220 protein-coding genes, 1 tRNA gene and 4 pseudogenes (2 of these 225 running past the window's edge) are annotated in these 226397 nt (G+C 68.1%); 93 read left to right on the forward strand and 132 right to left on the reverse strand.

What is annotated here, in order from left to right; translation table 11 throughout:
- The 15 genes from LF262_RS03415 to LF262_RS03485 form a co-directional block, all read right to left on the reverse strand.
- A protein-coding gene (locus tag LF262_RS03415) for a branched-chain amino acid ABC transporter permease (protein WP_235779292.1) crosses the window boundary here: on the reverse strand, positions 1-666 show its 5' portion. Its footprint begins 399 nt before the window's first position; 666 of the gene's 1065 nt are visible here — the first part of the coding sequence; its start codon is at positions 664-666; the stop codon falls past the left edge of the window.
- Positions 667-722: 56 nt separating this feature from the next.
- Positions 723-1595 (reverse strand): branched-chain amino acid ABC transporter permease, encoded by an 873-nt coding sequence (locus LF262_RS03420; RefSeq protein WP_235778842.1) that lies wholly within the window; start codon positions 1593-1595, stop codon positions 723-725.
- The gene (locus LF262_RS03425) at positions 1592-2410 is read right to left on the reverse strand and encodes an ABC transporter ATP-binding protein (protein ID WP_235778843.1); all 819 of its coding nucleotides are present in this window, start codon (positions 2408-2410) and stop codon (positions 1592-1594) included. Before LF262_RS03425 ends, LF262_RS03420 begins: the two co-directional genes overlap by 4 nt.
- On the reverse strand, positions 2407-3174 hold the full coding sequence (locus tag LF262_RS03430; RefSeq protein ID WP_235778844.1) for an ABC transporter ATP-binding protein: 768 nt from the start codon (positions 3172-3174) through the stop codon (positions 2407-2409). Before LF262_RS03430 ends, LF262_RS03425 begins: the two co-directional genes overlap by 4 nt.
- Before the next feature lie 4 nt (positions 3175-3178).
- A complete protein-coding gene (locus LF262_RS03435) occupies positions 3179-4381 on the reverse strand; it encodes a substrate-binding domain-containing protein (RefSeq protein ID WP_235778845.1) in 1203 nt (400 codons plus the stop codon).
- Positions 4382-4563: 182 nt separating this feature from the next.
- Entirely contained in the window at positions 4564-5682 is a 1119-nt protein-coding gene (prfB, locus tag LF262_RS03440; protein ID WP_235778846.1) for a peptide chain release factor 2, read from the reverse strand.
- A gap of 50 nt (positions 5683-5732) precedes the next feature.
- On the reverse strand, positions 5733-7223 hold the full coding sequence (locus tag LF262_RS03445; protein ID WP_235778847.1) for a D-alanyl-D-alanine carboxypeptidase family protein: 1491 nt from the start codon (positions 7221-7223) through the stop codon (positions 5733-5735).
- 361 nt (positions 7224-7584) lie between these two features.
- On the reverse strand, positions 7585-8244 hold the full coding sequence (locus tag LF262_RS03450) for a hypothetical protein (protein ID WP_235778848.1): 660 nt from the start codon (positions 8242-8244) through the stop codon (positions 7585-7587).
- Between the two features lie 332 nt (positions 8245-8576).
- Entirely contained in the window at positions 8577-9227 is a 651-nt protein-coding gene (locus LF262_RS03455) for a hypothetical protein (protein WP_235778849.1), read from the reverse strand.
- A gap of 26 nt (positions 9228-9253) precedes the next feature.
- Positions 9254-9913: an exonuclease domain-containing protein gene (locus tag LF262_RS03460; protein ID WP_235778850.1), complete on the reverse strand. Its 660-nt coding sequence runs from the start codon at positions 9911-9913 to the stop codon at positions 9254-9256.
- Between the two features lie 130 nt (positions 9914-10043).
- Positions 10044-10673: a hypothetical protein gene (locus LF262_RS03465; protein ID WP_235778851.1), complete on the reverse strand. Its 630-nt coding sequence runs from the start codon at positions 10671-10673 to the stop codon at positions 10044-10046.
- 11 nt (positions 10674-10684) lie between these two features.
- Positions 10685-11680, reverse strand: coding sequence for an endonuclease/exonuclease/phosphatase family protein (locus LF262_RS03470; protein WP_235778852.1), 996 nt, complete (start codon positions 11678-11680; stop codon positions 10685-10687).
- The gene (locus tag LF262_RS03475; protein WP_235778853.1) at positions 11677-11943 is read right to left on the reverse strand and encodes a hypothetical protein; all 267 of its coding nucleotides are present in this window, start codon (positions 11941-11943) and stop codon (positions 11677-11679) included. Before LF262_RS03475 ends, LF262_RS03470 begins: the two co-directional genes overlap by 4 nt.
- Complete coding sequence (locus LF262_RS03480; RefSeq protein WP_235779325.1) at positions 11940-13094, reverse strand: hypothetical protein; 1155 nt, start codon at positions 13092-13094, stop codon at positions 11940-11942. Before LF262_RS03480 ends, LF262_RS03475 begins: the two co-directional genes overlap by 4 nt.
- Positions 13095-13109: 15 nt before the next feature.
- On the reverse strand, positions 13110-13997 hold the full coding sequence (locus LF262_RS03485; RefSeq protein ID WP_235778854.1) for a hypothetical protein: 888 nt from the start codon (positions 13995-13997) through the stop codon (positions 13110-13112).
- Between the two features lie 138 nt (positions 13998-14135).
- On the opposite strand from LF262_RS03485, the gene LF262_RS03490 reads away from it, so the two are divergent.
- On the forward strand, positions 14136-14348 hold the full coding sequence (locus tag LF262_RS03490; protein WP_235778855.1) for a hypothetical protein: 213 nt from the start codon (positions 14136-14138) through the stop codon (positions 14346-14348).
- 158 nt (positions 14349-14506) lie between these two features.
- On the opposite strand, the gene LF262_RS03495 is transcribed toward LF262_RS03490, so the two are convergent.
- Positions 14507-14902, reverse strand: a complete 396-nt coding sequence (locus LF262_RS03495; RefSeq protein WP_235778856.1) for a hypothetical protein — start codon at positions 14900-14902, stop codon at positions 14507-14509.
- A gap of 177 nt (positions 14903-15079) precedes the next feature.
- On the opposite strand from LF262_RS03495, the gene LF262_RS03500 reads away from it, so the two are divergent.
- Positions 15080-15874 (forward strand): hypothetical protein, encoded by a 795-nt coding sequence (locus tag LF262_RS03500; RefSeq protein ID WP_235778857.1) that lies wholly within the window; start codon positions 15080-15082, stop codon positions 15872-15874.
- Between the two features lie 198 nt (positions 15875-16072).
- Here LF262_RS03500 and LF262_RS03505 read toward each other — a convergent pair whose 3' ends face one another.
- Both LF262_RS03505 and LF262_RS03510 read right to left on the reverse strand, forming a co-directional pair.
- Complete coding sequence (locus tag LF262_RS03505; protein WP_235778858.1) at positions 16073-16339, reverse strand: hypothetical protein; 267 nt, start codon at positions 16337-16339, stop codon at positions 16073-16075.
- Positions 16336-16890 (reverse strand): DUF8359 domain-containing protein, encoded by a 555-nt coding sequence (locus LF262_RS03510; protein ID WP_235778859.1) that lies wholly within the window; start codon positions 16888-16890, stop codon positions 16336-16338. Before LF262_RS03510 ends, LF262_RS03505 begins: the two co-directional genes overlap by 4 nt.
- Before the next feature lie 88 nt (positions 16891-16978).
- Between LF262_RS03510 and LF262_RS03515 the strand changes: the two genes are divergently transcribed.
- Positions 16979-17518, forward strand: a complete 540-nt coding sequence (locus tag LF262_RS03515; RefSeq protein ID WP_235778860.1) for a DUF805 domain-containing protein — start codon at positions 16979-16981, stop codon at positions 17516-17518.
- Positions 17519-17611: 93 nt separating this feature from the next.
- The gene (locus LF262_RS03520; RefSeq protein ID WP_235778861.1) at positions 17612-18376 is read left to right on the forward strand and encodes a hypothetical protein; all 765 of its coding nucleotides are present in this window, start codon (positions 17612-17614) and stop codon (positions 18374-18376) included.
- A 5-nt stretch (positions 18377-18381) separates the two neighbouring features.
- On the opposite strand, the gene LF262_RS03525 is transcribed toward LF262_RS03520, so the two are convergent.
- Positions 18382-18648 carry a hypothetical protein gene (locus tag LF262_RS03525; protein ID WP_235778862.1) on the reverse strand — a complete coding sequence of 89 codons (267 nt, stop codon included), beginning with the start codon at positions 18646-18648 and terminating at the stop codon, positions 18382-18384.
- 124 nt (positions 18649-18772) lie between these two features.
- Between LF262_RS03525 and LF262_RS16855 the strand changes: the two genes are divergently transcribed.
- The 11 genes from LF262_RS16855 to LF262_RS03575 all read left to right on the forward strand — a co-directional run bounded on the left by LF262_RS16855 (position 18773) and on the right by LF262_RS03575 (position 28172).
- A complete protein-coding gene (locus LF262_RS16855) occupies positions 18773-18907 on the forward strand; it encodes a hypothetical protein (RefSeq protein ID WP_268933485.1) in 135 nt (44 codons plus the stop codon).
- 302 nt (positions 18908-19209) lie between these two features.
- Positions 19210-19710: a hypothetical protein gene (locus LF262_RS03530; RefSeq protein ID WP_235778863.1), complete on the forward strand. Its 501-nt coding sequence runs from the start codon at positions 19210-19212 to the stop codon at positions 19708-19710.
- Between the two features lie 186 nt (positions 19711-19896).
- Entirely contained in the window at positions 19897-20751 is an 855-nt protein-coding gene (locus tag LF262_RS03535) for a hypothetical protein (protein ID WP_235778864.1), read from the forward strand.
- Entirely contained in the window at positions 20688-20840 is a 153-nt protein-coding gene (locus tag LF262_RS03540) for a DUF4190 domain-containing protein (RefSeq protein WP_235778865.1), read from the forward strand. Before LF262_RS03535 ends, LF262_RS03540 begins: the two co-directional genes overlap by 64 nt.
- Positions 20841-20908: 68 nt before the next feature.
- Complete coding sequence (locus LF262_RS03545) at positions 20909-21223, forward strand: hypothetical protein (protein ID WP_235778866.1); 315 nt, start codon at positions 20909-20911, stop codon at positions 21221-21223.
- 196 nt (positions 21224-21419) lie between these two features.
- On the forward strand, positions 21420-22703 hold the full coding sequence (locus tag LF262_RS03550) for a DUF4190 domain-containing protein (RefSeq protein WP_235778867.1): 1284 nt from the start codon (positions 21420-21422) through the stop codon (positions 22701-22703).
- Between the two features lie 89 nt (positions 22704-22792).
- On the forward strand, positions 22793-23272 hold the full coding sequence (locus tag LF262_RS03555; RefSeq protein ID WP_235778868.1) for a hypothetical protein: 480 nt from the start codon (positions 22793-22795) through the stop codon (positions 23270-23272).
- Complete coding sequence (locus tag LF262_RS03560; RefSeq protein WP_235778869.1) at positions 23227-25140, forward strand: esterase/lipase family protein; 1914 nt, start codon at positions 23227-23229, stop codon at positions 25138-25140. Before LF262_RS03555 ends, LF262_RS03560 begins: the two co-directional genes overlap by 46 nt.
- Before the next feature lie 139 nt (positions 25141-25279).
- The gene (locus LF262_RS03565) at positions 25280-26020 is read left to right on the forward strand and encodes a sigma factor-like helix-turn-helix DNA-binding protein (protein WP_235778870.1); all 741 of its coding nucleotides are present in this window, start codon (positions 25280-25282) and stop codon (positions 26018-26020) included.
- An 11-nt stretch (positions 26021-26031) separates the two neighbouring features.
- A complete protein-coding gene (locus tag LF262_RS17060; RefSeq protein WP_308190487.1) occupies positions 26032-27192 on the forward strand; it encodes a sensor histidine kinase in 1161 nt (386 codons plus the stop codon).
- Positions 27189-28172 carry a DUF8320 family protein gene (locus LF262_RS03575; RefSeq protein WP_235778871.1) on the forward strand — a complete coding sequence of 328 codons (984 nt, stop codon included), beginning with the start codon at positions 27189-27191 and terminating at the stop codon, positions 28170-28172. Before LF262_RS17060 ends, LF262_RS03575 begins: the two co-directional genes overlap by 4 nt.
- 37 nt (positions 28173-28209) lie before the next feature.
- On the opposite strand, the gene LF262_RS16860 is transcribed toward LF262_RS03575, so the two are convergent.
- From LF262_RS16860 to LF262_RS03590, 4 genes are all read right to left on the reverse strand, one after another.
- Complete coding sequence (locus LF262_RS16860) at positions 28210-28335, reverse strand: hypothetical protein (protein WP_268933486.1); 126 nt, start codon at positions 28333-28335, stop codon at positions 28210-28212.
- Positions 28336-28574: 239 nt separating this feature from the next.
- Positions 28575-28949, reverse strand: coding sequence for a hypothetical protein (locus LF262_RS03580; RefSeq protein WP_235778872.1), 375 nt, complete (start codon positions 28947-28949; stop codon positions 28575-28577).
- Between the two features lie 78 nt (positions 28950-29027).
- Positions 29028-29180 carry a hypothetical protein gene (locus LF262_RS03585; protein ID WP_235778873.1) on the reverse strand — a complete coding sequence of 51 codons (153 nt, stop codon included), beginning with the start codon at positions 29178-29180 and terminating at the stop codon, positions 29028-29030.
- Positions 29181-29295: 115 nt separating this feature from the next.
- Positions 29296-29649, reverse strand: a complete 354-nt coding sequence (locus LF262_RS03590) for a hypothetical protein (RefSeq protein ID WP_235778874.1) — start codon at positions 29647-29649, stop codon at positions 29296-29298.
- A gap of 227 nt (positions 29650-29876) precedes the next feature.
- On the opposite strand from LF262_RS03590, the gene LF262_RS03595 reads away from it, so the two are divergent.
- The 14 genes and pseudogenes from LF262_RS03595 (at position 29877) to LF262_RS03655 (ending at position 35877) form a co-directional block, all read left to right on the forward strand.
- Entirely contained in the window at positions 29877-30119 is a 243-nt protein-coding gene (locus LF262_RS03595) for a hypothetical protein (protein WP_235778875.1), read from the forward strand.
- Positions 30120-30123: 4 nt separating this feature from the next.
- Complete coding sequence (locus LF262_RS16865; RefSeq protein WP_268933638.1) at positions 30124-30246, forward strand: hypothetical protein; 123 nt, start codon at positions 30124-30126, stop codon at positions 30244-30246.
- 67 nt (positions 30247-30313) lie between these two features.
- Positions 30314-30655, forward strand: a pseudogene (locus LF262_RS03600) (class I SAM-dependent methyltransferase); the annotation flags it as partial.
- A gap of 193 nt (positions 30656-30848) precedes the next feature.
- Positions 30849-31091: a hypothetical protein gene (locus tag LF262_RS03605; protein WP_235779326.1), complete on the forward strand. Its 243-nt coding sequence runs from the start codon at positions 30849-30851 to the stop codon at positions 31089-31091.
- A 3-nt stretch (positions 31092-31094) separates the two neighbouring features.
- On the forward strand, positions 31095-31352 hold the full coding sequence (locus LF262_RS03610) for a hypothetical protein (protein WP_235778876.1): 258 nt from the start codon (positions 31095-31097) through the stop codon (positions 31350-31352).
- Positions 31345-31623 (forward strand): hypothetical protein, encoded by a 279-nt coding sequence (locus LF262_RS03615; protein WP_235778877.1) that lies wholly within the window; start codon positions 31345-31347, stop codon positions 31621-31623. The genes LF262_RS03610 and LF262_RS03615 overlap by 8 nt, the downstream gene beginning before the upstream one ends.
- Positions 31616-31861 (forward strand): hypothetical protein, encoded by a 246-nt coding sequence (locus tag LF262_RS03620; protein ID WP_235778878.1) that lies wholly within the window; start codon positions 31616-31618, stop codon positions 31859-31861. The genes LF262_RS03615 and LF262_RS03620 overlap by 8 nt, the downstream gene beginning before the upstream one ends.
- On the forward strand, positions 31861-32178 hold the full coding sequence (locus LF262_RS03625; RefSeq protein ID WP_235778879.1) for a DUF4031 domain-containing protein: 318 nt from the start codon (positions 31861-31863) through the stop codon (positions 32176-32178). The genes LF262_RS03620 and LF262_RS03625 overlap by 1 nt, the downstream gene beginning before the upstream one ends.
- A 172-nt stretch (positions 32179-32350) precedes the next feature.
- Entirely contained in the window at positions 32351-32707 is a 357-nt protein-coding gene (locus LF262_RS03630) for a hypothetical protein (protein ID WP_235778880.1), read from the forward strand.
- A gap of 74 nt (positions 32708-32781) precedes the next feature.
- Positions 32782-33150 carry a hypothetical protein gene (locus LF262_RS03635; RefSeq protein WP_235778881.1) on the forward strand — a complete coding sequence of 123 codons (369 nt, stop codon included), beginning with the start codon at positions 32782-32784 and terminating at the stop codon, positions 33148-33150.
- A complete protein-coding gene (locus LF262_RS03640; RefSeq protein ID WP_235778882.1) occupies positions 33143-33496 on the forward strand; it encodes a hypothetical protein in 354 nt (117 codons plus the stop codon). The genes LF262_RS03635 and LF262_RS03640 overlap by 8 nt, the downstream gene beginning before the upstream one ends.
- A complete protein-coding gene (locus tag LF262_RS03645) occupies positions 33493-34395 on the forward strand; it encodes an AcrVA2 family anti-CRISPR protein (protein ID WP_235778883.1) in 903 nt (300 codons plus the stop codon). Before LF262_RS03640 ends, LF262_RS03645 begins: the two co-directional genes overlap by 4 nt.
- Before the next feature lie 46 nt (positions 34396-34441).
- On the forward strand, positions 34442-34786 hold the full coding sequence (locus LF262_RS03650) for a hypothetical protein (protein ID WP_235778884.1): 345 nt from the start codon (positions 34442-34444) through the stop codon (positions 34784-34786).
- Positions 34787-34854: 68 nt separating this feature from the next.
- Positions 34855-35877, forward strand: a complete 1023-nt coding sequence (locus LF262_RS03655; protein WP_235778885.1) for an ATP-dependent DNA ligase — start codon at positions 34855-34857, stop codon at positions 35875-35877.
- Positions 35878-35980: 103 nt separating this feature from the next.
- On the opposite strand, the gene LF262_RS03660 is transcribed toward LF262_RS03655, so the two are convergent.
- Positions 35981-36481 (reverse strand): hypothetical protein, encoded by a 501-nt coding sequence (locus tag LF262_RS03660; protein WP_235778886.1) that lies wholly within the window; start codon positions 36479-36481, stop codon positions 35981-35983.
- 433 nt (positions 36482-36914) lie between these two features.
- Here LF262_RS03660 and LF262_RS03665 point away from each other — a divergent pair, with 433 nt between their 5' ends.
- Entirely contained in the window at positions 36915-37181 is a 267-nt protein-coding gene (locus LF262_RS03665) for a hypothetical protein (protein WP_235778887.1), read from the forward strand.
- Here LF262_RS03665 and LF262_RS03670 read toward each other — a convergent pair.
- Positions 37157-37336: a hypothetical protein gene (locus tag LF262_RS03670; RefSeq protein ID WP_235778888.1), complete on the reverse strand. Its 180-nt coding sequence runs from the start codon at positions 37334-37336 to the stop codon at positions 37157-37159. The genes LF262_RS03665 and LF262_RS03670 overlap by 25 nt on opposite strands.
- Positions 37337-37409: 73 nt before the next feature.
- Between LF262_RS03670 and LF262_RS03675 the strand changes: the two genes are divergently transcribed.
- The gene (locus tag LF262_RS03675) at positions 37410-37571 is read left to right on the forward strand and encodes a hypothetical protein (RefSeq protein WP_235778889.1); all 162 of its coding nucleotides are present in this window, start codon (positions 37410-37412) and stop codon (positions 37569-37571) included.
- A 13-nt stretch (positions 37572-37584) separates the two neighbouring features.
- Here the strand turns inward: LF262_RS03675 and LF262_RS03680 are convergent, their stop codons facing one another.
- A complete protein-coding gene (locus LF262_RS03680; RefSeq protein WP_235778890.1) occupies positions 37585-38610 on the reverse strand; it encodes a DUF805 domain-containing protein in 1026 nt (341 codons plus the stop codon).
- Between the two features lie 128 nt (positions 38611-38738).
- Here LF262_RS03680 and LF262_RS03685 point away from each other — a divergent pair, with 128 nt between their 5' ends.
- The 7 genes from LF262_RS03685 (at position 38739) to LF262_RS03715 (ending at position 43789) form a co-directional block, all read left to right on the forward strand.
- The gene (locus tag LF262_RS03685; RefSeq protein WP_235778891.1) at positions 38739-39101 is read left to right on the forward strand and encodes a hypothetical protein; all 363 of its coding nucleotides are present in this window, start codon (positions 38739-38741) and stop codon (positions 39099-39101) included.
- Positions 39102-39355: 254 nt separating this feature from the next.
- Entirely contained in the window at positions 39356-40498 is a 1143-nt protein-coding gene (locus tag LF262_RS03690) for a hypothetical protein (RefSeq protein ID WP_235778892.1), read from the forward strand.
- Positions 40499-40578: 80 nt separating this feature from the next.
- Entirely contained in the window at positions 40579-41235 is a 657-nt protein-coding gene (locus LF262_RS03695) for a hypothetical protein (protein ID WP_235778893.1), read from the forward strand.
- A gap of 160 nt (positions 41236-41395) precedes the next feature.
- Positions 41396-41578 carry a hypothetical protein gene (locus tag LF262_RS03700; RefSeq protein ID WP_235778894.1) on the forward strand — a complete coding sequence of 61 codons (183 nt, stop codon included), beginning with the start codon at positions 41396-41398 and terminating at the stop codon, positions 41576-41578.
- Positions 41579-42050: 472 nt separating this feature from the next.
- Positions 42051-42794 carry a hypothetical protein gene (locus LF262_RS03705; RefSeq protein ID WP_235778895.1) on the forward strand — a complete coding sequence of 248 codons (744 nt, stop codon included), beginning with the start codon at positions 42051-42053 and terminating at the stop codon, positions 42792-42794.
- Positions 42727-42930: a hypothetical protein gene (locus tag LF262_RS03710; RefSeq protein WP_235778896.1), complete on the forward strand. Its 204-nt coding sequence runs from the start codon at positions 42727-42729 to the stop codon at positions 42928-42930. Before LF262_RS03705 ends, LF262_RS03710 begins: the two co-directional genes overlap by 68 nt.
- 184 nt (positions 42931-43114) lie before the next feature.
- On the forward strand, positions 43115-43789 hold the full coding sequence (locus tag LF262_RS03715) for a recombinase family protein (RefSeq protein WP_235778897.1): 675 nt from the start codon (positions 43115-43117) through the stop codon (positions 43787-43789).
- Between the two features lie 16 nt (positions 43790-43805).
- Here LF262_RS03715 and LF262_RS03720 read toward each other — a convergent pair whose 3' ends face one another.
- The 3 genes from LF262_RS03720 to LF262_RS03730 form a co-directional block, all read right to left on the reverse strand.
- Entirely contained in the window at positions 43806-44021 is a 216-nt protein-coding gene (locus LF262_RS03720) for a hypothetical protein (protein WP_235778898.1), read from the reverse strand.
- Positions 44022-44195: 174 nt separating this feature from the next.
- Positions 44196-44444, reverse strand: a complete 249-nt coding sequence (locus LF262_RS03725; protein WP_235778899.1) for a hypothetical protein — start codon at positions 44442-44444, stop codon at positions 44196-44198.
- Positions 44445-44465: 21 nt separating this feature from the next.
- On the reverse strand, positions 44466-49217 hold the full coding sequence (locus tag LF262_RS03730; RefSeq protein WP_235778900.1) for a DEAD/DEAH box helicase: 4752 nt from the start codon (positions 49215-49217) through the stop codon (positions 44466-44468).
- Between the two features lie 114 nt (positions 49218-49331).
- Here LF262_RS03730 and LF262_RS03735 point away from each other — a divergent pair, with 114 nt between their 5' ends.
- On the forward strand, positions 49332-49562 hold the full coding sequence (locus LF262_RS03735; protein WP_235778901.1) for a helix-turn-helix domain-containing protein: 231 nt from the start codon (positions 49332-49334) through the stop codon (positions 49560-49562).
- Entirely contained in the window at positions 49559-49864 is a 306-nt protein-coding gene (locus tag LF262_RS03740) for a hypothetical protein (protein WP_235778902.1), read from the forward strand. Before LF262_RS03735 ends, LF262_RS03740 begins: the two co-directional genes overlap by 4 nt.
- A gap of 125 nt (positions 49865-49989) precedes the next feature.
- On the opposite strand, the pseudogene LF262_RS03745 reads toward LF262_RS03740, so the two are convergent.
- From LF262_RS03745 to galU, 7 genes and pseudogenes are all read right to left on the reverse strand, one after another.
- Positions 49990-50261, reverse strand: a pseudogene (locus LF262_RS03745) (ISL3 family transposase); the annotation flags it as partial.
- A 109-nt stretch (positions 50262-50370) separates the two neighbouring features.
- Positions 50371-51081 (reverse strand): hypothetical protein, encoded by a 711-nt coding sequence (locus tag LF262_RS17065; protein ID WP_235778903.1) that lies wholly within the window; start codon positions 51079-51081, stop codon positions 50371-50373.
- 146 nt (positions 51082-51227) lie between these two features.
- Positions 51228-51401 (reverse strand): annotated as a pseudogene (locus LF262_RS17070) (hypothetical protein); the annotation flags it as partial.
- 23 nt (positions 51402-51424) lie between these two features.
- Positions 51425-51700, reverse strand: coding sequence for a hypothetical protein (locus tag LF262_RS03760; RefSeq protein WP_235778904.1), 276 nt, complete (start codon positions 51698-51700; stop codon positions 51425-51427).
- Complete coding sequence (locus LF262_RS03765; RefSeq protein ID WP_235778905.1) at positions 51693-52271, reverse strand: hypothetical protein; 579 nt, start codon at positions 52269-52271, stop codon at positions 51693-51695. The genes LF262_RS03760 and LF262_RS03765 overlap by 8 nt, the downstream gene beginning before the upstream one ends.
- Before the next feature lie 514 nt (positions 52272-52785).
- Positions 52786-53055, reverse strand: a pseudogene (locus LF262_RS03770) (CpaF family protein); the annotation flags it as partial.
- 312 nt (positions 53056-53367) lie between these two features.
- Complete coding sequence (galU, locus tag LF262_RS03775) at positions 53368-54261, reverse strand: UTP--glucose-1-phosphate uridylyltransferase GalU (protein WP_235778906.1); 894 nt, start codon at positions 54259-54261, stop codon at positions 53368-53370.
- A 742-nt stretch (positions 54262-55003) separates the two neighbouring features.
- Between galU and LF262_RS03780 the strand changes: the two genes are divergently transcribed.
- On the forward strand, positions 55004-56338 hold the full coding sequence (locus LF262_RS03780) for a GH25 family lysozyme (protein WP_235778907.1): 1335 nt from the start codon (positions 55004-55006) through the stop codon (positions 56336-56338).
- 11 nt (positions 56339-56349) lie between these two features.
- Here LF262_RS03780 and LF262_RS03785 read toward each other — a convergent pair whose 3' ends face one another.
- The 4 genes from LF262_RS03785 to LF262_RS03800 are packed head-to-tail and all read right to left on the reverse strand — an operon-like array spanning position 56350 to position 59849.
- Positions 56350-57759 (reverse strand): polysaccharide biosynthesis protein, encoded by a 1410-nt coding sequence (locus tag LF262_RS03785; protein ID WP_235778908.1) that lies wholly within the window; start codon positions 57757-57759, stop codon positions 56350-56352.
- An 11-nt stretch (positions 57760-57770) separates the two neighbouring features.
- Complete coding sequence (locus LF262_RS03790) at positions 57771-58667, reverse strand: glycosyltransferase family 2 protein (protein ID WP_235778909.1); 897 nt, start codon at positions 58665-58667, stop codon at positions 57771-57773.
- Positions 58657-59073, reverse strand: coding sequence for a DUF2304 domain-containing protein (locus LF262_RS03795; RefSeq protein ID WP_235778910.1), 417 nt, complete (start codon positions 59071-59073; stop codon positions 58657-58659). The genes LF262_RS03790 and LF262_RS03795 overlap by 11 nt, the downstream gene beginning before the upstream one ends.
- Positions 59070-59849: a glycosyltransferase family 2 protein gene (locus tag LF262_RS03800; protein ID WP_235778911.1), complete on the reverse strand. Its 780-nt coding sequence runs from the start codon at positions 59847-59849 to the stop codon at positions 59070-59072. The genes LF262_RS03795 and LF262_RS03800 overlap by 4 nt, the downstream gene beginning before the upstream one ends.
- A 102-nt stretch (positions 59850-59951) precedes the next feature.
- On the opposite strand from LF262_RS03800, the gene LF262_RS03805 reads away from it, so the two are divergent.
- Together LF262_RS03805 and LF262_RS03810 are read left to right on the forward strand one after the other, a co-directional pair.
- Positions 59952-61997, forward strand: coding sequence for a DUF6541 family protein (locus LF262_RS03805; protein ID WP_235778912.1), 2046 nt, complete (start codon positions 59952-59954; stop codon positions 61995-61997).
- A gap of 181 nt (positions 61998-62178) precedes the next feature.
- The gene (locus LF262_RS03810) at positions 62179-63069 is read left to right on the forward strand and encodes an ABC transporter substrate-binding protein (protein WP_235778913.1); all 891 of its coding nucleotides are present in this window, start codon (positions 62179-62181) and stop codon (positions 63067-63069) included.
- Between the two features lie 14 nt (positions 63070-63083).
- On the opposite strand, the gene LF262_RS03815 is transcribed toward LF262_RS03810, so the two are convergent.
- The 6 genes from LF262_RS03815 to glf form a co-directional block, all read right to left on the reverse strand.
- Positions 63084-65057, reverse strand: coding sequence for a DUF6541 family protein (locus LF262_RS03815; RefSeq protein ID WP_235778914.1), 1974 nt, complete (start codon positions 65055-65057; stop codon positions 63084-63086).
- 22 nt (positions 65058-65079) lie between these two features.
- Positions 65080-67047 (reverse strand): DUF6541 family protein, encoded by a 1968-nt coding sequence (locus LF262_RS03820; RefSeq protein WP_235778915.1) that lies wholly within the window; start codon positions 67045-67047, stop codon positions 65080-65082.
- Between the two features lie 40 nt (positions 67048-67087).
- A complete protein-coding gene (locus LF262_RS03825; RefSeq protein ID WP_235778916.1) occupies positions 67088-67822 on the reverse strand; it encodes an ABC transporter ATP-binding protein in 735 nt (244 codons plus the stop codon).
- A 2-nt stretch (positions 67823-67824) separates the two neighbouring features.
- A complete protein-coding gene (locus LF262_RS03830; RefSeq protein WP_235778917.1) occupies positions 67825-68682 on the reverse strand; it encodes an ABC transporter permease in 858 nt (285 codons plus the stop codon).
- Positions 68679-70592, reverse strand: a complete 1914-nt coding sequence (locus LF262_RS03835; protein WP_235779294.1) for a glycosyltransferase — start codon at positions 70590-70592, stop codon at positions 68679-68681. The genes LF262_RS03830 and LF262_RS03835 overlap by 4 nt, the downstream gene beginning before the upstream one ends.
- 89 nt (positions 70593-70681) lie before the next feature.
- The gene (glf, locus tag LF262_RS03840; protein WP_235778918.1) at positions 70682-71869 is read right to left on the reverse strand and encodes a UDP-galactopyranose mutase; all 1188 of its coding nucleotides are present in this window, start codon (positions 71867-71869) and stop codon (positions 70682-70684) included.
- Positions 71870-72090: 221 nt separating this feature from the next.
- Between glf and LF262_RS03845 the strand changes: the two genes are divergently transcribed.
- A complete protein-coding gene (locus LF262_RS03845) occupies positions 72091-76311 on the forward strand; it encodes an FtsK/SpoIIIE domain-containing protein (protein WP_235778919.1) in 4221 nt (1406 codons plus the stop codon).
- Here the strand turns inward: LF262_RS03845 and LF262_RS03850 are convergent.
- Complete coding sequence (locus LF262_RS03850) at positions 76302-76769, reverse strand: hypothetical protein (protein ID WP_235778920.1); 468 nt, start codon at positions 76767-76769, stop codon at positions 76302-76304. The genes LF262_RS03845 and LF262_RS03850 overlap by 10 nt on opposite strands.
- 266 nt (positions 76770-77035) lie before the next feature.
- Here LF262_RS03850 and LF262_RS03855 point away from each other — a divergent pair, with 266 nt between their 5' ends.
- Positions 77036-77284, forward strand: coding sequence for a WhiB family transcriptional regulator (locus LF262_RS03855; protein WP_235778921.1), 249 nt, complete (start codon positions 77036-77038; stop codon positions 77282-77284).
- Positions 77285-77413: 129 nt separating this feature from the next.
- On the opposite strand, the gene LF262_RS03860 is transcribed toward LF262_RS03855, so the two are convergent.
- From LF262_RS03860 to LF262_RS03875, 4 genes are all read right to left on the reverse strand, one after another.
- Positions 77414-78886, reverse strand: coding sequence for a sensor histidine kinase (locus LF262_RS03860; protein ID WP_235778922.1), 1473 nt, complete (start codon positions 78884-78886; stop codon positions 77414-77416).
- Positions 78887-79011: 125 nt separating this feature from the next.
- The gene (locus tag LF262_RS03865) at positions 79012-83913 is read right to left on the reverse strand and encodes an NAD-glutamate dehydrogenase (RefSeq protein WP_372462717.1); all 4902 of its coding nucleotides are present in this window, start codon (positions 83911-83913) and stop codon (positions 79012-79014) included.
- A gap of 54 nt (positions 83914-83967) precedes the next feature.
- Positions 83968-85278, reverse strand: a complete 1311-nt coding sequence (locus LF262_RS03870; protein WP_235778923.1) for a CpaE/TadZ family protein — start codon at positions 85276-85278, stop codon at positions 83968-83970.
- Positions 85275-85919 carry a hypothetical protein gene (locus LF262_RS03875; RefSeq protein ID WP_235778924.1) on the reverse strand — a complete coding sequence of 215 codons (645 nt, stop codon included), beginning with the start codon at positions 85917-85919 and terminating at the stop codon, positions 85275-85277. The genes LF262_RS03870 and LF262_RS03875 overlap by 4 nt, the downstream gene beginning before the upstream one ends.
- A 156-nt stretch (positions 85920-86075) precedes the next feature.
- Between LF262_RS03875 and LF262_RS03880 the strand changes: the two genes are divergently transcribed.
- Positions 86076-86297 carry a helix-turn-helix domain-containing protein gene (locus tag LF262_RS03880; RefSeq protein WP_235778925.1) on the forward strand — a complete coding sequence of 74 codons (222 nt, stop codon included), beginning with the start codon at positions 86076-86078 and terminating at the stop codon, positions 86295-86297.
- Between the two features lie 37 nt (positions 86298-86334).
- Here the strand turns inward: LF262_RS03880 and LF262_RS03885 are convergent, their stop codons facing one another.
- A complete protein-coding gene (locus LF262_RS03885; RefSeq protein WP_235778926.1) occupies positions 86335-86886 on the reverse strand; it encodes a hypothetical protein in 552 nt (183 codons plus the stop codon).
- A 173-nt stretch (positions 86887-87059) separates the two neighbouring features.
- On the opposite strand from LF262_RS03885, the gene LF262_RS03890 reads away from it, so the two are divergent.
- Both LF262_RS03890 and LF262_RS03895 read left to right on the forward strand, forming a co-directional pair.
- Positions 87060-88070 carry a LysM peptidoglycan-binding domain-containing protein gene (locus LF262_RS03890; RefSeq protein ID WP_235778927.1) on the forward strand — a complete coding sequence of 337 codons (1011 nt, stop codon included), beginning with the start codon at positions 87060-87062 and terminating at the stop codon, positions 88068-88070.
- Positions 88071-88181: 111 nt separating this feature from the next.
- Positions 88182-88745: an Rv3235 family protein gene (locus tag LF262_RS03895; protein ID WP_235778928.1), complete on the forward strand. Its 564-nt coding sequence runs from the start codon at positions 88182-88184 to the stop codon at positions 88743-88745.
- 86 nt (positions 88746-88831) lie between these two features.
- Here LF262_RS03895 and secA read toward each other — a convergent pair whose 3' ends face one another.
- From secA to mtrA, 7 genes are all read right to left on the reverse strand, one after another.
- The gene (gene secA, locus LF262_RS03900; protein ID WP_235778929.1) at positions 88832-91555 is read right to left on the reverse strand and encodes a preprotein translocase subunit SecA; all 2724 of its coding nucleotides are present in this window, start codon (positions 91553-91555) and stop codon (positions 88832-88834) included.
- A 60-nt stretch (positions 91556-91615) separates the two neighbouring features.
- Positions 91616-92875: a winged helix-turn-helix domain-containing protein gene (locus LF262_RS03905; protein WP_235778930.1), complete on the reverse strand. Its 1260-nt coding sequence runs from the start codon at positions 92873-92875 to the stop codon at positions 91616-91618.
- A 123-nt stretch (positions 92876-92998) separates the two neighbouring features.
- Entirely contained in the window at positions 92999-93721 is a 723-nt protein-coding gene (hpf, locus tag LF262_RS03910; RefSeq protein ID WP_235778931.1) for a ribosome hibernation-promoting factor, HPF/YfiA family, read from the reverse strand.
- A 150-nt stretch (positions 93722-93871) separates the two neighbouring features.
- On the reverse strand, positions 93872-94831 hold the full coding sequence (locus LF262_RS03915; RefSeq protein WP_235778932.1) for a ComF family protein: 960 nt from the start codon (positions 94829-94831) through the stop codon (positions 93872-93874).
- Between the two features lie 92 nt (positions 94832-94923).
- A complete protein-coding gene (locus LF262_RS03920) occupies positions 94924-96642 on the reverse strand; it encodes an LpqB family beta-propeller domain-containing protein (RefSeq protein ID WP_235778933.1) in 1719 nt (572 codons plus the stop codon).
- Positions 96642-98573, reverse strand: a complete 1932-nt coding sequence (mtrB, locus tag LF262_RS03925) for an MtrAB system histidine kinase MtrB (RefSeq protein WP_235778934.1) — start codon at positions 98571-98573, stop codon at positions 96642-96644. Before mtrB ends, LF262_RS03920 begins: the two co-directional genes overlap by 1 nt.
- Positions 98574-98615: 42 nt before the next feature.
- On the reverse strand, positions 98616-99290 hold the full coding sequence (gene mtrA / locus LF262_RS03930) for an MtrAB system response regulator MtrA (RefSeq protein WP_235778935.1): 675 nt from the start codon (positions 99288-99290) through the stop codon (positions 98616-98618).
- A 147-nt stretch (positions 99291-99437) separates the two neighbouring features.
- Here mtrA and LF262_RS03935 point away from each other — a divergent pair, with 147 nt between their 5' ends.
- Positions 99438-100325: a cytochrome c oxidase assembly protein gene (locus tag LF262_RS03935; protein ID WP_235778936.1), complete on the forward strand. Its 888-nt coding sequence runs from the start codon at positions 99438-99440 to the stop codon at positions 100323-100325.
- Between the two features lie 47 nt (positions 100326-100372).
- On the opposite strand, the gene LF262_RS03940 is transcribed toward LF262_RS03935, so the two are convergent.
- From LF262_RS03940 to mnmA, 7 genes are all read right to left on the reverse strand, one after another.
- Positions 100373-101389 carry a uroporphyrinogen decarboxylase/cobalamine-independent methonine synthase family protein gene (locus LF262_RS03940; RefSeq protein ID WP_235778937.1) on the reverse strand — a complete coding sequence of 339 codons (1017 nt, stop codon included), beginning with the start codon at positions 101387-101389 and terminating at the stop codon, positions 100373-100375.
- Entirely contained in the window at positions 101386-101832 is a 447-nt protein-coding gene (locus tag LF262_RS03945) for a chorismate mutase (protein ID WP_235778938.1), read from the reverse strand. The genes LF262_RS03940 and LF262_RS03945 overlap by 4 nt, the downstream gene beginning before the upstream one ends.
- Before the next feature lie 77 nt (positions 101833-101909).
- Positions 101910-103631, reverse strand: coding sequence for a dipeptide ABC transporter ATP-binding protein (locus tag LF262_RS03950; RefSeq protein WP_235778939.1), 1722 nt, complete (start codon positions 103629-103631; stop codon positions 101910-101912).
- Positions 103628-104647 carry an ABC transporter permease gene (locus LF262_RS03955; protein ID WP_235778940.1) on the reverse strand — a complete coding sequence of 340 codons (1020 nt, stop codon included), beginning with the start codon at positions 104645-104647 and terminating at the stop codon, positions 103628-103630. Before LF262_RS03955 ends, LF262_RS03950 begins: the two co-directional genes overlap by 4 nt.
- 1 nt (position 104648) lies before the next feature.
- The gene (locus tag LF262_RS03960; RefSeq protein ID WP_235778941.1) at positions 104649-105731 is read right to left on the reverse strand and encodes an ABC transporter permease; all 1083 of its coding nucleotides are present in this window, start codon (positions 105729-105731) and stop codon (positions 104649-104651) included.
- 76 nt (positions 105732-105807) lie between these two features.
- Positions 105808-107439, reverse strand: coding sequence for an ABC transporter substrate-binding protein (locus LF262_RS03965; RefSeq protein WP_235778942.1), 1632 nt, complete (start codon positions 107437-107439; stop codon positions 105808-105810).
- 205 nt (positions 107440-107644) lie between these two features.
- Positions 107645-108775 (reverse strand): tRNA 2-thiouridine(34) synthase MnmA, encoded by a 1131-nt coding sequence (gene mnmA, locus LF262_RS03970; RefSeq protein WP_235778943.1) that lies wholly within the window; start codon positions 108773-108775, stop codon positions 107645-107647.
- A gap of 109 nt (positions 108776-108884) precedes the next feature.
- On the opposite strand from mnmA, the gene LF262_RS03975 reads away from it, so the two are divergent.
- A complete protein-coding gene (locus LF262_RS03975; protein ID WP_235778944.1) occupies positions 108885-110135 on the forward strand; it encodes an NAD(P)/FAD-dependent oxidoreductase in 1251 nt (416 codons plus the stop codon).
- Between the two features lie 9 nt (positions 110136-110144).
- On the opposite strand, the gene LF262_RS03980 is transcribed toward LF262_RS03975, so the two are convergent.
- Entirely contained in the window at positions 110145-111398 is a 1254-nt protein-coding gene (locus tag LF262_RS03980) for a cysteine desulfurase family protein (protein ID WP_235778945.1), read from the reverse strand.
- Between the two features lie 41 nt (positions 111399-111439).
- Entirely contained in the window at positions 111440-112126 is a 687-nt protein-coding gene (locus tag LF262_RS03985) for a helix-turn-helix transcriptional regulator (RefSeq protein ID WP_235778946.1), read from the reverse strand.
- Positions 112127-112217: 91 nt separating this feature from the next.
- On the opposite strand from LF262_RS03985, the gene LF262_RS03990 reads away from it, so the two are divergent.
- Positions 112218-112658: a hypothetical protein gene (locus LF262_RS03990; RefSeq protein ID WP_235778947.1), complete on the forward strand. Its 441-nt coding sequence runs from the start codon at positions 112218-112220 to the stop codon at positions 112656-112658.
- Positions 112659-112664: 6 nt separating this feature from the next.
- Here the strand turns inward: LF262_RS03990 and LF262_RS03995 are convergent, their stop codons facing one another.
- Positions 112665-113597 (reverse strand): diacylglycerol/lipid kinase family protein, encoded by a 933-nt coding sequence (locus tag LF262_RS03995; RefSeq protein ID WP_235778948.1) that lies wholly within the window; start codon positions 113595-113597, stop codon positions 112665-112667.
- Between the two features lie 72 nt (positions 113598-113669).
- On the opposite strand from LF262_RS03995, the gene LF262_RS04000 reads away from it, so the two are divergent.
- Both LF262_RS04000 and LF262_RS04005 read left to right on the forward strand, forming a co-directional pair.
- Entirely contained in the window at positions 113670-114626 is a 957-nt protein-coding gene (locus LF262_RS04000) for a J domain-containing protein (protein ID WP_235778949.1), read from the forward strand.
- A 53-nt stretch (positions 114627-114679) separates the two neighbouring features.
- The gene (locus LF262_RS04005; RefSeq protein WP_235778950.1) at positions 114680-115147 is read left to right on the forward strand and encodes a tRNA (cytidine(34)-2'-O)-methyltransferase; all 468 of its coding nucleotides are present in this window, start codon (positions 114680-114682) and stop codon (positions 115145-115147) included.
- Positions 115148-115154: 7 nt separating this feature from the next.
- Here LF262_RS04005 and LF262_RS04010 read toward each other — a convergent pair whose 3' ends face one another.
- From LF262_RS04010 to LF262_RS04025, 4 genes are all read right to left on the reverse strand, one after another.
- Positions 115155-115937 (reverse strand): PIG-L deacetylase family protein, encoded by a 783-nt coding sequence (locus LF262_RS04010; protein ID WP_235778951.1) that lies wholly within the window; start codon positions 115935-115937, stop codon positions 115155-115157.
- Positions 115937-116908 carry an electron transfer flavoprotein subunit alpha/FixB family protein gene (locus LF262_RS04015; protein WP_235778952.1) on the reverse strand — a complete coding sequence of 324 codons (972 nt, stop codon included), beginning with the start codon at positions 116906-116908 and terminating at the stop codon, positions 115937-115939. Before LF262_RS04015 ends, LF262_RS04010 begins: the two co-directional genes overlap by 1 nt.
- A gap of 12 nt (positions 116909-116920) precedes the next feature.
- Complete coding sequence (locus tag LF262_RS04020) at positions 116921-117721, reverse strand: electron transfer flavoprotein subunit beta/FixA family protein (RefSeq protein WP_235778953.1); 801 nt, start codon at positions 117719-117721, stop codon at positions 116921-116923.
- A gap of 293 nt (positions 117722-118014) precedes the next feature.
- Entirely contained in the window at positions 118015-119685 is a 1671-nt protein-coding gene (locus tag LF262_RS04025) for a S1C family serine protease (RefSeq protein ID WP_235778954.1), read from the reverse strand.
- A gap of 248 nt (positions 119686-119933) precedes the next feature.
- Between LF262_RS04025 and LF262_RS04030 the strand changes: the two genes are divergently transcribed.
- Together LF262_RS04030 and LF262_RS04035 are read left to right on the forward strand one after the other, a co-directional pair.
- Positions 119934-121979 carry a TPM domain-containing protein gene (locus LF262_RS04030; protein WP_235778955.1) on the forward strand — a complete coding sequence of 682 codons (2046 nt, stop codon included), beginning with the start codon at positions 119934-119936 and terminating at the stop codon, positions 121977-121979.
- Between the two features lie 63 nt (positions 121980-122042).
- Positions 122043-122837, forward strand: a complete 795-nt coding sequence (locus tag LF262_RS04035; protein WP_235778956.1) for a PspA/IM30 family protein — start codon at positions 122043-122045, stop codon at positions 122835-122837.
- A gap of 85 nt (positions 122838-122922) precedes the next feature.
- Here LF262_RS04035 and LF262_RS04040 read toward each other — a convergent pair.
- From LF262_RS04040 to LF262_RS17075, 3 genes are all read right to left on the reverse strand, one after another.
- A tRNA-Met gene (locus tag LF262_RS04040) sits at positions 122923-122999 on the reverse strand.
- 71 nt (positions 123000-123070) lie between these two features.
- Positions 123071-126055: a UPF0182 family membrane protein gene (locus LF262_RS04045; RefSeq protein ID WP_235778957.1), complete on the reverse strand. Its 2985-nt coding sequence runs from the start codon at positions 126053-126055 to the stop codon at positions 123071-123073.
- A 180-nt stretch (positions 126056-126235) separates the two neighbouring features.
- Positions 126236-127306 carry a YlbL family protein gene (locus tag LF262_RS17075; RefSeq protein WP_235778958.1) on the reverse strand — a complete coding sequence of 357 codons (1071 nt, stop codon included), beginning with the start codon at positions 127304-127306 and terminating at the stop codon, positions 126236-126238.
- Positions 127307-127507: 201 nt separating this feature from the next.
- On the opposite strand from LF262_RS17075, the gene LF262_RS04055 reads away from it, so the two are divergent.
- On the forward strand, positions 127508-128959 hold the full coding sequence (locus tag LF262_RS04055) for a zinc-dependent metalloprotease (protein ID WP_235779296.1): 1452 nt from the start codon (positions 127508-127510) through the stop codon (positions 128957-128959).
- A gap of 70 nt (positions 128960-129029) precedes the next feature.
- On the opposite strand, the gene LF262_RS04060 is transcribed toward LF262_RS04055, so the two are convergent.
- Genes LF262_RS04060 through nudC form a run of 4 tightly spaced genes read right to left on the reverse strand, consistent with a single transcriptional unit; the run spans position 129030 to position 133094 of the window.
- Positions 129030-129227, reverse strand: a complete 198-nt coding sequence (locus LF262_RS04060) for a hypothetical protein (RefSeq protein ID WP_235778959.1) — start codon at positions 129225-129227, stop codon at positions 129030-129032.
- A gap of 9 nt (positions 129228-129236) precedes the next feature.
- Entirely contained in the window at positions 129237-129848 is a 612-nt protein-coding gene (locus tag LF262_RS04065; protein ID WP_235779297.1) for a M48 family metallopeptidase, read from the reverse strand.
- Between the two features lie 34 nt (positions 129849-129882).
- Complete coding sequence (locus LF262_RS04070) at positions 129883-132018, reverse strand: ATP-dependent DNA helicase UvrD2 (RefSeq protein ID WP_235778960.1); 2136 nt, start codon at positions 132016-132018, stop codon at positions 129883-129885.
- On the reverse strand, positions 132015-133094 hold the full coding sequence (nudC, locus tag LF262_RS04075; protein WP_235778961.1) for an NAD(+) diphosphatase: 1080 nt from the start codon (positions 133092-133094) through the stop codon (positions 132015-132017). Before nudC ends, LF262_RS04070 begins: the two co-directional genes overlap by 4 nt.
- A 168-nt stretch (positions 133095-133262) precedes the next feature.
- Here nudC and LF262_RS04080 point away from each other — a divergent pair, with 168 nt between their 5' ends.
- Positions 133263-134375: a macrolide 2'-phosphotransferase gene (locus LF262_RS04080; RefSeq protein ID WP_235778962.1), complete on the forward strand. Its 1113-nt coding sequence runs from the start codon at positions 133263-133265 to the stop codon at positions 134373-134375.
- Positions 134376-134384: 9 nt separating this feature from the next.
- Here the strand turns inward: LF262_RS04080 and LF262_RS04085 are convergent, their stop codons facing one another.
- From LF262_RS04085 to LF262_RS04095, 3 genes are read right to left on the reverse strand one after another with little or no spacing between them, the layout of a single operon-like run.
- Entirely contained in the window at positions 134385-137813 is a 3429-nt protein-coding gene (locus LF262_RS04085) for an ATP-dependent helicase (RefSeq protein ID WP_235778963.1), read from the reverse strand.
- Entirely contained in the window at positions 137810-141016 is a 3207-nt protein-coding gene (locus LF262_RS04090) for an ATP-dependent helicase (RefSeq protein WP_235778964.1), read from the reverse strand. The genes LF262_RS04085 and LF262_RS04090 overlap by 4 nt, the downstream gene beginning before the upstream one ends.
- Positions 141013-141432 carry an MGMT family protein gene (locus LF262_RS04095; RefSeq protein ID WP_235778965.1) on the reverse strand — a complete coding sequence of 140 codons (420 nt, stop codon included), beginning with the start codon at positions 141430-141432 and terminating at the stop codon, positions 141013-141015. Before LF262_RS04095 ends, LF262_RS04090 begins: the two co-directional genes overlap by 4 nt.
- Before the next feature lie 121 nt (positions 141433-141553).
- On the opposite strand from LF262_RS04095, the gene LF262_RS04100 reads away from it, so the two are divergent.
- The 4 genes from LF262_RS04100 (at position 141554) to LF262_RS04115 (ending at position 145178) form a co-directional block, all read left to right on the forward strand.
- A complete protein-coding gene (locus LF262_RS04100; RefSeq protein ID WP_235778966.1) occupies positions 141554-142261 on the forward strand; it encodes a 3'-5' exonuclease in 708 nt (235 codons plus the stop codon).
- A gap of 328 nt (positions 142262-142589) precedes the next feature.
- Positions 142590-143609 (forward strand): methionine ABC transporter ATP-binding protein, encoded by a 1020-nt coding sequence (locus LF262_RS04105; RefSeq protein ID WP_235778967.1) that lies wholly within the window; start codon positions 142590-142592, stop codon positions 143607-143609.
- Positions 143606-144274, forward strand: coding sequence for a methionine ABC transporter permease (locus LF262_RS04110; RefSeq protein ID WP_235778968.1), 669 nt, complete (start codon positions 143606-143608; stop codon positions 144272-144274). Before LF262_RS04105 ends, LF262_RS04110 begins: the two co-directional genes overlap by 4 nt.
- Positions 144275-144329: 55 nt before the next feature.
- Positions 144330-145178: a MetQ/NlpA family ABC transporter substrate-binding protein gene (locus tag LF262_RS04115; protein WP_235778969.1), complete on the forward strand. Its 849-nt coding sequence runs from the start codon at positions 144330-144332 to the stop codon at positions 145176-145178.
- Between the two features lie 122 nt (positions 145179-145300).
- Here the strand turns inward: LF262_RS04115 and LF262_RS04120 are convergent, their stop codons facing one another.
- Positions 145301-145756 (reverse strand): Lrp/AsnC family transcriptional regulator, encoded by a 456-nt coding sequence (locus LF262_RS04120; RefSeq protein ID WP_235778970.1) that lies wholly within the window; start codon positions 145754-145756, stop codon positions 145301-145303.
- An 81-nt stretch (positions 145757-145837) separates the two neighbouring features.
- Here LF262_RS04120 and LF262_RS04125 point away from each other — a divergent pair, with 81 nt between their 5' ends.
- Positions 145838-146515 carry a LysE family translocator gene (locus tag LF262_RS04125; RefSeq protein WP_235778971.1) on the forward strand — a complete coding sequence of 226 codons (678 nt, stop codon included), beginning with the start codon at positions 145838-145840 and terminating at the stop codon, positions 146513-146515.
- A gap of 5 nt (positions 146516-146520) precedes the next feature.
- Here the strand turns inward: LF262_RS04125 and hemL are convergent, their stop codons facing one another.
- The 9 genes from hemL to hemE all read right to left on the reverse strand — a co-directional run bounded on the left by hemL (position 146521) and on the right by hemE (position 156587).
- A complete protein-coding gene (gene hemL, locus LF262_RS04130) occupies positions 146521-147834 on the reverse strand; it encodes a glutamate-1-semialdehyde 2,1-aminomutase (RefSeq protein ID WP_235778972.1) in 1314 nt (437 codons plus the stop codon).
- Between the two features lie 61 nt (positions 147835-147895).
- Complete coding sequence (locus LF262_RS04135) at positions 147896-148969, reverse strand: LLM class flavin-dependent oxidoreductase (protein ID WP_235778973.1); 1074 nt, start codon at positions 148967-148969, stop codon at positions 147896-147898.
- 43 nt (positions 148970-149012) lie between these two features.
- Positions 149013-149993, reverse strand: coding sequence for a porphobilinogen synthase (gene hemB, locus LF262_RS04140; RefSeq protein WP_235778974.1), 981 nt, complete (start codon positions 149991-149993; stop codon positions 149013-149015).
- Positions 149994-149997: 4 nt separating this feature from the next.
- Entirely contained in the window at positions 149998-150915 is a 918-nt protein-coding gene (locus LF262_RS04145) for a uroporphyrinogen-III synthase (protein ID WP_235778975.1), read from the reverse strand.
- Entirely contained in the window at positions 150915-151913 is a 999-nt protein-coding gene (gene hemC, locus LF262_RS04150; RefSeq protein ID WP_235778976.1) for a hydroxymethylbilane synthase, read from the reverse strand. Before hemC ends, LF262_RS04145 begins: the two co-directional genes overlap by 1 nt.
- 2 nt (positions 151914-151915) lie before the next feature.
- A complete protein-coding gene (locus LF262_RS04155) occupies positions 151916-153217 on the reverse strand; it encodes a ferrochelatase (protein WP_372462718.1) in 1302 nt (433 codons plus the stop codon).
- Positions 153214-153930, reverse strand: a complete 717-nt coding sequence (gene hemQ, locus LF262_RS04160; protein ID WP_235778977.1) for a hydrogen peroxide-dependent heme synthase — start codon at positions 153928-153930, stop codon at positions 153214-153216. Before hemQ ends, LF262_RS04155 begins: the two co-directional genes overlap by 4 nt.
- A 72-nt stretch (positions 153931-154002) precedes the next feature.
- Positions 154003-155526: a protoporphyrinogen oxidase gene (hemG, locus tag LF262_RS04165; protein WP_235778978.1), complete on the reverse strand. Its 1524-nt coding sequence runs from the start codon at positions 155524-155526 to the stop codon at positions 154003-154005.
- A complete protein-coding gene (gene hemE, locus LF262_RS04170) occupies positions 155526-156587 on the reverse strand; it encodes a uroporphyrinogen decarboxylase (RefSeq protein ID WP_235778979.1) in 1062 nt (353 codons plus the stop codon). The genes hemG and hemE overlap by 1 nt, the downstream gene beginning before the upstream one ends.
- A 98-nt stretch (positions 156588-156685) precedes the next feature.
- Between hemE and LF262_RS04175 the strand changes: the two genes are divergently transcribed.
- Entirely contained in the window at positions 156686-158014 is a 1329-nt protein-coding gene (locus tag LF262_RS04175) for a glutamyl-tRNA reductase (RefSeq protein WP_235778980.1), read from the forward strand.
- A gap of 72 nt (positions 158015-158086) precedes the next feature.
- Here the strand turns inward: LF262_RS04175 and moeB are convergent, their stop codons facing one another.
- A complete protein-coding gene (gene moeB, locus LF262_RS04180; protein ID WP_235778981.1) occupies positions 158087-159271 on the reverse strand; it encodes a molybdopterin-synthase adenylyltransferase MoeB in 1185 nt (394 codons plus the stop codon).
- 153 nt (positions 159272-159424) lie between these two features.
- Between moeB and LF262_RS04185 the strand changes: the two genes are divergently transcribed.
- From LF262_RS04185 to LF262_RS04195, 3 genes are read left to right on the forward strand one after another with little or no spacing between them, the layout of a single operon-like run.
- Positions 159425-160048: a TetR/AcrR family transcriptional regulator gene (locus LF262_RS04185; protein ID WP_235778982.1), complete on the forward strand. Its 624-nt coding sequence runs from the start codon at positions 159425-159427 to the stop codon at positions 160046-160048.
- Between the two features lie 40 nt (positions 160049-160088).
- A complete protein-coding gene (locus tag LF262_RS04190; RefSeq protein ID WP_235778983.1) occupies positions 160089-160313 on the forward strand; it encodes a DUF3107 domain-containing protein in 225 nt (74 codons plus the stop codon).
- Positions 160314-160316: 3 nt separating this feature from the next.
- Positions 160317-160631 (forward strand): hypothetical protein, encoded by a 315-nt coding sequence (locus LF262_RS04195; RefSeq protein WP_235778984.1) that lies wholly within the window; start codon positions 160317-160319, stop codon positions 160629-160631.
- Between the two features lie 100 nt (positions 160632-160731).
- Here LF262_RS04195 and LF262_RS04200 read toward each other — a convergent pair whose 3' ends face one another.
- From LF262_RS04200 to thiO, 4 genes are read right to left on the reverse strand one after another with little or no spacing between them, the layout of a single operon-like run.
- The gene (locus LF262_RS04200) at positions 160732-161076 is read right to left on the reverse strand and encodes a 4a-hydroxytetrahydrobiopterin dehydratase (RefSeq protein ID WP_235778985.1); all 345 of its coding nucleotides are present in this window, start codon (positions 161074-161076) and stop codon (positions 160732-160734) included.
- A gap of 27 nt (positions 161077-161103) precedes the next feature.
- Positions 161104-161916, reverse strand: a complete 813-nt coding sequence (locus LF262_RS04205) for a thiazole synthase (protein ID WP_268933490.1) — start codon at positions 161914-161916, stop codon at positions 161104-161106.
- Positions 161917-161918: 2 nt separating this feature from the next.
- Positions 161919-162182 (reverse strand): sulfur carrier protein ThiS, encoded by a 264-nt coding sequence (gene thiS / locus LF262_RS04210; RefSeq protein ID WP_235778986.1) that lies wholly within the window; start codon positions 162180-162182, stop codon positions 161919-161921.
- A complete protein-coding gene (gene thiO, locus LF262_RS04215) occupies positions 162182-163408 on the reverse strand; it encodes a glycine oxidase ThiO (RefSeq protein ID WP_235778987.1) in 1227 nt (408 codons plus the stop codon). The genes thiS and thiO overlap by 1 nt, the downstream gene beginning before the upstream one ends.
- Positions 163409-163526: 118 nt before the next feature.
- Between thiO and thiE the strand changes: the two genes are divergently transcribed.
- The 5 genes from thiE (at position 163527) to LF262_RS04240 (ending at position 169715) form a co-directional block, all read left to right on the forward strand.
- The gene (thiE, locus tag LF262_RS04220) at positions 163527-164213 is read left to right on the forward strand and encodes a thiamine phosphate synthase (protein ID WP_235778988.1); all 687 of its coding nucleotides are present in this window, start codon (positions 163527-163529) and stop codon (positions 164211-164213) included.
- Positions 164210-165058 (forward strand): prephenate dehydratase, encoded by an 849-nt coding sequence (locus LF262_RS04225; protein ID WP_235778989.1) that lies wholly within the window; start codon positions 164210-164212, stop codon positions 165056-165058. The genes thiE and LF262_RS04225 overlap by 4 nt, the downstream gene beginning before the upstream one ends.
- Positions 165059-165084: 26 nt before the next feature.
- Entirely contained in the window at positions 165085-166671 is a 1587-nt protein-coding gene (locus LF262_RS04230) for an RNB domain-containing ribonuclease (protein WP_235778990.1), read from the forward strand.
- A 293-nt stretch (positions 166672-166964) separates the two neighbouring features.
- Positions 166965-168833: a DEAD/DEAH box helicase gene (locus LF262_RS04235; protein WP_235778991.1), complete on the forward strand. Its 1869-nt coding sequence runs from the start codon at positions 166965-166967 to the stop codon at positions 168831-168833.
- A 6-nt stretch (positions 168834-168839) separates the two neighbouring features.
- Entirely contained in the window at positions 168840-169715 is an 876-nt protein-coding gene (locus LF262_RS04240; RefSeq protein ID WP_235778992.1) for a DNA-methyltransferase, read from the forward strand.
- A gap of 6 nt (positions 169716-169721) precedes the next feature.
- Here the strand turns inward: LF262_RS04240 and LF262_RS04245 are convergent, their stop codons facing one another.
- Together LF262_RS04245 and LF262_RS04250 are read right to left on the reverse strand one after the other, a co-directional pair.
- A complete protein-coding gene (locus LF262_RS04245; protein WP_235778993.1) occupies positions 169722-170105 on the reverse strand; it encodes a hypothetical protein in 384 nt (127 codons plus the stop codon).
- A 123-nt stretch (positions 170106-170228) separates the two neighbouring features.
- Positions 170229-171077: a PHP domain-containing protein gene (locus tag LF262_RS04250; RefSeq protein WP_235778994.1), complete on the reverse strand. Its 849-nt coding sequence runs from the start codon at positions 171075-171077 to the stop codon at positions 170229-170231.
- A 90-nt stretch (positions 171078-171167) separates the two neighbouring features.
- Here LF262_RS04250 and LF262_RS04255 point away from each other — a divergent pair, with 90 nt between their 5' ends.
- Positions 171168-172715, forward strand: coding sequence for an aminopeptidase P family protein (locus tag LF262_RS04255; protein WP_235778995.1), 1548 nt, complete (start codon positions 171168-171170; stop codon positions 172713-172715).
- Between the two features lie 46 nt (positions 172716-172761).
- On the opposite strand, the gene LF262_RS04260 is transcribed toward LF262_RS04255, so the two are convergent.
- On the reverse strand, positions 172762-173700 hold the full coding sequence (locus tag LF262_RS04260) for a YflT domain-containing protein (protein ID WP_235778996.1): 939 nt from the start codon (positions 173698-173700) through the stop codon (positions 172762-172764).
- Between the two features lie 84 nt (positions 173701-173784).
- Between LF262_RS04260 and LF262_RS04265 the strand changes: the two genes are divergently transcribed.
- The 3 genes from LF262_RS04265 to LF262_RS04275 are packed head-to-tail and all read left to right on the forward strand — an operon-like array spanning position 173785 to position 176787.
- Positions 173785-175062 carry a magnesium transporter MgtE N-terminal domain-containing protein gene (locus tag LF262_RS04265; protein ID WP_235778997.1) on the forward strand — a complete coding sequence of 426 codons (1278 nt, stop codon included), beginning with the start codon at positions 173785-173787 and terminating at the stop codon, positions 175060-175062.
- The gene (locus tag LF262_RS04270) at positions 175055-175666 is read left to right on the forward strand and encodes a DUF1003 domain-containing protein (protein ID WP_235778998.1); all 612 of its coding nucleotides are present in this window, start codon (positions 175055-175057) and stop codon (positions 175664-175666) included. Before LF262_RS04265 ends, LF262_RS04270 begins: the two co-directional genes overlap by 8 nt.
- Positions 175663-176787 (forward strand): Mrp/NBP35 family ATP-binding protein, encoded by a 1125-nt coding sequence (locus LF262_RS04275; RefSeq protein WP_235778999.1) that lies wholly within the window; start codon positions 175663-175665, stop codon positions 176785-176787. The genes LF262_RS04270 and LF262_RS04275 overlap by 4 nt, the downstream gene beginning before the upstream one ends.
- Before the next feature lie 111 nt (positions 176788-176898).
- Here the strand turns inward: LF262_RS04275 and LF262_RS04280 are convergent, their stop codons facing one another.
- The 3 genes from LF262_RS04280 to sigE are packed head-to-tail and all read right to left on the reverse strand — an operon-like array spanning position 176899 to position 178491.
- Positions 176899-177291 (reverse strand): twin-arginine translocase TatA/TatE family subunit, encoded by a 393-nt coding sequence (locus tag LF262_RS04280; protein ID WP_235779000.1) that lies wholly within the window; start codon positions 177289-177291, stop codon positions 176899-176901.
- A gap of 57 nt (positions 177292-177348) precedes the next feature.
- Positions 177349-177858, reverse strand: coding sequence for a hypothetical protein (locus tag LF262_RS04285; RefSeq protein ID WP_235779001.1), 510 nt, complete (start codon positions 177856-177858; stop codon positions 177349-177351).
- Between the two features lie 9 nt (positions 177859-177867).
- Positions 177868-178491 (reverse strand): RNA polymerase sigma factor SigE, encoded by a 624-nt coding sequence (gene sigE / locus LF262_RS04290; RefSeq protein WP_235779002.1) that lies wholly within the window; start codon positions 178489-178491, stop codon positions 177868-177870.
- Positions 178492-178730: 239 nt separating this feature from the next.
- Here sigE and LF262_RS04295 point away from each other — a divergent pair, with 239 nt between their 5' ends.
- Complete coding sequence (locus tag LF262_RS04295; RefSeq protein WP_235779003.1) at positions 178731-179363, forward strand: O-methyltransferase; 633 nt, start codon at positions 178731-178733, stop codon at positions 179361-179363.
- Between the two features lie 70 nt (positions 179364-179433).
- Here the strand turns inward: LF262_RS04295 and LF262_RS04300 are convergent, their stop codons facing one another.
- From LF262_RS04300 to LF262_RS04315, 4 genes are all read right to left on the reverse strand, one after another.
- On the reverse strand, positions 179434-179601 hold the full coding sequence (locus tag LF262_RS04300; protein WP_235779004.1) for a DUF3117 domain-containing protein: 168 nt from the start codon (positions 179599-179601) through the stop codon (positions 179434-179436).
- Positions 179602-179736: 135 nt separating this feature from the next.
- Positions 179737-180966 (reverse strand): putative hexosyltransferase, encoded by a 1230-nt coding sequence (locus tag LF262_RS04305; RefSeq protein ID WP_235779005.1) that lies wholly within the window; start codon positions 180964-180966, stop codon positions 179737-179739.
- The gene (locus LF262_RS04310; RefSeq protein WP_235779006.1) at positions 180959-181312 is read right to left on the reverse strand and encodes a DivIVA domain-containing protein; all 354 of its coding nucleotides are present in this window, start codon (positions 181310-181312) and stop codon (positions 180959-180961) included. The genes LF262_RS04305 and LF262_RS04310 overlap by 8 nt, the downstream gene beginning before the upstream one ends.
- Positions 181309-182187: an LOG family protein gene (locus LF262_RS04315; RefSeq protein ID WP_235779007.1), complete on the reverse strand. Its 879-nt coding sequence runs from the start codon at positions 182185-182187 to the stop codon at positions 181309-181311. Before LF262_RS04315 ends, LF262_RS04310 begins: the two co-directional genes overlap by 4 nt.
- 90 nt (positions 182188-182277) lie before the next feature.
- Between LF262_RS04315 and LF262_RS04320 the strand changes: the two genes are divergently transcribed.
- From LF262_RS04320 to LF262_RS04335, 4 genes are all read left to right on the forward strand, one after another.
- Positions 182278-183033, forward strand: a complete 756-nt coding sequence (locus LF262_RS04320) for an amino acid ABC transporter ATP-binding protein (protein ID WP_235779008.1) — start codon at positions 182278-182280, stop codon at positions 183031-183033.
- 61 nt (positions 183034-183094) lie between these two features.
- Entirely contained in the window at positions 183095-183991 is an 897-nt protein-coding gene (locus LF262_RS04325; protein WP_235779009.1) for a glutamate ABC transporter substrate-binding protein, read from the forward strand.
- A gap of 68 nt (positions 183992-184059) precedes the next feature.
- Positions 184060-184707 carry an amino acid ABC transporter permease gene (locus LF262_RS04330; protein ID WP_235779010.1) on the forward strand — a complete coding sequence of 216 codons (648 nt, stop codon included), beginning with the start codon at positions 184060-184062 and terminating at the stop codon, positions 184705-184707.
- A complete protein-coding gene (locus tag LF262_RS04335; RefSeq protein ID WP_235779011.1) occupies positions 184704-185576 on the forward strand; it encodes an amino acid ABC transporter permease in 873 nt (290 codons plus the stop codon). Before LF262_RS04330 ends, LF262_RS04335 begins: the two co-directional genes overlap by 4 nt.
- An 11-nt stretch (positions 185577-185587) precedes the next feature.
- On the opposite strand, the gene dapE is transcribed toward LF262_RS04335, so the two are convergent.
- Entirely contained in the window at positions 185588-186754 is a 1167-nt protein-coding gene (gene dapE / locus LF262_RS04340; protein ID WP_235779012.1) for a succinyl-diaminopimelate desuccinylase, read from the reverse strand.
- Between the two features lie 69 nt (positions 186755-186823).
- Between dapE and dapD the strand changes: the two genes are divergently transcribed.
- Together dapD and LF262_RS04350 are read left to right on the forward strand one after the other, a co-directional pair.
- Entirely contained in the window at positions 186824-187834 is a 1011-nt protein-coding gene (dapD, locus tag LF262_RS04345) for a 2,3,4,5-tetrahydropyridine-2,6-dicarboxylate N-succinyltransferase (protein ID WP_235779013.1), read from the forward strand.
- Positions 187835-187936: 102 nt separating this feature from the next.
- The gene (locus LF262_RS04350; protein WP_235779014.1) at positions 187937-188785 is read left to right on the forward strand and encodes a hypothetical protein; all 849 of its coding nucleotides are present in this window, start codon (positions 187937-187939) and stop codon (positions 188783-188785) included.
- 12 nt (positions 188786-188797) lie between these two features.
- Here LF262_RS04350 and LF262_RS04355 read toward each other — a convergent pair whose 3' ends face one another.
- Positions 188798-189409: a hypothetical protein gene (locus tag LF262_RS04355; protein ID WP_235779015.1), complete on the reverse strand. Its 612-nt coding sequence runs from the start codon at positions 189407-189409 to the stop codon at positions 188798-188800.
- Positions 189410-189463: 54 nt separating this feature from the next.
- The gene (locus LF262_RS04360) at positions 189464-190072 is read right to left on the reverse strand and encodes a TetR/AcrR family transcriptional regulator (protein WP_235779016.1); all 609 of its coding nucleotides are present in this window, start codon (positions 190070-190072) and stop codon (positions 189464-189466) included.
- Positions 190073-190144: 72 nt separating this feature from the next.
- Here LF262_RS04360 and galE point away from each other — a divergent pair, with 72 nt between their 5' ends.
- Positions 190145-191161: a UDP-glucose 4-epimerase GalE gene (galE, locus tag LF262_RS04365; protein ID WP_235779017.1), complete on the forward strand. Its 1017-nt coding sequence runs from the start codon at positions 190145-190147 to the stop codon at positions 191159-191161.
- An 85-nt stretch (positions 191162-191246) separates the two neighbouring features.
- Here galE and LF262_RS04370 read toward each other — a convergent pair whose 3' ends face one another.
- The 3 genes from LF262_RS04370 to fdxA all read right to left on the reverse strand — a co-directional run bounded on the left by LF262_RS04370 (position 191247) and on the right by fdxA (position 194081).
- Entirely contained in the window at positions 191247-192530 is a 1284-nt protein-coding gene (locus LF262_RS04370) for a citrate synthase (protein WP_235779018.1), read from the reverse strand.
- A gap of 64 nt (positions 192531-192594) precedes the next feature.
- The gene (gene dapC, locus LF262_RS04375) at positions 192595-193743 is read right to left on the reverse strand and encodes a succinyldiaminopimelate transaminase (protein WP_308190488.1); all 1149 of its coding nucleotides are present in this window, start codon (positions 193741-193743) and stop codon (positions 192595-192597) included.
- An 11-nt stretch (positions 193744-193754) separates the two neighbouring features.
- Positions 193755-194081, reverse strand: a complete 327-nt coding sequence (gene fdxA, locus LF262_RS04380; RefSeq protein WP_235779019.1) for a ferredoxin — start codon at positions 194079-194081, stop codon at positions 193755-193757.
- A 112-nt stretch (positions 194082-194193) separates the two neighbouring features.
- On the opposite strand from fdxA, the gene LF262_RS04385 reads away from it, so the two are divergent.
- The 3 genes from LF262_RS04385 (at position 194194) to LF262_RS04395 (ending at position 195551) form a co-directional block, all read left to right on the forward strand.
- Positions 194194-194445, forward strand: a complete 252-nt coding sequence (locus tag LF262_RS04385) for a putative acetyltransferase (RefSeq protein WP_235779020.1) — start codon at positions 194194-194196, stop codon at positions 194443-194445.
- 85 nt (positions 194446-194530) lie between these two features.
- Positions 194531-195025, forward strand: a complete 495-nt coding sequence (locus tag LF262_RS04390) for a hypothetical protein (RefSeq protein ID WP_235779021.1) — start codon at positions 194531-194533, stop codon at positions 195023-195025.
- Between the two features lie 52 nt (positions 195026-195077).
- Positions 195078-195551, forward strand: a complete 474-nt coding sequence (locus LF262_RS04395; protein WP_235779022.1) for a hypothetical protein — start codon at positions 195078-195080, stop codon at positions 195549-195551.
- A gap of 15 nt (positions 195552-195566) precedes the next feature.
- On the opposite strand, the gene LF262_RS04400 is transcribed toward LF262_RS04395, so the two are convergent.
- Positions 195567-196850, reverse strand: a complete 1284-nt coding sequence (locus tag LF262_RS04400; RefSeq protein WP_235779023.1) for an MFS transporter — start codon at positions 196848-196850, stop codon at positions 195567-195569.
- A 59-nt stretch (positions 196851-196909) separates the two neighbouring features.
- Between LF262_RS04400 and LF262_RS04405 the strand changes: the two genes are divergently transcribed.
- The gene (locus tag LF262_RS04405) at positions 196910-197401 is read left to right on the forward strand and encodes an ArsR/SmtB family transcription factor (RefSeq protein ID WP_235779024.1); all 492 of its coding nucleotides are present in this window, start codon (positions 196910-196912) and stop codon (positions 197399-197401) included.
- Positions 197402-197426: 25 nt separating this feature from the next.
- On the opposite strand, the gene typA is transcribed toward LF262_RS04405, so the two are convergent.
- A complete protein-coding gene (gene typA, locus LF262_RS04410; RefSeq protein ID WP_235779025.1) occupies positions 197427-199352 on the reverse strand; it encodes a translational GTPase TypA in 1926 nt (641 codons plus the stop codon).
- A 251-nt stretch (positions 199353-199603) separates the two neighbouring features.
- Here typA and LF262_RS04415 point away from each other — a divergent pair, with 251 nt between their 5' ends.
- A complete protein-coding gene (locus LF262_RS04415) occupies positions 199604-200476 on the forward strand; it encodes an SGNH/GDSL hydrolase family protein (protein ID WP_235779026.1) in 873 nt (290 codons plus the stop codon).
- 45 nt (positions 200477-200521) lie between these two features.
- Here the strand turns inward: LF262_RS04415 and LF262_RS04420 are convergent, their stop codons facing one another.
- The 5 genes from LF262_RS04420 to LF262_RS04440 form a co-directional block, all read right to left on the reverse strand.
- On the reverse strand, positions 200522-202327 hold the full coding sequence (locus LF262_RS04420; RefSeq protein WP_235779027.1) for a dipeptide ABC transporter ATP-binding protein: 1806 nt from the start codon (positions 202325-202327) through the stop codon (positions 200522-200524).
- Positions 202324-203274 carry an ABC transporter permease gene (locus tag LF262_RS04425; protein WP_235779028.1) on the reverse strand — a complete coding sequence of 317 codons (951 nt, stop codon included), beginning with the start codon at positions 203272-203274 and terminating at the stop codon, positions 202324-202326. The genes LF262_RS04420 and LF262_RS04425 overlap by 4 nt, the downstream gene beginning before the upstream one ends.
- The gene (locus LF262_RS04430) at positions 203264-204193 is read right to left on the reverse strand and encodes an ABC transporter permease (RefSeq protein ID WP_235779029.1); all 930 of its coding nucleotides are present in this window, start codon (positions 204191-204193) and stop codon (positions 203264-203266) included. Before LF262_RS04430 ends, LF262_RS04425 begins: the two co-directional genes overlap by 11 nt.
- Positions 204194-204318: 125 nt before the next feature.
- Positions 204319-206004 carry a peptide ABC transporter substrate-binding protein gene (locus LF262_RS04435; RefSeq protein ID WP_235779030.1) on the reverse strand — a complete coding sequence of 562 codons (1686 nt, stop codon included), beginning with the start codon at positions 206002-206004 and terminating at the stop codon, positions 204319-204321.
- A gap of 217 nt (positions 206005-206221) precedes the next feature.
- A complete protein-coding gene (locus tag LF262_RS04440; protein ID WP_235779031.1) occupies positions 206222-208090 on the reverse strand; it encodes an ABC transporter ATP-binding protein in 1869 nt (622 codons plus the stop codon).
- Positions 208091-208184: 94 nt separating this feature from the next.
- Here LF262_RS04440 and LF262_RS04445 point away from each other — a divergent pair, with 94 nt between their 5' ends.
- Positions 208185-208811 (forward strand): PH domain-containing protein, encoded by a 627-nt coding sequence (locus tag LF262_RS04445; RefSeq protein ID WP_235779032.1) that lies wholly within the window; start codon positions 208185-208187, stop codon positions 208809-208811.
- 43 nt (positions 208812-208854) lie between these two features.
- Here LF262_RS04445 and LF262_RS04450 read toward each other — a convergent pair whose 3' ends face one another.
- The 4 genes from LF262_RS04450 to LF262_RS04465 form a co-directional block, all read right to left on the reverse strand.
- Entirely contained in the window at positions 208855-210072 is a 1218-nt protein-coding gene (locus LF262_RS04450) for an ABC transporter permease (RefSeq protein WP_235779033.1), read from the reverse strand.
- A 1-nt stretch (position 210073) separates the two neighbouring features.
- Entirely contained in the window at positions 210074-211603 is a 1530-nt protein-coding gene (locus LF262_RS04455; RefSeq protein WP_235779034.1) for an ABC transporter permease, read from the reverse strand.
- A 190-nt stretch (positions 211604-211793) separates the two neighbouring features.
- Positions 211794-213569, reverse strand: coding sequence for an ABC transporter family substrate-binding protein (locus tag LF262_RS04460; RefSeq protein WP_235779035.1), 1776 nt, complete (start codon positions 213567-213569; stop codon positions 211794-211796).
- A gap of 288 nt (positions 213570-213857) precedes the next feature.
- The gene (locus tag LF262_RS04465) at positions 213858-216308 is read right to left on the reverse strand and encodes a phosphoketolase family protein (RefSeq protein WP_235779036.1); all 2451 of its coding nucleotides are present in this window, start codon (positions 216306-216308) and stop codon (positions 213858-213860) included.
- A gap of 161 nt (positions 216309-216469) precedes the next feature.
- Here LF262_RS04465 and LF262_RS04470 point away from each other — a divergent pair, with 161 nt between their 5' ends.
- Positions 216470-216625 (forward strand): hypothetical protein, encoded by a 156-nt coding sequence (locus LF262_RS04470; protein WP_235779037.1) that lies wholly within the window; start codon positions 216470-216472, stop codon positions 216623-216625.
- Positions 216626-216739: 114 nt separating this feature from the next.
- Here LF262_RS04470 and LF262_RS04475 read toward each other — a convergent pair whose 3' ends face one another.
- Positions 216740-217051, reverse strand: coding sequence for a hypothetical protein (locus tag LF262_RS04475; protein WP_235779038.1), 312 nt, complete (start codon positions 217049-217051; stop codon positions 216740-216742).
- Between the two features lie 127 nt (positions 217052-217178).
- The gene (gene ychF / locus LF262_RS04480) at positions 217179-218264 is read right to left on the reverse strand and encodes a redox-regulated ATPase YchF (protein ID WP_235779039.1); all 1086 of its coding nucleotides are present in this window, start codon (positions 218262-218264) and stop codon (positions 217179-217181) included.
- 73 nt (positions 218265-218337) lie between these two features.
- On the opposite strand from ychF, the gene LF262_RS04485 reads away from it, so the two are divergent.
- Positions 218338-219651 carry a DNA recombination protein RmuC gene (locus LF262_RS04485; protein WP_235779040.1) on the forward strand — a complete coding sequence of 438 codons (1314 nt, stop codon included), beginning with the start codon at positions 218338-218340 and terminating at the stop codon, positions 219649-219651.
- A 47-nt stretch (positions 219652-219698) separates the two neighbouring features.
- On the opposite strand, the gene LF262_RS04490 is transcribed toward LF262_RS04485, so the two are convergent.
- Together LF262_RS04490 and LF262_RS04495 are read right to left on the reverse strand one after the other, a co-directional pair.
- Positions 219699-220784, reverse strand: coding sequence for a 4-hydroxy-3-methylbut-2-enyl diphosphate reductase (locus LF262_RS04490; RefSeq protein ID WP_235779041.1), 1086 nt, complete (start codon positions 220782-220784; stop codon positions 219699-219701).
- The gene (locus LF262_RS04495) at positions 220781-221647 is read right to left on the reverse strand and encodes a hypothetical protein (protein ID WP_235779042.1); all 867 of its coding nucleotides are present in this window, start codon (positions 221645-221647) and stop codon (positions 220781-220783) included. The genes LF262_RS04490 and LF262_RS04495 overlap by 4 nt, the downstream gene beginning before the upstream one ends.
- Before the next feature lie 92 nt (positions 221648-221739).
- Here LF262_RS04495 and xseA point away from each other — a divergent pair, with 92 nt between their 5' ends.
- Positions 221740-223098, forward strand: a complete 1359-nt coding sequence (gene xseA / locus LF262_RS04500; RefSeq protein WP_235779043.1) for an exodeoxyribonuclease VII large subunit — start codon at positions 221740-221742, stop codon at positions 223096-223098.
- Positions 223091-223333: an exodeoxyribonuclease VII small subunit gene (locus LF262_RS04505; RefSeq protein ID WP_235779044.1), complete on the forward strand. Its 243-nt coding sequence runs from the start codon at positions 223091-223093 to the stop codon at positions 223331-223333. The genes xseA and LF262_RS04505 overlap by 8 nt, the downstream gene beginning before the upstream one ends.
- Before the next feature lie 11 nt (positions 223334-223344).
- On the opposite strand, the gene LF262_RS04510 is transcribed toward LF262_RS04505, so the two are convergent.
- From LF262_RS04510 to LF262_RS04520, 3 genes are all read right to left on the reverse strand, one after another.
- Entirely contained in the window at positions 223345-224208 is an 864-nt protein-coding gene (locus LF262_RS04510; protein WP_235779045.1) for a polyphosphate kinase 2 family protein, read from the reverse strand.
- 39 nt (positions 224209-224247) lie between these two features.
- Positions 224248-225468, reverse strand: a complete 1221-nt coding sequence (locus LF262_RS04515; RefSeq protein WP_235779046.1) for a pyridoxal phosphate-dependent aminotransferase — start codon at positions 225466-225468, stop codon at positions 224248-224250.
- A gap of 83 nt (positions 225469-225551) precedes the next feature.
- Positions 225552-226397, reverse strand: the 3' portion of a protein-coding gene (locus LF262_RS04520) for an ABC transporter substrate-binding protein (RefSeq protein WP_235779047.1). 117 nt of this gene lie beyond the right edge of the window; only the last 846 of its 963 coding nucleotides appear in the window; its start codon lies beyond the right edge, outside the window; it ends in the stop codon at positions 225552-225554.

Genomic DNA, 226397 nt, shown 5'->3' on the forward strand with positions numbered 1-226397 from the left:
GCCGCCCACGGTGAAGGCGAGCAGCTTCGGGGCGAACGGTGCCAGCCCGAGAACCCGCACGCGCAGTTCGTTCTCCCGTACGGCTTCGGCGACGTGGCCTGCCCGGCTGGACTGGATCCACAGCACCACGGCGTAGACGAGCACGAGCACCACGAGCGCGAGCCAATACAGGTTGCGGGTGTTCACGACCCCGACTAGGGCATCGGGGAGGTTGCCGGTGGCCAGGCTCAGGCCCTCGTCGCCGCCGGTGGCCCCACCCGGGTTGCGCCGCACGAGCACGGAGCCCGCCTGCGCGAACGCCAACGTGACCATCGCGAAGGGGATCCCGCCTACTCGCAGGCTGATGCTGCCCACGGCCAAAGCGAGCATGCACGCCAGGGCGAGGGCGAGCAGGGCGGCCGGTACGAGCGGCAGTCCGAGGTGCCCGAGGATCACCGCGAGCCCGTAGACGCCCGCGCCGAATGAGAGCGCGTGTCCGAAGGAGAGGAGGCCCGCCGCGCCCAGCAGCAAGTGGTAGCTCAGCGCCGCCGCCGCCATCGCGAAGCACAGCGCGAGCAATTGGAGGGAACCGGGCGTGTAGGTGGGGCCCGGGAGGATCCCGGGGACCTCGATGGCGAACAGGGGCAGGACAGCGAGCGCAGCCACGACTGCGGCGCCGCCCGCCATGCGCGCCCATGGCATGCGGTCTGCCGGGGAGGGCGCCTTCGACGCCGTGCGCCGGCTCATGACGCCCCTCCCATCAGGCCGCGGGGCCGCACGAGAAGCACGACGGCGAGCGCGAGGACGACCACGAAATCACCGATCCCGAAGTAGAAGTTGGCGAACTGCTGGAGGACGGCCACGCCGACCGACGCGATCGCGGCGCCGGTGAGGGAGCCGAGGCCGCCGATGACGGTGACGATGAAGGCGAAGATGAGCAGCGACCCACCGAGCTGCGGAGAGACGTATCCGAAGTAGTGGCTCGCGAGCACACCGCCGAGGCCTGCTGCCGCGCCACCGATCGCAAAGACGAGGGTGAACGCGCGCCGGACGTCGATACCGAGGGCCGTGACCATGGCCCGGTTCTCCACGCCCGCGCGGATGATGAGCCCGTAGCGGGTTCGCTTGAGGAACAGCACGAGGCCCGCGAGCACGAGGGCAGCGCACAGGATCGTGATGAAGCGGTCGTTCGGCACCTTGGCGCCCATAATGTCGGTCGTGTCCTTGAACCAGGGTGGACCGCCGATGTAGACGGCGTCCGTGCCCCAGATCCCGTCGAAGAGGGCAACTGTGGCCAAGGCCAGGCCGACTGTGACGAGGACCTGCTCGATGTGCCGGAGGTACAGGGGGCGGATCAGCACGAGCTCGGTCACGGCAGCCACTGCGGCACCCACGGCGGCCCCCACCACCAGGGACAGCGCGAACGTACCCCACGAATCGGCGCCGAGCCGCCGCGCGGCCTCCCAGCCGAGGAACGCGCCGAGGGTGAGGAAGGATCCGTGGGCGAAGTTCAGCACTCCCATGAGCCCGTAGATGAGCGAAAGACCCGAGGCGACCAGGAAGTACAGCGCCCCGAGGCCGAGTCCCGTGACGATCAGAAGGATGACGGTGCTCACCGGGCGGCCTCCTGGTCCGCGGCGGAAGCGGACGACGGCGCGTTGCCGCCTGCGCGGTGTGCGCCGCCGGTGCCCTTGGCACGCGACGGCGCAGGGCCGGCGTCGTGCGCCTCTCCCCCGACGCCGAGGAGGCTGCGCGTGAGGTGGTCATCGTCGAGGAGGGCCCGCGCGCTCTCTGTGCGGTACGAGACGCGGCCACCCGAGAGCACAATGGCCCCCGCGGCGAGGCGGCGCACGACGGTGAGATTCTGCTCGACCAGCAGGATCGGCACGGTCTGCGCGGCGGTCTCGAGAGCGACGCTGACCTCCTGGACGACCTTCGGGGCAAGTCCCTTGGTCGGTTCGTCGACGAGGAGCACTCTGTTCTCGTTCAGGAGGGCACGTGCGAGCGCGACCATCTGCTGCTGGCCGCCCGAGAGGGTCCCTGCGGTTTGCTGCGCGCGCCGCACGAGGTCCGGGAACAGTGACTCGACAAGGTCCCGCCGCTCGCTCGACGGCCTGCCGCGCGACGCGAGCTGAAGGTTCTCCGCCACGGTGAGCTTGGAGAAGACGTCCCGGTCTTCGGGGACGTAGCCGACGCCCCGCTGGACGATCCGATGCGTGGGCTCGCCGTCGATCCTCTCCCCCGCGAGCGTGACGTGCCCCGTGCGGCTGATGAGGCCGAGCACCGCCTTGAGCGTGCTCGTCTTGCCCACGCCATTGCGGCCCAGGAGTGCCGTGACCCCGGTCGCGGGCACGGCAAAGGCGATGTCCTCGACGACCTGCTGGCCGCCGATATGGGCGCGGAGCCCCTCGATCTGCAGGATCTCACTCACACGGGCTCCCCCAGGTAGGCGGCCTGAACCGTCGAATCCGCCATGACCTCGGCCGGCGTGCCGATCGCCAGGAGCCGGCCGTGGTGCATCACGGCCACGCGGTCCACGAGCCCCAGGACCACGTCCATGTGGTGCTCGACCATGAGCACGGTAGTGCCCCGGTCCCGATGCAACCCGCGGATCACGTCGCTGAGGGCACCGACGTCACCTGAGCCGACCCCGGCCATCGGCTCGTCGAGCAGCACAACGCTCGGATCCGTGGCGAGCATCATGGCGATCTCCACCTTCCTTTTGTCTCCGTGGGACAGGTCGCCAGCGCGGTGGCCTTCCTTGCCGGCGAGCCCCACCTCGGCGAGCCTCTCGCGCGCGTGCCGAGTCGCGGCGTCGCGTGCCCGGGGGAACGCAAGGACTGAGAGACTGCCGCCTAGACGGGCCTGGGCTGCCAGCCGAACGTTCTCGAGGACCGTGAGCCCGGCAAACAGGCTTGAGGTCTGGAAGGTGCGGCCGAGTCCCGCACGCGCCCGCCGGTGCACCGCGAGGTGGGTGACGTCCTTCCCGTCCAGAAACACGCGGCCGGCCGTGGGCCGTGCGAGGCCGGAGAGAACGTTGAACAAGGTCGTCTTGCCCGCGCCGTTGGGGCCGATGACGCCGAGCATCTCTCCCCTGGCTACCTCGAAGCCGACCTCGGCGAGGATGCTCGCGCCACCGATCGCGAGCCCGAGGCCCTCGACCGCGAGGGCGGGGAGCCCCGGGCCTGCAGACATCGGTTCAGCTCTTCTTCTCGGCCGGCGCGACCTGGTCCGCCGGGACGGCCTTGACCAGCTCTGGGGCCCACGCACCGTCCTTCTGGACGAGCTTGGCCTGGTACATCGGCTGCAGGAGCACATGGTCGGAGGCGCGGACCGTCTCCTTGCCCTTCGGGCCGTCGAACGAGTAGCCCTCGAGGCCCTTGACCATGTCCTCGACGCTGGTGCCGGACTTGACGGCCTGGACGATCATCTGGCCAGCCACGAAGCCGTCCGGAGTGAAGAGGTCGGGCTTCTTGCCGGCCGCCTGGACGCCCTTGATCATCTCCTGCTCGACGGGGTTATTGCCGCCCGCGCCGGGGAAGTAGTGGCTGAGGAAGCTGATCTTTCCGCTCGCGGCACCGTAGGCCGAGAAGGTCGACGCATCGCCGAGGCCCGTCACCACCGGCGCGGCGTCGAACACCCCCTGCTGCGTGAGCGACTGCCACATCGCGCCGCTCGTCGCGCCAGCCCAGGCCACGAACGTCAGCGCGGGCTTGGCGTCGATGATCTGGCGGGCGAACGGGGTGAACTCCGTGGCGTCCTCAGGGACGAGGACCTGCTCGACCGTGGCGCCCTTGGCCCCGAGGACAGCCTTGACAGCGGCGACGTTGCCCTGCCCGAAGGTATTGTTCTGCGCGAAGACCACGACCTTCTTGCCCTGCAGGCTTTCCACGAACGTGCCCGCCGTCGCGACATCCTGGAGGGACTGGCGGCCCGAGCGGAACGTGTACTTGTTGATGCCCTGGAGGGCGTCAGTCGCGGCGGGACCGGAGATGTACAGCACCTTGTTCTGCGCCGCCTGCTCGGCGACCTTGAGCGCCACCCCCGAGACCACGGTGCCGGCGAGGATCTTGTAGTCCTTGCCGATGAGGTCCTTGGCAATCGAGACAGCCTTGTCGGCGTCGCCGGCATCGTCGTGGTACGTGAGGTTGAGGGTGGCGTTCCCGACCTTGCCCGTGCCGCCCGTCGCGTACTTGATGCCTGCCTGGAGGCCCTCATAGTAGGCCTCGCCGTACGAGGCGAGCGAGCCGGTCTTCGAGTAGACGATGCCAACGTTGACCGTACGCGCGGCTTCCGATGCGCCGGTGCCCCCGCCGGCGCTCGAGGTGCTCGGCGCACAGCCGGTCGCAGCGAGGCCTGTGGCCAGTGCTGCCGTGATGAGGAACTTCGTTGTTGCCTTCACGCGAATGCCTTTCTCGCGGGTTGCGGGAACTTGTGGGGTACAGCCAACATGAAAGGTGATTCAGGTTACAGAGAACCTACGACTGAGAGCGCTCGGCGTCAAGGGTGCCCACCGCCCACCCGCGAACGCACAGAGAAAAGGCCCGGCACCCTGATGGGTGGCCGGGCCTGAGTGGTATACCGCTAGTTCGCCGCTTCCTGGCGCTGAGAGGCGCGCCAGCGGATGCCTGCATCGATGAAGTCGTCGATGTCGCCGTCGAGCACGGCGGAGGTGTTGCCGACCTCGTAATCGGTGCGGAGGTCCTTGACCATCTGGTAGGGGTTCAGGACGTAGGAGCGCATCTGGTCGCCCCAGGAAGCCTTCACGTCTCCAGCGAGGGCCTTCTTCTCCGCGTCCTCCTGCTCCTTCTTGAGCAGGAGGAGACGCGACTGGAGGACACGCATCGCTGCGGCCCGGTTCTGGATCTGGGACTTCTCGTTCTGCATGGACACGACGATGCCCGTGGGCAGGTGGGTGAGGCGGACCGCGGAGTCGGTGGTGTTGACGGACTGGCCTCCCGGTCCCGAAGAGCGGAAGACGTCGACACGAATCTCATTGTCGGGGATGTCGATGTGGTCAGTCTGCTCGATAAGCGGAATGACCTCGACGGCCGCGAAGGACGTCTGGCGGCGGCCCTGATTGTCGAAGGGGCTGATGCGCACTAGGCGGTGGGTTCCCGCCTCCACCGACAGGGTTCCGAACGCATACGGGGCGTTCACCTCGAATGTCGCCGACTTCAGCCCGGCCTCTTCGGCATAGGAGGTGTCCATCACCTTGGTCGGGTAGCCGTGGCGCTCTGCCCAGCGCAGGTACATGCGCATGAGCATCTCGGCAAAGTCGGCCGCATCGACGCCGCCCGCCCCCGAGCGGATCGTCACCACAGCCTCGCGGGAGTCGTATTCGCCGCTCAGCAGCGTGACGACCTCGAGCTCTTCGAGGGCCTTCCGGATCGAGGCGAGTTCCCTGGTCGCCTCGGCGAGGGTGTCGGCGTCGTCCTCGTCCTGGCTCAGCTCGACGAGCACCTCGAGGTCATCGATGCGGGACCGCAGGCTCTCCACCCGCTCAAGCTCCGACTGCCGGTGCGACAGCCTCGAGGTCACCACTTGGGCCTTGGCCGGGTCATCCCACAGGTCGGGGACGCCGGCTGCCTCGCTCAGCTGGGCGATTTCCCCACGCAGCGATTCGACGTCGGTCACCTGCTCGATCGAGGCGTGCGTGGCACGGAGGGCGCGGATCTCTGCGGGAAAATCGATGTCAGCCATAACCATCCAAGGTTACGCCATGGTCGCCGCGCCAGCCGCCTCGGCTGGCGTCAGTAGCCCGGCGCCGCGGCGAGGGTGAAGTACTGCTCCAGGGTGGGCGCGCCCCATGAGCGCATCTGGGCAGCAGCATCCGGCCCGATGTACCTGAGGTGCCAAGGCTCGTACGAGTAGCCCGTGATGTCCTGATACCCGCCCGGGTAGCGGATGATAAACCCGTACCGCCAGGCGTTGGCCGCCGCGTAGCTCCCGGCAGGCGTGCTCTCGAAGCAGGACTGAAGCGCGCACGCGGCGTCAGGATTTCCGATGTCCATGGCCAACCCGCTCTGGTGCTCGCTGTAGCCGGGTCTGGCAGAAACCGTGTCCGCATATGCCTGCCCGTATTGCGCGGCATATGAGCTGTAGAGCGAGACCTGCTCGTCATAGGAACGGTATCCACTCACGAGGGTGATGGAAATTCCTGCGGACGCAGCGTCGTCGATCATGCGCTGGAGCGCGCTGGCGGCGTCCGAGCGCATCTGCTGCGAGCCAATCCCCACGAGGGACGGAGGGACGTACGACTGCGGGCTCAGCGGCAGCCGCTTGCTGACCGCCACAAGTGGGTTCCAGTCCCACAGGGTATAAGACATCGGCGCGCTCGGATCCCAAGTGATCCGGCCTCCCCAGAAGTCCTGCGTGCAAGGCCCCGAGCAGGATTCGCCGGACGTCGGGTATCCGAACGGTCCGTTCTCCCACCCATACCTGGACCAGTAGGAGCCAATGCCGCCCCCGACAGGGTGGGCGCCGGTGGACGGGGACCAGTACAGGGTGCCGCCCGTGAATTCCTGGAGGCATCCTGACCCACGAAGACCGCACCGCTCGTCGGACGTGGGGTAGCCAAGGCTGCCCCATTCCCAGCCGAGCGTTCCCCACCGGCTCAGGAACGCGGCGAAGACCGGGTGTGCCCCGTAGTCCGGCGACCAGTACACCGTCCCATTGCTGAAGTCCTGCACGCACCCGTTGCCGGCACGGGCGCACCGCTCCCCTTCGGTCGGGTAGCCGAGCCGGCCCGTCTCCCAGCCCATGGAACCCCAGGTGGCGCGGATGGCTCCCCACACCGGTACCGCACCGTAGGACGGAGTCCAGTACAGCGATCCGCCCTGGAATTCCTGGACGCATCCGCTACCGGCACGGCCGCACTGCTCTTCCTCGAGCGGGTACCCCAAGCGCCCGTCCTCCCGGCCGAGCCCCGCCCACCTCGTCTCGATGCCGCCCCACGCCGCGTGTGCACCGCTTGCCGAAGACCAGTGGACGCTGCCGCCCTGGTAGTGCCGGACGCACCCGTTGTCCTTGAGCCCACACCACCCAGCGTCCAACGGCTGGCCGAGCCGCCCTGCGCTTCCGCCGAGCCGCTGGTAGGCGGCGTCGATCGCACCGCCGTCATCGAGTGCAGTCGCTGGCGAGGCCACACCAAGGAGGAGGATCATGGTTGCCGCGATGACGATTGTGGCAAGGCGACGCCCAATGGTGCGCATGATGACCCCATCGATCCCGTAGGCGGCCATGTGGCAGCCCCACGGAGCATGCTACGGACCGTGGGCATGACCTCACAAGGGGACGGGCGTCCGGTCGGAGCTGTGAACCGATGGGCCGGCGTTCCGCGCGCCCGCGCCCAGCTCGGCCCTGCGGCGAAATAGGCCACCCACAGGCCGGCCAGGAGGGCAGGCCTCCCCCGATCCGCACAACGAGCATCTGCGCTCTGAGGCCTGCCTGGATTTCACCGCCTTGGTCCAGCATGAGGTATCACCCCGTGCAGACCAGGAAGTCAGCGATCAGGTAGGCGACCCCGAGCCAAGGGTATCCACGCCCTTTTCCCATCCGGAACAGTCCGGCGATGAGGGAAGGCGTCAAGCGACCGTCAGAGCGCTATTGCGTGCTCTGAACGAAGAGCGAGCTGAACGGCTGGGCCGACTCTTCGAACATCCACCCGGCATTCCCCGGGCCGCCCTGCGAGGGCCCGTAGTCAGTGTGGGGCTGCTTCGACCACGGCGAAGACCACCCGGTGCCCAAGTCGGACAGGGGCTCGTGCAGGGTGAGCGTGAGCTTGCTTGGCTGGTTGGTCAGCTTCCCGTCCGGGTTCTTCGGGGTGAGCTGCGCGCTGGGGAGGATTGTCGCGAAGCCGATCCACGACGCCGAATTCGGGCCAGACGACACGGTGCAGGCGATGTTGGCCTTGCCTTGGCCGTACCCGGTGAACAACATGCTCGGGTAGCTGGCGAAGACCGACTCGCTGGCCTGAGCCAAATACTTGCCCAGCGGGAACGGGAACTTGGCGTCCGGCGAAGTCAACTTCAGCTCGAATGCCTGGGCTATACCGCCGGCGGTCTTCACCTTAAGCGAGGAGACCTTTGAGGTGAAGGAATTTGTCGAGTCCTGTGGCACTGAGCCTCCCGGTCCGCCCGGGCAGATGTCCAGCTTGGATGGAGTATCCGCCGCTGTCAGCGCCACCGGCTTGTAGAGGACGACTTCCACATGCGCCGTGTAGCCATCCCGGTCGACGTAGTCGCCGCCGGTGGTCACCTGCACACCGCCGGCGGTCAGGGCCGACGGGAGGGACGGCCCCGTCGGAGAAGGCGTCGTCTTAGGCGACGGCACGGCAGCTGCCGGTGACGCCGGCGCTGGAGCGGGAGGTGCTGGAGAGCTCGGCTGGACGGCGGATGACGCCGGAGCAGCGCAAGAGGCTGCACCCAGAACCGTCAACAAAGAAAAGGCGACTGCGCTGAGAGCGCCGGATCTGCTCATCATTCCCCCACGTCGATGCATATTGGCGTCTGCCGGGGTCAGGATATACGCGGCAGCCGTCGCGGGAAGGCATATTGCGTATTTTGAATCTTCCGGCCTGACCAGCGGACCATAGGTCAGTCTTCGCCGTGCGGGTCGCCGGCGCCGAACCCCGCCTGGCGGAGAGCGTCCAGCGCGGCCCGGACCCCGTCCTGGAAGGTGTCCGCGCGGGGACCGCGGGGCCGGCGCAGGAGTCCTTGGACAGCCTGGACGGCGTCACGGTGGGCGTCCTCGCGGGCGCGTTCAAGGTTCTGTTCGGCGGCCATCCGCAGCTCGTGCGGGGTCTGCTCCGCGGAGCGGCAGAACGTGAGCAGGTACCGGTGCCCGTCCTCTGGGTCCCGCAGGGGCATCTCGAGGTAGTTCTCCGCGTCGGGGAACTCCTCGAAGGCTGCCTTCACGGCGGGGACGAACGCTGCGGCGATCTCCTGCGGCGTGATGACAGTGGCGCCGTCGGGGCCGAGGCCGGTGACCTGCAGGTCGTCCTCGTCCGGGTCCTGCCGGAGCGCGGCGGCGTCCTGGGGCGCCACCTCGGTGCGCCGGGCGGTGTCGATCCGGAAGATCACCTGCTTCTTCCACGGGTCCTCGTTCAGGGCCAGCATGGACTCCGGCCAGGCCGCGTCGATCAGGTTCCCGAGGGTCATGAGGATGCTCTGCGGCAGCGGGGTCTCGACCTTGATGTCGAACATGGTCGAAGGCTGCTCGGGCGAGGGAGCTTCGGTGGCGGTCATAGGCCGCATGTGTGCGGAGCCGGCGCTCACGCTGCCCGCCCCGGAGTCTTGGCCTTGCGGTGGCGCTTGGGCACCTGCTCGGGGACGAAGAGCTCGCGGACATCGGTGATCCCCTTGGCCCGGGCCACATGGAAGGCCAGCTGGGCGGCAGCGGCAGCGTCCGCTCCGGCGTCGTGATGCTGCAGGGGCGGGAGCTTGAAGTGCTCCACGAGCATGTTCAGCCGGTACGACTCCAGGCCCGGGAAGTGGTGCTGGGTGGACCGCTGCGTGCAGTAGTAGGTGAAGTCGGGCAGCTCGGCGCCGATCGTCTCGGTGGTCTGGCGGATCATGGACCGCTCGGCCACGACGTTGTGCGCCACCAGCGGCAGGTCGCCGGTGAACGCCACGAGCCGGGGCAGGATGCTCTCCCACCCGTCGGCGCCGTCGACCATGCGGCGGGTGATGCCGTGGATGGAGATCTGCCGGTCCCCGAAGTTCTGGAAGCCGGCCGGGGGCAGCACGTAGTGGCAGTGGGTGCGGCCCAGGATCCCGTTGCGGACCTTCACGAGCCCGATCTGGCAGATCGAGGAGTGCTTGGCGTTGGCGAGCTCGAAGTCGATCGCGACGAAGTCCAGCCCGGGGATCGGGTCGTCGATCCACTCCTGCAGGTACTCCCCCGGCGCGACGGCGTAGTCGGTCTCGGTCATGGGGAGCCTCTCTGTCGGAAGATTTGGTACGGGCCCCGTGCAGAGGTGGAAGGTGCAGGGGGCCCGTTGGCTCCCATGTGTGCGGCACCCGGCGCGGCCGTCACCGCAGAGCCGGGCGGGAGTCCACCTGTCAGCGGCGCAGCGCGGCGACCAGGGCGTCGAACGCGTCAGCCAGCCCGGAGGCTGGGACGGCGTCCGCGGGCGCCTGCCCTGACGGCAGGATGTCGATGAACCCGGCCTTGGTCTCCACGTCGAACTCCCCGAGGGCCTGGTCGAGGATGAGGAACACCACGGGGACCATGCTGTCCCGGGTAGCGTCGGTCAGCCCGGGGACGTAGGCGGTGATGCCTACCTTGCCGTGGTCTGGGGAGACGGCGAAGCGCAGGGCGTCCGGCTCGATGGCGTGCCCGCCGAAGACGACGGTCATGATGGTCCGGCGGCGCGGCCGGAACTTCAGCACCCGCCACCGGGGCAGGTCGGGGGCGGCGGCGTGCAGGGCCTGGACGGCGGGGAACGCGGAGCGGATGCCGTCGGCGCTGATCACGAAGTCGCGCCGCGGCCCATGCCCGGGAACTTCCTCCACCGGCCCGAACTCGAAGGTGAGCCCTGGGTGGACCTGCCGAAGCGCGGCGCCCAATTGGGCGGACCTGGCCCCCGGGTCGGCCTCGAAGGCGAAGAGATCGTCCTCATTGGAGGCGAACCAGGCCCAGAACTGCTGCTCTGGGCCGGTCGGGGGCGTGGGGGCGGAGGAGGTGCTCACGGGTCCGGACGCTACCAGCCGGCGCCGACGGCCTCCGCCTCGGGAAGGAATGCGGGCTCCTCGAGCCGGGCGAACGCCGGCTGCACGGGAGGGGCCCAGAAGTCCACGGTCAGGCCGTAGTGGTCCGAGGCCGGGAAGTCGTACCGGGTGTCGGCCGTGAAGCTGCGGGACATGGCCGCGGGCGTGCCGGGCTTGCCGTACGTCCACCCGTAGGACCAGACGTAGTCGATCCGCCGGCTCGGCATCAGCTGCGGGTACAGGATCCCGACCGACTTGGCGGTCTGGACGGCCCAGTGGTTGTCGTTCGCGACGGTGGCGGCCTCGTATGGGTCGCCGACGACGTCGAACGAGTCGGTCCAGTACGTGTAGCCACCGTCGGCCCCGGCGGAGCGGCCGGAGAGGAACCGGGCCGTGTCCGCGTCGGGCACCGAGTTGAAGTCGCCGGCGAGCACGGCCATCGGGTGCTCGGCCCCGTAGGACTCCATCAGCTGCTTCACCCTGGCGTCGATCGCGGTCGCCTGGACGAGCCGCTCCCGCTCCTTCTCCCCGCCCCAGTGCAGGTGCGCGGAGACGGCGATGAGGACCCGCCCGGGCCTCGCCTTCAGGACGGCGTAGGCGGCGCTGTGGACAGCGGACCCGGGGACGCCGAGCGGGAGGTGACCGGCCTCGAGGGTCTCGAGCCGGGTCAGGATCGCGTTGCCGCTCAGCGACCCGTCGGCGAGGCGCTTCTGGCCCAAGGCCGCTACCGCCCGCAGTCCGGTGGCGGCGGTGAGGGCCTCCAGCTGCGCGGAGCTGCAGGTGGACTCGAAGCGGACCTCCTGGAGGCAGAACACGTCGGGTGCCAGGACGGCGAGCTCGTCGGCGACCAGCTCTGTGCGCTCGGCGACGGCGCTGTTGGCGTGCAGCGCGTTCAGGGTGGTCACCCGCAGCAGTTCCTCGGCCGGGATGGCGTCGGCGCCGGCGAGGGCGGTGGCCGGCAGGGCGGCACGGGACGGGGCGGCGCTCACTTGGCGTCCTTTCCTGCCCGGTAGGTGTCCTGGGTGTAGGCCCACGGCCTGACCTCATCCTGGGTGATCCACCCCTGGGAGGCCCGGAGCGCCTGCCTCTCCTTGTAGCCGGCACGGTACGGGGCCCCGTCGGCCCACGGGTCGGCGGAGTCCTTGTGGGCGGCGATCCGGTCGACCGGGATCCCGGCGCGGGTCAGCTCCCCCACGCGCTCGGGGGTGACGCCGGCGTCGACGATCCCGGCGAAGATCGGCAGGACCTTCATGTCGCGGCGGGGCGGTGCACGTGGTCGACGAAGCGGGCGTTGAGCTCGTCCGGGCCTTCGATCCCGTGCTTGGCGAGGGTGCCGATCGCCTCGGCGTCAGCGACGGTGAGGCCGGCGCGGATCTTGGGCGCGTACCGGGCCAGCTGCTCGCCGGTGGCGTGCCGGCGGACCTCGGCGAGGGTGTCGGGGCTGGTGGTGCCCATCGCCTTGGAGGCGGCCTTCAGGTCGGCGCCCTTGGTGTACCCGGCCTCGTTCAGGCGCCGGTACGACTCGAGGGAGGTGTGCACGCCGCTGCCCATGAAGGAGCGAAGCACGGCCGGGCGGATACCGGAGGCCTCCAGGTCGGCGGCGTCGAAGCGGTCGCAGGCGTTCACTCCCCAGGACTTCAGGTGCTCGGCGGTGATGCCCCGGTCGGCGTACCCGACGACCGTCATGGCGTTGCGCCTGGACTCGGTGAGCCGTTCCCGGATGCCTGCCAGCACGGGCAGCGGGTGGGCGGTGGATTCGATCAGGCCCTTGTCCCCGATGCCGAGTGCGACGGCCTCCTCGATGCGGGCTGCGCGCTCCGGGTGGCCGAGGGTGACGGTGTCGGTGTAGCGCTCGAGCCGGGTCCGGGACGGGTCGCCGTTGGCGGCGCGCAGCCCGTCCACGGGGGCCCCGAAGTAGGCCTCCTTCTCCCACGCGGACCACTGGTGCTCGTGCGTGGGCAGGGCACCGATGACCTCGAGCCGGTCCGGGCTGATGCGGTTCTCCACGATGGTGTCGACGCCGCGGAGGTTCTTGGTCCTCTCCAGGGCGACCTGGCTGACGTCGGTGTAGCCGAGCTCGGCAAGGGCGTCGCAGTGGCGCGGCTTCACCCCGTAGTAAGTCCGGTCGACCTGGTGTGGGCTGTCGGGGTTGTAGAGCCCGTCGAGGGACTGGACGAGGAGCGCCTCGCCGGCCTCGGTGGAGACCTCCTCGAACTGCTTCTCGAAGCTGGGACGCATCCCCTCCCCGTAGTAGTCGCATGCCTGGTCGATGACCTGCTCGCGCGTGGGAGTCTGGCCGGCCGGGGCTGCGAGGGTGATGCCGGGCTCGGCGTGCGCGGTCGCGGCGAACTGGCCGCCGATCGGAATGCCCTTGGGCTGGCGGGCGATGGTGTCGTTGCTCATGGGGGTCTCCTGTCCCTACTTCGCCGCGGCGCGGGCGGCGGCCTTGGCCTTGCGGTGGGCGGCCTCGCGTTCGCGCCAGGCGCGGCCCCGGTCGTCCTCGATGTCGACGTGGTCGTAGTAGCTGGCGCTGAAGTAGTCCGACTGGCCGTCGATGTTCGTGCGGTTGAACGCTTTGGTGATCGTCTCGACGCGGCGGCGCAGCTCCTTCGCCTCGGGGACCTCGACCGGCCGGCCGAAGTGGTCGACCTCGGCAGGGTCGAGGCGGTCGGCGTCGGTGACGCCCTGGATGCTGACCCGGATGGACTGCCCGCCGGAGTACTTCTCGTTGGTGACCGAGTACTTCAACCCAGCCGGGAGGTAGTTCGCGGCGGTGGCGGCCTTGAGCTCGGCGCGGATGTCCTTGCAGACCTCGGTGGCGTCCCGGTAGCCGGTGTAGCGGGAGCCGGTGGTGAGGGTGCCCTGCCCGTAGCCGCGCTCGCGCTTGACGTCCGGGGGCGTGTAGCCGTCCTTGATCTTCCCGCCCGGGTGCCGGTCGGTGTCGGCCGCCGCGGCCTCCTCGAGGGTGGCCTCCCAATCGCCGCCGTCGGCGTATTCATCGACGGCCTTGGTCCAGTAGCCGCGGGACTCCTCGAAGGGCAGGTTCGGCAGGGCGTCGGAGAAGTTCTCGGCCTGGAGTTCGGCGTAGGAGTCGTCCTCGGCGTACAGCGACAGGCAGCGGTGCAGGGACGGGACGAGGGACGGGTCCTGGAAGTGGGCCATGCGCAGCGACTCGGGCACGTGCCGGTCCGACACTCCGCCGGTGTGGCGTCCAAGGGAGACCTGCGGCTCCGCGTGGCTGGTGGCGGCGAACTGGCCGCCGACGGGGATGCCCTTGGGCTGGCGGGCGGTCTGTGTGAGGCTCATGTCCCCCATGTGTACGGCGGACCCCGGAAGCGACAGTCCTGCACCGCATTGACGAGGGCTCGACGTGTCGGGCACTCCTGGCCACGGTGCCGCACACATCGGGGGCGCACGAGCCGTGACGCGACCAGGAGGTTCACCATGTCAGCAGCGCCCGGGAACGCAGGTCCCCGCACGTACACCGTCAGGCAGGCCGACTACCTGGACGAGGAGGACGGGCTGCTCGTCGGCGCCACCGTCGAGGCGATCGGGAGCGAAATCCCCGGGCAGCTGCGGGTGGTCCGGATCGGGGAGGCCGAGCTGGACGAGCCGATCGCGGTCATGGCCGCCCAGTTGGAGCTCGCAGCAGCCTGACGACCAGCTTTTTAGGCCCGGAGGGGCGTGGAGCCGGGCGGGACGAGAGGCCAATCGCGTCCTGCCCGGCTCCACTGTTGTGTGAACACTGCACTGGGGAACATGCGTAGGCGTCCCCGTGACGGCTCACCAGGCCTCCTGCCGCCTATCCTGCGCTGTCAGAGGGTGGGGGCGACGGCCTTCCGCGGGGCGCCGTGCCGGGTGATGGCGCGGGCCTTCCGCTTGGCCTTCTTCCAGGTGCCGGTGAACCAGTCGTCACCGTCCAGCAGGGACAGGGCCATGCCGACGAAGAACGCCCCGACGGCGGAGATGCCGGCGTCCATGAACTGCCCGGCCCCGGCCTCCACGGACAGGCTGAACAGGTCCGCGATGATCAGGGCTGCACCGAGCCCGCGGGCGATCGTGGTGGCCCCGTACCGGAGCCGGGTCCGGCGCACCGCGCGGCGGGCGGTCACCCAGGAAGCGATCCACGCGACGGCGGCGACCATGCTGACGTTCAGGTAGGCGTCCCAGCCGGGACTGGCGAGCAGGGCGAGGAGCGAGGCGCGGCTCATGGCGGAGTCCTTTCCCGCGGGAAGAGGGTCCCCCCGCGCGCACATGGTAGCCGCCGCACACGACAAACCGGCGGTTGCTGGCCAGCTGCGCAGCAGCAGCCGTGCGGTTCTGGACCGGCCATAGACTGGCTCCCGCCGCCCGGCAGTCGGGCAGCGGGTTTCGAGGATGTGGTTTCCATGGCGTTGGTGATGTGCCCGCTCTGCATGGGGCAGGAAGACGTCCAGTTGCTCGGGGAACTCCCCGACGGGCGGCTGGAGGCCAGATGCCCGGACTGCGACTTCACCTGGGTGCACGGGGAGGCCCGCCCGGCCCCAGCTGCGCGTGCCCCGCTGTGGCCGGTGGGCGGCCTGCCGACGGCGGCCGACGTCGACCCTGACCTCCTCGCCCGCGCGGAGCGGCTCAAGCCCGTGTTCCTGGCCCAGGAGCATGCCGGGCTCGATCCGCACGTGCCGGCCTTCTGGACGAAGTACGGGCGCCTCTTCGGCGAGGAGGGGCTCCCCAGCGCAGCCCCGGCGGACCTGCGGGTGTTCGCGACCGACGGCACCGGCTCCAGCCTCGGCATCCAGAGGACGTTCCTTGATGCCTTCGACGAGAACCCGGAGCATGGCGCAGCCCAGGTCCGCCAGGTGGTGGACTATCTGCTGCGCGGGACCGGGAAGCCGCTGGAGGACCGGCTCACAGGCCTGGTCAGGGGGAGGCTGCCCTTCTCGTTCCCGGGGTTCAAGGAAGTGCTGCTGTCCAAGGTGCTCTCGGTCGTGCACCCGGACCGGTTCCTGACCCTCCTGACCTACGAGCAGAAGTTGATCGCAGCGAAGAAGGTCTACGGCCTCGACCTGCCGCCCTATGAGGAGGCGCGGATCGGGCACCAGATCGTGTGGAGCAACGACCTCCTGTTCGGACTCGCGGGGGACGGGTTCAAGCACGCCCCGCACGCGGGCGAGTTCCTCTGGTGGGCCCAGCACCAGACATAGGGTCCGGCAGCCGGAATCAGAAGAGTACGAGCTACCCCGATCCGTCCGGCGGCACCGGGTTGGTCCACGGGGTGCCGGCGTCGAGCAGGGCGTCCTCGATCGAGGTCTGCCCCTCGAGCTCGATCACCGCGACGTCGTCCACGGGCACGAGGCTAGGCAGTCGACCACCTGCGACGGCTGAGGCGCGCTGTGGCCCGCTCAGAGGCCGATGCGGCGGACGGCGTCCCAGGCAACCTTGGTCGCCTTGTCGAGCGCGTCCATCGCGTCCCACAGCTGCTCCGGCTCCGCTTCGCGCACCTTCGCGGTCGCCTCGGCGATGGCCGCCTTTGCCTCGGCGACGGCCAGGGCCTGGCGCGCGGCGATGCTCTGGAGGGTGAAGACGTCGGGGATGAGGACTTCGATGCGGGAGCAGGTGCGGATCCGGTCGAGTGACTTGTCGTCGCCGCGGTCCGTGGCGACCTTCACGGCTGCCTGGACGGCCTCGTTGTAGTCCAGCGCGGAGACGTACCAGGCCTGGTCCAGGTCATCCCTCCTGTACGGGATGGGGGGGTCACGCTTGTGCCGCCGTGGTTGTGGCTGAGCCCGAAGGTGATGATCCGGTACACCGGCTCGGAGCAGGCGCGCCAGACCTCGCCGTCGATGAGGATCCTGCCTTCGGCGCGCTCCTCGGCCTGTGCCACGGCCACGGACCGGTCGGGAGTCCAGAGCTCCTCGACGGTGATCTGGGCTGGCATCCCGCCGCCGTCCTCGCAGCGGTAGAACGTCCCGTCGACGGTGCGCAGATCGGTGAGGAGGTCTCCGCCGTGGGCGCTGTTCCAGAGGGGGACCCGGGCGGCCACCGGGGCCTCCTCTGCGGTGCACGAGGGCACCTGGAGGGTGACCGTGATGGTCTCCGGGACGGGCCGTGGCTTGCGGCACCGGGGCGGGACGACCATGGGCGCGTACGTGACGGTGGCAGTGACGTCGAAAGTGTCCATGTCCTCCATGTGTGCGGACGGCGAACTGCCTGTCGTCATGTGCGGCACATTTCCGCGAAGCTTGTGTTGCACGTGTCCAACGGACCGTAGGATCTGCCTTGTCACCGCGTCGACACAGAGGGAAACCATGTCCACTCCGCAGTACCCGAACCCGGGCTACCAGGCACCGCAGTACCCGTCCCAGGCGCCGGCCGGATTCCAGGGCGAGCCCCCGCTGTGGGCCCCCTGGTACGGCGCCCCGTTCAAGGCCGCCGTCCGCCGCGTCTTCAAGAAGTACGCCACCTTCACCGGGCGCGCCAGCCGCTCCGAGTACTGGTGGTGGGCGCTCGTCAGCGCCGTCGTCGGCATCGTCCTGAACATCATCACCAGCGTCGGGATGGTGAGCTCCACGAGCTCCTACGGCGGCTACAGCTACTCGACCCCGACCCCGGGGCCGGTCTCGATCCCCGGGTACGTCCTGCTTTTCGTCTGGGGCCTGGCCGTCATCGTGCCGTGCCTCGCGCTGACCGTCCGCCGGCTCCATGACGTGAACATGAGCGGCTTGATGATCCTCCTTGGCCTCATCCCGTTCGTCGGCGGCATCATCGTGCTCGTCTTCACGCTGCTGGGCCCGAAGCCCGAGGGCCAGCGCTCCGACGTCCCGACCGGGCCCGCGTACGGCGCCTGATCCGACAGCCATTCCAGCACGGAGCCCCGGCACGACGCCCTTCCCGGCGGTGCTGGGGCTCTGCCACTGTTCAGCAGAGAGGTGCATGAAGCTATGGGCTTCAAAGACGAGATAGGGCGACTCGACAGCTCGAGGGACGAGGCGCTCAGGCGGGCATCTGATGCCCTGGAGGAGAATCGGCGCCGCAATGCAGAGGCAGTCGTCGCAGAGATCAGACAGTCGCTCTCGGACGCAGTCGACTACCTCAGTGCGGAAATCCCAGACTCTGCGGCGTCCTTGGTCGTCCACTCTGGCCCCGAGACCCCGAGACGGAAGCTCTTCGGCAAGCCTGAGACCCCCAGGCCGTACTCCAACCCGCGCGTGTTGGGCCGCTGCTGGCCGGCGGACAGCGGCTGGGTGATCACCGACTCGGCGCAGCTTCTCCGGACGTCGCTGTCCCATTGGCCCAGTGCCCGCAAATACACGCCCGGTTATCCTCCGGATCAGGCGGCCCTCGCTGCGGGGCTGGCTGATAGCGCTCCGTACGCTCTCGTCGCAGAGGGGAGCGAGCGGCACCTCCTCGATCCGGATGTCCTCATTGTCGTTACTGAAGACGGATGGGGCCACGACGGTCCCCGTGCTGGAGGCTGGTGGACGTCAGTCGACAGGAACCGCTACGCCGCGATCCTCGACGGTCCGTACCGCCGTGGTGCCCATTACGGAATTACCCCTTCTGGCAAAGCCGCTGCGGTCAGCGTGACGGAGGCGGACAACTATGCGGACGGGAACCAGTTCCGCATGACGGCGTACCAGCTTGACACCTGGCTGGCTGCCACGCTTCATCGGCGGGTCAATGAGGCCAGGGCAACTGGCTTGTAGTCCGATCAGCCCCTGGAGAGCCGGTCTGCGAGATAGGAGCCGTACAGCTCGCGGCGGGTGGGCAGCACGATCAGCTGCAGGGCGACCACGACCGCCGTCGCGGTCCAGTACGAGTACGAGGCGTTCTCCTCGAAGCGGCCGATCGCGTCCAGGTTCGGCAGGATCCACGACTGGAGCACCCCGACCAGGAGGAAGTGCACGATCAGCAGCGCCCCCGAAGCCGGGAAGCGCAGCTGGTTGACGAATACCCCGTCGCCGCGGGCCACGCGCACAGGAGCAAGGGTTCCTCCGGGACGGTGGGGCGGTCACCGGGGAACATGCGCAGATCCGGTGCCATCCCTCACCACTCCCCCACCCTCGTTGAGGGGAAACGGTGCCCCCGCACACATGGGTGACATGCAGAGCATTGTCATCCTCATCCTCGCCGTCGCCGTGGCCTCAACGGTCGCTGGCGTGCTCGCAGGGGCCGCGTCCTGCGCCGCACGGGTCCGGTACCGGTCCAGCCTGGACGCGGCAGAGGCCATGTTCTAGGGCCAGCTCGCCGCCGTCTGGCAGGAAGGCTACGAGCAGGGCCTCGAGGACGAGCGCCTGGCCGCCGACTACAACACCGGGGCGCCCTTCGAGCCGATCTCCCCCAGGCGGTCCAACCCGTATGCCGTGAAGCCGGCGACCGCCCGGTGAGCTCTCTGTCCCCCGTTCGGGGGACATCGGTCCGCTGTTCGGAGGACAGGACGCAGGGCTGTGCGCGGATCCTGTTCCCCGCCGGGGCCCGCCGGTGCTGTTCTGGCCTGGCCGGCAGTCGAACCTGCGGGAACCGCACCTAGGGAGCCGAAGTGGACCAAGGACTCGTCATCGCCATCTGCGTCGCGGTCGTCGCCGCTGTGCTCTGCCTCCTCCCGGCCCGCCGTGCGATGGCACGCTTCAGGGGCCCGGCGGAGGCGGAGGAGGAGGGCGCGGGTCCCACGCGGATGCTCTCCGAGACCGTCGAGTACCGCACGTCGGCAAGCACGCACGCTGCCCTGGCCGCGATCGAGGAACGGCTCTCGTCAGCGGGCGCCCCGGGGCTGCTCGACGCGGACGTCCGGCTGACGGAGAGGACGCCTGCCTGCCTGCGCTACGCGGTGGGCAGCAAAACGGCATCGTTCCTCGAGGCCGTCGTGGCCGCGGCGCCGCGGGGCGCCGGCTCGACCGTCACGATCGAAGTCGTCCGCTGGCTGGAGCGCGGCGCCGGGCCGATGGCGGCGGAGAATCTCGGGCGGATGCGCCGGGGCATCGAGGCAGCGCTGAGGTCCGCCGACCCGGGCATCGAAGTGCTCGTCCACGCCGACGACTGAACCGGCGGTCCCACGCGGCGCAGCGCCGGTTCCGGTCCGGCCTCGGCGATGCGAGGCCCGTCCCCTGAATGGCTGACAGCGCAGGGGGGCCGTCCGGATTCGGGCGAGGTGCTAGTCGCCCCGGGACTGCATGCTGGCACGGTATGGCGGCCCCAGGCCGTGGCAGCCCTCGGGGAGGACGACATCATGGCTTTCGAAAGCGCCGGCACGGTCGAACAGACGGCTGGCCAGGCAAAGGCACCGGTGCCCCAGGTTCTGCGCTCCATAGGGGGCGCGGCGGTGCTCCTTGCGGACCTGCTGTTCGTGAACTTCCTCTTCATCCCCCTGATGCAGGCCTTCGGCCACGGCGCAGCCCAGGCGATTGCGATCGTCCTGGCGGTCGCCCGTGTCGCCGTCGCGGCCGGCGCCCTCCTCCTGGCCGCCCGCAGGCCGATCCTTGCGCTGCCTGCCGCAGGCGTCATTGCCGCCGCGGCGGTCCTCGGGTTCTTCATCCAGCCCTTCCTGCTGTACACGCACTTCGGATCCCCGGGCCCGCCCATGCTCTCCTGGATTGGCCCCGCACTCTTCGTGACGGCTTGGCTGGTCGCCCGCGGCCGGCCCGCGCGCAGCTACATCGCAGTGCCCGTGACGGCCGTGGCCATGTACGGTGTGGGGCTGCTGGCCATGTACGTGGCGAACCCGGACCCCTCGCGCTCGTACGCGCCCTATTTCATCTATCTGGAGGTCGCGGTGCTCGTCGGGGCCGCCTGGCTCGGCTACGCACTCGACCCCAGGCGAAGCGCGGGGAACCACGGCGCGCATGCGGTCCCAGCCGGCCCCTCCACATCATTCGCCGCGGATGCCCTCAGCGCCGATAGGCGCGGGGACATGCCCCCGATGCCCGGATACGCCCCGCGGTCCGCCAGCACGAACGGCCTGGCGATCGCCTCGCTGATCGTCGTGTTTTCAGCAGTGTCGCCGGCCTCATCCTGGGCCACGTGGCCCTGTCCCAGATCCGCCGCACCGGCGAGGGCGGCCGGGGGCTCGCGCTGTCGGCCGTGATCGTCGGGTGGGTTTTCACCGGGCTGGCCCTCGTCTTGGCGGTCGTGTACTTCGTGGCGCTCTCCACCGTCCGCTACTCCGGGTTCTGATGGGTCGTCCTGCGGGCCGGCGGTACTGGCGTCCCCCGACGCTGGGCAGCATCGGGGAGGACATCCTCATGGCCAGGCACGGGTCGAGGATCCGCAGTGTCTCCGTGGACCGCGGTGGCGCCACAACGACGGCCGTGCTCGATGACGGCTCCGTCGACGTCGCGCCCAACCACGCAGTGCAGGCCAGGTCCACCCCGCTGGAACGGGCCGTCGTCTTCGTCCAGCGCGCCCTGGCGGCCGCGCGCTCGTTCGACCGGGCGGAGCGCCTGTTCTGGACGTGGACGGTCGCGTCGTTCGCCGCACTGCTGGTCCTGCTGGGAGTCCTCGCCTCCACGGGGCTGCTGTCGGGGCTTGCGGATGCGGGGGCGGTCATCACGACGTAGCCCGACGCCTGCACCCGAGAAGTGCCGCAGCTGTTTCGGAGGAGCCCGCTACCCGCCCCCGCATCCGCACCAGGGGGCCGGGGGCAGGTCCTGTCCTCCGAACGGCCGACCTGCTCCGTGGCGGCGGGCTCCGTCAGTCGCGGTGCCCGCATGGCCGCACTAGTGTGCGGATGGCACAGGCCGGGCGGATTTCGGGATGGACGGGTGGAGCATGGACGACGAGCGATGGAGGACCTACGAGGTCCCGGACGACACCGCACCGATTCCGGCCGCGGTGCCGCCCCGGCCGGACAGGGCGCCCTCAGCCCATGCGCCGGCAGCCCCACAGCCGCAACCGGCTCCGGAACCCGCACCCGAAAGGTATGCGGCAGCACCGACCGCGCGGTACGCGGCACCGGTGCGCACCAATCCGCTCGCGATCGCGTCACTGGTGCTGGCCTTCTTCTTCACGGCCCTGTCGATCGTGTTCGGGCACGTCGCGCTGGGCCAGATCCGGCGGACCGGGGAGAGGGGGCGAGGCCTTGCCCTCGCCGGGCTGTGGATCTCCTACCTCTCGCTCGCGGCAGTCGCAGCCACGATCGCGGTGGTGTGGACCATGGTCGCCACGGCCCAGAACAACGCGACCAGCACGGCGCTCGAGGGCGCGTACGGCCGCGGCGGCGGCTCGGCGTACACGGCCCCGACACCGTACTCGTACGGAGGCAGCAGTCAGCAGCGCTACTCCACGACAGCGCCGACCGGGGGTGAAGGGGTCTATGCCGGTCCCCTCCCCGCGTCGCCGTCCGCCCCCGCCGCGGGGCCGGGCTCGGTTCCGCTGCCGGCGTCGTCCGTCCCCGTGACCCGCGCGGACCGGGCATACTGCCAGAACCGGGGAGTCCTGCTGTGGCTCGCGCAGTCTGCCACCTACCGCGGAGCCCTGTGCTACATCGACGGGTCGCCGACGATGATCAGCATGTCCAGCGACGTAGGCGGCAACGTCAGCCTGCCGGCCCAGCGCACCCTGACGTCGTTCAGCGCCACGGCCAAGGACGGCACCGTGTACACCTACAGCAGCAGCACGGTCAGCATCGTGACACCGGCCAAGGCGTTCAGCGAGCCGACAACCGTGTGGCAGCCGGGCACATCCTCGCAATTGGCCGCCCCAGGAGACCTGGGCCTGGCCACACCGATCAGCTACCCGGCCTGCGACGGCTCGGCAATCGTCGTCTACGGCACCGCCTGGCACGACGCCACCAACGCCACGGAGGTGCAGAAGCTGCTCGATGCGCACCCCGGGTCCTCGTACCTGCGCACCGACCTCACCTGCCGGGACTTCCGCGGCCCCTCGACGGATAACAGCGGCGGCGCCTACGTGTACGCCGTGTACTCCACTGCCCCGACCCCGGACTCCGCATGCCGGCAGGTTGCAGGGACCGGGCTCTACGGCCGCCTCCTCAGCAACACCCGGGAGCCGGGCGACAATGTCCTCGCCTGCGGATGAGCGCGGCCCCGCCCGCGTCGAGCCCATGGGGGAAGCAGGAGAGGCGGACGCGGGCCGTCCGCACTCTTCCCGCCCCGTGAGAGACAGCGATGAAGAATGCGGCCGCCCCGACGAGGCACCTACGGATCTGGACCCTGGCTGTGATCGCTGCTGTCGTCCAGGCGACTGTCGCCGCGGTGATCTTCGCGGTGATTGTACCTGCTGTCCAAAATGGTCAGCAGCACCTGCCATCGGGACCGGACAACACCGCCAGCCCGCCCAGCCACGCAGCCGATGCTGCCGTGCAGGTTGCGGCCGCGCTTGAAGGCTTCCCCTCCGACCCGATCGGAGGGGCCGCGGAATCAATGAAGGAGGTCGCCCGCGCCCAGACGGCGCAGGTGGCGCCTCCCGGCACCCGCATTGAAGCCGTCCCCGCGACCTGGGAGGAGACGGGCCCCGCCGACGGGACCATGGCGATTAGGGTCACATACCCGGGTTCGGCGCCGAAGGCCTACCTGGCCTTCGTGACCCTCGAGGAGGCGAAATGGAAGCTCGTCTACACGCTGGAGGCGGACTCCTCGGCAGGCTGACTGCGGTGCTCGTCTCCGCTGTGCTCGGTGCCGTAAGCGTCACGACCGCCGCCCTCGCCCCGGCTGCCGCTGCGGACGGCCCGGCATGGGCGACGAAGTGCACCACCTCCCAGCTGACCCTCGCGCCGTTCCTCTCCCGGGACAAGGCCAACGACGGCTCGCCGCTTTCCTACAGGCCTCTGGCGGGAGGTTCGTTCGTCCCGGTGGTCATGGTCCATGGGTGGACGGGCAGCTCAGTGCACGACACCTCGATGACCGGGAACTTCTCGCACACGATGGACCTGGTGACCTCGCGCGCCGGAACCCAGACCTCGCTGCGGACGCTCATCGGCAACATCCAGGAGATCCCCGGGACTGCGGTCTTCACCTTCGACTACCACAACTGGTCTGGACTGTGGGTGACCGACAGCCATATCGGCCAGCCGCTTGCAAACGCACTCGAGTGCCTCCGGGAGCAGTCCGGACAGAAGCCGATTGTGGTCACCCATTCCATGGGCGGGCTCGCCACGCGTGAAGCACTGCAGCTGGATCCCCTGCTCGCACAGTCGATCAGCCAAGTGATCGACTTCGGCACCCCGAACACCGGTTCGGACATCGCTGCGTACGTGAAGAGCGCAGACCACCGGGTCGTTGCCAGACGCGACCCGCTCCAGTCGATAGTCCTGGCCTACATCAACAGAATCTCCGCCGCCTGCCGGGACGCATCGAAGTCGATGGACTCAGCTACCTGCTCGGGGATACACGACGCCTTGCGCGCCTTCGGGGGGCCTGGTGCGGCCGGGCTCGCAACAGGGTCGGAGGCGCTGGGCAAACTGAACCCCTGGCCGGCCGGGCTGGCCGTCCATGCACTGGCAGGCAACACCTCGATGACAGCCCGCCACGGAACCTTCCTCGGATTCCGCCTCAGCGACATCCCGTCCAGCGCCGGCGACCTCATCGTCCCTCTCGGATCCGCCACGTCCCAGGCCACGACGATCGATACCGCCGACTGCAAAGTCACTGTCAACGTGGCAGACGACGCGGCGGAGGGACTGCTCGCCCACCTCAGCTTCATTGCGAAGGACGAATGGGGCCATAGCCTCCTTGAAGGCACAGGTCTCCAGTGCTTCCACGGGAACCTCATGCGCATCCAGGGCCTGGCGGCGGCCATGACCGGATACATCGCGGATGACGTCGGGTCGCGCGCCCCGAAGACACGGTTCGTCACGCTCGACCCGTGGCGCGACGGCTCGCTGTCGGCGGTATCCAACACCTTCGACGCCGGGCAGAGCGGGAATGGCGCGAGCGGGTCGTGCAACGGCTCGGAGATCGCAGTGCGCAGCGATGGCTACCGCTGCTACTGGCCGGGGATCTACGATCCGTGCTTCCAGTCCCCGACGGCCCCCGGCGACTTCCTGTGCGTCACGATGGACGTCAAGGGCCAGACCGGCAAGAAGGTTGTCACCCGCCTCGCGAACATGGCGATCGGTGACCCCATCATCGGTGCCCGGCCGAACAAGGGGGCCCCCGACCAAGCCCCACCGGTTCGGATCGAGCTCTCAGACGGGACGGCCTGCGCCAGATCGACGGGCGCCGGTCCGGAGGGCGCCCCCGGGTATCCGACATGGGTAGGTCGGACAGTGCGTCGGGCCGAGCGCCGGGGTGTGGAGGGCCGATGGCACCGGACGGTGGGACAACGGCATGGCCCACTTCGCCCTGTTCCCCTCCGGGCAGCCCGGAGTCTGGCAGGCGGCAGTCTCCGTGGGAACGGCGACCTCCGCCCCCCGGCTGATAGACGTCAGGACCGTGTACCGCTGAGGGTGGGCGACGCCGACCCTCAGCATCCGGCCGCTGGGCGCGGTCCGCGCGGCCTATGGAACTGCAAGTGACCACTCGATTCCGCCAGCAGATTTGACGTGTAAAATCGACCGAATTGTCATTGAAATATCCCGGCAATCGGCGCGATGGCGGGTGCCCAGTTTCGTAGAGTGCGGGCAGATCCCCGGCACGCCCGGCCGGGGCACGACTATGGGGGGCATCACGGCGATCCAGCACGCCGAGGCAACATATCTGGGCCGCCGCGTGGGGGTTCCCGCGCCCGCCGGCCCCATCCGTCTGGGCGTTGTGGACGATCACGAGGCGATCCGGCTCGGGGTCGTGGGCGCGGCCGTCCTCGATGCCCGCACGGCCGACGTCCCGATCCGGGTCACGAAGGACACCGCCACCGTGGACGGGCTCATCGGCGCAGGCGAGGGCGTGTGCCAGGTCGTCGCCCTCGACCTGGCGCTCGGGGACGGCTCAAGCCCGGGGATGAACGTGCACCGGCTGCTGGGGCACGGATGCAAGGTGATCGTCTTCTCCTTGGCGGACGACCCGGAGGCCCTCCGCGATGCGCTCTCCGCCGGGGCGGCCGGCTATGTCCGCAAGTCGGAGCCGACCTCCCGGCTGCTCGAGATGGTCCGCGAGGTCCATGCGGGCCGGCAGGTCGTCTGCCGCGAGTTCGCGGCGATGCTCGACGACGACCAGGCCTTCTCCCGCAGCGCGCTCACCGAGAAGGAGCGCGAGGCGGTGGGGCTGTACGCCTCGGGCCTGAGCATCGACGCCACGGCGGCGCGGATGGGGTGCACCCCCGCAACGGCCAAGACCTATGTGGACCGCGCAAAGGCCAAGTACCAGGCGCAGGACCGGCCCGCGACCCAGAAGGTGCAGCTGTTCATCAACGCCATCAAGGACGGCATTTTGCCGCCGGTCATCCCCGGATCCCGCTGATGGACGGGGCCGTGCGCGACGACAGTCACAGTGCGGCCGCCGCCGCGGTCATCTCGCGGTCCATCGGGGTGTTCGCGGTCGCCCTGTGCGCCCAGGGCATCGGGGACATCCTCGACGAGCTGCCACGCCTCGCCGCCTGGTGGAACATCCTGTTCGGTGGAGGGGCCGTGCTGACGCTCGTGTGGACGGCTGCCGCCGCGGTCCGGGGCCGGGTCGAGCGGCGGGCGCTCCTGGGGTTCGCCGCGGCCGTCGCCCTCGGCCTGCTCACCTGGCCGGCCGGCCACCCGGACGCGGAACCGGGGCCCCCATGGCTGTGGCATGTGCTCTCCCTGGGGACCGCCTGCCTCGCCGGCGCCGCCGGGCTCACCGCGGCAGGCGCCTACGCGGTGGCCACGTCGGTGCTGTTCGCCGTGGTCCGGCGCTCCCCGGCCGGGGGCGCAGCCAGTGTCGCCGTGTCCGTCGAGGACGGCGCCTACGCCGCCATGGTCGGGATCGCCGTGGCCGTCGCAATCCAGGCCATCAGGGTGGGCGCACACCGCGCCGACGCCGCCGAGGCCAGCGCCGTGGAGGCGTACCGGGAGTCGGCAGCAGCGAGGGCGCAGCTCATCGAGCGGAACCGGCTCGGCGCCATCCTGCACGACTCGGTCATGACTGCCCTCATCTCGGCGGCGAGGGCATTCACCCCTGAGCAGCGCGCTGGGGCGGCCCGGGCAGCCCGCGAAGGAATCCGGCAGCTCGGCGAGTATGCGGCCACGGAACCGGAACGGAGCCCCGTGCCGGTGGGCGAGCTGCCCGCACGGCTGCAGGCCGTCGCCGAGAACACGGACTTCGTGCCGGTGGACATCTTCTCGACCCTCCCGACGGACGGCGCCCTGTCGCTGCCTGCCCGGGCCGCCGATGCGCTGCTGGAGGCGGTCTACACCGCGCTCGACAACGCCAGCCGCCACTCGGGGGCATCGCGCGCGACCGTCACCGCCCGGCTCGTGGACGACAGGCTGTGCGTGGACGTCGCAGACGGGGGCCGCGGCTTCGAGCCCGCGTCGGTGCCCCAGCGCAGGCTCGGGATCAGGCTCTCGATCATCCAGCGCGCCGAGGACGCCGGCGGCGCCGCGTCCGTGGAGTCGGCCCCGGGGCGCGGCACCACGGTGCACCTGGAATGGAAGGTGGGGTGAGCGTGGTCCGGTCCATCCCCACGAACTTCCTGGTCATCCTGGCAGCCGCCTTCGCAGCGCTGCAGGTCGTCCTCGGTGCGGCCTCGCTGGATGAGAGCTCCCGGCCGGAGCTGAGCGTGTCGGCCATGGCCGTCTACGCGGCGCTGATGGCCCTCGTCCTGCTGCGCGGCCGCGGCCCCCTCGGGCCGGCCGCTGCCTGGTCGGGGGTGGCAGGCACGGCCGCGATCACGGCGCTGGTGGAGCCCGGGCTGCCGCAGGCCGTCTGGCCCGGCTACGCGGCGTGGCACCCCGCGGCCCTCCAATGCCTCCTGATCATCCTCGCGGTGCGCGGGAGGCCCCTGCTGGCCGCCGCCGGATGCGCGGCGTTCGCCGCCATGACCGTCCTGTGGTCGCTCGGGACCGAGCCGGGCCTCGGAGAGGGGGTGCGCATCGCGCTCGCGCCGGTGCTGTTCGTGGCGACCGCCGTCGCCCTGGCGCGCTTCCTCGGCCTCAACGACCGCCGGGCCGAGGCGAAGACCAGGCAGGCCCTCGCGCTGCTGGACGAGGCCGCGCGCATCCACGCCCACACGGTGGAGGCAGCCGGGTGGGTGCGGGAGGTGAGCAGCCTGGCCTCGCCGTCCCTCACGCTCGCGGCAGACCCCGAGGCCGAACTCTCCGAGGATGCCCGGAACCGGATGCTCGAGACCGAGGCCGCCCTCCGGGACCGCGTCCGCGGAGGCTACCTGGCCACCGACGACGTGCTCCGGCGCGTATCAGCGGCGCGCTCCCATGGGGTCGTCGTTCACCTGTTCGACGACCGCGGCGCCGTCATCGACGACGACGAGCTCGGGGCACTCGTCGCGGCCCTCGACCGGCTCCTGCCAGGACTCCAGGGGCCCGGCATCCTCACGGTGCGCGCACGCCCCATGGGCAGGGTCCCTGCCGTGACCATCGTCTTCGCGCCCGACGGACCCCGCGAGTCGGTCTACCTGGAGATCTGACCCGTCCGTCCAAGACGCTGCCCAGCGGCGGCCGGGACTACCAGGTCTTCGAGGACCAGTCCACGGCCCTGTCGATCGGCGAGCTGTTGTTCCTGGTCGCCTTCTGGCTGCCGAACCCGGTGATGCCGCAGTACGACGTCAGTGCCCGGGTCAGGCCGACCATGTTGGCCCCGTTGTACGACTTGAGGTTGTGCTCGCTCAGGAGCGAGCTCTGGATGCTCTGCTGGTCGCTCAGGGACTTGGCTTGCGTACTGGTCGCACGTGGTCGCTCCCGCGCCCGAGCATCCCGTCAGGACGGCGGCGGCCACCATGGAGGCCGCAAGGGCCGCGGAGGACCGCGCTGCCGGATGCATGCTGTTTCATCGTCGGTACCTTCAATCTCACGTCCGGGCGCGTGGCCTGTCAGGCGAGGCCAGGCAGCGCCCCACGGAGGGTGTCTGCGATCGCGCCCATCTTCTGTGTGCTTGCGTTGAGGGACACGGTGTTGCGCATCCCGCCCCAGGCGCGCCCGAGGGCGCCCTGTCCGAGCGCGACCAGCTCGATAATGCGCTGGGCCCCGTGGTCGTGGACGTAGGCCTGCACGGCCCGGTACCCTCCCACGAACCCGCGGCCCTCTCCGACGACGGCGAGCTGGGCCCGGCCCGCGTCAGGGATGGCGCTGTAGTGGTCCTCGATGCTGCTCACCTCGGCGCCCAGGTCGCCGTACGCCTGCCGGAGGGCCTGGGCGATGCGGTCGGTGCTGTGCGTGGTCGTGTAGCTGGAGTGTTCGGACTTCACTGTTCCTCCTCGTGAGGGTTGGGGCTGGGTCGGGCCGCCCGGCCCAGCACGCGCCGACTGGCCGGGCGGCCCGAAGGCCTACTTCCAGAAGCGGCCGTGCTCGGGGCAGACCTGGCCGGACTCCCCGCACTCCTTGCAGGTCAGGCGCCCGACGATGCCGGTCAGGTTGCGCCCCCCGTTGCAGCCGGGGCAATCGACGGTGGGGCGGTGGCACTTGGTGCAGCTGGACATGGTCGTTCTCCTGTTCGGTGGGGTCTTCCTCGGGTCATGCTCGATCGTCGGTGCCCGGCCGGCTGCCGGGTATGTGGCCCGCAGAGGCCCCGGAATGGCCTGGAGGCCTCCCCGGCTACTGGCGGACCATCGTGTAGATGGCCTTGGAGCCGTCGTACACGGTTGCCTTGTCGTTCCCGTCGAAGGCAACCGTGTAGGTGGCCTGGTTCGGTGGCTGCGAGACGACCAGGGAGTACCGCCCGTTGGGGTCCTTGCTCTGGGACAGCGAGCAGCTCATGCCGCCCCCGATGTCGAGCGGCTTGCCCCTGTCGTAGTACATGCCGCGGCACGCCCCATTCTGGGAGACGACCTTCGTGGGGGTGCCGTCGCCGGACCTCCAGTTGCCGGCCAGGCTCGGCGGCGCCGATGAGCAGGCCGCCAACGATGCTGCGACCGCCGCGGCCGCAAGAAGTGCCTTTACGGAATGCACGGTTCCTCCTTCGCTCCGGGGTACTTCCTCCGGCAGTCTGTCCGCTCGGGTGGGGGCGGCGCCGTCCAAGCGGGCGCCCGGGGGCGCCACTGTCGCCTGTACGGGGGACGGCCGTCCCCTGAACGGCGGACAGCACAGCCGCACCTGGCGCCGGACCGTCCGCCGGGGCCTCCCTGCCGGTCTAGAACTGTGCGCATCAGCTTTGCGAATGCAGGAGGGGATCAGAGATGCCGAACGACGATTCGAAGATGAGCGGCTGGGAGGTCGCGGACAAGGTCGCCCACGGTGCCGGCGCTGCCGCGCACGGCGTCGGCTGGGTCCTGACCAAGGCCTGGGGCGCCCTCCTGCTCATCGCCGGCCTCATCGTGCTGTTCGCGGTGTTCGCCAAGGGCGGCTGGTGGGCGGGGCCGCTCCTGATCGCCTACGGGATCTACCTGCTGCTGCCCGGCAGCAAATGGGTCCTCTGGTGACCCCATGGAAATCGTCTACGGGATCATCTTCATCGGCGCCATCGCCGCGATCGTCTGGTTCAGGGAGTACATCCGCAAACGGGCCGCGCAGGACCGCGCCGACCGCCGGGCCGGCAACTACCGCTGAGCCGGGGCCGGGCGCACTGTTTTGGTCGCTGTACGCGGCCGTCTACGACGCGATCTGGGACTCGCCGCTGACCGACGCACTCGCCGAGGCAGCGGAGGCCCGCACGTCCGGCGCCATCACTGTCGTCGACCTGGGCTGCGGGACAGGCCTCATGGCCCGCAGGAGCGAAACCCTGGTCATCGGGGTCGATGCCTCGGCCGCGATGCTCAGAAGGGCGCTCCGGAGGGAGCGGATCGACGATGCGGTCTATGGGCGGGTCGAGTCCACCGGCCTGCCCTCGGGCCGGGCCGATGCGGTCCTCCTGTGCAACGTCCTCCACCTGCACCCCGAGCCCGTGGAGGTCCTGCGCGAGGCCGAGCGCCTGTGCAGGACCGGCGGCACAGTCTTCGTGTGCTGGCCGCTCGACGGCATCGACACGAGGGCCGTCTACCTCGCCGACCGGCACCTCGGACGGGGCTTGGTGAGCTCGCGCATCGCCCACACGCTGCGCAGCCTGATCGGGATCACTGCAGCGCTCTCGGGCACACGCCGGCACTCGAGTGCCGCTGTGGAAGAAGCCGTCTTCGGAGCGGGCGGCTTCGACGCCAGGGTACATCGACATCATGTCCCCCTCGACGGAGGACATCGTGGCCATCGCCGAGGACGGCAGCACCGTAGTCGTCGGCACCACCCAGACTTGGGCCAAGACGACTGTCGCGTCCCGCCTCCTCTTCCCCAACCGCCAGCCCCGGATCCAGCTGCGCGAACTGCTCGCCACCGCCCTCGGCCTCGACGCCGACCGGGCCGAGCAGGGCGCCGACGCGGTCCTGACCTGGCTCGAAGCCCGCATCCAGAAGAAGGACTGACCCGTGGCGCACATCCCGCACTACCCGCTCCCGCCCTACCTCCATGACGCCGTCGATGCCATCGCCGGTCTGATCGCCGATCCCGGCAGCGCCAGCAACGCCGTCCACGTCATCTCGGGGGCGCTCGGACGCGCCTACAACGCCGGCCACCGCGACGGACAGCTCCAGATCCGGCAGCTCGCCTGGGTCGTCGAGAGCCTCGAGAGCAAGATCGCCGCGGCACATGCGACGCGCGAGCCGGAGGACGCCGCCCATGGCTGACGAGTGCTTCTGCGAGTACCGCAACGAACCCCGCGGCGGGGCCCTCTTCGAGGCCGTCCTGGTCCCCAACCCGGACTGCCCCGCGCACGGCAGCGAGACGGTCGCCGAAACCGAAGGGCTCGACTCCTGGGACGGCCACGTCTACGACGGCGAACGGTGCATCCACTGCAACGTCAACGTCTACGACGACGGCATCTACGGCCCCTTCCAGTGCACTGAGCGCCCACTGCACGTCCACACGACCGAAACCGAAGGGGGCACTCGTGGCTGACCGGGCACGGAGGCCGAAGGCTGCCAGCCCGGTGTACTTCTGGGGACCCCAGTGGCACTGGCACGGCTGGCGGACCCTGATCCCGTTCTTCATGGGCGAGGACCCGGACGGGAAGCGGACCGCGGTGTTCGGGTGGACCGTCACCGGCCGGATCATCGTGCGGCTGTGGACGTGCCGCGACCCGGAGTGCGCGGCGCTGCGCGAGGAGTTCGCGCTCCAGAACCGGGAAGGCCTCTGATGGCCGTCTATGTCGACAACCTCCGGATGCCCGCCACCGTCGGCCGGCTCCGCGGCCGCTGGTCGCACCTGACCGCGGACACCACCGAGGAGCTGGTCGCGTTCGCGGCCAGGCTCGGGCTGCGGCGTTCCTGGATCCAGAACGAGGGCCACGCGTGGAAGGAGCACTTCGACGTCGTGGACTCCAAGCGCGAGCTCGCGATCCGGCTCGGGGCGGTCCCCGTCACGATCCAGGAGGCCGTCGCTCTCCACCAGGCCAAGTGCGAGGCGGCGGCAGGGGCATCTGCCGAATCCGGCAAGATATTGCCGGTCAGGTAGGACTGGGGCACTTCGCACTCCAGTTTCGGTGCAATCCGGCAATATATTGCCGGATTGCCTCTTCCCGAACACGCCGCGAGGAGATCGACAAGCTCTAGGGACCCGGGGAAGTCACCGCCGCCGCCGCCGGTCCCCGGTGAGCTCGACGGAGCGGTCCGCACACATGGGGACCATGACGACCAGACGCCATGGTGAGGAGAGCCTCGCCGAACGGATCCCCGGCGTCGCACGCCGGGCCCGCGTGTACGGGCTCGAGGACGACGGAGCCTCAGACCTCGCCCGCCGCCGCCGGTGGGCCAGGGATCGTGTTGCGTTCCTCCGCCGGTCGATCGCCGAACTCGAGGCGCAGCCCCGGGAGGGCGTGTTCGCGAAGCTGACCGATGAGAAGGCGGAGCGACTCCTCGCCGCCTACAGGGCGAAGCTCCCCGAGGCCGAAGAGGCGAAGGACGCCATCGGCCCCGCGGTGAATGTCGTCGCCCCGGTGGTGCGCCGCGTGCAGCGGGAGGACCGCCGCCGCACCCGCCGGTAGAACGACGAACGGGGGGCGGCTGTGTGGCTGACGTCGCGATGACGGGCAGTGACCGGTCCGCACACATGGGACGCATGACCTCTGATGAGAACGAGCTCGACCAGCAGAAGCGCGACGCCGTCCGCCTGATCGCGGACTCGATCGGCCGCCACCGCCCGGTCCGCCGCGAAGGGCTGCCCGGCAGCACCTGCAGCAACGCCGTCTGCGCGGCGACCGGCGTGATCTTCCTGACCCGCGCCGCTGTCGCCGGGCACCAGGCCGTCGTCGCCGTCAACGACTACCTCGCCTCGCTCCGCTTCACCCGCGAGGGCGAGCTCGACGAGCAGGGCACCGCGCCAGGGGCCATGGAGGATGACTTCACGTTCTCGCTCCTGACCGACCTGCTCGACGCCCACCCCGCCGGCCGCACCTACGCCGAACGGATGGCACGCCGGCATGGCTGACCCGGCAGCCCTGCACCAGGGCATCGACCCGGCAGCCGCCGTGGCCGCGGCCCTCGAGCTCCATCGTCCGGTCTGCCGGTACAAGGCCAGCTTCCGGGATGAGACGACCTACCCGACCGCTCAGCGGGCGTACCAGGTGAACTGCGCCGACCCGATGCGCGGCTACGAGTCCATCGCGCTGTCCGGCCCGGACGACGCCACGTTCGTCGAGGTCTGCGCCGAATGCTCCCGCATTGATTACGGCGAGCTGGACGAGGACGACGCGGTGCACGGGGACGTCCTCGGCACCGACGCCTGCACCTGGCCTTGCACCACGTACGCCGCCCTCGCCGGAGCCGGCAGGTGAGGCGTGCCGACTGGCGGGTCTCCGCCGTCCCGGAGCTGCGCGCGATCCTTGTCGAGGAGAAGGCCGCTGTCTTGGCGGCTATGCTCCGCGGCGTGCCCGCCGCGGACGACTCGGAGCAGGTCCGCCTCAGGCTCGAGGCCGCAGCCCTCGAGCGGGCGCACAGGAGGAACCTGGGAGCAGCCGAGATGTACTGGGCCGGGTCCGACATGGCGGCGCTGGCGCTGGACGCCGCCGCCGACGTCCCGGACTTCAACCCCGCCGCAGACCTGCCGACACCGAACGGCTTCATGGTCCTCCAGGAGGCACTGCCCGGTCTGCAGACCTGGGTGAAGGACGAGGAGGGCAACGAGTACGAGGCCGAGCTCGCCGTCGATCTCATCGGCTGGACGACCGTCGGGGCTGAGACCGTCATCCAGTCGTTCGCGCACGGCGACCGGGTCCCCAACCCACATCGCTTCTTCGAGCCGGTCTGGTTCCACCGCGGCCCCGCCGACGCGCTGTACCCGCTCGACACCGAAGAGGCCGTGCCACGCACTGTGCGGCTCATGTCGTTCCTGGCCGCCGCGGCCCTCCTGATGGCCAGCCCGGGCGTCGCCGACCGCGCCGTGCTGACCCCGAAGACGAAGGCCGCCCGCAAGGACGCCAAGCGCGGCAGGTCGCAGCACGTCACGGTGATCAGCCTGCACGCACCGAAGCACGTCGACACGGAACCGGCAGGTGACGGCGCCGAGGGTGGCCGGACCTACACACACCGCTGGCTTGTGCTCGGGCACTGGCGCAACCAGCCCCATGGGCCCGGCCGCTCGAAGCGGTCCGTCCGGTGGATCCCGTCGTACATCAAGGGCGCCGCCGGCGCGCCGCTGAAGGAGACCGAGCGCGTCTGGGCCTGGCGCCGCTGAGAACGGTCCGGTGACCTGGCTACTGGCTGCCGCACACATTCGGGTCATGGCAGAGATCCTCACCGTCCGCGAGACCATCGAGTACGACATCGAGGTCGCCACCGGCTACGACGACGACCCTGGCTTCGACTCCGACCGGTCCGAGGCGATCAGCGTCCGCTCGGTGTCCAAGGAGATCCTGCGCCGACGGCACATCCCCGACTTCGTCATCGGCGTGGACTCGGACCGCGGCCTGTACTGGCTCTCCCAGGACGGGACCGAGGTGTTCGCGCACCGCAGCCACGACGCGGTCTGCGAGAAGTACAAGGAGCTCGCCAGCGAGCCCGGCTACGCCTACTTCCCCTTCGGAGACATCGACGACCCCGACAAGTACTGGCGCACACTCGGCTGACCCGCCAGCACTGAGCCGAGCCCGCCCACCCCGGTTCCGACCGGCCCGCGCATGGGTATCGTGGCTGCATGGCCGCCGGCTCCTCGCTCCCCCGTAGCCTGCGCCCGCCGCTCGAGCTCGCCCTCGCCAAAGCCGTCCAGTCAGTCCCGCCCGAGGGTGCGCTGCCCGGCGGCTGCCGCTACGAGCCCAAGTGGGACGGCTTCAGGATCCTGATCGCCGTCGACGAGGACGGCGCCTCGCTCTGGTCCCGGCAGGGCAAGGACCTCACGCGCACCTTCCCCGACCTCGCCCAGGCGGCCGCGGCGATGGTCCCTCCCGGCTTCCTCATCGACGGCGAGGCCGTCGTGTGGAACGGGGGCCGCCTCGACTTCGACGCGCTCCAGCGCCGCAACGTCACCTCCAGGGCCGGGCTGGCCGACCTGGTCCGCGCCCACCCGGCCTCGTTCGCAGCGTTCGACATCCTCGCCGTCGCCGGCCAGGACACGAGGGGTCTGAAGCTCGCTGACCGGCGCGCCCTTCTGGCCGAGCTGGCCGCCGGCTGGTCCCGGCCGCTGAGCCTCTCCCCCGCCACCGCCGACCGCGACGAGGCGATCGGATGGATGGAGGACATGCACCCGTCCGGGATCGAGGGCCTGGTCGTGAAGGGCGCCGGCCAGCGCTACGAGCCGGGCGTCCGGCAGTGGCTGAAGGTCAAGCAGCGCGACACCCTGGACGTCGTCGTCGCCGCCGTCACCGGGACAATGGACCGGCCGTCCGCCCTCATCGCCGGGCTCCCCATCGACGGGAAGCTCCGCATCGTCGGGCGCACCGGGCCCCTCGCCGCATCCGCGGCCCGCTCCGTGGCCCCGCACCTGCGCGAGCCGATTGGAGTGCACCCGTGGCCCGAGGAGGTGCCCCGTTCCTGGCTGGACCGGTTCGCCAAGGAGAAGGGACCGGTCCACCTGACCCGCATCGAGCCGATCGTCGTGGAGATCAGCGCCGACACCGCCTGGTCCGGGACCGCGTTCCGCCACGCGCTGGGCTTCGTGCGCGCCCGCCCCGAGCTCGACCCAGCCGACATCACGCTGCCCGAACAGCTCGCGCGCGGTTGAGAAACGCCCCTCCCGGCGAGTTCAGGCAAGGCGACGCTGTTGTTGCAGCAGAAGAGCCGCTGTCCGATCAGGCTTCCAGTGCTTTCACCGGTTGGCAACGGGATCAGGATGCGTGGTCGGCGGCCGTCATCTTGTCCAGCTCAAGCTGCGCCAGCTGGTCAGCACTGTGCTGGGACACCCGTGAGCTGGCCTCGATGACCTGGCGGCCGTGGCGGACGACGGTCAGCCGGTCGCCATCACCGAGGTTGCTAGGCCGCTCGTACGCAATCGCCTCGGGAACCGAGCTCGTGGACGAGGTCAGCGGAGCCATCTTGGGGTGGACCTTCACGGCCTGCGAGCACGCCGTGACGTATGCCTGAACGACCTTCATGTACTCCGTAGCAGCGTCCCCGTCGCGGAGCCGCCGCACTGCGAGATACCCCATACGGCCATCACTGCCCTCACGCACATCCAGACCGCCTTCTGCGTCAGACGCCCCAAGGGCAGCCTGCTTCTCGAAGGCAGCGGCGGCGTCGAAGCATTCCTTGCCAATGAGCTCGTACCCCGCGTTGGTGGACGCCTGAGACGATGCCGCAGCGCTGGCCTTCGGCGTCGCCGAAGTCACGGGAATGGGTCGGGCCGCGAATTGCGGTCCCAACTTGCTGGCAACCTCGTCGGACGTTGGAAGCAGGCTGGCGAAGTCCGAAGCGTCTGACTTCAAAGCGTTCGTCTTCTCCGGCTCAGCACTGCTTCCCGCCTGCGCCGAGCAGCCGCTGGCTATCAAGCAGACGAGTGCTGCAGACGCCAGGCATTCCACCACCGAACGGCTGGCCATATGTCCCCCCATGTCCTTCGAACCGGTCATCAAAGCTGCATTACGGGACGAAGCTCACACCGGTCGAAGTCCGGACAGCAATTTTGAGTCTAAGGCAGAGAAACGCGCCGCTCGGCACCGACGTCGATATGACATGAACGGAGAGCGCCGCGTAGAGAAGAGGCAGTCGCTCCGCACACATGGAGGGTGAGAAGCCTCCACGCCACTGAACAGGACACCGACCATGGATGACAGGACGACCCTCGCCGCCGAGCTCACCGAACACGGCAACGTCACCGACGACGCCGGCCGCCGCCTCCAGGCGATCCTCGACCAGGACAGCACCGCCATGCGCCACACCGAGGAGCGGTTCGGCATTCAGCTCGCCGATGGCAATGTGATCGGCACCTGGCGCAAGGCCTCCGCCGCGAAGGGCGCCGCCTCCCGCAGCGGCTACACCGGCGAGATCGTCAAGCGCGCCGTCGCCTACACCCAGCGGGTGAAGGCATGACCGCCGCGCACTGCGCCGACACGTACACCGCCGACCTGGAGCAGGCGGAGGCCGAGGCGTCCCTGCGCGCCGCCCGCGCCATCCTCCTCCAGATCGAGCTCGTCGACGGCCTCTCCGACGAGATGGCCAGACGCAGGCGACCTCGCCGAGAGCATCCTCGGGCACCTGCGTCTGGCCGGCACCTTCGGCTACCGCGAGTCCGAGGTCCGCATCGGCGAAGCGCGCGACATGCTCACCGCTGCCCGCGGCCTCGTCGGCTATCTGGTCAGCAGGTTCGGCACCGGCTCCGAGATGGCGGCAGTGGCCGGCGACGCCGTCTCCGAGCTCGATGACCACCTGGCACAGCTCGAGCGCGCCGACCTCGAACTCCGCACCGGGGCGACCGCGTGAGGGGGCACCGCTTCTAGCTGCAGGTGATCCGGTCCAGCCTCACCTGATCACCCTTCAGGTTTGGATTGAACGGGACGCCGACGTCCACGGGCTGGCCCTGCCGCAGTAGGTAGAAGTCGCCCGAGCTGCTCGCCACAGGTGTGCCATTGCTGAGCAGTGTCAGCTCCACAGACCCTAAGCTGCAGTCGGTGGCCGCCACATTCTCGATGCGGACCGTCTGGCAGGAGACGCCGACGGTCTGGCACACGGACATCCCGTTCTCCCACTTGAAGTACAGCGTGCGGCTGTACTTCTGCCAGCCGGCGGCCGACTCGACCTCCTGGCGGAGCGCGGCCTCGCGGGCGTCGGCCGTCGGGGCTTGTACAGCCGGCGTCTGCCTGACCGCTGTTGGCGAGGTCTGCCTGGCCGGGGCGGCGCCCTGCACTGTCGGGACGACGGCGGCCGACCGTTCATTCATCGAGCCGGCCCACACGAGCAAGGAGATAGCCACCACAAGCAGGCCACCGCCCATCACTGACGCCAGGACCAAGGTCACCGAGCGTTCGCTGCTTCTGGCCGGGCTCCCGCCAGCAGGTTCGCGCTGGACGTGGAGGATCGGCGGAGGGCCAGCTGGCTCCGCGGACATGCGAGCCGCGGCGGGGTCGAACCTCGCACCTGCCGGGTCCGAGCTGGCAGCCATCGCGAGAAGGACGAACAGCGCGCCGAACGGAATGAGACCGAAGAGGAGCCACCAGCCGCTCCGGTTGGTGTCGTGCAGCCGACGCACTGCAAGGGACAGCCCCGGGACGAGCGCCGCGAGGGACAGCAGGGTGGCCGCTGCCATCAGCCCGCCCAGGCGAAGGCCGGACGCGCCGGCCGCGTACCCGACACTCCACCCGGCGACGCCGAGCACCGCGCCCATCAGCCACATGGTCCAGTACTCGCTGCGGCTCGCGCGGCCGGTGAACGTGAACGCCTTCAGCCAGTACCGGCCGAACGCCTCGGAAACTCCAGCGCCATACAGTGGCTCATCGAGCCTTGGTCGTGCTTCTGCCCCCATCGCATGCTCCTGTGCTCGTGGGCCGACGGCGACAGGCTATCCCTGCGGTCTGGCCCGCACCAGAAGCTGCAACGGCGCTGGACCGAGGCGCATTGTCGGCCAGGCGCGCGGCCGCACACAAAGAGGGCATGGAGCAGGCACAGACCACAGTCGGACAGGCAGTACACGGCACCGGGCTAGAGACGTCCTTCGAGGAGACGGTCTACGCCGCCGTCGCACTCATCCTCGCCTTCCACGTCGACCTGGCCTCCGCCGCGATCGCCCTCGCCCGCCGGCTACGGCAGGCAGCCCTCGCCGGCACCGCCACCCCGGCAGAGCTCACCTCCCTGGCAAGGACCGCCACCGGGCTCGCCCGCCGCGCGCGCCTGACGCCGGACCGGGCCGGGGCCGCACGCCTCGACGCCGCCGCAGCCCTGCTCACCGACCTCTGCGACCAACCCGCCGAGCAACCCGCCGACAGCGCGGACACCCAGGACCTCCTCGCCGCCTGACCCCACGGCCGCCGCGCCGTGCCTTGCCTTCCCGCGCGGTAGCGCCGCCGCCGCCGCCGCCGTGGTGTTCCGCCGCGAAGCCGGCGGGGTGACGGGCCGGCGGTAGCCGCAGCCCCGGGGCGCTGGGCCGAGTGGATCCGGCAGTGGGGTCGGCATATTAAGAAGGACTCGGGGCTGGCGCCCCTCGTCCCTTCACGATTCCGTTCCGTGGACCGGCCCGTTCCCCGTCGTGGTTCTCCGCGGAGCGGGGCTCCGTGGCGTTCCTCGTGGGCCTGCGGCCCGCTCCCGGCCTGGCGGCCGTGAGCCTGCGCGCTGCGCGCGCCGGCGGCGCGTGCTCCTTTCCGGTTCCCGTCCTGGTGGTCCGTGGTCGCTGCGCTCCCGCCGCGCTGCGCGCGGCCGTTGCGTCTGCCGTCCTGTCCTTCTCCTCGTTTTCCGTCTCGTGGGTCTGGCCGCTGCGCGGCCAGCCCAAGCCCGCCGACGACGACACGAGCGAGGAGGCTGGGAAGGCGCGGAAGGCCCGCGACAAGGTCAACAGGAACGTCGAGAAGGTCACCGCCGAGCTCCGCAAGGCCGGGGCCATCTACACGATCGAGGGCGGCTACCGCGGGCGGCAGGCCAACTACGGGTTCAACCTCGGGCCCGAGCAGCTCGCGGCGGCCAAGCTTGCTGGCCAGATCAAGGCCGGGCACGTCCCGCAGGAGGCCGATGTGGCAGGCATGCCCGCTACTTCGACTGCACCCCGTTTTTCGGGATCCATCGAGAAAGACCCCACGAATCAGGGGGTCTTTACCGAAGACCCTACGAATCGTGGGGTCAATCTCGAGAAAGACCCTACGAATCGTGGTGGAAAGGCCCCACGAATCGTGGGGCCCAAAGAAGAACCAAGGATTAATACCCCCCCTACCCCCCGAGGCGCCGTCACCGAGGGTCCGGCCCGGGCAGGAGACGGGGGAGGGATTGATCCTGTCCTCGAGGCCGAGACGACCGCTCCGCGGCCGCCCCGTGCCCCGCAGGTCAGCCGGAAGCTCGCCGAGGGCCTCACGGCCTTGGGCTACCCCGCCGAGGACCACGAGGCCATGCTCGAGGCCGCAGCGGCCGACCCGGAAACGATCAACGCAGTGTCCCGCCTCCTCCAGCCCAGCTACGCCCGCAACACCCACAACGCGATCCTCGCCGGTCGCCGCCGCGAGCACGCCCGCACCGCCCCGAGGTGCGAGGAACACCCGATCGAGCCCGCCGACACCTGCCGGTGCTGCCTCTCCGAGGTCGCCGCAGGCCACCGCCCCGAGGACATGGTCGGGCGCCTCATCGCCCCGGCCGACGCCCCCAGGAGGGTGATGCCCGCGAACTTCCGGGAGCTGCTCAAGCCCGAGCTCAAGCTCGTGAGCGCCGCGTGAACGCCCCCGGGTGGCTCGCACGGGCCCTCCAGACCTTCCACAGCCGCAACACCCACACCCCGACAGGAGAAACCCCAGCCATGACCGCCAGCACCGAGCTCGCCCCCGAGCCCCAGGTCACCCAGCCCACGGCAGCCGAGCGCTACGCCGAGTTCGCGGCCCGCCGCACCGCCGCCGTGCAGCACGCGACCGAGGCCGAGGCCCGCGCGGTCGAGTTCGCCCCGATCGCCGACGCCCTCCGCGCCCGGTACATCGACGGCGACCCCGAGGTCACCCGCGACCTGATCGACGCCGCGGAGCTCGACGCCCGCCACGCAGCCCTCGACGCCGGGGCCGCACGCCGCGCCTCCGAACGCCTCATGGCCGACGAGCCGACCTACTCATGGGCGGCCGTGGCCGAGGCGAACCTCGAGGACGCCCTGACCGACCCCGCCGTCGCGCTCGAGGCCGCACTGGCCGGGGCCGCGCCCGCGATCCGGGAGGCGTTCGCCGCACTCGACGAGGCACTCGCCCCGGCCCTCGCGGCCGCACGGGCCCACGACGGCGCGCTCACGGGCCTGCACAGCTACCTCACCGCTGGGGGGTACTCCGACCCCGAGGCCCATTGGCTCCGCGCCACGGTCCCGGCGGAGTGGGCCGCACGGATCAGGCCCCCGGCACAGGCCGAGGGCCGCCCGCCCGCCTCATCTTCAACCGCTGACCTTCCACACCCCAGCAGACAGGAACCCGCGGCATGAGCAGCAAGCAGAAGCACGACCTCGGCCGCAAGAAGCGCGACTACGTCCCCGCCGAGCCGATCACCGACCGCGTTCGTCCTCGGCTACGACGCCGGCAGGGCAGCCGCGTGAATGCCCAGACCGCAGACCACAGCACGAGCCCGAGGACACGTTCGCAAGCGTGTTCGCCATCGCCCTCGCCGCCCTCGCCCCGCTCGACGCGGACACCCTCACGGCCCTGACCGAGCTCAACGCCAACGAGGCCGCGATCCTCGCCGGACTCGACGTGCCCCCGCTCGATGACGACCACAGCCCCACGCGCTGCGAGCTCGAAGCCGAGCTCGCAGCCCTCGACCGGCCATGACCCAGCACCCAATCGCACACTCACCTTCCACGACAGGACACGCCATGACCCTGCAGACCGCCCGCACCGCCCCGACCGCCCAGAAGGCACCCCGGCCCTTGGCCAAGACGCCCCGCCCCTACGCCGCCAAGGCCCCCCAGCCCGCCAAGCCCGGGGCGAAGGCCCCCGCGCAGACCCCCCAGGGCGCTAGGGCACCGGCGCCCGCCCCCAGGACCGGCCAGCCCGGCGGCCGCCCCGCGTTCAATACCCTCGACGCCGTGCCCAAGGACCTCCTGACGATCCAGGAGGCCATCGTCGCAAGCGCTCACCGCGATCCACGCCGGGAACACCGACGCCCCGAACGAGGTCCTCGACAGCCTCCACAGCGACCTCACCAACGCCGTCGGCCCCAACCCGACCGCAGCGGCCAGCAGCGCGGCCCAGAACGCGGGCCCGATGGCAGCCCTCGCCGCAGCAGGGCAGGGCTGAGCGCATGGTCCAGATCGCCCTCGACGACCGCTACGACCTCCCCAGGCGCATTAGCGAGCTCGAGCGGAAGGTCCTTATCCTCGCGACCCAGCCCGTGCTCAAGAACGCCTCCACAGGGCAGGAGCCCGGCAAGCCCGGCCTCAAGTTCGACGAGTACGGCCTGCACGCCTACGGCGCGCCCGGCGCCGAGATCTCGACCATCGGGTACCGCGGGGACGTCACTGTCACGGGCATCCGTGGGCACGACTCGCCGGACCTCGTCGGGGTGATCTTCGGCGCGGACGGCTCGTACACCCTCGGGGACACCGTGATCGGCCGCGGCCCCTACATCGCCACCACGGCGGGCCCGGACGGGAACACCTACATCGAGTCGGGCGCGACCGGCGGCGGCGTGCAGGTCAACTCCCACGGCACGACGGGACAGGTCCAGCTGCAGGGCAACACCACCGTGTTCGGGAACCACACCGTCAACGGCATGAAGTCGTTCGTCATGGACCACCCGACCCAGCCCGACATGATCCTCAAGCACGCCGTGACCGAGTCGCCGGCAAGCGGGGTCGAGTACCTGGGGCGAGGGCACGTTCGGGGCCGACGGCACCTGCACCGTCACGCTCCCGGACTACTTCGAGGCCCTGACCAAGCCCACGGGCCGGGTCGTGTCGCTCTCGCTGATCGGCACCGTGGAGGCCGAGGTCTGGTACGACGGCATCGTCGCCGGGGCGTTCACTGCGCACGGGCCCGCCGGTGAGTCGTTCTCGTGGGCCGTCAAGGCGGTACGGCACCAGCCCGACCACACGACCGGCGCGGACCAGCTCGCGTTCGCCGTGACCGAGCCGAGGGTCCGCGGCGTGAGCGCGCCCACGGATCCGCAGGAGCAGCCCTGAGCGCGGCCGAGCCGGCCTGACAGACCGGCTCGGCCCTCCCAGCCCATCGGGCCCTTCCCGAGGGCCGACCGGGCCGTCTGGCGCCGATACCCCGTCGGGTACACCACTGAACGCACAGGGACTGAAAATCCGGGCCCCCACAGCTCAGATAAACAAAAGGGCTCCCTTTCGTTTACCATGAGACATGACGACGAGACGGAAACGCCCCGCATCCGGCCCCCTCCGCGTCCTCGGCTACGTCCGCGTCTCGACCGACAAACAGGAGGTCGGCCCCGAGGTGCAGGTCGCCGCGCTCAGGGCCGAGGCGGCCCGCCACGGCTGGGACCTCGAGATTCACCGCGAGGACCCAGCCAGCGCCAAGAGCCTCGACGGCCGCCCCGTCCTCGCCACCGTCCTCGCAGACCTCAAGTCCCACCGCGCCGACGCCCTCGCCGTGTCCAAGCTCGACCGGCTCAGCCGCAATGTGGCCGACTTCGCCGCGATCCTCGAGATCTCCAACAAGCAGCGCTGGACGTTCATCGCCCTCGACCTCAACGTGGACACGAGCACCACCACGGGCCGGGCGATGGCTCAGGTCACGTGCGTGTTCGCTGAGATGGAGCGCAGCCGCATCGGGGAGCGCACCCGCGAGGGCATGGCCAAGATCAAGGCCGAGACGGGCAAGCACATGGGGCGCCCCGCAGCGCTCGAGGTCGACGTGATGGCCCGCATCGCCCTGGAGAGGGCCGCGGGAGCCACGTATACGGCCATTGCGGCCGGGCTGAACACCGAAGGGATCACCACCCCCACGCGCAGGCCTTGGACCCCCCAGCGAGTCCGAGGAGTGGCCGTTTCCGAAACGGCCCGGACGCTGGCATAGGCCGTGGATGGACATGTTATAGCTTGGCGATGCGCATCCCATCGAGTTGGGACTGCTGAAAGGCTCTCCAGCGTGCCGCGAGCTCACGGTCGACTAGACGCTTGCCCGATGCCCCCGGCACGGGTTCAAGCTTGACTTCGTCGACCGTGAGCCCCTCCTGAGCGAGGAACTGGGCGTGGAGGACGGCTCGGTTGGGGATCACGTGGATAGCCTGAGCTTCTGTCTTGTTCATGATGAGCTCGCCCGTTCGGTAGCAGACAACCGGCCCGTCCTTGAATGCTTCGGCCCGGAACTCTTCGGTAATGTCTCGGGCCTCCTCCGTGAGGGCCGTGCCGAACTGCTCGATCTCCGAGGGCGGGTACAGGACCTTCGAGTAGCCGAAGTCGACCGGGTCGTCCCTGCCGACCTACTTGATGCGGTAGCCCTTCGTACGGTGATGTAGGTCAGCGTTTTCCCACACGGCCCAGTACTCGATGCCTTCCCCGATCTTCTCGCTCGGCCTGGGATGCTCGCTGACCAGCCGCGTCAGCACGTCGATCAACCTCGAATCCTCGATACGGTCCCCGTGGCGACGAGCCTCTAACTCGTCGCCAAGGTAACGCTTGACGGCCGCCCTGCTGGCGAACCTGTGACTTCCGACGTAGTAGCTGCTCATGGTGCTTCGCCTCTCCAGCCTCTAGATTCCGAGCTCCGGCAGCCCGTCCACGATCCGGTTGGTCTCTATGCTTACAGCCACGATCCGGCCGATGAGGTCGATGATGTATCGCGGTTCGTGATGCTCGCGGGACCAGTCGTTGGGGTCGTTGACAATCCCCGAGGCCTTGTCGATCCTGACCTGGTAGCGATCGAGAATCCAGTCCACGGCCGAGCGAGAGCCGAGCATGTACCGGTGGGCGTCCTCCGGTATGCCCTCGAGGGTGATGTGCCCGTTGTAGACGACTCGGGTCTTGTCCCATGCCCCGGCCTTGCCGCCGTACTTCATCTTCGTGACGGCGTACTTCGCGTAGGCGTCGGTCTCGAGCCCGGGTGCGGTCACGACCTCCGCGAGCGGGTACGGCTCTACGTCCTCGTAGCCAATGTGCAGCTCCGACAGCCTCCGGCCAGCCGCCGCTAACCCCTGGAACCCTTCGGCGCCGCGGGCCTTCGGGATGCGCGGGAGCATCTTCCGCAGGTCCGCGGCGAACCGCGTGCGGTACTCCGGGGAGTGCAGGAGCCCGTAAATGTAGAAGAAGATGTCATCCTTGGTTACCTCTGGGCCGTACGCAGCCCGGTAGTCGGCGAGGGCGGCGTCGGAGATGTTGTCGATCCGCTGCGGCCCCGGGAACGATGGCGCGAGATCATCGAACAAGTCGTCCGCGCCTTGCGCTGGTGTCGTGTAGGTGTAGCGAGGAAAGAACTGGCCCGTATGGAGCGCGTGCACGTTCGGGATCAAATCCGTCATGAGCGCCTCGAAGGTCGGGTATTGGGTTCCTTCACCAGTGAGGTAGATGCCGAAGTTCTCGCTCGAAGTTGAGGGGTAAATGCTCCGCAATTGGTACTGACGCTCATTCAGCTCTGCCTGGAACTGCACGACTAGGCGGTTGAAGGGTCGGTACATCCCGTGTCGTACAGCGGTGGGGTCGACAGTCACGGTCCGCCTCCGGTCAAGAAGTTGGCGGAGGCCACCGGCCCATGCGATTTGCGTGGGATCGCTGCTCACAGGTTTACCCGCCATGGCCTGCTCGACCTGGGAATTATAGAAGTCGACCATCCGCTCGACGTTCCGGAGCAGCTCAGTTTCGGAGGAGTTGTACACCCACGCGTCGCGGTTGGTCTTGAGTCCCGCGGAGTACATGTTGAATATGCTGGGGCCACCGCCCCGTGAGGAGATCGGGGTGAAGGTCTCGAAGAGGTCGTTGCGTTGGTTGGTCCAGTCGCCCTCGTTGTTGGGGGTGATGGTGTCCCACTGGAGGTTGGCGAGGGTGGCTTGGTCGATGGAGGCGAGTTTAGTCTTGCGGTCGAGGTAGTCGCCGATGTCGCGGTAGTGGAGTGTGCAGTGCTCGACAAGACCTGGCTTCTTGACGAGGATGAGAATTGCCACGGTCGCGCGGCTGCCAGAGTCGAAGATCTTGCCGCCTTCCTTGCGGCTCTGTTCGCCCGCGGTGCGCTGGTTGCCTCGGAGGTTGTAGACGTAGATCTCGTGGAACTCGCTCGTGAGCGTCTTGCGGAGGCCGTCCGCGGTATTGCCGTCGATGTAGCCACCGTTGGAGACATAGGCGACCATGCCGCCGTCGTCTGATGTCAGAATCCGGTTCGAGGCCCAGCGGATGGCCCGGATGTAGGAGTCGTAGAGGCTGTTCTTGTTCGTCGCCGTGGACAGGGCCGCATAAGTGTCGCGGATGGACGCATCGAGGTGGGGGTACTTGAGGTTGGCGTTGTTGTCGTTACCGCTCGTCTGGCCGACGGAGTAGGGCGGGTTGCCGAGGATGACGCGAATGTCGAGCGCGTTCTGGGCCACGACGCGGTCGTTGTTGGCGGTGAAGACGCGCTCGTCGAAGGTGTCGCCGTGCTCGGAGGACTGGAAGGTGTCGGTGAGGACAATCCCATCGAAGGGCACATACTCGCCCGTGCCGTCGTCATGGATGCCATGGAAAGTGGCCTCGATGTTGATCGCGGCGATGTAGTACGCCATGAGGAGGATCTCGTTGGCGTGGAGTTCCTGAGCGTACTTGCGCAGGAGGTCCTCGGGCTTGATGAGCCCGGACTGTAGGAGCCGGACGATGAACGTCCCGGTTCCGGTGAAGGGGTCGAGGATGTGCACGCCCGCGCCCGAGATTGAGGTGCCGAAGTCCTTCTTCAGGACGTCGTCGACGGCGCGGACGATGAAGTCCACGACCTCGACCGGGGTGTAGACGATGCCAAGGGACTCGGCGACCCGGGGGAAGGCGAGCTTGAAGAACCGCTCGTAGAGCTCGGTGATGATCTTCTGCTTGCCCTCGGCGCTCGAGATCCCCTCGGCGCGGACGCGCACAGAGCGGTAGAAGTCCTCGAGGGAGGCGACCTCGGCGTCGAGGTTGTATCCGTCCAGGATAGCGAGTATGGAGTCCATGACCTGCGAGACTGGGTTGTGGGCGGCAAAGGAGTAGTCCTCGAAGAGTGCCTCGAAGACGGGCTTGGTGATGAGGTGCTGGGAGAGCATGCCGATCGCCTCGGCCTCGGTAATGGAGTCGTTGAGGTTCCCGCGCAGTCCCTCGAGGAAGATGCCGAACTCCTCGCGTGGGCGCGGATCATCGCCGTGAAGGATGGTGCGGATGCGGGTAGTGTGCCGGTCGGCGATGTCCTTGACGTCGTTGGCCCAGTCCTCCCAGTACCGGCGGTCGCCGACCTTGCGGACCATGCGGGCGAAGATGGCGTCGCGCCACTCGTCCGCATTGGTCAGGTGGAACATCGCGGGCTGATCCCCGCCCGGGCGGGTAGTGCCCTCGTCGTTGTCCCCCGGGCCGCCGCCGATGCCGATAATGTCGACGGTCTTGTTGGACTTGGGGTCGAGGTCGATCTTGTTGACCATCGCCTCGAAGCGGTCGTCGTGGGCGCGGAGGGCCTGCAGGACGTCCCAGACGACCCGGTAGCGCTTGTTGTCGTTCAAGGCCGTCTCGGGGTCCTCTGTGGAGGGGACGGCGATGGGCAGGATGATGTAGCCGTACTCCTTGCCCTCGGCCCTGCGCATGACGCGGCCGACGGACTGGACGACGTCGACCTGTGAATTGCGGGGGTTGAGGAACAGGACCGCGTCCAGGGTGGGGACGTCCACGCCCTCGGAGAGGCACCTGGCGTTGGAGAGGATCCGGACGGAGTTGCCGTCGGCGGGCGCCTTGAGCCAGTCCAACTTGGCCTGCCGCTCGAGGACGTTGAACGTCCCGTCGACGTGTGCGCCCTCGAGCTTGAGGGCGTTATCGTCCTCGACGAGGAGCTGGCGCCCGATAACGTCCATCTCCTCGACCAGCTTCTTGGAGGTCTTGATGTCCCGGGCGAACGCGACCGCGCGGCGCATAGGCGAGATGTCGTTGATATCGAGCTGCTCGTTGTTGATCCCGCGCTTGGACAGGCCGTTCCAGCAGCCCACGATCCGGGCGGCGTCGTCGAGCTTGAGACCCTCGGTATCCGCCAGGACGCCTTGGAAGGACCGGCCCACGGATTCCTCGTCCACGGCTAGGACGAGGACCTTGTAGTCGGAGAGGTGGCCCATCTCCACGGCCTTGCCGAAGCCGAGGTGGTGGAACTCGGGCCCGTAGGTGGCCTCGTCGTCCATGGAGTAGACGGTGACGTCGTCTTGGGCGGCCTTGGCCTTGGACTCCTGAATGTAGATCCTCGGCGTCGCGGTCATGTACAGGCGCTTGGCGGCCTTGAGGTAGCCGTTGTCGTGGACTCGGGTGAAGGCGGAGTCGTCGGTGCCGGGCTCGGTGATGCCCGTGGTGCGGTGGGCCTCGTCGCACAGGATGAGATCGAAGTCCGGCAGGCCGGCCTTCTGAGCCTGCGCGATGACGCCGATCGATTGGTATGTCGAGAAGACGACCGTGAGGTGGTCCTGGCCCGTCGAGATACGGGCACGGTTCAGCAGCAGTTGCGGGTCCGTAGTGGCGGGGAAGCCCAGGTCGTGGACTGAGACATCCTCGGACTCCTTGCGGCCCACCTTCGAGTCCGAGCAGACCGCGAGCGGTCGCAGCGGCACCTGCGCCTGCGCGGTCCACTCGTTCAGGGTCTGCTGCAGCAGCGCGATCGACGGGACGAGGAAGAGTACGGTCCCGCCCACCGGGACCATCTCCTCGACCAGCTTGAGGGACGTGTAGGTCTTCCCGGTGCCGCAGGCCATGATCAGCCTGCCCCTGTCACTGGTCTTGAAACCGCGCACGACGTCAGAGATCGCCTCGCGCTGGTACTTCCGGGGCTCCTTCCCCGGGGACCTGCGCATCGCCTCGGGGCGGTCGAGGTCGAAGACCGACCAGTCGATCGTCGAGTCTGCCAGGTCTTGCAGGCGGATGCGCTGCACATCCTTGGACTGGCCCCCGAGCGCCTCCTCGGCGTGACTGGACCACTTGTCGGTCGTCGAGACGACCAACCCGTGCCGAAACTCGACCTTGCCCATGGCGGTGAAGAATGAGTCGATCTGCTTCTTGTTGAGCGTCCGACGGGGGTCATAGAACTTGGCCTGAATAGCTGTCAGCTCACCCGTGTACCGGTCCCGGGCTATAAGGTCGATGCCCGTGTCGACCTGGCCGTTCCGGTCCGGCCACTCGTTCCAGAGCCACACGTCCGAGAACTGTTCCGCATACTTCGGCTCCAGCTCGAGGTACCGCTTCACGAGACGCTCGAACTTGGTTCCCTTGTCCCGCGCGCTCGTCGCGGTGAAGTAGAGCCGATCAAGGACGCTCGCAAATGTGGTTGACCCCATGAGGGCCATCTTGCCTGAGAATGGCCTGGAGCGGGCGCTGGTAGCCTGAAACGATCCCACCGGGTCCATCCGAGCCACCTGCGGCGCGCGGACGCCAGAGGGTAGCCTCGGCCCATGGATGAACCCCGCTTCCTGACCATCGCGCAGGTCGCCGACACCCTCGCCGTAAAGGAACCCACCATCAGGTCGCTCGTCAAGTCAGGCGAACTCCGCGCCTTCCAGATCGGCGGGCAGGGCATCTGGCGCATCGGCCACGACGACCTCGATGGCTACATCGACGCGTCCTACGTGAGGGCTCAGGATGCCATCATCGCAGGTGAGCTCGACGTCGAGGAGGACCAGTGAGTTACCGGCTGCGCACCCCCGAACAGGTCGCCGAGGAGCTCGGCCGTGACGAAGCGGGCGAGCTCCACCTCCCTCCCCTCGCGATACGTCGCCTCGTGCGCGAGGGAAAAGTGAGGGCATTACGTGGTCCTCGCAGCAAGGTCCTGTTCGACGACGCCGCAATCCAGCAGATGCTTGAGGCCCTCCGCGAGCCTGGAGGCGGTAGCGGGGTTGACCTCGACGCTGAGCCGGACTGGGAAGAGATGGGCAACCCCTTCAACTTCGCCACCATAGCCGGGCGAGGCCGCGGGCATCGAAAATGACCAACAAGCAAGGCAACGGCGGTCGGTCATGTTCCGCAGCGGCTATCTGCCATCGAGGCGAACGCCTGGTAGGAGCGCTCGTGGAGAAAGCCGCCACGCTCCTCGAGGACGCGGCAGGACTCGTCGGCTCTGGGCTCGGGCGCCTTTGAGGTGTCCTGGCGCCACACGTGCCCGCAGCCCGGGCACCGGCGCACGCGCACCAGCAGGACCGTCGGGAGCCACCCGAACGGCTTTGGGCGGGCTGTCGTGCCACTGTGCCCCGCGGGACGCCCTGGGCACCGCAGCGGCGGCACGACGGGTTCGCCTGGGCCACCCGGCGCTCCTGCACCGAACAGTCCGACTCCGAACGCTGGCCGACGCCTTCGAGTCCGAGGTGGTCAAGGCGGCAGAACGTGATGAGACAGGCGCAGCGATGCTAGCCCGGGACACGTCGAGGTCTTCCCGATGAGCGGCGTAGGAATACCCCTCCTGGCTGAATGTCCCGTGGGCCTAGACATCCTCTCCAACTAGCTCAGCGCCTCCGGGCCCGAGGGACGCCGCACCTCCACTGCCTTCAGCGCTGTCCCTTCGCCCGGTCCTTGGCGACCGGTTACGCGCTCACCGACCTCGCCGGACAGGCCGTCGGGCCGGGGGCTGACCCACCACCAGATGAAGTCCGAGGCGTGCTGGAGGTCCCTGAAGCCGGCGCCGACGAGCTCGACCAGCAGGTCGTTGCTGCGCTGGATGAGCTGGCCGATGCTCAGGCCGGTCTCCTTCGGGGCGGGGAGCTCGAGGCCCCACACTGTGCGGGTCACTCCCTGCTTCCCGTGCTCCCCGGTGTACACGAGGTACCTCATGTACTCCTCCGGGTAGACCACGCACAGCACCTTAGTCAGGATTGCCTCCTTGAGGCCCTTCATCTCGACCGGCCTGCCGTTGATGAGCTCCGTGAGCCGGTCCTCAAGCGCCGCTGGCTGCTCGCCGCGGAGCAGGTAGTCGATCACCTTGCGCGCCTGGGTGGCGGCTGCCTCGTCCCCCATCTCGTTCCATGCCGTGTTGAAGACGGACATGTTCCCGATGCGGGCGCCAACGCTGCTGTTAGCGAAGGCCTTCAGGTCCCGCGGGTCGGCGTCCGGCAGGCCCTCGGCGCTGAACACGTGCTGGTACTTCGCCCAGTAGGCGGCGACGTTCTCCGACTCTGGGTGTGCACGGAGGAACTCGGCCTTGCGCTGCTCCACCAGGGCCAGCCGCGCGGGTCGACGTCGCCTGCCTGTGGGAAGCGTCTGCCCGCCGCCTGCCGTGTGGGCCTCCGAGCCGTGGGTCGGTCCGGGGCGCCGCGTAGCCATTCGTGCCCGCACTGCTCGCACTTGATTTTCTTCTGCGTCCCGGTCAGCTTCTCTCCGAGTACGACGTGGTCGTCGGTGCCGCAGTTGGGGCAGCCGAGGTCTGACAATGATCGGCCTCCATGAATGCGCGTGGCCGTTTCTGCGTCGGCCACCCTCACGCTACCGCGTCGAGCCGGCGAGGCGCCGCTTCCATTCCGCACACACCCTGACATGACCGCCGCGCGGCCAGGCTCCCCTACTGGACAGCTTCGGCTCCGGCTGCGCGCCGCAACGCGCGCTGAAAGACGGCCACGAGCCGATCCAGCTTCGCGGGATCGAGGTCGGCGCTGTGCCCATGGGCCAGCTGCCCCCGGGCCCTCCACCAATGCCTGACCTCGTCCTCGGTGGTGTCGGTGATGCCAAGGCTGTTGAGGAACGCGACGATGTGCGCCGCCGCACCGGCCTCCCTGGTGTTCCGAACGCTGTCGAATATGCGGTCGGTCAGGGCCCCTAGCCCCGCTGCGTCAAGCACCGGCTGGAGGTCCTTCCTGAGCTGGCGTCGGGTGGGGGGCGGTGAGCCTGGCTGAGACGTCTGGCTGGGCCCCGAGGGTGCCCACGGCGAGGGCTTCGAGCCCGATCACGGCCAGGAGCCACCGGTTGGTTGGCCGGTCCGAGAGGACGATCAGGTAGTTCAGCTCCAGGCAGTTGCGGACGTACTCGGGGAGATGGTCTCGGCGGCCGAAAAGTGCGGCTTCGGTATCGAGGTCGCCTTTCTGCATGACGACGTCGATCCGGCTCTCCACCGTTATCGCCCCCGGCGGGCGTCCGAGCTGGGTCACCTGGACGCCGCTCGTCCGGAGCTGGAAGGTCCCGCCCCACGCAGCCAGGACAGCCACGAGGTCGTCGACGATGCGGACGGCGTCCTCCTTCGCTGCGAGCCGATCTGCGGACTCAACTTCCACCTCCGCGGCGGTCCCGCTATCGCCCGTGACGATCCGGGCCCCTCCGGGGAGGTGAACCGCCGGGAGGGCCATGCTTGAGTGGCCTGAGAGGCTGTGCCTGACGACCGGCTCGATGGGGACCGAAACGAGGAACTGGGACATGCACCCGAGATTACGGCCGACAGCGCACAGTCGGTGCAGACCGGGGCGGCCTGAACAACCTCTCCATCCGGCTCGCGAAGACCGGGGACCCAGGGGCCCTCGAGCCCATCCAGGACGCCGTCGCCCTCCGCCGGGAGCTCGCCGCGGCCGACCCGCCCGCCTTCACCCCCGACCTCGCCGCGAGCCTGAACAACCTCTCAAACCGGCTCGCCGACACCGAAGACCGCCACGGGGCCCTCGATGCCATCCAGGAAGCTATCGCCCACTACCGCCCCTCGCCAAGGCCCACCCCGCCGTCTTAAGCGGGCCTCTCGGCCGGGCCATCAGGCTCGAGGACACCTAATAGGCGAGCTCAGCCGCCGTCGGAAGTGACTCACCTCAGGATCGGACAAACTCCAGGCCTGAAGTCTGGCTTCCTCACGTGTTCCCCCCACCTCGTACGACGACAGCGCGACGCCCCCTCGCCCTCTAAGGTGCGAACCAGGGGGTGCAAGAGCAACACATAACGAATCTAGTCCGGCGCGTTGAGCCAGATCTCCTCGATGCTCGGGTCATCAAGGAGCGGTTGAATTGGCCCGAAACCGGCGACCGAGTCGAGGAGGCTCTTGCGCGCGACATCGAGGGAGCCGAGCGGTGGGACTGCGCCCAAGAGGGCGCGCTCGTCGTAATCCACGACAGCCTCGTCCACGAGTCGCCGCACAGCGGCAGTCTCCCCCAGGGGATCGAGGCCACGTAGCCTGATCAGCTCACGGACCTCGCCCTCGACAATGCGCAGTGCATCCACGGTTCCCCCCTTGGTGCGCCGCCCCGGACCCCCTGCCCGACAGCAAGACTCAGCCTAACGGATTCTGTAAACGCCCAGTGAATCCGCGACGACTATGTGGATAACCCTGGAGGACCTGCTCCCGGGAGGGGTTCAGCGTTCTGGTGTTTCAGGCTCGAGTGCGGGCTTGCTGCTCGGGACATCCAGCGACGCCGTCGCCCTGTTCCACAGGGTTGTTGAGGAAGCTGACGTGGGCGTGAAACAGTAACTGCTTGTCTCACATTCAAATCGTCCTAGAAAAAGCCTGATTGGGAGTGGAAGGGGCCGCCGCCGTCACAGAGCGGCCGAGAACTCCTTGAGCCAAGGGCGCAGCTCGGCCAGGTCCTCACGCTCGACGGCGAGCGTCACCACCGCCTTGAGGTAGGAAAGCTTGTCACCAGTGTCATAACGGCGGCCACGGAACACGACCGCATACACTCCGCCGCCATCATCCTCCCGGGTAGCGAGTTCCTGGAGTGCGTCGGTCAGCTGGATCTCCCCGCCGCGCCCGGGCTCCGTGCGCTCGAGGACCTCGAAGACGGCCGGGTGCAGCACGTAGCGGCCGATCACCGCAAGGTTGCTGGGCGCCTCCGCGGGTGCGGGCTTCTCGACGAGGCCGTTGACGCGCACGTGGTCCTCGCCCTCGATCACGGTAACGTCCGCACATCCGTAGGCGGAGATCTTCTCAGGCTCGACCTCCATGAGGGCAATGACGGAACCGCCCGTGGCTTCCTGGACACGGATCATCTCGGCGAGCAGTCCATCCTGCGCATCGATGAGGTCGTCGCCAAGAAGTACGGCGAACGGCTCGTCGCCCACGTGCCACTTGGCGCACAGGACGGCGTGACCGAGGCCTTTCGGGTCGCTCTGACGGACATAATGGATGTCACCCAGATTGTTCGACTCCTGAACCGCCGCGAGCCGACGCTCGTCGCCCTTGGCCTCGAGGACTGCCTCGAGGGTGGGGACACGGTCAAAGTGGTCCTCAAGCGCTCGCTTGCTGCGACCGGTCACCATGAGCACGTTGTCGAGGCCCGCTCTGGCGGCCTCTGCGACGACATACTGGATGGCCGGCTCGTCGACGACCGGAAGCATCTCCTTCGGCATCGCCTTCGTTGCCGGAAGGAAGCGGGTGCCGAGTCCAGCGGCAGGGATCACGGCCTTGCTAATGCGTGCAGTCTGGGGCATGGGCGTAGCCTACGTGACGAACCGAAACGGAAGGATCAGCACCCGGAGGTTTCGCCTCCCTGCCCGGGATTGCTCAGGTTGTAACGTACGGTGCGGCGCACGCGCCTCGATGAGGTGCGATATTCCGGCCCAAGAATTGAGCTCGACGGCGAGAATGGCGCGGAAGCTGCGGCCCTCGACCGTCCCTCGCGACGGCGCAGATGCCACATCAAGGCCTCACGATCGGTGCCCCAGAGGTTGTCCTGGCGGCAAGGGTTCCCCACCGACAACGACGTCCGGGGCTCGCGCCATGAGGTTGGCCAAGAGCGGTCAGGGTACCCGACGGGCCTGCTCGACGGCTAGACCCGGCACCTCCCCTAATGGGCTTTTAACGCACATTCTCTTCCTCAGGATTCTTTACACAAATCACCTCATTCACATCAGCACCATCTGTGTTAGGCTCGCCAAGCGCCACAGAGTCCTTGACTCCTGAAGCTCTTGGAGATATGCCATGCCGCTGACGACCTTCACACGCCGCAGAGCCCGCGCCCTGTCCGCAGCGGCTCTCAGCACGGTCCTAGCGGGTGGTATTCTGATGCTCCCCGCCGGAAGCGCGATCGGCGACCCCACCCAACCCACACCGTCTGCGCCGGTTTCTTCTGCAACATCTGCGCCGGTTTCTTCTGCAACATCTGCGCCGGTTCCTTCTGCAACAGCGGAAGCCGCCCGTACGCCGTCATCCGCTGCGCCAACACCTCCAGGTATGAGGGATCCGCACGAGGCTGGCCGCGACCCCAAGGCGCGCGAGGCGATGAAGCGGGCGATCGGACCCGGTGCGAAGATGGGCCAAGCGAACCCCGAGTCGAAAAACAAGGGCGGAAACGCCGCTAGGGGCTTGGCCGTGCAGGTCCCTCTGATCAACACGTGGCAGCCGTCTTGGGGAGTACCCGGCGTCGACGTGAGCTCGTGGCAGGCCAGCAATGGAGTTGACAGCGTCAACTGGCGGGATTTGTGGAATCAAGGAGTCCGGTTCTCATACGTCAAGGCGTCGGAGGGCAACTACTACTCGAACGAGGTCTTCGCCCAGCAGTACTCCAACTCGCAGTCCGTGGGGATGATCCGCGGGGCGTACCACTTCGCGGTGCCGAACTGGTCCTCGGGCGCCGATCAGGCGAGGTACTTCGTCGCCAACGGCGGTGGCTGGTCGCCCGACGGCGTCACGATGCCCCCGGTCCTCGACATCGAGTACAACCCCTACACTGGCCGGACCATCAACGGCGTAAATATGGGCGACACGTGCTACAACATGGGCGGCAGCCAGATGGTGCAATGGATCGCCGACTTCTCGAACACCATGGTCAGCCTCACCGGCCGTCGGCCCGCGATCTACTCGACCACCGACTGGTGGTCCAGATGCACCGGCAATTCCGGCGGATTCTCCAACAACCCGCTGTGGATCGCGGCTTACAACAAGTCGGGGCCCGGGACTCTGCCAGCAAGTTGGAGCAACTTCAGCGTATGGCAGTACAGCTCCGACGGGCCATTCCCCGGAGATTCCAACGTATGGAACGGCGATTACGCAGGCCTCCAGCGGTTCGCGACATATGGCGACACCGACCCGAGCGCTTCTATGGCAACGGCATTCACCGGGAATCTGGGCGGACAGACCTCCGGGATCATCTGCACCCTGACTCAGGCCGGGTGCTACCAGGGCTTCCAGAACGGTGCAATCGTGTGGTCCCAATCCACCGGCGCCCAGCTCTCCCTCAACGGGCCCATCCGCGACGCATGGGGCGCCTCCGGCTTCCAAGGCGGCCCGCTCGGCTACCCCACCACCGGCATCATCGGCGGCCTGGTCAACGGAGGCACCTACCAGAGCTACCAGAACGGCGCCATCATCTACTCCCCCGCCACCGGCGCCCAGATCTCCCTCAACGGGCCCATCCGCGACGCATGGGCGTCGACCGGATACGAACAAGGACGGTACGGGTACCCGACCTCGAACGACACCTGTTCGCAGGGAGCGACATCCTGCTCCCAGTTCTTCGAACACGGATCGATCTCGTGGAGCCAGCAATCGGGAATAGTCCTCCAGTAGGCTTCAGCCAGTCAGGGTATATGCGTGGGCTGGTCCGGAGTCGACCGCTGCAAGGCCCTTCGAAGGATCAAGGCCATCAAAACAACACTGAGCAGTCCCGCGACACATTCGACCACCGCCGTCGGCAGGCTCCCTGGAAGCATGGTCAGAATTAAAGCGGCCACCGCGCTGAAAACAGTCAGCAGCAGGGCACCAATCACGTAGCGCGCCGATGACCGCGCCAGCGCCGCCCAAGCAACGAGTACGCCGAGGACTAGAAAACCCAGCGCGTGTACCCATGCGATCGCAACCAGATTACGCATTGTGGCAAAGGGCAGCGCGACAATGGCTGCGGCGACGGATACAAGCGGCGACACAATGCCGAGGATTCGCGTGCGGCCATCGATATAGAGTTGGTTCGACGCGATGAGGAAAAGCCCATAGCCGACCGAAAGGGTCGGCAGCGCCTGCGCAATCTTGCCGGCCACCTCTGGATCAGTCGAGAGCACATAGGCACCCAGAAGGCCTGCGCTCGATGCGAGCAGCGCCACGAGGAGGCCGACGGCGGTGGCAGCGCGCATTGCCGCTCTCAGCGATGCACGCTGATATTCGCGCACCGCACCCATCATGTCCGTCGCCCATGCGTTGTTCAGGGCATTAAGCACCGTCACAGGCCCCAGCGCGAAGATCAAGACGGTACCGTACCGACCCGCATCGGTAATCGACGCGGACACGGCCAACAGCCATACAGCGCCCTGGGTCAACAGCATCAGTGCGCCCGTATGGGGCAGAAGTGGGAGCGCGATGCGGAGAGCATGACTGCCCATACTCAAAGCCGACCTCAGACCTACCGGTCGAGCGAGCATCTGTGCGCAGACGGCGGTACCCGCTACAGCCACGGCGTATGCCGTCATATAGAAGCTCGCTGACCGCGCCCACAGTAGGATCGCGGCCAGGCCGGCCGCGTTCGCGATCACCGACGAGCCAACGCTCAGTAGAACAAAGGCAACAGGGCGGGACTGAGCCCGGAGCAGTGCCTGAGCACCGAGAATCGATCCGGTGACCCCTATACACACCATCGCCGCGGTCAGCGATGCCACGCCTGACGAGGTCCCCCCGACCCCCAGAGTGACCATGACCAAAATGGCCCCGATGACAAGCGTCGCAGCGGACAGTACAGTGTGCATGGCCCGGGCCCGCGCTCTTCCATCGGAAGGATCGAACCACAGACGGGTGATTTCCAGAGGCAGCCCCGACGACAGCAGGACCACAACGACCTGAACCGTCACGACAGATGTCGAGACAAGGCCCCATTCTTCCGATGGCAGTATCCGGACCGCAAAAGGTTGTATGAGCAGAAGGCCCAACCCCTGGAGCAGTGACCCGGCAAGGTAGAGGAACGCCTTGTTCTGGGTCTTCCGCCCCACTCGGATATCAGTCACGCTCGGGTGTGTTAGGGCCGCAGAGCGTGAGCAGTGAGCTTCTTCAGGCCTGGCCACATACGCTTCTGGACAACCTTCGGGGTGAGCGAAACCGCGTTGAGGCGCGAGGTGAGGTGAATGCGGGCTGCGCGGGCGGCCTTGGTCCATCCGAGCCGGGCGAAGTCAACCGCGCACTCGTCGAAGAACGCGCGCTCCTCGGCGAAGCGCCTTCCATCGAGGGCCCGGACCGAGGAGTCCGACTCGCGGTGGCGTCGATACTGGAAGCACACGGAATCAGCGACGAGCATTTTTCCGCCGTGCATAATGATATCCATCGCAAGCGCGAGATCCTGGACCACGTTGTACTGCTCGCGGAAGTCGTGCCTGAGGATCGCCTCCGCGCGCCAGGCGACCGACGGGAAGTACAGCCAGTCTCCAGTGATCAGGCTCTCCGCGATGGCTTCGCCCTCGATGATCGCCTCCGAGGCGCCGCCCACGGCCATGCGGCGCAAGAAGGTTTTGACTCGGTCACCGAGCGGCTCGTAGATGGAGCCGTTCTCGTCGATCACCTCGACGCCGGGCTGGACAATCGAGATCTCGGGATTCTGGAAGGCCTTCCGGATCGTACCAATGTAGTTTGGCAGCATGATGTCGTCGGCGCCCATGATGACGACGACGTCGTGCTCGACGAGCGAGAGGCACTTCTTGTAGTTGCCGTTGGCGCCGAGGTTCGTCTCATTTCGGAAGTACCGCACACGGCTGTCCCCGTCGACGAGGCTCTGGAAGTACTGGGGCAGCGTCACGTCTGGGTATCCGTCGTCGACGATCGTCAAGCGGAAGTCCCTGTCCTCCTGAGCGAGCACAGAGGCCACGGCGGCCTTCATCATGGCAACGTCCCCGTAGTAGGGAAACATCACGTCAATGGTCACGGTCAACCTCTTCTGGTGTGATCTGGCGTGCGGGGTGGACGGCGGCGGGGATGTCCGCGGTCGATAGGGAGCTGCGGAGGGAATCGAGGGATTGGCGCAGGATGGCGACCTCCTCGGCGAGCGTCCTGGTCTCTTCCTCAAGGACTGTTAGCTCGCGCGAAACGTGGAGGCCGACTCCAACAAGCAACACGATGGACAGCGCGAAGAGCAGGTTCGCGGGCACCTTGATGCCCACGAGGGAGGCGGCCCAGTCCAGCAGGCTCGGGAAGGCTCCGAGGATGATGGTGAGGCCGCCGACGACGAGCCAGAGGATCGCGTACTTCTCCCGGAGCTTTCCCGATCGGAGCATGACGAGGACGGTCAGCACCATGCCGACCGCGACGACCAGCGAGAAGGCGACACTCATGCTGCGACCCCCTTCTCTCCGGCCACGTCCCCCACGGTGGGTGAGTCGATATCGGCGGGGTTCTTGGTCCTCGGGCGCGCAAGGGCAAAGCACAGCACCAAGCCGGAGCGCGCCAGATAGATGGTTGCCTTCCACGGACTGTGACTAGGCGTTCCCGCTTGGCGCGCCTTCATCTCGACCGGCACCTGTGTGACCCTGCACCCAGACTTGACGGCGACGACGAGCGAATCGATCGTATCGCCGAGGTATTCCGCGGGGAAGTGCTCCATGTACTGGTGCAGTGCCTTGCGATTCGCCGCCCGGAAGCCCGAGGTGACGTCGGTGAGCTTGGTGCCGGCCACGGCGGAGATGACCTTGGCAAGGACCACCATCGCCCATCGCCGCGGACCCTTCGCGTCATAGCTGCCGCGACCTGCGAAGCGTGCGCCGATGCAGATGTCTGCGCTCTCAAGCCCAGCGAGAACTCGGTCGATGTCATGCGGGTCGTGCTGCCCATCGGAATCGACTTGAATTGCCCGGGAATAGCCATTGCGGATTGCGTACTTGAAACCTGCGCGCATAGCGCCGCCTACACCCAGATTGAACGGCAAGCGCAGGACGGCGGCACCTGCCTCCGCGGCGATGCGCGCAGTCGCATCCTTCGACCCGTCGTCGACGACCAGGATGTCGTGCTGCGGGACCACGGCCTGGACGCTCCTGATGGTGTCGCCGATGGCCTCCGCCTCGTTCCATGCGGGCATGATGATGAGCGCGCCTGATCGCCTCGGTGTACCCATGATTCGCAACTATACCAACAGGCAGAGACTCCCCTGTGCACGTTGAGCCCAGACGAACAAGGCATACTTAGGGGGTTCACCCAGCGCGAGGAGCCCTAGTAGATGACCTGGATGCAGACCATCCCGACCTTCGCCGCCGCTTTGGCTGTCATGTTCGCCCCCGGTCTTGCCATCCTCGCCGCTGGCGGCGTTAGGCGGCTCAACCTCGCGGCTCTGTCAGCTCCGGTCTCCACCACGCTGTCCGGCTGTATTGCAGTGGTCGCTCCTTTCCTAGGCCAGCCCTTCACGCCCGTTCTCTACTTCGGGACCGCTGCTGTCGTATGCCTGCTGGTAGTGGCGATCCGGCTCGTGCTCCGAGTCCGCACGGAGGGCCTCCATCCAACTGCGGAGCTGGCCTGCAACGGCCCTCTGGCACACCAGGATCTGGGCAGAATGACGGCCGTCCTCGCCGCCCCAGCAGGCATCGCGGTCGCGGCCCTGGTAATCGGCTACAGGTACATGTCGGGATTCGGCAGCCCGGAGAACTTCTCGCAGACTTTCGACAATATCTACCACCTCAATGCCGTCCGTCACATCGCTGACACCCTTAATGGATCGTCGCTGACACTTGGCAACCTGACCCCGGATTCGCAAGCGTTCTACCCTGCCGCCATGCACGACTCCATGGCCGTCGTGGCCCAGCTCACGGGCGAAAGTATTCCGGTTGTGGTGAATGTAGTCACCATTGCGACTGGCGCTCTCGTGTGGCCGGCGTCCTGCCTCTTCCTGATCAGCCGCATCGTCGGATATCGGCCAGTCCCGCTCATGGCGGCTGGCGTCCTTTCAGCTGGATTCAGCGCCTTCCCGTACCTAATGGTCGCGTTCGGAGTCCTATACCCCAACCATGCCGCGATCGCGCTGCTGCCCGCGGTGCTCGGGCTCGGAATCGAAGCCGTTGGGATGGCCGTGAACCGCGGCAATTCGTTCGGAGCCCCGATCATCATGATCGCCGCGACCCTTCCCGGTCTGGCCCTCACTCACCCAAGCACAGCCATTGCATTCCTTGCATTCCTCGCTCCCGTTGTACTGGGAAAGGCAGACCGCTCATGGAAGGAATACCGCGACAGGATCAGCACACGCAAGATCTCGTGGTGGTGGACCGGCTTCGCAATTTTTTATCTCATGGCACTCACCATTGTGTGGATCAAGGTCCGCCCGAGCCTTGGCGCTGCGCCTTGGACGCCCTTCCAATCGAACGCGCGCGCTCTCGGCGAGATTGTGTCGGCCGCGCCGATGGGTACCACAGCGAGTTGGGTACTGCTCCCCTTGACGATCATCGGACTCTACGTGTTGGCCCGGCGCCTCAGAAGAATGTGGTCGATCCTCGGCGTGTACCTTGTGGGCGCGCTACTCTACATGGTCGTCTCGAGCTGGAGTCCCGGAGCTTTCCGAACGTTCCTTGCCGGCGTCTGGTACAACGACAGCTTCAGGCTGGCCGCATTGCTGCCGGTTACGACGTTGCCCGTAGTGGTCCTCGGCGCCGAGTGGCTCGCCTGGCGGGTTCGCGCTGCAACTGAATGGCTCATCCGTTCTTTCGCGATGCGCGCCACCCGGACAGGTGCGAAGAATCTGACGACCGTATCAGGTATCGCGCCGATCACCTCGGCCGTCTCTGTGTGGGTGCTTATTGCGGTTCTGGCGACCATGGGACAAGGCGGCACCCTGTCCATAGTCCAGAAGCGAATCTCCACAATCTGGGCATTGACCTCGGCCTCTGATCTTGTCGATTCAGATGAGCTCGCACTCATCGATCGGATCCCGGCCCTTGTCCCCTCAACGGACACCATCGTAGCCAATCCATATATGGGCGGATCATTGGTGTATGCGCTTGCGGACCGTTCCACAGTCGCGCCTCATGTGTTCGGCAATCGCACGCCCGATGAAGAGACTGTCCTCGACCATTGGGACGAGGCTGCCTACAATACCGCGGTCTGCCCCGCTATTAAGAGGCTGAAAGCCTATTGGGCGTTGGACTTCGGCACTCAAACGGTCATCCCCATGCCCGATCCGTACGTCGGTCTAAATGATCTCACTTCCGGTCTTGCGCCCAGAGTGACGCTTGTCGCAGACCAAGGCCACGCGCGCCTCTTCCATGTCACCTGCCCGTAGCTCAAGTCAATTCAGTGATTGGACCCCCTCCGTGAACCACCGGACCCGTCCTCGCAACCCCACGCGGAGGAGCTTCATCACAATGGGAGTCGCCGGCTTGCTCGGCCTCACAGGCTGCAGCGGCCAGAAGCCAGACCCGAGTGCGAGTTCATTTCCGGTCCAGATACAGCACAAGCTAGGCGTGACCGTGATCGATCGGGAGCCCCGGCACGTTGCGACACTCGGGTGGTCGGCCCAGGACATCTGCGTGGAGCTGGGCGTCCTGCCGGTTAGTTACGCCAAGGCAACCGAGCCACCTGGAGGGACTGCTCCCTGGTTCACCAATGCCGTCACGGCAATGGATTCATTGCTTCCCCGATCGTATTCGGACGAGAGCGGTCTACCTCTGATGGACCTACGCGACATCCGGCCCGACCTGATCCTCGCGGTCAATGCATCGTTCGCACAATGGGCGTACCCCGATCTCGTTCAGATTGCGCCGACCGTGGCGTGGCCCGGCCGGGGAAAAAATACTCCCTGGCGAGAATCAACTTCCATTGTTGCCCGGGCTCTGGGAAAGACAGCTCAGGGCTCCGAACTCGTCAGCGCCGTTGAAACCACGATCCATAGGGCAGCAGCCAATTACCCGACTCTGACAGGAAAGACGTTTCTCGTCGTCGAAGCCAGTGCCGCTCCCGGGGCAGACTTCATCCTGCATACCCGCGATTCGAACGCGGTTCGCGTCATCGAGGACTTCGGTCTGGTTTCCTCCCCCGCCCTAGAGGGACTCATTGCACAGGCAGTGCCATCTTCTTCTGATCGTGGGCCCGTCACTGTGCGCTGGCCGGTAGACCGATCAGGCGAACTCGCAGCAGATATTGTTGTCGTCTCGTGCCCTAAGAGCGACCAGGAGACACTCCGAGACAACAAAGTTCTCCGCGGAATCCCGGCCTGGGGCAAGCAGGCAATCGCTGTAATTACGCAAGAGGTCGACATGTTTTCACTGGTCGCTGCTTCTCCTACGTCTGTGAAGTGGGCCGTCAAGACGGTCATGCCCGCTCTCGCCCGCTGTGCATGGCGCAGCGTGCAATGAGGGCCGAGCTCGATTCACTGGCAGACGACCACACGGTAGAGCTTCGCTGCGCCCTGCTCGTCCACGAGCTCCACGGCTGAAGAGCTGCTGAGATCCTCGAGTCCAAGATAGATGTGGTGGCCGTTGTGCACCTCACGCATTCCGAAGTCGAGGACGTAATTCACATGGAGGGCATGAATGGCCGTACAGGCTTCAGCATCGGCCGGAGCATTCCGAAGGCCCCGGTTGATGGCGTCGACTTGGGGGCCGGTCGGAGCCAACATATGAGGCTGGATTGTGCGACGATCGGCAAATGCATAAGCAAGTGCGGTGCCGGTCCAAGGGTTTCCCGCCAGCACCGCGGACGATGGCACCTCGTTGTCAATTCGGTCGAGAAGAGCGAGCTCATCTGAGCTCAGGAGTGGTGAGTCATTAGTCAAGGTGTAGAGCGGCCTCACATTGGCCTCCTCACGAAGATACTGGGGGCCACGCGAACCCAGCACAGGTACTGCCAGCACAAGCACGACCGCCGCCGAGGCACTAATGATAGTGACGTACCCCCTGCGGGCGACGCCATTCTCGAGGCGAAGTGACAACACGCGAACTCCCGCCTTGACGATCAGCCGATGAGCTCGGAGCACGCCTGCAACGAGGACAGGGATCGCGCCCATTGGCAGCATAGCCGCCAGCCGGAAGTTGTCGTTGTACCAGATTCCGACAATAAGGCTGCGCACTCGCCCATCGTCGAAGCTCGAGGCCGCGACAAACAGCAATGCACTCGTAAGGAAGATCCATAGAGCTGAACGCAGGGAGCGCCGCATCGCGATTTCAAACAGGCCAAGAACCATCAGCACCCCAGTTAGCCAGACCGCACCCATACCGAGCGGAGAGACAAATAGTGTCTCGCCGATGGCCTGAGGGATACTCTGTACAGGCTTCCAGCCGGCGCTCGGAGGGCGAACATACCGCCACAATATGAATCCAATGATGAGGTACGCGATACAGCCTCCGGTCCAGACGACTCTTCCGCGTGTAGTGTGCTCCTGAGAGCCTAATCGCCGCATCGCACGGACATAGAGGACCGTCATAAGCGGTAGGCTAAAGGCCAGAGCCGACATAAACGCATTGGGGTGGACGAGCGAAGCGCCAGCCAGAGTAATAGCGAGTACGAGGAAGGACGCGGGATCGAGACCAGTGGATTTGGGGGCAGCCCCGAAGGCAGTCACAAGCAGCCCGATGCAGAACGGCAGCAATGCAAGGGCTAAATAATTCGGGTACAGCACGCCGAAATCGACCATCAAGAGCGGGAAGGCGGCAAACGAGGCGGACAGCACCGCAGCAGAAAGCACGGCCAGCACATTGCGAGACACCGTTTGGCGCACAAGGAAAAGCACGCCGAGAGGCCAGACCAGTGCCCCAATCACCACATTGGTTACGTTGACCGAGACTGGAATGGAGACGCCGGAAACGTTCCCGACAAGGGACACCAGAGCGTGCCACCCGGCTGGGTAGAACGGCTCTCCAGTGAGGCGCCCCACGGACAACGAAGAGGCGTTGCCGGTGTCCGCGATGTATCTGAGCGCGTTGAGGTGAAACACGTTGTCGAACGTTTGGGAGAAAGCGCCGGGCTCTCCGAAGATCGACATGAGCGAACTTCCGATGAGCAGCGCCGCACAACCGATCCCGACGGTAGTGGCGACCCACATCGGAGGCTGATCCGCTAACCCGTTGAGGGAGCTGAGCAGGAGTCCTCTGAACGCGAATCTGCGGACAATCCAGGCGACCATACTCACCAGCGCAGTCACCGATAAGAGCGGGACGACGCCCCATTCCATCCGAACCCACGGTGCCGTGGTCGACGCGAGGACGACGCACGCCACCGAGAGCGATGGCGCCGCCGCCAGCATGGCGAAACCCCGGAGTCCCAGGCAAAGCCCCAACATCAAACCCGGACCCATTACGACGAGCACTACGACGCCGAAGGCCGGGGTAACGGCCACCCAATCCACTAAACGGTCCTTTCGAGGTACATCAGTTCGGTGTACCGCATGCGTTCACCATGTATAGGCGATTCTGTCCGATCGAAGCGACAAGCGAAAATCCCGGCGAGTGGTCCAGCCCCGCTATTCCTGGATATTTGGAGTTCTGAGGGTTTCCTGGCAGGTAAATGAGTTCATCCGAGTTGATGGCGTAGTAGGCATGCAAGCGCCGCACGGCCTCGCACACCGTGGGGTCGGACGCGGCCTTATTTAACCTTTCGGCCAAGGTGATTGCCTCAGGCGACGAACGCGAGAGCACATGGGGGAAAAGCACCTTCGTTCCGGACACCATATAGGCCCAGGCACTTCCATCCCACGGATTATTAGCTATGACATCACCGCGCGGGACAAAATCCGGAAGCTCTTCGTACAGATGAAACTCGTCTGCCGACATGAGCGGGGAGCCAGCGCTGAGGTTGTAATTCTTCCCAGCTGCGTTAGCGGCTTCAGGCACGTTTGTCGACTGACCAAGGAGAATGGCGGCCACCACGACAAAAGCGCCCACGACGTGCGGGACTGCTCGAGCAATTCGGAGCGAATCAACGTTGGCACTCTGACGAATCCGCCGTTGAACGGACGCTAAGACATGCCGGAATGCGCCCACCCCGAGAAGCAGGCATACGGTGACGCTCCCCGCTGCAACCCGGTGTGCGTCGTCGTACCACCCGCCCGTGAGGAAAGCACGGACCGGCGAGGGGTCCGCGGACGCGACGGTGACGAAGAGGAGGCCCCACAGTAGATAGCTGACGCCAAGCCAGCGCCACGGTTTCCTCAGCCCGAACGTCACGAGGCCGACTAGCGCGGGCATGGCAGCGGCGAATCCTGCCATCGACCCACCGTAGGCTGACAACAGGTACTCGCCGGTGGCCTGCGCCGGATTCTCAAAGGGCGGCCACGTAATCGTGTATGAGCTTATGGGGAACGGCCGAAGCAGTATCCATACACAGACCGCGGCTGCCGCGAAGACGACGGGCAGAGCCCACCGGTAAATCTGGACTACGCGCCGCGAGTGAATGGCCTCTTTGGATGCGACCCTAACCAACCGAGCGGCCACCAGCGGCACGACGGCAACCATGGCCGTAAGAATAGTATTAGGGTGCACCAGAGTGATTCCAGCGGTTCCGAGAATGATGGCCAAGACGAGTGGCACCGCGCGCGCTGCGCGGAGCTTCTGGAGCATAATTCGTGCGAGTGCAATCAGCGCTAGAACGAGTGACATCCCATAGAAATTCGGATAGAGAACGCCCCAATCCAAGTTCATGAAGGGGAAGGCCGTAAACGATGCTGCGAGCACTCCTGCGCATAGGTCGACGATATAGCCTCTCCCGAAGAAGGTGCGAGACGCGTAGATCGCTGACAAGGGCCAGAGTATTGCAGCAATGACTACGTTGGAGGCGGCCACAGCGGCAGGGATGGACGCTCCAGTCGAAATCACCACCAATGATACGAGGTCATGCCAAGCGCCAGGATAGAACGATGCCGACCCGCCGTCCGCTGCCCCGAGGTTCAACGAAGACGCATTGCGGTAGTCAAGGATGTACCTGATCGCGTTCAGATGGAAAATGTTATCCGCGGTCTGCGACACGTAGTGAGGGGATCCAAATACGTAAATGCAGCGGACGCCTATGATCAATGCCGAAACGAGCAGCCCCACCACGGTGCTCCATGTGATGGAAGGCGCAAGAGTCGAAGACACGCCAGCCTTCAACGTCCATGGACTCTCGTGTGCACCGCGTCCGATCCATCTCGCAAGCGCCATGAAGGCGCTCGCCACAAAAGTACCCACGGCGAGCGTCGCCAAAGCCCATTCCATCCCAAAGAATGGCGCTGCAACCCCTGAGACTCCGATAACTCCGGCGCTAAGCAGCGGCGCGACGCCCAGCGCTCCAAAACGACGAAAACCGGCACAAAGCGCCACTACCAGCCCCGGCAGTATGGCTAAAAGCGCCGCTGCGACCATAGCCGGGACGGCTGGCAGCCATGCCGAGGTCATCGGCAACTCACCTGTTCTGCGCTCTGAGCTGCGATATAGCCTCCTCGACCGGCCCGTCGAACGCAATCCGGCCCTTCTCCAGGATGATACCCCGACTGCAGATCTTCGGAACAAGGTCGAGGTCGTGGCTCACAACAACAAGAGTTCTTCCCTCCGCGGCGAGTTCTTTGATTTTTGCGATGCACTTCTTCTGGAAAGGCTCATCACCAACTGCAAGAATCTCATCTACGAGGAACACCTCGGGGTCCGTGTGTACCGCCACAGAAAAGGCCAGGCGCAGGTACATGCCCGACGAATAGAACTTGACCTCTGTATCAATGAATTCACCGATCTCAGAAAAACTGACGATCGAGTCGAAGCGCTCGTTGATCTGAGCTTCGCTCATACCAAGAATCGCGCCATTGAGATAAACATTGTCGCGGCCCGTGAGGTCGTGGTGGAAGCCAGCGCCGACCTCGATCAAACCGGCCACCAGCCCCCGCGTCAGGACTGTCCCAGAATCCGGTGTCATGACGCCCGAGATGTGTTTGAGGAGCGTCGACTTCCCCGAGCCGTTGAAACCGAGAAGGGCGACGCTCTCGCCCTGTTCGACACTAAGACAGACATCATTGAGGGCAAAGAACTTCTGGCTGAGGTCGCCCTTACGGCCCCTGATCAGCCAGACAAGCGCCTCCTTGAGCGACCGCGTGTGGCGGAGAACAAACTGCTTGTTGACATTGCTGACTTCGATCGCGGTGGCCACGCTCAGAGCTCCTGCGCGAAACGGCCCTCAAGCCGTCGGAACGTGTACTGTCCGGCCACCACCACGACCGTCGAGGTCACAAGCCCTATTGGGAGCCACAGGGCGAGAAGGTGGGGGGGAAGCTCGGCTGATCCACTCGTCGTCGGGTACCAGAACGCGTAGTGGAAGACCTCCACCGCGATCGTAAGGGGATTGGCCTGGTAAAACGTCAAGAATGCGGTGCCCAACGCGTCTCGGACCATCGTCCAGACGTAGAGCACGGGAGAGGCCCACGTGACGACCATGAGCAAGAGGTCAACGATGTTCTCAAAGTCGCGGAAGTACACGTTCACCGACCCGAAAAACAGGCCTAGACCCGTTGCAAGCAACGCGACCACGACGAAGGCGGCGACGGCCGCTGCAAGCTGCAGCAACGATGGGTGCCATCCCGAGAAAATGCACGCCACAACCAGGACAACCAGCTGTGGGAAGAAGTGCACCCCCGATACCCAAACCGATGCAACGGGAAACAACTCCCTCGGAAGATAGATCTTCTTGATGAGGCTTCCATTACCCACGATCGAGCGCGCAGCGTTTCCCAGAGCCTCAGAGAAGAAGTTGATAAGAATGATGCCGGAGAAGAGGTAGACCGCGTAGTTCTCTGTACCCTTATTGAGCCCAAGGAATACCCCAAGAGCCAAATAGAACACTAAGAACTGGACGCCCGGCTTCACATAGGACCATAGGAGGCCCAGAACTGAACCGCGATATCGGACCTTGAGTTCTTTGCGGACAAGCAGCTTGAGCAGGAACCTCGCACGGAAAGCATCTGCCAGCCCAGCACCAGAACCGGGCCTGACCAGATCTTGCGCACTGCTCACCGCGAATCGCTCAGTGTGTGCTCGTTGAAGGTCTCCCGCCACGACTCGATCGAGGTCAGGTCGTGAAGTGCGTTTTTGTACTCCGAGCTCAGTGAGCGCCAGCGAGTCAAGAGGTCGGCATGCAGCTTCGCGCTCTCGGCAAGCATCCGCCGCAGGGTGCGCGGGTCGCGCCTGTACCAGGATGCACCCGTCCCCTCGGCGTTTGAGACGATCGCGGAGTCATACTGCGACATCCGCCACCACTTGTTGTCTATGTGAGGCACGTTCGCCTGAGGCCGTTCCTTGCTCTGCTCGACGACAGGCTTCGCAAGCTGCCGCACGACGGTCTTCAGGGCCCATGGCACGAGCATGGCGGAATTTGGGCGGCGGAAGCCTTGACCGTGCCGCGGAGGCTTCGCCATGCGAGGTGGGGGGAAGTCGTCCGGATCGGGCTTCAACATTGAGTCCGTGTACGTTGAAAGCATCTTCCGAATCTCCGGAAGCTTGGTTTCGAGGATGCCAGGAAGGTGCTTCGGCCCTTTCAACAGATCCCGAAGTGCCCAGGACCGGCCCTGCACCGTCGCATATTGCATCGACATCAGGTGCTTGACATCGTCCTGCTGCAGTTCACGGATGACGCGTCCGCCGAGCTCGTAGGGGCTGTGCAGGAGAGCCGTAATGGCACGGTTTCGGGTGTGGAAGTAGGCCTGCCAGCCAACCAAGTCGTCCTTATCGACCCACGAGACATGCCACACCCCTGCGCCCGGCATCGAGACCGTCGGAAAGCCACGTTCCTTGGCGCGTAGGCCGTACTCGGCGTCGTCCCACTTGATGAAGATTGGAAGCGACAGCCCGATCTCACGGATGACAGAAGTCGGGATGAGGCACATCCACCACCCGTTGTAGTCCACGTCGGCGCGTCGGTGGAGCCACGGCGTCTGGCGCAGGTTCGAGACCATGAAGTCATGACCGAGCTCCGCGTCCTCGCTCGGCAGAGCCGGCTGGATGCGATACGGGTTGACGACTTCACCGAAGGTATGGAGGACGGTGCGGTTGTAGAGGTCGAACATGTGGCCCCCCACGAGCGTGGGCGTCTTGCAGCGATCGGCAAACGTCACGAGACGCAGGATGCTCTCGGTCTCCACCACGATGTCGTCGTCCATGAGCAGCACGTAGTCGCTGCCATTCGCCACCGCCTCATACATACCGCGGGAGAAACCGCCCGATCCGCCGAGGTTCCTCTGCTCGATGACCCGCAGTCGGCCCCCGAGCCGCGCCCTCACGTCGTCAAAGCCCTCGGCACGCGCGACCTTGTCGCTGCCCTGATCCACGATCAGGATCTCCTGGAGGACGTCGAGCGCCTCCGCGTCCTGGGCAAGCAGCCGCAGGTTGTTCAAGCAGAAGTCAGTCTTGTTCAGCGTCGTGATCTGGAGGGTCACGGTGCCTCGTCGCGGCGCCGGCCCAGACGTCTGCCACTCCGCACCTCGGACCACCACCGGCCCCGACCCTGCGACCACATCGAACCAGTACCATCCGCCATCGCCGAATGGCTTGAGCGAGAGGTCGAAGACGGTCGTCGTCTGACCCTCAACGCTCGCTGAGTCGACCCGTTGGAGGGAGCCCCGGGAATTCGACTTGTAGACAACGATCGCACCCGTACCAGACGTCGTGACGCTCAACCGTACAGAGTCGACCGTCGTCCAGCGCCGCCAATAGCTCGCGGGGAATGCATTGAAGTAGGTGCCGAAAGACACGCGGTCGCCCGGTCGCGCCGCCATCGAGAAGCGCGAGACGAAGTCTTCGGAGTGGGCCTCAGGTGTGGGGCTGCTGACCGTTCGCGGCTTCTGGTCATCACTAGCCGTGAAGCCAGTCTTCGGAATCCGCACTCCAGCTGCCGCGCCCATGTCCACGTAAAGGGGAACCGTGTCCATCTGCTCCTGCGGGGGGAGAATGAGCCGCTGGAGTGTCTGCCACTCCTGCTGAGAATCGTCCCGCGTGGTCACCTTGGCATCAACCGCTGTCACTCGTCCACTCCTCCGCTCACGAGGGCCTCGCCGTCTTCGAAGTGCGGCTTGATCCTGTTCTCGAACATCGATAGGGCGGACCCGATGGCCATGTGCATGTCGAGGTACTTGTAGGTGCCAAGCCGCCCACCGAAGAGCACGTTGTTCTCCGCCTTGGCGAGGTCGCGGTACGCGAGCACCTTGGCGCGGTCGGATTCCGTGTTGATCGGGTAGTAGGGCTCGTCGCCCTTCTCGGCGAAGCGGGAGAACTCGCGCATGATGACCGTCTTCTCGGTCTGGTAGTTCCGCTCCGGGTGGAAGTGTCGCGGCTCGATGATACGGGTGTACGGCACGTCCGGGTCGTTGTAGTTGACCACCGAGGTGCCCTGGAAGTCGCCCGTGTCGAGAACCTCCTCCTCGAAATCGATCGTGCGCCATGAGAGGTCGCCCTCGGCGAAGTCGAAGTACCGGTCCACCGGGCCGGTGTAGACCACCGGGACGTTGCCCACCACATTGCCCTTGCTCACGGACTGCGACTCGTCGAAGAAGTCAGTGCTCAGCTGCACCGTGATGTTGGGGTGGTCGGCCATGCGCTCGATCCAGGCGGTGTAGCCCTGAGTGGGCAGGCCCTCAAATGTGTCGTTAAAGTACCGGTTGTCATACGTGTAGCGCACTGGCAAGCGAGAGATGATGCCGGCGGGCAGATCCTTGGGGTCCGTCTGCCACTGCTTGCCTGTGTAGTGCTTGATGAATGCCTCGTACAGCGGGCGGCCGATGAGCTGGATGCCCTTGTCGTTCAGGTTCTGCGGGTCCGTCCCAGCGAGCTCGCCAGCCTGCTCCGAGATCAGAGCGCGTGCCTCCGCAGGGCTATAGTTCGCGCGGAAGAACTGGTTGATCGTCCCGAGGTTGATTGGCAGCGGGAAGACCTCGCCCTTGTGGACTCCGTAGACGCGGTGCACATAGTTCGTGAATGTTGTGTACTTGTTGGCGTAGTCCCAGACCTTCTGATTAGAGGTGTGGAAGAGATGGGCGCCGTAGCGGTGGACCTCAATTCCTGTCTGGCCCTCGGTCTCGCTGTACGCGTTGCCGCCGATGTGATGCCGGCGGTCGATCACTGTGACGTTGAGCCCCAGCTCGTTGGCCGCCCTCTCAGCCACGGTAAGCCCGAAGAATCCGGATCCGACAACGACGAGGTCTGCAGTCAAGGTGTCTCCCTGTGAGAAAGGCGGACCGCCGCCGGTCAGGGGGCAGCGAGCCAGATGTCCGGGGTTTAGGTTACCCGGTCTTGGCGCCGAACCCTGAATCCTGCCAACTCAGCACACTCGCCGGGATCTGGGTTATCCACAACGAAGCGCACCCCTTGGCGGGCGGCACTACATCCCTCCTAACCTGAGGAAGGTGCACGAACACGTTCGACAGGGGGGTCATGGAACTGCATCTCACACTCCTCGTGCCCGGCGCCTACCTCGCCGCGGACGGTCGGTTGCGGAGAGAGCTCGTGATCAACGCCATGGAAGGCGCCTCGGGCGCAGACGTCGCCGCAGCTCTCGCCCGCGAACTCGGGGCGAGAGCCTGCACCGCCGAGGGCAAGCGGCTCGAGCACCTCACAGTCGGGACAGCCCCGCTGAGCAACGGCGCCGTCATTGTAGCTGGCGGGACAGCTCACATTCCGCAGGCCCCTCCCCCGCTGTGTCTCGTCGTGCATACCGGCCCAGCCGCAGGAACGGTCATCCCACTCCGACGGGGCCCACTCCGGATCGGCCGTGCACCTGATGTCACCACACCCCACGCGGCCCTCGCCGACCCGGATCTGTCGCGCGAGCACGCCGAGATCGAGGTGACCGATTCCGGCATCGTGCTGCGAGACCTCGGAAGCGCCAACGGCGTATGGGCAGGCGGCCGACGCATTGAGCGCGCAGAGATGTCAACCGGGCAGGAGTTCCGGTTCGGCTCGAGCACCTGCGCTCTGACCTTCAGCGACGACATCCCGCTCTTGGACCCGGACGCCGGAGGCGGCCACCCGTCGCCCCTGCGCGTGGCGCGGCATGCGACGCCGGCCCGCAAGGCCGCAATGCTCACAATGGCAGTTCTCCCGCTCGTTGTCGGCGTGGCCATGGCCCTGGCCACGGGAATGTGGATGTTCCTGGCCTTCACTGCCGTCTCGGCGATTTCGCTCCTGATCCCTCTGGTCGAGGGACGCGCCGCCCGCCGGGACTTCGAGCGTCGCCTCCATGCCGCGGCCGACGACGACGCTTCCCGCCGCCGTCGTTTAGCGCCGGACGTCGGGGTACTGGCCCGAGCCGCCGGTGTGTCGCCCAGGAACGATCCCCGCACGGCCAGCCCACGTCCGCCCGTCGGACCTACGGAGGCAGTCACGGCAGCGAGGGCCGGAGCACTCGCGACCACAGTAATGGCCCAGGAACGGCCGTCCCCGATATACCTTCGCCTCGGAACAGCGCGTGAGTCGGCACATGTCACCATCGAGCCCGCCGACCGGAGAACGGTGCTCCCGGTGTTGGAAGCCGCCCCGTTGACAGTGCGGCTTCAAGGACGCATTGCCGTGCACGGGGGCGTCGCTGACGTGACAGGCCTCCTGCATTCCCTCATGCTCCAGCTCGCAGTCCTACCAGCAGCAGAGGGACTCCGAATCGTGGTCGCGAGCGGTCGAGGGGAAACCCGGCTTGCGGCACGGTACCTCCCGCGCGTGGACGTCGTCCCTTGGGGCGAGAGCCCCAAGGCGCTCGAAGCCAGGGCGACCCGCGGCGCGCGAGCAGTTCTCGTCCTTCTCCCGGACGGCCTCCCCGGCGATGCCGACTCCGGAACCGGGCATTGGCTAGGCTCATGCGCCCGGGCAGCATCGGAGCTGGAATGGCCAGTCATCGGTCCATCCGCCGCACTCGGCGCATCACCCGACGTCCTCGTGCGGCTCGACAGCACGCGTTCGGTGGTCACCATCAACGGTGCGCTGACCGAGACCACGCCTGCGCAACCTGCGAGCCGACAATTCGCTCCGGATCTGGTTCCACACGCGGTGTTCGAGGCGGCAGCCCGGCGTGCCGGAGCGCGCACGGAGTACCAGGCCGATACAGGGATCCCGGAGCGTTGCGGCCTCGAGGAACTCGTTGCATTGGATGCCGCGGGCATGTCAGCAGCGTGGGGACGAAGCGGGAGAGAACGCGGTCTGCCGATTCCACTAGGACGCTCACAGGTCGGACCCGCAGTCCTTGACCTCGTAGCCGACGGCCCGCACGTGCTCGTTGCCGGAACCACAGGGTCGGGCAAGTCAGAACTTCTGCGCAGCCTCGTTGCGGCCGCTGCAGCAACGTATGCGCCGGACCGGCTGACGTTCCTGTTCCTGGATTTCAAAGGCGGCTCGGGCCTTGAGCCGCTCGCAGGTCTTCCGCACTGCGTAGGACTCGTCACCGATCTGGCCGAGGGCGGAATGGACCGGACCCTTGCGTCCCTGCGCGCAGAGCTCAAGCGCCGCGAGAGGGTGCTCCAGGAGTCGCACACCGGCGACGTGGAAGACTACGGCAACCGTGGAGGACTCATGCCGCGTCTGGTCCTCGTCGTCGACGAGTTCAGGATGCTCGTCGAAGAAGCCCCAGCCGCACTCGGCGAGCTCATGCGCATCGCAACCGTGGGCCGCTCTCTGGGGATGCACCTCGTGATGGCCACCCAACGGCCTCAGGGAGCGATCTCGGCTGACATCCGCGCCAACGTGACGACAAGCATCGGGCTCAGGATGCAGCACGACGCGGAGTCGTCCGACGTCATCGGCAGCCCGCTCTCAGCGCACATCCCGGTAGGACTCCCGGGGCGGGCGTACCTCTCCGTCGGCGGAGGTCCACCCCTCGCGTTCCAATCCGCCTCCCTTGGGCTCGCCGCGACCTCCAGTGTGCAGAGGCGTGTTGACGTGGCAGATGCGCTCGTATGGCTCGACCGACGCGCTGAATCCGCGAGCGAGGTGCAGCTTTCCCCTGCTCAGGCGGCCGCTCCGCTCGTCTCCGCCGCCGTCGAGGCCTGGGCACAGCGCGGCGGTTGGTCCGTCCCACGTCCTCTGGCACCGGCGCTTCCGAACGCCCTCGTCTGGGATCCGGCGGGAAGACCCCACGACGAGGAGACATCGGAGGTGCTCCTAGGCATCGTCGATCTGCCCCATGAGCAGCGCACCACGGCCCTGACGTGGTCTCCCGCCCGTGACGGCCATCTGGCCCTGATAGGCGCCGCGTCGGCGGGGACAGCGGGGACGTTTGCCGCCGTTGCGGCACAGCTGGCCGGGAACGCCATCACCCGGCATCTCTACATCCTCGATGGGGACGGCTCACTCGCCTTCCTCCGTGACCACCCCCGCGTGGGATCCTACGTCGGAGTCGGCGAACTCCGGCGCGCGGCCCGTGTGATCGCTAGACTCGGCGAGGAATGTGCGGAGAGGCTGGCCCGGACACGTGGCGAGGAGCCCGATGTGGCGCTGGTCCTCGTTGTGTCGGCTTGGGGCACGTGGATCTCGGCCCTGCGCCAAAGTCCCCATGCTTGGGCGGAGGAGGCCCTCGGAGGCCTCCTCCGCGACGGGGCGATGGCCGCGCTGTCCGTTCTCGCAGCAGGAGAGCGTGAGCTCGTCTCTTCCCGGGTATTCGGCAGCATCCCCGCGAGGCTCTTCTTCCCGCTCGGCTCGACCGACGAGGCGCGGCTTTCCTGGCCCCGCCTTCCCCCGATGCCGTCTCTCCGGGGTCGCGCCGGCGCCGCTGGGACCATTGTCGAGGGCGGGCCATACACTGCCCACTGCTACGACCACTCGTCGGGCTCCCTTGACGCCAGCCGACACCTGCTGCGCGGACTTCCTCGCCGGCGGAGCCTGCGCGAGCCCCGCCCGTTCCGGATCGACCCCCTTCCCGCGACAGCACCCGCCCACGCGGTAGCAGCCCTCGCGGCGGTGTGGCCGGCCACAGCTGGCGTCGCGTGGGAGGCCGGTCAACCGTTCGGGGGGCAAGGGCGCCTGTCCGGCGGGCGAGCACCCAGGATCGGGGCCGCGGACGGCGGGAACGACCGCAGGCGGCTCGTGGTGGGCCTCGCGGGAGACGAGGCCATGCCCCTGTCGCTGCGTGTGGATCGAGGTGAGGTCCTCCTGGCACTCGGTGCATCCTGCGCAGGCAAGAGCGCGTTCCTCGCGGCACTGCCGACAATGAACCCCGGGGTCGGCTTCGTCTCCGTCGAGTCGGAAGAGCGCCTGTCACGGTGGAGTTCGCTGCTCGAGCAGCTCACAGGCACAGGTGCCGTACCGGACACTGGGCGCGTCCCCATAGTCCTGGTCGATGACGCCGACCACCTCGGTACTGAGGAAAACCATCTTCTGTCACAGCTGCTCGACACGGGCGCGTCCATGGTGGCCACGGCCGCATACAGCCCCAACCTCTACGCGCGGTGCCCACTCGCCCTGAGGGTCCGCTCCGCGGGGACTGGAATCCTCATTGGACCGCGGACATCGGGCGACGGCGACGTGTTCGGCGTCCGGGTTGACGTTCCCGGCCCTGTGCCGTCCGGCCGCGCGGTGGCCCTCATCGACGGACGACAGGTCGACGTCCAGCTCGGCTGCGTACTCACGCCCTCCCAAGACACTGTCCTCCCGGACGGTCGCGGTCAGGGCTGACGCGGTGCCCCGGCCCCGGGGTCCCCTGTCTCCGGTTCCCCGGAGTCCTTCCGGCGCCTCGGTCCTTGGCTGAATGCCAGAACCCGCTGCTCGAAGAGGAGGAGGAGCGCGATGACAGCGGGGACAACGATGGCAAGGCCAAACGAGATGACACCACTCGTGAGCGTCGGGACGCCGATGGTCAGGGCGAAGAGCTGAGCCACGAGCACCACCGAACGAGGCCACCGCCGCCCACGCCACAGAAAGATTCCGGCGGACGCGAACCATGCCGCGAAGGCCGCAAGAAGCACGAGTGTGAAGGCAGCACCGCCCGGTGACGTCGCGGCCTGGCCGGCCAGAAGGGACACAGCATAGAACACAGCGAAGCCGGCGAGCACTGCAGCCTCAAGAAGCACGATGGCTACGAGCGCGAGGAGAGTCCAGGGCCGCCGGACGGGTGCGGGATCTGCGGGGGGCACACCCGCACGATACCCGAGTCGTCCAGGGTCAATGGAGCAGACCCTGCCAACCCGCACCCGCTAAAACCGGAGAAGGATACAGCGAGTGTGACGCATCCCTCTCATTTCGGGCGCGAATCCTTGCCATGACCCCTTGTTTACGCCCAGTTAAAGTGACAACGTTAACGGAGTTGACCGCGGGGCCCCAAAGGCCCCTTTGCTTTGGATGGCCTCGTGAATGTTTTCACAAGCGTGCTGTCCCCCGAGAACGGAGTTGCTCTACCACCATGGATTGGCGTGATCGCGCAGCCTGCCTCGACAAGGATCCCGAGCTATTCTTCCCCGTCGGGAACACCGGGCCCGCCCTCCTGCAGATCGAAGAGGCCAAGAGCGTCTGCCGTCGCTGCCCAGTGGTCGATACGTGCCTCCAATGGGCCATCGAGTCTGGTCAGGACGCCGGTGTCTGGGGCGGTATGAGCGAAGATGAGCGCCGCGCGCTCAAACGGCGGGCCGCACGCGCCCGCCGCGCTTCCTGAGCATCCTTCTCCGGCGGCGGAACGCCGAGGACGCCTCCGCCCGGAGCAGCCAAGCTGCTCCGGGCGGAGGCGTCTTCGCTGCCTGAGGGCCCTCAGGACCGCGTCCCTTGGCTGACCGCAGGCGAAGTCTCATGTCTGGTCGATGCGCAGCACAATCCTCACGACCGTTCCGCCGCCGGGGCGCTCCTGCCGTTCGATGGTCCCGTTGAGCTCACTGGTCACGAGGGTCCGTACGATCTGGAGGCCCAGCCCCTCGTGGCGGTCGGCCCCCGCTGCCAGCCCGACGCCGTCGTCCGCTATCGTCACCTCGAGTTCCTCGGCTCCCGATTCGTCCCTGCGACGGTGCGCAGTGAGCCACACCGTGCCCGAACGGTCGGCCAGCCCGTGCTCCACGGCATTCGTCACAAGTTCATTGATCACGAGCGCGAGCGGCGTGGCGAAGTCACTGGGAAGATTGCCGAACTCTCCTCGACGCTTGGTGGCGACATGCTGCCCCTCCGTCGCAACCTCGACCGACAGCCGGAACTGGCGGCCGATGAGCTCGTCGAAGTCGACCGTCTGGGTGAGCCCCTGGGACAGGGTCTCGTGCACAAGCGCGATCGTCGCGACGCGGCGCATGGCCTGCTCGAGCCCCTGCTTGGCCTCGTCGCTCTTCATGCGCCTGGACTGCATCCGCAGGAGCGCCGCGACGGTCTGGAGATTGTTCTTCACCCGGTGGTGGATCTCGCGAATCGTCGCGTCCTTGGTCACGAGCTCCATCTCGCGCCTCCGCAGCTCGGAGACGTCACGGCACAGCACCAGTGCACCGAAACGCTCGTGCTCGTCACGGAGCGGAATTGCCCGGAGCGAGAGGCTCACACCGCGGGATTCGATCTCGCTGCGCCATGGCATCCGCCCCGTGACGACGAGCGGAAGCGTCTCGTCCACGAGCCGACGGTCCTTCAGGAGCGCGGTCGCGACCTCGGCCAGCGACCTCCCCTCAAGGGAGTCGACGCCGCCGAGGCGACGGAATGCGGAGACGCCATTGGGACTCGCATACTGGACGATGCCCTCGGCGTCGAGCCTGATGAGGCCATCGCCCACCCGCGGCGCGCCCCTTCGGGATCCGGTGGGTGAGGCGAAGTCCGGCCAGAGGCCGAGCGTTCCCATCCGCAGGAGATCGTACGCGCATTGCCGGTAGGTGAGTTCGAGACGGCTTGGCATCCGCGAACTCGAAAGATCCAGATGGGAGGTCACAACGGCGAGTGTGCGGCCGTTGCGCACGAACGGCACGGCCTCGACCCGCAGGGCCATCTCCGAGTTGAAGCTTGTTTCGTGATGGCGCTCGATCGACTGGGACGCCCACGCCTTGTCAACGAGCGGTTTGAGGTCCGACCGGATCCTCTCCCCCACGAAGTCGCTGTGGAACACCGTGTGGGTGGTGGACGGGCGCACATGCGCCAACGCGATGTAGCCGTCGTCCGGATCCGGGAACCAGAGCGCGAGGTCCGCGAACGCGAGGTCGGCCACGAGTTGCCAGTCTCCCACGAGCAGGTGCAGCCACTCGGCATCCCCAGGGCCGAAGTCTGCGTGCTCCCTGATCGGGTCCGTGAAGATGGCCACCTGCACCGCCTTGTCTCAAACTTTCTCTCGCCGAGCGCCACCCGCATGCCGGGAACCGCGATCCGCCGCGGGAACAACCGAGGCCGCGGGGATTCATGTCCCCGCGGCCTCAGGCGTCCAAGCGCCTAGTGGCGCACGATCGACCGCAGCAGCCTCAATGCTACCGAGAGCGAGGCCATGTCGTCCCGTTCGAGGGCGTTGACCTCGGCGAACATGGCTGCAGCACGGTCAAGCTGCTCGCGGTTCTCGCCCTCCCAGATGGTAAGGCGCGCCTCCGGGGAGAGCGTGTCCGGAGCGGCCTCCATGACCGAGCTCGTGAGGTCGGCGACGGTGCTGTACAGGTCGTCGCGCAGCGCCGCCCGAGCAAGGGCCTCCCACCGGTCCCGCCGGGGCAGTGCCGTGATCCGCTCGAGCAGTCCGTCCACCCGGAAGCGGTCGAACACCGTGTAGTACACGCCAGCGACCTGCTCGACGCCGGCTCCCGTCGTCTGAGCGATCCGGGCGACGTCGAGGAGTGCATAGCTCTCGAACAGCTCGGCCCAGCGGTGGGCAAGCTGCTCGGGAAGGCCCCACTCGCGAGCCCGGTCGAGCCAGGCTGAGACACGCTCGGCGTCCTGCCCTCGCAGGTAGTCGAGGAGTTTGGCGCGCAGCGTCGCAAGCGGGGCACGGTACTTCGCCACCACGTCGGCGATCTCCTGCCCCGCCATGCCTTCATGCAGCAGCCAGCGGACGGCGCGGTCGAGGAGTCGCCTGACGTCGAGATGGATCGCTGTCCAGTGTTCCGTGGGGAACGAAGCCGGGAGCGTGTTGATCGCATCCGTCATCTCGTCGAGGCCATACACCTCGCGCAGTGCCACGAACGCCTTGGCAACTGAGACGGGCGTTGCGCTCGTTTCCTCGATCGTGCGGAAGGCGAAGGTGATCCCGCCAAGGTTGATCATGTCGTTCGCCACAACCGTTGCGATGATTTCGCGGCGCAGCGGGTGGCTGGCGAGGTCACCCTCGAAGCGCTCGGCCAGCTCGGCCGGGAAGTACTCGCGCAGCGTGTCCTCGAACCACGGATCGTCGGCGAGGTCGCTGTCGCGCAGAACCTCGCTGAGTTCGATCTTGGCATAGGCGACGAGGACCGCGAGTTCGGGCGCGGTGAGCCCTTGGCCCTGCTCAAGACGCTTGTGCAACTGCGACGTAGTCGGGAGCGCTTCGAGCTCCCGCTTGAGGTCGGCTTCCGTCTCGAGCCAGTCCATGAGGCGCTCGTAGCTCGGGCTCCACTCGACGACCCTCGCACGGTCATTGACGAGCAGGATGTTCTGGTCGATGTTGTCGGCCAGGACGAGCCGGCCGACCTCGTCCGTCATCGACGCCAGGAAAGCGGCCCGCTCCTGCGCGGCCAGCTTGCCCGCGGCCACCATGCGGTCCACGAAGATCTTGATGTTGACCTCGTGGTCAGAGGTGTCGACGCCCGCAGAGTTGTCGATCGCGTCCGTGTTGATGATGACGCCCTGGAGCGCGGCCTCGATACGGCCCCGCTGGGTGAAGCCGAGGTTGCCGCCCTCGCCCACAACCTTGACGCGGAGGTCGCGCCCATCAACGCGGATGGAGTCATTTGCCTTGTCGCCAACCTCGGCGTTCGTCTCCCCGCTGGACTTGACATATGTTCCGATGCCGCCGTTGTAGAAGAGGTCCACCGGTGCGAGCAGCACGGCCTGGAGCATGTCGTTCACGCTCAGCTGGGTGGTCCCGGCGGGGAGGCCCAGGGCAGCGCGTACCTCGTCGGAGACTGGGATCCATTTCGCCGTACGCGGGTACACGCCGCCGCCGGCGCTGATCAGCTCGCGGTCGTAGTCGTCCCATGAGGAGCGCGGGAGGTCGAAGAGGCGCCGCCGTTCCGCATAGGAGGCCGCGGCGTCGGGCGTCGGGTCGAGGAAGATATGGCGATGGTCGAATGCCGCGACAAGGCGGATGTGCTCCGAGAGCAGCATGCCATTGCCGAACACGTCCCCCGACATGTCCCCCACGCCGACCACGGTGAAGTCCTCGGTCTGAGTGTCGACGTCGAGCTCGCTGAAGTGGCGCTTCACAGACTCCCAGGCGCCGCGCGCGGTGATGCCCATGGCCTTGTGGTCGTACCCGACGGAACCCCCGGACGCAAAAGCGTCGCCAAGCCAGAAGCCGTACTCCTTGGAGAGCCCGTTCGCAATGTCCGAGAAGCTCGCTGTGCCCTTGTCCGCCGCCACAACAAGATAGGTGTCGTCGTCGTCGTGGCGCACGACGCCGGCGGGCGGCACGACCTTCTCCCTCACCCCTCCGCCGTCCCCGGCTCCCTGCCTGTGCTCCATCACGCGGTTGTCGGTGATGTCGAGCAGGCCGCGGATGAAGGTCTTGTAGCTCTCCACGCCCTCGGCCAGCCACGCAGCGCGGTCGAGCGACGGATCGGGGAGACGCTTGGCGTAGAAACCGCCCTTGGCACCGGTGGGGACGATCACGGCGTTCTTGACCACCTGCGCCTTCACGAGCCCGAGGATTTCGGTGCGGAAGTCCTCACGGCGGTCGGACCACCGGAGCCCGCCGCGGGCCACCTTGCCGAACCTCAGGTGCACGCCCTCGACCCGCGGGGAGTAGACCCAGATCTCGTAGGCCGGCTTCGGCGAGGGCAGGCCCTCGATCATCCCGGGCCGCAGCTTGAAGCTCAGGTACGTGTGGCCAAGGTAGTAGTTGGTGCGGAGCGTTGACTCGATGAGATTGATGAACGCGCGCAGGACGCGGTCGGCGTCGAGCGTCGGAACCCGCTCGAGTTCCGCGTCGAGCTCCCCCTTGAGGCGGCCCGTGCGCGCAGTGCGCTCGGAGTCGACGAGCTCGGGGTCGAAACGGGCCTCGAAGTACTCGACGAGCCGGCGTGTCACCGCGGGGTTGTTGAGGAGGGTGTCGGCGACGAATCCGAACGAGTTCATGTTCCCGATCTGGCGCATGTACTTCGCGTACGCACGCAGCATCTGCGTCTGCCTGGAGTGGAGGCCCTCGTGCAGTACGAGCCGGTCGATGCTGTCCGACTCAGTCTCCCCGGAGAGCGCGAGGCTGAAGGACTCCGCAAGGAGTTCGCCGGTCGACATAGGGTCCACGCCCGCGGGGTACTTTAGTCCGAGATCGTAGAGGAAGAACTCCCGCGAGTCCCCTGTCTCAATCTCGAACGGCCTCTCGTCGAGGACCTCGAGTCCGAGGTTGTGGAAGTACGGCAGGATCTGGCTCAGGCTCTTGGGCTCGAAGATGTAGAGCTTGACCCGGGCATCCTCCTCGAGCGCCTCATCCTCTCTGGGCAGGTAGACGTGCACAGCCGGGCGCTCTGCAACCGCAACGCCCTCGGCCGTGGAAGCTCCGGCACGCTCGGAGGCGTACTCCTCGAACCGCGTGATGTCTTCGAGCGCGTCCTCAATGCTGAAGTCGACCCGATACGACGCTGGGAACGCCTCCCCCCACACCGCCGCGAGGTGCTCAGCCTGGTCGAGCGGACGCTGCTCATGCAGGACCTGCGCGATGCCCTCGCTCCACGACCGCGTTGCCGTCACCAGGCGCTGCTCGAGCGCTTCTTTGTCGACGGCGCTCAGATCCACGGCCGCCGAGTCTGCGTCCTTGGGCAGCCGGATCCGGAAGTAGAGTCGGGCGAGCGCTGAATCGCTCATCTGCGAGTCGTAGTCAATGGAGGAGGAGTGGAACTCCTTCTCCAGCTCCTGCTCGATGCGACGGCGCACCGCCGTGTTGTATCTGTCCTTCGGGAGGTAGACAACGGCATTCATGAAGCGCCCGTAGATGTCCGGGCGGAGGAAGAGGCGCGTCCGGCGGCGCTCCTGAAGCCGCTGGATCCGAGTCACGGTGTCGAAGAGCGACTCGGTGTCCATCTGCATGAGCTCGTCACGGGGATAGGTCTCAAGGATCGCGAGGAGGTCCTTCCCGGAATGCGAGTCGGCGGGGAAGCCCGAGGCGCGCATGACGCGCTCAATCTTGTCCTTGATGATCGGGACGGTCCGCGCGGACTGCGTGTATGCAGTGGACGCGAAGAGCCCGATGAAGCGGCGCTCGCCATCGACTTGGCCCTGCGCGTCGAAGCGCTTGATGCCGATGTAGTCGAGGTAGGTCCGGCGGTGGACCGTGCTACGGGAGTTGGCCTTCGTGATGTTCAGAGCGCGCCGTTCGCGTGCATGGGCCTGGCCCTCCGCGGTGAGGTGCTGGAGGGAGTGCGAGCCGTCGCCGCGCAGCAGACCCAGTCCGCTGCCCTCGACGAGTTCGAGGACGTCCTCGCCATCGACCGATTTGAGGTCGTACTCACGGTAGCCGAGGAACGTGAAGTTCCCCGCGTCGAGCCAGCGCAGGAGCTCCTGGGTCGATTTGAGGTCGGGAATGTCCTCCGCCCCGGCGACAGACTCGAGGCTGTCGGCGATCTGGAGCGCTTTGGCCCGCATGGGCTGCCAGTCCTCGACGGCCGCGCGAACGTCGCCGAGCACACGCCGGAGGCCCTCGACGAGCTCGGCCTTGGCCGCTGCCCCTACGCGGTTGGTCTCGACCGCAATCCATGACTCAATGTGCGTCGAATTGTCGCCATCGGACACGAGCGCGCTGAGCTGCGGCATGGCAGCTGTGTCACCGCTCGACATGCCCCATTGGGCTGGCACGCGGTCGACGGAGACGATCGACCCATCGCTCTTGCGACGGGTCACCACGAACATCGGATGGACCACGAGGTGGATCGGCGCACCCTGGCGTGAAAGTTCGGCGCTCACGGAGTCGACGAGGAACGGCATGTCGTCCGTGACGATGTAGACGATGCTCCTGCTGCCCTCATCGGTGATGGCGATATTCGACGTGCCGGTCTCCCGGCCCTCCGCGATGGTCCAGTGCTGCCGCGCACGCTCTGCGAGCGCCTCGGCCGGGTACGCCTGCCTGTCCTCCTCCGCCAGATGCTCGTAATAGTCGGAGCGGAATCGGGATTCCTGGTCCGCTGACGGAAATGGGGTCTGCTGCGCAGTACCGGTCGCCACCCTGGCTCGCCTCCAGTGAACTTGGCTGCCACCTTGCAGCCCTCCCACCTGAGCCTAACGCGCTGCGCCTGCCCTAGCCTTAGCACGTCGCCCAGTGAATCGTTGATTTCCATGTACAGGCGCACATACGAGCTCGGCGATCCCGTGCCGCAGGCCGGAGTCAGGAGCACACTCAAGCAGCACTTGGCCATTCAGGAGCGCGGCGTCGGCCGAGGCCGGGTCGTGGGGCAGCATGGACCTGATCGGGAGCCCTGGGCCGAACCGATCCCACGCCTCGCGCAAAGCGCGCTCGGGGAACCGGCCGAGCGTCGAGGCACGCACCCGGTTGAACACCACAGCCGGGGAGCAACCCGGCACCGCCTGCTCCAGTTCGGCGAGGCCGCGCACGAGCCTCGGCATTCCGATGGCGTCTGCCGCGCCGACCGCCACCACGCGGTCCGCGAGCTCGAGCGCCCGCAGGGTCGTGCCATTGCGTCGCGGAGCCATCGTGTCGAAACTGAGCTCTTCGTCGGCTTCGAGGCAGAACCCCGCGTCCACCACCACCACCTCGGCCAGCTCACGGCAGCGCGTGAGCACCGCGCCGAAGGCGGCGGCCCGAAGCTCCGGCCAGCGATCGGCACGGGTGAGGCCCGTGAGGACACGGAGCATGCTGCCCCCGGTGACGACCGGCGTCGCGAGACGATCGAGCGCCGCGCGGTCCAGGAGCCCCTGGTCCGCAAGCCTGCAGGCCTGGGCGAGTCCCGCGGAGTCGTCGAGGAGACCCAGCATCCCGGCGATCGACCCCCCGTACGTGTCTGCGTCGATCAGGATGGCACTCCGACCGGAGGCGGCAAGCTCCGCCGCGCAGTTGACCGCGATCGTCGTCCGGCCCGGAGAGCCGATCGGGCCCCATACCACCAGGATCTCCCCCTCCTCCGCGGGTTCGGGAGGGCTCACTTCGGGTTCAGCGTCCCGAGACGTCGCACTCGGGCGCGCCCCGGCGAGTCCAAACGACGACGGACTGGCCCCTGCTTGCCCAGCCACCCCATCCACAGCCTCGCCGATGAGCCGCGCGAGCTCCGACCCGGGCGTAGCCTCTGGGGCGGCCACTACGCCGAGTTCCGTGAGCCGGCTGCGTTCGGCGGCGTCGTCCGTGAGCCCCACGAGTGCTACCCCCACGGCCACGAGCCGATCGGCGAGCGTCGCAGTGATGTCCTGGGTGCCGCCAGCCACGACTGCGGCACGCGCGAGGCCTGTCTGGCAGGCAGCGACGAGCTCTGCCAGCTCCGAGCAGCGCCTCACCACGGTCACAGGCCCATGGAGTCGTTCGAGCGATCCGACAAGCTCCGCCTGCCCGGCGCCGATGGTGACAACGGGAATGCTCATCGCGACCCACCGGCCGGATTCCAGACGAGCGAGACCTTGGCGCTGTTCGCGAGTGCTCCGAGCACTTGGGACAGCTTCGCATCCTCGACCAGGACGAGCACATGGGTCTCCCGGCTGCCGCCGAGCGTGGCAGAGGAGGCCTCGATGTGCGCGATCTCGGCGCCGGGGACGAGGAGTTTGGGCTCCGCGAATCCGTTGCGGCCGTCAGGCTGGGCAACCCAAATGTCCACACGGGTGCCCGCCGTCGCTTCGGTGGGGAGCGCCTGGGTGATGCTGATGGACACGGGCTTCCGGTCCACAGCCCTGGGCTCTCCCAGGCTCGACGCCGGTATAAGGTCTCCCTTGGCCACACGCTGGAGCGCCACCCTGCCGTGGGGCAGCGATCCGGCAGTGAGGTACCTGCCCTCCGCGTCACCGAGCCGGACATCAATTCGCATCAGACGGCTCGGGTCGATGGACTGCCCGACGGCGATGTCATCCTTCGCGGCGTATACGCCGACGGTGCGGTCGGCCGCATCGACGAGGGCAACCACCCCGGCGATCGATGCCAAGACGAGGAGGAGTCCCACGAGCAGACGCGGGTCTTTCCACGACGGTTTCGAGAGCCGGGCACCGGGCGGCGTGTTCTCGGCAGCAGGCATTGCTTCCCCTCCAGTCGCAGGCCGCTGACCGGCCCCCCTGCGCCATTCTGGCCGGAGGTGGGCGTCGACCCAAGTCGGGTCCCGTCAAACAGAGCCAAACTGTGGATAACCGCCTCAATCGACGTCGAAAGCTCCCGAGAGTGGCAGAATGGCTCCATGCCACGCTTCCTGACGCTCGCCGATGTGTGCGAACAGCTCCAGATCAGTCCGGCGCAGGCCTATGCCCTGGTCCGGAGCGGAGAGCTCAAAGCCATTCAAATCGGTGGCCGCAATCAGTGGCGCGTCGAAGACGTGAAGCTCGAGGAGTACATTCAGGCCAGTTATGCCAAGGCCGAGAAGATGCTGGCTGAGAACCGCCGCACCCACTCCGGGAACTGACTCCGCGGCCTTGGAGTCCACTCGTGCCGTAGCAGAGTCAGGTGTCGGAGCGCACAGCAACGAGCGCCCCAAATCGCACCACCACTGAACCGCCCGCAGCGGAACCGAAATCGCCGCGCGCTGGCGTGACCTCGAGGTAGTCCGCCCCGACCGTGTCGATCACGCCGACGACGGCCACCGCTTCGGCACGGCCGCCGTCGATCAGACATGTCACGATTGCCCGGTCCCGCGCGAGAGCGCGAAGACACGACGCGAACGAGGCCGTTCGGCGCACCGTCGAGCCTTCAGCCCGGACCGACCGGGTGAGCCCGTTCACGGTCAGGAGCGCCGCGAAAGGCACCAAGGCGCGGTACCGCGGTGTCTGGAGGATGAACCACGCCTCGGCCACTTGACCCAGCCTGCCATAGAGCCGGACGTCTGCTTTCAGCAGCACATCGACCGGTTGAGTGGTGTGGGCCCTCATCCGGTCCGTGAGCCCCACCGCCCCCTGTTCGGCCCTGACAAACTCGGCCACCTGGGCTTCATGCTCCAGTTGCCCTGCCGAGGCAAGCTGGCCCTCAAGGTCCGCGAACAAGTCGTCCCAGCGCATGGTCTTCACCTTATGAACGCCCGTAGGTATGGGTCAATCTCGGTCATAGACCACCTGAACTGGACATTCGCGCTTTTCTATGACCAAACTGGATTCGTTGTCATCAAACGATATCAAACAGCATCATAAAGTTGTGGAATCCGCAGCGCGGATGAACAGACCGGGGGGTCCGAATGGAGAACACCAGGCATCAGCAGATCGCGGCGGATGCGCTCGTCACCGCGGCCGTCCTCGCGCTGGGTGCGGTACTCGTCCTCGCAGGGAAGGCCCTTGCTGGAAGCGCCGCACCGGGCGGTTCAGGGGACTGGCTTCGCATCGCCCCAGAAACGTTCGACGGCGCAGACGCACCGAGCATCGCCGTCCTCCTCGGGCTTGCCGCGAGCCTGGCCGGCCTCGTGGTCGTCGCCTGGTGGCTCCTCTCGGCGGCGCTCGCGATCACGTCAGCGCTCCTCGCAGCAGCTGGGGCGGCGGGGGCCGCGAGCCGCACGGGAGCGTTCGCCCCTGCCTTCATGCGCCGACTCGCAATGGCCCTGCTCGGGCTTACCCTCGTGACCGCTCCCGCGGCACACTCCGCCGGACTCCCCGACCCCGCCTGGCACCCCGGCGCCTCCGCTCCACACTCTGTCCCGGCAGCTCAACCGGTCAAGTCGAGATCTGACCAGGAACGCTCCGTGGACGAATCCCAACCGTCAACTCAAGCTTCGGCCTCTGGTTCGCCGACCGCATCCGGGCTAAGCCGCGCAGGAACGTCGAGCACAGACGCCCCTCTCCGCACCGGCGAAGCACTCCTCCTCGGAGAGGAACCATCCGAGCCCGGCGGTCCACCTCCGCCCGTCGCTGCCCCGCAGTATTCCCTGCCACCGGGAGGTGTGCAGGCGGCGCCGGCTTCTGGTGCGGTACCGGAAGCTGCATGGGTGCCGACCGCGCCGCTGGCCGCGTCCGATCCGCTGATCCGGCAGCCGGCCCGGGCCGTGGCCGGCGTCGTGGCCGGCGTCGTGGCCGAACCCGTCGAGGTCCGCCCGGGCGACAACCTGTGGACAATCGTGGCCAGGCACCTCGGACCGGGGTCGACCGACCTCGACATCGCGGCGGCCTGGCCGGATTGGTATGAGGCAAATGCAGGAATCATCGGGGACACCCCAGACCTGCTTCAGCCCGGACAGCTTCTGAGCCCACCGCGCTGAGCCTGTCCCCTCCATCCACACACCGCCGGAACCGGCCTCAGACCTCGATTGATTCACCCCCCACGCCCTGCCGCGCTCCCATCGAGCGGCCCCATCAGAAGGATTCGCGCCATGACAGCATTCACCACCGCGACCACAACCCGCGGGACGCAGCCGCTCCCACAGGTCGTCGCAAGCGGGCCACGGACGGCGGATGTGCTTCGCTTCCATCAGCCGACGTCCGTGCCTGCCGCCGATCCCCGACCTCGCACCGCGGGAAGCGCCGCCCTGGCACCTGTACCCGTGCAGCAGCCCCCTCGTCTCCTGCATGCCGTGCCAACGCCTCAGGAGGCGGAGGAGGTCCGGAAGCGCGCGGCAGCCATAGCACGGGCGGCAATGGAGGTTCTCGCTGGCACACGTCCCCTCGCACAGCTCACACCCTGGGTGCACCGCGACATTCTGCCCGTGGTGCAGCTGCGCACTGACCTGTGCCGAGCGGCCCGAACCGGTGAGCGAAAGCTTGCTCCCGTCCATAGGGCCGCGGGAATCAAGGCCGCCCACGTATCCCTGGTGCAGCCAGGTGTCTACGAGGCGGCGATCGTCGTTTCCGACGCCGCCCGTCACCGGGCGGTGGCGCTCCGACTCGAAGCTGTAGGGAGAGGCGGGTGGACAGTCACAGCCCTCGAGATCGGCTGAATGGCGTTCGGATGGACCTCCGGACGGTGCTGGCCCGCCCTTCTGTGCGAGGGGCGGGCCGCTGAGGCCGAAGAGACAGGATCCGGTCAGCGCTTGGAGCGCCGGCCGGGTGCTCCCTTCGACGAGGGCCGCGACTGGCCCTGCTTCTGCCCGGATGGCTTCTGCCCAGATGGCTTCTGGCGGCCCCCGCCACCATTCTGGGACGCCTTGGCCCGCACCTGTTCGAGGTGCGTCTCCGTGGAACCATCCTCGGCGGGAGCCGAGTACTGCAGCTGGGCCGGACGCGCCGAGACCTCCTGCTCGACCTGGGCCACCTCGGCTGGCTGGATCTCGAGGTTGAACAAGAAGCCGACCGACTCCTCTCGGATGCCCTCCATCATGGTCTGGAACATGGCAAAGCCCTCACGCTGGTACTCGACGAGCGGGTCACGCTGTGCCATGGCGCGCAGGCCGATGCCCTCCTTGAGATAGTCCATCTCGTAGAGGTGCTCCTGCCATTTGCGACCGATCACCGATAGCACGACTCGGCGCTCGAGGTCGCGCATCGTGTCGGGCCCGACCTGCGCCTCCCGTTCGGCGTAGATCAGCTTCGCATCCGAGATGATCTCCTCCTTGAGCATCTCGACCGTGACCCGGGGCTTCCCCCCGGCCTCATCGATGACGTCCTGGGGAGTGATCGAGATCGGGAAGATCGTGCGCAGATTCGCCCAGAGCGCGTGGAAGTCCCAGTCGTCGCCGTTGCCCTCGGCAGTAGCCGCGTCGATCATCGCCGTGATCGTGTCCTCAAGGAAGAACTGGACCTTCTCGTGGAGGTCGTCGCCCTCGAGGATGCGCCGTCGGTCGCCGTAGATCGCTTCGCGCTGGCGGTTGAGCACGTCGTCGTACTTGAGGACGTTCTTGCGCTGCTCGGCGTTGCGCCCCTCGACCTGTGCCTGCGCCGATTGGATCGCGCGGGAGACCATCTTCGACTCGAGGGCGGTGTCATCCGCGAGGCTCGACGCCATGAGCCGTTCGGCGCCGCCCGTTCCGAAGAGCCGCATGAGGTCATCGGCGAGCGAGAGGTAGAAGCGGGACTCACCTGGGTCTCCCTGACGGCCAGACCGCCCGCGGAGCTGGTTGTCGATGCGCCGCGACTCGTGCCGCTCGGTGCCCAGGACATATAGGCCGCCGAGCGCGAGGACTTCCTCGTGCTCGGCCTTGACCGCCTCGTTCGCGGACGCGAGGGCGGCAGGCCACGCGGCCTCGTAGTCAGCTGAGTTGGCCTCGGGGTCGAGGCCCTTGGAAGCCAGGTCTGCTACCGCCATGAACTCAGCGTTGCCGCCCAGCATGATGTCCGTGCCGCGGCCGGCCATGTTGGTCGCGACGGTGACGGCCCCCTTGCGGCCCGCCTGGGCCACGATTGCGGCCTCCCGCGCATGGTTCTTCGCGTTGAGCACCTCATGGCGGACCCCAGCCTTTGCGAGCGCCTTGGAGAGGTATTCGCTCTTCTCGACACTCGTAGTGCCCACGAGGACCGGCTGGCCCATCGCGTTGCGACGCGAGATGTCCTTCACCACCGCTTCGAACTTGACGACCTCGTTCTTGTACACGAGGTCGGGCTGGTCGATGCGGGTCATGGGCTTGTTCGTCGGGATGGGCACGACCCCGAGCTTGTACGTGCTCATGAACTCGGCGGCCTCGGTCTCCGCCGTGCCCGTCATGCCCGAAAGCTTCTCGTACAGGCGGAAGTAGTTCTGCAGCGTGACCGTGGCGAGGGTCTGGTTCTCCGCCTTGATCTCCACGCCCTCCTTGGCCTCGATGGCCTGGTGCATGCCCTCGTTGTAGCGGCGGCCCGGGAGGATGCGGCCCGTGTGCTCATCGACGATGAGCACCTCGCCCTCGAGCACCACATAGTCCTTGTCCCGCTTGAAAAGCTCCTTGGCCTTGATGGCGTTGTTGAGGAACCCTATAAGCGGGGTGTTCGCCGATTCGTAGAGGTTGTGGATGCCGAGGTAGTCCTCGACCTTCTCGATGCCGGGCTCGAGCACGCCCACGGTGCGCTTCTTCTCGTCGACCTCGTAGTCGTCCTCTCCGAGGCGCAGCGCGATCTTGGCGAACTCGGAGTACCACCGGTTGGCATCGCCCTGGCCCGGGCCGGAGATGATGAGCGGCGTACGGGCCTCGTCAATGAGGATCGAGTCGACCTCGTCGACGATGGCGAAGTGGTGGCCGCGCTGGACCAGTTCGCTCTGGTCCCACGCCATGTTGTCGCGCAGGTAGTCGAACCCGAACTCGTTGTTCGTGCCGTAGGTGATGCCGGCGTCGTACTGCTTCTTGCGCTCGGCCGGGTCCATGTTCGCGAGGATGCAGCCGCTTGAGATGCCGAGGAAGCGGTATACGCGGCCCATCAGCTCAGACTGGTACTCGGCGAGGTAGTCGTTGACCGTGACAACATGGACGCCCTTGCCGGAGAGCGCATTGAGGTAGGCGGGGGCGGTTGCCACGAGGGTCTTGCCTTCACCGGTTTTCATCTCGGCGATGTTGCCCAGGTGCAGCGCTGCGCCGCCCATGAGCTGGACGTCGAAGTGCCGCATTCCGAGGGTGCGGCCCGCCGCCTCACGGACGGCGGCGAAGGCCTCGGGGAGCAGGTCGTCGAGTTTCTCGCCGTCCTCGTGCCGCTCCCGGAGGCGATCGGTCTCACCCCGGAGCTCCGCGTCGGTGAATCCCTTGAACTCGTCCTCGAGCGCGTTGATGGCGTCCGCGTAGACGCGCAGCTGCTTGAGCGTGCGGCGGTCCCCGGTGCGCAGGAGTTTCTCGAGAAGGTTTGCCACGTGGCTTTCGCTCCCTTGTCAATGGCGTGGGCAGCAGCGGTTCGTGCACTGCGGCGGGATTCAGTCTACGGGAGACACGCGCGGCGACGCCTGCCGGTTCCCCAGCCGGGCACCGTCCGCCACTGCCCTTGCGAGTGCAGAGGCGAGATTCCCGCGCTCGGCAACCCGGACGTCGTCGAGCGTAAGCCAGTCAGCGAGGAGGCGCAGCTCGGCGGCGAGTTCGACGGCGGTGTCCGACGGAGCGTCCGGCTCACCGTGGGCTGCTTGGACAAGGAGCGCCCCAGCCGCGCGGTCCGCCTTGAGGTCGACTCTGGCCACCATGGCGTCCCTCAGGAGAAACGGCAGGACGTAGTAGCCGTACTCGCGTCGCTGCGCTGGCGTGTAGATCTCGATCCGGTAGTGGAAGCGGAACAGTCTCTCGAGCCGCCGCCGCTCGAACACGAGCGAATCGAAGGGGCTGAGGAGCGCACGGCCGGTCGCCGCCCGCGGGATCGCACGGCCTGTACCCATGAAGAGCCGGGCATCCCACCCATCCGCGACGACTGGCTCCACGGCGCCCTCGGCGGCGAGCCGGGAGAGGGCCTCTTCGGTGGCGCGCACTGGAAGACGGAAATAGTCGGCGAAGCACCTGGCGGTGCCGATTCCGTGGGCTTCCACCGCGCGGCGCGTGAGCTCGAGGATGGCCTCGGCACGGTCCTCCGTCCCGTCCCTTGCGAGCCCGCGTGGAAGCACGTGCTGAGTAAGGGCATACCGGCGCTCGAAGGCCGGCGACCGCCCTGCCGCGGCTACCGCGCCCAGTTCGAACAGGTGGCTGACCACGCGCTGCACGGCGTTCCAGTTCCACCCCCACTGATCACTGCGGCGCTCCTCGACATGCCCGAGCCGCTGCGTGAGCTGGGCGGCCGTCAGCGGCCGGCTGGAGGCGAGCACGGAAAGGATCCTCTCGGCGAGCGCGCCACGCACCTCGGGATCCATGCTGTGCGCTCCGGCCCACTTGCGGTGCTGCCAGAGGCGCAGGGCGTCGAAGTGCTGTGGCTCGATGAAGCTCGCCTCGTGCGCCCAGTACTCGAGCATGCGGCGCGGGCTGCGCGAAGAGAGCCGGTCCAGGCCGGCGCGATCATAGGGGCCGAGCCGGGAGAAGAACGGCAGGTAGTGGCTTCGGACGAGAACGTTGACGGAGTCGATCTGCACGACATGGAGGTTCTCGAAGACCTTCACGAGGGAGCGCGCCGTGGCGGGAGCGCTCGGGCGCGGCCTGTGCAGCCCCTGGGCCGCCAGCGCCAGCCGACGTGCCTGCGCGAGGGTGAGCCGCGCCGTCATGCGTTCTGGGTCCCGTCCGCGCGGTGGCCTCGCGCGGGGCCGCGGGATGCCGCAGCGGCGGCCCCCTGAGGGACCGCCGCTGCGGCTGGTGCCTCCACGGATGATGTCGAGGCACAGGGGATGTCAGGGGACAACGGCACCTGCATCGTCCGACCGGTAGGCGTGGATCTGCTCCTCCACCTTCGACGCGCCGGGCTCGCACGCCTGGTCCAGGCTGATGACCCCGTAAGTCCATCCGCGACGCCGGTACACGACGGAGGGTGTGTTCGTGTCCGCGTCGATGAACAGGTAGAAGTCGTGGCCGACGAGCTCCATGTTGTCCACCGCGTCGTCCAGCGTCAGGGTCGTTGCCGGGAAGGCCTTGCGGCGAATCAGCACGGGCGAGTCTCCGGCGGGGATGTCGTTCTCGACCTCGTAGCGCGAAGGAGACTCTGCCTCTTCGGAGACCTCCATGGCACGTTCGGCATAGATTGGCGTGCTGCTGCTCACTACGGGGAGGGAGGCGGTGGCGGTGTTGACCCCTACGGGCGTGTGCTTGCCGTGGTGGACCTTGCGGCGGTCCTTGGCCCGCCGGAGGCGTTCAAGGAGCTTCCCGTACGCGATGTCGAACGCCGCGAACTTGTCCGGAGCTGTGGCCTCGGCCCGTATCACAGGCCCGCGGCCAGTGACCGTGAGCTCGACGGTGAGCTGGTCTGCGCCGGATTTGGCGTTGTTCTGCTTGGAGCACTTGGCGTCCACGCGCTGGACCTTGTCCGCGAGCGCTCCAATTTTCTCGAGCTTCTCGCTCGCGTACTCGCGGAAGCGATCCGACACGGTCAGGTTGCGTCCGCTGATGTTGAACTCCATGGTGCCCTCCAGATATTTGGCGAGGTCAGCCCGATATTGGCGTGGTGGAGCTCCGTCGTCTGACAGCCGAGCCCCTTTCCTGAGCCGCTATCGACAGGTCCTTCTGGCGATGGGACCTACCACTGACGTTAGTGGATCGTGACCATTTATTCATCCCCCGTTGGCCTCCGACCGCTGGATGTCCGCTGGGAGCGTACCCGGAGAGTCGCTGGAAGCGGTTTCGGGAAGGGGCACATACGCGAGCGTGACGACCCCGACGACGACGGCGCCCGCAGCCTCGAGCGCACGGGCCGCCTCCCGGGCGGTAGCGCCGGTCGTGAGCACGTCGTCGACCACGATGCAGTGGCGGCCACGGACGGCGTTGCGCCCTTGGGCCTGTGGCTTTCGGGGCACCCCGCTGCCCTGGCCCAGCACCCTGACTCGGTTGCGCACCTCGAGCGACCCTGCGACCCGTGAGCGTCGCTGGGAACGGCCGAGGCCCTTCTGGGAGCCCTCGCCGGTTCCCAGCACACGGGTCGCGAGGGATGTGGCGTGGTCGCCGAGCCGCTTCGGGCGCGGCTTGAGAGCCTCGACCCACAGTGCCTTCACCGGCAGCCGTCCCTCCCGCCGCACCCGTGCCATGAGCAGCCGCAGCGGGTCGAAGCCGCGTCGGAGATAGGCTGAGCTGCTGGTAGGGACGGGGACCAGTAGGGTGCCGGTGCCGGCGGCGCCCGCTGCCGCCTGCAGCGCTCGACCGAGAGCCGCCGCGAGCTCCTCCGCGAGGGCTGCGCTGCCGTGGGCCTTGAAGGCGAGCACCGCGAGGGAGAGCTCGTTGCGGTATGGCCCCGCCGACACCGCAGGAAGCAGGACCCGGCCGCTGGCCTCGACGAGGGCGGGGGCGTGCGCCTCGACCCTGCCGGGACGGGCCGTAAGAGCCCTGAGCCGCCTCGTGCACGTGGCGCACAGCGGTGTGTCGGGGGCGCCGCACGCGGCGCACTCGACCGGGACGACGAGCCCGAGGAGTTCCCCCGCCGCGGCCGCTATGGCGTCGACGGTCCGGGCTGAGAGGGTCCGGGGGCGTCCGGTATGACGCCCGGGCGCGGAGACCGTCACTGGGCTGCGCTGTTCCATGGCTCGAGTCTGGCCAAGGGCGCGGTCATCTGCGGGCGGCCCTGACACCATGTGGACAACTTCGGCGCCGTCACCGGTACGGCCACCCACGGCTATCCTGCGAAGGACAGTCCCTCAACGCCCTTGCCGAGCTCAGTCCAGGTGGTCCGCGAGAGCATGAAGACCCCGGCGGTGGTCTGCGCGTAGATCTCCTGGTCATCATTCCCGGCCGAGATCGCCTGGATGCCCGACAGCGCCGGGAGCTGGATCGGCTCCCCCTTCTTGAGCGAGACCAGCTCTGGTGCCACCGGATCGGTCGCCGAGAGGCCGGAGACGAGGACCGTCGTGTCGTCCACCCAGACGGCACGGCGCGGCTTCTTCTCAGTGGTCGAGAGGGTGATCGGCGTCGTGAGCTCGCGCGGTGTGCCGTCTGCGGCACGCACCACCCCGGCCAGCTGGAGGGCTGTCGAGCCCCCCTGCGTCGACAGGACGAGCGCGCGGGAGCCGTCCCGCGAGATCCTCAAGTCCTCGACGGTACGTCCGCCGAGCCAGCCCGGTGTGAGGACCGCCTTCGGGACCTCGGCACCCTCGGCCACCCCGGCGGGCTTGTAGGCCTCGACCTCGGTCGCGCCGTTGCCGCCCGGTCCGGCGCTCCAGACCCACCCCGCGGAGCTGACCGAGGGCGGGCTCAGCTGCCTCCGCGAGTCAAGGAGTCGCGGAGCCTGGTTCGGCACCACGGAGTACAGGCCCGGTCCATCACCGATGAAGCCGTAGACCTGCTGCGCCACATCCGCCGCAGGCTCACGCGGTCCGTACTGGGACACGCTTCGCAGCCCGTCGATCCGAGCGGCCTGCCGGTCCCTGTACTGGACGAGTTCGCCACCCGCAATGCCCACCTGCCACGACGGGACCTTGGGGTCCACGACGGGCTCGGGCACGGACTTCCCCGTGGTCGGGTCCTCGAGGGTGACGTCGCTCTGATTCGAACGCAGCGTGACACCCACCACGGAGCTGATGCCCGAGAACGTCCGCCGCAGCTGGTTCCGCATGCGCTGGCGGTCTGTGAAGGACGCATCCCGGAGCTCGGACGTCAGGTCCACTTGCGCAGTGTTGTCAACAATGGGCACCGATTCACGCTCGAGGTGGATGCCCTGTGGGAACGATGTCGCCACAGCGGAGCGGAGATACGGGGCCGGGCCGGCGATGAGCGCGCTCACGAGTGATTTCGCCACGCCGGAGTTGTTGATGAACCAGCGGACGTCCGGCACGAGGGTGGTGAAGCTGAGGTCGTAGAAGTACAGGGCGAACGACTTGTACAGGTCCTTGAAGGTCGCCTCGGGGATCACTGTCCCGTCGGGGAGCTTTGACAGGCGCCACTGGCCGTCCACTTGGGAGAGCGTGACGTCGACGTGCTCCTTCGTCCCGGCCGGGAGCTGCGTCGCGATGCCATCGGCGGCCACCGAGACGGCGAGGTCGAACTCGTACCTGTACTCGTTCTCCCGGCCCGTGGACACCACGGTGGGACTACCGCGGTACACGAGGGTTCGGTTGCTGGGCTTCCACGAGACTGCCTGTGCGGGAGCGAGGAACTGCCGCGCCACCGTGAAGTCGTTCTGGGAGCCGCTGCCTGCGTTGAAGAAGCCTTCAATCGTCGCCTGGGGACTCGCGTTGTCCCGCGGCCCCTGAGGGTTGTACTCGGGCGCGTTGCCGAGGGTCACGGCACTGTCCTTGCTCTTGCCCACGGCACCGGACGTGGGAATCTGCGCGCATCCGGCCAGAGCGGCAAGCGCGAGGACCACGGCGAACAGCACCGTCGGGAGGCTCCGCCGCATCACGGCTCCTCCCTCGTTTGGGCAGCTGAGGAATGGAACGCGCCGAGGACCACGCCACGGGTGGACTGTTCCTTGACGAGCACGACGTCTCCCTCGGCCGGCTCCAGCGCCACGGGCGAGGAGAGGATAGATCCGCCGGAGCGCAGCGGCAGCGTCATGCGGAAGCATGCGCCCTCGCCCCGCTCGCCCCAGGCCTGGAGCCACCCGTTGTGCAGCTTGACGTCCTCGGTGGCGATCGAGAGGCCGAGTCCCGAACCTCCCGTCGTGCGGGCCCGTGCCGGATCGGCGCGCCAGAAACGGTCGAAGACGCGGGCTGCCTCACCTTGAGTCATCCCGATGCCATGGTCGCGCACAGCGACCCCGACGGCGTCTGCATTGGCCGCGACAAAGATCTCCACGGGGCGGCCCTCGCCGTGTTCAAGCGCATTGAGGAGGAGATTGCGGAGCACGCGCTCGATCCGCCGATCGTCCATGTCGACCACGATGCTCGGCGTGCGGGCGTAGAGCCGGACCTCGGAGCCGCAGGCCGCGGCGATCGGGGCCGCTGTGTCGATGACCGAGCGGAGCACGGGCACGAGATCGGTCGGCTCGGCATCGAGCACTGCCGCGCCCGCGTCGAAGCGCGAGATCTCGAGCAGGTCGTTCAGGAGCGCCTGGAAGCGCTCCACTTGGTTGTAGAGCAACTCGGCCGAGCGCTTGGTGATCGGGTTGAACTCGTCGCGCGCGTCGTAGAGGACCTCCGCGGCCATCCGCACCGTGGTCAGCGGGGTGCGCAGCTCGTGGCTCACGTCGGAGACGAAGCGCTGCTGCATGTGGGACAGGTTCGCGAGTGCGGTGATCTGCTCCTGGAGGTTCGCGGCCATGTGGTTGAAGGACGCCCCGAGGCGCGCCACCTCGTCCTCCCCCTCGACGGCCATGCGCTCCTCGAGCTGGCCGGCGGCGAGCTTCTCCGATACGGCCGCGGCGTGGCTCACCGGGGACACGACCCCGCGCGTGACGACCCAGGTGATCGCGCCGATGAGCAGCAGGAGGAAGACGCCACCGAACCACAGCACGTTCTGCATGTCGTCCAGGGTCGCCTGGGCGGACTCGATGTCGTAGATGAGGTACAGCTCGTAGACCGTCCCGCCGAAGCTCACCTTGTTGCCCACCGCGATCGCGGGATGCATCCGGTTGTCCACGGTGAGCGGTATGGACTGCCAGTACTGCTCCTGCTCCGAGTGCTGGACCGCATCTCGGAGGGAGGGGGGGATGTCATTCTCGGTGCGCAGGTAGGACGCGCGTGAGTCGACCCAGCGGTTGCGCGGCTGGTCCTGGTTCGGCACGGCGAGGAACACGTACTGGCGCGGCGTGCCCGATTCGCGGGCCTCGAGCTGGTTGAGGGTGTCGTTGACGAGCTTGAGGACGCCCTGCTGGTCGGTCACCTGCGCGCCGTCGAACGTCTCCTGGACCTGCTGGACGGACTGCCGGGTCTGCACCTCGGCCTGGGCCAGGCGCTCCTGGAAGAGGTTGTTCGCGATCTGGTTGGACAGGTATGCGCCGACTGCAAGGAAGGAGACGAAGGTGAGCACAAGCGTGATGAGCACGGTGCGGAACTGCAGGGACCGGCGCCAGCGGCGGGTGAACGCACGCTGCACGGACACGAGGGCTGGCCCGATCCCGGCCAGGGTGCGGGCCGCAGTCCGACGAGTGCGGTAGAGGATGACGCGGGCACGCTTGAGGGCGATCCGGGCCCGGTCCCGGGGCTTCTCGCGCCGCGCCCACCGCCGAGCGAGCGCACGGCCCAGCCGGAGCCGCGCCTCCGTTCGGCGCAGCAGCGCGCGCACGACGGCGCCCACCTCCTGGCGCTGGCGGGAGGCGTTCCGTGCGGGGTCGCCACCGCCCTCCGGGCGCAGGCCCGGTGGGGTGCGGTGGTCCTGCTCAGTGGCCATAGGTCTTCGTTCTGGCGTCGTCGCCGCTTTCGGGCAGCCGGGCTAGCTGCCGGCCTTGTACCCGACGCCGCGGACGGTGAGCACGACTTCGGGCGCCTCGGGATCGCGTTCGACCTTGGAGCGCAGGCGCTGGACATGGACGTTCACGAGCCGGGTGTCGGCGGCATGCCGGTAGCCCCACACCTGCTCGAGGAGGAGCTCGCGCGTGAAGACCTGCCACGGCTTGCGCGCGAGCGCCACGAGGAGGTCGAACTCGAGCGGGGTCAGCGAGATGTACTCCTCGCCGCGCCTCACCGTGTGCCCGGCGACATCGATCGTGATCTCGCCGATGCGCAGGGTCTCAGGCGCCTTGGTCTCGCCCGGCCGCAGGCGTGCCCGCACCCGGGCCACCAGTTCAGCCGGCTTGAACGGCTTCGGCACGTAGTCATCGGCCCCGGACTCAAGCCCGCGGACCACATCCGTGGTGTCCGCCTTCGCTGTCAACATGACGATCGGCACGTCCGACTCCGCACGGATCTGGCGGCACACCTCGATGCCGTCGAGGCCGGGGAGCATGAGGTCGAGCAGGATGAGGTCCGGCTTCTGCGCGCGGAAGACGTCCGGTGCCTGTGCGCCGTCAGCGCAGAACACGGGCTCGAACCCGTCGTTGCGCAGGACGATGCCGATCATCTCGGCCAGGGCCTCGTCGTCGTCGACGACCAGAATGCGTGCCTTCATACCTTCAACTCTCCCCCAACTTCCGGCCGATTATGGGTATTCGCGCGCCGAGCGGGTCCGGGCCCCGCGCCCGGAGTGCCTTTGGCCCATTCTAGTGGGCGGGCGGCTTCCAGCCGGATCCCAGCCTCGGCGGCTATGCTCCCGCGCGTGCCGCCGCTCTCCACCGTGTTCACCTCAGCCTCCCTCGATCCAGCCGCACTCGTGCTCGCAGTCGCAGCTGCGGCGCTGTATGGAGTCGGACTGGCACGGGCCCGTCGCCGAGGGGTGCGCTGGCCGGTCTGGCGCGTGCTGTGCTTCTACGTGCTCGGCCTGGCGCCGTATCTGGTCCTCGCCTGCGGGTTCACCGGGGCCTACGGGTCCTCGCTGCGCTGGGCGTTCACCCTCAAGATCGCGCTCATGTTCTTCGTCGTGCCGCTCCTCGCAGGGCTCGGGCGCCCGCTAGGGCTCGCCCGGGCTGCGCTTGCGGACGCGGGGCGCGACCGTATCGAGAGGGTCATGGCGAGCCGCCCGATGAAGGTCCTGGGGAACGCTTTCGTGGCGCCGATCGTGGGCCTGATCCTGTTCGGCACGTTCCTCACGCCCCTGTTCGCCTCCTACCGGGCCGACCCGCTCCCGAGCGGCGCGCTGGGCGTTGCGGCGCCCCTCATTGGGCTCGTGCTCGCCCTGCCGCTGACCGAGGCCGAATCCTTCGAACGCTCGAGCGCCTTCATCGTGCTCGAATTCGTCTATGTGTTCATCGAACTGCTTGCCGACGCAGTTCCGGGAATCTTCATGAGGCTTTCCGCCACGGTGCTCGACGGTGTCACGGCATGGGCGCCCGGTTCGCCGTCGTGGTTTCCTTCTCCCCTGCGTGACCAGCAGCTCGCGGGAGACCTGCTGTGGTTCATCGCCGAGGCGGTGGACATCCCGGTGATCATCCTGATGTTCGTGCGCTTCTCGCGCAGCGACCGCCGCGAGGCCCAGTCCTATGACGAGCTCAGTGACGAGGAGATGGACGCCCTCGCTGAACAGCACCTGCGGCGGCGACGAGACTGAACCTCAGCACTGCGGGGCGAGTCCCGGGCCAACGGTGCCAGAGCGCGTCAGCCGAGGGCGATCTGGTTCACAGCATCGGCGAGCTTCACCGTCCGGGCGAGGCAGGCCGTCGCTGCAACCGGAGTGAGCGTCGCGAGGCTGCCTGCAGGAGCCAGCCGTACGGCGTCGAGCGCGTCGACAGGGAGGCCAAGCTGTCGCCAGGGCCGTACCACGCGCTCAGCGAGCTCCCCCGTGCCGGGGCGCGGGCCGGCGTCGTGCGGGAGGGCGCCGAGCCAGAGGCGCGCCCCAGCTTCCACCGCCCCCGCGAGGCCCTCCCACTGGGGCACCGTCAGGTCAGCGAGGGGCAGCGACACCCCGTCCGCGCCCGCCGCCAGGACCCGCCCGATCGGCGCCTCCCACGCGGGCAGGTTCACGACGACCGTCTCGGCCCCTGCAGCGCGGAGCGACTCGGTGACCCTGCCCCAGGCTGAACGGGCCTCCCCACCCGGAACCGACCGCAGCGTGCGGTAGCCGCTCGCCGTGGGCAGGAGCCCGCCCAGCACGCGGGCCGCCTCGGGTTCGTCGAGCTGGACGGTGAGCCGGGTGCCCGGAACCGCCCGGGCCACCCGGTCGAGGAAGGGCACGACGCCGTCGGCCAGCGACTGCGCGACGTCTCGCCGTGCGCCGTGGTCGGCGAGGACGCGCTCGCCAGAGGGCAGATAGGCGCCGGCCATGAGGCTCAGCGGCCCGAGGATGCGCACCTGCAGCTCCTCCGCGCTGTGCTCCTCTCCGCCGACGACATCCGCCAGGACGTTGAGATCGGTCGACAGGGCGGATTCCGCGCGCGCTGCGTCACGTCCCGGGTGCGGCACTAGGCGCCACCCGTGCGGCTGGACATCGGCGTGCAGGCCGAGCAGGAGGGAGGCCGTGCGGCCGATCGGGTCCGAACCCACGCCCCGCTCGGGGAGCTCGGCGAGGACTGGCAGGTGCGGGGTCCCGAGTTCGCCTCGGATCGCCTTCGTGGCTTCGAGGGGATCCGTGCCAGGCCAGTCCCCCAGGGCCGTCGCGGTGACCTGGCCGGTCACGCGCCCGCGTCCGAGTGCGCCTGCCCGGTGGAGCGCTGCCCGACGGTTCCCTGTCCATGGTCCTCGGCAATGGCCTGATGGTGGCGGATGACCTCGCTGATGATGAAGTTCAGGAACTTCTCGGCAAACGCCGGATCGAGCTGGGCCTCCTCTGCGAGGCGCCGGAGCCGGGCGATCTGGGCCGCCTCGCGGTCAGGGTCCGCGGGCGGCAGGTGGTGTTTCGCCTTCAGGAATCCCACGCGCTGGGTGACCTTGAAGCGCTCCGCGAGAAGGTAGACGAGGGTCGCGTCGAAGTTGTCGATGCTCGAGCGGATCGAGAGCAGCTCCGCCATGACCGACGGGTCCACGTGGCCCGTGAGTGAGCTGGCGCTCGGGTCATACTCCTCCGCTGAGTGGGGATGGGGCGTCTCGGCAGCGGGGTCGGGGCGGTGCGGCTCGGTCATGGGATTCAGTCTATTGGCAGCAGCCTGGCCCCTTGCCGCGTTGCCGCGACAAGGGGCCAGTTCCCTGCGACCCGGTGTCAGTCGCCGAGGAGTGCCCGGTGCGCCTTGCGCCGCTCCGCCTGTTCGACGGGGTCTGGAACCGGCAGGGATGCGATGAGCCGCTTGGTGTAGTCGTGCTCGGGCGAACCCATCACCCGACTACCGACGCCCTGTTCGACGAGCCTGCCCTTGTAGAGGACGCCCACCCAGTGGCTGAGCTGGTCGACGACCGCGAGATCGTGGCTGATGAACAGCGCAGCGAAGCCCAGCTCGGCCTGGATGTCGCGGAACAGCTCCAGCACCTTCGCCTGGACGGAGACATCGAGGGCGGATGTCGGCTCGTCCGCGACGAGCAGCTTCGGCTCGAGCGCGAGCGCCCTCGCGAGCGAGGCGCGCTGACGCTGGCCGCCCGAGAGCTCGTGCGGGTACCGCGCGGCGTACGAGGCCGGGAGCTGAACCGACTCCAGCAGCTCGCCGACGCGACGCCGCACCTGCACCGCGCCGAGATCCATATGGACCGCGAGCGGCTCGGCGACGCACTCCCCGATCGTGAGCTGGGGGTTGAATGACGCTGCCGGGTCCTGGAAGACGAACCCAATGTCCTTGCGGACTGGCCGGAATTCCCGCTCCCGGAAGCCGACCATCTCGTGCCCGAGCACCTGCAGGCTTCCGCCGGTGGCCCGGCTGAGGCCAACGATCGCGCGGCCGATTGTCGTCTTGCCCGAGCCGGACTCTCCGACCAGGCCGAAAACCTCGCCGGCGGAGACGGTGAACGAGACATCCTGCACCGCGCGGAACGGCGGCGTGCCGAGACGCCCGGGATAGGTGATGTCCAGCCGATCGGCCCGCACGAGCACCTCGGCATCCTGATGCAGTCGCTCCACCGCGCCTTGGGAGGCCGAGTGGCGCCCGAGGTGTGGCACGGCGTCGAGCAGCCTGCGGGTGTAGTCCTCGCGTGGAGACGCGAAGAGGGTGCGCACCGGCGCTTCCTCGACCACCTCGCCGTCGTACATGACGACCACGCGGTCAGCGAGGTCCGCCACCACGCCCATGTTGTGGGTGATGAGCACGATCGATGTTCCGTACAGGTCCCGCAGATCACGCAGGAGCTCGAGGATTTCTGCCTGGACCGTGACGTCGAGCGCCGTCGTCGGCTCGTCGGCAACGATCAGCTCTGGGTCCAGGGCAAGCGCCGCGGCGATGACCACGCGCTGCTTCTGCCCACCCGAGAACTGGTGCGGATAGTAGTCCACGCGTTCGTCCGGGTCCGGGATCCCCACCTTGCGCAGCGCCTCGACCGCCCGCTCCTTGGCCTCCTTGCGGCTAATCCTCCGGCCGCGTCGGCCGTCTGCGTCGTCGCGGGCGCGGTGCGCCCGGATCCCCTCCGCGATCTGCCAGCCCACGGTGAAGACCGGGTTGAGGGCCGTGGACGGCTCCTGGAACACCATCGCAACATCCCGGCCGCGCAGCTCGCGCAGCTTGGACGCGCTGAGCGAGACGACGTTGTGGCCGTTGATCACCACCGCGCCGGAGCTCGTCGCCGTTTCCGGCAGGAGGCCCAGGATGGTCTTGGCCGTGACGGTCTTGCCGGACCCGGACTCGCCGACGATCGCGAGGACCTCCCCGGCGCGGACGTCGAGGCTCACCCCCCGGACGGCACGCACGGGTCCTGCATCGGTGGCGAACGTGACTTCGAGGTCCTCGATGTCCAGGACGGGGCTCGACGGCGCGGCCGATGCTGCGCCGAGATCCTCGCTCACGCGGCACCTCCTTCGGTGTGGGTGACGGATGTGCCGACCGGGGCGCTCGACGGCCTCGGGCGCTTCTTCTTGCCTCGTGTGCGGATGCGCGCGTCACCGAGGTCATTGATGCTCTCGCCCACGAGGGTGAGCCCGAGGACCGTCAGGACGATCGCGAGGCCCGGGAACAGTCCCGTCCACCAGATTCCCGCAGTCACGTCGCTCAGGGCCTGCTTGAGGTCGAAGCCCCACTCGGCCGCGCCCGTGGGCTCGATGCCGAAGCCGAGGAATCCGAGGGCCGCGAGGGTCAGGATGGCCTCGGAGGCGTTGAGCGTGAAGATGAGCGGGATGCTTCTGGTCGCGTTCCGGTAGATGTGCCGGGCCATGACACGCCAGGTCGAGGCGCCGATGACCTTGGCCGATTCCACGAAGGGCTCGGCCTTGAGGCGTATGGCCTCGGCGCGGACCACGCGGAAGTACTGGGGGATGAACACCACGGTGACCGCGAAGGCCGCTGCCAGGATGCCGCCCCACAGGCTGGACTGGCCGCGGGAGATCACGATCGACATCACGATCGCGACCAGCAGTGAGGGGAAGGCATACACTGCGTCCGCAATGACCACGAGAATCCGGTCGAGCCAGCCTCCGACGTACCCCGAGACAAGGCCGAGCGCGACGCCCACGAAGATCGAGAAGGCCACCGCGACGACGATGACGAGGATCGCGGTCTGGGCCCCCCAGACCACTCGAGAGAAGACGTCGTAGCCGCCCACTGTGGTGCCCCAGATGTGGGCCGCGCTCGGTGGATCCTGGGCGGGGAAGTTGCCCGCGGCATCCGAGAGCTGGGAGTAGCCGTACGGTGCGACGAGCGGGGCGAGGACCGCGAGCACCACGAAGACCAGGGTCAGCGCGAGGCCCGAGAGGAGCATGGTCCGCTGGACGCCAACGCTCACCGCCACATGGGAGACAACCGGGAGCCGCCGCCAGAGGGGTTCCTTCCGCTCGATCTCCGGCAGCGCCTGTGCCTGTGCGCTCATGTCAGTACCTCACCCTCGGGTCGATGAGGGCCGCGATGACGTCCACGATGAAGTTCGTGACAGCCACGATGACCGCGAGGAGCATGACGATGCCCTGAACTGCGACGAAGTCGCGGGCTCCGAGGTACTGGGCCAGCTGGAACCCGAGCCCTTTCCACTCGAACGTGGTTTCCGTCAGGACGGCGCCCGCGAGAAGGAGTGCGATCTGCATGCCCATGACCGTGATGATCGGAATGAGGGCGGGCTTGTACGCGTGCCGGGTCACGAGCCGGAACTCGCTCACTCCCCTGGATCGGCCCGCCATGACGTAGTCCTTGCCCAGCGTGCCGATGAGATTGGTGCGCACGAGCCTGAGGAAGACGCCCGCTGTGAGGAAGCCCAGTGCGATCGCGGGCAGGACGGCATGGGACATCACATCGCTGAAGGCTGCCATGTTGCCGCTGCGGAGGGCGTCGAGCCAGTAGATGCCCGAGGGTGCCGCGAGCTGGTTCATTGCAAGCTCCGTGGTGGTCGACGCCCGGCCCGCCACGGGGGTCCACCCCAGCCATACGGCGAACACGAGCTTGAGCAGGAGGCCCGCGAAGAACACGGGCGTCGCGTAGAAGAGGATCGCGAGGACACGCAGCACGGCGTCGGAGGACTTGTCCCGCTGTTGCGCGGCGATCATCCCGAGGGGGATGCCGACGATGAACGCGACGACGAGCGCGTTGACTGCGAGCTCGAGCGTCGCGGAGCCGAAGGTGGTGATCATCTCTGTGACTGAGCGGTTGTCCGAGATGGTCCGGCCGAAGTTGCCGGTGAAGACCTGGCCGAGGTACTCGAAGTACTGCACGAGGAGGGGCCGGTCGTAGCCCGCGTCGTGGATCCGAGCCTCGAGCTGCTCCGCGGGGAGCCGTCCCCCGAGGGCTGCCGTGATGGGGTCTCCGGTGATGCGCATGAGGAAGAACACCACGGTCACGAGGATCAGGATGGTGGGGATGATGAGGAGGAAGCGGATCAGCAGGTAGGTGCCGAGGCCACCCCCCTTGGCCTTGGCGGCCGGCGTTGAGGCGGCTTCTGGTGGCGCCTCGGTGAATGCTGTCATGGGGTACTCCTGACCACGCCTCGGCGGCGGGACGCCTGCGCGCCCCGCCGCCGGACGGTGTGCTGTTCCGTTCGGGTTACTTGCTCAGGACGCCGAGGCGGAACTTGAACGACGGGTCGAGCGTCGAGTCGACGCCCTTCACCGACGTCCCGGCCACGGCGACCTGGGCGCCCTGGAGCAGCGGAATGGTCGAAAGGTCCTTGGCCACAGCCTCCTGGATCTGGCCGAGCTGCTGACCCCGTGCGGACTTGTCCGGATTCGTGGCCTCCTTGGAGATGAGGTCCTGGACGGTCGCGTTGTCGTAGTGGTTCTTTAGGAAGGTGTTCTTCGAGAAGAACGGCGTCAGGTAGTTGTCCGGATCGGAGAAGTCCGGGAACCAGCCGAGCTGGTACATCGGGTACACGTCCTTGGTGCGGTCCTTGGCATAGGTGACCCACTCGGTGGACTGGAGGTTGACCTTGAAGAGGCCACCCGCCTCGAGCTGCTGCTTCACGAGCGCATACTCATCACCCGAGGACTTCCCGTAGTGGTCCGGGTTGTACTGGAGGTTGAGCGTGAGCGGCGTCGTGACGCCGGCATCGGAGAGAGCCTTCTTGGCCTTGTCCGAGGCTGGCTTGCCGTTCCCGTCGCCGTACATTGACTTCAGCGGCGTGGTGGCCCCGAGGAACCCGTCCGGAATGTAGGAGTACAGCGGGGTGTAGGTGCCCTTGTACACCTGAGTGGCGATGGCCTCGCGGTCCACGAGATCTGCCATGGCCTGGCGCACGGCAAGCGCCTTGGCCGGACTGGCCTCTGGCGTCTTGGCGCCGAACGGCATCGTGTCGAAGTTGAAGACGATGTAGCGGATCTCGCCGCCCGGGCCCTTGTGGACCTTCACCTTGGAGTCCTTCGAGAGGTTGTCCACATCGGTCGCGGTGAGCGAACGCCATGCGACATCAATGCTGCCCTGCTGCACCTCGAGCTTGAGGTTGTTCGAATCCGAGAAGTACTTGAGGTTCACGGTGTCCGTGGCCGGCTTGCCGAGGAGGCCCTTGTAGTCGGGATTGGCCTTGAAGGACACGAGCTGGTTCTTCTGGTAGGAGGAGACCGTGTACGGGCCGGCGAAGGCCTTCTTGGCGACGATGTCCTCGTCATTCATGACCTTGTCCGCGGGGAACACGTTGTGGTCGACAATCGGGCCGACTGGGCCTGTGAGGACCTGGGGGAAGGTCTGGTCGTTCCCATGCTTGAGGTGGAACACGACAGTGGTCGGGTCCTTGGCCTCGACGCTGTCGAGGTTCTCGAGGAGCGAGGCCGGGCCGTTCGGATCGTTGATCTTGACCTGGCGGTCGAACGTGAACTTCACATCCGCGGAGTCCAGCGTGTCGCCGTTGGCCCACTTGAGTCCGCTCTTGAGCTTGACGGTGTACTCGGTCGGTGCGGTGAACGACGCCGAGTCGGCGATGTCCGGCTGCGGCTCGGCGCTTCCGGGCTTCGAGTTGAGGAGGAACGGGTAGATCTGGTTCATGACCAGGAATGACCCGTTGTCGTAGGAGCCGGCGGGGTCGAGGAAGGTGACCTTGTCCGTCGTTCCGACGGTGATCGGCCCGCTTGACGCGCTGCTGCCCGAGGATGTGCCGCCCGAGGGGCCGGTGCACGCCGTGAGCGCGAGCAGGGAGGCGCCGGCGAGCGCGATGGCGCTCCGCACGGCATGTGTGGTCTTAGACATCAATGGCCTTCTCTAGTCGAGTCCTGGCCGTGCCCTCCCCAGAAGGCACGCGTGGGCGTGACCCAGGGCACAGTCCTGATGGCCATGATTCAACCACTGTTCAGGCGACATGAAGCACTTCTTTGAGTCATCGAGACCAAACGGTGACCTTCGGCTCGAGAACGCCGACCGACCGCAATGCCACGAGGTCGGCGCTTTGGCCAGACTAGGCCACGCCAGCGCTGCGCTCGAGGGAGCGCGCGGCGTCGATCGTCGCCTGCCCGAGGACGCGCGTCCCTTGGTACAGCACCACGGTCTGCCCCGGTGCGACCCCGCGGAGCGGCGTCTCAAGCGTGACGATGAGGACGGCGTCGTGCGCCTCCCCCACGAGCCGGGCCCGGGCGGGCACCGGATCGCCGTGGGCGCGCACCTGGGCCGTGCACTCGAACTCCTCGCCGCGACCAGCCTGGACGGGCGGCAGCCCGGCCCAGGAGACGCGGATCCCGCGGATCTCCGCGACCGCCAGGAGCCGCTCTGGCCCCACGACGACTGTGTTGTCCTTGGGCCGGACCTCGAGGACGAACCGCGGCCTTCCGTCCGGCGCGGGCTGTCCCAGATGGAGGCCCCTGCGCTGGCCGACGGTGAACGCGTTCGCGCCCTCGTGCTCGCCTACCTTGGCCCCCTGCTCGTCCACGATGTCCCCCGGGGCCATCTCGATCTGCTCGGCGAGCCAGCCTCGGGTATTGCCGTCGGAGATGAAGCAGATGTCGTGGCTGTCCGGCTTCTTCGCCACGGACAGGCCTCGGCGCGCGGCCTCGGCGCGGACCTCGGCCTTGCTGGGGGTGTCCGCGAGTGGGAACAGGCAGTGCCCGAGCTGCTCCACGGTGAGCACGCCGAGCACGTAGGACTGGTCCTTCGCCCAGTCGGCAGCCCGGTGCAGCTCGGGGTTGCCATGGGCGTCGCGGACTATTTTCGCGTAGTGTCCCGTGCACACCGCGTCGAAGCCGAGCGCCAGCGCCTTCTCGAGGAGGGCGGCGAACTTGATGCGCTCGTTGCAGCGCATGCACGGGTTCGGGGTGCGGCCGGCGGCGTACTCGGCGACGAAGTCGTCCACCACATCGGCCTTGAAGCGCTCGGAGAAGTCCCAGACGTAGAACGGGATGCCCAGCTTGTCGCAGGCCCGCCAGGCATCGTTGGAGTCCTCGATCGTGCAGCATCCGCGCGAGCCCGTGCGCAGCGTGCCGGGCATGCGGTTGAGCGCGAGGTGGACGCCGACGACGTCGTGCCCCGCCTCGACGGCGCGGGCGGCGGCGACCGCCGAATCCACTCCCCCACTCATGGCTGCCAGAACTCGCACCGGTCTATTCTAGCGTCGAGCGGTGCCGGGGAGGTCCCGGGCCGGGGCGGCGCGTGGGGCCCGGCAGGCGGGATGTGCGTGGCGCAGGGAACAGCCGTTGGGAGGCACAGTGAATCAGTCGATTCTCATCGCCGGAGGCGGCCTGGCCGCCGGTACCGCCGCGAAGACCCTGAGGCAGGAGGGCTTCGACGGGCCCATCCGGATCATCGGAGCTGAGCGCCGCCCCCCGTACCTGCGGCCGCCGCTTTCCAAGGAGTTCCTGAAGGGCACCGGTGACGAGGCAGACCTCGAGGTCAACCCTGCCGGCTGGTATGACGCGCACAACGTGGAGCTGCTCCTCGGCGAGCGTGCCGCACAGATCATCCCGGCGTCGCACATGCTCCGCCTGGAGAACGACGCGCTCCTTCCGTACTCGAAGCTGCTCATCGCCACGGGGGCCCAGCCGCGGGCCCTCGACCTGCCGGGGGCCCAGCTCGGGGGCGTGCACTCGCTGCGCCGCTTCGAGGACTCCCTCGCGCTGCGCACCGAACTCTCGGGGGGAGGGCGCCGCGTGGTAGTCGTGGGCACCGGTTGGATCGGTTTCGAGGTCGCCGCTGCGGCCCGCGAGTACGGCAACGAGGTGACGGTGCTCGGACGTCACACGACCGTGCTGCGCCAGCTCGAGCCAGCGCTCGCCGATGTGTTCCGTCGCGCCCTCGAGGCAGAGGGCGTCTCATTCCGGCTCGGCGTGCATCCCGTCGAGTTCGCGGCCGGCGGGGACGGCGAGGCCCTCTCGGGGGTGGCCCTCAACACGGCCGAGCGGCTGCCTGCGGACCTTGTCCTCGTGGCCGTCGGCGTCGAGCCGGACGTCACACTGGCCGAGGAAGCCCGCATCGCGGTCCGCAATGGGATCGTCACGGACGCATCCCTCCGCACGAGCACTGAGGACGTGTTCGCCGCCGGGGACGTGGCGAGCTCCCTCCAGCCGTTCACGGGACAGCATGTGCGCAGCGAGCACTGGTCCAATGCCCTCAATGGCGGAAAGGTCGCGGCCAAGGCGATGCTCGGGGCGGATTCCCAGCTGGACCTCGCCCCGTACTTCTACACGGACCAGGCGGGGCTGAGCATGGAGTACTCCGGCTACTGGCAGCTCGTCCACCGCGCCCAGCTCGTGCTGCGCGGATCGATCGACACCCTCGAGGCCGCGAAGGAGGGATTTGTGGCCCTCTGGGTGCGTGACGGTGCCCTCGTGGGCGGGATGAACGTGAACCTGTCCAGGCAGCAGAAGGCCATCAAGGCGCTGATCGCCTCGCGCGCCCAAGTAGACCCGGCGCGCCTGGCCGATCCGTCACTGCCGCTCGCGGAGCTCGCCGGAGTCTGAGCGCGCCCGTCAGGGGCGACGGGCTGCGCTCGCGGTCTCGATGCGGCTCGCGTGTCCCGCCATCCCCGCCGCACGGGCCTGCGAGACAGCGGGCCCGATCGCCGCGACCAGCGCGTCCACATCCGCCTCTGTGGAGTTCCACCCGAGGCTGAACCGCTGCGAGCCTCGCGCCTCATCCTCGGTGCGCCCCATCGCGAGCAGCACGTGCGAGGGCCGCGGGACGCCTGCCGTGCACGCCGATCCGGTTGAGGTGGCGATCCCGGCCATGTCCAGCAGGAAAAGGAGGGAATCGCCCTCGCAGCCCGGGAAGGTCACGTGTGCGATCCCGGGGAGCCGCTGTGGTGCCTCGGCGCTGGCACTCCCACCCGGGACGCTCTTCCCGAGCGGGGGGCCGCTCACGACGGCGCCCGGCACCTCGCGCTCGATCCCCGCCAGGAGCCTGTCCCTCAGCCCGGCGAGACGGTTCGCTTCCTCGGGAAGGTGCGCAACGGCGTCGTGCGCCGCGACAGCGAAGGCCGCGGCACCGGCGGCGTCGAGTGTCCCCGAGCGGAGGCCCCGCTGCTGGCCACCTCCGTGGAGGACGGGCACTGGCGCTGTGTCCCGGCGCGCCACGAACGCTCCGATTCCCACTGGGGCACCGATCTTGTGCCCGCTCACCGCCATGGTGGCAAGGCCCGAGGATGCGAAGTCCACGGGAAGGTGCCCGAACGCCTGGACCGCGTCGGAATGGACGGGGATGCCGTGCTCCGCCGCGATCTCGGCTGCCTCGCGGACGGGCTGGACGGTGCCGACCTCGTTGTTGGCCCACATGAGCGCCACAAGGGCCACAGACTCCGGGCCGCGTGCGATCTCGGCGCGCAGGGCGTCTACGCTCGTCACTCCAGCCGCGTCGCAGGGGAGCCAGACGGGCTCGGCTCCCTCGTGCTTCTCGAGCCACTCGACCGTGTCGCCGACCGCGTGGTGCTCAATGCCCGAGCACAGGATGCGTGTGCGCCGAGGGTCCTCACCGTGGCGGGACCAGAACAGGCCCTTCACGGCCAGGTTGTCCGCCTCGGTGCCGCCGGAGGTGAAGATGACTTCGGTGGGGTGCGCGCCGAGGGACGCGGCGAGCGACTCGCGCGCATCCTCGAGGACGCGGCGTGCCGCCTGCCCTGCGGCGTGGAGCGAGGACGGGTTGCCGCCGCGCGCAATCTGAGCGGTGTAGGCCGCGAGCGCGGCGGGCGTCACGGGAGTCGTGGCGGCGTGGTCGAGGTAGACAGGCACGCTTCTACTGTAGGCGCGGGCCGTGGCCGCTGGGCGGGGAGTCAGGGATCGCGGGGCACGATCCGGGCGCAGCACGCATGCCGTCCGTCGCTGGTGTCCACGGGTTCGAGGCAGTGCCCGGAGTCCCCACAGCCCGCGAGGGCACCGGCCAGGAAGGACCCGTTGAGGCTGCACACCACGCCGCGGTGTCCACGGGAGAGCCTGTGGAACGGGCAGTTTCCGAGCTCGATGGTGCCGTCTTCGCCCGCGACGGGCTCGTAGCCGGTCGCTTCGAGGACGCTCTCGATGCTCCCGTACTCCGCCCCTAGGGCCTGCCCTCGTTCGTGCCCGACCGCGGCAAGCGCCTCGGACATGGGCGCACTGCGCGCGATGGAGCGTTCGGCGGCGGCCGCGAGCAGCTCGCCCGCAAGCTCGTACGAGCGGTCGGGGACCGCGGCGAGGACTTCCTCGACCACGGCCTCGTAGAACTTGGACGGCCTGCCTGAGCCTGGGCCGCGGCGCGATGTGGGCTTGGAGAACGTGGCGGCCAGCACGCCGTCGTCGACGAGGCGGTCGAGGTGGGCGGCGGCTGCAGCGCGGGAGATGCCCGCGGCGTCGGCGGCCTCGTCGCGTCCGACCGGACGACCTGCATCGCGGACGTACAGGTAGAGGGCACGGCGCCGGTCCTCGTCCAGTGATGCAAGGGCACCGAGGCGCGCGCGCCAGGTGGGTGCTGGAACCGCGGGCATGCATCCACTGTACATCCAAAACTGCGTTCCATTGTTTTAGAACGCAAAGGCTTCTAAAATCGAAGACGTCCGCTTTGGAAGGAGAAAACCCATGTCAGCCACATCAGCCTCGCACCACGGCCGGGTCCGCGCCTCTGTCGGTGCACGTCCGGGCATCAGGGCCATCGCCCCCGCCGACCAGGCGTACTACATGCTCCGGACCCTCTATATCGTCGCGCCGATCCTGTTCGGCCTCGACAAGTTCTTCAACATCCTCACCTACTGGCCCAACTACCTCGCTCCGCTCGCAACGGCAGTCGTCCCGATCAGTGCCCAGGCGTTCATGTTCATCGTGGGAGTCGTCGAGATCGTCGCCGGTCTCGTCGTCGCATGGAGGCCCCGGTGGGGCTCGCTCGTCGTGGCCCTCTGGCTCCTCGGAATCATCGTCAACCTGCTCGTCCTCGGGCACGGCTTCGACGTCGCGCTGCGTGACTTCGGCCTGCTCGTGGGTGCGCTCGCACTCAACCGCCTCGCCTCACGCCGAACAGCCTGAGCGGGCTCACTCCCCGAGGCGGTGCTCACTCCCGAGGGCTGAGAGGACAGCAAGGGCGTGGGGGGCGACGCTGATGGTCACCGGGCCCTCGGTGATGCGCTCCCCGTCCGCGTAGACCACCACGCCAGGGCCCCTGAGCGTCACGCTCCGGACCGTGCTGAGCTCGACGGCGCGATGGCCCACATGGGCTCCCCGGAACACCTTCGGGAACACGCCCAGGAACGCCGGGACGGACAGCGGCCGGACCACGAAGAGGTCCAGCAGGCCGTCGTCCGCCCGGGCGTCCGGGGCCACGCGCATGCCCCCGCCCAGGGAAGGGCCATTCGCCACCGAGACGAGCATGGCCCGCTGCAGGCGTTCGTGGCCGTCCACCGTGAGCTCGAACGGGATGGGCCGAAACGACACGAGCTCCCGGAGAACGGCGAGCGTGTAGCGCGACTTCCCCCGCGGCCAGCGCCACGCATTCGCACGCTCATTGACCCGCGAGTCGAACCCCGCCGACGCCACGGCCACGTAGTGCCGCTGGCCGCCGGCCCACTCAATAAGGCCCAGGTCAATCCGGCGCGGGCCGGACGCGAGGGCGTCGAGCAGGGTCGCGACAGCATCGGCCACGGAGTCCAGCGGAATCCCGAGGAGGCGCGCGGCGTCGTTACCCGTCCCCGCGGGAACTACCCCCAGCGGAACGCCCGTGCCGGCGAGGACATTCGCCACGAGGTTCACGGCTCCGTCACCGCCCACGGCCACCACTGCATCTGAGGCCGGCAGCGCGCCAGCCACCGCGGCGGCGAGCTCCGAGGCCGTGTCCCGGCGCAGCTCGACCACTGCGGCGCCGCGGGAGACCAGGAGCGCGGCAGCCTCGCGCGCCCTTCGTTCGCCGAGCCCCGCGTTCGCGGTGGGGTTCACGGCGAGGGTGAGCCTGGGCGCGTTCGCTGGCGACATGGGCAGGATTATTGCAGGCCAAGGCCCCGGGGACCGCGTTGAAGGGCCAACAGGCGACCCTACGATGGACCTATGCCCGGCCATGTCCCATCCCACTATGAGGTGCTTGGCGTGCCCATCACCGCGAGCGAGGCCGAAATCAAGCGCGCGTACCGCCGGGCCGCACGCGCCCACCACCCTGACCAGGGCGGAGATGTGGGCGAGTTCCACAGGGTCACGCTCGCCTACGAGGTCCTCTCCCATTCTGCCTCCCGCGCAGCCTACGACCGCAGCTACTTCTCGTCCGCGCCCCAGCGGGAGGCGCCCTACGCGGCGGGAGCCGGGACCCCGCCGTCGTCCGCCCCTGGCCGCGCGACGCCTGGCCGCGGCTTCACCGCCCGGCCCGCCGGCGGTTCGCCCGGGACACGCAACCCCGCCGCCGAGCCGGCCGTGTACGTCCCACCGTTCGCCCAGGGCACCCCGCCGCTCATCCCCGCCGACGTTGCCGCACAGGCCGAGCATGGTGTGCCGAGGCGGCGGGGCCTGTTCGGGGCCGACGCCAGAATCCAGCGGGAGGAGCGTACCGCGGCCCTCATCCGGCGCCGCGTCCTGACGGCGATCCCTTCGGCGCGGCTCATGAACGGGCTCCGCTCCCCGGTGGGCTCCTCGTACATCGCCCATGCCGTCCTGGCCGGATACCGCCTCGCGCTCGTGGACTCGATGCTCGTCCCCCGCGGGAACTACGCGTGGGACGGCACACATCTTCTCCACGGCGGCCGGCTGGTGGCGCCGCCCCGGCTCGCCGAGCAGGTGCGGCACTTCCAGAACGTGTTCCCCGAGCTGAACGTGCACGGCTACGTGCTCGTCCAGACCCCGGACCCGAATCTCCATGAGCCCGTCATCGATGTCCGCAGGGGCGTTGCCGGTCCGTTGGAACCGCTCAACGCCGCCAAGTTCCTGCGCGAGCTCACCTTCTTCCTCGCGTCAGGGCCTCAGCCCAACGTCGTCTTCGTGCCCGCGCTCGCGCGGCTCCTGACGGGGCTCCACTAGGCGGACTCCACCAGGCCGACGGACGGCACCAGGGCGCGCCTAGGATGGAGGGCGTGTTCCGCATCCTCTTCTACACCCCCGAGATCCCGGGCAACACGGGCAACGCCATCCGCCTCTCGGCCGTGACCGGCTCCCAGCTGCACCTCGTCGAGCCTCTCGGCTTCAACTTCGAGGACGCGAACCTGCGCCGTGCGGGCCTCGACTACCACGACCTCGCACACGTGACCGTGCACCCCACGCTCGACGACGCGTTCGCGGCGCTGCTGCCCGCCCGCGTGTTCGCCTTCACCTCCCACGGCGAAACGCCGTTCGCCGAGGTGGCCTACGAGCCCAGCGACGTCCTGTTCTTCGGCCCCGAATCGGTGGGCCTTCCAGAGCACGTGCTCGCAGATCCCCGGGTCACGGCGCGACTGCGCCTGCCCATGCTGCCCTCGCGGCGCTCGCTGAACCTCGCCAACTCCGCCTCCATCGCGGTCTACGAGGCATGGCGACAGAACGGCTACGCCGGCGCGCAGCTCTGAACGCCGCTCAGAAGCCCGCGATCGTCTTCGGATTGTTGACCGAGACGACGTGGAACTCCTCCGCCGACGCCCCAGCGGCCAGCGCGCCGTCGTGTGCCGAGGCCTGCATTCGAGAGCGTACTGACTCCTCCATCGCGGCGACATCGGGGTGCTGGCTGATGTGCACCTGCAGCGCGGCGATCTTGGTGTCCACGAAGCCGGTCACGTCCGAGTAGTGGTTGGTGCGCTCCTGTGGCCCCGCGTAGAGCCACAGCCACGGGAGCCGGTACGCGTCGAGTCCGGCGTCCGCCAGCTCCCGGTACGCGTACGGGTTCTCCACAGCCGGGTACATCGCCCGGGTCACCGCCTCGCCGCACGCGAGATGGTCCGGGTGCGACTTCTGCAGGCGGTCCCAGTTCCGTTCCGGGTGCATGGCCAGCACGACGTCGGGACGCACCCGCCGCACGAGCTCGACGACGTCGCGCATCACCTCGTGCGTGGGCTCAAGGTACCCGTCGCCGTAGCCGAGGAAGTGCACCTCCTTGACCCCCACCAGGGCCGCCGCACTGCGCTGCTCCTCGTGCCGCATCTGAACGATTTTGGCACGGTGCTCGGAATCGAAGCCGCCGGCGTCGCCGTCGGTCATGATGCAGTAGTGCACCTCGACGCCTTCTGCAGCCCACGCCGCAACCGTCCCGGACACCCCGAAGTCGAGGTCGTCGGGGTGGGCACCGAACGCGACAACCCGGTCCACCCTGTGGCGGGACGGATCGAAGGGACTCCCGTTCTCCGCAGCGTTCCCTGCCGCCATCAGCCCCGGCGCCGCTTGATCTCAGCCGTGGCCTGCGGGAGTACCTCGAAGAGGTTGCCGACCACGCCGAAATCCGCGATTTCGAAGATCGGCGACTCGGGATCAGCGTTGACCGCGACGATGACCTTGGCGGTCTGCATTCCGGCCTTCTGCTGGATCGCACCGGAGATGCCCGCCGAGACGTAGAGCTGCGGCGAGACCGTCTTGCCGGTCTGGCCGACCTGGAGGTCGTGGCTCACCCATCCGGCATCGGCGGCCGCGCGCGAGGCACCGACCGCACCGCCGAGGGCATCGGCGAGCTCCTCGATCGGACCGAAGTCGCCGTCGGTGCCCCGCCCGCCGGCGACCACGACGCGGGCCTCGCTCAGCTCGGGCCGTCCGGAGGCAGGCTTGACGGTTCGGCCGGTGATGCGTGCGGCGTGGGCCAGAGCGGACTCTGGCACCGCGATCGGGGTCACGGCAGCGGTACCTGCGGCGCTTGCCGCCGTCCCGTCGACGCTGTTCGCCTTGAGCGTCCAGATCGCGATCTCGCTCGTGGCGCGGGCGCGGACCTCATACGAGCCTGCGAGCACGGACTTGTGCACCGTGCCGTCAGCCTCGAGGCCTACGACATCGGTCACCACTCCCGCGCCGAGCCGCACTCCGAGGCGGGCCGCAGTCTCCTTGCCGTCCGCGGAGTTCTCGAGCAGGACGACGCCGAACGGCCCGCTCGCCGAGGAGGCGGTGGCGACGACCTCGCTGAGCCATGCCGCCGTCGGCCCCACAAGATAGCCGGAAAGGTCTGCGCCCTCGGGCACGTACACCGTCTCGACGCCGTTCTCGGCAAGCTGTGCGCGGACCTCGTCCGTGACGGGTGCCGTTGCGGCGACGGACACCGGGCCGAGCACACGGCCAGCCGTGAGGAGGTCGCGTTCGGACTTCTTGAGGGAATCCCCGACGCCGTCGAGGACCACCAGGACGTTCTCAGCCATGTCTTCTCTCCCTCAGATGAGCTTCTGCGCGGCCAGGAAGTCGACGAGCTTGACGCCGGCGTCGCCCTCGTCGGTGATGATGGTGCCAGCGGCGCGGGCGGGGCGGGGCTGCGCCGACTCGACCGTGGTGAGCGAGCCTGCGGAACCCACCTGGGCGGGGTCGAGCCCGAGATCAGCCAGGGAAAGGGTGGCGACCTTCTTCTTCTTGGCCGCGAGGATGCCCTTGAAGTTGGGGTAGCGCGGCTCGTTGGCCTGGTCCGTCACGGACACGAGTACAGGCAGGTCCGCCTCAACAGTCTCGGACACGCCCTCGCCGTCCCGCTGGATCCTCACCGTGGTACCCGAGACGTCAAGGGACGAGGCGAACGTGAGCTGGGGCAGGCCGAGGCGCTCGGCAAGCTGGGCAGGCACGAGCGAGGTCTCGCCGTCGGTCGAGGCCATGCCCGTCATGACGACATCGACGTCGCCGAGGCTGCGGATCGCCGCGGCGAGCGCGAGCGAGGTCGCGCCGGCGTCTGATCCCAAGAGCGCCTCGTCCGTCAGGTGCACGCCCGAGCTCGCGCCGATCTGCAGCGCCTTCTTGAGGGCGTTGGCCGCATCCGGGCCCCCCATGGTCAGGGCGATGACCTCGTTGCCGCCCTTGTCTCCGCCGCGGGCATCGGTGAGCTGCAGCGCCGCCTCGAGGGCGTATTCGTCCAGCTCGGAGAGGATGCTCTCCGAACGGTCGAGGGTGCGGTCGTCGCCGATGTGACGGTCGAATTGCGCATCAGGAACGTGCTTGACCAGCACGACGATCTTGAGGGAGTCTCCCACAGTCCATGGCCTTCCATGCTCGCGTACGTGCCACGGGCGTGGTCCGCCCGTGGCAGGTGCCGCCCGGTCTGGCAGGCAGGCCTTCGCGGCCCGCGGCGTGTAGGCCGGGCACGCCTAGCTAACCACACGCTACGCCGCAAACGCCTCCCCCTTTCGACAGAGTGTGTCCTCGCGCTCTCCCTGCCTGTGGTGGGAACGTGCGACGGCGCGCCCCGGCTGGGTGTCGGAACGCGCCGTCGTGCGTGGTTCGGGGAGGACATTGCCTGGCCCTCAGGCCTCCGTCAAGCCAGCGGTCAGGGAGCCGCGCCGACCGTCACGTCGACATCCTGAGACTGCCCGTTGCGCACGACTGTCGCCTTGACGGTTCTGCCGGGCGCCTGCTCGCGCACGGCTGCCGTGAGCTCCGACGCGTCCCCGATGCTGCGACCGGCGAACTGCGTGATGACATCTCCCTGGCGGATGCCCGCCTTCTCGGCGGCCGAGCCGGAGGTGACCGAGGCGACCTGGGCCCCATTGGAGAACGAGGAGTCGGTGCCGTTGGCCGGATGGGACTGCACGGACACGCCGAGCTGTCCGTGGGATGCCTTGCCGTTGGCGATGATCTCGTTGGCGATCCGGTGCGCGTAGTTGGCGGGGATGCTGAACCCGACGCCGATGTTCCCGGACGTCGAGCTCGAGGAGCCCTGGCCTTGGCCTGTCGAGGCGATCGCGACGTTGATGCCGATGAGCTCGCCCTTGCTGTTGACCAGGGCGCCGCCCGAGTTGCCGGGGTTGATGGCCGCGTCAGTCTGGACGACGTTGAGGCTCACCGTACTCTGCGCGGCCTGCCGCTGGGCCTGGCCGCCGCCGGGAGGGGCGAACTGGAAGCCCTGGCCACCGTTGTCCTGGGAGTTGTCACCGCCCTTCGGCGCCGCCGAAGAGGCCACGGAGATGGTCCGATTGAGGGTCGAGACGATGCCGTCGGTCACTGTATTCTCGAGGCCCAGCGGAGCGCCGATCGCCACGGCGATGTCGCCCACGTTGAGCTTCCCCGAGTCGCCGAAGGAGACAGGGGTCAGGTTCGCGCCGTCGACCTTGACCACCGCGAGGTCGCTGAGCGGATCCGTTCCGACCACCTTGGCCTTGTAGACCGCACCGTTGTTGGCGCGGACCTCGACCGTCGGGTTGGCGACCTGGCCGTCAAGGGTCACGACGTGCGTGTTGGTGAGGATGTGGCCCTGGTCATCGAGGACCACGCCAGAGCCTGTGCCCGAAGAGTTCCCTGAGGTCACGCCGATGGTGACGACGCTCGGGGCAGCTTTCGCAGCGGCAGCAGTCACGGCGTTGACGCTGTCCTGGTTGTTGACGATGACTGGGCTGGAGTTCTGCGCCTGGGATGACGTGGTCATCGCATGCGGAGCCCACACGCTCGCGGTCCCGGCTGCGACGCCGCCCCCAACGAGCCCCGCCACGAGCATGCCGCCCACCAGCACGCCCGTCCCCCAGCGGCGGTTCTGGCCGGTTCGCTGCGAGCCGGGGCCCTGCGGTTGCGGACGGAAGAACGAGGAGCCCTGGGAGTCGTGAGGGGACTGCTGGCCGTACGGGGGCTGGCCGTACGGGGCATGGGGGGCCTGCTGCGGCGACTGCTGTCCATACTGCTGGGGACCCTGCTGCCCGTACTGCGGCGCACGCTGACCGTACTGGGGACCCTGCGGTGCATGGGGCGGCGCCTGCTGGCCGTACTGGTCCTGGCCGTACCGGCCGTACTGCGACTCCGAGGGGCTGCCGGCCTGCGCATTCTGGCCATAGTGCGGGATCGGCTCTGTCGGCTGCGGTGGGGTCTGGCCGGGATGTGGCGGCCGGGCAGTCGACGCTACGGTCGGCGGCTGGACCGCTGGGCCGCCCTGACCATCGGACGCGCCCTGCTCACGGGGGTCGGGTGCGCCCGGGCCGGGCTGTGCCGGACGGGGATCGCTCTCGTTCATCAGTGGTGTCCTTTCCCTGAACTCCTTCCACTATCGTCCCTCAAGCTGTGCTGGACGCTTCTGTTCTCTGGAAGCTTGCTGGGAGTCCGCCGAAAGAGAGATGTTTCACCCCCAGCGCATTTCACGGCGGTGCACCGCCCCGACGCCGCCCCTAGAATCAAGGTACGTGCGGCAGTTCCGGCGGCGGATGCGCTGTGGGGCTGCTCGGAACCCGAGGCCGTGCCTCACGGCTGAGCGAAGGATGGCGCATGCGTTCGACGGCGAAGACTCTCCTTGCTGCCCTCGCGGCGGCCTTCCTGATGCTCTTTCCCGCAACCGCCACCGCGTGGGCCACGGACCCTGTGGCTGTGCCGTCGGGGACCAACATCGTCGACCCGCAGAATGCCCTTGGAACACGCAGGGCGGACGTCCAGAAGGCCATCTCGGACCTCCTCTCGCAGCACAGGGTGAACCTCTATGTGGTGATCGTGGACTCGTTCACCAATCCCAGTGACCGCGCCGCGTGGGCCCAGACCGTGGTGAAAAACACCGGGATGGGCAGCTCCGACGTCCTGCTTGCGATCGCCACCTCGGGCCAGTACCAGGTTGTGGCAAGCCCGCAGAACACTAAGGTCTACCCCAAGACCTCGACCATCGCGCAGAACGCAGTCACCCCCAACCTCGCCGGCGGGAAAAAGGACTACGCCCAGGCCGCCATCGATACGGCAAAGGCTGCGGGCGATGCCGCGGGTGGCGGGAGCGGGACGGTCTCCTCCGGGGCGGACGCCACTGGGTGGCTGGTGGGCGGCGGCGTCGTAGTTGCCGGAGCCGGTGCCGCCTACCTCATATCCCGCAGGCGCAGGCCAGCCGCTGGGGGTCGGCCCGAGCAGCTCGGTCCGGATCAGGGCGAGCGCGATCCGCTCGCGGGACTGAGCCTGGACGAGCTCCGCAAGCGGGCGAGCGGCGTGCTCGTTCGGGCGGACGACGCGATCCGCTCGAGCGAGCAGGAGCTCGGCTTCGCCGAGGCCTCCTACGGGGGCGACGCTGTGGGGAACTTCACCAAGGCACTCGCGGACGCCAAGGCCCGCATGCGCGAGTCCTTCAAACTCCAGCAGCAGCTCGACGACCACATCCCGGATACCGAGGCCCAGCAGCGCCAGTGGCTCGGCGACATCATCCGCCGCTCCGAGGCCGCGATTGCTTCACTCGCCGAACAGAAGGCCGATTTCGACGCGCTGCGCGAACTCGAGCGGAATGCTCCCGCGGCCCTCGAGGAGATCAGGAAAGGCGCCGCCGAGGCCCAATCGCTGCTCACGGGTGCACAGGGGACGCTCGCCACGGTCGAGGCGAAGTATGCCGACTCCGCAGCCAAGCACATTGCGGACAACATCACTCAGGCCCAGGACCGGCTGGCATTCGTATCCAACGCCTCCGAGACCGCGAAGCAGAAGCTCGCCGAAGGCCAGTCCGGCCCGGCAGCCATCGCCGTCCGTGCGGGCGAGGAAGCGCTCCATCAGGCTCGCGTGCTGCTCGACGCGATCGAGAAGGCCTCCTCGGCGCTCGACGATGCGCAGGGGAAGATCGACCCTGCCCTCGCCGACACCCAGGGCGACCTCGCCGAGGCCAAGGCGATGGCCGCAGGAGGCCAGCACCCTGAGCTCATCGGACCCGCGGCAGCCGTCGAGGCGGCGCTTGGGACCGTGCAGCGAGAGCGCGCGGCCGGCAAAATCGACCCGCTCGCTATGCTGACGCGCATTGAAGCCGCACATTCGCAGCTCGACGGGGCGCTCGCCGGTGTCAGGGACAGGCAGCAGCAGACACAGCGGGCCCAGGCCTCGCTCCAGCAGGCCATCCAAAGCGCCCAGGCACAGATCAGCGCCACGAGCGACTACATCACAGCCCGGCGCGGCGGCGTGGGAACCCAGGCCAGGACTCGACTCGCAGAGGCGCAGCGCAACCTCGACTACGCCCTTTCCATCGCGGATGCGGATCCCATGAACGCCCTCGCGTACGCCCAGCAGGCCAATGCCCTCGCGACCCAAGCTGCCGAGATAGCGCAGCAGGACGTCGGCCAGTTCTCGGGCTGGGGCGGTGGGCCCGGACGCGGGGGCATGTTCGGCGCGGGCGGACTGGGAGGCGCGATCCTCGGTGGAATCATCATCGACTCAATCCTCCGAGGTGGCCATCATGACGGCGGCTGGGGGGACGGCGGCTGGGGCGGGGGCGGCGGCGTCGACGGAGGCTGGGGCGGGGGCGGCAGCGGAGGGGACTTCGGCGGCGGAGGGGACTTCGGCGGCGACGGCGGCAGCTTCTAGGCCGCGCGGGGGATGCGAACGCCGTCCTCCGGTCAGGACTTTCAAACAACGAAAGGGAGCACCATGGTAAAGCAGTCCATCTTCGGGCGCATCGCACAGCTGACCAAGGCGAACATCAACGCGCTGCTCGACCAGGCGGAAGACCCGCAGAAGATGCTGGACCAGATGGTCCGCGATTACACGAACAACATTGCTGAGGCCGAGTCCGCGATCGCCCAGACGATCGGCAACGTCCGCATGCTCGAGGACGACCACGCCGAAGACGTCAAGGCAGCCCAGGACTGGGGCAACAAGGCCCTCGCCGCGTCCAAGAAGGCGGACGAGTTCCGGGCCTCTGGCAACCCGGGTGACGCCGAGAAGTTCGACAACCTGGCCAAGGTCGCGATCCAGCGGCAGATGTCCTCTGAGAACGAGGCGAAGGCCGCTGAGCCGACCATTGCGACGCAGAACGACGTTGTGGACCGCCTCAAGACAGGCCTGGACCAGATGAAGGCCAAGCTCAACGAGCTCACGGCAAAGCGGAACGAGCTCGTGGCGCGGGCCAAGACCGCGGCGGCCCAGACCCAGGTCAACGACGCCCTCAAGAGCATCGACATCATGGACCCCACCAGCGAGGTATCCCGCTTCGAGGAGAAGGTCCGCCGCGAAGAGGCCAAGGTCCGCGGCCAGCAAGAGCTCGCCGCCTCGAGCCTCGACGCCCAGTTCAACCAGCTCGAGGACCTCGGGGAGCAGACGGAGATCGAGGCCCGGCTGGCTGCCCTCAAGCACGGCGCGTCCCCCGCTGCCCTTGCTTCGGGCAGCGGCGCGACTCCGAAGGCTGGCGGTGCAGTGGACGAGGCGGACTTCGGCAAGCTCTAGAGCGAGAGGCTCTGTGCCCGGCTCACGCCGGGACGACACGAGGCCCGGACCATCTGGTCCGGGCCTCGTGGATTCGGCAGTGCCGTGGTTGCGGGGGCAGGATTTGAACCTACGACCTCTGGGTTATGAGCCCAGCGAGCTACCGAACTGCTCCACCCCGCGGCGCACTGTCAACCTTAGCAACTGGCCAACGGCAGGCCAAATCACGCCGAACATTGGGCCACCATCATGCGCTACTTGCTGGGCGTAGGCGTCGGGCTCGCTGTCGATGAGCCCGACGTTCCGCCGCCGGCCGCGGCAACCTTCGCTTCCGCGTCCATGGCCCGCTGGACCGCAGAACTGAGCTTCTGCTGCGCCTCGCCGTACGCGGCGAAGTTGCCCGCCGCGAGCGCTGCCTGGCCATCCTTGATGGCCTGGCTCGCATCCTTCAGGGCCGCTTGCAGGTCTGCCTGTGCGGTCTGCGCCGTGCCTGACGAGGGCTGTGGGCTCGGCGTGGGGGCACCGGCGCTGCTGTTGTTGCCCGAGTCGCCAGCCTTGGCGCCGGAGTTGCCACCGAAGAGGCCGTCGAGGGCCTTGTCCAGCGTCGGCGCGAACCCGATCTTGTCGCCGAATGCCACCAGCACGCGCTGCAGTGTCGGGTAGGACGTGGCCCCTGTGGACTTGACATAGACCGGTTGGACATAAAGCAGTCCACCGCCGACGGGCAGCGTCAGGAGGTTGCCGTTGAGCACCTCCGAGGCACCCTGTCGCAGCAGGTTGAGCGCCTGCGAGACGTTCGGGTCGGAGTTGAACTTGTTCTGCACCTGGCCTGGTCCGGGCACCAGGGTGTCCGTGGGCAACTGGAGCAGCCGGAGCTTGCCGTACTCGGCGCCCTTCACCCCTGCCTTGTTCCCGGCATCAGAGTCTGCGGCGAGGTAGCCGTACATCACCTCGCGGGAGGATCCCCCCTCCACAGTCTGAGGGATGAAGCTCGATGTCAGCTGGAAGGCCGGCGACTTCTGGTCCGGCATCTGCAATGTCATGTAGTACGGCGGCTGCTTGACCCCGCTGGCCTTCACCGTCGGGTCGTTCGGGACACTCCACACGTCGTTGTTTTGGTAGAAGTCCTTCGGGTCGGTGACGTGGTATCGGGTCAGGAGCTCACGCTGGACCTTGAAGAGGTCCTCAGGGTAACGGACGTGGGATATGAAGCCTGCGGACATATCAGAAATCGGCTTGACCGTGCTGGGGAACACCTTCTCCCACGCCTTAAGGACGGGATCCTGGTCGTCCCACGCGTACAGGGTCACGGAACCGTCGTACGCGTCGACTGTGGCCTTGACCGAGTTCCGGATGTAGTTCACGGTCGCCTGGGGCAGCTGCGTGGCCCGCCCCGCGGCCGTCTGGGAATCGGCCGTGACCGCCTGGAGCTGCTGCTGCTGGGAGTAGGGGTAGTACTGGCTCGTCGTGTAGCCGTCAACGATCCACTTCACCCGCCCGTCGATGACAGCGGGGTACGCGTTGCCGTCGACCGTGAGGTACGGGGCAACCTTCTGCACCCGGTCACGGGGGTTCCGGTCGTACAGGATCTGCGAGTTCGCGTTCACACCGTCGGAGAAGAGAAGGTCCGTGCTCTGGAACTTCATCGCGTACATAAGTTTGTTGAAGAAGCCGCCCACGTTGGGGCCGCCGTTCCCCGTGAAGGTGTACTGGCTCTCGCCTGCACCGCCCTGCGGCTTGTCCTGTTCGCGCGGCTGGCTTCCAGCGGCGGCTCCGACAATCGAGTAGTCCGGCGAGTATTCGCCGAAGTAGATGCGCGGCTGATAGCTCTCGTCATTGCCCAGCACCCCAGTGGATGGGATGCCGGACTCCATGAAGACCGGCTTGCCGTCAACGGTTGCCGTATTGCCGTACGCGGCGACCACACCGTAGCCGTGGGTGTAGACGATGTGGTTGTTGTACCAGGACTGCTGGCTCGGCGAGAGGCCGCGGGAGTTGAGCTCGCGGACGGCGACGACGGTGTCTTGGGTCTTGCCGTCAACGGTGTACCGGTCCACGTTCAAGGACGGCGCGAACTGGTAGTACGGGCGGTACTGCTCGAGCTGCTGGAAGGTCGGCGAGACAAGGGTCGGGTCGAGCAGCCGGATGCTCGCGGCGGTCTGCGCGTCCTGGCGCAATGCACCCTGCGTGGCGTCCGTGGTCGCCTTGTACGGCTGCACCTCGACCTTGTCGAGCCCATAGGCGGCCCGGGTCGAGTTGATATTGCGCTCAATGTACGGCGCCTCGGCGCCCTGCTCGGACGGGCGCACCTGAACCTGCTGGATCACCCACGGGTACACCCCGCCCGCGAGGATGGCGGTGATCACCAGCATCGCGGTGCCGATGAGCGGCAGTCTCCATCGCCCGATGACGGCGGCAACAATGAAGAGGACGGCCACAATGGCCGCAGCAATGGCCAAGATGGCCTTGGTGGGGATCACGGCGTTGACATCGGTGAACAGAGCACCCGAGACACGCCCCGACGAGCTGAAGACCGAGCTGTACCGGTCGAGCCAGAAGTTCGCGGCGATGAGCAGCAGGAGCGCGGCGGCGGAGATCGCCAGATGGAGCTGCGCCGCGCGGGCCATGTAGATCCCGCTCTCGCTGATGCGGATCGAGCCATACAGGTAGTGGGTGAGAAGACCAGCGATACCGGCGATGACGACAACGCCGAGCAGGAAGCCGACGATGGCTCCGAGGAACGGCAGGGTCATCACGTAGAAGCTGATGTCGAGGTGGAACAGGGGATCCTGGACCCCGAATCCCTCCTGGTTGAAGAACAGGGCCGCCTTCTGCCACTGGCTCGCGGCGGCCGCGCCGGCGAAGAGCCCGAACACGATTGGCACGGCCGCCATGACGATGCGGCGCATTGGCTCAAGCTGCTCCTGGTAGCGACTCATGGTGTCGTGGCTCGAGGGGTCCGGAGCGTAGACGGGCCGGGCCCCGTAGGCAGCACGCATCACCCCGTAGATCGCACCGCCCATGAGGAGGGCCGCAATCAGGAACACGAGCGCACGCGTGAAGTTCTGCCGGAGGAAGACCTCGACATATCCCAGCTGCCGGTACCAGAGGATGTCCGTGTACAGCTGCGAGAAGAGCACGAACCCAACCGCGAGCACAGCGACGATGACGAGCGTCGGGATCAGCGCCCCCCGACGGCGGCGGATGGCGGTCGGTCTGCCTTCGGGGCGGGATGTCACGGCGTACCTCGTTGTTCTGGGCGAAACTGCTCAGCGCTGCACGCGGACTGGCTGCGGGGCCGGCCCATACACGCGCTTGGTCTAAGTCAAGCACGCCCGGCGCTCAGCGACAGTTCCCGGCCCCGCAGATCACGGCGATAACGATTCGGAGACGGTCCGCGCCTTGTGCCCTCCCCCGCCTCAGCCTGCTCGGCACTGGGGCATTACGGCCGGGTCTCGCCCCTGGGCGTAGCCCTCGACGGCGGAACGCGCTTCGGCAAGCGTTGACACCTTCACAACCGCCAGGCCGTCAGGGACGTGTCCCACGACCTCGCCGCAGTTGGCCGCCGGGGCCAGGAAGAGCGTGGCTCCGGCAGAGCGGGCGCCGTACAGCTTCTGGTCGATTCCGCCGATCGGGCCGACCGTCCCGTCCGGAGTGATGGTGCCCGTTCCTGCGACGTGCTTCCCGCCGGTCATGTCCCCCGGAGTGAGCTTGTCCACGATGCCGAGGGCGAACATCATCCCGGCGCTCGGCCCGCCGACGCGGTCCAACTCGACATTGATGGTGAACGGGAAGCTGAAGGTGTAGCGGATGCCGACCCCGAGCACCCATTTGCCTTGGCTCTGCATCGGAGTCACCGTCTCGGTGACCTCCTTCGCGTCGCGGACAACGACAACCTGGACCGGTGTGCCCTTGGCAGCGGCGAGGGCCTGCTGCACGCTTGCGAGCGAGGCCACCTTGGTGCCTGCGACGCTTGCGAGCTGGTCCCCGACACGCAGCTTGCCCGCAGAAGGCGAACCGTCCGGGACCGACGCGACATTGATCCGCTGCTCATAGGCGATGCCGAGATTCCCCAATGCTGCGGCAACCGAGGTCTGCTCCGAGTCCTGCATGAGGGCCGCGTTCTCGTCGGACACCTGCTGGCGTGTGGTGCCCGGCGGATAGACCACCCGTTGGGGAAGGATTCCGCGCGAGCGGTCGAACCACGATCGCGCAAGGTCGAGGAGCCCGACGTCGCTGTTCGGGCCCCCGTTGACGTAGACCGTTGTGAGGTCGAGCGCTCCCCCCGCAGGATAGGACTCGTGTCCGGTGACCCTGATCACGTCCTTGCCGTCGGTCTGTCCGAGGGTGTTGTACGCGGGTCCGGGCGACTCGACGACGTACGGGACGGGTACGGCGACGACAGTCGCACCGAGCACGAGCGCGGCGAGCGCCGAAGTCACCGCCGCGAAACCCCTGCCCGTTCCCTTGCCCTGGCTGACTGCCTCCACGCTGCCTTCCGTGCTCTCAGATGGCTGGATCCAATGCCGCTCGGGATCTTCCAACGCGGCACGGGCCCAGCCTACGTGCATGGCTGGGCGTGCGCCCGAAGGCCTCTGTGCCGACAGCGAAAGACGCTCGCGCACCCGCGACATGCCCAATGGCGGGGCGGTACCGTGAGGATGTCCTTAGCAGCAGCACTGATCGGCGGCATGATGACCACACCTGAGAAGCCTTCGGGCCACGACGACGAGCCCCAGGACCCCCTGTCCGAGCTCTTCGGACGGCTCATGGGCGGTGCGGGCGCCGAAGGGTTCGACCCCACGGAGATCGCCAAAGCGGCCGGCCTCCCGAGCGATCCGAACCTCCTGCGCCAGATGTTCGAGCAGGTGCAGGCCATGATGTCCGCGCCAGCGGGCGACGGCCCCGTCAACTGGCAGTTGGCCCACGAGCATGCGCGCCGCACCGCCGCGACGACCTCGGATCCGTCGGTCTCGGCGACGCAGAACCGCGAGGTAGACGAAGCTCTCCGCCTCGCAGAGATCTGGCTGGACAAGGCCACCGATTTGCCTGGCACGGGCATCATCGGACGCGGTTGGTCCCGGGCCGAGTGGATCGAGGCCACGATGGGCACGTGGCGCCGCCTTACCGAGCCTGTCGCCAACAGCATCGCGACAGCGCTCTCCACAGCCATCAATGAGCAGATGCCCGATGAGATGAAGGGCATGCTCGGTGGAACGTCCTCGATGCTGACCAACATGGGCGGCGCGATCTTCGGGATGCAGCTCGGGGCAGCGATCGGGGCGCTCTCCGGGGAAGTCGTGAGCTCCTCCGATATCGGCGTACCACTCGTCGACCTCGAGATGGCTCTCCTGCCGGCGAACGTGGCCAAGTTCGGCGAGGGCCTCGGGCTCCCCGAGGGCGATGTGAGGCTGTACCTCGCAGTCCGAGAAGCCGCACACGCGCGCCTCTTCATGCACGTCCCATGGCTGCGCGCCCACCTGCTCGGCGCCATCGAGGACTACGCCCGCGGCATCCACATCGACGCCTCCAAGATCGAGGAGCTCGCCCACGGCATCGACCCGAGCAACCCTGAGTCGATCCAGGAGGCCCTCCAGGGAGGCGTGTTCATGCCGCAACGCACGCCGCAGCAGGACGCGGCGCTGGTCAAGCTCGAGACCGCACTCGCACTGGTCGAGGGCTGGGTGGACGAGCTCACGGCTTTCGCGACCGACAGCGTGCTCCCTTCCGCCGGGGCTCTCCGCGAAGCCGTCCGGCGGCGTCGCGCAACGGGCGGCCCGGCCGAACACGCGTTCGCATCGCTCGTGGGGCTCGAGCTGCGGCCGCGGCGACTGCGTGACGCGGCCACCCTATGGGCATCCCTGACGCAGGAGCGCGGAATCGCAGGCCGTGACGCCATCTGGAAGCATCCCGATCTGCTCCCCACCGCCGAGGACCTCGACGACCCGCGCGGCTTCTCGGCGCGGCGGTCACAGGCCGAGGCCAAGGACTCCGAAGTGGACGAGGCACTCGAGAAGCTACTGGCCGGCGGCTTCGACGAGCCCGCAGCACCGTCCGGGACAGACGAGCCGGACGGGGAAAGCGATGAATCCGAGGAGGGGACGGACGACGGCGGCACTCCCCCTGGTGCGCCCCGCGCCTGACGCTGCCCGGACACAGAGCTGAGAACGGGTCGTCCTGACAAGTCGGGGCGGCCCGTCGGGCTCGGTGGCGTCAGTCGATGTCCTCCACGATCTCGCCGTACGGAATCCTCTCGTCAAGATGTGCCTGGAGCACTTGGGGATCGATCACGACCCGGACTCCCTGCACCTTGTCGGCGGCCGACTGCAGAAGGATCGGTCGGATGGTGTCCACGAACAGCTCGTCGCGGCCGACGAGGTACTTCGCGTAGCTGGCTGGTAGCTCAGTCATGGCCAGATTCTAGGCGCGTTCCTCGTCGTCGGTAAGGCCCCAGTCGTCCCCGTCTTCGTCCGGCTGCCCCGGCCCGTGATGAAGCCCGGCGAACGCCACGCCCGCGAGGAACGCCTTGGCTTCCGCGACACGCGGGCATTTCTCGACGAGACGCCAGAATCCGGGCCCGTGTCCGGAGACGAGAAGGTGGGCGAGTTCGTGGACGATCACATAGTCGATGACCCACTGGGGCATGCCCTGCAGTTCCTGCGAGAGCCGTATCGTCCGCCGGCTCGGTGTGCACGAGCCCCAGCGGCGGCGCTGGTTGGTGACCCATCGGATGGACGACGGCGTGGCCCGGCCGCCCAGATGCGCGCGGGAGAGCTCGAGCGCCCGTGCCATCAGCGCCTCGTCGGTGGCCGAACCGGTGCGTTTGGCCGCGTCCTGCTGCAGGCGCGCGACCATCCGATCGACCCAGTGTGCCTCTTGCGCACGGGAGAAATGCGCGGGGATGGCCACGACTGCCGTGCTGCCCTCCCAGAACGCGGACACCGTCTTGCGACGGCGTGCCGAGCGGCGCACCTCGACCCGGGGGTCCGGCTCCTGCCCGCCGATCCCTTCCCGACTGGGGGAACCTTCCAGCGGCAGGACGGGCTGGGCAGGGGCCGTTGCGCGCTCAGGCCTCACGGAGCAGCTCCAGGACAGCCTCGCCATACCGCTCGAGCTTTGCGCGTCCAACTCCGGCCACTTGTGACAGCTCCGACAGGTCTGAGGGCTTGGCCTCGGCGATGGCCGTGAGGGTTGCGTCTGTGAACACGACGAACGCCGGAACGTCAGACTGGCGGGCTTGCTCGAGCCGCCACGCGCGGAGCGCCTCGAAGGTGGCCTCCTCATAGCTCGGCGGGCAGTTCGAGCAGCGGCCCACCTTGCGTTCAGCGCCGGTCGAGAGGATCGCTCCGCACACGCGGCAGGCTGCGGGGCCCTTGAGCTCACGCCGTCTCCGGGCGCCTCCGGCGGATGCTGCACCAGAGTGCGAGGACGTGCTCCCGGCCGGGCGGAGCCCGTCGAGGAACCGGGACGGCCGCCGGTGTGCCCGGCCGCCGGGGGTGCGGGAAAGTGACCACGACAGGTGCAGGAATTCCCGGGCCCGGGTGATCCCCACGTAGAGGAGCCGCCGCTCCTCGTCGATCGTCACCGGGGTGTCGGCGAACGAGATGGGCACGAGCCCTTCGCTGAGGCCGACGAGGAACACCGCGTCCCACTCGAGGCCCTTGGCTGCATGGAGGGAGGCGAGGGTAACGCCCTGGACCGCAGGGGCATGCTGGGCGGTGGCCCGCTCCTGGAGCTCAGCGACGAACTCAGCTAGGCCGAAACCCTCCCCTCGCGCGGCGGACAGCTCGTCAGCCAAGGCCACGAGCGCTGCCAGCGACTCCCACCGCTCGCGGGTGGCGCCACCACCCGCCGGGGCCTTCTCGGAGTACCCCAACGAGGAGAGGACGTCACGCACCCGCTGGGCCACCGGCACGCCGTCGTCCGCCTCCGCCCGGGCCGCGCCGCGCAGCTGCAGGAGGCCATCGCGCACCTCGCGCCGGTTGAAGAACCGCTCGCCACCGCGCAGCTGGTACCCGATCCCCCCGGCGGCGAGCGCCTGCTCGAATGCCTCGGACTGCCCGTTGGTTCGAAAGAGGACAGCGATGTCCTTCGGTTGCCTCCCAGCCGCGACGAGCGCGGAGATCCGACGGGCGACGGCGGCCGCCTCCGCCTCGTCGTCGGCGCATTCTGCAAACTCCGGCTCGGGGCCGGCGGCCCGCTGGGCCACAAGAGTGAGCGGCTGGGCCCAGCGGGCATCGGCAGCGGGTCCAGCAGGCCGTCGAGAGGCCAGCAGCTGGTTCGCGAGCCGGACCACCTGCGGGCTCGAGCGATAGTCCCGCACGAGCCGGATGATCGCGGCATCCGCGTGGTGCTTGCCGAATTCGAGCAGGTGAGCGCTCGATGCGCCCGTGAACGAGTAGATCGTCTGGCTGGCGTCCCCCACCACACAAAGCTCCTCGCGCCCGCCGAGCCAGAGCTCGAGGAGCCGCTGCTGGAGCGGGGACACGTCCTGATACTCGTCGACGACGAAGTACCGGTACTGGTCGCGGACCGTCGCGGCGACCTTGGCATCCTCCTGGAGGATGCCCACGGTGATGAGGAGCACGTCCTCGAAGTCAATCAGGTTGCGGTCGACCTTGACATCCTCATATGCCTCGAACAGGCGCGCGACGGTGGCCTGCGGGAGGCCCCCCGGCTCGCCGCGGCCCTGGGCGCCATCGAGGTACGTGGACGGCGTGAGCATCGAAACCTTCGCCCATTCGATCTCCGAGGCCAAGTCTCGGATAGCCGCGCGGTCCACGGTCAGCCGCAGCCGGCGCGCGCCCTCCGCGATGGTCTGGGCCTTGTGCTCGAGGAGGCCCGGCAGCGCCCCGCCCACCGCCTGGGGCCAGAAGTACTGGAGTTGGCGAAGGGCAGCTGCATGGAAGGTGCGTGCCTGCACGGCCGCCACGCCGAGGTCGCGCAGCCGGCCGCGCATCTCAGCCGCCGCACGTGCGGTGAAGGTGACAGCCAGCAGCCTCTGGGGCGAGTAGACGCCAGTATGGACGCCATAGGCGATCCTGTGGGTGATCGCCCTGGTCTTGCCAGTCCCCGCGCCAGCGAGCACACAGACTGGGCCATGGAGCGTGGTCGCCACCTCGCGCTGTTCCTCATCGAGCCCGCCCAGCAGGCGATCCTCGAGAGTACCGCTCTCGGCCCCCAAGGCGCCGACCTCGCTCATTCCGTCGCCGCCAGGACCGGCTCCGCGATGTGGTCACCGAACCATTGCTCGATGAGGGCACGCGAGATCGAGAGGCGGCTCGGCAGCGTGATCTCACCCGATCCGACCGCCGTGACGAGTTCCTCGCGGCTGAACCAACGGGCGCGCAGCACCTCGGCGCCATCGGGCTGCGCGATCGTGTCCTCAGTGTGTGCTGTGAAGCCCAGCATGAGCGAGGCAGGGAAGGGCCACGGCTGCGAGCCGAGGTACTGGCACTCGGTCACGCGCACCCCGACCTCCTCGAGGATCTCGCGCGCCACGGCCTGCTCGAGCGACTCCCCCGGTTCCACGAATCCCGCGAGGGTCGAGAACATGGTTGAGCGCATTCGTGCCCCAGTCGCCAAGAGGAGTCGATCGTCGGCCCCAACGACCGTCACGATGATGGCCGGGTCGGTCCGGGGGAAATGCTCCGAGCCGTCCTCCGGACAGAGCCTGACCCAGCCGCTCTGCACCACCTCGGTGGCAGCTCCGCAGCGCGGACAGCGTGGATGGGCCCGGTGCCAGTTCGCGATGGCCGCCGCCTCGAGGAGAATCCCCGCCTCGACGAGGTCAAGTCCGGGACCGGATTCCCGGAACCCCGCCCAGTTCGTGTTCTCCGGCAACAGCGAGGCGCCCTCTGCAGCCGGCTCGGACATGACGGCCGAGACGGGCTCGACCGGCTCCGGGAGGACCACGAGGACTACGTCGGCACCCGGGTCCGCCTGCGCCGTCGTGCGCTGCTGGGGAAGCTGGCCGAGGTAGACGACGAGTCCGCCGAGCCATGAGGCGGGAAGCAGATGCGCGGGCAGGAACGCCAAGTGCGTTCCCACGTGCGCAGCCCGGTTCTGGGAATAGAGCACCGCCAGTGTGCCGGGGTGGCGCACGACGGCGCCGAGGAAGTTGGGGTCGGCTCGATCGGCGGACCGGCGGTCGAGTGCCTCGGCGCTGACCGGCAGGAGCCGCTCGGCGAGCCGTCCCGCCGTGGGGCCTGTCCCATCGAACGCTGAAAGGGCAGTGCCGGCCGATGGGTCGAAGGACGGGAGCGGTCCGGAAGTCATACCCACTACGGTACGCAGGGCCTCCGACAGTCGCACAACCGGCTCCATACGGCATGTGGAGAACCGACCCGGCCGCGCCCTGTGGCAAGTCCCACCCTAACGGGCCATTGGAAGGCGCCTCGGCGTGGGACCGTGATCCTGCAGGGATGCCGGGCTAGCGTGGAGAAGGTGAAGCGCACTCCTTTCGAGCTGGCCGCCATCGCCACCGCCGCCGTCCCCGGGCTCAGGCCCACGGCCGCAGCGACCTCCCCCGACGACGCCACCGACTTCGACGCGGCGCTCCTAGTGACCGCCGACGGCCGGCGCTGGCGCATTCGCTGCCCCCGGGGAACCGAGGCGAGCGCCCGGCTCGAGACGGAGATGACGGTGCTGCGTTCCTTCGAACCGTCGGTGCGGGCGGAGCTGCCGTTCCAGATGCCTGCTGTCGCGGGCACCGTGCGTATGGACGGGCTCACGACATGCGTCTACACGAACCTCACCGGAACGGTCCGCGACCTCGAGGCGCTCGCCACCGGCAGCGAACGTCTTGCCCAGGACATCGGTGCGACGCTGGCGGCCATCCACGGCCTGCCGAGGTCGGTCGTCGACGGCGCCGATTTGCCCTCCTACACGGCCAACGGCTTCCGGCAGCGCCGCCTCAATGAACTCGATCAGGCGGCCACGACCGGGAAGATCCCCCCTGTGCTGCTGCGCCGGTGGGAGCAGGCAATGGAAGACGTGACTCTCTGGAGGTTCAACCCGACCGTTGTCCACGGTGACCTCCATGAGGACAACATGCTCGTCGAGGACGAACGAGTCACGGCCGTCACCGGCTGGACGGATCTCCGGATCGGTGACCCTGCGGACGACTTTGCGTGGCTCGTGGGCTCGAATGAGCCGACGTTCATCGACTCCGTCCTGACGGCGTACCACGCGGCGCGCAAGGAGCCCGTGGACTCGCAGCTCGCTCGCCGCGCTGCCCTGGCCGCTGAGTTCGCCCTCGCGCAGTACCTCGTCAAAGCGCTCGCGTTGGGCGACCGTGCTGCAGCTGGCGATGCCGAGCAGATGCTCCGGGAACTGGCGGCGGACATCGAGGCGAGCGAGGCAGCCGCTGCGTCCGGGCCGGCGACCGGCGACGACGCAGCAGACGAAACGCAGGCCTCAGTAGCCGCGAACTCCGACGGCGCCGGACACTCCGGGAGCTCGTCCGCCCGCGACGCCAGCGCCGACACTTCCCCAGAGGAGGCCAGCCTAGACACTACTGCCCTGCCGGTAGTCCACGGCCAGAGGGCAGGTGCCTAGCGAACCTCGCTAGGCACCCGGAGCCAGCGCAGCAGCGACGAGCGACTCGAGCTCGGCCTCGCCGGCGAGCCTACCCGGCCGTATCACAGTGCCGTCCGCCAGATAGCAGAACGCTGCGCGGATCGCCTCGAGCGGGGTCCCCGTGAGGCGTGACCAGGCGAGCCGGTACACCGCGAGCTGGACCGATCTGTCGCTGATCTCAGCTCCCTTCGGCGGCTTGCCGGTCTTCCAGTCGACAAGATCCCAGCCGCCGTCCGCATCGCGGAACACGGCGTCGATGCGGCCGCGAACGACGACGGGCCCTACCCGGGTTTCGATCGGCACCTCCACATGGGCTGGCCTCCTGTGGGCCCATTCAGTGCGCTTGAACGCCGTGACGAGGGCGTCGAGCTCGTACGCTTCGTCGACGTACTCGTCGGAGCTGTCGAAGCCTTCGAGATCGAGCATGGCGCTCGTGCCAAAGTGCTCCTCCACCCATGCGTGGAAGGCCGTCCCACGGCGTGCGGCCATTCCAGGCCGGCGCGGCACGGGCCGTCTCAGCTGCCGCACCACGGCCTCCCGGTCCTCGCCGAGTGCCACGAGAGTCGAGGCGGAGATGTGCTCAGGGAGCCTTACTCCAGAGGTGTCGCGCGTCCTTGCACGCTCAGCAAGCAGCAGCTCGGCCTCGCGCGCCCACCCGGCTGCGCGGCGCGTCGCGGCCCCCTCCGGTCGGCGTCTTCCATGGAGCTCGGCGAGGACCTTCGCCGCCGCGGCCTCGACGGCATCCCTGCGGCCCCGGGTGAGACTTCTTCGCAGCCCTGTCGCGGTGTCGATAGGACCCTCGAGGGGGTCATAGGGCCAGACAGACCGCTCGGCCTCGGCCCGAAGGGGGTTCTCCTGGGGAAGATCGGCGTCCTCCGCCCACGCGATGACCTCGAACCCGTTCGCCTCTGCAGCGGCGCGTAACTCTTCGAGGAACGGGGATGCCTCCATAGGTTTGGTCCTGGTGCTGCTCCACGCGAAGCCGCTGGCCACGAGCAGCGAACGCGCCCTGGTGAATGCGACGTAGGCGAGACGGCGGTCCTCCCGTTCGGCATGTTCTGCGGCGTCCTCGGCGAACAGCTTCTCGGCGTCCGCCAAGCCCTTCTGGTGCGGCTGCTCGGTGTCCCAAACGGGCAGGTCTGCGGCGTCACCGCGGAGCGGCCACGGCAGGGATGCCGCGCCGCTCGTCCACCTGTCGTTGCCACCGGAAGGGAACATGCCTCGGTTGAGGCCCGCAACGGCGACTGCATCCCACTCGAGTCCCTTGGATGCGTGGACAGTGAGCAGCGCAATGGCACCGGGAGCCGGCTCCCTCGGGCCTGTCTCCAGCCCGGACTCCTCCTGCGCGGCAGCCTCAAGCCACGCGAGGAACGACAGCAAGCTGGCCTCGTGGGACTGGGCGAGAAATGAGGCCGCAGCCTCAGCAAACGCATCGAGGTTCCGCCGCGCCTCATGGACCGAGGTACCCGGACGTGCGGCGAGCTCGATGTCCAGGAGCAAGGCGCGCTCCACCTGAGAGATCACGGTGCCGAGGTCGTCTCCAGCCACCGAGCGCAGTGTCCGCAACTCATCGCGAAAGCGTGCCAGCCGGGATAGGCCCTCCGAACTCAGGCTCCTCCCGGCACCGGACGTCCATCCCGGGCGCGGAAGGCGGTCCAGCGCCTCGATGAGGCTCGCGGCATCAGCGAGATCGCCCTCCACAAGGATCTCATCAGCGCTGCCCGGGGCATCCAGGTCCTGCTCGCCCGGTCGGGCCGCGGACGCCCTGAGCGCCGCGAGATGGCGTGACCAGTCGGCGAGCGCCATGAGGTCCGCGGGTCCGATCCTCCATCTCGCCCCCGCCAGGAGGCGCATGAGGGCGTCGGACCGGCCGGGGTCGGCGATGACGCGCAGGGTAGCGACGAGGTCGACGATCTCCGGGGTGTCGAGCAGGCCGCCGACGCCGACCACCTCGAACGGCATGCCGCGCCGCTCGAACTCGCCCCTGATCACCGAGAACTGCGACCGCTTGCGGCAGAGGACGGCCATCGTAGGACCTGATTCGACGCCTGTTCCCTCGCCATAGGGCCAACCGCGCTTGAACGCCTGAAGCTCATCGGCGACGGCGGCCGCTTCCTCGCGCTCGTCGACGAACCTGCCGATGCGCACCCTTCCGGCCGCGGCGCCCGGACGAGGTTCGAGGCCCCGCACGTCCACACGCGCGGAGCCTGTCAGAAAGGCAGGCGGCTGCGCGAGGGGTGCGGCGACGATGTTGGCGGTGCCGAGCACAGTGGTCGAATTACGCCATGCCGTGGTGAGGTGAGAAGTCCACGCAGGTGCGAGCACATCCTCCCGCGTGATCCGTGGGAATACCCGGGGGAAGCTCTCCAGCTGCCCCGCGGACGCGCCGCGGAAGCCGTAAATCGACTGGTTGGGATCGCCGACCGCAGTGACCGCGTGCCCTTCTCCGAACAACGAGGAGAACAGCACGAGCTGGGCATGGGACGTGTCCTGGAACTCGTCCAGGAGCACTGTGCGGTACTGGCCTCGCAGAAGCCTGCCCGCCTCGGGCACGGTAGCCGCGACGCGTGCGGCGAGGGCCACGAGGTCGCCGTAGTCGAGGACCCCGCGGTCACGCTTGGCGCCGGCATACCGCGCCGCGAGCCGGGCTACGAGCGCCCGGTTCCGCAACGTCTTCAGCAGGCTCCCTGCAGCAGCCGGCTGCCGTCCACCGCGGCCCCCGGCGGGAAGCTCCTCGAGGCGGGCTGCCTCATTCTCGAGCCATTCGCGGACGCTGTCCGGCTCACGCAGGTGCTCGGCGCATTCACCGGCCATCTGGGTAACGGCAGCGATGAGCGTGCTCTTGGCGGGGAAGCCGTCCCACGTTCCGCCGTCGTACGCTTCCACGACGCGCGCCGCCAGCTGGAACGATTGCGCCGGGCCGAGCAGCACGGCATCCCGCTCGACACCGAGTCGGATTCCATGGTCCTGGACCACAGTGTTGGCGAACGAGTGGTACGTGGACACGGCCGGATCGAGCGACTGTGGATCTGCAGCGGCGGGGGCAATGCCCTCGACACCTCGGCGGACCAGACGTGTGAGCCGGGCGAGCTGTGTGCGGATGCGCGCCGAGAGTTCGCCGGCGGCCTTCCGTGTGAAGGTGACGCCAAGAACCTCGTCCGGGCGCACCCAGCCGTTGGCCACGAGCCACACGACGCGATCGGCCATGGTCGCCGTCTTCCCGGAGCCGGCCCCAGCAACGACGAGGCGCGGTTCGAGCGGGGAGCAGATGATCTCGGCCTGCTGCGATGTCGGTTGGTGCTGGCCCAGGAGGTCGGCGAGCTCCTCGGGGCTGAAGCGCGGCTCGGGGAGACGGGTCTGCATCGGGTCCGGGGCCTCCCCGAGTCCCTGTCCGGCCCCGGCGGTCTCGGCGCTCATTCGGTCACCTGCCTTCCCCGAACGCACAAAGGGCAGATGTCGGGGAGCCGACACCCGTCCATGAACCCGGTGCCCGGCTCATGGCGCGCTTCGAAGGAAGCCCCGGACATGATCTCCGCGGCGCGCTCCACCAGCTGGATCGCCCACGCTGCGTCCCCGAGTGCCGCCTGCTGCTGGACGGTCAGCTTCGCCGTCCCGTCGCCGAGCTGGACGAGTTCGGCACCCCCGGCAGTCCGGCTCCGTGTCGGCTCCGAGCCTTCCTCGTCGAAAGCGCCCGCTGCGACGGCGACTTGGTACGAGGCGAGCTGGGCATGCTGCTCGAGCTCGGTGGCCTTGGGCTTGCGGCGCCCGGTCTTGAGGTCCACCACAACAAGCCGGGCGTCGTCGTCGACCTCCAGCCTGTCCACTTGCCCGCGCAGCACCGTGCGGGCCGCGATCTCGGCGCTCCCCACTCCATTCAGGCTTGCGGCGAAATCCATCTCGACACCGAGGAGCTCGCGCCCGTTCGTACGGACATACTCGGCGAGTTTGCGAACCATGGCCGTGGCGCGCTCGAAATCGAGTTCGCCCTCCCATGTATCGCCGAGGCCGAGGCTGGACCAGCGGCGTCTGAGCTCCGCAAGGTAGTCCGCCGGCGTCCCGCACGGGAGGTCTTGGGCGATGCCATGCACGAGGGTCCCCAGGCTCCGGGCGAAATCAGTGGCCGCCTCTCCCCCGGCTGCTTGGACGAACCAGTCGAGAGGGTTCTTGGAGGCAGTCTCGACCTTGGATGGCGAGACATATACCGTGCCGTCGGGCGGCACCACGGGACTCGTGCTGCTCAGGGGCGCGAGCCCATACCACTCGTCGGGATGTGCGCCTGGCGCACCGACGGCTACCAGCTCGGCGAGGAGGCCGGCGGCGAACGCCGCGTCGGCGGCGTCGGACTCCACCGCCTGCCTCAGCTCCGCGACGAGGGGCCGCAGGCCGAGCGTACGCGGCACCTCCGTGAACGGACGCACCTCCACGCCTTCGCGCAGCGGTGCGACGAGGTCGAGGAACGGGGACGGCACCTCGTCTTCAGCGGACGCGCCCGTACAGACAAGCAGCTCGGAGGCCCGTGAGATCGCCGCCGAGAAAGAGCGCAGCTCGTCGTAGCGGATGTCCTTCAGCCTCGCCCGCGGCGTCACGAGCAGCGCCGAGACAACCCCGAGATCAAGGCAGTCCGCGAAGAGCGTGCTGCCGAGGAGCTCGCCGCGCAGTCGCGTGTTGGGCCAGACCCCGTCCTGGAGCCCCGCGACGAACACGAGGCGCCACTCGCGGCCGGCCGCGGCCGCCGGGGTGAGAAGCTCGACGGCGTCCTCCGACTGGGCGCGTGGTGCAAGCGTGTCCATGGGCAGCTCCTGCTCGGTGAGGTAGTCGAGGAACTCGCCAGGGGACGCGCCCGGAAGTCGGTCGACGTAGCGCTCCGCCATGTGGAACAGTGCCATGAGGGCGTCCAGGTCCCGGTCGGCGCGCATTCCCAGCGGTCCTCCGGACAGCGCGAGCCCGTACCAGCGCTTCGAGAGTCCTGCAGCGTCCCACACGGCCCACAAGACTGTCTCGGCGGTGGCCCCGGGTTCCTCGGCCGCAGCCCTGCCGCGGGCAATCATGCGGGCGACCCTCCGTGCAGCGCTGGCCTCAAGTCCGAGCGCGTCGAGGGTTCCGGGAACGTCGAGGGCCTCGGTCAGGAGGGCATCGCTCGCGCGGCCCCCTCCCGCAGAGAGCTCAAGCTGTCTCAGCGACTGACGGAGGCGGCGCAATTCGAGCGCCGACGCTCCACCGATGCGGGAGGTGAGCAGTTCCACGGCCACCTCCGCCGTGAGCGCCTCGGGCTGGAGGGCCACGCGGAACGCTGTCAGCAGAGGCCGAACGGCCGCCTCGTCGCGCACGGCCGTCTCAGCCATCGGCACCTTGACGGGGATGCCTTGGCCGGTGAGGAACCGCTGGACCTGGTCGAGCTTGGCCCCGGATCGGACGATCACCGCCATCTGCCCATACTCCGTCCCGCCCATCAGGCGCGCGTCCTGGATACGGTGCGCGAGGTATCGCAGCTCGTGGAGGAGAGAGTGCAGCACATGAGCTTCCGCGCCGGGACCGCCGGGGTCGGGCACCATCGCGCCCACGAGCTGGCGGGCGGCCTGCCCCCCGGGCACAGTGGAAATGCGATGCGCAACTCGTTCCCACGCCTCGGCGACTCCCTCGGCGAGCCGGTGCGACGTCGTGAGGGAGAGTTCCGTGAGGCTGCCCAGGAGCGCGCGCAGGCTGGGTACGAGTTCGGGACGAGCTCCCCGGAATCCCTGCACGACGACGTCCGGTGCGGCGGTCACGATCACGTCACGCCCCTCGCAGAGCACAGCGAGCAGCTCGAGCACGGATGGGCTCGACTCCTGCACGTCGTCGACGCAGACGAGCTCGAACCGTGCCCGCTCCTGCGCGAGCAGCTCGGGATCCTCGGCGAGGATCAGACGGGCCGCGGTGATGATCCCCGCAGGATCGAAGGCCTCGGGCATGCGGAGTTCGATGACGTCGCGGTACTCCGTGTAGAGCTGGGCGGCCGCGATCCACTCGGGCCGCCCTGTCCGCGCACCGAGCTCGGCGAGCTCATCCGCGGTCGTGCCGTACTCCGTGACGCGGTCGAAGAGCTCCCGGACTTCGTGCCGGAATCCACGTGTGGCAAGTGCAGCCTCGAAGCCCGCAGGCCACCTCGGTCCGCTACCTGAGGCCCGATGCCCCTCGAGGAGCTGTTTGACGATAAGGTCCTGTTCCGCGCCTGAGAGCAGACGCGGAGGCCGCGGCAGCCAATCAAGGCGACCCTCGGCACGGGCGCGGCGGATGAGGTCGAACGCGTAGGACTGCCAGGTGCGCGCCGGAGGGGCACTGAGGCTGCGGTCCATCCGCGCAGTGAAGGCATCGCGGAGCCGTGCGGAGGCGGCGCGCGCCGGCGCCAGGAGCAGCACCCCGGCCGGGTCGACGCCGTCGCGCGAGACCCTCGTGACGGCAGACTCGACGAGCACGCGGCTCTTCCCGGTGCCCGGACCGCCCCACACGAGGACAGGCCCGCTGCCGCGCCTGAGCTCGAGTACCTGCTCCTGATCCGGGGAGGGCGACCAGGCCTCCGCCGCCGGATGGGCGGCGGGCTCGAGGAGCGTCAGCTGGGGCACCGAGGAGGGGAGCGCGGTCATGGACCCATCCCACCGTCGGGGTCCGACAGTTCTCGACATCGGGAACGTGGCCCGTGGAGCCGGCTCTGAAGGAGGTCGGCGATCTCCTCGACGGTGTCGAGCTCGTCATCCGTAGGCGTCCATCTGGCCTGGCGGATATCCACGCGCCAGGCACCGCGGCCTGGGCGACCGCGAAGCGGTGTGCCTTCTTCCACGTAGTGACGGAGAGCACGATCCTCGAGGGCGTCCGGTGCGGCGCCGCTTGCCCTCAGGACGCGCCACCAAGCCACTTGGGCGCCGTAGCGGGACATGACCGCGCCGACCTGCCGGGGGCCGCCGGCTCCCAGGAGTTCTGCCACATCGCCGTAGGCAACGACGCATCCGTCGGGGACGAGCTCGACGACGGCCAGAACCGCTTCGACGAACTCCTCCCGCATCCCTCCACACTAGTTGGCGGAGGGCGCACGACGGCGCTCCCCCGCCGTCCGCTAACGGGTCCGGACCTGAGTCGGCGCGCCTCGACGAGAAATGTCGGTGGAGCCGCCTAGCGTGTGAGCCATGACGTGGAACATCGAGCCCCGAGCAGCCTTCGACCTCGAGACCACGGGGCGCGATTCGCGCGCTGCGCGGATCGTCACAGCGAGCATCGTGGTGCTCGGCGCCGACGGCAGGGTCGCGGCCGAGCACGAGTGGCTCGCCGACCCGGGAATCGAGATCCCGGCAGAGGCCGCAGAGGTGCACGGTGTGACTACGGAAAAGGCCCGTGCCGAGGGCCGTCCTGCCCGTGACGTCGTCGCGGAGGTGGCCTTGACGCTACAAGATCTCTTCGACCGCGGCGTGCCCGTCGTGGCCTACAACGCTGCGTATGACTTCACCGTCATGGCCGCCGAGTGCGCCCGGCATGGCCTCGCCCAGCTCACACGATTCCCTGTCCTCGACCCCTATGTGATCAACAAGCAGGTCGAGCGGTACCGCAAGGGCAAGCGGACATTGGTCGCGCTGTGCGAGCAGTACGGTGTCATTCTCACGGACGCCCACAGTTCAGCGGCGGATGCGCTTGCGGCCGCCCAGCTCCTCGACGCCATGGCCTCGCGCTTCCCTGAGCTCCACAGGCCGGCCGCCCATCTGCACCGAAGCCAGATCGACTGGTCGGCCGCGCAGGCCGCGGACTTCGAGGCCTACCTGCGGCGGACCAAGCCCGCAGCCTTGGTGGAAGGCAATTGGCCGGTTCTGGCGCCGCATGATGCTGGGCAGAGCGGCTTCTGAGGGCCTTACCCCATTGGTGTAGCCCACGGCAAGGGGTTGCCCTCTGCTGCGAGGGCTACGGACCCGACCCTTCAAGAACCCGGCCGGGAACGAGACGGATTTCACAGTAACTGTGACGATGAGGCTGGCGCCTGTCTGCGGACAATCATGCGCCATCCAGCCAATCCATAGCCGATGCTCCGATACGTCGTCGCTTGATCAACAAATATTCTTCGCAATCCAGCCGGCGTGACGGAATATCTCACCGAAAATGAAGCGACATGGAGCCGAAGGCATAATTTAGTTCGTCCCGGTGTCCCCGGGATCATCTCCGCCATCAAAGGGATCCATGATCACTGTCTCTGACCTGCGAAAGGTCTACCGTCAGGGCAAGCGCGAAATCGTCGCCCTCGACGGAGTTAGCCTCTCGGTCCCTCAGGGATCGATCCACGGGATCATCGGACACTCCGGCGCCGGGAAGTCGACTCTTGTCCGCTGCCTCACCATGCTCGACCGCCCGACGTCCGGGTCGGTCAACATCAGCGGGACCGTACTGAGTGCCGTCAAGGATTCCGAAGTCCGGGCCGCGCGACGCAAGACCGGCATGGTCTTCCAGCACGCGAACCTCCTGGATTCGCGCACCTCTTTGGGCAACGTCGCACATCCGCTCGAGCTGACGGGCGCGCCGAAGGAGACGATCTGCGAACGCTCGCGCGAGCTGCTCCGCCTCGTCGGGCTTGAGGGCTTCGAGAATGCCTACCCAGCCCAGCTGTCGGGAGGACAACGCCAACGCGTAGGGATAGCCCGCGCCCTCGCGGCAAATCCCGACGTCCTCCTGTGCGACGAGCCGACGTCGGCACTCGATCCTGCGGCGACGAATGAGGTCCTCGACCTCATCCGCGACCTGACGGATAGGCTGGGGCTCACCGTCATCGTCATCACCCACGAGATGAACGTCGTCAAGCGCATCTGCGATTCGGTCTCCCTTTTGGAGAAGGGGCGCATCGTCGAGGATGGCGCACTTGAGGACGTCGCCGCTCGACTCGACAGCCGGCTCGCCCGGGCCCTCCTGCCTCTGCCTCCGGCCGAAGTCCCGATGGGCGCGGCCGGTGGCGACGTCATCGACCTACTGATGACAGGATCCTCGGCTCAGGAGCCCGTCCTGACTGGCGTGGCACGCCGCTTCAACGTGGACCTCAACGTCCTCGCCGGCAGTGTCGAGACGATCGGTGCGACCCAGTTCGGCCACTTGCGCGTCCAACTCTCGCAGGGCGCTGATACCTCGGCGATTCTCGACTACCTGGCCAGTTTCGGGGCCACTGCCAAGGCCGTCGCCCCCAACGCACCTACCGGAAGGGAGGAACTATGAACTTCTTGGACAATCCCGTCCTCGCCAAGGCCCTCCCGGATGCCATCCTCGAGACACTCCAGATGGTCGGCATCTCAGGGTTCTTCACAGTCCTCGTCGGCCTGCCTCTCGGTGTATTCCTCCATGTTGCGGCGCCCGGCGGCTTGCGCCCGATGCCCGCTGCGTACCGGATCCTGAGCGACATCGTTGTGAACATCACGCGCTCGATCCCGTTCGCCATCCTCATGGTCTCCCTCATACCGCTAGCCCGGTTCCTCGTCGGAACGAGCCTCGGTCCCGTTGCGGCGTCCGTCTCGCTGTCGGTGGGCACCATCCCGTTCTTCGCCCGGCTCGTCGAGACCGCACTCCGGGACGTCCAGCACGGAAAGATCGACGCAGCGCTCGTCATGGGCTCGACAACGATGCAGGTCGTCCGGAAGGTCCTCCTCCCCGAGTCCTTTCCTGCGCTCGTTGCGGCCACGACGACGACCGTCGTAACCCTCGTAGGCTACTCCGCCATGGCCGGCCTAGTCGGCGGCGGCGGTCTGGGCAAGCTCGCATACAACTATGGCTTCCAGCGCTTCGACACGACCGTCATGCTCGTCGTCCTCGTCATCATCGTTGTGCTTGTCCAAGCGATTCAGCTCGTCGGCGACTGGTTCGGCCGCCGCGTCGACCACCGCTGAAGACTTCTTCCATCTGTCGGCGCAATCCGCCGCACCCCGAAAGGAAATGACGCCCATGCGCAAGAAACTGACGCTCCTCGCTGCTGGCATCGCCGCAGCGTTCTCCCTTGCCGCGTGCGGTGCAGGCGGTTCTGCGCCTGCGAGCACGAATGCTGCAAGCCTCGATCCGGCCAAGCCCGCGACCCTCAAGGTCGGCGCTAGTCCTGTCCCTCACGCCAAGATCCTCGAGTTCATCAACGAGAACCTCGCACCGAAGGCCGGGCTCAAGCTCGACATCAAGGAAATCGAGGACTACCAGACCCCGAATACCGCGCTCTCCGACGGCTCGCTCGACGCGAACTTCTACCAGCACCTCCCCTGGTTCGAGGATCAGGTTAAGACCAAGGGCTACAAGTTCGACCACGGTGCGGGCGTCCACATCGAGCCGTACGCTGCGTTCTCCGACAAGGCGAAGAGCATCGCGGACATCAAGGACGGCGCGAAGGTCGCGATCACCAACGACCCGTCCAACCAGGTCCGCGCCCTCAAGGTCCTCCAGAACGCAGGCCTGCTCAAGGACATCAAGGACGATTCGTCCATTTTGTCCCTCGCCGACGCCCAGAACCCGAAGAAGCTGAAGTTCTCCGAGAATCAGCCTGAGCTTCTGGTCAACGACCTGCACGACCCTTCGGTCGACCTCGCGCTCATCAATGGCAACTTCATCCTCAAGGCTGGCCTGAGCACCAAGAGCGCCTTGGCAGTTGAGTCGGTCCAGAACAACCCGTACGCGAATTTCCTGGCGTGGCGCCAGGACGAGAAGGGCGACGCCCGAATCGCCAAGCTCGAGGAGCTCCTGCACTCACCCGAGGTCAAGGCCTTCATCCAGAAGGAGTGGCCGAACGGCGACGTCACGCCAGCGTTCTGATCGGCTGACGTCACCGCATCGGACGGCTAAGGCTGAACGACGTGCGACGGCGGGGTTCCCACTCGCGTGGGGACCCCGCCGTCGTCTGCACCCGCTTCTTTCAACGTCTAGGGCCCGCTTGTCTAGAGCGGCAGCCCGCCTGCCCCCTTGAGGTCGCGCATCACGATGGTCGAGGTCAGCTTCGCTACCCCCGGAAGCGCCGCGAGGTGCTGGTCGTAGAGGCGCTGGTAGCCGGGCAGGTCCTCGGCGACGCAGCGCAGGAGGAAGTCTGGGTCCCCGAACAGACGGTAGCCCTCGATGATCTGCGGCTCCGCGACCACCGCATCCTCGAAGGCGCGGATCGCGTCGGTGGAGGTCTCGCGGAGGGTCACGAACACCATCGCCCCGAACCCGAGGCCCACCTTCGCCGGGTCCACCTCGGCGCGGTAGCCGCGGATCACGCCGGACTGCTCGAGGTCCTTGAGCCTGCGGTGGCACGGTGCGACGGTCAGTCCGACCTCCGAGGCGAGCGCGGTCGCGGTCATGCGCCCGTCCTTCTGCAGGGTGCGCAAAATAATTCTGTCGAGTGAGTCGATCACAGTAACAATCTACCGCAGGGAGGGGAAATCCCGCCGAGAATAGGTGAGCACTTCTCGCGCTGATCTCCGTAGTCTTGCGGCATGGATCTGACCCCGCTGCTCGGCTTCGCCGCGATCTCGCTCACCCTCGCGCTCACGCCGGGTGCGGACTGGGCCTACACGATCGCGGCTGGCCTGCGCCCCGGCTCGCCCGCGCCCTCTGTCGCGGGGCTCTGCGCGGGATACGTGGTCCACACGGCCCTCGTGGCGGCCGGGCTTGGAGTCCTGCTCGCAGCACGGTCGGACCTCGTCGCGTGGCTCTCGGTGGCGGGCGCCCTCTACCTGCTGTGGCTTGGATTCATGACGGCGCGCGGCTGGCGCAGCGCCGGCTTCACCTCCGCGCCCCAGGCGATGCTGCCCTCAGGCGAGCCACTCCACGCAGGCCCGGGCACCCGCGGTCCGGCGCTCGACTTCCTCAAGGGCCTGGGCACGAGCGGGATCAACCCGAAGGCGCTGCTGCTGTTCGCGGCGGTCATCCCCCAGTTCATCCGCCCGGACTCGACCCTGCCGGTCGTGGCGCAGACCGTCACCATGGGGCTCACCCACCTGGCGTTCACCATCGTGGTCTACAGCCTTGTCGCCGTCGCAGCGCGCCGGCTCCTCGCCGCCAAGCCCCAGCGTGCCCAGGTGGTGACGCTCATCAGCGGGATCCTCATGCTCGGGATCGGTGGACTGCTGCTCGCCGAGCAGGGAGCAACGCTGATGAGCGCTGCCGCGTAGGCCCGCTACGCCCCGGGGAGGGCCGCCGCCGCTGCCTTGGCGGCTGCCGGCAGCGCGTTGACGACGCGGCCCATCGCGGCGTCGTCGTGCGCGGCGGAGAGGAACCACGCCTCGAAGACGCTCGGGGGCAGGTAGACCCCGGAGTCGAGCATCGAGTGGAAGAACGGCCCGTAGCGGTAGGCCTCCTGGGCCTGCGCGTCGGCATAGTTGTGCACGCCACGCTCCGAGGTGCCGAACGCGATGGAAAACAGGTTCCCGGCCCTCTGGATCGAGTGGTCCACGCCCTCGGCGGCGAGCGCGGCGGACACCACCTCGGAGAGCTCGGCCGAGCGTGCGTCGATATGCGCGTACACGGCGTCGGTCGCGAGGGAAAGGGTCGCCACGCCGGCGGCCATGGCAACCGGGTTCCCGGACAGCGTGCCCGCCTGGTACACCGGGCCGAGCGGCGCGAGATAGTCCATGATCTCGGCGCGCCCGCCGAGCGCAGCGACGGGCATACCGCCGCCGATCACCTTCCCGAACGTAAACAGGTCCGGCGCCCATCCCTCGGCTTGGCCCGTCAGGCCCCAGTAGCCGGCCGGACCCACGCGGAAGCCGGTGAGGACCTCGTCCATGATCATGAGCGCACCGTGCTCGGCCGTGATGCGCCGCAGGCCCTCGTTGAAGCCCTCCCCCGGCTCCACGACGCCCATGTTCGCGGGCGCGGCCTCGGTGATGACGGCCGCGATGCGGGCGCCGTGCTCCGCGAACGCGGCCTCGACGGCCGCGAGGTCGTTGTACGGGAGCACGAGCGTCTCGGCAGCGGTCGCGGCGGTGACGCCGGCAGAACCGGGCAGGGCGAGGGTCGCGACGCCCGAGCCGGCGGCGGCGAGCAGCCCGTCCACATGCCCGTGGTAGCAGCCGGCGAACTTCACCACGAGGTCGCGGTGCGTGAACCCGCGCGCGAGCCGGATCGCCGTCATGGTCGCCTCGGTCCCGGTGGAGACCATGCGGAGCCGCTCGACCGCCGGCACCCTCCCGATCACGAGGGCGGCCAGCGCGGCCTCGTCGGGCGTGGAGGCCCCGAAGGACAGCCCGCGGTCCACCGCGGCGTGCACGGCCTCCAGGACCTCCGGGACCGCGTGGCCCAGGAGGGCCGGGCCCCAGGAGCACACGAGGTCCACATACTCGCGCCCGTCAGCGTCCGTCACGGTCGGCCCCTTGGCGGAGACCAGGAAGCGGGGCGTTCCGCCTACCGAACCGAAGGCCCGCACGGGAGAGTTCACCCCTCCGGGCATCAGCGAACGGGCGCGGGCAAAGAGGTCCTCGGAGGCGGTCATGCCCCTATTCTTCCATCCGCGCGCACGACGCCGGCCCCGCACCGGCGGCGCCAACGAGAGCCTACGCGAGCATGTCCGCTACGAGCGGCGCGACCTTGGTCCCGTAGAGCTCGATGCTCTTCATCATGGCGCTGTGCGGAAGGGTGCCGTTGGAGTACTTGAGGTCGAAGCGCTCGGTGCCGAGCGCCTTGTGGGTAACCGCAATCTTACGGGCCACGGTCTCCGGCGAGCCAACGTAGAGGGCGCCGGGACGGGAGGCCTGGGCATTGAACTCCGTCCGACTTCCGGGCCCCCAGCCCCGTTCTTCCCCGAGGCGGTTGCGCATGGCGAGCCAGTGCGGGAAGAGTTCCTCGCGGGCCTGCTCGTCGGTCTCGGCGATGTGACCGGGCGAGTGGGTCGCGAGCATGGTGTAGGGCTGGTTGAACTTCTCGAGCGAGCGCTTGTACAGCTCAATGTAGGGCGCGAAGCGGGCGGGCTCGCCGCCGATGATGGCGAAGCTCACGGGGTAGCCGTAATGCGCGGCGCGCACCACGGACTGCGGCGTGCCCCCTACGCCTACCCACACGGGCAGCAGGCCGTCCTCGAGGTGGGGATAAGCGGTGAGCCCATTGATCGGTCCGCGGTGGCGGCCCTCCCAGCGCACGGGCTTCTGCGACCGCACGCGGTCGAACAGCTCGAGCTTCTCCTCGAAAAGGGTCTCGTAGTCCTCGAGGTCGAACCCGAAGAGCGGGAACGACTCGATGAATGAGCCACGGCCCAGAATCACCTCGGCCCGGCCATTGGAGACGGCGTCGAGGGTCGAGAAGCGCTGGAAGACGCGGACGGGATCGTCCGAGGACAGGACGGTCACGGCCGAGCCGAGGCGGACGTTCCGGGTCTTCGACGCGATCGCGGCGAGGACCACCTCGGGGGCCGAGACGGAGAAGTCCTTGCGGTGGTGCTCGCCGACATCGAACGAGTGCAGCCCCACCTGATCGGCGAGGACCGCCTCCTCGACGAGTTCCCGGATCACGTGCGCATGCGGCTTCGGATCACCGTCGGGGCCAACCCCGACATCGCCGAACGTGTTGAGCCCGAGCAGGACTGGAGGCTGCCCGGACGGAACGGGGGCTGACTGCGCGCTTTCTTCATGCATATGCATGCAAACCTCGGCGGCCGGGGGTTCATTCCCGCCCGGCTCACCCCTCCTTGAGCCAGCGGGCGATCTCTGGCGCCCAGTACGTGAGCACCATGTTCGCCCCGGCTCGGCGGATGCCGAGCACGGACTCGAGGATGGACGCCTTGCGGTCAATCCAGCCGTTCGCAGCGGCGGCCTCGATCATCGAGTACTCGCCGGAAATCTGGTACGCGGCCACGGGCACGGGGCTCATGGCGGCAACGTCGGCGAGGATGTCGAGGTAGCTCATGGCAGGCTTGACCATCACCATGTCCGCGCCCTCCTCGAGGTCCAGTTCGACCTCGAGGAGCGCCTCGCGGCGATTCGCGGCGTCCATCTGGTAGGTGCGGCGGTCGCCCTGCAGCTGCGAGTCGACAGCCTCACGGAATGGTCCGTAGAACGCAGAGGCATACTTTGCGGCGTAGGCGAGGATCGAGACGTCCTGGCGGCCGGCGGCGTCGAGCGCCTGCCGAATCACGGCCACTTGGCCGTCCATCATCCCGGAGGGCCCGAGAACGTGCGCGCCGGCTTCGGCCTGCGCCACGGCCATCTGCCCGTAGACCTCGAGCGTCGCATCGTTGTCCACGCGCCCCTCGGAGTCGAGGACGCCGCAGTGGCCGTGGTCGGTGAACTCGTCGAGGCACACATCGCTCATGACCACCAGTGAGTCACCGACCTCTTCGCGCACGGCGCGGATGCCGGCGTTGAGCACGCCGTTCGGGTCGAGCGAGGCGCTTCCCTCCGCGTCGCGCTCCTCGGGGACTCCGAAGAGCATGATTCCGCCCAGGCCGAGCTCGGCGGCCTCAGCGGCGGCTCGGCGAAGCGTAGCGGTGGTGTGCTGCACGACGCCGGGCATCGCCTGGATCGGCGATGGCTCGCTGAGCCCCTCGCGGACGAACGCCGGCAGAATGAGCTCCGCAGGGTGCAGGCGCGTCTCGGCGACCATGCGGCGCAGGGCCGGCGTCTGGCGCAGGCGGCGGGGGCGATGGGTCGGGAAGCTCATGGCGTCAGGTTCTTCTCTCGTGAGTAGCGGGATCAGGGTTCAGGGAACGGGCCACGGCATCCACGATGCCTTCGGGCGTCGGGGTTGCGGCCGTCGCGCCCACGTCAGCGCCGAGGCGGCGCAGCTCGGCCGCGGTCGGCGAACCAATCGCGATGAGCTGGGTCTTCCCGAGCGGGTGGAGCACGGCATGGATGCGGCGCGCCGCGCTGGGAGAAGCGGCCACGACGGCGTCGAGCCTTCCCGCGGCAAGCTCACCGTTCGCCTCGGTCGGGGAAAGCACGACGGCGCGCGCCTCCTCCCCCTCTGGCTCGCCCGAAGCGAGCGGGGCTGTCAGGCGCTTCGCCGGGTCCGCAGGGTAGTCGACCGTGCGGTACGCGGTGACGGTGTCCACCGCCCAGCCGCGCCCGTCGAGACCGTCAGCGAGGGTCGGGGCAGCGAGGTCGCTCTGCGGGATGAGCACCCGGAGGATCCCGGCGCCGTCCGCGCCCGCGGCGGCATCGTCGGCGTAGGCCCACAGGTCAACGAGGCCCTCCGCGGACTGCTTGTCCACGGGAGCCAAGTCGACGCCGAGGCCCTCGGCCTCGAGGACGCGGCGGGAACTGGGTCCGATGGTGCCGATCCGCACGCCGGGCGGTACGAGTGCCTCAAGCGCGACGCCGCGCGCCGCCGCGAGCTCCTTGAGCGCGCGCACGGTAGTGATGCTCGAGATGACCAGCCAGCGGTACTCCCCCGCCGCGAGCCGGTCGATGGCTGCGGCGAGTGCCGCCTGGTCGTCGGCGCGCTCGAAGTCGATGAGCGGCAGCAGGAGCGGCTCGGCGCCCGCCTCAGCGAGCGCGTCCACCATCGCACCGGCGCGGTCCGGGCTGCGGGTGAGCAGCACCCGGCGCCCGGACAGCCGTGCGGCCGTTCCCGCTACGCCCATCAGGCGCCCAAGTCCGCGAAGTCTGCCGCGCCCTGCTCGAGCAGTTCCTCCGCGAGCTCGATGCCCAGCAGCGTCGCGCCGACCTCGGTGAGCCCGTCCGTCGCCTTGGTCAGCCGGAGCGACTTCGTCCCGTCCACAGCGCACACGGTGGCGTCGAGGTGCAGCATGCTGCCCTTCCGCCGTGCGAAGGCACCGACGGGTGCGGCGCACCCGGCCTCCAGACGGGCCAGGAGAGCACGCTCGGCGGTCACGGCGAGGCGGGTGTCGGCGTCGTCGATCGCCGCGAGCGCCTGCGCGAGAACGCCGGCAGGGGCATCCGGGCTGCTCGCACCCCCGGCCCGCGGGGCGCGTTCGGGCGCGTCCTCGAGTCGGCACTCGACCGCGAGGGCCCCCTGGCCGGGAGCGGGCAGCATGACATCGGGCTCGAAGTACTCGGTCACCACACCGGTCCGGCCGAGGCGCGCGAGGCCGGCGGCGGCAAGGACGACGGCGTCGAGGTCACCGGGTGCGTCCGGTGGGCTCCCCGGCAGCCCCGGCACGCGGCCAAGGCGTGTGTCGACGTTGCCCCGGATGTCCAGCACCTCGAGGTCGGGCCGTGCAGCACGGAGCTGCGCGGCGCGGCGGGGCGAGCCGGTGCCCACCTTCGATCCCGCGGGAAGCCCCGCGAGCGTGAGGCCATCCCGGGCACACAGGACATCGCGGGAATCGGCACGGACGGGGATGGCCGCGATGGAGAGGCCCGGCTCGCCGGTTGTCGGGAGGTCTTTGAGGGAATGGATTGCCACGTCGCAGCGGTCAGCGAGAAGCGCCTCGCGGAGGGCCGCCACGAACACCCCCGTGCCTCCGAGAGAGGCGAGCGAACCAGTCTTGACGTCACCCTCTGTCCTGATCCGGACAAGTTCAGTCTCGAAGCCGCCAACGGCAGCGAGCATGTCTGCGGTCTGCTGGGACTGGGTCAGGGCGAGCGCGCTCCCGCGCGTTCCGATGCGGACTGACATGCTCAGCCCTCGGCCCCGCTCGCTCCGAGCGCTTCCGGGTAGGGGTCGTGCTCGGTCCCGAGGCCAACCCCTGCCTCTGAGATCACCGGCTTGGCGCCGCGGAAGTTCGCGCAGCAGCCGGGACGGCACACGTCATACCACGGGCCGAGGTCGGTCACGTGCGGACGTTCGGCAACGGTCCCCTGGACCATCCGCTCGCGCAGGAGGTCCACGAGGCCCGCCACGAACTCGCCGTGCACCCCCGGGGTAGGAACACGCACGGCCTCGATCCCGAGCTCATGGCACGTTTCCATGGCCTCGGTGTCGAGATCCCAGACAACCTCCATGTGGTCGGAGACGAAGCCGAGCGGAACGATCACGATGCCCTTGACGCCATCAGTCCCACTGGCAGCGTCCTCACCCGCGATGGCGTGGATATGGTCGTTGATGTCGGGCTCGAGCCACGGGATGTGCGGCGCGCCGGAGCGGGACTGGTAGACGAGGTCCCAAGCGACCTCGGGGGCATCGCCGCAGACGGCAGCCATGACCGCACGGGCGTTCGCCAGGTGCTGCGCCACGTAGGCCGAGCCTCCCTCGAACTCGCGCGGCTCCGCCTCGGAACGGCCGGCCGCCTCGGCGTCACGGATGGGGATCGAGTGGGTGGAGAAAAGGACGCGGATCTCGGAATCCCGTGAACCGTCCGCGGCGCCCAGCGCCTCCCGGACAGCCTGGAGGCCCGCCGCAGTACCGGCGACGAAGGGCGCCACGAATCCGGGGTGGTCGAAGTACTGCCGGATTTTGTCCACGCGGAGCCGCCCGGCAAGGCCGGTCTCGGTCAGGGCCACGCCGATGTCCTCACGGTACTGGCGGCAGCTCGAGTAGCACGAGTACACGCTTGTGGTGAGCATGAGGACCTTGCGGTGCCCGTCGTCGTACATCTGCTGCAGCGTCTGGGGGATGTAGGGTTCCCAATTGCGGTTGCCCCAGTACACGGGCACGTCGATGCCGCGCGCGGCGAGTTCCGCCCCGAGCGCGGCCTTCAGCGCGCGATTCTGGGCATTGATCGGGCTGATCCCGCCGAACGCGCGGTAGTGATGGCTGACTTCCTCGAGGCGTTCGTCCGGGATGCCCCGGCCGCGCGTGACGTTCCGCAGGAACGGGATCACGTCGTCCTGGCCCTCCGGCCCGCCGAACGAGGCGAGCAGGATCGCATCGTACTCGGTGGGCTCCACCCGCCCCGCCTCGGTGATCGGGTGAGGGGCGAGGCTGACAGCGAGGGGTGCGGCCGCGCCGTCGACCGCGAGGTGCGCGGTGCGGGCAGTCACGCGAGGACCTCGGCGATCTCCTCGGCAGAGATCCGGCGGCCTGTGTAGAAGGGGATCTCCTCGCGGACATGGTTGCGCGCGTCGGTGTACCGCAGGTGGCGCATCATGTCCACGAGGTCCGTCAACTGCGGTGCCTCGAGGGCGAGGATCCACTCCCAGTCGCCGAGCGCGAACGCGGAGACCGTGTTGGAGAGGACCTGTGGGAAGTCGCGTCCGAGCATGCCGTGGTCACGGAGCATCCTGGAGCGCTCATCGGCAGGGAGCAGGTACCAGTCGTACGAGCGGACGAACGGGTACACCGTGAGCCACGTGCTGGGCTCGACGCCGCGGGAGAACGCGGGTGTGTGGCTCTTGGTGAACTCGGCCTCGCGGTGCACGCCCATCGCGGACCACGCGATCTCGGTCTCGGCGAAGAGCGCGCTGCGCCGGATGTCGCGGACGGCCTGCTGGAGCGCCTCGGGCACGGCGCCGTGCAGCCAGACCATGATGTCGGCGTCAGCGCGCATCGCCGACACGTCGTAGGCTCCGCGGAGGGTCACGCCCTTCCCAGCGAGGCCGGCGACGAGCGCCTCGAACTCGGCCACCGCGGCGTCTGCGGGCGCCGCTGCATCGGGCACCCGGCAGAAGACGGTCCAGAGGGTGAAGAACTGCGCCTCCGGCGTCTCCTCGGGGCCAGCAGCTTTAGTGACAGATTCGACAGAAGTGTGGCTCATGGTGACCAGTGTGCTCCTTAGGCGACGGCAAATCGAATTCTGATGTTCTACAGGGTGTCGAAGTGAGTAACTTCACGTGGGGAGGGCGCCCTCGAGCCTTCCGGCAAGCGCGATCGCCTGGGCCCTCGCGTCCGGGACCACGGCGGCGAGCCCGTTGCCGGCAGCCCAGCCACCGACCACGGCGAGGCCCGGCTGAACCCCCACGAGGGACCGAATGGTGGCAACTCTGGCACGATGCCCCACGGTCGCGAAGGGAAGGGCCCCCTGCCACCTCACCACGTCCCACCCGAGGACGTCCTCGGGCGAAAGCGCCACCCCCAGGAGCGAAGATGCGTCCCGCATGGCCGCGGCGAACAGCTCGTTGTCCGTCTCAGGCCCGGAGCGCACGCCTGCAACACCCGGAACGGGATCGCCGGCGCGGCCGTAGGAGAGCCTCACCACGTGGGTCCCCGGGCCGGCCTCCTCAGCGAGCCATGCCCACTTCGCCGTCGCGTGCGTGAGCGCCTTGGCTTCCACTCCACCGACCTGCGGTGCCACGAGGATGCCGGTGCCCCGGGGACGGGCGTCCAGCGCTGGGCAGTCGAGCACCAGCGTGACGAGCTTGACCTCGGGGCCGGGCACCGGCTCGTGGCCTGCCAGCGCTGGAACGGCGTCGGAGAGGAGTTCCACCGCCGCCGGGCCGCCCAGGGCCACGACCACCACGTCGGCGTCGTACGTGTCCTCGGGCCCGAGCAGGGCCACAACGGCTTGGTTCTCGGCGTCCTCCGAATGCATGACGGCGCCCACTCGCCAGAGTGGATCGCCATCCGTTCCCGTGGCCCGGTCGAGCCGCTCCGCGCGGTGCCCTGCGACAAGCCGCACACCCTCCGCCTCAAGCCGCCCGACGAGCGCCGTGATGATCCGATGGAGGCCGCCGCGGATGCCCGCCACTGCCGAGCCCGCCTTGCGGCCCTCCACGGCTCCGCGCTGGGCGGCAACGGCGGCGGCGAGCGAACCCCTCTCAGCCATGAGCCGCCGCAGGCCGGGAGCAACCATGTCGGCGTCGAGCACCGCAGGGTCCGCCGAGTGGACACCGCCCACCACGGGCGCGACGAGCCGCTCGAGAACCCGGCGCCCCATACGGGCCCGCACGAGCTCGGCCACGCTCGCCTCCCCGCGGGGCTTCCTTGCCGGCAGCCAACGGTCCAGCGAAGCGCGCGCGGAACCCCAGAAGCCCAGGGCGGCACGGACCTCGGCGTCCCAGGGATTCGCGGGAATGCCGAGGACTCCAGTCTTGGGCAGCTGCCGGGGGCCTTCAGGCAGAAGGACCCACGCCCCGGACGGGTCAGGCGGAACGATCTCGTCCGCCAGGCCGATCTCGTCGACCAGCGTGCGCACAGCGTCAGTCCTAGTCGCGAAGGACTCGGCGCCGCTGTCGAGCGTGAGTCCCGCAACCTCGTGGTCGCCGATGCACCCTCCCCAACGCTGGCTGGCCTCGAGCACGGTAACATCCAGGCCAGCGCGGCGCAGCTCGAGCGCCGCGACGAGCCCCGAGATTCCTCCGCCCACCACGACGGCCCGAGGCGCGCGCGCCTGGTCGCCGGCGTTTCCCTCCATCAGTACGTGATCGAGTGGACGAGCTCGACGATGCGCGTCAGGACGTCGGGGTCGGTCTCCGGCGGCACGCCGTGGCCGAGGTTGACCACATGCCCCGGGGCCGAGGCGCCAGCGCGCACCACGTCCCGAACGTGCGCCTCGAGCACGTTCCAGGGGGCCGCGAGGAGCGCGGGATCAATGTTGCCCTGGAGCACCACGCGGCCGCCGAGGCGCCGGTTCGCCTCATGGAGCGGGAGCCGGTAGTCCACGCCGACCGCGTCGACACCGACCTCGTACATCGCACCGAGCAGCTCCGAGGTGCCAGTGCCGAAGTGGACGAGCGGTGCCCCGAGGTCGCGCACATGGTCCAGTGCCTGGGATGAGTAGGGCGCCACATGCCGGCGGTAGTCCTCGAGCCCCAGGGAGCCCGCCCACGAGTCGAAGAGCTGCCCGGCGGACGCTCCAGCCTCGATCTGCGCGCGTAGGAAACGGCCGGAGGCGTCAGCTGCCCAGGCCATGAGGGCTGCCCAGGCCCCGGGGTCCCCGTGCATCATCGTGCGGGGGCCGAGGTGGTCGCGGGACGGCTTGCCCTCGACCATGTAGGCGGCGACGGTGAAGGGGGCCCCAGCGAAGCCGATGAGCGGCGTCTGGCCCAGCTCGGCGACGGTGAGCCGCACGGCCTCGCGGATCGGCTCGAGCGCAACATCGGTGAGGCGCGGAAGTGCCGCGACGTCCGCCTCCGAGCGGACCGGGGTGCCGAGGACCGGCCCCACGCCGGGCACGATGTCCACGTCGACGCCGGCCAGCTTGAGGGGGATGACGATGTCGGAGAAGAAGATACCGGCATCCACGTCGTGACGCCGCACGGGCTGCAGCGTGATCTCTGCCGCGAGGTCGGGGCGGAGGCACGAATCGAGCATGCCGATCCCCTCACGCGCCTCGCGGTATTCGGGCAGCGAGCGGCCAGCCTGGCGCATGAACCAAACGGGCTTCCGGCTCGGACGGCCCCCGCGGTATGCCGTGATGAGCGGCGACTGAGCAGTCCGTCCGTCCTTGAGCGGGTGGTCTGGGCTGAGTGTCATGGCCCGATTGTCTCAAAAGGCCCCCGCGGCGTTGGCGACAGCCTGTCACGGCGAGCCGCGTTTTCTACACGGGAGCGAAAAGCTATGATGGCAGGGCTGTGGTTGTTTTCTCCCTCACGGCGACTCACGCCGACATTGACCTTGAGACCGTTGCCCAATTGAGCACCGGCGCTGCCACCGTGGCTGCTGACGCGACCACCTCGCCCGCCCTGAACGGCGCCGTGGTCCTGGCCACCTGCAACCGCTACGAGATCTACGGCGAGGCCCCGGGCCCCGATGACGTCGAGGCGGCCCGCTCCGCACTCATCACCGAGATCAGCGCCCGCAGTGGCCTCCCCCGGGAAACCGTCTCCGGCGCCTTCTCGATAGCCCAGGGCCACGATGTCACCCGCCATCTCTTCGCGGTGAGCTCGGGGCTCGACTCCGCGGTGGTGGGCGAGCGGGAGATCGCCGGCCAAGTCCGCCGTGCCCTCATCTCCGCCCAGGAGCATGGGACCGCGAGCCCGTCCCTCGTGCGGCTCTTCCAGACGGCGTCGAAGACGGCCAAGGACGTGGGGGCACAGACCGCGCTCGGCAGCCGCGGACTCTCGATCGTCTCTGTCGCGCTCGACCTTGCCGAGGACCTCGCCGAGGAGCGCCCATGGTCCGGGAAGAAGGCGGTCCTGTTCGGTACCGGCGCCTACGCGGGCGCCACCATGGCCCTGCTCAAGGAGCGGGGGGTCCAGACGGTCTCGGTGTACTCGTCGTCCGGCCGCGCGCACGAGTTCGCCGCCGCGCGCGGCGCGCTCGCGCTCACGTCCAGCGATCTGCCCCAGGCCATCGCCGAGGCGGACGTCCTCATCGGGTGCAGCGGCTCCGACAACGCGATGGAGGCCGTGGAGCTCGCCGCGATCAGGGAAGGCTCCCCGCAGCAGCTCATCGTGATCGACCTCGCGCTCACTCATGACTTCGATCCGGCCGTCGGCACGCTCGACGGTGTCGAGCTCATCACCCTTGAGTCCGTCCGCCTCGCGGCCCCCGAAGAACAGGCGGAGTCGCTAGCACGCGCGGGCGCCATCGTCTCCTCGGCCGCGGCGGAATTCGAGGCGGAGCGTCAGGCCCGCCAGGCCGATGCCGCGATTGTGGCCCTGCGGCGCCACACCATGGCCGTCCTCGACTCCGAGATCCAGAAGGTCCGCGCCCGCCACGGCTGCACCGCCGCCGCGGAGGAAGTCGAATTCGCCATGCGGCGCATGGTCAAGCAGCTCCTCCATACCCCGACGGTCCGGGCAAGGGAGCTTGCCGCGGAGGGGCGCGAGAGCGAGTACCTCGCCGCGCTCGAGGCGCTCTACGGCATCAGCGTGGCCATCCCGGGCATGGTCTCCGGAGCCGACGAGGATCCGTCCGCCCCGGACAGCTGCCCCGCCGACCGTTCCCGCACCGCCTGAGGTGACGTTGACGCACGACGGCGAGTGGTCGCCGTCGTGCGTCCTCCACCGGCCCGGCACGGGCAGCCCCCGTCAGTAGACGGGCTTCTGCGGCTCCACGTCGTGGACCCAGGCGAGGACGCCGCCGTCGAGGTGCTTGACGTTGGCGAACCCAGCTTCCCTGGCGGCCGCCAGGACGTTCGCGGAGCGCACACCGCCTTTGCAGTGGAAGACCACCTCGCGGTCGCGTGGAACCTCGTCCCACGCTTCTCCGGAGAGAAGGCGCCCCTGCGGAATGAGCCGGGCGCCGGGGATCGAGACGATCGAAGCCTCCCCCGCTTCGCGCACGTCGATGAGCTCGAAGTCGCGCAGGCCGGCCTCGCGGGCGGCAAGCATCGTGGCGAGCTGGCCGGCGGTGACCGTGCGGTCCGCCCCGACCGGGGCCGCGGGCTCCACGCCGCAGAACGCCTCGTAGTCGGTGAGCCCCGTGATCGGTGCGGCGTCGGGATCCTTGGCCACCTTGATCTCTCGCCATGTCGCCGTGAGGGCGTCGTAGAGCTGGATCCGGCCCAGGAGCGTGGTGCCGACGCCGGTGATGAGCTTGACGGCCTCCGTGACCATGGACGCGCCGATGGCCGCGCACAGCATGCCGAACACGCCTCCCTCGCCGCACGAGGGCACGGAGCCGGCGGGCGGCGGCTCGGGGAAGACGTCCCGGTACGTGGGGCCGTGCTTCTCCCAGAAGACGCTCACCTGGCCGTCGAACCTGAAGATGGAGCCCCACACGTACGGCTTGCCGAGGATCGCGGCGGCGTCGTTGACGAGGTAGCGGGTGGCGAAGTTGTCGGTGCCGTCGAGGATGAGGTCGTACCCGGCGAAGACCTCGAGGGCGTTGGAGGAGTCGAGGTGCACCTCGTGCAGGCGAACCTTGACGTGGGGGTTGAGGTCGAGGATCGCGTCCCGTGCGGACTCGGCCTTGGAGCGTCCCACGCTCGAGACGCGGTGGATCACCTGGCGCTGGAGGTTCGACAGTTCGACGGTGTCGTCGTCCACGATCCCGAGGGTGCCAACCCCGGCGGCCGCGAGGTAGAGGAGCGCGGGCGAGCCCAGTCCGCCGGCGCCCATCACGAGGACCTTGGCGTTCTTGAGCCGGCGTTGGCCGACGTCGCCGATCTCAGGGATGATGACGTGGCGCGAGTACCGCTGCACTTCCTCGGGAGTGAGCTCCGCGGCCGGCTCCACGAGCGGCGGAAGGGAGGGAGTGTGAGATGTGCCCATGCCTCCAATCTAGGCCCCCGCAGGGCCCGCACCCAGCCGTGCCCATGCCACGGCAGATCCCTGCGTGCACCGCGGGCACGTGACCGACGGGTAGAGTAGAACTACCGTTTGGGCCACGGTCCACCGGCCCGGACCACCCGAAAGGCACCTTCAGTGAGCACCGAACCGCGAGCCGCCGCCCACCGCTCCCCCCGTCTTCCGCGCGATGAGCGGCGGGCGCAGCTCCTCGCCGCGGCCCTCGAGGTCTTCGCAGCCAATGGCTTCCACGGTGCAGCGATGGACGAGATCGCCGAGACGGCACAAGTGAGCAAGCCGGTCCTCTACCAGCATTTTCCGTCGAAGCGGGACCTCTACATCGCGCTCCTCGACAGCCACCTCGCGGCGCTGACCGACCTCATGAGGTCCGCCCTCGCATCGACAACGGACAACCGCGAGCGCGTGAACGCCGTCATCCGCGCCTATTTTGACTTCATCGCCGCCGACCACCAGGCGCACCGGCTCGTCTTCCAGTCGGACCTCGTCAACGATCCCGAGGTCGCCTCGCGCCTTGAGACGTTCAACCGGGGCTTCTCCGAGGCGATCGCCGAGGTCATTGCCTCGGACACCCGGCTCCCGCTCGTCGAGGCGCAGCTCCTCGGCCGGGGCCTCGCGGGCATGGCGCAGGTGAGCGCACGGTACTGGCTCGAGAAGTCGACGTCGCTCGAGATCGATGTGGCCGCGGACCTTGTGGCACGGCTCGCGTGGAAGGGAATCTCGCGCTTCCCCAAAGAGGCCTAAGGTACTACTGAACGTCATCGAATCAAGGAGTGCTCTTCACGTGGAAATCAAGATCGGCATCCAGAACATCGCCCGTGAGCTCGTCTTCGAGTCCGAGAAGGACGCGGACGAGGTCGCCAAGCAGGTCGCCGAGGCCATCTCGGGCGGCAAGGAGCTCCGGCTCGAGGATGAGAAGGGCCGCCAGGTGATCGTGCCCGCCGGGGTGATCGGCTATGTGGAGATCGGCGCGCAGGAGCAGCGCCGCGTGGGCTTCGGCGCCCTCTGACTCGTGGAGACCGTCTGGTCCCTCGTCATCGTCATCCTGGTGGCGGCGGCGGCCGGTTTCATCGCCTGGGCAGCCGACCGTCACCATGACGTGTACGGGATCATGCTGCCGGTCGGCGCCGCTGTGGCGGTGGGATGCGTGGTCTGGATCATCCTCGTGTTGGCGGGGGCCGGTTACCTCACGGGCATGACATGGATGCCGTGGATACTGCCCATGGCGCTCGGCGTGGCTGCCGCGGCCGCTGTGCCGACGCTCGTCGGCCGCGTTCGCATCAAGCACGACCTTGCTGCACTCACCGAGATCCTCAAGCGCGGCTAGCTGCTGCACACCTCAGGCGCGGACGACGGCGCCACTCGCCGTGCGCCGTCGTCCGCGCCTCGCGCTGGTCCCGGTCCCCCGGCGATGGAAGGCTGCCGGCCTATGCAGCAGGGCCGTTCGGGAGCTTGTCGGGCTGGGCCACGGCATCGAGGGCTGAGGCCCTGAGGGCACACCGGTGGGCCGCCTCGACGTCTGCCGCCGTCACCACAGTCCCTGCGTCGTGGCTGCTGAAGCGAAGGACAACGCGGTTGTAGCGCCAGTCGAGATCGGGGTGGTGGTTGAGCTCCTCCGCCACCTCCCCGACCGCGGCGATGAACTCGAGAGCCTTCGCCGCACTGTGCAGCTTGTACACCGTTGCCAATGCGCCGCCGACATGTCGCCAATCCGGCAACCGACCCAGTTCCTGCTGGATCTGCTCGTCGCTCAGGGGCTCATGAGTCGCCATGGACGTCAGAGTAGGCCCCAACCCGCCTCAGAGGAACTGTGCGCGGCCCTCCATGGGGCTCGAGGCCAGAGCGTGTTCGCGCCTGGGGATCCGTCCGGCAAGCGAGGCGAGGCGGCCAGCGGCTACGGCGTAGCGGAAAGCCCGCGCCATGCGCACCGGGTCCTGGGCACGCGTCACGGCTGTGGCGAGCAGGACTGCGTCGCACCCCAACTCCATGGCAAGCGCCGCGTCGGAGGCCGTGCCAATGCCGGCGTCGAGCACCACGGGCACGCCAGCGCGGGCCACGATCAGCTCAATGTTGTGCGGGTTGAGGATCCCGAGACCGCTGCCGATCGGCGCTCCGAGTGGCATGACAGCCGCCGCGCCCAGCTGCTCGAGGCGCCGGGCGAGCACGGGGTCGTCGTTGGTGTACGCGAAGACCTTGAAGCCTCGGTTGACGAGCTGCTCGGTGGCGTCCGCGAGCTCAATCGCGTCGGGCAGGAGCGTTGTCTCGTCGGCGATGACCTCGAGCTTGACCCAGTCGGTCTCGAGTGCCTCGCGGGCCAGCTCCGCCGTGAGGACCGCATCCCGGGCAGTGAAGCAGCCTGCGGTGTTCGGCAGGACACGGATGCCCTTGTCGACCAGCAGCTGGAACAGGGAGCCCTGCTCGGCCGGCGAGTAGCGGCGCATCGCCACGGTCGTGAGCTCGGTGCCAGAGGCCTCGAGTGCATCGCCGAGGCCATCGAGGCTCGGTGCCCCGCCCGTGCCCATGATGAGCCTCGAGCCGAGGGCCACGCCGTCGACGACGAACGGGTCCTCACCGAGGGCCGTGCCCTCCACGGCGGTCTGTGCCTGCGTCATGGTCAGCCTCCCTGCATTGCTGTGACGAGTTCGACGGCGTCGCCCGCCGCCAGAGCTGTGGATGCCCAGCTTCTGCGGGGCACCACCTCAGAGTTGACCGCGACCGCGACTCCGAGCCTTCCGCCGTCGGCCGGCTTGCCGTCGGCCCCGATCGTGCGCCCGGTGGTCCCGGCCACGAGCGCGAGGACGGTCGCAGGGTCCGGAAGGTCCCGGCCCTCGCCGTTGACCGTGATCCGGCCGCTCGTCGTCTGGGTAGAGCCCTGCATCAGTTGCCTCCTGTCGCGGCCGCCGCAGCGGCCGGCTTCCCCGCCGCGCGCGGGGCGAATCGGTCTGGACGGAACGCGTCCCAGCGGGGGTCGGAGCGGCCCTCGAGGAGCCCGCGGCACACCTGGGCGGCCGCGGGCGTGAGCAGTACGCCGTGGCGGAAGAAGCCGGTGGCGACGACGAGCCCCGGAACGTGCCCCGCGCCGTCGTGCGCCGAGCCTGTGGGTGCGGCGACGCGGCCCAGCAAGGGCGCGTTGTCCGGTGTCCCCGGCCGCGCCCGGGCCGTGGTCTCGTAGAGCTCGAGCTCCGCCACCGCCGGCACGAGCCTCTGGGCGTCGCGGAGGAGCTCGTAGACCCCTCCGGCGGAGACGGCATCGGAGCCGTCCTCGCGCTGCGTCGCGCCGATCACCACCGTGCCATCCGCGCGGGGAACGATGTAGACCGGCTTGCCGCGCACGAGCCCCCGGAGCGTCGCCGTGACGAGCGGGCGGAGCCGCTCGGGCACGCGAAGGCGCAGGATGTCCCCATAGACGGGACGCAGGGGAAGCGGTACAGGGAGCCCGCCCACATCACGGGCGCCGAGCCCGTTGGCGAGGATCGTCTCCGCGGCGCGCACCTGGCGGCCGTCCTCGAGCACGACGCCAGCCACTCGCCCGGCGCCGTGAGGCTCTGCGCCGTCGGGCCCGTCCCAGAGGAGCGACGCCGCGCGCGCCCGCACGATCGATCCCTCACCGAGACGGCCTGCAAGGCGCGCAAGGAGTGCCCGCACGAGCCTGCGCGGGTCGATCTGGTGGTCCGCGTCGATCTGGAACGCCCCGGAGATGCCCGGCGCCAGGAGCGGCTCGGCGGAGCGCGCCTCGCGGACGGTCAGTGACCGGACGGCGAGTCCATGCTCCTCCTGCACCGCTTTGAGATCTGCGAACGCCTGGCGGTCGGCGGCGTCGCCGGCGAGGCACAGGGTGGGTGTCCTGAGATAACCGCAGTCCGGCCCGACCGCCGCTGCGAACTCCGGCCACGCCGCGGCGGAGTGAAGCATGAGCCCGAGGAGTTCCTCTTCCTGGTAGTGGTACTCGCTCACGGCGGCAAGCATGCCGGCCGCCGCGTAGCTCGCGCCGGACCCGGGCGCGGGGTCCACTACCACCACTCGCCGCCCCGTGCGGGCAGCCTCCCAGGCGATGCCCAGTCCGATGACTCCGGCTCCGACCACCATCACATCGGTGCTGTCCATGGGTTCCTTCCCTCCGCCGGCATGACCCGGATCAGGTGAGGCGGTCGGCTCTGGCCCTCTCAGCCCGGGCACAGTCACACTGGCGGGCTCCCGCAGTACTGCGGTCTAGTCTAGTTCCATGCTCGTGACCGATGCCCAGCTGTACGTGTGCACCGACGCCCGCAAGGGCCGCGGCGACTTCGAGGATTTCCTCGACGCGGCGTTCTCCGGCGGTGTGGACATCATCCAGTTGCGCGACAAGACGATCGAGGCCGCCGAGGAGCTCGAGCTGCTTGACGTGCTGCGCGCCGTCGCCGAACGGCACGGCAGGCTGTGGGCCGTCAACGACCGCGCGGACATCGCTCTGCTCGCCGGCGCCCCGGTGTTCCACGTCGGCCAGAAGGACCTGTCACTGGCCGCGGTCCGCCGCGTCGTGGACGATTCGGTGATCGTCGGCCTGTCCACGAACTCGCCCGACCTCGTCGACGCCGCGATTGCCCACGCAGGAGCCGCGACGGCCCGGCTGGACTACTTCTGCACGGGCCCGCTCTGGGCCACCCCGACCAAGCCGGGACGCTCCGCGGTCGGGCTCGGCATCGTCGAGCACGCGGCACGTCGCACCCGGGAGGCGCTCGATTCCGGCCGCGCCCCGCTGCCGTGGTTCGCCATTGGCGGGATCGACCACTCGAACGTCGCCGAGGCCGTCCAGGCGGGGGCGAGCCGCGTCGTCGTCGTGCGCGCCGTCACCGAGGCCAGCGACCCGGCCGACGCCGCCGCCCGCCTCCGCGCGGAGCTGCCCGGCCTGCCCGCGCTCCCCCGCGCATGACGACGGTCGCGTACCAGGGAGAGCCCGGCGCCAATTCGCACATGGCCGCCCTCGAGGCGTTCCCGGACGCCCTGACCCTCGCGTGCGCCACGTTCGAGGACGCGTTCAGCGCCGTGACCTCGGGCCAGGCTGATCTGGCGATGATCCCGATCGACAACACGGTGGCGGGGCGGGTCGCGGACATCCACCTCCTGCTCCCCGACACGAGCCTGCAGATCATCGGAGAGCACTTCCTCCGGATCAGGTTCAGCCTCATGGGAATCCCGGGCGCCACGATCGAGGGCGCGCGTGAGGTCCACAGCCACGTCCACGCCTTGGCCCAGTGCCGCGGCTTCATCCGGCAGCACGGCCTCGCACCGGTCGTGGCCGGGGACACCGCCGGATCGGCCCGCGAGGTCGCCGAGTGGGGGGACCCCTCCAAGCTGTCGATCGCCCCACCGCTGGCCGCGGAACGCTACGGCCTGACGGTTCTCGCGAGCGACATCGAGGACCAGAAGCACAACACCACCCGCTTCGTCATCCTGTCCCGGCCGCGCGAGTACCCCCAGGCCGGCGGCGACACGTACGTGACGAGCTTCGTCTTCCGCGTCCGGAATATCCCCGCTGCCCTGTACAAGGCACTCGGCGGGTTCGCGACGAATGGGGTGAACATGACCCGGCTCGAGAGCTACATGGTGGATGGGAAGTTCGCCGCCACGATGTTCATGGTCGACGTTGAGGGACACCCCGACGAGCCGCCACTGGCCCGTGCGCTCGAGGAACTCGCGTTCTTCTCGACCGAGCTGAGGATCCTAGGCGTCTTCCCCGCGCATCCGAACCGGTTCGGGCTCCGCTCGGCCCAGTAGAGCCCGCCGGGTCTAGGCTGGCCCCCATGGGCCATTCTCGACTCACCCCGAAGGGCGCGAGCCCACAGGCAGGCCCGCAGGCTGAGGCCAGCGGTGCGGCCCTCGCCGAGGCGTTTGCCGCCCTGCGCGAGGAGTTCGAGCTCGCCTCCGACTACCCCGCGCCGGCCGTCGCAGACGCCGAGGCGGCCATCGCCGCGCTGACGCTGCCCGACCAGGACGCGACCGGCGTCGAGTTCGTCACGATCGATCCGCCGACCTCGACGGATCTGGACCAGGCCCTCCACATCGAGCGCGATGGCGAGGGGTACCGGGTGCGCTACGCCATCGCCGATGTCCCGGCGTTCGTACGACCCCAGGGCGCGCTCGACGCCGAGACGCGGCGACGCGGCCAGACCATCTATGCGGCGGACTCCAAGGTGCCCCTGCATCCGCGCGACATCACCGACGACGCCGGGAGCCTTCTCGCTGACTCGGTCCGCGGCGCCTTCGTGTGGGACTTCCGCCTCCACACCTCGGGCGAGGTGACGCGCGTCGGGCTTTTCCGTGCGCGCGTGCGGAGCCGGGCGAAGTTGAACTATGCGCAGGTGCAGGAGCAGATCGACTCCGGCACGGCGGTCGAGCCTCTCATGCTGCTGAAGGAGGTGGGGCTCAAGCGGATCGAGCTCGAGCGTCGCCGCGGCGGAGCGAGCCTGAACCTCCCGGAGCAGGAGATCGTGCCGACGGACGAGGGCGGCTACAGGATCGAGATCGCGCCCCAGCGCCCCGTTGAGGACTGGAATGCGCAGATCTCCCTCATGACCGGCATGGCGGCGGCTGACCTCATGGTGAAGGCCGGCATCGGCATCCTGCGAACGATGCCCGCGCCCGACGAGAAGTCCCTGCGGCACTTCCGCCGCCAGACCCTGGCACTCGGAAAGCCTTGGGACGATTCGCTTCCGTACGGCGAGTACCTCCGCTCACTCGACGCAGCGGAGCCGCGCCAGCTCGCCATCCTCCACGCCGCCGCCGCGCTCTTCCGCGGGGCCGCCTACACGCCGTTCGACGGCGAAGTCCCCGCCAACCCTGCCCAAGCCGCCATTGCGGCTCCCTATGCGCACACCACCGCGCCCCTCCGACGGCTTGTGGACCGCTTCGTGCTGGTCCTGTGCGAGGCGCTCGCGAACGGCGCCGTGGTTCCTGCGTGGGTTCGTGCCGCGCTGCCTGATCTGCCGGCCCTCATGGCCTCCTCGGACCAACTCGCCGGCAAGGTCGAGCGAGCCACCTTGGACATCGTCGAGGCGGCCCTCCTCGTCAACTCAGTGGGGCAGGAGTTCGATGCCGTGGTCGTCTCGGGGTCTAAGCCCGCAGGAGGGAACGTGTCGGGCATCCAGGGCAATGGCAGGCCGGACCAGCCGCTGGACCGTATTGCGAGCTCGCAGAACGGTGTCTCCGTCGGTGCCGAAGGTTCGACTGCGCCGAATGGCCAGCAGCTGCGCCCGTTCGGGACGGTCCAGCTCTCGGAGCCGCCGGTCACGGCGCGCTGCGAGGGCGAGATGGAGTCCGGCGCGCGGGTCAGGGTCCGACTGGTCACGGCGGACGTGCCGGCCCGAAAGGTCCTGTTCGAGCTCGCCTGACTCGCCGAGATCATCACACTGGGTGCCCTCGGCGGGGTCGGGGGTGTGTGTCGCCGGCCACGATTCCGGGGAACAGTGGCATTCGCGGTACGATTGGACAGTTATTGGATGCCCGATCGTACTGATGCGATCCTCTTTCACCCGCTGGCAGGCGCCGGCACCTTGATAGCCCGCGATCGGCTTCCGCTGGTTGGCCGGCGCGCGCTCCTGCTCCAGACGCCCACGATTCAGATCGGCGGCGCTCTGTTGAGCGAGACTCGCTCGGGCCCCGATGGAGAGGGACCCTTCCCCCTGTGAATGAAGTCCACACGCACGACCTTCTGACCGACGACTCGGGAACCGAGACACTCGAGACCGAGGAGACCATTACCAATGACGCCCCCGTACGTCAGGAGAGCGCCAAGACGTTCTCCGACTACGGGGTCGCACCGGAAATCGCCCAATCGCTGGCGGACGCCGGAATCCTGAACCCGTTCCCGATCCAGTCGATGACGCTCGGCGTTGCGCTCGGCGGGCATGACATCATCGGCCAGGCCAAGACCGGCACGGGCAAGACCCTCGGCTTCGGCATCCCTGCACTCCAGAGGACTATTCCTGCAGAGCACCCCGACTACGCCAAGCTCCCGGTGCCGGGAGCGCCGCAGGCGCTGGTAGTCGTGCCGACGCGCGAGCTCGCGGTCCAGGTGAGCAAGGACCTCCAGACGGCGGGCAAGCGCACTACGCTCCGCGTCGAGGTCATCTACGGCGGCCGCGCCTACGAGCCGCAGATCGAGGCGCTCCAGCGCGGCGTCGAGGTGGTCGTCGGGACCCCGGGGCGCCTCATCGACCTGCACCGGCAGCGGCACCTGAACCTCAAGAACGTCCGCATGATCGTGCTCGACGAGGCGGACGAGATGCTCGACCTCGGGTTCCTCCCGGACGTCGAGACCCTCATGGCTGCCGTTCCCCCTGTTCGTCAGACCCTGCTGTTCTCGGCCACGATGCCCGGCCCCGTCGTCGCGATGGCCCGCCGGTACATGACGCAGCCAACCCACATCCGCGCTGCTGACCCCGACGACGATTCGATCACCAAGAAGGACATCCGTCAGGTGATCTACCGGGCACACCAGCTCGACAAGGGCGAGGTCGTGGCGCGCATCCTCCAGGCGGAGGGCCGTGGCCGCACCATCATCTTCACGAAGACCAAGCGCACCGCGGCGAGGCTCGCCGAGGAGCTGATCGACCGCGGTTTCGCCGCAGGCGCCATCCACGGCGACCTGGGCCAGGGCGCCCGCGAGCAGGCGCTCCGCGCGTTCCGCCACGGCAAGGTGGACGTCCTGGTGGCCACCGACGTCGCGGCTCGGGGCATCGACGTCGAGGACGTCACCCACGTCATCAACTTCCAGTGCCCGGAAGATGAGAAGGCGTACCTGCACCGCGTGGGCCGCACCGGCCGTGCGGGCCACAAGGGCACCGCCGTGACGTTCGTCGACTGGGAAGACGTGCCCCGCTGGACGCTCATCAACAAGGCCTTGGGGCTCAACGTCCCGGAGCCCGTCGAGACCTACTCGTCGTCCCCGCACCTGTACGCAGACTTGGACATTCCCGTAGGCACGAAGGGCCGCCTTCCTCGCGACAAGCGGGTGCTCGAGGGGCTGGCGGGCGAGGCGCTCGAGGACCTCGGGGAACCGGGCAAGAAGGCGTCCCGCCACGGCGGCAAGGCCAAGGGCAAGCGCCACGACGAGGCGGCCGGCGAGGGCCGCGGTCGGCGCGGGGGCAAGGGACGCATCCAGAAGGCCGGGGCTGAGGGGCACGACGACGCCGCTGCCGCAACGGCCGCTGCCGAACCCACGGCAGACTCCGGCGAGCCGATTGAGGGTGCGGGCAAGTCCGGGCACGGGCACGGCCGCGCGGACCGCCCGGCGCACACCGAGACGAGCGGCGAGGGGCGGCGTCGTCGTAGGCGTCGCGGTGGGAACGAGGAGCCCGCCGAGGCTGGCCCGCAGGCCCCTGCTGCCAAGCAGCCTGCTGAGGCTGCGCCGGCGACGCGGTCCTCCGCCCTGGCAGTCCACCTCATGGACGGCGAGGACGGCGCTCCCCTAGACCGCGGGGTCGCAGCGGCCCGGCGGCGCCGCACGCGCCGGCGCAATGGCGAGGTCGTCTCGCGGACCGAGGCCGAGTAGACGGAGGTGGGCGTAGCTGGCGCTCGGTCCGCTGGTGGGCTCTGGTCCCCCGACGGACGGGACCTCGTGGTGCACGGCGACAATGCCGTGGTCCTTCCGCACCTGCCGGACGGGGCCTTCACAATGGTCTACATCGACCCGCCGTTCAACACGGGCCGCTCGCAGAAGCGCCAGGAGCTGAGCATGGTCCGCAGCGCGGACGGGGACCGCATCGGGTTCTCCGGCCAGCGCTACGAGACGATCAAGGGTGCCCTCCACCACTACGACGACGCGTTCAGTGACTACTGGGCCTTCCTCGAGCCCAGGCTCATCGAGGCGTGGCGCCTCCTCGCAGAGGACGGGACGCTGTACCTGCACCTGGACTACCGGGAAGCGCACTACGCGAAGGTCATGCTCGATGCGATCTTCGGCCGGGACTGCTTCCTCAACGAGATCATCTGGGCCTACGACTACGGCGCGCGGACCAAGCGCCGCTGGCCCACGAAGCACGACAACGTGCTCGTCTATGTCAAGGACCCGATCAGGTACCACTTCGACTCCACCGAGGTAGACCGCGAGCCGTACATGGCTCCGGGCCTTGTGACGGCTGAGAAGCGCGAGCTCGGCAAGCTCCCCACGGACGTGTGGTGGCACACCATCGTCTCCCCCACCGGGCGGGAGAAGACCGGCTATCCCACCCAGAAGCCCGAGGGGCTCGTGCGGCGCATGGTCGCCGCCTCGAGCCGCCAGGGCGACTGGGTGCTGGACTTCTTCGCCGGGTCCGGAACGCTGGGCGCGGTGGCCCAGCGCCTCGGTCGGCGGTTCGTGTGTGTGGACGAGAACCCGCAGGCCGTCGCCATCATGGCTGCCAGGCTCCCCTCCGCACAGGTCGTCAGGGGATGAGCCGGATCAGTGTGGGGCCTCCGAACATCCGCTCATGAGCTGGACGCCGTTCGTCGTCTGCCGCTTCGCGAGCACCTGGCCCTTCGAATCACAATGGGCGTTGAACAGGAGTGCGAACCCCTCACCGTTCTGGTAGTTGCCGTTGGCGCCGGGCGCGAGCGGAATGGTGCCCGGAGGGACGAACGTCCAGTAGCCATCGGGAGCCCACGGGGCCTTGAGGAACGCCCAGTTGCCCTGGAGGTGCACAAGCAAGCCTGGAGCGGCTTCTATGTACTCGCTCCCGGCGTAGGGCGGCTTGCTCAGGTTGGTGCAGTCGAGGGCGTGTGCAGTGGTCGGAACAAGGGTCAAGGCTGCCGCGACGCCAAGCGCCGCGAGGGTCTTTCGGAACATCGGTCACTCCGTCTCATCTGATGCGAGTGTGCGCTTTCCGGCGGCAGCGGGTTCGCCGTCGTCGGCCCCGGCGATCCCAGCGTTCTCGCAGTGTCAGAGAAAGTCAAGCGACTGGAGAAAAGTTCACGGCCGCACGACGGCGGTGCCTCGCCCCTGGCGTTCGATCTCACCGAAGGCCTCGGGAGTGGTGACATTCTCGCCGAGCCGGTTCGGCTTCCCGGCCCCGTGGTAGTCCGATGATCCCGTGACAAAGAGCCCGGCCTCGCTGGCAAGGTGCGTGAGGAACGGGCGGCGGTCCTCGGGGTTGTCCCGGTGGAACACCTCGAGGCCGGCCAGTCCTGCGTCGATCATCTCCCGGTACACGGACTCTCCGACCGTCCGGCCGCGGGCGGAGGCCACGGGGTGCGCGAACACGGGCACGCCCCCGGCCGCCCTGACGAGCTCCACCGCGAGCGCCGGCTCGGGGGCGTAGTGCTGGACGAAATAGCGCGCACGGGAGGACAGGATGGTGGCGAACGCCTCGGCGCGGTCGTCCACGACCCCTGCGGCGACGAGCGCGTCTGCGATGTGGGGCCGGCCTACCGTGGCGCCGGGCGCGAGGTGCCGGGTCACATCGTCCCAGGAGAGCGGATAGTCCTCGGCGAGGAGCGAGACCATGTGCTCGGCCCTTGACAGGCGGGCGTCCTTGGCCTTCGTGATCTCCTCGAGCAGGCCCGCGTGCGCCGGGTCCTGGAGGTAGCTGAGGACGTGGACGCTGATGCCCTCCGGCGTCCGGCAGGAGACTTCCATCCCGGGGACGAGCGTCAGGCCGAGTCTCCGCGCGGCGTCGGCCGCTTCGTCCCAGCCGGACGTCGAATCATGGTCCGTGATGGCGAGGACGTCGAGGCGCGCCTCCACCGCGGCGGCGACGAGCTCCGTCGGCGTCTCAGTCCCATCGGAGACCCTGGAGTGGGCATGCAGATCGATCCTCACGCCCCCACGATAGCGCCGGGACGCGGTGCACGCGCCTTCGCCATGCGCGGACCTGCTGGACATCGCGGAGCCCGGTGGAACAATGGAATAATGAGTGTTTCAGATCCCGCAGAGCAGCCCCTCCAGGACCGTGTCAACAACCGCTCCCAGCGGCCCACCTCAGAGGCCTTCAGGAGTTTCATGGCCTCCCAGTGGGCCCCGGCTGACGCGCCGCTCCCCGAGCGCGACGAGGTAGCGGACTTCGCCGCCCGGCGCCGTCGTGCGATCTCGGACCGCTTCCCGGGCGAGCGTCTCGTCATTCCCGCCGGCCCGCCGAAGGTCAGGTCCAATGACACCGACTACCGCTTCAGGCCCCACTCGGCATTCGCCCACCTCACCGGGCTCGGCCTGGACCACGAGCCTGACGCCGTGCTGATCCTCGAGCCCGTGGACGAGGGCACGGGCGACGGCGGCGGCCACCACAGCGCCACCCTGTACTTCCGTCCCCTTGCCGGCCGGGACACGGAGCAGTTCTATGCGGACGCCAGATCGGGCGAGTTCTGGGTCGGCGCCCGGCCCACCCTCGCCGAACTCGAAGCTCGCCTCGGCATCGCGACCGCGCACATCGACGGCCTCGAGGTCGCGGTCACCAAGGGAGTGGGCTCCCCGGCGATCGGCGGCATCTCGATCCGCCTGGTGCGCAAGGTCGATGAGAACATCGATGCCCTCGTAGACACCGCCCGGTACAACACGGCCCAGGACCAGGACACCCTTGACCTGAGCGAATTCGACGCCCTCGACGAGCAGCTGGCCGAGGCACTCTCCGAGCTGCGGCTCATCAAGGACGAGTGGGAGGCCGGCCAGATGCGCGAGGCCATCGCGGCCACGGCTGCCGGCTTCGAGGAGATCGTCAAGGCCCTCCCCCGGGCGGTGGCCCACCGCCGAGGCGAGCGCGTCGTGGAGGGCGTGTTCTTCGCCAAAGCCCGCGAGGTGGGCAACGACCTCGGGTACGAGACCATCGCTGCCGCAGGCAACAATGCCACGGTGCTGCACTGGATCCGCAACACCGGGTCCGTTCGCGACGGCGACCTGCTCCTCGTGGACGCCGGCGTCGAGGCGGAGTCCCTGTACACCGCGGACGTCACCCGAACCGTGCCGGTGAACGGGACGTTCTCCGAGGTCCAGCGCCGCATCTACCAGGCCGTGCTCGACGCCGCGGACGCCGCGTTCGCCGCCGCCAAGCCCGGAGTGAAGTTCCGCCAGGTCAATGCCGCCGCCATGGAGGTCCTCGCCGCACGGCTCGAGGAGTGGGGCATCCTTCCCGTGACGGCAGCGGAGGCACTGTCCGACTCCGGCCAGCAGCACCGGCGCTGGATGCCGCACGGGACGAGCCACCATCTCGGACTCGACGTGCACGACTGCGCCCAGGCACGCCGCGAGCTCTACCTCGATGGAGAGCTCGCCCCGGGCATGGCCTTCACCATCGAGCCCGGCCTCTACTTCAAGGCTGAGGACCTCGCGGTCCCAGAGGAGTACCGCGGCATCGGGGTGCGCATCGAGGACGACATCCTCATGACCACCGAAGGCCCCGTGAACCTCAGCGCTGCGCTCCCCCGCACTCCCGACGACGTGGAGGCCTGGGTGGCGTCACTGCGCTGACGGGCTGGCCTGGTCCTGCACGGAGGCGTCGCAATCCCAGGTGCGGCTAGGCGCCGCGGTGAGCGCCGCCGTCGTGCTTGTGCTCCTCACCCTCCTGGCCGCCCTCTTCCGCCCGGGGAGCGGTCTCGTCCTCACGGGGAGCCGCCTGCTGGGAGTGTTCGGGATCCACGCGCACCCCATACTGGGGCCGGCCGTCGGGCAGATCGTGGTAGCCGGGCCGCGATTCGCGGGCCGAAGGCTGTTCGGGATGGGGCTGGGCCTCCTGCCCGGCTGCGTTCACCGGCGGCTCGGCAGCGTTGACGCCGTACGGGTCGCTCCACCCCGAAGGGCGCTTGGGCTCGGCCTGCTCAGGCGGCTGCCACTGCTGGCCACCCTGCTGGCCGTAGCCGCCCTGCTGGTGCTGACCCCAGTCCTGGCCGTGCTGGCCGTAGCCGTTCGGGCCGTACCCCTGCTGGTCATGTCCTTGGTGTCCCCAGCCCGTATGCGCCGCGCCCTGCCCCATCGGCAGCTGGGAGAGGAGCCGACGCGCCTCGTGCGCCACCTCCTGGCCGACGATCACGTCATAGTTGCTCGCGATGACCTGGCTGGTCGAGGTGAAGTCGCGCTTGCCGCGCTGCATCGCGTACGTCACGATCCCGAACAGCATGAAGAAGGCGGCACCCATCAGCACCGACGTGATGATCGAGAAGTAGCTTCCGTTCGGGGTGAAGAAGGAGAGCAGCACACCCACGAACAGGCCGAACCACATACCGCTCAGCGCCCCGTTGAGCGCCACGCGCGGGTAGCTCAGGCGCCCAGTGACCCGCTCGACGAGCTTGAGGTCATTGCCGATGATCGCCACCAGCTCAACCGGGAACTGCTGGTCGGCGAGATAGTCCACGGCCTTCTGCGCATCGAGGTAGGAGGTGTACGAGCCGACGGTTTCGCCCTGCGGGAGCGTGCGGGCCTCGTCGGCGGGCTTGGCGGAACCGAACATGTTGGACATACCCCCATTCTTACCCGTCCGGCCGCGCCGCGCGCAGGTTTCCGCTCAGAGTGAGCACTGAGTTGGCTGGAGTAGCCTAGAGCCGTGAGTTGGACCCCCACACGCGTGTTCGTCGCCAGGCTCCTCGGCCTCGACGTGTTCGACCCTGCCGGCGACAGGGTCGGGCGACTGCGCGACGTCGTCGTGCTCCCCCGCGGCGAGCGGCCCCCCCAGGCAGTGGGGATCGTCGTGGAAGTTCCCGGAAAGCGCCGGGTGTTCGTTCCGATGACGCGTGTGACGAGCATGGACCAGTCCCAGATCATCACGACGGGGCTCATCAACCTGCGCCGGTTCGAGCAGCGCGGTGCGGAGCAGCTCGTTCTGGGCGACGTCTTCGACCGCCATGTGACGCTGGTGGAGGACGGCACCGAGGCCGCCATTGAAGATCTGGCCATGGACCAGCAGCGCAACGGCGACTGGCTCGTGAGCAAGCTGTTCGTGCGGCGGCTGCAGGGCGGACGCGGGCTGCGGAGCCTGCGGCGCGGAGAGACTCTGCTCGTCGACTGGGAGGACACGCGCCATGCCGCCGGCCAGCCCCGCGGCGCGACGCAGTTCCTCGCCACCCACGAGGACCTCAAGCCCGCGGACTTCGCTGACGCCATGCAGGAGATGAGCGACCAGCGCCGCTTCGAGGTCGTCTCAGAACTCCAGGACGAGCGCCTCGCCGACGTCCTCCAGGAGCTCCCCGAGGACGACCAGGTCGAGATCCTCTCCGCACTCGACCTCGAGCGCGCCGCCGACGTGCTCGAGGAAATGGACCCGGACGATGCCGCGGACCTCCTTGGCGACCTCCCGGTCGAGAAGGCAGAGGAGCTCCTGCGGCTCATGGAGCCCGAGGAGGCCGAGGATGTGCGCCGGCTCCTGCAGTACGACGAGGGCACTGCCGGGTCGGTCATGACCCCGGTCCCCGTGGTGCTGCCGCCCGAGGCCACCGTCGCCGAGGCCCTCGCCCACGTGCGCCGCGAGGAGCTCAGCCCCGCGCTCGCCTCGGCGATCTTCATCTGCCGGCCGCCGCTCGAGACCCCTACCGGCAGGTATCTTGGCACCGTCCACATCCAGCAGCTCCTGCGCAGCGCTCCTCCCGAGCAGCTCGGCTCGATCGTGGACAAGAACCTCGAGCCGATCCAGGACCTCGCGTCCATCGGCGAGGTAGCCCACGTCATGGCCCAGTACAACCTGAATTCCATCGCGGTAGTCAACGAGGCCGGCCGGCTCGTGGGTGCCGTCACCGTTGACGACCTCCTCGACCACCTCCTGCCCGATGACTGGCGCGTGCATGAGGACGGCGAGCCTGTGAAGAAGTTCGGAGGACGTTTTGGCTGAGCCCCGCAAGCTGCCCGGTCTGGATACGCCCCTCGAGCAGCGAACGCGGCTCATTCCCCGCCTCAGTCCCGACCCTGACGCGTTCGGCCGCTTCGCCGAGAGCTTCGCGCGGTACATGGGCACACCGCGCTTCCTCCTATACATGACGCTCTTCTGTGTCGCCTGGCTCGGATGGAACACCTTCGGGCCCGAGGAGTGGCAGTTCGACCCGAAGGCGCTGAACTACACCCTCCTGACGCTGCTCCTCTCGCTCCAGGCCTCGTACGCCGCGCCGCTCATCCTGCTCGCGCAGAACCGGCAGGACGACCGCGACAGGGTGCAGATCGAACAGGACCGTTCGCGGAACGAGCGCAGCCTCGCCGACACCGAATACCTCACCCGGGAGCTCGCCTCTCTGCGCCTTGCGCTGCGCGAGGTGGCCACCCGTGACTTTGTCCGGTCTGAGCTCCGCTCCCTCCTCGAGGACCTCGCAAGCGACGCGGAGGAACGGGATGTCGAGCGGCGCGTCGAGGCCAAGGCCCGCAAGGAACGCAAGGAACGCAAGCAGCACAGCCCCAAGACGCAGCAGGTCCCGAGGATCCTTGAGACGGATGGCACCGAATGAGCACGCCGCCTGTCTCCGAGGGCGAGGTCCGCACGGCGCTGCACCAGGTCATCGACCCGGAGCTCCGCCGTCCGATCGATGAGCTCGGTATGCTCCAGTCGGTGATGGTCGACGGCGCACGGGTCGCCGTCCGCGTGCTGCTCACCATCGCGGGGTGCCCGCTGCGCGGCACGATCGAAGGCGATGTACGGGCTGCGCTCGCTGGAGTCCGGGGGGTCGAGGACATCGTGGTCGAGCTGGACGTCATGAGTCCCCAGCAGCGGCAGGAACTCAGGGAACGCCTCCGCCCCGAACGCGGCATTCCATTCAGCCGGCCCGGTTCGCTGACCAAGGTGTATGCCGTGGCCAGCGGGAAGGGTGGGGTCGGCAAGTCCTCGGTGACTGTCAACCTCGCCTGCGAACTGGCCTCGCGCGGGCTGCGCGTGGGCATCGTCGACGCGGACGTCCACGGCTTCTCGGTCCCGGGGCTCCTAGGGGCCAGCGGCACGCCGACCCAGGTGGACGACATGATCCTGCCCCCCGTGGCCCACGGAGTCAAAGTCATCTCGATCGGGATGTTCGTGAAGGGGAACCGGCCCGTCGCCTGGCGCGGCCCCATGCTGCACCGCGCGCTCGAGCAGTTCCTCGGAGACGTGTTCTTCGGTGACCTCGACGTGCTGTTCCTCGACCTTCCGCCCGGCACGGGGGACGTCGCGATCTCGGTCTCGCAGCTGCTGCCCAACGCGGAACTCCTCGTCGTCACCACGCCGCAGGCGGCCGCGGCGGAGGTCGCCGAGCGGGCCGGTTCCGTCTCCGCGCAGACGGGCCAGAAGGTTGCCGGAGTGATCGAGAACATGTCTGGGCTGACCCTCCCAGACGGCACGGTGATGGAGATATTCGGCAGCGGCGGGGGCCAGCGGGTTGCCGCCAGGCTCACGGAAGTGCTCGGGGCCCCGGTCGAGGTGCTCGGGCAGGTGCCACTGGATGTCGCGCTGCGTGAGGGCGGGGACGCTGGGCTGCCCATCGTCCTGGGCCGCCCGGACTCCCCCGCCGCCACCGTTCTGCGGAGCATTGCCGACCGTCTGGCGGCGCGGCCGCGCGGGCTCGCGGGCAGGAGCCTGGGCGTGGCACCCGCACTCTGACGGTCTCACCGACGAGGGTGCTGCCAGGACCCCCGCGACCACATGCCAGAGACCCGCAAGTGATGCTGCGGGTCTCTGGCGGAGTACTGTGGGGTCTCGCGTCGGGGTGAATCAGGTGGCCTCGGAGTCGAACGGCGCCTTCTCGCCGTTGGAGAGCCGTTCCACGACCCGGTCAGGCGCGCTGGGAGGTGCCGAGGCAGCGTTGGCCGCGGCGGTTGTAGCGGCCGCGGTGGATGGCGCCGAAGGGCCATCGTCGTCGAGGAGCGCATTGCGGATGATTTTCCGCGGGTCATACTGACGCGGATCGTACTTGCGCCAGTCCACCTCGTTCAGGTCTACCCCTGTTTCCTCCTTGAGCTGCTCCTGGGCGCCGGAGGCCATGCGGCGAAGCTCCTTCACGATATTCGTGAGCTTCTGGGTGTATTCGGGCAGCCGCTGGGGACCGATCACGAGGATGCCGATGACCAGCAGGATCAGGAATTCCGGGCCGTTGATTCCGAACACGCGTGCAACATTACCTTCTGCCCGCGAGGGCGGGCGATTCCGTCGTGGAGAGGGCCATCAGGGCCGCCCTGACGCCCCGAACACCATGCGCAGCCCGCGTCCGAGCCTGTCGAGGGGCTCGTCGGACGGCGCGGTGGTAGTGGTGGAAGCACTCGGTGCCATGCGGCTCGGCAGGTCCGATCCGGTGGCGGTGCGGACGAGCGCCGCGGCCCCGTTCCCCGGTGCCGCAGGATGCTGAGGCTCCCCCGCGACGGCGTACGCCGTGATCGCCAGTGCTGCTGCGCAGGCGGCAGCACCGGCCAAGGCCGCGAACCCGGCCCGGGTCGCACTCCGTCCCCTCCCGCATCCGCTCTCGGCGTGCTCTTCTTGGGCCGCGAGATACTGTGTGTGCTCGAGCAGCCTCTCGTGGAGCGCGTGGCTCGCATGTGGGACTTCGGCATGATGCAGGGAAGCGAGGTATCGACGCTCAGTCTCGAGCCTGCCCCGGCAGTCAGCGCAGCCGCTGACGTGGGCGGTCGATCCAGAATGCTCGTCAGGGAGGAGATCCCTCCACCGTGGCAGACCCATGCAGCCCCCTCAGCGCGTGCCGCGGGCGACGCGCGGCAGCGAGATCCGCTTCTTGGCAGCGCCCCGACGCGGATCGCGGTGCGCGAGCTTCTCACGCAGAAGCGTTCGGCCACGGTGGATGCGGCTCCGGACTGTGCCCAGTTTGACGCCCAGGGCGTCGGCGACCTCGTCATAGGAGAGTCCCTCGAGGTCGCACAGGACAACAGCGGCCCGGAAATCAGGAGGAAGCTCTTCGAGGGCGGCCTGGACGTCGAGGTCGAGGTTGTTCATCTCGTAGCTGCGCTCCGGCCCGGGCTCCCGTCCGGGGAGCCGCGACTCGGCGTCCTCGGCCAAGGCGTCGAACCGGATTCGGCCCTTGCGGCGTGCCTGATCGAGGAAGAGGTTCGTGGTGATGCGGTGCAGCCAGCCGTCAAGCGTGCCGGGCCGGAAGTTCTCGAGCGAGCGGAACACACGGACGAAGACTTCCTGGGTCAGGTCCTCGGCGTCGTGCTGGTTACCCGTGAGCCGGTACGCGAGGCGGTAGACCTTGGCAGAATGCTGTGTGACGACTTCTTCCCACGTGGGAGGAACCCAAGGCTCGCCCTCGGGGACCTCGTAGGGGGTTGGGGTGGCCGCGGCCGGTCCAGCTGACACGTCCACACACCTGCCTTTGCTTCGTCTGCCTGCGGCCCGGCCAGTCGGAGTGCCGGTGTCGATGAGGCCGCTCGGATACTCAAGTGTGCCAGTACATGCTGTGAGTTGGCTCGATGTTCCGCCCCCAGCGTACAAGGGCTGGATGCGCGGGCTCCCGCACCCGTTCCAGAAGGAAAGGTCCCAGAACGATAGGCTGGATCAGTTCCCCGATGGTCACGGAACCGGAGCGAAAGCGAATCATGAGCACCGACAAGTCCACCAGTTGGTCCTACACCGAGGCGTTCGCGTCCGAGGACGTGGTGTTGGAGCGGGCCCGGGAGCGCTCGTTCGAGCTTGGAGTCACACCGGTGAGCCCGGGAGTCGGAGCAGTCCTGACCGTCCTCGCAGCGGCGTCGAAATCGCACGCCGCGGTCGAGATCGGCTCGGGGGCCGGCGTCTCGGGCATCTGCATCCTCCGCGGCCTGCCGGGGCACGCAGTATTCACCACGATTGACCGCGACGTCGAGCACCTCAAGGCTGCCCGGCAGTCCTTCGCCGAGGCCGGTATCCGGTCCAACCGGATCCGGACCATCCCCGGGAGGGCCGAGGCCGTGCTGCCGCGGCTCACCGACGGCGCGTACGACCTCGTGTTCGTCGACGCCGACAAGGCCAACGCACTGCTGTACGCAGAGCAGGGGGTCCGGTTGCTCCGTCCCGGCGGTCTCCTCGTGGTCAACGACGCCTTGGACCGCGACCGCGTCTCCAATCCCGCGCACCGCGAGCCGACGACCATGCGACTGCGCGAACTCCACCGGGCCCTCGGTTCGGACGAGCGCCTCGCAGCCTCGATCCTCCCCACCGGAGACGGCCTCATCGTCGCCGCGCGCCGATGAGGTGGAGAGGAATCCCCTGAGACACGCCGAGGGCCGGTCCCATGAGACCGGCCCTTGATGAAGCTTCTGCCTACTTCGTGACGCCGACGAGGCATTCCTTGAGCTCCGCTGCCTCCTCGGCATTGAGCTCGACGACCAACCGACCGCCACCCTCGAGTGGGACCCGCATGATCAGGCTCCGGCCCTCCTTGGTGACCTCCATCGGCCCATCACCGGTACGCGGTTTCATGGCTGCCATCTGCTTTTCCCCTCCAGTCGGTCATCCGCACGATGTGCTGCTGACAACATTACCAGCCGGCGTACCCTGGGGTAGCCAAGGACCGGTACGGGCGTGCCGATTCGGAAGCAGCCAAGGACGGCTCTGCTCACCGCTCTACGGCGGCCAGTCGCCTCCCTCGGGCAGCCGGGCCCAGACCCACAGCCACACGACCCACACGATCTGCAGGAGGACGAACATCACGAGCGCGGTCCACCGGTAGGACCGTGATCGGGAGAGGCGGACACCGGCAAGCGCGAGGGGGAACAGGGGCAGCATCATTCGGAAGGTGCTCGTCTGCGGGTGCAGGACAGCCAGCAGGTAGGCCACGTACGCCCCGCACCACAGTGCCATCTCCACGCCGATGCGGCGCACGTGCGTGCTCGTGAAGTACAGCGCGGCGACCGCCACGAGTGCGAACGGTGCCAGCATCCCGAAGAACGGCCCGAAGAGAAACTGACCCGTGTCAAACCAGGGCAGGAAGGGAACGAGCGGTCCGCCGCGCCAGACGGTCTCCGTCGCCGTATAGGCATCCGGGACTCCGGTTTGCCACCACGCGATCAGCGGCCATGCCGCCGCGGAGGCGACCCCGGCGGCAGCCAACCCGGCGAGGCGGGCCAGCTCGGCCGCCGTCGTGCGTCCGGTCCTGAGCTGGGCGGCCTTGACCAGGAACAGGACGCCGAGCATGAGCGCGAACGGAACCCCGACGGGGCGGGTCAGGGCAAGGACGGCGACGACGGGGATCGCGGCCAGATAGCGGCGCTCGACAACCCACAAGAGCGCCCATGCCAGGAACAGCAGGGCGAGCGACTCGGCGTACGGGATCTGGAGGATCGGCGAAATGGGGAAGAATGCGACGAAGACGACGCCCCACAGCGCATCGGAGTGGTCGGCGCGATGCCGGAAGAGCCTGTAGATGACGACGGCGGCAGCGAACCCCGCGACGAGGGCCACCACCTGCGCCCACGCCTCCCATGGAATCCCCGGGATCCCGCTCAACAGGCGCACGAGCAGGGGGAACACGGGGTAGAACGCCCAGGCATTCTGCTGGAGGCTCCCGGTGGCGGAGCGCGGCAGAGTGGACGGGTAGCCGTTCTGCACGATCCGGCCGTACCACTCCGAATCCCAGATCTGGACGAAGTGCCAGTAGTCCGGCCGGGGGGCGAGCCACGGGTTCACCTCCTGCTGGAGCGCGGCGGCAGCGATAATGCAGAAGCTCACCACGCGGCTCGCGGCGTAGACGACCAGGACTTGGATCCACGACGGGAACGCCGCGAATCTGGCCGCCGCGTGGCGGACCCCGGCGCTTAGGGCGGTGTGCAGCACCGTGGGCCGCACATCAGTCATCGGCAGCCTGCTCCTCCGGGCGAGCCGCCGGTTCGGCCTTCAGCTGGGCAGTGAGCGCCTGGATCAGTGCGGCCTGGACGCTGATGCGGTCCCGCAGCCGGGCGAGGACCTGGTCTACCTGGTCCATGCGGTAGCCGCGGAACGCGAGCGCGAACCGCACCGCGTCAATGTCCTCGGGGTTGGGGTGCTCGGGCAGGAGCACAGGCGGCAGGCCGGTCGGCGGCTCCTCGAGTCCATCCCCCTCAATGGGCGGGAGTGCGCGAGAGGAACCGCGCGCGACACCGACGGCGAACCATGCGAGGCCAGCGGCAAGGAGAATGGCAATGAAGACGAGGAAGACGCTCACACGCCCTCCGTGGTGCCGGCCATTCCGCGCGGCCATCCCTCGTCGTCGGTGTCGTCATCGACGTCGGCATTGCCGAACATGCCGCCGCGACGCTCCGTCTCGCCCAACCCCGCGAGGACGCGGGTCACGGCCGCTTCTGGGTCATCGACCACCGAGATGAGCTCCAGATCAGCCTCGGAGATCATGCCCTCGCCCACGAGCGTCGCTCGGATCCAGTCCACGAGCGGGCTCCAGAACGATGACCCGACAAGTACGATCGGAAACTGCGTCACCTTCCCTGTCTGGACGAGCACCATGGCTTCGAAGAGCTCATCGAGCGTTCCGAGCCCTCCGGGGAGGACGATGAAACCGTGCGCGTACTTGACGAACATCGTCTTACGGGCGAAGAAGTACCGGAAGTTGACGCCCAAGTCGACCCACGAGTTGAGGCCGGTCTCGAACGGGAGCTCGATCCCGAGCCCTACCGAGGTGCCCGCGCCCTCGACGGCTCCGCGGTTGGCGGCCTCCATCGAGCCCGGGCCGCCACCGGTGATGACCGCGACGCCGGAGTCGGCGAGGAGGCGGCCGATGGCGGTGGCCGTCTCGTAGTACTCCGTGCCGGGCTTGGTCCTGGCCGAGCCGAAGACGCTCACTGCCGGGCCGAGCTCGGCGAGAGCGCCGAATCCCTCGACGAACTCGCTCTGGATGCGCATCACGCGCCACGGATCTGTGTGGACGAACCGGCCGGCTCCCTTCGTGTCGAGAAGGTGCTGGTCCGCCGTGCCCTGCTGCGTCTGGCGGCGGCGCAGCTCGATCGGCCCCTTGCGGCGCCATGGAACGTGGGATGCGCTGCGCGAGGTGGTGGGCTCATCGCCCTGCTGCGATTCGGTGCTCATGGACCAAGGCTAGTCTCGCTTCAATCACGATTCCCCGCGTATACCGGCGCCATCCGAGCCCCGGCGGCCAATCTCCGTTACATTTTCCCTATGACTACTGACACATCGGCGAGCACCCTCGTCTCTGTCAAGGGCGTGAACAAGCACTACGGCCAGCTCCATGTCCTCCAGAACATCAACCTTGAAGTGAGCAAAGGCGAGGTCGTGGTGGTCATCGGCCCATCGGGCTCTGGCAAGTCGACCCTATGCCGGGCGATCAACCGACTCGAGACCATCGAGGACGGCGAGATCTTCATCGACGGGAAGAAGCTTCCCGACGAGGGCAAGGAGCTCGCAAGGCTCCGGGCCGACGTCGGCATGGTCTTCCAGTCGTTCAACCTGTTTGCGCACAAGACCATCCTCGAGAACATCACCCTGGGACCGATGAAGGTCAAGGGAATGGACAAGGCCGCGGCCGAGAAGGAGGCAATGGCGCTCCTCGAGCGGGTCGGCGTGGGGCATCAGGCTCCCAAGTTGCCGGCGCAGCTCTCGGGCGGCCAGCAGCAGCGCGTCGCGATTGCGCGTGCGCTCGCGATGAAGCCCAAGGTCATGCTCTTCGACGAGCCGACCTCTGCCTTGGACCCGGAGATGATCAACGAAGTCCTCGACGTCATGGTCCAGCTGGCCAAGGAGGGCATGACCATGATCGTGGTGACCCACGAGATGGGGTTCGCCCGCAAGGCCGCGGACCGCGTCGTGTTCATGGCGGACGGCCAGATCGTCGAGCAGGCCAAACCTGAGGACTTCTTCACCAATCCGCAGAGCAGCCGCGCCAAGGACTTCCTCTCGAAGCTGCTTACCCACTGACTTCCCCAGCCCGCTCGCACTTGGGCCCACCGGTGGCCCGTGAAGAAAGGAATCGTTCCCCATGGCACTCTTCCGCACCAAGAAGGCCGTGCTGACCGCCGCCACCGCGGTGATGGCACTGGCCCTGTCCGCCTGTGGCGGCTCAAGCGGAGGCGGCGGCGGCTCATCCGCGTCGGCTGCCCCCTACCAGGTCGCCACCAACGTCTCGCTGACGGGCAGCCCCACGTTCGACAAGATCAAGTCGGCAGGCAAGGTCACCATCGGCGTCAAGCAGGACCAGCCCGGACTCGGCTTCAAGGACGCGGCCACCGGCGAGTACAGCGGCTTCGACATCGAGATCGCCAAGTGGATGGCCGCCTCGCTCGGCTACGGCGCGGACAAGATCGATTACAAGGCAATCCCGTCCGCCAACCGGGAGTCCGCCATCCAGAACGGCGACGTCAACTTCTACATCGGCACCTACTCCATCACGGACAAGCGCAAGCAGCTCGTCGACTTCGCGGGGCCGTACTTCGTCACGGGGCAGGGCCTGCTCGTGAAGAAGAGCAACACAGCGATCAACAGCGAGAAGGACCTGGCCGGCAAGACGGTCTGCTCCGCCACCGGTTCGACGCCGATCCAGAACATCAAGGCGAACTTCCCCCAGACGAAGACAACCGAGTTCGACACGTACTCGCAGTGCGTCGAAGCCCTCAAGAACGGGCAGGCCGACGCCGTCACCACCGACCAGGCCATCCTCCTCGGATATGCCGCCCAGGAGCCGGACGCCCTGAAGGTGGTCGGCCAGCCGTTCACCACGGAGAAGTACGGCATCGGCGTTCCCAAGGGTGACACGGCCCTGCGCAAGTTCTTCAATGACAAGCTGACCAGCGGCAAGGACACGTGGCAGAAGATCTACGACTCGACGCTCGGCAAGTCCGGCACGAAGGTCGAGCAGCCCGCCGTCGACAACTACTGACAGGCAGCGGTGGGCGGGGCGTTCCGCGTCCCGCCCGCTGCTGTTTCGGCTAGAAAGCGAAGGCTGCCGTGAACACCCTCTTCGACAATCTCGACCTCTTCACCACCGGATTCAAGAACACCATCATCCTGTTCGTCGTATCCGGGATCCTCGCCCTCATCCTGGGCACCATCGTCGGCGCGATGCGGGTCTCGCCCGTTCCCGCGCTGAGGGCCTTCGGGACGCTCTACGTGAACGTCGTCCGCAACACACCGCTGACACTCGTGCTGTTCTTCTTCGCCCTCGGCTACCCAAAGCTGGACCTTCCCGAGATTGACTTCATGACCGCCGCGACCATCGGGCTGAGCCTCTACACCGCGACCTATGTGGCCGAGGTGCTCCGCTCGGGCATCAACACGGTGCCGGTCGGCCAGGCCGAGGCCGCCCGGGCGATCGGCCTTCCCTTCACGCAGACGCTTACCCTCGTGGTTCTTCCCCAGGCGTTCCGCTCCGTGCTGCCGCCGCTCTTCAGCGTCCTGATCGCGCTGCTGAAGAACACCACGGTCGCAGCAGGCTTCTCCGTCTTTGAAGCCGGTGCGATCCGCGCCAACCTCTCTGAGCGCGGGTACCCCCAGATGGAGGGACTGCTCTGGGTGGCCCTGTTCTTTGTGATCCTCGTCCTGATCCTCGCTCAGCTCCAGCGCTACTTCGAGAAGAAGTGGAAGGTGGCCCGATGACCTCCGTCCTCTACGACGCCCCGGGCCGGAAGGCCCGCTCCCGGCACCTCATCCTGGGGGTTCTCGGCACTCTGGTGATCCTGGCAATCATCGGGTTCATCATCTGGCGCTTCGCCGAGTCGGGCCAGTTCAGCGAGGCCAAATGGAAGATCTTCACGTTCCCGCTCGTCCAGCAGACGATCCTCCAGGCGGCCGGGGCCACCCTGTCGGCCTTCGCCGTCGCCGCCGTCGGCAGTCTCATCCTCGGCATTGTCCTCGCCATCGGCAGGCTCTCCGAGCGCCCGTGGGTCTCGCGCCCGTTCCACTGGTTCACTGAGCTCTTCAGGGCCATCCCGGTGCTGATCCTCATGATGATGATCTACTACGGGCTTCCCCCCCTGTTCCACGTCAGCTGGCCGCCATTCGTGGCCGTGGTCGTGGCGCTCATCCTGTACAACGGCTCAGTGCTCGCCGAGGTCTTCCGTGCCGGCATCGAGGCCCTTCCGAAGGGCCAGAGCGAGGCTGGCTACGCGATCGGCCTGCGCAAGTCCCAGGTGATGCAGAGCATCCTGCTTCCCCAGGCAGTCCGTTCGATGCTGCCGGTGATCATCTCCCAGCTTGTCGTAACCCTGAAGGACACCGCGCTGGGCTTCATCGTCACCTATAACGAGATCCTCTTCCAAGCGAAGTACTTCGGCTCACAGGCCCAGTACGGCTCGCCCATCGTGCCCGCCGCGATCGTCGCGGGCGTGCTCTACGTGGGCATGTGCCTCATCCTCTCGGGAATCGCCAAGTTCGCCGAGAGCCGCCTGCGCAAGAGTCAGCGCGTCTCCGGCAGGAAGGGTGGCGGCGCCATGGCGGCCGCCCAGGAGGCCGCGGTGAAGGTCTGACGCGCAGCGGCCTAGGCTGTCAGCCAGGCCTCGAGCGAGGCCAGGCATGCGCGGATATCGGGCCCGGAGACCCGCTCGTCGTCCTTGTGGGCGAGGAGCGGGTCCCCGGGCCCGAAGTTCACCGCCGGTACGCCAAGCTCCGAGAGCCGTGCCACATCGGTCCACCCGTACTTGGGCAGCGGCTCACGCGCCACCACCTCGACGAACGCTGCAGCTGCAGGATGGGTCAGGCCCGGCCGCGCACCGGACGCGCCGTCCGTGCGCACCACGTCGAACCCGTCTAGGAGCGCGCGGACGTGCGCCTCGGCCTCGTCGATGCTCTTGTCCGGGGCGAAGCGGTAGTTGATGGTCACCGTGCAGCGATCAGGGATCACGTTGCCCGCGGTGCCGCCCGCGATGCCCACAGCGTTCAGGCTCTCCCGGTAGTCCAAGCCGTCAACAGCGACCGTCGCCGGCTCGTACGCCGCGAGGCGCTCGAGGATGGGCGCGGAGGCGTGGATCGCGTTCTTCCCCATCCACGCGCGCGCCGAGTGCGCTGCTTCCCCGAGCACCGTCGCCTCCACGCGGAGCGTCCCGTTGCACCCCCCCTCCACCGTGCCGTTGGTGGGCTCGAGCAGGATCGCGAAATCCCCCACCAGCAGGTCCGGGTGGTTCGCAGCCAGCCGGCCGAGCCCGCTCTTGGACGCCTCAACCTCCTCGTGGTCGTAGAAGACGAAGGTGACGTCACGTCCCGTGGAGGTGCGCGCGGAGTGGGTGGCGCCGTCGTGCGCGGAGCTGCGGGACGGGAAGAGGCGGGCAGCGAGTGCGAGCTGCACCGCGACGCCACCCTTCATGTCGGTCGCGCCGCGGCCCCAGAGGACGCCTTCTCCCGGCGCCCCCTCCCACGACGACGGGACCGTTCCCCGGGCGCCCTCCACGGCAGGCAGCGGAACCGTGTCAATGTGCCCGGCGAGGATCACTCGCTCGGCGCATCCCAGCGCGGAGCGGGCAACGATCGCATCGCCGTCGCGCGTCACGTCCAGCGAGGTCTGAGAACGCAGTGCCGCCTCGATCGCGTCGGCGATCGCGGTCTCCCCGCCCGAGACGCTCTCGATATCGATCAATGCGGCGGCCAGGAGGGCGACATCCTGGGCCAGATCGAGGAACGCTGCGGGCGAAGGCGATGCGGCGGAAGTCACCCGCCCAGCATAGTTGGAGGGGCCCCTCGTGTGGCGGGAGCACCCGCGCCCGCCGATAGACTGGGCACCATGACTGAAACCCCTGCCGCATCCCGTGCTGCCCACGGCTTCGGGCTCGCCACGATCCACGTAGCCGAAGGCGCCGGCGAGGCCACGGTCCTCGATGTCTGGTTCCCGGCCCCGGCCCTCGGCGAGGCAGCCGAGCACCTTTCCGACGACTCCGTGGTGGACTCTGCCCCCGCTGATCTTGTGGCCGCCGCAGAGAACGGCGACGACGCCGACCGGGGCACGCAGACCAAGGTCGTCTTCGTCCAGATCGACCTCGACAAGGCACCTGCGGACACCGCGGACGCCTACCTGCGCCTGCACCTGCTCTCCCACCGGCTGGTGGCACCCAACACCGTCAACCTCGACGGCGTGTTCGGAAAGCTTCCCAACGTGGTGTGGACCAACTTCGGCCCCTGCCACCCGGCCGGCTTCGAGATCACCCGGGCCAAGCTTCGCCGCCGCGGCCCGGTGACGGTCTACGGAGTCGACAAGTTCCCGCGCATGGTCGACTACGTTGTGCCCGCCGGCGTCCGCATCGCCGACGCCGACCGCGTGCGCCTCGGCGCCCACCTCGCCGAGGGCACCACCGTGATGCACGAAGGCTTCGTGAACTACAACGCTGGCACGCTCGGTGCGTCCATGGTCGAGGGGCGCATCTCGGCTGGCGTCGTGGTCGGGGACGGGACCGACGTGGGCGGCGGCGCTTCTATCATGGGCACCCTCTCCGGCGGCGGCAAGGAGCGCATCGCCCTCGGCGAGCGCGTCCTCCTTGGCGCCAACTCGGGCGTGGGCATCTCGATCGGAGACGATTCCGTGGTCGAGGCCGGCCTCTACGTCACCGCTGGCACCCGAGTGCGGATCAGCGGGTTCAAGGACGCGTTCGGTGAGAACGCCGAGAAGGTCGTCAAGGCCATCGAGCTTTCGGGGCAGCCCAACCTCCTGTTCCGCCGCAACTCCACCAACGGGCAAGTCGAAGCGCTTCCCCGCAGTGGCCAGTCGGTCGAGCTGAGCGAGGCGCTGCACGCCAACTGACGCGAGAGCACGACGGCGGGTGCACGCCCAGGTGCGCCCCCGTCGTCGTGCGTGTAGTCCCCTCACTGCCGAACACTCCCCCTGAGTCCAAGGAGCACCCGGATGGCCCTGGCCCGCAGAGTACGGCGCGCCCTCACCGTCCTCGTTGCCCTCGCCCTCGCCGGGGTCGGGGTGTACATCGCGGCGCTCGTGCTCAACCGAAATGAAGCTCCTATCGTCGAGGGCTGCACCGCGCCGCTCGGGAACGACAAGCAGTCCCTCGCCACCGATCAGACCGCGAACGCCTCGCTCATCGCCGCGATAGCGGTGCAGCGCCGCCTGCCACCGCGCGCGGCAACGATCGCGCTGGCCACGTCCATGCAGGAGTCGAAGCTCCGCAACCTGAGCTACGGCGACTCGGCTGGCCCCGACTCACGAGGCCTCTTCCAGCAGCGGCCGTCGCAGGGCTGGGGCACGGAGGCCCAGATCATGGACCCGGTCTACGCGACGAACGCGTTCTACGACGTGCTCATCAAGATCGAGGGCTACGAGGGCCTGCCCATCACGGACGCCGCGCAGAAGGTCCAGCGCTCGGGCTTCCCGAGGGCGTATGCCCAGCAGGAGGACACGGGGCGCGCGTTCGCGTCCGCCCTGACCGGGCAGTCCCAGGCGGCGCTCACGTGCACGCTCCGCAAGCCGGACTCGGCGGGTAATCCCGCCGCGGTCAAGTCCCAGCTCACCAGCGCCTACGGGGTCATGCAGGCCACCGCGGCGGGCAAGACGGTCGCGGTCGCGGCGAACGGCGCCCAAGGCTGGTCTGTTGCCCAATGGGCCGTCGCGAATGCCAAGCAGCTGGCGATCACCAAGGTGGACTTCGCGGGCCATTCGTGGCTGCGCGACGGCAACAAGGGGTGGACGGAGTCCGCAGCCCCAGACGACGTCGTGACCATTACGGTCGCCGAGACCCCCTGACCCAGCGAGCGGTCACATCAAAAGCTCAACCACCGGCTTGAGATAGCTCCTGAACGCCTCTGGATCCTCCAGGAGGTGCTGGCTCATGATCACCTTGTCCGTGTTGACCAGCCACGCCCGGTCCTCGCTGAGCGGGAGTTCGATGATCGTGAGGTTGAAGTCGCGGGCGGCGGTGCCGGCCTCGAGCTGGCGCTCCTCGACAATCTCACGGAGCACGTCCGTGGCGCCGTTGGACGCGCGTTCCCTTTCGAGCCGCTCGTACTCGGCGCGGCGCTCTCTGGCCCAGGCGAGGGCGGACCCGAAGTGGGCCTGGAGCGAGCGCTGCAGGGCCGGCGCTTCCCCGAACGCCGTGAAGTTCGGCGGCTCGAGTGCGGGACTCATCTCCGGGTGGTTCTCGATCAGATGCTGCCACCAGACCTCCCACTCACGGCGGAGCGCGGGAATGCCCCCCACGTGCTGGGTGAGCTGGTGCTGGTCTGTCTCGCGGATCCTGGGCTCGGCGGGCGCGACAGGCGGCATCCCCGCACCGTTGAGGCCTGCGTAGTCCTTCAGGTAGAGCGCGAGGAGCATGGGGCCGGACGTGTCCATGGTGACCCGCCAGCCGGGTCCGCCAGTATGGTGCATCAGTCGATTCGCTTCCTTGCCGGTCTTCTCCCAGTGTATTCCCGCGCAGGGACTTCAGTGCGGGCCGGCCGCGATGCCCGCGACCTGTGTGCGGACCACGTCCAGGCACAGCTGTGCGTCAAGCCACCGGCCCTGGAGCAGCGCATGCAGCCCGAGTCCCTCGATCGTAGCCAGAAGGCGCTCGGCCTCGCGCACCAGCACGTCGCTGCCGAGCCCCGGCCGGAGCGCCATGAGCGACCGCCCGACGACGGCAGCCACTGCGCGGTGGCTGCGCTCGGCCGTAGCCACCAGTTCCGGTCGGGTGCGCGCCGCGAGCTTGAACTCGGCCCAGACGCACAGGTCCACGGCGCGCTCCTCGTCGAGGGGAAGGAGCTGGCACAGCTGTGCGACCACCTCGTCCTCGCCGACGCCCAGAGGGGCGCCGCTCGGCTCGGGCACCGCCGAGGCCAGCCGGGCCAGAACGGCATCCACCACGGATTCGAAGGCGTGGACGAGCAGTGCGCCCGAGGTGGCGAAGTAGTGCCTCACCGACCCGACCACGAGGTCCGCCTCGGCGGCCACCTCGCGCAGGGAGACGCGGCCAAGGCCATCTGCGACAACAATCCGCTTGACGGCCTCGACGACCTCCTGGCGGCGCTCAGCCGGATCCACGTTTCTGGGCACCCTCTCTATTTAGCACACTTGTGCCCTTTGGACGGAACGTACTGCAGGACAGCCCTCGATAGGATGGAGCCCATGCGCATCCTCGTCACCGGTGGCACCGGGTACATCGGCTCCCACACAGTTCTGACCCTGCTCGAGGGCGGCCATGACGTGGTCGCCGTCGACAACCTCTCCAACTCAAGCCCGGAGTCGCTCCGCCGCGTCGCCGAGATTGCAGGACGCGAGGCGGCCTTCGTCCAGGCGGACATCACCGACGAGGAGGCCCTGGACGCCGTCTTCGCCGAGCACTCCCCCGAGGCCGTGATCCACTTCGCCGGCCTCAAGGCCGTGGGCGAGTCCGTGGGCATCCCCTTGGACTACTACTTCAACAACGTTGCCGGGACCATCACACTCCTGCGCGTCATGGAGCGCCATGGCATCCGCACCATCGTCTTCTCGTCCTCCGCGACGGTCTACGGGGAGCACAATCCGACGCCCTACATCGAGAAGATGGAAATCGGGGCCATGAACCCCTATGGGCGAACCAAGGAGCAGATCGAGGACATCCTCTCCGACCTCGGCGCCTCCAACCCGGCCTGGCGCATAGCGCTGCTGCGCTACTTCAACCCGGTCGGCGCCCACCCCTCCGGCCGCATCGGCGAGGACCCACAGGGCATTCCCAACAACCTCGTCCCGTTCATCGCCCAAGTGGCCGTGGGGCGCCGGGAGAAGCTCATGGTGTTCGGCGGTGACTACGACACGCCGGACGGCACCTGCCTGCGCGACTTCATCCACGTGGTCGATCTCGCCGAGGGCCACGCCGCCGCCCTGTCCTACCTCAAGGTCCACGAGGGCGTGTACCGCTGGAACCTCGGCTCGGGCAAGGGCACGAGCGTCCTCGAGATGCACCACGCCTTCGAGAAGGCCGTGGGGACCCCGATCCCCTACGAGATCGCGCCGCGCCGCGCCGGCGACCTGCCGGCCTTCTGGGCCGACCCCTCCGCCGCCTTGGCCGACCTCGGCTGGTCCACGAGCAAGACTGTGGACCAGATGTGCGAGGACCACTGGCGCTGGCAGAAGGACAACCCCATGGGCTATCAAAAATCCTGAGGCGAGGACGACGGCGGCCGGCGCCTCCCGCCGCGGGGGAGGCACCGGCCGCCGTCGTACTTCATGCCGCCTCAGGGGGCAATGATCAGGGCGCGGGGTACTCGCGCGCCGGCTCGCCCACATAGAGCTGGCGCGGACGCCCGATCTTGGTCTGCGGGTCCTTGATCATCTCGCGCCACTGGGCGATCCAGCCGGGGAGGCGACCGATCGCGAAGAGCACGGTGAACATCTTCTCCGGGAAGCCCATCGCCTTGTAGATGAGGCCCGTGTAGAAGTCGACGTTCGGGTAGAGCTTGCGCTGGATGAAGTAGTCGTCCGCGAGGGCCTTCTCCTCAAGCCGCATGGCGATGTCCAGGAGCTCGTCGTTGCCGCCCAGCTTGCCGAGGATCTCGTGGGCCGTGGCCTTGATGATCTTGGCGCGGGGGTCGTAGTTCTTGTAGACGCGGTGTCCGAAGCCCATGAGCCGGACCCCGTCCTCCTTGTTCTTGACCTTCTCCATGAAGTCCTCGGGCTTGACGCCCTCGGCCTGGATTCGGCGGAGCATGTTGAGCACGGCCTCGTTGGCACCGCCGTGGAGCGGGCCGAAGAGGGCGTTGATGCCCGCGGAAACGGAAGCGAACATGTTCGCGTTCGCAGACCCGACGAGGCGCACGGTCGAGGTCGAGCAGTTCTGCTCGTGGTCCGCGTGCAGGATCAGGAGCGTGTCGAGCGCCTTCACGACGAGCGGGTCGAGGTCGTACGGCTCAGCGGGAAGGCCGAACGAGAGGCGCAGGAAGTTCTCCACGAGGTTCATGGAGTTGTCCGGGTACAGGAGGGCCTGGCCGACCGACTTCTTGTGCGCGTACGCGGCGATCACGGGGAGCTTGGCCATGAGCCGGATGGTGGAGAGCTCCACCTGTTCCTCGTTGAACGGGTCCAGGGAGTCCTGGTAGAACGTCGACAGGGCCGAGACGGCCGAGGACAGCACCGGCATCGGGTGCGCGTCGCGCGGGAAGCCGGCGAAGAAGCTCTTGAGTTCCTCGTGCAGGAGCGTGTGGCGGCGGATGCGCTGGTCGAACTCCTCGAGCTCGGATCCGGTGGGGAGGTTTCCGTAGATCAGGAGGTAGGAGACCTCGAGGAAGCTCGAGTGCTGCGCCAGCTGCTCGATGGGGTAGCCGCGGTAGCGGAGGATCCCCTCATCGCCGTCGATGAACGTGATCGCCGAGGTCGTGGCAGCGGTATTCATGAAGCCGGGATCGAAGGTGACGGCGCCCGTCTCTTTCAGCAGCTTCGAGACGTCATAGCCGTCATTTCCCTCGACGGCGGCGATGCGGGGGAGCTGGAGCTCTCCCCCTTCGTGGCGCAGGACAGCGCCATTCATCTCAGTCATGGTTCCCCTTCAATGGGTAGCTCGCAACATCCTTACGCTACTCCCAGATCCCGCGCCGCACTAATCAGCGTGCGGTCAGCCGCTCCACGGCCGCGTCGATGCGCTCGTCGTTTCCTGTGAGGGCCACGCGCACAAAGCCGCGGCCCGCCTCGCCGTAGATCACGCCCGGCCCCACGACGATCCCGAGACCGGCGAGCCGGTCCACGGTGGTCCACGTGTCCTCCGCCGCGGTGCACCACAGGTAGAGGCCGGCCTCCGAGTGCGAGATGGCTAGGCCGAACGCCTCGAGCGCGGGCACGAGCCGTTCACGGCGAGCCCGGTAGAGGTCCTTCTGAGCCAGGACGTGGGCCTCGTCGCCGAGGGCCACGCGCATGGCCTCCTGTACGGGGTACGGCATGATCATGCCGGCGTGCTTGCGGCTGTTGACGAGGTTCGGCATGAGCTCGGGTGCGCCGGCCACGAACGCCGCCCGGTATCCCGCGAGATTGGACTGCTTGCTCAGAGAGTAGACGCTCAGAAGGCCCGCGAGGTCGCCCCCGCTGACGCGGGGATCGAGCACCGACGGAACCGGCTCCCCTCCCCGCTGGGCGTCCCACACGCCCCAACCCAGTTCGGCGTAGCACTCGTCAGAAGCGACGACGGCACCGAGGCTGCGAGCGCGGTCGACGACGGTGCGCAGCGCATCCGCATCCCGCACCGCGCCGGTGGGGTTCCCTGGGGAGTTGACCCACACGAGCCTCACACGGGCCAGCGTGGCGGCGTCGAGCTCATCGAGGCTGTCCGCGGCCACTGCCGTCGCGCCGGCAAGGCGTGCGCCGATGTCGTAGGTCGGGTACGCCACCGTAGGCCGCACCACCACGTCTCCGGCACCGAGCCCGAGGAGGAACGGCAGCCACGCGACGAGCTCCTTGGAACCGATGGTGGGCATGACGGCCTGCTCGTCGAGGCCGGGAACTCCACGGCGCCTCGCGAACCACTCGACCACCGCCTCCCTCAGGGGCCTTGTTCCATGCACCGTCGGATAGCCGTGGGCATCGGCGGCAGCGGCAAGCGCCTGCTGGATGACCTCGGGTGTGGGGTCGACCGGTGTTCCAATCGACAAGTTGACGGCTCCGCCGGGGTGCCGGGCAGCCTTCTGGGCATACGGCGCCATGGCCTCCCAAGGATAGTCGGGCAGGTCGAGGCCGAAGGCCCGATCGGTGGCTCGCTGCACGTCCTCCACCCTCAGCTGGCCGGAACCTGGGGTGGAAGCGCGGCCACGAGCGGGTGGTCCTTGTGGGTGTTGCCGAGCTTCGCCGCGCCGCCCGGAGAGCCGAGGTCGTCGAAGAATTCGACGTTCGCCTTGTAGTAGTCGCTCCACTCGTCCGGGACATCGTCCTCGTAGTAGATGGCCTCGACTGGGCAGACAGGTTCGCAGGCACCGCAGTCAACGCACTCGTCCGGGTGGATGTACAGCGACCGTTCGCCCTCGTAGATGCAGTCGACGGGACACTCCTCGACGCAGGCCTTGTCCTTCACATCCACGCACGGCTGTGCGATCACATAGGTCACGGTGCCACCCTCTCTTCCAGTACTACCGGGCCGATTGAGCCTATTATCTATCGCCCCGCCACCGCCACTCCAGCGTCACACGGGATCGATGCCGCCGCGCCTACGATGGAGCATGCCCTCCTCTCCCGCGGACCTCCTGCGATCACTGCCTGCCGGAACCCGGGTGGTGGTGCGCCGCAGGATCGAGGGCGGATTCACCGATGCGCTCGGGGATCTGGTGGCGTGCGACGACGCGACGGTCACCGTGCGCACGAGGCGGGGCGACGCCGTCGTGCGGCTGAGCGACGTGACCGCCGCCAAGCCGGTGCCGCCCCCACCCCAGGGCCTGGGCCGGCGGGGACGCAGTTCCGGCCTGCCCTTGTGAACCGGAAATGCTGGGTCTACCATTAAGTCCAATTGATTGCGTAATGGGGTCGGAGCTGGGCTGGCCCACCGTGAGGAGACCAGCCATGTCCTTCAACTCGATGCTGGGTGCGATCGCCCGAAAAGGCCTCCCGCCGCTCGTGCTCGAGGAGCCGAGGGTTGAAAACGTTGAAGTCCACCCCTCCCGGGAGGGACTGCGCGTCGAGGTGCAGCTCGCGATGCTTGGTTTGGTTCCGCTGGGCAGCGCCCGCGCAACCGCCCGGTTCACGGCTGTCCTTCAGCGGCGCACGTCGGACGGAAGCACACTCCGCCGCTCGATCGCGAGCATCGAGTCGTGTGATGACATCTTCAGGCGCAGGGGTCTCAGCCTCGCGAACGCCTCCCTCCTCCTCAGCCCACCGGAGGCCAAGCGGTTCGGGCCGCGGATCGGCGCGCACGATGGCCACGAGTTCGAACTCGTGGACCTCGCGTGGACGGACCTCATGATCACAGCCCCCAGCCACCGGATCACCACGAGGATCCGGGGTGAGTGGCGCCTTGCGGAGAAGGCACGAGACGTCTACGATTTTTCCATCGATTAGAGAAATGGTGCCCCGAGGCTGGGTCGGAACACCCCGAACAAGGCTGGCCATCATGTCGCTCGTCCGACCAGTACGACACCGCACCGCGCGGATCGCCTCGATCGATGTGCGCGCCCTCGACTGCGGGCTCCACGTGGACCTCATCGAAGACCATTCCGGACCCGGGAACTCCAAACTCCCGATCCGCGCCATCGCGAGGTTCACCGCGGTCCTCGAGTGGAAGGGTCCCGAGTCAAATAGCGCGCTACGCCGCGTGACAGCCCTCAGTGTGAGATCGGAGGAGGCACTGCTCCACCGCACGCGTTTCACCCACGCCGCGGCGGGACTCACCGTCGACGCCCCGGCACTCTCCGAACTGCTGGCTCAAGCCCAGGCCCCGACGGGCGCGAGAGTCCGCCTCGTGAGTGCCGCATGGTCCCACCTGGTTCTCATCGACACCGAGCACCGTCTCAGCGGCGAGGTCGACGGCGAGTGGACCGTCTACCGGGAACCCGCACGGCTGGCGCTGTCCACCGCCTCAGCCTGAAAGGTCGGTGCCGCGTCAGTCCTCGCGGACCTCCGCGGCGTCCGGTAGCGTCCGCATGCCGAAGAACGGGCCGATGGCCACGGGCAGGACGCAGAGGATCATGCCGACGATCGAGATCCACAGCGCCGGCGCGATCCCGAGCCGCTCGCCGAGGACCCCGCCGACCAAGGAGCCGATCGGCATGACGCCCCACACCACGCACCGGATCGACGCGTTCATACGGCCCAGGAGCCGGGGCGGGCACACGCGCTGGCGCATGCTCACCTGCATGATGTTGTAGACAACCACCCCGAAGCTGAAGGCGAACTCCCCAACGCTCAGCAGTGCCAGCGCCAGCGGGCCAGGACCCGCGGCGAGGGCGAGCGGGAACAGCACGACGGCGGCGCCAGCCAGGAGGAGCCCCAGCGGCAGGAGCGGGCCCTCCCCCACGAGGCGGCCAAGCCGCGGACCGGCGAGCGCGCCGAGGAGGCCGCCCACCGCACCGATGGACATCATCACGCCCAGCCCCACGGGCCCGAGCGCGAGTTCGCGCAGGATGATGAGGGGCATGAGCACCCACAGGATCGAGGAGAACAGGTTGCTGATCGCGGTGCAGGCGACCACGCGGCGGATGAGCGGATGGCGGGCCACGAAGATGGTGCCTTCCCGGATCTCGGCCCACAGGCTGCTGCCTGCGATCCGTTCGGGCCTCTTCTCGGAGTCGCGGACCCGGCCGAGGCAGAGTGCCGAGGCCAAGTACCCTCCCGCCTCCGCCGCGAACAGCACCGGGGCGCTGACCAGAGTGAGCAGGAAGCCGCCCAGCGCGGGACCACCCATGCGGGCAACCTGCGCCGTGGCCTCGAGCTTGCCGTTGGCGTCCGCAACCTGGCTCCGGTCCACCAGGAGCGGGATGTAGCTCTGGTAGGCCACGTCGAAGAACACGGTCGCGACGCCCACGACGGCTGCCACGACGTAGAGGTGCCACATCTGCAGGGCCCCGGTCCACCACAGCAGCGGCACAGCCGACATCGCCGTCATCCGGACGAGGTCGGCCCGGATCATGGTGGCGCGTTTGAGCCATCGGTCCACCCAGGCGCCCGCGGGGAGTCCCACGATGAGGAACGCCGCCATCGAAGCGGCGTTGAGCACGCCGAGGTCCATCTCGCCCGCGCCGAGCAGGCTCACGGCGAGGACCGGCAGGGCGAGCTGCCCCAACTGGACGCCGAGCTGGCTGATGCTCTGCCCGGTCCAGAACGCGAGGAAGAATCGGCTGCGGATGAGCGGCGGCGCAGCCAGCTCGCCGGTAGGTGGGGTGCTCATGCCGACAGTGTGCGCGCAGTGATTGGGAAGTGTCAATCACTCGCGGGTACAGTGTTGGCATGAGCGAGTCGGAAGAGGCCGCGAAGGGGCGGGCACTCAGTTCTCCCCTGCGCCTGCGAATTCTGCGGATGTGCCTGCACCACGCTCGCACCAACAAGGAGATCGCCGACCTCCTCGGCATCAATCCTGCCTCGTGCCTCCACCATGTCCGCACCCTCGTGGCCACAGGCTTCCTCGAGGCGCAGCCCGAGCGGCGCGGCGCCCGCGGGGCCAAAGAGGTCCCCTACCTGGCGACGCGCAAGTCCTGGAGCCAGCAGGTCGACGGCGTCTCCCCCGTGCTCATCGAGACCTTCGTCCAGGAGACCGCGACGCTCCCGCCCGAGGACATCTCGGTCTGGCGCCTAGGCCTGAAGCTCAACGTGCAGCATCGCGAAGAACTCCTGGACAAGCTGCGCGCGGTGGTCGACGAGTACGTCGCCATGCCGGCCGATCCGGACGGCGAGGCGACTTCCCTCATGATCGCCCACCACCCGGACCCTACGGCAGACTGAACCCCCTCGGTGGCGGCGGTGCCCGCTAGCTGCGGGCCCGGTTCCGGGCAGCCTTGAGACGCTCGTTCGCGTCAAGGATGACCTTGCGGATGCGGATAGCCTCCGGGGTGATCTCGACGCATTCGTCCTCGCGGGCGAACTCGAGGGACTCCTCGAGCGTGAGCGTCCTCGGCGGGGTGAGGCCCTCGAAATTGTCCGCCGTGGAGGAGCGCATGTTGGTGAGCTTCTTCTCCTTGGTGATGTTCACCTCCATGTCGTCGGCGCGCGAGTTCTCGCCGACGATCATGCCCTCGTACACCTCAGCCGTGGGCTGGATGAAGAACGTGCCGCGCTCCTGGAGGTTGATCATGGCGAACGGCGTGGCAACCCCGGCGCGGTCCGCGACGAGGGAGCCGTTGGTGCGGTACTCGATGTCGCCGTGCCAGGGCTCGTAGCCCTCAGCGATCGACGCGGCGATGCCCGCCCCACGCGTGTCGGTGAGGAATTTGGTGCGGAACCCGATGAGGCCGCGGGAGGGGACCATGAACTCCATCCGGACCCACCCGGTGCCGTGGTTCGCCATGTTGGTCATGCGGCCCTTGCGTGCGGCGAGCAGCTGGGTGACGGCGCCGAGGTACTCCTCGGGCACGTCGATCGTCATGTGCTCCATGGGCTCGAGGACCTGGCCGTCGACCTTCTTGGTCACAACCTGCGGCTTGCCGACCGTGAGCTCGAAGCCCTCGCGTCGCATCTGCTCGACCAGGATCGCCAGAGCGAGCTCGCCACGGCCCTGCACTTCCCAGGCGTCAGGCCGCGCGGTGGGCAGGACGCGGATCGAGACGTTGCCGATGAGCTCCTTCTCGAGGCGGTCCTTGACCTGCCGGGCGGTGACCTTGGCGCCCTTGACCCGCCCCGCGAGCGGCGAGGTGTTGATGCCGACTGTCATCGAGATCGCCGGATCGTCGACGGTGATGAGCGGGAGCGGCTGGGGGTTCTCGACGTCGGTGAGCGTCTCGCCGATCGTGATGTCCTCGATGCCGGCGACAGCAACGATCTCACCGGGCCCTGCGGACTCGGCGGGAACGCGGTCGAGGGCCTTCGTGGCCAGCAGCTCGGTGATCTTGACGGTCTTGATCGACCCGTCATGGCGTGCCCACGCGACCTGCTGCCCCTTCCGGAGCGTTCCGTTGTAGATCCGCAGGAGCGCGAGGCGGCCGAGGAACGGCGAGGCGTCGAGGTTGGTCACGTGGGCCTGGAGGACCCCGTCGGGATCGTAGGTCGGTGCGGGGATGTGCTTGAGGATCGTCGCGAAGAGCGGCTCTAGGTTGTCGTTGGCTGGCGCCGATCCGTCGGCAGGCTGCTCGAGGGACGCCGCACCGACCTTTGCCGCCGCGTACACGACGGGCACGTCGAGGACCCTGTCGAGGTCGAGGTCCGGCACCTCGTCTGCGAGGTCGGAGGCCAGCCCGAGGAGCAGGTCCATGCTCTCGTGCACCACTTCTTCGATGCGGGCGTCGGGACGGTCCGTCTTGTTCACCACGAGGATCACGGGCTTGTGAGCGGCCAGCGCCTTGCGCAGCACGAAGCGGGTCTGTGGGAGGGGGCCCTCGGAGGCGTCCACGAGGAGCACGACGCCGTCCACCATGGACAGGCCGCGCTCGACCTCTCCGCCGAAGTCAGCGTGTCCGGGGGTGTCGATGACATTGATCGTGATCCCGCCGGGCTCGCCGGCCTCCGCTGCCGAGGGGCCCGCGTAGCGCACAGCTGTGTTCTTCGCGAGGATGGTGATGCCCTTCTCGCGCTCGAGGTCGCCCGAGTCCATCACGCGGTCCTCAACTTCGCCGTGGGCGGCGAAGGAGTTGGTCTGACGCAGCATGGCATCGACCAGCGTGGTCTTGCCGTGGTCGACGTGTGCGACGATGGCGACGTTGCGGAGGTCGGTACGGGAAGCAGTGGACAGAGTTTCAGTCATACGCGTGAGGCTCGATTCGGGTGGGTCGCAATTTGTCCGGCGCCCGAGCGCAGACCCTCGCGTTAGGGACTTCAGGCACGGCGGAACAGACCCTGAAGAGGGCCAGCACCTCAATTTTACTCTCTTCGACGCAGTGCCCGTGTCGAGGGCTGCCTCGAAGCCCCTCGTTTACCCAGCGTGCCGCACGCCACGGTGGCACTGAGCCCGAGCGCAGGCAATGATGGTCGCGTTCACCCACACGGAGGACAGGCATGGACGCAGGCTTCCGCCGCACTGGCCTGAAGGCCCGGCGCGCCACCGCCCGCGTGCTCGCGGCCGCACTCGCAGCCGCCATCGCGCTGTCCATCGCTGGGTGCGATGCCGCGCTCGGCGGGCGCGCGCCGTCGTCCTCCCCCAGCACACCTGAAGCCGTCGGGGTGCCGTTCGGAACCGCACCCCTCGCCGTCCAGCCGCGCACGACGCCGCCGCGTCGCCTCACGCCGCAGCCATCAGCACCGCTGGGCTCGTGGATCGTCCACCCATCCACGCAGAGGATCGAGTCGGTGCTCGGTGATCTCTCACGCGCTGCCGTGCTCATCGGCGACTCGCAGTCCGAGCCCTCGGACAGTTGGGTGCGCCGCGGCCTGGAGCGGGCCGGCTACTCCGTGTACTTCGCCGGGAGCGGCGGCACCGGGTACTCCGTGGGAATCGCCACGGTCCACGCCTACGCCGAGGCGCTCAGGCTCAGGGACTGGCACCTCCCGGCAGGGAGCCCGCGCCTGGTCGTGGTCCAGGGAGGCGGCAACGACGCAAGCCGGAACGCGACCGATGAGGCGATCGTGGCCGGGGCCCGGACGCTCTTCGCGGAACTGCAGCGCACCTATCCCGAGGCCCCGATCGTCATGGTGGGGACCCTCGCCAAGTCCGCGGCGGACGGCGGAGGGCGCCGCACGCAGGTCGACGCCCTCCTGGGCCGCACGGCGAAGGGCTTGGGCGCCACATTCATCAGCTGCGGCGACTGGATCTCACGCTATGGGCTCGCCGGGGACCTCGAGGACGCCGTACACCTGCTCCCCTCGGGGAGGGCCCGGCTTGCACCCGTGCTGGCAGACGCGCTGGCCGCGGAGGGGCTCACCCTGCCCTGACCGCCCCCTCCGCACCCGCAGCGAGCCCCACCCCTCGCCCGTCGGCTAGGCCGCGTCCGGCGGGAGCAGGAGCCTGCCGCCTGGGATGGCGTCGAGCAGGTCCCGGGTGTACTCCTTCTGCGGCGAGTCGAACACGGCATCGGTGGTCCCGGTCTCGACGAGTGTGCCGCGCTCCATGACGCACACGTGGTCCGCGATCTGCCGCACCACGGCGAGGTCGTGGGTGATGAACAGATACGTGAGGCCGAGCCGCTCCTGCAGCTCAGCGAGGAGGTTGAGGACCTGCGCCTGGACGAGCACGTCGAGCGCGGAGACAGCCTCGTCGCAGATGATCACCTCGGGATCCAGCGCGAGCGCGCGGGCGATCGCGACGCGCTGGCGCTGGCCGCCCGAAAGCTCGTTGGGGTAGCGCTGCATTGCCGACTGCGGCAGTGCCACCTGGTCCAGCAGCTCACGGACCTTGAGCTCGCGCGAGGACCGGTCGCCGATCCTGTGGGTCCTCAGCGGCTCCTCGATGGTCCGGTAGATGTTGTACATCGGGTCGAGCGAGCCGTACGGATCCTGGAAGATCGGCTGGACGCGGCGCCGGAATGCGAACAGCTGCTTCCTGTCCAAGGTGGCGGTGTCGACGCCGTCGAACATGATCCTGCCGGAGGTCGGCTTGAGCAGCTGGAGGACCATCTGCGCGACCGTGGACTTGCCGGACCCGGACTCCCCCACGATCGCTGTGGTGGTGCCGCGACGGACCCGGAAGCTCACGTCGTCGACCGCGGTGAAGTCCGTGCCGCGGCCGATGCCGGTGCGCAGCCTGAACACCTTCGTGAGGTTCTCCACGATGAGCGCATCGTCCCCCACGGCCTCCGGCGCAGCTTCAGCTGGGACGTCGAGGGTTTCCGAGGCCTCGGCGGCGGTCGCTTCCGCCTTCTCGGCAGCCTTCTGCTTGGCCTCTTCGGACGCCGTCAGCAACTCGGCAGGCGTGAGCCCTGCATCCTTCGCGACTTGAATGCGCCGCGAGGCGAGCGAGGGTGCCTTGGCCACGAGGCGTTGGGTGTAGGGGTGCAGAGGATTGCGCAGCAGCTCGACCGACGGTCCCGCCTCGACCACACGCCCCTGGTACATGACCACGACCTTGTCCGCGCGCTCGGCGGCGAGCCCGAGGTCGTGCGTGATGAGGAGCACCGAAGTGCCCATCTCTGCAGTCATCGTCTCGAGGTGGTCGAGGATCTTGCGCTGGACCGTCACGTCTAGCGCCGAGGTGGGCTCGTCCGCGATGAGCAGCTTCGGCGCGCAGGAGAGGCCGATCGCGATGAGTGCCCGCTGCCGCATGCCGCCGGAGAACTCGTGCGGGTACTGCTTGGCTCGGCGTTCGGCGTCCGGCAGTCCGGCCTCTGCCAGGACGCGGGCGACGTCGGAGGGCCTGTCCGGCTTCCCGTTGGCGCGCAGCGTCTCACGGACCTGGTAGCCGATCTTCCACACCGGGTTCAGATTCGACATCGGGTCCTGCGGGACCATGCCGATCGTGTTGCCGCGCAGCTCGATCATGCGCTTCTCGGGCGCCTGGGCGATGTCCTCCCCGTCGAGCAGGATCTGGCCGGCGGTGACACGGCCGTTGCCCGGCAGCAGGCCGATGGCCGCGAGGGCGGTGGTGGACTTCCCCGAACCGGACTCCCCCACGATGGCGAGCGTCTCGCCGGGCATGATCTTCAGGTGGGCATCGCGGACCGCTCGGAGGTCGCCCCCGCCGGTCGTGAAAGTGATCTCGAGATCGCGGATCTCGAGGATGGGCCGTCCTCCCGGCTGCTCTTCGTCGACGACCGTGGGGGTGCCTGCAGCAGTGGTCTTCTCGGTCATCGGGTCCTGCTTTTCGGGTCGAGGGCGTCGCGGACGGCGTCGCCGAGCATGATGAAGCTCAGCACGCAGATCGACAGCGCCGCTGACGGGTAGATGAGGATCATCGGATTGGTCCGGATCGATTGCTGTGCCGCCGCGATGTCGTGGCCCCAGGACATGACCGACTCGGGCAGGCCGATGCCGAGGAAGGAGAGCGTCGCCTCCGCGACGATGAACACGCCGAGCTCGAGGGTCGCGAGGACGATTACGGGCGCGATCGCGTTGGGCAGGACATGCCGCAGGAGTGCGCCGAATCGTGAGACACCGAGTGACCGCGCAGCCATGACGAAGTCCGCGTTGCGCACCTCGATCACCGCTCCACGAGTGATGCGGGCCATCTGCGGCCATGCGAGCATCGCAATGACGAGGACCACCGTCCATACGCTCTTGTTCTCACGGAACATGGGCAGCTGGGTGATGACGAGGGCACCGAGCACGAGCGGGAGGGCGAAGAAGATGTCGCCGAGCCGTGCCAGGAGTGCGTCGAGCCAGCCGCCGTAATAGCCTGCCAGCGCGCCGAACGTCACGCCGATCACGAGCACGCAGAGCACCGCGAGGATACCCACCGTGAGGGAGGCCTGCGTCCCGTGGACGACTCGGGAGAAGACGTCGCAGCCCTGGAACGTGAACCCGAACGGGTGCCCGTCGCGGGGTCCTGCCTCGGAGTTCTCGAGCAGGCACTCGGCGTTGGGCGGGGCCTGGGTGAAGATCCCGGGGAAGAGCGCCACGAAGACAAGCCCGAAGATCATGATCGCCGAGATGATGAACAGCGGCTGGCGCCGCAGCTTGCGCCAGGCATCCGCCCACAGGCTCAGCGGCGCCTGTTCCACGCGGAGGGCGTCGGTAGTCCCGAGGCCGGCCTCTTCGAAGGGGGCGACGAAGTGGCCCTCAGTGCGTTCATGCCTCATAGCGGATCCTCGGGTCAAGCCAGGCGTACAGGAGATCGACAAGGAGGTTCGCGAGCACGAACACGAGGACGAGCACGCTCACGATGGCCACGACGGTGGGGCCCTCGCCGCGCAGCACGGCCTGGTACAGCTTGTTGCCCACCCCGGGCACGTTGAAGATGCCCTCGGTGACGATCGCGCCACCCATCAGGCCGCCGAGGTTCGCGCCCAGGTAGGTCACGACCGGGATCATCGAATTGCGCAGCACGTGGGCGAGCACGACCCGGGTGCGCGAAAGGCCCTTCGCCGTGGCCGTCCTGACGTAGTCCGCGTTCATGTTCTCGATGACCGAGGCGCGCGTGAGGCGCAGCACGTAGGCGAACGAGACGAGGCCCAGCACAATGGCAGGCAGGATGAGATTGCCCCAGTCCGCATGTGCGCCGACCGTGGGTTTCGCCCAACCGAGGTAGACGCCGAAGACCAGCTGGAAGACGAAGCCGAGCACGAAGGTGGGAACGGCGATGACCACGAGCGAGGCGACCAGGACGGCCGAGTCGAAGATGCCCCCGCGGCGGAGACCGGCCCACAGGCCGAACGCGACGCCGAAGACCGCCTGGATGGCAAGGGCCTCGACAGCGAGCATCGCGGTCACCGGGAAGATCCTCGCGAGGGTGGCCGCGATGGGCTGCTGGGTGAAGTCGACGCCAAGATCGAGCGTGAACAGGTTCTTGAGGAAGATCCCGTATTGGACGATGAACGGCTGGTCGAGGTGGTACTGGGCGCGGAGCGAGTCGATGACGCTCTGCGGGGGCTGCCGGTCGCCGAACAGCGCGGCAATGGGGTCGCCCGGCAGGGCGAACACCATGAAGTAGACGAGGAGGGTCGTCCCGAGGAATACGGGAATGACCTGGAGGAGCCGGCGGAGAATGTAGCGGGTCATCGCCGCCCTCCGGTGTCCCGGTCACAGGGACGTGCCATGGAGCTCAAGCCTTCCGTTGGTGCGAAGGCCGAGGGCCCGGCTCGTGGCCGGGCCCTCGACCAGCGGGTGTCAGCGCGCGCGCGCCGTCACTTCGCCTGGATGTTGTAGTAGAGGATGGCGCCGTTCCAACCGGTCTCGGCCTTCACGACGTGGTTGCTCCACACGATCGGCTTGTTCTGGTCCCACAGCGGCAGGCCGGGAAGGTCCTTGAAGAGGACTTCCTGTGCCTGGTTGAACTTGGTGCTGGCATCCTGGGTGTTCTTGGCGGCGAGGCCCTCCTTGAGGAGCTTGTCGAAGTCGGGGTTCGAGTACTTCTCGTAGTTTGAGGATGCGCCGGTCGCCCAGACGGGACCGAGGAAGTTGTACAGCGACGGGTAGTCGCCCTGCCAGCCCGCGCGGGTGAGGCCGGGGATGGTCTGCGACTTGCGCAGGTTCAGGACCTCTGCGAACTTCGCGAACGGCTGGATCTCGGCCTGGATGCCGAGGTTGTTCTTGAAGTTGTTGGCCACCGCGTCGACCCACTCCTTGTTGCCGCCATCGGTGTTCGAGGCGATCTGGAGAGGCTTCGAGGCATCGTACGGCTTGATCTTCTCGGCCTGTGCCCAGAGGTCCTTGGCCTTCGTCGGATCGTACTTGAGCACCTCGTTGCCGGGGATGTCGGCCTTGAAGCCCTCGATGACCGGCGGCGCGTAGCCCTTGGCGGGCTGGCGCGTGCCGTTGAAGACGACCTTGGCAATCTCCTCGCGGTTGATCGCGTAGGAGAGGGCCTGGCGGCGCAGCTTGCCCGCGTCACCTTGGAAGTTCGGGTTGTAGCCGGGGATGTTCAAGGTCGAGTCGGCCGCAACCGGCTTGTTGGCGTTGCGGTCCTGGAAATCGGTCGTGAACGTCTTGAGGGCGTTGGAGGGCAGGACGTCCGAGACGTCCAGGTTGTCGGCCTGCAGGTCGGTGTACGCGGGGCCTGGATCCGTGTAGAACTTGAAGGTCACGCCGCCGTTCTTGGCCTCGCGCGGGCCCTTGTAGTCAGGGTTCTTCACGAGGGAGATCGACTGGTCGTGGACCCAGGAGCCCGTATCCTTGGCCATCTTGTACGGGCCGTTGCCCACGGGGTTCTCGCCGAACTTCTTCGGGTCCTTGAGCGCGTCGGAGGGAAGCGGGTAGAAGGCCGAGTAGCCGAGGCGCAGGGACCAGTCAGACTCGGGCTGGGCGAGCTTGACGGTGATCGTCGAGTCGTCCTTGGCGGTCAGGCCGGACATGGTCTGTGCCGTGGGCGCCGGGGTGGTCTTGGTCTTGCCGTCGGGCTGCGCCTCCTTGGTGACCTTGCTGACGGCGTCGTAGCCCTCGATGGACTCGAAGAAGAACCCGTTGTTCTGGAGGTTGGTGCTGAGCGCGGCAAAGTTCCACGAGTCAACGAACGTCTTGGCGTTGATCGCCTCACCGTTGGTGAACTTGGACCCCGACTTGACCTTGATCGTCCAGGTCTGGGAGTCGGTCGTGTCGATGCTCTCGGCGAGGTCGTTGACCGCCTTGCCGCTCGGGTCATAGGCCCTCAGGCCCGCGAACAGCTGGTCGACCACGCGACCGCCGTAGACCTCGTTGGTGTTGGCCGGCAGGAGCGGGTTCTGCGGCTCGTTGCTGTAGGCGGTGATGACCTTGTTCGGGTCACCGCTGGCCTGCGTGTTTCCTCCGGTGCCGGATCCGCCGCCGCAGGCGCTGAGCGCGAGTGCGAGAGCGGCAGCGACACCGAGAGTCTTGGACATGCGTGACAGACGCATTCCTGTGCTCCTTCGCTATTGGTGCGGGGCCCTCGCATAGCACGAGAACCTGTTGGGTCCATCACTGGACCCTGTGACCTGCCTTATAGAAGTACAGCCTAACTGCAATCAGGAATTACGAAAGAACTCTTTGCCAAACCGTGATCTCGGCTGAGAGCCCACGACGACGGAGGGGAACCTGATCGGGCGGCTTCCCCGCGTCGTCGTGCGTGCAGTCCTAGTCGATTCCGCTTGCTGCAAGAAGCTCGCGGAGCTCGCGGCGCTCGCGCTGCTTCTCAGGATCCGGGAGCGGGACAGCGGCGAGAAGCCGCTGGGTGTAAGCCTCCTGCGGGTTGCGCAGGATCGCATCACGCGAGCCCTGCTCGACGATCCGGCCGCGCTGCATGACGCAGATGTAGTCGGCGAGGACGTCGATGACGGCGAGGTCGTGGGTGACGAAGAGGCACGCGAAGCCCAGCTCCCGCTGGAGCGCCTGGAACAGCTCGAGCACCTTAGCCTGCACCGACACGTCAAGCGCAGACGTCGGCTCGTCCGCCACCATGAGCTTGGGCTTGAGCGAGAGCGCGCGGGCGATCCCGACACGCTGCTTCTGGCCCCCAGAGAGCTCGTGCGGGTAGCGGTTGCGGTACGAGCGCGGCAGCTCAACCTGGTCCAGGAGCGTCTCGACCCGCTTCTGCAGCTCGGAGCCCTTCGCGACGCCCGCAAGCAGCATGGGTTCGCCGATAGACTCGCCGATGGGCAGGCGGGGGTTGAGGGACGACGACGGATCCTGGAAGACCATTCCCACCGAGCGCCGGATATCGTGGAGCTCCTTGGAGTTCTTGCCAAGGTTGGAGATCTCGCGCCCGGTCACCTTGAGGGAGCCCTCCGCGACCGGCAGGAGGCCCACGGCAGCGCGGCCGATCGTCGTCTTGCCGGAACCGGACTCCCCGACGAGGCCCACGACCTGCCCCGGGTAGACCGTGAGGTTCGCGCCCTCGACGGCACGGAAGGCCGCCACCCGGCCCTGCTTCGGGTATTCGATCGCGACGTCGCGCAGCGTCAGAACGGGGTCCCCATGATGCGCCGCTGCGGCCTGGGCTTCGGCGAGCGCACGCTCGTTCTCGCGCTCGCGCTCCCGCAGTTCGGAGGTGTCAACAGCGTCGAGCTCGGCACCTGTGGCTGCGGCGAGGGCCGCGGTGATGTCGACGTCCTCCGAATCGGCCTCACCTCTTTGCCCTAGGTGCGGAACGGCCGCGAGGAGTGCCTGCGTGTAGGGGTGCTTCGGCCGGTGGAAGATCTCCTCGGCGGTGCCCGTCTCCACGATCAGGCCGCGGCGCATCACGGCGATGCGATCGGCAAGGTCCGCCACCACGCCCATATCGTGGGTGATGAGGATGACCGCTGAGTTGAGCTTGTCCTTGAGGTGGCGCATCAGGTCCAGGATCTCCGCCTGCACCGTGACGTCGAGCGCTGTGGTCGGCTCGTCGGCGATGAGCAGCCTCGGGTCGCACGAGAGCGATTGTGCGATCATCGCGCGCTGGCGTTGGCCGCCCGAGAGCTGGTGCGGGTAGGACTTGAACGCCTTCTCCGGGTCTGGCAGCTCGACGAGCTCGAGCATCCTGAGCGCGCGCGCCTTCGCCTCGTCCGGAGAGACCTGATTGTGCAGACGGATGGTCTCCACGATCTGGTTGCCGATCGTGTACACGGGGTTCAGCGCGGTCATCGGCTCCTGGAAGATGACGGCCACGTCGTTGCCGCGCACGCTCCTGGTGGCCGCTGCACGGTCCTTCCCCAGGAGCTCGCGTCCCGTCAGCTTGACGCTGCCGGAGACGCGGCTGTTGGAGGGCAGGAGCCCGAGGAGTGCCATCGAGCTCGCGGACTTGCCGGAGCCGGATTCGCCGACGATCGCGAGGACCTCGCCGGCCCTGACCTCGTAGTTGAGGTCGATGGCCGCTGGGACCCATTCCTTGTCCACCCCGAAGTCGACACTCAGGTCCGCGACCTCGAGGACCTTCTGGCCCTTGACCAGGTCTGCACCGATGACGTCGGTGCGGCCCTTTCCCTGGCGGCGGGGCTGGCCCGCCGTTCCGAGGTCCTCAGCCATTCGTGTGCTTCCTTCCCTTTGCCGCCCTGCCCGAGGGCTTCGCCCCGGCGGACGGAATCCTTGATTCTCCCCGGCGTCCTGCATCATGGGGGGCATGAGCGCGATGCAGCACGCTGGTCTGACCGACGTCTACAGGGCCCGTAGCAACAAGCTGCTCGCCGCCGCCCTCTGGTCGCTCGCGGCGCTCGGCGCCGTGGTGACGGTTCTCCAGGCCGGCGTGCCCGGCCTGCGCTTCGCGGCCCCGCTCGTGCTCATGGCGTGGGCTGGATGGGCGCTCTTCTGGCGGCCGGCAGTGGTGGTGAGCGATTCCGGCGTCGAGCTCGTCAACCCAGTCCGGCGTATCGGCGTTCCGTGGGAGGCCCTCGCGTACGTCGACACGAAGTATGCCCTGACGCTGGGCACCGGCCACGGTCGCTTCACCGCGTGGGCGGCGCCGGGACCGGGAGCGCTCGGCGCGCGGCGTGCGCGGCCTGAGCACCTCACCGGCCTTCCGGAGTCCAGCTACGGGCCCCAGCACACCGTACGCCCGGGAGACCTCGCCAACACGGTGTCGGGCCAGGCCGCGATCCTCGTACGACGCCGCTGGGCCGAGCGGGTGGAAAGCGGCGCCGTCGCGGGGGGCCGGGTCGAGGAGACGCCGGTGGCGCGACGCGTGGCGTGGGGGATTGTGGCGCTCGGGCTCGTGCTCACGGTCGCCACTGCGGTCACGCTCCTCTCCTGACGCGTGCACCCCGTGAAGGGGCCCGGTGGCCACAGCACGCATGTCAGGGCTTCCTGCCGGTGGCAGTGTCGTCGCCGTCCGAGGCTCCGCCGAACACTTCGCTGTCCGGAACGTAACCGGAGGCGGGGCTCACCCCGTCGCCGACATCGACGGCGGCCGTGGTCTCGGCCGCTGTGCCCTCGGCCGCCGCGCCGCCCGCAGGGGTGCGGCGGGCCTTGGCCTTCTTGGAGTTGAACTTCTTCTGCCGCGGATCGAACGCGTCGCGGAGGCCGTCGCCGATGAAGTTGATGCAGAGGCAGATGAGCACAATGAACAGGCCTGGCCACCAGAACAGCCACGGGCGGGTGGAGAACGCCTCCTGGTTCTGCGAGATGAGAAGTCCGAGGGACGTGTCCGGCGCCTTGACGCCGACACCCAGATAGGACAGCGCCGTCTCGATCAGGATGGCCGAGGACATGAGGAGGGTGCCGTTGACGATCACCACGCCCACCGCATTGGGGAGGATGTGCTTGAAGATGATCCGGGTGTTGGATGCGCCGGAGATCCGTGCAGCATCGACGAACTCACGCTCCCGCAGCGAGAGGAACTCTCCGCGGACTAGGCGCGCAAGGCCCACCCAGGCTACGAGGCCGAGGAAGATGCCGAGCACCACTACGCCGTTGTGCGAGGCGAACTGGGAGAACCAGGTCCCCGCGTCACGCCGCCCGGCCGTTTGGGACATGACTGCGGCCAGGAGCAGCACGGGGATGACGATGATGATGTCCGTCAGGCGCATCAGGACGGCCTCGACCCAGCCCCGGAAGTAGCCGGCCAGCGCGCCGATGACCACGCCGATGATGCCGGCGACGAGCCCGATGATCACCATGATCGTGATGGACTGCTGGGCCCCGCGCATCGTCATCGCGAAGAGGTCGCGCCCGATGCGGTCCTGTCCGAACGGGTGGTCGCCGAGGCTGAACGGCACGAGCGCCCATGTGGGAGCGCCGTCGTTCACGAGGGGCGTGACCTGATCGTGCTGGTACTTCCACCATCCGGGGATCGGCCCCCACCCTTCGGAGGAGAACGCGAGGATGAAGATGACCGCGAAGACGATGAGACCAGCCAGGGCTCCCGAGTGGCCAAAGAACCGCTTGCGGACGATCTGCCCGAGGCTTAGACCCTTGGCCTCCAGGACCGGCTCGATGCCGGCGGCAGGCTCGGTCCGCGTGGCGGTGCCAGCGGGGCTGCTCACGGCTTCCTCCTGCTGAGACTGCTGGCTCATGTCACTTCACCCTTACACGAGGATCGAGCGCGGAGTAGACGAGGTCCGCGAGAAGATTGAAGGTCAGCGCGGTGATCGCCACGCACACGAACACACCCATCACCGGGTTCGGATCAACGTGTGAGATGCCGTCGAGGAACATGAAGCCCATGCCGCGCACCGAGAAGACGGTCTCAGTGATGACCGCGCCGCCGATCAGATGGCCGATGTCGAGGGCCACCACCGTGGCAATGGGGATGAGGGCATTGCGGAACGCATGGCGCATGATGACGCTGCGCTCGCTCACGCCTTTCGCCCTCGCCGTCCGGATGTAGTCCATGTTCATCACCTCGAGCATGGACGAGCGGGTGTAGCGCGTGTAGCTCGCGAGGGAGATGAGGATGAGGGCCGCTGTGGGGAGGATGAGGTGGGTGAATGAGTCGAGGCCCGAGAGCCAGAAGTCGCCCTGGAGGTTTGGGGTCGCCGCCCCGATGGTTGCGATCGGACGCCCGCGGATCTTGCTGTTGTCGAAATAGGCGGGCCACGCCTGCATGAAGCGGTCGAGCATGATCATGAACGCCACGAGGAACGCGGTGATGCCGCCCACGCGCATCCCCTGGCTCCTGTCGTACCCGCCCCAGAAATAGCCGGCCGCGATGCCCACGCCTACGGCGACGACCGCCAGGATGACGATCATGAGCGGAGTCGCGAGGTCCAGGAGGGGCTGGACCGGGAAGTAGACGACCGCGCCGATGAGTACGGCAGTCAACCCTGCATACAGCGCCCTCCGGTTCTGGAGGCCAGCCGCGAGGACGGTGATCGCGAAGGCGATCCCAACGCCTGCGATCAGGATGACACCGAGGCCGAGGCCGGGGAATCGGAACCACTGGGTCAGGCGCGCGACGATGAGGACCAGGCTCACGAACGCGAACACGATGGCTCCCACGGTGAGCTTGCGCCGCAGGTTCCCGCCGGTGACAACCGCCCCAACGAGGCCGAGGACGAGGCCGACGCCGAGTGCGACCGGGATCGGGATGTCCGGGTGCGCGAGGAAGTTGTTGAATCCGATGGCGCCGTACTCCTTGAGCAGGACGGCAACCCAGAAGATCGGGAGGGAGAAGAACAGGAACGCCATGAACGTGACCCCATAGTCAAGGGCGCTGTACTGGCGCAAGGCGGTGACGATGCCGAGTGCTACTCCGATGAGGATCGCGAGGATGGTCGCGGCCGTCACGAGGGAGAGTGTCTGGATGAGGGCCTGCCCCAGCGCCTGTGTGACCGGCTGCCCCACAAGGTTCTTGCCGAGGTAACAATTGCCGACCACGCATCCGGCGGCGCCGCCCAGCCACTTGAAGTAGCGGATGGGGGCCGGGGTATCCAGGTCAAGGAGCTGAGAGCGCGACTCCATGAGTTGCGCTGCATTGGGAAGATTGCTGGCGCGGAATTCCTCGAGCGGATCTCCGGAGAGCGCGGTCAGGTTGTAGACCAGGAACGACGCTCCGAGGAGGATCAACGCTGCGGTGATGAGGCGGCGGACGACGTAAGTCACCATGGTTCGTTGTACCTCTAAAATGGACCGCCCCGAAAGGGTGGGGGGCGATGCGGAAGGGGGCCGAAGGCTGTGCCACACGGTCGTTGGGGAGGCCCGACGGCGATTGGCGGGATGTGCCGGGGCGCTGCGAAGCGCCGAGACCCGCTAGCTCGGTCCCGGCGCTTCGCTGCGCATCAGAACTCGGGAAGGGCTACTTCGTGGCCCACTCCCAGAAGTTCCACCAGACGCCGGTCGAGGTGGGGTTGTACTTCACGCCAGTGACCTTGTCGCTGTATGCGTCCACACCCACCGACTGGAACAGCGGCAGACCGTAGGACGAAGCCCAGATCTTCTTGTCGACCTGCTTCTCGAGGTCCACCTGCTTGCTCTGATCCGTGGTCTGGGTGAGCTGGTCCATGAGCTTGTCCGCATCAGGATCGGAGAACTTGTTGAAGTTCGAGCCGTTGCCGGTCTTGAAGATCTGAGGCACGCTGGAGACGCCGACGCCGGGGTTGATCCAGCCGAAGATCGTGGCATCGTAGCCGCCCTTGCCGAGCGCCTTGCCCCAGTCGGACTTGCCGAGACCGCCGTCAACGACCTTGAAGCCGGCCTTCGTCGCGCTCGCGGCGATGAGGGAGTAGGCATCGACGCGGTTCGGGTTGTCCTTGTTGTACATGACCTTCACTTCGGGCGTCTTGCCTGCAAGGAGCTGCTTGGCCTTGTCGATGTTGACCTGCTGGTAGTCCGCGGAACCGTTGTTCTTGACCGTGTCGGCGTACGCCGCCTGCTGTGGGACGAAGATCTGCGAGTCGAGCGGCTTCGCGTTCGAGTCGAGCTTCTTGATGATCTTGTCCACGATGTCCCCACGGGGCACGGTCAGCATGAACGCCGTGCGGACATCCTTCTCGGCGAAGGGACCGCTGTAGTTCAGGTCGATGTGGTCATACGAGAGCTGGTTGCCCTGGTCGACCGTGACACCCGGAATGGCCTTGAGCTGCTCGACGGTATCCGACGACGCCTGAGGTGCAATGATGTCCGCCTCGCCGTTCTTGAGCGCCTGAACCTGCGCAGGGGCCGAGCCGATGTAGCGGATGACAATCGAGTCGACGTTGGGCGTCGGGCCCCAGTTGTAGTCCTTGTTGCGCACGAGGGTCATCGACTGGTCGGGCACGATGTCCTTGACGATGAACGGGCCGTTGGAGAGGAACAGGCTCGTGTCACTCGGAAGCGTCTTGGTGTCGAAGCCGGTGTTGTAGAAGTCGGACGCCTTCTTGAGGGTCTCATTGGCGGGCTGCGGGCTGGCCGGGTCGCCCTTCTTGAGGCCCTTCATGAGGTCGTAGAGCGCCTTGCCGTCAGAAAGGCCAGCGCGCTTGGCGACGACATGGGAGGGGATGTCGACCTTCGAGCCCAGGGCGATCTCCCAGTCAGCGAAAGGCTGGGTGTACTTCAGCGTCATTGACTTGCCGTCCGAGGAGACCTCGGGGAACTCCGTGGAGTTGAGCCCGGTCGGGTCGCCCGAAGTAGAGAAGTACGCGGTGCCGGTCTTGGCCTTCGGATTCTTGTCGTCATACCAGCTCGAGCCCACAGCCCACTCCAGAGCCAGATCGTAGCCGGTGACCGGCGTCCCGTCCGACCACTTGACGCCGTCGTTGATCGTGTACTTGACGGTGAGCGGGCTGTCGGAGACCTTCTCGTACTTGCCGAACTTGTCGTTGTGAACAACGGTCAGCTTGTTGTCGACGTAGTAGAAACCCGAGTGCGTCGGGCGACTGACCTTCGAGTTGATGTCCGTGTTGCCGTCAGCCGTGTTCGAGTTGAACGTGTTGAACGCGTTCACCTCGACGACCGTGACGGTGCCGCCCTGCTTGGCGCTGGCCGATGCGGTGTTGGTGCTCGAACCGCCGCCGCCCTGGGTCGCGCAGGCGCTGAGCGCAACCGTTGCCGCCGCGGCGACGCCCACCGCCTTAGAAATACGCCCGAAACGCATTCCGCCTCCTCTAGTGCATCTGTAGACGTGTGCCGGTGTGTTGCCGGTACAGACGGTCCGCCCTCCCCATAGAGAACGTGGCACGCCTCACATGCCCGACAGACTAGTCCCGCTGTGTCCTCGGTGGCTACGAAAGTTCCGTTTCAGATCAGCGTCGTTATGAAGATGCAACATATCTTTCAGGTTCTGGGGGTAGGGGTCTCGATTCAAGTGAATCCGATTGACTCTCCCAATCACTCGGCCCCTTCCTCCCGCGCGCCGCCCCGTCCTCCGAGCGCCGCCGATCAATCACTGGCGTTGCTCAGCGCGCCCCAGAATCCAATCACGGATCTCAGCTGGATCGTCGCCGAACTCGCGTGTGTAGGCCCTCGCCTTCGCAAGCTCGTCCTGGTAACGCTGCCTCACGGCAGCGTGGCGCAGGGCGAGTCCGGGCACCCGGTCCAGCACGTCGATAGCCAAGTGGAACCGGTCGATCCGGTTGAGCATCGCCATGTCGAACGGCGTCGTCGTCGTGCCCTCCTCGACATATCCCCGCACATGGAGATTCCCGTGGTTCGCCCGGCGGTACGTGAGTCGGTGGATGAGCCACGGGTAGCCGTGGTAGGCGAAGATGATTGGCTTGTCCTTCGTGAAGAGCGCGTCGAACTCGCGGTCGGGTAGGCCGTGCGGATGCTCGCGCTCGTCCTGGAGCCTCATGAGGTCCACGGCGTTGACCACGCGGACCTTCAGATCGGGCAGGTCGCGGCCCAGCATCTGGGCGGCTGCGATCGCCTCCCCCGTGGGCACGTCGCCAGCGCAGCCCAGCACGACGTCGGGCTCCTCGCCCGGTACCTCGTTGCCCGCGAACTCGAGGATTCCGATCCCTCGGGCGCAGTGCAGCTCCGCCTCGGCGGGGTCGAACCACTGGAGCGAGAGCGCCTTCCCGGCAACCACCACGTTCACGTAGTCGCGGCTGCGGAGGCAATGGTCCATCGTGGACACGAGCGTGTTCGCATCCACGGGGAGGTAGACACGCACCACCTCGGCCTTCTTGTTCACCACATGGTCGATGAAGCCAGGATCCTGGTGGGAGAACCCGTTGTGGTCCTGCTGCCATACGTGGCTCGAGAGCAGGTAGGTCAGTGAGGCGATAGGCATGCGCCAGGGCAGCTCGCGGTGCACCTTGAGCCATTTCGCGTGCTGGTTGAACATCGAGTCGACGATGTGCACGAAGGCCTCGTAGGAAGTGAAGACCCCGTGGCGGCCCGTGAGGAGGTAGCCCTCGAGCCAGCCCTGGCACAGGTGCTCGCTCAGCACCTCCATGACCCTGCCCGCGCGCGCGAGGTGCTCGTCGACGTCCTCGATGCGCTCCTGCCACACCTTGTCCGTGACGTCGTACACGGCCTGGAGGCGATTGGACGCGGTTTCGTCTGGGCCGAAGAGCCTGAAGTTCTCCGGGTTCACGCGGATCACCTCGCGCAGCCACCCTCCCAGGTTCGCCATCGCCCCCGCGCGCACGACGCCGGGCCCCTCCACCGGGGTCATGTGCTCCTTCGCGTCGGGGAGCCGCAGATCACGCAGAAGCCTTCCGCCGTTCGCGTACGGCGTTGCGCTCATGCGCCGGTCCCCGCTCGGGGCGAGTCGAGCCAGCTCAGGCGAGCAGGCGCCGTCGTGCGTGAAGAGCTCCTCCGGACGGTACGAGCGCATCCATGCCTCGAGCTGGGCGAGGTGGCCAGGGTTCTCGTGAATCGCATTGAGTGGAACCTGATGGGCGCGCCAGGTGCCCTCCACGGGTTTGCCGTCCACGACGGCCGGGCCGGTCCAGCCCTTCGGGGAGCGGAAGACGATCAGGGGCCACGGTTCGGGAGCCTCGCGACCGGGCCGCTCCCCCGCCGTCCCCGCCTCGTCGCGGGCCTGCTTCTGGATGGCTGCAATCGAATCGAGGCAGTCGTCGAGCGCGGCAGCGAAGTCCCGGTGGGCCTGCGTCTGGGCCGCCGGGTCGCCGACTGTGACGAAGCGGGGCGCATAGCCGAGGCCCTCGAAGTACTTGCGCACCTGTTCCTCGGGGCGCCGGGCCAGGACGGTGGGGTTCGCGATCTTGTAGCCGTTGAGGTGCAGGATGGGCAGCACCGCTCCATCGCGGACCGGGTCGAGGAACGCGGTGGACTGCCAGCTCGTCGCGAGGGGCCCGGTCTCGGCCTCGCCATCACCCACCACGCAGGCGACCACGAGGTCCGGGGTGTCGAAGGCTGCCCCGAAGGCGTGCGCGAGTGAGTAGCCGAGCTCGCCGCCCTCGCTGATGGAACCCGGCGTTTCGGGCGCCGCGTGGCTCGGGATGCCGCCGGGATAGGAGAACTGGCGGAACAGCTCGCGCAGCGAGCGCTCGTCGTCGCCGAAGTGCGTGTAAATCTCGGAGTAGGTGCCCTCGAGGTACGCATTCGCGACGTTCGCCGGGCCACCGTGCCCCGGGCCGGTGACGAACAGCATCGCCTGGTCGCGCTCGATGATGGCCCGGTTGAGATGGGCGTAGATGAAGTTCAGACCGGTGGTGGTACCCCAATGGCCCAGGAGGCGCTTCTTGACGTGACCGGACTCCAACGGCTCCTTCAGGAGGGGATTGTCCCGGAGGTAGATCTGGCCGACGGAAAGGTAGTTCGCCGCCCGCCACCATCGGTGGAGGTCCTCGATCTGGGCGTCGGTGAGGCGGCCTGGCGGTCGGGCATCAGGCGTCTCGGTGGCTGGCGTCTCGGTGTCTGTCATGGCGTGCCCCTGCCTTCAGCGTCGGCTCGCCGATGCACGCCAAAGGCGTGCCCGGCCGGTCCCTGCCCAGCCTATCCATGCAGGCGGACGGTGGCGGGCCCACCGGTGGCCGGGGAATTAATTCTCCACAGCGCTCGCGGGCCCCTGGTTTTGCCTGCCGCATGACGGCCTTTCCGAATGCCGCCCGGGCGGCGCGGCATCACATCGGCACAGCGGTGAAGCAGCTTGCGGCAGCCGTGGACGAGCTGCGCGGCCTGGGAGCCGACGAAGACGTCATCCAAGGCCTGAGCGCCAACGCGGGCAATGGCCTGGCATAACGCGAAGTGCTCGACACCATCTGTGTTCACGTGGACCGCACCCCCCTGGGCTGGGACAGGAAAGGGCTGCCACACCTGTTGTCAGGTGTGGCAGCCCTAGGAGGACGAACGCGCCTAGCGGATCGCCTGCGTCAGGTTGATCGGAGCACCCGTTGCCGAGCAAACAGCCGAGGCCGAACCGCTGCGTGCGGCTTGAGCCGCGAGGACAGCGATGTTGCCCACGTTCACGCTCGGGCAGACATCGGCGACCAACTGCGCGGCGACACCAATGTTGACATTGTTGTTGCTCAGGACGTCTCCGACACTGACGTTCACCAGCCCGCCCTGCTGGCTGTTGTTGGCTGCTTGGGCCGGTGCGATCCCGCCCGCAAGCATCATTCCGCCCGCAAGAGCCGCTCCCGCAATCGACTTCGTGACCAGTCGCATGGTTATCTCCATTTTCTCAGTGATTTTCGGCGTTGCGGCCCCCGAGACATTCCGAGAGCCCGCCCCCGCTCTTTACCCGGCTGTTACCTATCTAACACCCATGGAGCCAACCCTTTTTTGCCGACGCTCACACGTTGAAGCGGAACTCGACCACGTCGCCGTCGGCCATCACATAGTCCTTGCCCTCGATCCGCACCTTGCCGCGGGCCTTGGCCTCGTTCATCGACCCGGCGTCGACGAGGTCCTCGAAGTGGACCACCTCGGCCTTGATGAAGCCCCGCTGGAAGTCGGAGTGGATCACGCCAGCGGCCATCGGGGCGGTGTCCCCCTGACGGATCGTCCAGGCACGGGCTTCCTTGGGGCCGGCCGTGAGGTAGGTCTGCAGGCCAAGCGTGTGGAAGCCGACCCGCGCGAGCTGGTCGAGGCCGGACTCATCCTGGCCGTTCATCTCCAGCATCTCGCGCGCTTCCTCCTCGGAGAGCTCCACGAGGTCCGCCTCGAGCTTGGCATCGAGGAAGATTGCGTCCGCTGGCGCGACCAGGGCGCGCAGCTCGTCCTGCTTCCCAGGGCTCGTCAGGATGCCGTCGTCCGCGTTGAAGACGTAGATGAACGGCTTCGCCGTGAGGAGGTTGAGCTCCTTCAGGTGCTCCATGTCGAGCTTGTCTGAGGCGATCGAGGAGAAGATTGTGTCGCCGCGCTCGAGGACCTTCTGGGCGGCCTCGATCGCGGCGAGCTCGGCGGCGTCACGCTTCTTGATCTTGACCTCCTTCTCGACGCGCGGAAGGGCCTTCTCGATGGTCTGCAGGTCAGCCAGGACGAGCTCGGTATTGATGGTCTCCATGTCGGAGCGCGGGTCCACCTTGCCCTCCACGTGCACCACATCCGTGTCCTCGAAGACCCGGATCACCTGCGCTATCGCCTGGGCCTCGCGGATGTTGGCGAGGAACTGGTTGCCGAGGCCCTCGCCCTCGGAGGCGCCCTTGACGATCCCGGCGATGTCCACGAAGGAGACCGTCGCGGGGAGGATGCGCTGGGAGCCGAAGATCTCGGCGAGCGTGTCGAGGCGCGGGTCGGGGAGGCTCACCACTCCGACGTTCGGCTCGATGGTGGCGAACGGATAGTTTGCCGCAAGGACCTGGTTCCGGGTCAGGGCGTTGAAGAGCGTCGACTTGCCGACGTTGGGGAGACCGACGATTCCGATAGTGAGAGCCACGGTGATCCATCATACCGGGGGCGGCGGGCGGTCCTGCGCGAGAATTGTCGGTGCCCCGTGCGAAGGTGAGGCCATGGACGGAACGCAGATTCTCGTGATGGTGCTGGTGGCGCTGCTCGCGCTGGTGGCCGGCTGGGTGGCGGGGGCCGCGGCCCAGAGGCGTCGTGCCGCGCACGACGGCGGCAGCCTCCCGGCGCTGCAGTCTCGCCTCGCGTCGGCAGAGGCACAGCTCGCGGCGGCGAGTGCGGAGCGCGACCTCCTCGCGCGGCAGAACGCTGCCCTGACCTCGCTGGACGAGCAGGAGAACACCGTGCTGCACGCCCTGGCGCCCGTGGCGGAGAAGCTCGGAGCCGTGCAGCGTGCCGTCGCACTGCTCGAACGGGACCGTATCGAGCAGTTCGGACAGCTCGCGCAGCAGCTCGCGGAGGCCCGCGAGTCGGACGCGGCGATCCTCCAGTCGGCCCACGTGCTCACCTCCGCCCTGGCCAACAACTCCTCGCGCGGCACGTGGGGCGAAGTCCAGCTCCGCCGTGTTGTAGAGGCTGCAGGCATGCTCGACCGTGTCGACTTCGCGGAGCAGGTGTCCACTTCCGGCGGCACTGGGGCCGTGCGGCCGGACCTCGTGGTGCTGCTCCCGGGCGGCAAGCGCATCGTGGTGGACTCGAAGGTACCGCTGGGCGCCTATCTGAAGGCGCAGGAGCATGCCCAGGATCCGAGCCCGACCGGCGCCGCACAGCGTGATCGGCATCTGGTCGAGCATGCCAAGGCCGTGAAGGCACACGTCGACGCGCTCGGGTCAAAGAAGTACTGGGAGGCTGTGGGGCAGAGCCCGGAGCTGGTGGTGTGCTTCCTCCCCGCGGAGTCGTTCCTCGCCGAGGCCCTGCGGGCGGATGCGGGCCTCCTCGACTATGCCTTCGCCCGGAACGTCGCGCTTGCCTCCCCCGCAACACTCATGGCCCTGCTCAAGGGGATCGCCTTCGGCTGGCGGCAGGAACTCGTGACGGAGAACGCCCGCGAACTGTTCGATCTCTCGACGCAGCTCTACGGGCGGCTGAGCACGATGGGCGGCCATGTGGCACGGCTCGGCGCGTCGCTCAAGGGCTCTGTCGAGCGGTACAACGCCTTCATCGGCGCCCTCGAATCCCGCGTCCTCCCGACCGCGCGCCGCATGAGTGCCCTTGATCTGGGCGCACCCGAGACTCTGCCCGACCTCCCGCCCGTCGAGACGACGCCCCGGGTCCTGTCCGCGGGCGAGCTCCTCGATGAGCAGATGTGGCGTGACAACGGGATCTCCCCGCTGCCGGGGACCCTCGGTGGCGAAGCCAACCCCAAGGCGGGGACAGTCCCCCGGACATCGGACGAGGATCACCGCCGCCACTCCGCGTGAGGGAATGGTGGGGGTGCAGGCCAGCCTCGGCGGCGCGGTGTCCTGCGTCAGCTTTGGGGACGTTGGCCTCGGCCGCCGAGGCCGCGGGAGCCATCGCCATGCTCCTTGAGCGTGGCCCGTAGCTCCTTGGGCAGCGAGAAGAGGATGTCCTCCTCCGCAGTCACGACCTCCTCGACGGTCCCGTAGCCGTACTCCGCGGCGAGCCTCAGGACGTCCTGCACGAGGACCTCGGGCACTGAGGCACCCGACGTCAGCCCGATGGTCTCCACGCCTTCGAACCACGACTCGTCGACCTCGTTGGCGAAGTCCACCCGGTGCGCGGCCTTGGCGCCGTACTCGAGAGCGACTTCCATGAGGCGTACCGAGTTCGAGGAGTTCGCGGAGCCGACCACGATCACGAGGTCTGACTGCGGCGCGATCTTCTTGATCGCGGCCTGACGGTTGGAGGTCGCATAGCAGATGTCGTCGCTGGGCGGATCCTGGAGGTTCGGGAAGCGCTCCCGCAGCCGCCGCACGGTTTCCATCGTCTCGTCGACGGAGAGCGTGGTCTGGGAGAGCCAGATGAGCTTGTCAGGGTCCCGGACCTCAATCCTGTCCGCTTCCTCGGGCGAGTTCACGATCTGGGTGTTCGCCGGGGCTTCGCCGTATGTGCCCTCGACCTCCTCGTGGCCCACGTGCCCGATGAGAAGGATCTCGTAGTCGTCCTTCGCGAAGCGCACCGCCTCGCGGTGCACCTTCGTCACGAGCGGGCACGTCGCGTCGATGGTGCGCAGGCCGCGTTCCTCGGCAGAACGGACCACCGCCGGGCTTACGCCGTGCGCCGAGAACACCACGAGGGCACCCTCGGGCACCTGGTCGGTCTCGTCCACGAAGACGGCCCCACGGTCCTCGAGCGTCTCGACGACGTGGCGGTTGTGGACAATCTGCTTGCGCACGTACACCGGGGCGCCATAGTGCTCGAGTGCCTTCTCCACGGCGATGACGGCACGGTCAACCCCGGCGCAGTAACCGCGGGGCGCTGCGAGGAGGACCTTCTTGGTGCCCGCCACCGGAAGGGTCGCCGCCACATCCGCAGGTGTGCGGCGCAGCCGCGGAACCGTGGGCATGGACAGGGGAACGGAGGTGGAGCTCATGCTCCCATGCTACCGGCGCGTGACGCGCGCCTGCGTCGCGCTCCGAGCGCGATGGAGAGCCCGAGGCACACGGCACCCAGTATCGCCACCGCGGCCACCCAGGGCATGAAGGCGTCGGCGAAGAGCGGCCCTACGCGGCCAGCGAACACTGAAGCGACCGTTCCGCCGCCGCCTTGGCCGCCGGCAAGCGTGGAGCCGAGGAACACGGCGGCGCCGAGTGCGGCGGCAACCAGCAGGAGCCCGGCACCGAGCCATCCGAAGGCAACGTCGCGGCGTCGCGCGAACAGGAGCCCCAGAACGAAGGCGAGGACCGCTCCCAGGGTCAGAGGGACCGCCAGGCTGGCCGCGCTCTGCATGACGGTGAGCCACGAACGCTGCTGCGCCGTCCCAACAGGGACCTCAATATCAGGAGCGTCGCCGAGAGACAAGCCGAGGCCGGCCCCCAGTCGCTTGAGGAGGATGCCGGCGAGAGGGCGCAGCTGCAAAGTGAATGCAGAGGTCGACGCCGTATCCGGCGAGAAGTTGAGCCTGTGGCTTTCGCGAAGCGTGTCGTCCCAGGCCCCGGGGAAGCCAGGATCGCTCGTGATCCCCCTGACGAGCCCTTCCGTGAGCCGGGAGGCCTCACCCCGGGCGGCCCCTGGGGTGCCTGATGCGGACACCACGGTCGAGGCCAGCGCGGACCCGAGCGCGGACTGGAACTCGGTATCGCTGCGAAGGGGACTCAGCAGGCGCACGAACCCGCCTTCATCCACCACATTGCGTTCGAGCCACAGCGACGGCACCGCGGCTGCCGTGAGAACGACGGCGAGCAGCACGGAGAGTGCGGAGAGGACGGTGCGCATGGACTTCCCCAGGATCGACAACCCGTTCATCCTAGCGGCGCGCGCCCCAGGCCCCGCGGAACGGCGCACGGGATGTCGGAGCGGCGTGATAGTCCTGAACTATGGTGGCTGAGATGGAAGAGACTCCCCCGCCCCAGCGGGAAGCAGAGCCTGGGGGCGCCGACCCACGTGGCGAGGCTACGCTGCCGGCGAGGGCCGCGGACACAACGCCGGACAATCCGTGGCCGCTCCATGTACTTTCCCGAAAGCTCAAGGAACACATCGAGCGCTCCCCGCAGGTGTGGATCGAGGGCCAGGTCATTGAGATGAGCCAGAGGGGCCAGACCGCGTACCTCACGTTGCGGGACGTCGATGCCGAGATCTCCCTTCCGGCCTCGGCATGGGGCACCGTCATGGCGAGGCTGCGCGAACCGGTCCAGCGCGGGTCACGCGTCGTAGCCCTCGTGAAGCCGGAGATGTGGCTCAAGTCGGGGCGGCTGAACATGGCCGTCCGAGATATGCGCCCGGTGGGCCTCGGCGACCTTCTGGCGCGCATCGAGAACCTCCGTCAGGCGCTCGGTGCGGAGGGCCTCTTCGCGGAGGAGCACAAGAAGCGGCTGCCGGCCCTCCCGCACCGGATTGGACTCATTACAGGGCGTGACTCCGACGCGAAGAAGGACGTGCTTCGCAATGCCGCCCTGCGCTGGCCGGCCGTGGCGTTCGAGATCCGTGAGGTCGCCGTGCAGGGTGCCAGCGCCGTGGCCGAGGTGCTCGGTGCCCTCCGCGAACTCGACGCCCACGCCGAGGTCGACGTCATTGTGATCGCGCGCGGCGGCGGATCCCTCGAAGACCTCCTGCCGTTCAGCAACGAGGCCCTCGTCCGGGCCGTTGCCGACGCACACACGCCGGTGGTCAGCGCCATCGGCCATGAAGCCGACCGCCCGATCCTCGACGACGTCGCCGACCTCCGGGCCTCGACCCCCACAGATGCCGCGAAGCGAATAGTTCCAGACGTGGCCGAAGAGCTGCTGCGGGTGAAGCAGTGCCGCGACAGGATCGACCGGCAGGTCCGTCTGTACGTGGAGCGCGAGTCGGAGCGGCTCGCCTCGATCCGCAGCCGTCCAGTCCTTGCCTCCCCGGGCACCATGGTCCAAGTCCGACACGACGAGCTCGAGCGGCTGAGGGTGCGCTCACACTCTGCGGTGAGCGGCGCCGTCGTGCGCGCGGTGGACTCGGTAGCCCACCTGCGTGCCCAGCTCAGATCCCTCTCGCCACAGCAGACGCTGGACCGGGGATACTCGGTGGTACAGCTCCTCGACGGGCCGGCCGCCGCCGTTGTCCGTGCCCCGGAGGATGCGCCCCCCGGAACCCCGCTACGCGTCCGGCTCGCGCGTGGAGCCATTGCGGCGCGCAGTGAGGGAAAGCCCCCCGATATCACGCACCGCGCACCGAACCCCGACGCACCGTCCCAGGAAGGACCATCAGATGCCTGAGAACACACAGGAGACGTTCGAGGACCTCAGCTACGAAGATGCCCGCGAACAGCTCGTGGCTGTCGTCTCGCGGCTCGAGGCCGGCGGGGTGAGCCTTGAGGAGTCGCTCGCTCTCTGGGAGCGGGGCGAAGCACTCGCCGCCCGCTGCGAGGAGTGGCTCGAAGGCGCACGACGTCGGCTGGACGCCGCCCGGGGCGAGGGGACCACGGGCGCGGGTGGCACCCCGGCAAACTAGCCCGCGGCGGCTCAGCTCTCGGCGAGGAGCTTCTTCTGCTCGTCGATGTCGAAAGACGGCCCAGGCCACTGCGGGTCCATGCGCTCGAGCGCAGCGACGATGAGCTCCTGGACGACGAGGCGCGCGTACCACTTGTTGTCGGCGGGCACAACGTACCACGGCGCGTAGGGGGCGCTCGTACGCTCGATCGCGATCTGGTACGCCTCCATGTAGGCATCCCAGAGCCGACGCTCGGCGAGGTCGCTCGGGTTGTACTTCCAGTACTTGGTCGGGTCATCGAGCCGGGCAGCGAGCCGCTTGCCCTGCTCCTCCTTGCTGATGTGGAGCATGACCTTGATGATCTCGGTCCCCGAGGCGTGGAGGTGCGCCTCGAAATCCTGGATCGCCGAGTATCGGCGTTCCAGCTCGGGCGGATCGGCCCAGCCGTGCACCCGATGGATCAGCACGTCCTCGTAGTACGAGCGGTCGAAGCAGCCCAGCATCCCGGGTTGGGGCAGCTGCTTCTCGACTCGCCAGAGGAAATCGTGCTGCTTCTCCTCGTCCGTGGGCGTCTTGAAGGCGGCGAGCTGGACGCCTTGGACGTCCACTGCCCCCACGACATGGCTGATCATGCCTCCCTTGCCCGCAGTGTCCATGGCCTGCAGGATCAGCAGGAGCGACCGTGTCCCGCCGCCCTTGCCCTCGGCATACAGGCGTTCCTGGAGGTCGGCCAAGTGGGCATCACGCGGAGCGAGGACTGCCTCGCCATCAGCCTTGCCTCCCGAGAAGCCAGTCGTGGACGCAGCGTCGACGTCTGTGAGCCTGAAGTCCGGGCCCACCACAAGGAAGTCCTCGGGCGCGTCGATGAAGCCGTGGCCTGCCTTGCGCTTGCCCATGCTGCCCCCTGCCCTCGGCGGCCGGGCCCGACTGCCCGGTCAGTTCCCCTTGTACCTGCTCAGGAAGTCTGCCATACGGGTGATTGCCTCCTCGATGTCCGCCACGGCCGGAAGGGTCACCATCCGGAAGTGGTCCGGCGCAATCCAGTTGAAGGCGCGCCCATGGGAAAGGAGGATCTTCTGCTCGCGGAGCAGGTCGAGGACAAACTTCTCGTCGTCGCGGATCCGATACACCTCGGGATCCAGCCGGGGGAACAGGTACAGGGCGCCCTTGGCCTGCTTCGTCGAGACCCCGGGGATCGCGTTGAGCATCTCGTACGCCTTGTTGCGCTGCTCGAGCAGCCGGCCGCCGGGCAGGATGAGGTCGTTGATGCTCTGGTAGCCGCCGAGCGCCGTCTGGATTGCGTGCTGCGCGGGCACGTTGGCACAGAGCCGCATGTTGGCCAGGAGGTTGATCCCCTCGAGGTAGTCCGCCGCGTCCTTCTTCGGGCCGGAGATGGCCATCCAACCAGCACGGTAACCGCACACGCGGTACGCCTTCGACAGGCCGGAGAAGGTCAGGCATAGGACCTCCTCGTCGGTGAAGGCTGCCATGTTCGTGTGCGTGGCGTCCTCATAGAGGATCTTCTCGTAGATCTCGTCGGCGAAGATGATGAGCCCGTGCTTCTCGGCGAGTTCCACGATCCGACGCAGCGTCGAGTCGGAGTACACCGCGCCGGTCGGGTTGTTCGGGTTGATGACCACGATCCCCTTGGTGCGCGAGGTGATCTTGGACTCGAGGTCCTCGAGGTCCGGCTCCCAGTCGAGGTCCTCGTCGCACAGGTAGTGCACCGCGCGGCCGCCCGCGAGGGACACGGACGCTGTCCACAGGGGATAGTCGGGGGTCGGCACGAGGATCTCGTCCCCCTGTTCGAGGAGGGCCATGAGGGACATCGTGATGAGCTCGGAGACGCCGTTGCCGAGGTAGATGTCATCGACGTGGATGTTCTGGATGCCCCGGGTCTGGTAGTACTGCGAGACCGCCGTGCGCGCGGAGAAGATCCCCCGCGAGTCGCTGTACCCCTGCGCGTGCGGCAGGTGCCGGATCATGTCGACCAGGATCGCGTCCGGCGCCTCGAAGCCGAACGGGGCGGGGTTGCCGATGTTGAGCTTGAGGATCCGGTGGCCCTCGGCCTCCATCTGCTGGGCAGCTTCCAGAATCGGGCCCCGAATGTCGTAGAGGACGTTGTGGAGCTTGGAAGACTGCGCGAATTGGGCCATTCTCCAAGAATGCCACAGGGTGTGGCGGCATCCGTGCGGTGCCGCTCACACCCTGTGGCCCTTCCCGTCTGGGACCAGTCAGGTCAGGACGCGAGGCCCTTCTCCTTGAGCCAGGCCTTCGCGGCGTCCGCGGGCGACTGCTTCTGCGTCCCGCTCACCGACCGGTTGAGGTTCACGAGGTCCTCGGTCGTGAGCTGCTTGGACACCGCGTTCAGGGCAGACTTCGCCTTGTCCGAGACGGTGTCCGTGCGGACGAGCGGGACGACCTGCTGGGCGATGAAGTTGTTCTTCGGATCATCCAGGACTACGAGGTCGTTGTCAGCGATCGACGGCGTGGTCGTGTAGATGTCCGCCACCTGCACGTCATTCGAGAGCAGGGCCTTGAGCGTCACCGGACCCCCGCCGTCGCTCATCGGCTGGAACTGCTTGGGGACGCAGTTGTACTTGTCCTTGAGCCCCGGCAGACCGTAGGCGCGCTTCTCGAACGTGGCCGGCGCACCGATCACGAGATCCTTGCAGACCTTGGCCATGTCCTCGAGGCTCTTGAGGCTGTACCTCGCCGCGCTGGCCTTCGTGACCACCATGGCGTCCTTATCCTCGGCCTTGGCCGGGTCTAGGATCGCGAGGCCCTTCGCGAGCTTGCCGGGCAGTGCGCTCGCGATGTCCGATGCCGAGACCTGAGTGGCAGAGGTGTCGACGTACAGCAGGAGATTGCCCGTGTAGTCGGGGACCACGTCGACCGAACCGTCCTGAACCGCCTTGTAGTAGACCTCGCGCGCGCCGATATTCGGCTTGGTCGTGGCTTGGACGCCCGCGGCGTTGAGTGCTCCCGCATAGAGCTCGGCGACGATCTGGCTCTCGGTGAAGTCCGCTGAACCGATGACGAGGGCCTTGCCGGAACCTCCGGCTCCGCCGGAGCTCGCGGCGCT

Origin of the sequence: Sinomonas notoginsengisoli (assembly GCF_021554725.1) — a bacterium.
GTDB classification, from domain to species: Bacteria; Actinomycetota; Actinomycetes; order Actinomycetales; family Micrococcaceae; genus Sinomonas; species Sinomonas notoginsengisoli.

Excerpts from the sequence above, each read along its gene's own strand:
- LF262_RS04320 (WP_235779008.1), top strand. The coding sequence starts at position 182,278 with ATGACTACTGACACATCGGCGAGCACCCTCGTCTCTGTCAAGGGCGTG.
- LF262_RS04275 (WP_235778999.1), top strand. The coding sequence starts at position 175,663 with ATGAGCACGCCGCCTGTCTCCGAGGGCGAGGTCCGCACGGCGCTGCAC.
- LF262_RS03555 (WP_235778868.1), top strand. The coding sequence starts at position 22,793 with ATGAAGAATGCGGCCGCCCCGACGAGGCACCTACGGATCTGGACCCTG.
- mtrB (WP_235778934.1), bottom strand. The coding sequence starts at position 98,573 with ATGGCCACTGAGCAGGACCACCGCACCCCACCGGGCCTGCGCCCGGAG.
- LF262_RS03475 (WP_235778853.1), bottom strand. The coding sequence starts at position 11,943 with ATGAAGGTCCTGCCGATCTTCGCCGGGATCGTCGACGCCGGCGTCACC.
- xseA (WP_235779043.1), top strand. The coding sequence starts at position 221,740 with ATGGAAGAGACTCCCCCGCCCCAGCGGGAAGCAGAGCCTGGGGGCGCC.
- LF262_RS04000 (WP_235778949.1), top strand. The coding sequence starts at position 113,670 with ATGCCCGGCCATGTCCCATCCCACTATGAGGTGCTTGGCGTGCCCATC.
- LF262_RS03965 (WP_235778942.1), bottom strand. The coding sequence starts at position 107,439 with ATGTCTAAGACCACACATGCCGTGCGGAGCGCCATCGCGCTCGCCGGC.
- LF262_RS03735 (WP_235778901.1), top strand. The coding sequence starts at position 49,332 with ATGGATGAACCCCGCTTCCTGACCATCGCGCAGGTCGCCGACACCCTC.
- LF262_RS03885 (WP_235778926.1), bottom strand. The coding sequence starts at position 86,886 with ATGCGCTGGGACGACTTGTTCGCGGACCTTGAGGGCCAGCTTGCCTCG.
- LF262_RS04425 (WP_235779028.1), bottom strand. The coding sequence starts at position 203,274 with ATGAGGCATGAACGCACTGAGGGCCACTTCGTCGCCCCCTTCGAAGAG.
- LF262_RS03845 (WP_235778919.1), top strand. The coding sequence starts at position 72,091 with ATGGAACTGCATCTCACACTCCTCGTGCCCGGCGCCTACCTCGCCGCG.
- LF262_RS03550 (WP_235778867.1), top strand. The coding sequence starts at position 21,420 with ATGGACGGGTGGAGCATGGACGACGAGCGATGGAGGACCTACGAGGTC.
- moeB (WP_235778981.1), bottom strand. The coding sequence starts at position 159,271 with ATGGGCACATCTCACACTCCCTCCCTTCCGCCGCTCGTGGAGCCGGCC.
- LF262_RS04095 (WP_235778965.1), bottom strand. The coding sequence starts at position 141,432 with ATGCGGGAGGAGTTCGTCGAAGCGGTTCTGGCCGTCGTCGAGCTCGTC.
- LF262_RS04325 (WP_235779009.1), top strand. The coding sequence starts at position 183,095 with ATGGCACTCTTCCGCACCAAGAAGGCCGTGCTGACCGCCGCCACCGCG.
- LF262_RS04070 (WP_235778960.1), bottom strand. The coding sequence starts at position 132,018 with ATGAGCGAGGTCGGCGCCTTGGGGGCCGAGAGCGGTACTCTCGAGGAT.
- LF262_RS16855 (WP_268933485.1), top strand. The coding sequence starts at position 18,773 with ATGCAGAGCATTGTCATCCTCATCCTCGCCGTCGCCGTGGCCTCAACG.
- LF262_RS03480 (WP_235779325.1), bottom strand. The coding sequence starts at position 13,094 with ATGAGCAACGACACCATCGCCCGCCAGCCCAAGGGCATTCCGATCGGC.
- LF262_RS04415 (WP_235779026.1), top strand. The coding sequence starts at position 199,604 with ATGGACGCAGGCTTCCGCCGCACTGGCCTGAAGGCCCGGCGCGCCACC.
- LF262_RS03820 (WP_235778915.1), bottom strand. The coding sequence starts at position 67,047 with ATGGTCGCAGCGGCGCTTTTAGCCATACTGCCGGGGCTGGTAGTGGCG.
- LF262_RS04460 (WP_235779035.1), bottom strand. The coding sequence starts at position 213,569 with ATGCGTTTCGGGCGTATTTCTAAGGCGGTGGGCGTCGCCGCGGCGGCA.
- LF262_RS04205 (WP_268933490.1), bottom strand. The coding sequence starts at position 161,916 with ATGACGCAGGCACAGACCGCCGTGGAGGGCACGGCCCTCGGTGAGGAC.
- LF262_RS04115 (WP_235778969.1), top strand. The coding sequence starts at position 144,330 with ATGCGCAAGAAACTGACGCTCCTCGCTGCTGGCATCGCCGCAGCGTTC.
- LF262_RS03945 (WP_235778938.1), bottom strand. The coding sequence starts at position 101,832 with ATGACCGAGCCGCACCGCCCCGACCCCGCTGCCGAGACGCCCCATCCC.
- LF262_RS03695 (WP_235778893.1), top strand. The coding sequence starts at position 40,579 with ATGACCGCCAGCACCGAGCTCGCCCCCGAGCCCCAGGTCACCCAGCCC.
- LF262_RS03495 (WP_235778856.1), bottom strand. The coding sequence starts at position 14,902 with ATGAGCCGCGCCTCGCTCCTCGCCCTGCTCGCCAGTCCCGGCTGGGAC.
- LF262_RS04445 (WP_235779032.1), top strand. The coding sequence starts at position 208,185 with ATGAGCGCGATGCAGCACGCTGGTCTGACCGACGTCTACAGGGCCCGT.
- LF262_RS03545 (WP_235778866.1), top strand. The coding sequence starts at position 20,909 with ATGGCCAGGCACGGGTCGAGGATCCGCAGTGTCTCCGTGGACCGCGGT.
- LF262_RS03955 (WP_235778940.1), bottom strand. The coding sequence starts at position 104,647 with ATGAGCGCACAGGCACAGGCGCTGCCGGAGATCGAGCGGAAGGAACCC.
- LF262_RS04245 (WP_235778993.1), bottom strand. The coding sequence starts at position 170,105 with ATGTTCCGAAAGACCCTCGCGGCGCTTGGCGTCGCGGCAGCCTTGACC.
- LF262_RS04015 (WP_235778952.1), bottom strand. The coding sequence starts at position 116,908 with ATGGCTGAGAACGTCCTGGTGGTCCTCGACGGCGTCGGGGATTCCCTC.
- LF262_RS03895 (WP_235778928.1), top strand. The coding sequence starts at position 88,182 with ATGACAGCATTCACCACCGCGACCACAACCCGCGGGACGCAGCCGCTC.
- LF262_RS03455 (WP_235778849.1), bottom strand. The coding sequence starts at position 9,227 with ATGACCGCCACCGAAGCTCCCTCGCCCGAGCAGCCTTCGACCATGTTC.
- LF262_RS04370 (WP_235779018.1), bottom strand. The coding sequence starts at position 192,530 with ATGACTGAGATGAATGGCGCTGTCCTGCGCCACGAAGGGGGAGAGCTC.
- hemB (WP_235778974.1), bottom strand. The coding sequence starts at position 149,993 with ATGAGCTTCCCGACCCATCGCCCCCGCCGCCTGCGCCAGACGCCGGCC.
- LF262_RS16860 (WP_268933486.1), bottom strand. The coding sequence starts at position 28,335 with ATGGTCGGCCTGACCCGGGCACTGACGTCGTACTGCGGCATCACCGGG.
- LF262_RS04315 (WP_235779007.1), bottom strand. The coding sequence starts at position 182,187 with ATGAGCACCGAATCGCAGCAGGGCGATGAGCCCACCACCTCGCGCAGC.
- LF262_RS03905 (WP_235778930.1), bottom strand. The coding sequence starts at position 92,875 with ATGACGGCGCGGCTCACCCTCGCGCAGGCACGTCGGCTGGCGCTGGCG.
- LF262_RS04125 (WP_235778971.1), top strand. The coding sequence starts at position 145,838 with ATGGATCTGACCCCGCTGCTCGGCTTCGCCGCGATCTCGCTCACCCTC.
- hemL (WP_235778972.1), bottom strand. The coding sequence starts at position 147,834 with ATGACCGCCTCCGAGGACCTCTTTGCCCGCGCCCGTTCGCTGATGCCC.
- LF262_RS03500 (WP_235778857.1), top strand. The coding sequence starts at position 15,080 with ATGGCGTTGGTGATGTGCCCGCTCTGCATGGGGCAGGAAGACGTCCAG.
- hpf (WP_235778931.1), bottom strand. The coding sequence starts at position 93,721 with ATGGAGTTCAACATCAGCGGACGCAACCTGACCGTGTCGGATCGCTTC.
- LF262_RS03445 (WP_235778847.1), bottom strand. The coding sequence starts at position 7,223 with ATGGCCGCCTACGGGATCGATGGGGTCATCATGCGCACCATTGGGCGT.
- LF262_RS04405 (WP_235779024.1), top strand. The coding sequence starts at position 196,910 with ATGAGCGAGTCGGAAGAGGCCGCGAAGGGGCGGGCACTCAGTTCTCCC.
- LF262_RS03605 (WP_235779326.1), top strand. The coding sequence starts at position 30,849 with ATGTCCCCCTCGACGGAGGACATCGTGGCCATCGCCGAGGACGGCAGC.
- LF262_RS04225 (WP_235778989.1), top strand. The coding sequence starts at position 164,210 with ATGACGACGGTCGCGTACCAGGGAGAGCCCGGCGCCAATTCGCACATG.
- LF262_RS03805 (WP_235778912.1), top strand. The coding sequence starts at position 59,952 with ATGACCTGGATGCAGACCATCCCGACCTTCGCCGCCGCTTTGGCTGTC.
- thiO (WP_235778987.1), bottom strand. The coding sequence starts at position 163,408 with ATGGACAGCACCGATGTGATGGTGGTCGGAGCCGGAGTCATCGGACTG.
- LF262_RS04350 (WP_235779014.1), top strand. The coding sequence starts at position 187,937 with ATGGCCCTGGCCCGCAGAGTACGGCGCGCCCTCACCGTCCTCGTTGCC.
- LF262_RS04260 (WP_235778996.1), bottom strand. The coding sequence starts at position 173,700 with ATGTCCAACATGTTCGGTTCCGCCAAGCCCGCCGACGAGGCCCGCACG.
- LF262_RS03655 (WP_235778885.1), top strand. The coding sequence starts at position 34,855 with ATGGCCGCCGGCTCCTCGCTCCCCCGTAGCCTGCGCCCGCCGCTCGAG.
- LF262_RS03990 (WP_235778947.1), top strand. The coding sequence starts at position 112,218 with ATGTCAGCCACATCAGCCTCGCACCACGGCCGGGTCCGCGCCTCTGTC.
- LF262_RS04485 (WP_235779040.1), top strand. The coding sequence starts at position 218,338 with ATGGACGGAACGCAGATTCTCGTGATGGTGCTGGTGGCGCTGCTCGCG.
- LF262_RS04055 (WP_235779296.1), top strand. The coding sequence starts at position 127,508 with ATGATGACCACACCTGAGAAGCCTTCGGGCCACGACGACGAGCCCCAG.
- LF262_RS03680 (WP_235778890.1), bottom strand. The coding sequence starts at position 38,610 with ATGGGGGCAGAAGCACGACCAAGGCTCGATGAGCCACTGTATGGCGCT.
- LF262_RS04025 (WP_235778954.1), bottom strand. The coding sequence starts at position 119,685 with ATGAACGAGAGCGATCCCCGTCCGGCACAGCCCGGCCCGGGCGCACCC.
- LF262_RS04145 (WP_235778975.1), bottom strand. The coding sequence starts at position 150,915 with ATGGGCGTAGCGGGAACGGCCGCACGGCTGTCCGGGCGCCGGGTGCTG.
- prfB (WP_235778846.1), bottom strand. The coding sequence starts at position 5,682 with ATGGCTGACATCGATTTTCCCGCAGAGATCCGCGCCCTCCGTGCCACG.
- LF262_RS04295 (WP_235779003.1), top strand. The coding sequence starts at position 178,731 with ATGAGCACCGACAAGTCCACCAGTTGGTCCTACACCGAGGCGTTCGCG.
- LF262_RS03715 (WP_235778897.1), top strand. The coding sequence starts at position 43,115 with ATGACGACGAGACGGAAACGCCCCGCATCCGGCCCCCTCCGCGTCCTC.
- LF262_RS03855 (WP_235778921.1), top strand. The coding sequence starts at position 77,036 with ATGGATTGGCGTGATCGCGCAGCCTGCCTCGACAAGGATCCCGAGCTA.
- LF262_RS04470 (WP_235779037.1), top strand. The coding sequence starts at position 216,470 with ATGACGGCCTTTCCGAATGCCGCCCGGGCGGCGCGGCATCACATCGGC.
- LF262_RS03595 (WP_235778875.1), top strand. The coding sequence starts at position 29,877 with ATGCCGAACGACGATTCGAAGATGAGCGGCTGGGAGGTCGCGGACAAG.
- thiE (WP_235778988.1), top strand. The coding sequence starts at position 163,527 with ATGCTCGTGACCGATGCCCAGCTGTACGTGTGCACCGACGCCCGCAAG.
- LF262_RS16865 (WP_268933638.1), top strand. The coding sequence starts at position 30,124 with ATGGAAATCGTCTACGGGATCATCTTCATCGGCGCCATCGCCGCGATC.
- LF262_RS03665 (WP_235778887.1), top strand. The coding sequence starts at position 36,915 with ATGGATGACAGGACGACCCTCGCCGCCGAGCTCACCGAACACGGCAAC.
- typA (WP_235779025.1), bottom strand. The coding sequence starts at position 199,352 with ATGACTGAAACTCTGTCCACTGCTTCCCGTACCGACCTCCGCAACGTC.
- LF262_RS03725 (WP_235778899.1), bottom strand. The coding sequence starts at position 44,444 with ATGAGCAGCTACTACGTCGGAAGTCACAGGTTCGCCAGCAGGGCGGCC.
- LF262_RS03765 (WP_235778905.1), bottom strand. The coding sequence starts at position 52,271 with ATGTCCCAGTTCCTCGTTTCGGTCCCCATCGAGCCGGTCGTCAGGCAC.
- LF262_RS03430 (WP_235778844.1), bottom strand. The coding sequence starts at position 3,174 with ATGTCTGCAGGCCCGGGGCTCCCCGCCCTCGCGGTCGAGGGCCTCGGG.
- LF262_RS03835 (WP_235779294.1), bottom strand. The coding sequence starts at position 70,592 with ATGGACACGGTTCCCCTTTACGTGGACATGGGCGCGGCAGCTGGAGTG.
- LF262_RS04455 (WP_235779034.1), bottom strand. The coding sequence starts at position 211,603 with ATGGTGACTTACGTCGTCCGCCGCCTCATCACCGCAGCGTTGATCCTC.
- LF262_RS04440 (WP_235779031.1), bottom strand. The coding sequence starts at position 208,090 with ATGGCTGAGGACCTCGGAACGGCGGGCCAGCCCCGCCGCCAGGGAAAG.
- LF262_RS03780 (WP_235778907.1), top strand. The coding sequence starts at position 55,004 with ATGAGGGATCCGCACGAGGCTGGCCGCGACCCCAAGGCGCGCGAGGCG.
- LF262_RS03520 (WP_235778861.1), top strand. The coding sequence starts at position 17,612 with ATGGGCTTCAAAGACGAGATAGGGCGACTCGACAGCTCGAGGGACGAG.
- LF262_RS03490 (WP_235778855.1), top strand. The coding sequence starts at position 14,136 with ATGTCAGCAGCGCCCGGGAACGCAGGTCCCCGCACGTACACCGTCAGG.
- LF262_RS03880 (WP_235778925.1), top strand. The coding sequence starts at position 86,076 with ATGCCACGCTTCCTGACGCTCGCCGATGTGTGCGAACAGCTCCAGATC.
- LF262_RS04230 (WP_235778990.1), top strand. The coding sequence starts at position 165,085 with ATGGGCCATTCTCGACTCACCCCGAAGGGCGCGAGCCCACAGGCAGGC.
- LF262_RS04385 (WP_235779020.1), top strand. The coding sequence starts at position 194,194 with ATGCCCTCCTCTCCCGCGGACCTCCTGCGATCACTGCCTGCCGGAACC.
- LF262_RS04465 (WP_235779036.1), bottom strand. The coding sequence starts at position 216,308 with ATGACAGACACCGAGACGCCAGCCACCGAGACGCCTGATGCCCGACCG.
- LF262_RS04135 (WP_235778973.1), bottom strand. The coding sequence starts at position 148,969 with ATGCATGAAGAAAGCGCGCAGTCAGCCCCCGTTCCGTCCGGGCAGCCT.
- LF262_RS04035 (WP_235778956.1), top strand. The coding sequence starts at position 122,043 with ATGGTAAAGCAGTCCATCTTCGGGCGCATCGCACAGCTGACCAAGGCG.
- LF262_RS04400 (WP_235779023.1), bottom strand. The coding sequence starts at position 196,850 with ATGAGCACCCCACCTACCGGCGAGCTGGCTGCGCCGCCGCTCATCCGC.
- LF262_RS04090 (WP_235778964.1), bottom strand. The coding sequence starts at position 141,016 with ATGACCGCGCTCCCCTCCTCGGTGCCCCAGCTGACGCTCCTCGAGCCC.
- LF262_RS04355 (WP_235779015.1), bottom strand. The coding sequence starts at position 189,409 with ATGCACCATACTGGCGGACCCGGCTGGCGGGTCACCATGGACACGTCC.
- LF262_RS04475 (WP_235779038.1), bottom strand. The coding sequence starts at position 217,051 with ATGCGACTGGTCACGAAGTCGATTGCGGGAGCGGCTCTTGCGGGCGGA.
- LF262_RS04515 (WP_235779046.1), bottom strand. The coding sequence starts at position 225,468 with ATGGCCCAATTCGCGCAGTCTTCCAAGCTCCACAACGTCCTCTACGAC.
- LF262_RS03670 (WP_235778888.1), bottom strand. The coding sequence starts at position 37,336 with ATGCTCTCGGCGAGGTCGCCTGCGTCTGGCCATCTCGTCGGAGAGGCC.
- LF262_RS04505 (WP_235779044.1), top strand. The coding sequence starts at position 223,091 with ATGCCTGAGAACACACAGGAGACGTTCGAGGACCTCAGCTACGAAGAT.
- LF262_RS03795 (WP_235778910.1), bottom strand. The coding sequence starts at position 59,073 with ATGAGTGTCGCCTTCTCGCTGGTCGTCGCGGTCGGCATGGTGCTGACC.
- LF262_RS04100 (WP_235778966.1), top strand. The coding sequence starts at position 141,554 with ATGACGTGGAACATCGAGCCCCGAGCAGCCTTCGACCTCGAGACCACG.
- LF262_RS03460 (WP_235778850.1), bottom strand. The coding sequence starts at position 9,913 with ATGACCGAGACCGACTACGCCGTCGCGCCGGGGGAGTACCTGCAGGAG.
- LF262_RS03625 (WP_235778879.1), top strand. The coding sequence starts at position 31,861 with ATGGCCGTCTATGTCGACAACCTCCGGATGCCCGCCACCGTCGGCCGG.
- mtrA (WP_235778935.1), bottom strand. The coding sequence starts at position 99,290 with ATGAAGGCACGCATTCTGGTCGTCGACGACGACGAGGCCCTGGCCGAG.
- LF262_RS03985 (WP_235778946.1), bottom strand. The coding sequence starts at position 112,126 with ATGCCCGCGGTTCCAGCACCCACCTGGCGCGCGCGCCTCGGTGCCCTT.
- LF262_RS04200 (WP_235778985.1), bottom strand. The coding sequence starts at position 161,076 with ATGGCGACTCATGAGCCCCTGAGCGACGAGCAGATCCAGCAGGAACTG.
- LF262_RS04430 (WP_235779029.1), bottom strand. The coding sequence starts at position 204,193 with ATGACCCGCTACATTCTCCGCCGGCTCCTCCAGGTCATTCCCGTATTC.
- LF262_RS03630 (WP_235778880.1), top strand. The coding sequence starts at position 32,351 with ATGACGACCAGACGCCATGGTGAGGAGAGCCTCGCCGAACGGATCCCC.
- LF262_RS04420 (WP_235779027.1), bottom strand. The coding sequence starts at position 202,327 with ATGACCGAGAAGACCACTGCTGCAGGCACCCCCACGGTCGTCGACGAA.
- LF262_RS03635 (WP_235778881.1), top strand. The coding sequence starts at position 32,782 with ATGACCTCTGATGAGAACGAGCTCGACCAGCAGAAGCGCGACGCCGTC.
- LF262_RS03510 (WP_235778859.1), bottom strand. The coding sequence starts at position 16,890 with ATGACGACAGGCAGTTCGCCGTCCGCACACATGGAGGACATGGACACT.
- LF262_RS04300 (WP_235779004.1), bottom strand. The coding sequence starts at position 179,601 with ATGGCAGCCATGAAACCGCGTACCGGTGATGGGCCGATGGAGGTCACC.
- hemG (WP_235778978.1), bottom strand. The coding sequence starts at position 155,526 with ATGGAGGGAAACGCCGGCGACCAGGCGCGCGCGCCTCGGGCCGTCGTG.
- LF262_RS04255 (WP_235778995.1), top strand. The coding sequence starts at position 171,168 with ATGAGTGTTTCAGATCCCGCAGAGCAGCCCCTCCAGGACCGTGTCAAC.
- LF262_RS04335 (WP_235779011.1), top strand. The coding sequence starts at position 184,704 with ATGACCTCCGTCCTCTACGACGCCCCGGGCCGGAAGGCCCGCTCCCGG.
- LF262_RS04490 (WP_235779041.1), bottom strand. The coding sequence starts at position 220,784 with ATGAGCTCCACCTCCGTTCCCCTGTCCATGCCCACGGTTCCGCGGCTG.
- LF262_RS03560 (WP_235778869.1), top strand. The coding sequence starts at position 23,227 with ATGGAAGCTCGTCTACACGCTGGAGGCGGACTCCTCGGCAGGCTGACT.
- LF262_RS03995 (WP_235778948.1), bottom strand. The coding sequence starts at position 113,597 with ATGTCGCCAGCGAACGCGCCCAGGCTCACCCTCGCCGTGAACCCCACC.
- LF262_RS03730 (WP_235778900.1), bottom strand. The coding sequence starts at position 49,217 with ATGGGGTCAACCACATTTGCGAGCGTCCTTGATCGGCTCTACTTCACC.
- LF262_RS04395 (WP_235779022.1), top strand. The coding sequence starts at position 195,078 with ATGTCGCTCGTCCGACCAGTACGACACCGCACCGCGCGGATCGCCTCG.
- LF262_RS03685 (WP_235778891.1), top strand. The coding sequence starts at position 38,739 with ATGGAGCAGGCACAGACCACAGTCGGACAGGCAGTACACGGCACCGGG.
- LF262_RS03720 (WP_235778898.1), bottom strand. The coding sequence starts at position 44,021 with ATGAACAAGACAGAAGCTCAGGCTATCCACGTGATCCCCAACCGAGCC.
- LF262_RS03870 (WP_235778923.1), bottom strand. The coding sequence starts at position 85,278 with ATGAGCATTCCCGTTGTCACCATCGGCGCCGGGCAGGCGGAGCTTGTC.
- LF262_RS03800 (WP_235778911.1), bottom strand. The coding sequence starts at position 59,849 with ATGGGTACACCGAGGCGATCAGGCGCGCTCATCATCATGCCCGCATGG.
- LF262_RS04450 (WP_235779033.1), bottom strand. The coding sequence starts at position 210,072 with ATGAGCCAGCAGTCTCAGCAGGAGGAAGCCGTGAGCAGCCCCGCTGGC.
- LF262_RS03640 (WP_235778882.1), top strand. The coding sequence starts at position 33,143 with ATGGCTGACCCGGCAGCCCTGCACCAGGGCATCGACCCGGCAGCCGCC.
- LF262_RS03915 (WP_235778932.1), bottom strand. The coding sequence starts at position 94,831 with ATGGAACAGCGCAGCCCAGTGACGGTCTCCGCGCCCGGGCGTCATACC.
- hemQ (WP_235778977.1), bottom strand. The coding sequence starts at position 153,930 with ATGAGCCACACTTCTGTCGAATCTGTCACTAAAGCTGCTGGCCCCGAG.
- LF262_RS04285 (WP_235779001.1), bottom strand. The coding sequence starts at position 177,858 with ATGGGTCTGCCACGGTGGAGGGATCTCCTCCCTGACGAGCATTCTGGA.
- LF262_RS03515 (WP_235778860.1), top strand. The coding sequence starts at position 16,979 with ATGTCCACTCCGCAGTACCCGAACCCGGGCTACCAGGCACCGCAGTAC.
- LF262_RS04305 (WP_235779005.1), bottom strand. The coding sequence starts at position 180,966 with ATGACTGATGTGCGGCCCACGGTGCTGCACACCGCCCTAAGCGCCGGG.
- hemC (WP_235778976.1), bottom strand. The coding sequence starts at position 151,913 with ATGTCAGTCCGCATCGGAACGCGCGGGAGCGCGCTCGCCCTGACCCAG.
- galU (WP_235778906.1), bottom strand. The coding sequence starts at position 54,261 with ATGCCCCAGACTGCACGCATTAGCAAGGCCGTGATCCCTGCCGCTGGA.
- LF262_RS04105 (WP_235778967.1), top strand. The coding sequence starts at position 142,590 with ATGATCACTGTCTCTGACCTGCGAAAGGTCTACCGTCAGGGCAAGCGC.
- LF262_RS03485 (WP_235778854.1), bottom strand. The coding sequence starts at position 13,997 with ATGAGCCTCACACAGACCGCCCGCCAGCCCAAGGGCATCCCCGTCGGC.
- LF262_RS03705 (WP_235778895.1), top strand. The coding sequence starts at position 42,051 with ATGGTCCAGATCGCCCTCGACGACCGCTACGACCTCCCCAGGCGCATT.
- LF262_RS04010 (WP_235778951.1), bottom strand. The coding sequence starts at position 115,937 with ATGGCGGCAGGGAACGCTGCGGAGAACGGGAGTCCCTTCGATCCGTCC.
- LF262_RS03675 (WP_235778889.1), top strand. The coding sequence starts at position 37,410 with ATGCTCACCGCTGCCCGCGGCCTCGTCGGCTATCTGGTCAGCAGGTTC.
- LF262_RS03535 (WP_235778864.1), top strand. The coding sequence starts at position 19,897 with ATGGCTTTCGAAAGCGCCGGCACGGTCGAACAGACGGCTGGCCAGGCA.
- LF262_RS03565 (WP_235778870.1), top strand. The coding sequence starts at position 25,280 with ATGGGGGGCATCACGGCGATCCAGCACGCCGAGGCAACATATCTGGGC.
- LF262_RS04390 (WP_235779021.1), top strand. The coding sequence starts at position 194,531 with ATGTCCTTCAACTCGATGCTGGGTGCGATCGCCCGAAAAGGCCTCCCG.
- LF262_RS03615 (WP_235778877.1), top strand. The coding sequence starts at position 31,345 with ATGGCTGACGAGTGCTTCTGCGAGTACCGCAACGAACCCCGCGGCGGG.
- LF262_RS04110 (WP_235778968.1), top strand. The coding sequence starts at position 143,606 with ATGAACTTCTTGGACAATCCCGTCCTCGCCAAGGCCCTCCCGGATGCC.
- LF262_RS04030 (WP_235778955.1), top strand. The coding sequence starts at position 119,934 with ATGCGTTCGACGGCGAAGACTCTCCTTGCTGCCCTCGCGGCGGCCTTC.
- LF262_RS03650 (WP_235778884.1), top strand. The coding sequence starts at position 34,442 with ATGGCAGAGATCCTCACCGTCCGCGAGACCATCGAGTACGACATCGAG.
- LF262_RS03920 (WP_235778933.1), bottom strand. The coding sequence starts at position 96,642 with ATGCGGCGGAGCCTCCCGACGGTGCTGTTCGCCGTGGTCCTCGCGCTT.
- LF262_RS03890 (WP_235778927.1), top strand. The coding sequence starts at position 87,060 with ATGGAGAACACCAGGCATCAGCAGATCGCGGCGGATGCGCTCGTCACC.
- nudC (WP_235778961.1), bottom strand. The coding sequence starts at position 133,094 with ATGACTTCCGGACCGCTCCCGTCCTTCGACCCATCGGCCGGCACTGCC.
- LF262_RS04435 (WP_235779030.1), bottom strand. The coding sequence starts at position 206,004 with ATGCGTCTGTCACGCATGTCCAAGACTCTCGGTGTCGCTGCCGCTCTC.
- LF262_RS04085 (WP_235778963.1), bottom strand. The coding sequence starts at position 137,813 with ATGAGCGCCGAGACCGCCGGGGCCGGACAGGGACTCGGGGAGGCCCCG.
- LF262_RS03585 (WP_235778873.1), bottom strand. The coding sequence starts at position 29,180 with ATGTCCAGCTGCACCAAGTGCCACCGCCCCACCGTCGATTGCCCCGGC.
- thiS (WP_235778986.1), bottom strand. The coding sequence starts at position 162,182 with ATGCAGGGCTCTACCCAGACGACGAGCGGCCGGATCACGGTCAACGGC.
- LF262_RS04060 (WP_235778959.1), bottom strand. The coding sequence starts at position 129,227 with ATGACTGAGCTACCAGCCAGCTACGCGAAGTACCTCGTCGGCCGCGAC.
- LF262_RS03960 (WP_235778941.1), bottom strand. The coding sequence starts at position 105,731 with ATGACAGCATTCACCGAGGCGCCACCAGAAGCCGCCTCAACGCCGGCC.
- LF262_RS03875 (WP_235778924.1), bottom strand. The coding sequence starts at position 85,919 with ATGCCTGCTGCCGAGAACACGCCGCCCGGTGCCCGGCTCTCGAAACCG.
- LF262_RS04510 (WP_235779045.1), bottom strand. The coding sequence starts at position 224,208 with ATGGGCAAGCGCAAGGCAGGCCACGGCTTCATCGACGCGCCCGAGGAC.
- galE (WP_235779017.1), top strand. The coding sequence starts at position 190,145 with ATGCGCATCCTCGTCACCGGTGGCACCGGGTACATCGGCTCCCACACA.
- hemE (WP_235778979.1), bottom strand. The coding sequence starts at position 156,587 with ATGACACTCAGCCCAGACCACCCGCTCAAGGACGGACGGACTGCTCAG.
- dapD (WP_235779013.1), top strand. The coding sequence starts at position 186,824 with ATGACTGAAACCCCTGCCGCATCCCGTGCTGCCCACGGCTTCGGGCTC.